General features: G+C 71.2%; 195 protein-coding genes and 7 pseudogenes (1 of these 202 only partly in view). 103 read left to right on the plus strand and 99 right to left on the minus strand.

The window, feature by feature from the left end; translation table 11 throughout:
- Together ACIQU3_RS28785 and ACIQU3_RS28790 are read left to right on the plus strand one after the other, a co-directional pair.
- Positions 1-118, plus strand: partial view of a DUF3618 domain-containing protein gene (locus ACIQU3_RS28785; protein WP_403743986.1) — the final stretch only. 314 nt of this gene lie to the left of the window's left edge; 118 of the gene's 432 nt are visible here — the last part of the coding sequence; the start codon falls outside the window, past its left edge; the stop codon is at positions 116-118.
- 88 nt (positions 119-206) lie between these two features.
- Positions 207-659, plus strand: a complete 453-nt coding sequence (locus ACIQU3_RS28790; protein WP_403743988.1) for a flavodoxin family protein — start codon at positions 207-209, stop codon at positions 657-659.
- Between the two features lie 38 nt (positions 660-697).
- On the opposite strand, the gene ACIQU3_RS28795 is transcribed toward ACIQU3_RS28790, so the two are convergent.
- Positions 698-1,969, minus strand: coding sequence for a YihY/virulence factor BrkB family protein (locus ACIQU3_RS28795; RefSeq protein WP_403743990.1), 1,272 nt, complete (start codon positions 1,967-1,969; stop codon positions 698-700).
- A gap of 99 nt (positions 1,970-2,068) precedes the next feature.
- Here ACIQU3_RS28795 and ACIQU3_RS28800 point away from each other — a divergent pair, with 99 nt between their 5' ends.
- From ACIQU3_RS28800 to ACIQU3_RS28810, 3 genes and pseudogenes are all read left to right on the plus strand, one after another.
- On the plus strand, positions 2,069-2,701 hold the full coding sequence (locus tag ACIQU3_RS28800; RefSeq protein ID WP_403928390.1) for a GNAT family N-acetyltransferase: 633 nt from the start codon (positions 2,069-2,071) through the stop codon (positions 2,699-2,701).
- 143 nt (positions 2,702-2,844) lie between these two features.
- Positions 2,845-3,364, plus strand: a pseudogene (locus ACIQU3_RS28805) (lytic polysaccharide monooxygenase).
- Between the two features lie 251 nt (positions 3,365-3,615).
- Positions 3,616-5,616, plus strand: a complete 2,001-nt coding sequence (locus tag ACIQU3_RS28810) for a DUF1996 domain-containing protein (protein WP_403928393.1) — start codon at positions 3,616-3,618, stop codon at positions 5,614-5,616.
- 95 nt (positions 5,617-5,711) lie between these two features.
- Here the strand turns inward: ACIQU3_RS28810 and ACIQU3_RS28815 are convergent, their stop codons facing one another.
- The 3 genes from ACIQU3_RS28815 to ACIQU3_RS28825 form a co-directional block, all read right to left on the minus strand.
- The gene (locus ACIQU3_RS28815) at positions 5,712-7,961 is read right to left on the minus strand and encodes an MMPL family transporter (RefSeq protein ID WP_403737120.1); all 2,250 of its coding nucleotides are present in this window, start codon (positions 7,959-7,961) and stop codon (positions 5,712-5,714) included.
- 42 nt (positions 7,962-8,003) lie between these two features.
- On the minus strand, positions 8,004-8,981 hold the full coding sequence (locus ACIQU3_RS28820) for a DMT family transporter (protein WP_403928396.1): 978 nt from the start codon (positions 8,979-8,981) through the stop codon (positions 8,004-8,006).
- Positions 8,982-9,068: 87 nt separating this feature from the next.
- The gene (locus ACIQU3_RS28825) at positions 9,069-9,890 is read right to left on the minus strand and encodes a chitosanase (RefSeq protein ID WP_403737126.1); all 822 of its coding nucleotides are present in this window, start codon (positions 9,888-9,890) and stop codon (positions 9,069-9,071) included.
- 239 nt (positions 9,891-10,129) lie between these two features.
- Here ACIQU3_RS28825 and ACIQU3_RS28830 point away from each other — a divergent pair, with 239 nt between their 5' ends.
- Positions 10,130-10,312, plus strand: a complete 183-nt coding sequence (locus ACIQU3_RS28830; protein WP_030853560.1) for a hypothetical protein — start codon at positions 10,130-10,132, stop codon at positions 10,310-10,312.
- A 22-nt stretch (positions 10,313-10,334) separates the two neighbouring features.
- Here ACIQU3_RS28830 and ACIQU3_RS28835 read toward each other — a convergent pair whose 3' ends face one another.
- Positions 10,335-10,754 carry an ankyrin repeat domain-containing protein gene (locus ACIQU3_RS28835; protein ID WP_403737134.1) on the minus strand — a complete coding sequence of 140 codons (420 nt, stop codon included), beginning with the start codon at positions 10,752-10,754 and terminating at the stop codon, positions 10,335-10,337.
- A 512-nt stretch (positions 10,755-11,266) separates the two neighbouring features.
- On the opposite strand from ACIQU3_RS28835, the gene ACIQU3_RS28840 reads away from it, so the two are divergent.
- A complete protein-coding gene (locus tag ACIQU3_RS28840; RefSeq protein WP_403928399.1) occupies positions 11,267-13,393 on the plus strand; it encodes a SpoIIE family protein phosphatase in 2,127 nt (708 codons plus the stop codon).
- 4 nt (positions 13,394-13,397) lie between these two features.
- On the opposite strand, the gene ACIQU3_RS28845 is transcribed toward ACIQU3_RS28840, so the two are convergent.
- Both ACIQU3_RS28845 and ACIQU3_RS28850 read right to left on the minus strand, forming a co-directional pair.
- Positions 13,398-14,063, minus strand: coding sequence for a GAF and ANTAR domain-containing protein (locus ACIQU3_RS28845; protein WP_403928640.1), 666 nt, complete (start codon positions 14,061-14,063; stop codon positions 13,398-13,400).
- 141 nt (positions 14,064-14,204) lie between these two features.
- Positions 14,205-16,775, minus strand: a complete 2,571-nt coding sequence (locus ACIQU3_RS28850) for a SpoIIE family protein phosphatase (protein ID WP_403928401.1) — start codon at positions 16,773-16,775, stop codon at positions 14,205-14,207.
- A 149-nt stretch (positions 16,776-16,924) separates the two neighbouring features.
- On the opposite strand from ACIQU3_RS28850, the gene ACIQU3_RS28855 reads away from it, so the two are divergent.
- Complete coding sequence (locus tag ACIQU3_RS28855) at positions 16,925-17,515, plus strand: hypothetical protein (protein ID WP_403737143.1); 591 nt, start codon at positions 16,925-16,927, stop codon at positions 17,513-17,515.
- A gap of 74 nt (positions 17,516-17,589) precedes the next feature.
- On the opposite strand, the gene ACIQU3_RS28860 is transcribed toward ACIQU3_RS28855, so the two are convergent.
- The 3 genes from ACIQU3_RS28860 to ACIQU3_RS28870 all read right to left on the minus strand — a co-directional run bounded on the left by ACIQU3_RS28860 (position 17,590) and on the right by ACIQU3_RS28870 (position 21,181).
- Positions 17,590-18,693, minus strand: coding sequence for a GNAT family N-acetyltransferase (locus ACIQU3_RS28860; RefSeq protein ID WP_403928404.1), 1,104 nt, complete (start codon positions 18,691-18,693; stop codon positions 17,590-17,592).
- A gap of 914 nt (positions 18,694-19,607) precedes the next feature.
- Positions 19,608-20,675: an LLM class flavin-dependent oxidoreductase gene (locus ACIQU3_RS28865; protein WP_403737146.1), complete on the minus strand. Its 1,068-nt coding sequence runs from the start codon at positions 20,673-20,675 to the stop codon at positions 19,608-19,610.
- Positions 20,675-21,181, minus strand: coding sequence for an SRPBCC family protein (locus ACIQU3_RS28870; protein ID WP_403737153.1), 507 nt, complete (start codon positions 21,179-21,181; stop codon positions 20,675-20,677). The genes ACIQU3_RS28865 and ACIQU3_RS28870 overlap by 1 nt, the downstream gene beginning before the upstream one ends.
- A gap of 312 nt (positions 21,182-21,493) precedes the next feature.
- Between ACIQU3_RS28870 and ACIQU3_RS28875 the strand changes: the two genes are divergently transcribed.
- Positions 21,494-22,846 (plus strand): diacylglycerol/lipid kinase family protein, encoded by a 1,353-nt coding sequence (locus ACIQU3_RS28875; protein ID WP_403737887.1) that lies wholly within the window; start codon positions 21,494-21,496, stop codon positions 22,844-22,846.
- Positions 22,847-22,920: 74 nt separating this feature from the next.
- Here ACIQU3_RS28875 and ACIQU3_RS28880 read toward each other — a convergent pair whose 3' ends face one another.
- On the minus strand, positions 22,921-23,247 hold the full coding sequence (locus tag ACIQU3_RS28880; protein WP_403928407.1) for an antibiotic biosynthesis monooxygenase family protein: 327 nt from the start codon (positions 23,245-23,247) through the stop codon (positions 22,921-22,923).
- Between the two features lie 211 nt (positions 23,248-23,458).
- Complete coding sequence (locus ACIQU3_RS28885; protein ID WP_403737157.1) at positions 23,459-23,605, minus strand: hypothetical protein; 147 nt, start codon at positions 23,603-23,605, stop codon at positions 23,459-23,461.
- A 139-nt stretch (positions 23,606-23,744) separates the two neighbouring features.
- Between ACIQU3_RS28885 and ACIQU3_RS28890 the strand changes: the two genes are divergently transcribed.
- The 5 genes from ACIQU3_RS28890 to ACIQU3_RS28910 all read left to right on the plus strand — a co-directional run bounded on the left by ACIQU3_RS28890 (position 23,745) and on the right by ACIQU3_RS28910 (position 28,783).
- On the plus strand, positions 23,745-24,206 hold the full coding sequence (locus ACIQU3_RS28890; protein WP_403737161.1) for a hypothetical protein: 462 nt from the start codon (positions 23,745-23,747) through the stop codon (positions 24,204-24,206).
- 291 nt (positions 24,207-24,497) lie between these two features.
- A complete protein-coding gene (gene pgm / locus ACIQU3_RS28895; protein ID WP_403928410.1) occupies positions 24,498-26,138 on the plus strand; it encodes a phosphoglucomutase (alpha-D-glucose-1,6-bisphosphate-dependent) in 1,641 nt (546 codons plus the stop codon).
- Positions 26,139-26,437: 299 nt separating this feature from the next.
- Complete coding sequence (locus ACIQU3_RS28900) at positions 26,438-26,725, plus strand: zinc-ribbon domain-containing protein (protein WP_403737167.1); 288 nt, start codon at positions 26,438-26,440, stop codon at positions 26,723-26,725.
- A 334-nt stretch (positions 26,726-27,059) separates the two neighbouring features.
- Positions 27,060-27,545, plus strand: a complete 486-nt coding sequence (locus tag ACIQU3_RS28905; RefSeq protein ID WP_403737170.1) for an SRPBCC family protein — start codon at positions 27,060-27,062, stop codon at positions 27,543-27,545.
- 230 nt (positions 27,546-27,775) lie between these two features.
- The gene (locus tag ACIQU3_RS28910) at positions 27,776-28,783 is read left to right on the plus strand and encodes a trypsin-like serine peptidase (protein ID WP_403737173.1); all 1,008 of its coding nucleotides are present in this window, start codon (positions 27,776-27,778) and stop codon (positions 28,781-28,783) included.
- Positions 28,784-28,979: 196 nt separating this feature from the next.
- Here ACIQU3_RS28910 and secD read toward each other — a convergent pair whose 3' ends face one another.
- The 4 genes from secD to ACIQU3_RS28930 form a co-directional block, all read right to left on the minus strand.
- The gene (gene secD / locus ACIQU3_RS28915; RefSeq protein WP_403928643.1) at positions 28,980-31,229 is read right to left on the minus strand and encodes a protein translocase subunit SecD; all 2,250 of its coding nucleotides are present in this window, start codon (positions 31,227-31,229) and stop codon (positions 28,980-28,982) included.
- A gap of 98 nt (positions 31,230-31,327) precedes the next feature.
- Positions 31,328-31,753, minus strand: coding sequence for a hypothetical protein (locus tag ACIQU3_RS28920; RefSeq protein ID WP_403737176.1), 426 nt, complete (start codon positions 31,751-31,753; stop codon positions 31,328-31,330).
- A gap of 44 nt (positions 31,754-31,797) precedes the next feature.
- On the minus strand, positions 31,798-32,481 hold the full coding sequence (locus ACIQU3_RS28925) for a response regulator (protein ID WP_403737179.1): 684 nt from the start codon (positions 32,479-32,481) through the stop codon (positions 31,798-31,800).
- 2 nt (positions 32,482-32,483) lie between these two features.
- Positions 32,484-33,437: a HAMP domain-containing sensor histidine kinase gene (locus tag ACIQU3_RS28930; RefSeq protein ID WP_403928413.1), complete on the minus strand. Its 954-nt coding sequence runs from the start codon at positions 33,435-33,437 to the stop codon at positions 32,484-32,486.
- A 367-nt stretch (positions 33,438-33,804) separates the two neighbouring features.
- On the opposite strand from ACIQU3_RS28930, the gene ACIQU3_RS28935 reads away from it, so the two are divergent.
- From ACIQU3_RS28935 to ACIQU3_RS28945, 3 genes are read left to right on the plus strand one after another with little or no spacing between them, the layout of a single operon-like run.
- Positions 33,805-34,116 (plus strand): TraR/DksA C4-type zinc finger protein, encoded by a 312-nt coding sequence (locus tag ACIQU3_RS28935; RefSeq protein ID WP_403737185.1) that lies wholly within the window; start codon positions 33,805-33,807, stop codon positions 34,114-34,116.
- Positions 34,117-34,158: 42 nt separating this feature from the next.
- Complete coding sequence (locus ACIQU3_RS28940) at positions 34,159-34,533, plus strand: TraR/DksA family transcriptional regulator (protein WP_403737188.1); 375 nt, start codon at positions 34,159-34,161, stop codon at positions 34,531-34,533.
- Entirely contained in the window at positions 34,530-35,336 is an 807-nt protein-coding gene (locus ACIQU3_RS28945; protein ID WP_403737191.1) for a rod shape-determining protein, read from the plus strand. The genes ACIQU3_RS28940 and ACIQU3_RS28945 overlap by 4 nt, the downstream gene beginning before the upstream one ends.
- A 14-nt stretch (positions 35,337-35,350) precedes the next feature.
- On the opposite strand, the gene ACIQU3_RS28950 is transcribed toward ACIQU3_RS28945, so the two are convergent.
- Positions 35,351-36,766, minus strand: a complete 1,416-nt coding sequence (locus ACIQU3_RS28950; protein ID WP_403928416.1) for a hypothetical protein — start codon at positions 36,764-36,766, stop codon at positions 35,351-35,353.
- A gap of 265 nt (positions 36,767-37,031) precedes the next feature.
- Here ACIQU3_RS28950 and ACIQU3_RS28955 point away from each other — a divergent pair, with 265 nt between their 5' ends.
- Positions 37,032-37,682, plus strand: coding sequence for a LysE family translocator (locus ACIQU3_RS28955; protein ID WP_403928417.1), 651 nt, complete (start codon positions 37,032-37,034; stop codon positions 37,680-37,682).
- Between the two features lie 80 nt (positions 37,683-37,762).
- Positions 37,763-38,314 (plus strand): snapalysin family zinc-dependent metalloprotease, encoded by a 552-nt coding sequence (locus ACIQU3_RS28960; RefSeq protein ID WP_403928420.1) that lies wholly within the window; start codon positions 37,763-37,765, stop codon positions 38,312-38,314.
- Between the two features lie 155 nt (positions 38,315-38,469).
- Here ACIQU3_RS28960 and ACIQU3_RS28965 read toward each other — a convergent pair.
- Positions 38,470-38,637 (minus strand): annotated as a pseudogene (locus ACIQU3_RS28965) (phosphatase); the annotation flags it as partial.
- Positions 38,638-38,827: 190 nt separating this feature from the next.
- Here ACIQU3_RS28965 and ACIQU3_RS28970 point away from each other — a divergent pair.
- From ACIQU3_RS28970 to ACIQU3_RS29000, 7 genes are all read left to right on the plus strand, one after another.
- A complete protein-coding gene (locus tag ACIQU3_RS28970) occupies positions 38,828-40,108 on the plus strand; it encodes a PucR family transcriptional regulator (protein ID WP_403737205.1) in 1,281 nt (426 codons plus the stop codon).
- A gap of 352 nt (positions 40,109-40,460) precedes the next feature.
- Entirely contained in the window at positions 40,461-41,321 is an 861-nt protein-coding gene (locus ACIQU3_RS28975) for an ABC transporter ATP-binding protein (protein WP_403737212.1), read from the plus strand.
- Positions 41,318-42,118: an ABC transporter ATP-binding protein gene (locus ACIQU3_RS28980; protein WP_403737215.1), complete on the plus strand. Its 801-nt coding sequence runs from the start codon at positions 41,318-41,320 to the stop codon at positions 42,116-42,118. The genes ACIQU3_RS28975 and ACIQU3_RS28980 overlap by 4 nt, the downstream gene beginning before the upstream one ends.
- Entirely contained in the window at positions 42,115-43,011 is an 897-nt protein-coding gene (locus tag ACIQU3_RS28985) for a branched-chain amino acid ABC transporter permease (protein ID WP_403737218.1), read from the plus strand. The genes ACIQU3_RS28980 and ACIQU3_RS28985 overlap by 4 nt, the downstream gene beginning before the upstream one ends.
- The gene (locus ACIQU3_RS28990; protein WP_403928423.1) at positions 43,004-44,143 is read left to right on the plus strand and encodes a branched-chain amino acid ABC transporter permease; all 1,140 of its coding nucleotides are present in this window, start codon (positions 43,004-43,006) and stop codon (positions 44,141-44,143) included. The genes ACIQU3_RS28985 and ACIQU3_RS28990 overlap by 8 nt, the downstream gene beginning before the upstream one ends.
- Positions 44,140-45,429 (plus strand): ABC transporter substrate-binding protein, encoded by a 1,290-nt coding sequence (locus ACIQU3_RS28995; RefSeq protein WP_403737224.1) that lies wholly within the window; start codon positions 44,140-44,142, stop codon positions 45,427-45,429. Before ACIQU3_RS28990 ends, ACIQU3_RS28995 begins: the two co-directional genes overlap by 4 nt.
- Positions 45,430-45,600: 171 nt before the next feature.
- Positions 45,601-46,119, plus strand: a complete 519-nt coding sequence (locus tag ACIQU3_RS29000; protein WP_403737228.1) for a hypothetical protein — start codon at positions 45,601-45,603, stop codon at positions 46,117-46,119.
- Here ACIQU3_RS29000 and ACIQU3_RS29005 read toward each other — a convergent pair.
- On the minus strand, positions 46,097-46,774 hold the full coding sequence (locus tag ACIQU3_RS29005) for a 2-phosphosulfolactate phosphatase (protein WP_403928426.1): 678 nt from the start codon (positions 46,772-46,774) through the stop codon (positions 46,097-46,099). The two genes, ACIQU3_RS29000 and ACIQU3_RS29005, sit on opposite strands and share 23 nt — an antisense overlap.
- A 175-nt stretch (positions 46,775-46,949) precedes the next feature.
- Between ACIQU3_RS29005 and ACIQU3_RS29010 the strand changes: the two genes are divergently transcribed.
- Positions 46,950-47,372, plus strand: coding sequence for an FCD domain-containing protein (locus ACIQU3_RS29010; protein WP_403928646.1), 423 nt, complete (start codon positions 46,950-46,952; stop codon positions 47,370-47,372).
- A 35-nt stretch (positions 47,373-47,407) separates the two neighbouring features.
- Here the strand turns inward: ACIQU3_RS29010 and ACIQU3_RS29015 are convergent, their stop codons facing one another.
- The gene (locus ACIQU3_RS29015; RefSeq protein ID WP_403737236.1) at positions 47,408-47,980 is read right to left on the minus strand and encodes a MarR family winged helix-turn-helix transcriptional regulator; all 573 of its coding nucleotides are present in this window, start codon (positions 47,978-47,980) and stop codon (positions 47,408-47,410) included.
- Between the two features lie 276 nt (positions 47,981-48,256).
- Between ACIQU3_RS29015 and ACIQU3_RS29020 the strand changes: the two genes are divergently transcribed.
- The 3 genes from ACIQU3_RS29020 to ACIQU3_RS29030 are packed head-to-tail and all read left to right on the plus strand — an operon-like array spanning position 48,257 to position 54,337.
- Positions 48,257-51,358 carry an FAD-binding and (Fe-S)-binding domain-containing protein gene (locus ACIQU3_RS29020; RefSeq protein WP_403928429.1) on the plus strand — a complete coding sequence of 1,034 codons (3,102 nt, stop codon included), beginning with the start codon at positions 48,257-48,259 and terminating at the stop codon, positions 51,356-51,358.
- Between the two features lie 49 nt (positions 51,359-51,407).
- Positions 51,408-53,231, plus strand: coding sequence for a thiamine pyrophosphate-requiring protein (locus ACIQU3_RS29025; RefSeq protein WP_403737242.1), 1,824 nt, complete (start codon positions 51,408-51,410; stop codon positions 53,229-53,231).
- The gene (locus ACIQU3_RS29030) at positions 53,228-54,337 is read left to right on the plus strand and encodes an enolase C-terminal domain-like protein (RefSeq protein WP_403737245.1); all 1,110 of its coding nucleotides are present in this window, start codon (positions 53,228-53,230) and stop codon (positions 54,335-54,337) included. Before ACIQU3_RS29025 ends, ACIQU3_RS29030 begins: the two co-directional genes overlap by 4 nt.
- A 101-nt stretch (positions 54,338-54,438) precedes the next feature.
- On the opposite strand, the gene ACIQU3_RS29035 is transcribed toward ACIQU3_RS29030, so the two are convergent.
- The 14 genes and pseudogenes from ACIQU3_RS29035 to ACIQU3_RS29100 all read right to left on the minus strand — a co-directional run bounded on the left by ACIQU3_RS29035 (position 54,439) and on the right by ACIQU3_RS29100 (position 68,839).
- The gene (locus tag ACIQU3_RS29035) at positions 54,439-54,627 is read right to left on the minus strand and encodes a hypothetical protein (RefSeq protein ID WP_403737252.1); all 189 of its coding nucleotides are present in this window, start codon (positions 54,625-54,627) and stop codon (positions 54,439-54,441) included.
- A 126-nt stretch (positions 54,628-54,753) separates the two neighbouring features.
- Positions 54,754-55,323 (minus strand): dihydrofolate reductase family protein, encoded by a 570-nt coding sequence (locus ACIQU3_RS29040; RefSeq protein WP_403928432.1) that lies wholly within the window; start codon positions 55,321-55,323, stop codon positions 54,754-54,756.
- Positions 55,324-55,444: 121 nt separating this feature from the next.
- A pseudogene (locus ACIQU3_RS29045) lies at positions 55,445-56,096 on the minus strand (carbonic anhydrase).
- Between the two features lie 65 nt (positions 56,097-56,161).
- Positions 56,162-56,629, minus strand: a complete 468-nt coding sequence (locus ACIQU3_RS29050) for a PLDc N-terminal domain-containing protein (RefSeq protein ID WP_403737258.1) — start codon at positions 56,627-56,629, stop codon at positions 56,162-56,164.
- Between the two features lie 49 nt (positions 56,630-56,678).
- Positions 56,679-57,560, minus strand: a complete 882-nt coding sequence (locus ACIQU3_RS29055) for a ribonuclease BN (protein ID WP_403737261.1) — start codon at positions 57,558-57,560, stop codon at positions 56,679-56,681.
- A gap of 3 nt (positions 57,561-57,563) precedes the next feature.
- Positions 57,564-58,922, minus strand: a complete 1,359-nt coding sequence (locus ACIQU3_RS29060) for a hypothetical protein (RefSeq protein ID WP_403928434.1) — start codon at positions 58,920-58,922, stop codon at positions 57,564-57,566.
- A gap of 119 nt (positions 58,923-59,041) precedes the next feature.
- Positions 59,042-59,704, minus strand: coding sequence for an HdeD family acid-resistance protein (locus ACIQU3_RS29065; protein WP_403928437.1), 663 nt, complete (start codon positions 59,702-59,704; stop codon positions 59,042-59,044).
- Positions 59,705-59,985: 281 nt separating this feature from the next.
- Positions 59,986-60,183 carry a hypothetical protein gene (locus tag ACIQU3_RS29070; RefSeq protein WP_053669428.1) on the minus strand — a complete coding sequence of 66 codons (198 nt, stop codon included), beginning with the start codon at positions 60,181-60,183 and terminating at the stop codon, positions 59,986-59,988.
- 121 nt (positions 60,184-60,304) lie between these two features.
- Positions 60,305-60,829 (minus strand): hypothetical protein, encoded by a 525-nt coding sequence (locus ACIQU3_RS29075; protein WP_403737270.1) that lies wholly within the window; start codon positions 60,827-60,829, stop codon positions 60,305-60,307.
- Between the two features lie 18 nt (positions 60,830-60,847).
- On the minus strand, positions 60,848-62,485 hold the full coding sequence (locus ACIQU3_RS29080) for an MFS transporter (RefSeq protein WP_403928439.1): 1,638 nt from the start codon (positions 62,483-62,485) through the stop codon (positions 60,848-60,850).
- A 154-nt stretch (positions 62,486-62,639) separates the two neighbouring features.
- On the minus strand, positions 62,640-65,345 hold the full coding sequence (locus ACIQU3_RS29085; RefSeq protein WP_403928441.1) for a LuxR C-terminal-related transcriptional regulator: 2,706 nt from the start codon (positions 65,343-65,345) through the stop codon (positions 62,640-62,642).
- 138 nt (positions 65,346-65,483) lie between these two features.
- A complete protein-coding gene (locus ACIQU3_RS29090) occupies positions 65,484-65,975 on the minus strand; it encodes a hypothetical protein (RefSeq protein ID WP_403737280.1) in 492 nt (163 codons plus the stop codon).
- A gap of 348 nt (positions 65,976-66,323) precedes the next feature.
- Complete coding sequence (locus ACIQU3_RS29095; RefSeq protein WP_403737283.1) at positions 66,324-68,288, minus strand: protein-arginine deiminase domain-containing protein; 1,965 nt, start codon at positions 68,286-68,288, stop codon at positions 66,324-66,326.
- A 128-nt stretch (positions 68,289-68,416) separates the two neighbouring features.
- Positions 68,417-68,839 carry a DUF350 domain-containing protein gene (locus ACIQU3_RS29100; RefSeq protein ID WP_403737286.1) on the minus strand — a complete coding sequence of 141 codons (423 nt, stop codon included), beginning with the start codon at positions 68,837-68,839 and terminating at the stop codon, positions 68,417-68,419.
- Positions 68,840-69,042: 203 nt separating this feature from the next.
- Here ACIQU3_RS29100 and ACIQU3_RS29105 point away from each other — a divergent pair, with 203 nt between their 5' ends.
- The gene (locus ACIQU3_RS29105; RefSeq protein ID WP_403737289.1) at positions 69,043-70,119 is read left to right on the plus strand and encodes an enoyl-CoA hydratase/isomerase family protein; all 1,077 of its coding nucleotides are present in this window, start codon (positions 69,043-69,045) and stop codon (positions 70,117-70,119) included.
- A gap of 77 nt (positions 70,120-70,196) precedes the next feature.
- Here ACIQU3_RS29105 and ACIQU3_RS29110 read toward each other — a convergent pair whose 3' ends face one another.
- Together ACIQU3_RS29110 and ACIQU3_RS29115 are read right to left on the minus strand one after the other, a co-directional pair.
- A complete protein-coding gene (locus tag ACIQU3_RS29110; RefSeq protein WP_403737292.1) occupies positions 70,197-71,237 on the minus strand; it encodes a vWA domain-containing protein in 1,041 nt (346 codons plus the stop codon).
- 39 nt (positions 71,238-71,276) lie between these two features.
- Positions 71,277-71,870: pseudogene (locus tag ACIQU3_RS29115) on the minus strand (phenolic acid decarboxylase).
- Between the two features lie 107 nt (positions 71,871-71,977).
- Between ACIQU3_RS29115 and ACIQU3_RS29120 the strand changes: the two are divergent.
- Positions 71,978-72,418, plus strand: a complete 441-nt coding sequence (locus ACIQU3_RS29120) for a MarR family winged helix-turn-helix transcriptional regulator (protein WP_403928444.1) — start codon at positions 71,978-71,980, stop codon at positions 72,416-72,418.
- Between the two features lie 212 nt (positions 72,419-72,630).
- On the opposite strand, the gene ACIQU3_RS29125 is transcribed toward ACIQU3_RS29120, so the two are convergent.
- Positions 72,631-72,906: an SHOCT domain-containing protein gene (locus tag ACIQU3_RS29125; RefSeq protein WP_403737297.1), complete on the minus strand. Its 276-nt coding sequence runs from the start codon at positions 72,904-72,906 to the stop codon at positions 72,631-72,633.
- A 66-nt stretch (positions 72,907-72,972) separates the two neighbouring features.
- Positions 72,973-73,416 carry a DUF6325 family protein gene (locus ACIQU3_RS29130; RefSeq protein ID WP_403737903.1) on the minus strand — a complete coding sequence of 148 codons (444 nt, stop codon included), beginning with the start codon at positions 73,414-73,416 and terminating at the stop codon, positions 72,973-72,975.
- Positions 73,417-73,793: 377 nt separating this feature from the next.
- Here ACIQU3_RS29130 and ACIQU3_RS29135 point away from each other — a divergent pair, with 377 nt between their 5' ends.
- The 8 genes from ACIQU3_RS29135 to ACIQU3_RS29170 all read left to right on the plus strand — a co-directional run bounded on the left by ACIQU3_RS29135 (position 73,794) and on the right by ACIQU3_RS29170 (position 81,113).
- Complete coding sequence (locus ACIQU3_RS29135) at positions 73,794-75,452, plus strand: FAD-dependent oxidoreductase (protein WP_403928649.1); 1,659 nt, start codon at positions 73,794-73,796, stop codon at positions 75,450-75,452.
- A 332-nt stretch (positions 75,453-75,784) separates the two neighbouring features.
- Positions 75,785-76,939, plus strand: coding sequence for a SchA/CurD-like domain-containing protein (locus tag ACIQU3_RS29140; protein WP_403737300.1), 1,155 nt, complete (start codon positions 75,785-75,787; stop codon positions 76,937-76,939).
- A 69-nt stretch (positions 76,940-77,008) separates the two neighbouring features.
- Positions 77,009-77,452, plus strand: a complete 444-nt coding sequence (locus ACIQU3_RS29145; RefSeq protein ID WP_385664153.1) for a cupin domain-containing protein — start codon at positions 77,009-77,011, stop codon at positions 77,450-77,452.
- On the plus strand, positions 77,449-78,717 hold the full coding sequence (locus ACIQU3_RS29150) for a beta-ketoacyl-[acyl-carrier-protein] synthase family protein (protein ID WP_403737304.1): 1,269 nt from the start codon (positions 77,449-77,451) through the stop codon (positions 78,715-78,717). The genes ACIQU3_RS29145 and ACIQU3_RS29150 overlap by 4 nt, the downstream gene beginning before the upstream one ends.
- Positions 78,714-79,967 carry a ketosynthase chain-length factor gene (locus ACIQU3_RS29155; RefSeq protein ID WP_403737307.1) on the plus strand — a complete coding sequence of 418 codons (1,254 nt, stop codon included), beginning with the start codon at positions 78,714-78,716 and terminating at the stop codon, positions 79,965-79,967. Before ACIQU3_RS29150 ends, ACIQU3_RS29155 begins: the two co-directional genes overlap by 4 nt.
- Positions 79,968-80,000: 33 nt before the next feature.
- Positions 80,001-80,255, plus strand: coding sequence for an acyl carrier protein (locus ACIQU3_RS29160; protein WP_234848428.1), 255 nt, complete (start codon positions 80,001-80,003; stop codon positions 80,253-80,255).
- A 1-nt stretch (position 80,256) separates the two neighbouring features.
- Positions 80,257-80,760 carry an SRPBCC family protein gene (locus tag ACIQU3_RS29165; protein WP_403737316.1) on the plus strand — a complete coding sequence of 168 codons (504 nt, stop codon included), beginning with the start codon at positions 80,257-80,259 and terminating at the stop codon, positions 80,758-80,760.
- Between the two features lie 20 nt (positions 80,761-80,780).
- Positions 80,781-81,113, plus strand: coding sequence for a TcmI family type II polyketide cyclase (locus ACIQU3_RS29170; RefSeq protein ID WP_366718079.1), 333 nt, complete (start codon positions 80,781-80,783; stop codon positions 81,111-81,113).
- A gap of 106 nt (positions 81,114-81,219) precedes the next feature.
- Here the strand turns inward: ACIQU3_RS29170 and ACIQU3_RS29175 are convergent, their stop codons facing one another.
- The 4 genes from ACIQU3_RS29175 to ACIQU3_RS29190 form a co-directional block, all read right to left on the minus strand.
- Entirely contained in the window at positions 81,220-82,248 is a 1,029-nt protein-coding gene (locus tag ACIQU3_RS29175) for a methyltransferase (protein ID WP_403737320.1), read from the minus strand.
- An 89-nt stretch (positions 82,249-82,337) separates the two neighbouring features.
- Positions 82,338-83,435, minus strand: coding sequence for a nitrous oxide reductase family maturation protein NosD (locus ACIQU3_RS29180; protein WP_403737323.1), 1,098 nt, complete (start codon positions 83,433-83,435; stop codon positions 82,338-82,340).
- A 474-nt stretch (positions 83,436-83,909) separates the two neighbouring features.
- A complete protein-coding gene (locus ACIQU3_RS29185; protein ID WP_403928447.1) occupies positions 83,910-84,461 on the minus strand; it encodes a GNAT family N-acetyltransferase in 552 nt (183 codons plus the stop codon).
- Between the two features lie 86 nt (positions 84,462-84,547).
- Complete coding sequence (locus ACIQU3_RS29190) at positions 84,548-85,180, minus strand: hypothetical protein (protein WP_403928450.1); 633 nt, start codon at positions 85,178-85,180, stop codon at positions 84,548-84,550.
- Positions 85,181-85,463: 283 nt separating this feature from the next.
- Between ACIQU3_RS29190 and ACIQU3_RS29195 the strand changes: the two genes are divergently transcribed.
- The gene (locus ACIQU3_RS29195; RefSeq protein ID WP_234846026.1) at positions 85,464-85,631 is read left to right on the plus strand and encodes a hypothetical protein; all 168 of its coding nucleotides are present in this window, start codon (positions 85,464-85,466) and stop codon (positions 85,629-85,631) included.
- 73 nt (positions 85,632-85,704) lie between these two features.
- On the opposite strand, the gene ACIQU3_RS29200 is transcribed toward ACIQU3_RS29195, so the two are convergent.
- Positions 85,705-87,210 carry an FAD-dependent oxidoreductase gene (locus ACIQU3_RS29200; RefSeq protein WP_403928453.1) on the minus strand — a complete coding sequence of 502 codons (1,506 nt, stop codon included), beginning with the start codon at positions 87,208-87,210 and terminating at the stop codon, positions 85,705-85,707.
- A gap of 156 nt (positions 87,211-87,366) precedes the next feature.
- Between ACIQU3_RS29200 and ACIQU3_RS29205 the strand changes: the two genes are divergently transcribed.
- Positions 87,367-88,563, plus strand: coding sequence for a cytochrome P450 (locus ACIQU3_RS29205; protein WP_403928456.1), 1,197 nt, complete (start codon positions 87,367-87,369; stop codon positions 88,561-88,563).
- Positions 88,564-88,693: 130 nt separating this feature from the next.
- Here ACIQU3_RS29205 and ACIQU3_RS29210 read toward each other — a convergent pair whose 3' ends face one another.
- Complete coding sequence (locus ACIQU3_RS29210) at positions 88,694-89,083, minus strand: hypothetical protein (RefSeq protein WP_403928459.1); 390 nt, start codon at positions 89,081-89,083, stop codon at positions 88,694-88,696.
- A 183-nt stretch (positions 89,084-89,266) separates the two neighbouring features.
- Here ACIQU3_RS29210 and ACIQU3_RS29215 point away from each other — a divergent pair, with 183 nt between their 5' ends.
- Positions 89,267-89,710: a helix-turn-helix domain-containing protein gene (locus ACIQU3_RS29215; RefSeq protein WP_403928461.1), complete on the plus strand. Its 444-nt coding sequence runs from the start codon at positions 89,267-89,269 to the stop codon at positions 89,708-89,710.
- 43 nt (positions 89,711-89,753) lie between these two features.
- The gene (locus ACIQU3_RS29220; RefSeq protein WP_403737346.1) at positions 89,754-90,248 is read left to right on the plus strand and encodes a MarR family winged helix-turn-helix transcriptional regulator; all 495 of its coding nucleotides are present in this window, start codon (positions 89,754-89,756) and stop codon (positions 90,246-90,248) included.
- Between the two features lie 71 nt (positions 90,249-90,319).
- On the opposite strand, the gene ACIQU3_RS29225 is transcribed toward ACIQU3_RS29220, so the two are convergent.
- Together ACIQU3_RS29225 and ACIQU3_RS29230 are read right to left on the minus strand one after the other, a co-directional pair.
- Complete coding sequence (locus ACIQU3_RS29225) at positions 90,320-91,666, minus strand: jacalin-like lectin (RefSeq protein WP_403928464.1); 1,347 nt, start codon at positions 91,664-91,666, stop codon at positions 90,320-90,322.
- Between the two features lie 524 nt (positions 91,667-92,190).
- Positions 92,191-93,462, minus strand: a complete 1,272-nt coding sequence (locus ACIQU3_RS29230) for a DUF418 domain-containing protein (protein ID WP_403928467.1) — start codon at positions 93,460-93,462, stop codon at positions 92,191-92,193.
- 254 nt (positions 93,463-93,716) lie between these two features.
- On the opposite strand from ACIQU3_RS29230, the gene ACIQU3_RS29235 reads away from it, so the two are divergent.
- Both ACIQU3_RS29235 and ACIQU3_RS29240 read left to right on the plus strand, forming a co-directional pair.
- A complete protein-coding gene (locus ACIQU3_RS29235) occupies positions 93,717-93,896 on the plus strand; it encodes a hypothetical protein (RefSeq protein WP_403928470.1) in 180 nt (59 codons plus the stop codon).
- Between the two features lie 76 nt (positions 93,897-93,972).
- Entirely contained in the window at positions 93,973-95,766 is a 1,794-nt protein-coding gene (locus tag ACIQU3_RS29240; protein ID WP_403928473.1) for an ABC transporter ATP-binding protein, read from the plus strand.
- Positions 95,767-95,864: 98 nt separating this feature from the next.
- On the opposite strand, the gene ACIQU3_RS29245 is transcribed toward ACIQU3_RS29240, so the two are convergent.
- Both ACIQU3_RS29245 and ACIQU3_RS29250 read right to left on the minus strand, forming a co-directional pair.
- Complete coding sequence (locus tag ACIQU3_RS29245) at positions 95,865-96,974, minus strand: sensor histidine kinase (protein WP_403928476.1); 1,110 nt, start codon at positions 96,972-96,974, stop codon at positions 95,865-95,867.
- The gene (locus ACIQU3_RS29250; protein ID WP_403737370.1) at positions 96,971-97,663 is read right to left on the minus strand and encodes a response regulator; all 693 of its coding nucleotides are present in this window, start codon (positions 97,661-97,663) and stop codon (positions 96,971-96,973) included. Before ACIQU3_RS29250 ends, ACIQU3_RS29245 begins: the two co-directional genes overlap by 4 nt.
- Positions 97,664-97,827: 164 nt before the next feature.
- Between ACIQU3_RS29250 and ACIQU3_RS29255 the strand changes: the two genes are divergently transcribed.
- The 4 genes from ACIQU3_RS29255 to ACIQU3_RS29270 all read left to right on the plus strand — a co-directional run bounded on the left by ACIQU3_RS29255 (position 97,828) and on the right by ACIQU3_RS29270 (position 101,321).
- On the plus strand, positions 97,828-98,004 hold the full coding sequence (locus tag ACIQU3_RS29255; protein WP_403928479.1) for a hypothetical protein: 177 nt from the start codon (positions 97,828-97,830) through the stop codon (positions 98,002-98,004).
- Positions 98,005-98,221: 217 nt separating this feature from the next.
- The gene (locus tag ACIQU3_RS29260) at positions 98,222-99,559 is read left to right on the plus strand and encodes an L-fuconate dehydratase (RefSeq protein WP_403928482.1); all 1,338 of its coding nucleotides are present in this window, start codon (positions 98,222-98,224) and stop codon (positions 99,557-99,559) included.
- On the plus strand, positions 99,556-100,314 hold the full coding sequence (locus ACIQU3_RS29265; RefSeq protein ID WP_403928485.1) for an SDR family NAD(P)-dependent oxidoreductase: 759 nt from the start codon (positions 99,556-99,558) through the stop codon (positions 100,312-100,314). Before ACIQU3_RS29260 ends, ACIQU3_RS29265 begins: the two co-directional genes overlap by 4 nt.
- Positions 100,311-101,321: an aldo/keto reductase gene (locus tag ACIQU3_RS29270; RefSeq protein WP_403928487.1), complete on the plus strand. Its 1,011-nt coding sequence runs from the start codon at positions 100,311-100,313 to the stop codon at positions 101,319-101,321. Before ACIQU3_RS29265 ends, ACIQU3_RS29270 begins: the two co-directional genes overlap by 4 nt.
- A gap of 297 nt (positions 101,322-101,618) precedes the next feature.
- Here the strand turns inward: ACIQU3_RS29270 and ACIQU3_RS29275 are convergent, their stop codons facing one another.
- Positions 101,619-103,130 (minus strand): glycoside hydrolase family 43 protein, encoded by a 1,512-nt coding sequence (locus tag ACIQU3_RS29275; protein WP_403928490.1) that lies wholly within the window; start codon positions 103,128-103,130, stop codon positions 101,619-101,621.
- 311 nt (positions 103,131-103,441) lie between these two features.
- Here ACIQU3_RS29275 and ACIQU3_RS29280 point away from each other — a divergent pair, with 311 nt between their 5' ends.
- Positions 103,442-104,068, plus strand: a complete 627-nt coding sequence (locus ACIQU3_RS29280) for a TetR/AcrR family transcriptional regulator (protein WP_403928493.1) — start codon at positions 103,442-103,444, stop codon at positions 104,066-104,068.
- 173 nt (positions 104,069-104,241) lie between these two features.
- On the opposite strand, the gene ACIQU3_RS29285 is transcribed toward ACIQU3_RS29280, so the two are convergent.
- The 3 genes from ACIQU3_RS29285 to ACIQU3_RS29295 form a co-directional block, all read right to left on the minus strand.
- Complete coding sequence (locus ACIQU3_RS29285) at positions 104,242-105,393, minus strand: S1 family peptidase (protein ID WP_403928496.1); 1,152 nt, start codon at positions 105,391-105,393, stop codon at positions 104,242-104,244.
- 172 nt (positions 105,394-105,565) lie between these two features.
- Positions 105,566-105,991: a glutaredoxin domain-containing protein gene (locus ACIQU3_RS29290; RefSeq protein ID WP_403928499.1), complete on the minus strand. Its 426-nt coding sequence runs from the start codon at positions 105,989-105,991 to the stop codon at positions 105,566-105,568.
- On the minus strand, positions 105,988-106,518 hold the full coding sequence (locus ACIQU3_RS29295; RefSeq protein WP_403928501.1) for an ATP-binding protein: 531 nt from the start codon (positions 106,516-106,518) through the stop codon (positions 105,988-105,990). Before ACIQU3_RS29295 ends, ACIQU3_RS29290 begins: the two co-directional genes overlap by 4 nt.
- Before the next feature lie 242 nt (positions 106,519-106,760).
- On the opposite strand from ACIQU3_RS29295, the gene ACIQU3_RS29300 reads away from it, so the two are divergent.
- The 4 genes from ACIQU3_RS29300 (at position 106,761) to ACIQU3_RS29315 (ending at position 111,383) form a co-directional block, all read left to right on the plus strand.
- The gene (locus ACIQU3_RS29300) at positions 106,761-108,176 is read left to right on the plus strand and encodes a family 2B encapsulin nanocompartment shell protein (protein WP_403737408.1); all 1,416 of its coding nucleotides are present in this window, start codon (positions 106,761-106,763) and stop codon (positions 108,174-108,176) included.
- A gap of 131 nt (positions 108,177-108,307) precedes the next feature.
- Complete coding sequence (locus tag ACIQU3_RS29305; RefSeq protein ID WP_403928504.1) at positions 108,308-109,777, plus strand: family 2 encapsulin nanocompartment cargo protein terpene cyclase; 1,470 nt, start codon at positions 108,308-108,310, stop codon at positions 109,775-109,777.
- Between the two features lie 17 nt (positions 109,778-109,794).
- On the plus strand, positions 109,795-110,676 hold the full coding sequence (locus ACIQU3_RS29310) for a geranyl diphosphate 2-C-methyltransferase (protein WP_403928507.1): 882 nt from the start codon (positions 109,795-109,797) through the stop codon (positions 110,674-110,676).
- Positions 110,677-110,858: 182 nt separating this feature from the next.
- A complete protein-coding gene (locus ACIQU3_RS29315; RefSeq protein ID WP_403928510.1) occupies positions 110,859-111,383 on the plus strand; it encodes a DUF6281 family protein in 525 nt (174 codons plus the stop codon).
- On the opposite strand, the gene ACIQU3_RS29320 is transcribed toward ACIQU3_RS29315, so the two are convergent.
- Positions 111,304-112,494, minus strand: a complete 1,191-nt coding sequence (locus ACIQU3_RS29320; protein WP_403928513.1) for a spore photoproduct lyase family protein — start codon at positions 112,492-112,494, stop codon at positions 111,304-111,306. The two genes, ACIQU3_RS29315 and ACIQU3_RS29320, sit on opposite strands and share 80 nt — an antisense overlap.
- 204 nt (positions 112,495-112,698) lie before the next feature.
- Here ACIQU3_RS29320 and ACIQU3_RS29325 point away from each other — a divergent pair, with 204 nt between their 5' ends.
- The 3 genes from ACIQU3_RS29325 (at position 112,699) to ACIQU3_RS29335 (ending at position 114,780) form a co-directional block, all read left to right on the plus strand.
- The gene (locus ACIQU3_RS29325) at positions 112,699-113,307 is read left to right on the plus strand and encodes a hypothetical protein (protein ID WP_403928516.1); all 609 of its coding nucleotides are present in this window, start codon (positions 112,699-112,701) and stop codon (positions 113,305-113,307) included.
- 307 nt (positions 113,308-113,614) lie between these two features.
- A complete protein-coding gene (locus ACIQU3_RS29330) occupies positions 113,615-114,256 on the plus strand; it encodes a hypothetical protein (RefSeq protein ID WP_403737425.1) in 642 nt (213 codons plus the stop codon).
- Between the two features lie 89 nt (positions 114,257-114,345).
- Positions 114,346-114,780 (plus strand): VOC family protein, encoded by a 435-nt coding sequence (locus ACIQU3_RS29335; RefSeq protein WP_403737428.1) that lies wholly within the window; start codon positions 114,346-114,348, stop codon positions 114,778-114,780.
- A 73-nt stretch (positions 114,781-114,853) separates the two neighbouring features.
- On the opposite strand, the gene ACIQU3_RS29340 is transcribed toward ACIQU3_RS29335, so the two are convergent.
- Entirely contained in the window at positions 114,854-115,900 is a 1,047-nt protein-coding gene (locus ACIQU3_RS29340) for an alpha/beta hydrolase family esterase (protein ID WP_403928519.1), read from the minus strand.
- Between the two features lie 340 nt (positions 115,901-116,240).
- On the opposite strand from ACIQU3_RS29340, the gene ACIQU3_RS29345 reads away from it, so the two are divergent.
- Positions 116,241-117,692 (plus strand): 3-hydroxybutyrate oligomer hydrolase family protein, encoded by a 1,452-nt coding sequence (locus ACIQU3_RS29345; RefSeq protein ID WP_403737431.1) that lies wholly within the window; start codon positions 116,241-116,243, stop codon positions 117,690-117,692.
- Positions 117,693-117,730: 38 nt separating this feature from the next.
- Here ACIQU3_RS29345 and ACIQU3_RS29350 read toward each other — a convergent pair whose 3' ends face one another.
- Together ACIQU3_RS29350 and ACIQU3_RS29355 are read right to left on the minus strand one after the other, a co-directional pair.
- Positions 117,731-118,387 (minus strand): DUF1326 domain-containing protein, encoded by a 657-nt coding sequence (locus ACIQU3_RS29350; protein WP_403737434.1) that lies wholly within the window; start codon positions 118,385-118,387, stop codon positions 117,731-117,733.
- Positions 118,388-118,498: 111 nt separating this feature from the next.
- Positions 118,499-119,335, minus strand: a complete 837-nt coding sequence (locus ACIQU3_RS29355) for a DUF2182 domain-containing protein (RefSeq protein ID WP_403737437.1) — start codon at positions 119,333-119,335, stop codon at positions 118,499-118,501.
- A gap of 143 nt (positions 119,336-119,478) precedes the next feature.
- Here ACIQU3_RS29355 and ACIQU3_RS29360 point away from each other — a divergent pair, with 143 nt between their 5' ends.
- On the plus strand, positions 119,479-119,985 hold the full coding sequence (locus ACIQU3_RS29360) for a hypothetical protein (RefSeq protein ID WP_403737440.1): 507 nt from the start codon (positions 119,479-119,481) through the stop codon (positions 119,983-119,985).
- A gap of 43 nt (positions 119,986-120,028) precedes the next feature.
- Here the strand turns inward: ACIQU3_RS29360 and ACIQU3_RS29365 are convergent, their stop codons facing one another.
- Entirely contained in the window at positions 120,029-120,844 is an 816-nt protein-coding gene (locus tag ACIQU3_RS29365; protein WP_403737444.1) for a beta-glucanase, read from the minus strand.
- A 121-nt stretch (positions 120,845-120,965) separates the two neighbouring features.
- Positions 120,966-121,769 (minus strand): polyphosphate kinase 2, encoded by an 804-nt coding sequence (gene ppk2, locus ACIQU3_RS29370; protein WP_403928522.1) that lies wholly within the window; start codon positions 121,767-121,769, stop codon positions 120,966-120,968.
- Between the two features lie 256 nt (positions 121,770-122,025).
- Between ppk2 and ACIQU3_RS29375 the strand changes: the two genes are divergently transcribed.
- Positions 122,026-123,051 carry a 6-phosphofructokinase gene (locus tag ACIQU3_RS29375; RefSeq protein ID WP_403737450.1) on the plus strand — a complete coding sequence of 342 codons (1,026 nt, stop codon included), beginning with the start codon at positions 122,026-122,028 and terminating at the stop codon, positions 123,049-123,051.
- 94 nt (positions 123,052-123,145) lie between these two features.
- Here ACIQU3_RS29375 and ACIQU3_RS29380 read toward each other — a convergent pair whose 3' ends face one another.
- Positions 123,146-124,036 carry a universal stress protein gene (locus ACIQU3_RS29380; RefSeq protein WP_403737453.1) on the minus strand — a complete coding sequence of 297 codons (891 nt, stop codon included), beginning with the start codon at positions 124,034-124,036 and terminating at the stop codon, positions 123,146-123,148.
- Positions 124,037-124,195: 159 nt separating this feature from the next.
- Entirely contained in the window at positions 124,196-125,197 is a 1,002-nt protein-coding gene (locus ACIQU3_RS29385) for a DUF389 domain-containing protein (RefSeq protein ID WP_403928525.1), read from the minus strand.
- A gap of 216 nt (positions 125,198-125,413) precedes the next feature.
- On the opposite strand from ACIQU3_RS29385, the gene ACIQU3_RS29390 reads away from it, so the two are divergent.
- Positions 125,414-125,815 carry a hypothetical protein gene (locus tag ACIQU3_RS29390; protein WP_403737459.1) on the plus strand — a complete coding sequence of 134 codons (402 nt, stop codon included), beginning with the start codon at positions 125,414-125,416 and terminating at the stop codon, positions 125,813-125,815.
- Positions 125,816-125,844: 29 nt separating this feature from the next.
- On the opposite strand, the gene ACIQU3_RS29395 is transcribed toward ACIQU3_RS29390, so the two are convergent.
- Positions 125,845-126,936, minus strand: coding sequence for a DUF5937 family protein (locus ACIQU3_RS29395; RefSeq protein WP_403928528.1), 1,092 nt, complete (start codon positions 126,934-126,936; stop codon positions 125,845-125,847).
- A 20-nt stretch (positions 126,937-126,956) separates the two neighbouring features.
- On the minus strand, positions 126,957-128,531 hold the full coding sequence (locus ACIQU3_RS29400; RefSeq protein WP_403928531.1) for an AbgT family transporter: 1,575 nt from the start codon (positions 128,529-128,531) through the stop codon (positions 126,957-126,959).
- Between the two features lie 226 nt (positions 128,532-128,757).
- Between ACIQU3_RS29400 and ACIQU3_RS29405 the strand changes: the two genes are divergently transcribed.
- From ACIQU3_RS29405 to ACIQU3_RS29415, 3 genes are all read left to right on the plus strand, one after another.
- Positions 128,758-130,677 (plus strand): CocE/NonD family hydrolase, encoded by a 1,920-nt coding sequence (locus ACIQU3_RS29405; protein ID WP_403928534.1) that lies wholly within the window; start codon positions 128,758-128,760, stop codon positions 130,675-130,677.
- Positions 130,678-131,580: 903 nt separating this feature from the next.
- Complete coding sequence (locus ACIQU3_RS29410; protein ID WP_403928537.1) at positions 131,581-132,480, plus strand: C40 family peptidase; 900 nt, start codon at positions 131,581-131,583, stop codon at positions 132,478-132,480.
- Positions 132,481-132,568: 88 nt separating this feature from the next.
- Positions 132,569-132,802 carry a hypothetical protein gene (locus ACIQU3_RS29415; RefSeq protein WP_403928540.1) on the plus strand — a complete coding sequence of 78 codons (234 nt, stop codon included), beginning with the start codon at positions 132,569-132,571 and terminating at the stop codon, positions 132,800-132,802.
- 56 nt (positions 132,803-132,858) lie between these two features.
- Here the strand turns inward: ACIQU3_RS29415 and ACIQU3_RS29420 are convergent, their stop codons facing one another.
- Both ACIQU3_RS29420 and ACIQU3_RS29425 read right to left on the minus strand, forming a co-directional pair.
- Positions 132,859-133,923 carry a fatty acid desaturase family protein gene (locus ACIQU3_RS29420; RefSeq protein WP_403737480.1) on the minus strand — a complete coding sequence of 355 codons (1,065 nt, stop codon included), beginning with the start codon at positions 133,921-133,923 and terminating at the stop codon, positions 132,859-132,861.
- Between the two features lie 155 nt (positions 133,924-134,078).
- Complete coding sequence (locus tag ACIQU3_RS29425) at positions 134,079-135,602, minus strand: alpha/beta fold hydrolase (RefSeq protein ID WP_403928543.1); 1,524 nt, start codon at positions 135,600-135,602, stop codon at positions 134,079-134,081.
- 143 nt (positions 135,603-135,745) lie between these two features.
- Here ACIQU3_RS29425 and ACIQU3_RS29430 point away from each other — a divergent pair, with 143 nt between their 5' ends.
- Positions 135,746-136,669, plus strand: coding sequence for a MerR family transcriptional regulator (locus ACIQU3_RS29430; RefSeq protein ID WP_403737485.1), 924 nt, complete (start codon positions 135,746-135,748; stop codon positions 136,667-136,669).
- A gap of 76 nt (positions 136,670-136,745) precedes the next feature.
- On the opposite strand, the gene ACIQU3_RS29435 is transcribed toward ACIQU3_RS29430, so the two are convergent.
- The gene (locus ACIQU3_RS29435; RefSeq protein WP_403737488.1) at positions 136,746-137,549 is read right to left on the minus strand and encodes a phosphatidate cytidylyltransferase; all 804 of its coding nucleotides are present in this window, start codon (positions 137,547-137,549) and stop codon (positions 136,746-136,748) included.
- Entirely contained in the window at positions 137,546-139,303 is a 1,758-nt protein-coding gene (locus ACIQU3_RS29440; protein WP_403928546.1) for an aminotransferase class I/II-fold pyridoxal phosphate-dependent enzyme, read from the minus strand. Before ACIQU3_RS29440 ends, ACIQU3_RS29435 begins: the two co-directional genes overlap by 4 nt.
- 176 nt (positions 139,304-139,479) lie before the next feature.
- Between ACIQU3_RS29440 and ACIQU3_RS29445 the strand changes: the two genes are divergently transcribed.
- Both ACIQU3_RS29445 and ACIQU3_RS29450 read left to right on the plus strand, forming a co-directional pair.
- Positions 139,480-140,100 carry a LysE family translocator gene (locus tag ACIQU3_RS29445; protein WP_403737499.1) on the plus strand — a complete coding sequence of 207 codons (621 nt, stop codon included), beginning with the start codon at positions 139,480-139,482 and terminating at the stop codon, positions 140,098-140,100.
- Positions 140,101-140,444: 344 nt separating this feature from the next.
- Positions 140,445-141,929, plus strand: a complete 1,485-nt coding sequence (locus ACIQU3_RS29450; RefSeq protein WP_403928549.1) for an alpha/beta hydrolase — start codon at positions 140,445-140,447, stop codon at positions 141,927-141,929.
- Positions 141,930-141,953: 24 nt separating this feature from the next.
- Here ACIQU3_RS29450 and ACIQU3_RS29455 read toward each other — a convergent pair whose 3' ends face one another.
- Together ACIQU3_RS29455 and ACIQU3_RS29460 are read right to left on the minus strand one after the other, a co-directional pair.
- Entirely contained in the window at positions 141,954-142,412 is a 459-nt protein-coding gene (locus tag ACIQU3_RS29455) for an SRPBCC family protein (protein WP_403737505.1), read from the minus strand.
- Between the two features lie 153 nt (positions 142,413-142,565).
- On the minus strand, positions 142,566-144,074 hold the full coding sequence (locus ACIQU3_RS29460) for a cryptochrome/photolyase family protein (protein WP_403737508.1): 1,509 nt from the start codon (positions 144,072-144,074) through the stop codon (positions 142,566-142,568).
- A gap of 219 nt (positions 144,075-144,293) precedes the next feature.
- On the opposite strand from ACIQU3_RS29460, the gene ACIQU3_RS29465 reads away from it, so the two are divergent.
- Both ACIQU3_RS29465 and ACIQU3_RS29470 read left to right on the plus strand, forming a co-directional pair.
- Positions 144,294-144,845: a SigE family RNA polymerase sigma factor gene (locus ACIQU3_RS29465; RefSeq protein WP_403737910.1), complete on the plus strand. Its 552-nt coding sequence runs from the start codon at positions 144,294-144,296 to the stop codon at positions 144,843-144,845.
- Entirely contained in the window at positions 144,842-146,203 is a 1,362-nt protein-coding gene (locus tag ACIQU3_RS29470; protein ID WP_403737512.1) for a PQQ-binding-like beta-propeller repeat protein, read from the plus strand. The genes ACIQU3_RS29465 and ACIQU3_RS29470 overlap by 4 nt, the downstream gene beginning before the upstream one ends.
- Positions 146,204-146,258: 55 nt before the next feature.
- Here the strand turns inward: ACIQU3_RS29470 and ACIQU3_RS29475 are convergent, their stop codons facing one another.
- The 6 genes from ACIQU3_RS29475 to ACIQU3_RS29500 all read right to left on the minus strand — a co-directional run bounded on the left by ACIQU3_RS29475 (position 146,259) and on the right by ACIQU3_RS29500 (position 151,281).
- Positions 146,259-146,768 carry a phospholipase gene (locus ACIQU3_RS29475; protein WP_403737515.1) on the minus strand — a complete coding sequence of 170 codons (510 nt, stop codon included), beginning with the start codon at positions 146,766-146,768 and terminating at the stop codon, positions 146,259-146,261.
- A gap of 381 nt (positions 146,769-147,149) precedes the next feature.
- A complete protein-coding gene (locus tag ACIQU3_RS29480; RefSeq protein WP_403737518.1) occupies positions 147,150-147,569 on the minus strand; it encodes a hypothetical protein in 420 nt (139 codons plus the stop codon).
- A 350-nt stretch (positions 147,570-147,919) separates the two neighbouring features.
- Positions 147,920-148,639, minus strand: a complete 720-nt coding sequence (locus tag ACIQU3_RS29485) for an ATP-binding cassette domain-containing protein (RefSeq protein WP_403928552.1) — start codon at positions 148,637-148,639, stop codon at positions 147,920-147,922.
- A complete protein-coding gene (locus tag ACIQU3_RS29490; protein ID WP_403928555.1) occupies positions 148,636-149,283 on the minus strand; it encodes a hypothetical protein in 648 nt (215 codons plus the stop codon). The genes ACIQU3_RS29485 and ACIQU3_RS29490 overlap by 4 nt, the downstream gene beginning before the upstream one ends.
- Positions 149,280-150,566, minus strand: coding sequence for a hypothetical protein (locus tag ACIQU3_RS29495; RefSeq protein WP_403928558.1), 1,287 nt, complete (start codon positions 150,564-150,566; stop codon positions 149,280-149,282). The genes ACIQU3_RS29490 and ACIQU3_RS29495 overlap by 4 nt, the downstream gene beginning before the upstream one ends.
- Positions 150,567-150,717: 151 nt before the next feature.
- Positions 150,718-151,281 carry a hypothetical protein gene (locus tag ACIQU3_RS29500; RefSeq protein ID WP_403928561.1) on the minus strand — a complete coding sequence of 188 codons (564 nt, stop codon included), beginning with the start codon at positions 151,279-151,281 and terminating at the stop codon, positions 150,718-150,720.
- A gap of 299 nt (positions 151,282-151,580) precedes the next feature.
- On the opposite strand from ACIQU3_RS29500, the gene ACIQU3_RS29505 reads away from it, so the two are divergent.
- Both ACIQU3_RS29505 and ACIQU3_RS29510 read left to right on the plus strand, forming a co-directional pair.
- Entirely contained in the window at positions 151,581-151,730 is a 150-nt protein-coding gene (locus ACIQU3_RS29505) for a hypothetical protein (protein WP_403928564.1), read from the plus strand.
- A gap of 211 nt (positions 151,731-151,941) precedes the next feature.
- Positions 151,942-152,145 carry a cold-shock protein gene (locus ACIQU3_RS29510; RefSeq protein WP_356650991.1) on the plus strand — a complete coding sequence of 68 codons (204 nt, stop codon included), beginning with the start codon at positions 151,942-151,944 and terminating at the stop codon, positions 152,143-152,145.
- Positions 152,146-152,376: 231 nt separating this feature from the next.
- Here the strand turns inward: ACIQU3_RS29510 and ACIQU3_RS29515 are convergent, their stop codons facing one another.
- From ACIQU3_RS29515 to ACIQU3_RS29545, 7 genes and pseudogenes are all read right to left on the minus strand, one after another.
- Complete coding sequence (locus tag ACIQU3_RS29515) at positions 152,377-154,689, minus strand: FdhF/YdeP family oxidoreductase (protein WP_403928567.1); 2,313 nt, start codon at positions 154,687-154,689, stop codon at positions 152,377-152,379.
- Between the two features lie 64 nt (positions 154,690-154,753).
- Positions 154,754-155,386 (minus strand): SRPBCC family protein, encoded by a 633-nt coding sequence (locus tag ACIQU3_RS29520; RefSeq protein ID WP_403737540.1) that lies wholly within the window; start codon positions 155,384-155,386, stop codon positions 154,754-154,756.
- A 244-nt stretch (positions 155,387-155,630) separates the two neighbouring features.
- A complete protein-coding gene (locus ACIQU3_RS29525; RefSeq protein ID WP_403928570.1) occupies positions 155,631-156,221 on the minus strand; it encodes a DUF2079 domain-containing protein in 591 nt (196 codons plus the stop codon).
- 149 nt (positions 156,222-156,370) lie between these two features.
- Positions 156,371-157,117 (minus strand): annotated as a pseudogene (locus ACIQU3_RS29530) (DUF2079 domain-containing protein); the annotation flags it as partial.
- A 404-nt stretch (positions 157,118-157,521) separates the two neighbouring features.
- The gene (locus tag ACIQU3_RS29535; protein WP_403928574.1) at positions 157,522-157,944 is read right to left on the minus strand and encodes a sigma-70 family RNA polymerase sigma factor; all 423 of its coding nucleotides are present in this window, start codon (positions 157,942-157,944) and stop codon (positions 157,522-157,524) included.
- A gap of 432 nt (positions 157,945-158,376) precedes the next feature.
- Complete coding sequence (locus ACIQU3_RS29540; RefSeq protein WP_403928577.1) at positions 158,377-159,699, minus strand: aldehyde dehydrogenase family protein; 1,323 nt, start codon at positions 159,697-159,699, stop codon at positions 158,377-158,379.
- A 341-nt stretch (positions 159,700-160,040) separates the two neighbouring features.
- Positions 160,041-160,538 carry a peptidylprolyl isomerase gene (locus tag ACIQU3_RS29545; protein WP_366718447.1) on the minus strand — a complete coding sequence of 166 codons (498 nt, stop codon included), beginning with the start codon at positions 160,536-160,538 and terminating at the stop codon, positions 160,041-160,043.
- Positions 160,539-160,723: 185 nt separating this feature from the next.
- Between ACIQU3_RS29545 and ACIQU3_RS29550 the strand changes: the two genes are divergently transcribed.
- Positions 160,724-161,698 (plus strand): GNAT family N-acetyltransferase, encoded by a 975-nt coding sequence (locus tag ACIQU3_RS29550; RefSeq protein WP_403928579.1) that lies wholly within the window; start codon positions 160,724-160,726, stop codon positions 161,696-161,698.
- Positions 161,699-161,811: 113 nt separating this feature from the next.
- Entirely contained in the window at positions 161,812-162,099 is a 288-nt protein-coding gene (locus ACIQU3_RS29555) for a hypothetical protein (protein WP_403737571.1), read from the plus strand.
- Between the two features lie 208 nt (positions 162,100-162,307).
- On the opposite strand, the gene ACIQU3_RS29560 is transcribed toward ACIQU3_RS29555, so the two are convergent.
- Together ACIQU3_RS29560 and ACIQU3_RS29565 are read right to left on the minus strand one after the other, a co-directional pair.
- Positions 162,308-162,493: a zinc ribbon domain-containing protein gene (locus ACIQU3_RS29560; RefSeq protein ID WP_403737576.1), complete on the minus strand. Its 186-nt coding sequence runs from the start codon at positions 162,491-162,493 to the stop codon at positions 162,308-162,310.
- Between the two features lie 351 nt (positions 162,494-162,844).
- Entirely contained in the window at positions 162,845-163,987 is a 1,143-nt protein-coding gene (locus tag ACIQU3_RS29565) for a PP2C family protein-serine/threonine phosphatase (RefSeq protein ID WP_403928582.1), read from the minus strand.
- Between the two features lie 198 nt (positions 163,988-164,185).
- On the opposite strand from ACIQU3_RS29565, the gene ACIQU3_RS29570 reads away from it, so the two are divergent.
- Positions 164,186-166,855 carry a SpoIIE family protein phosphatase gene (locus ACIQU3_RS29570; protein WP_403928585.1) on the plus strand — a complete coding sequence of 890 codons (2,670 nt, stop codon included), beginning with the start codon at positions 164,186-164,188 and terminating at the stop codon, positions 166,853-166,855.
- 172 nt (positions 166,856-167,027) lie between these two features.
- Here ACIQU3_RS29570 and ACIQU3_RS29575 read toward each other — a convergent pair whose 3' ends face one another.
- Together ACIQU3_RS29575 and ACIQU3_RS29580 are read right to left on the minus strand one after the other, a co-directional pair.
- Complete coding sequence (locus tag ACIQU3_RS29575; protein WP_403737586.1) at positions 167,028-167,492, minus strand: hypothetical protein; 465 nt, start codon at positions 167,490-167,492, stop codon at positions 167,028-167,030.
- Between the two features lie 34 nt (positions 167,493-167,526).
- Complete coding sequence (locus ACIQU3_RS29580) at positions 167,527-168,399, minus strand: hypothetical protein (protein ID WP_403928588.1); 873 nt, start codon at positions 168,397-168,399, stop codon at positions 167,527-167,529.
- A 375-nt stretch (positions 168,400-168,774) separates the two neighbouring features.
- Here ACIQU3_RS29580 and ACIQU3_RS29585 point away from each other — a divergent pair, with 375 nt between their 5' ends.
- From ACIQU3_RS29585 to ACIQU3_RS29615, 7 genes are all read left to right on the plus strand, one after another.
- Positions 168,775-169,728 (plus strand): LysR family transcriptional regulator, encoded by a 954-nt coding sequence (locus tag ACIQU3_RS29585; RefSeq protein WP_403737593.1) that lies wholly within the window; start codon positions 168,775-168,777, stop codon positions 169,726-169,728.
- Between the two features lie 234 nt (positions 169,729-169,962).
- A complete protein-coding gene (locus tag ACIQU3_RS29590) occupies positions 169,963-171,048 on the plus strand; it encodes an S-(hydroxymethyl)mycothiol dehydrogenase (protein ID WP_403737599.1) in 1,086 nt (361 codons plus the stop codon).
- Positions 171,048-171,683, plus strand: coding sequence for an MBL fold metallo-hydrolase (locus ACIQU3_RS29595; RefSeq protein ID WP_403737602.1), 636 nt, complete (start codon positions 171,048-171,050; stop codon positions 171,681-171,683). The genes ACIQU3_RS29590 and ACIQU3_RS29595 overlap by 1 nt, the downstream gene beginning before the upstream one ends.
- A gap of 373 nt (positions 171,684-172,056) precedes the next feature.
- Positions 172,057-172,908 (plus strand): dihydropteroate synthase, encoded by an 852-nt coding sequence (gene folP / locus ACIQU3_RS29600; protein WP_403737913.1) that lies wholly within the window; start codon positions 172,057-172,059, stop codon positions 172,906-172,908.
- 152 nt (positions 172,909-173,060) lie between these two features.
- The gene (locus tag ACIQU3_RS29605) at positions 173,061-173,423 is read left to right on the plus strand and encodes a bifunctional 3-phenylpropionate/cinnamic acid dioxygenase ferredoxin subunit (protein ID WP_403737605.1); all 363 of its coding nucleotides are present in this window, start codon (positions 173,061-173,063) and stop codon (positions 173,421-173,423) included.
- Positions 173,420-174,583 (plus strand): NAD(P)/FAD-dependent oxidoreductase, encoded by a 1,164-nt coding sequence (locus ACIQU3_RS29610; RefSeq protein ID WP_403737608.1) that lies wholly within the window; start codon positions 173,420-173,422, stop codon positions 174,581-174,583. The genes ACIQU3_RS29605 and ACIQU3_RS29610 overlap by 4 nt, the downstream gene beginning before the upstream one ends.
- 91 nt (positions 174,584-174,674) lie before the next feature.
- Positions 174,675-175,805: an aromatic ring-hydroxylating dioxygenase subunit alpha gene (locus tag ACIQU3_RS29615; RefSeq protein ID WP_403737611.1), complete on the plus strand. Its 1,131-nt coding sequence runs from the start codon at positions 174,675-174,677 to the stop codon at positions 175,803-175,805.
- 96 nt (positions 175,806-175,901) lie between these two features.
- Here ACIQU3_RS29615 and ACIQU3_RS29620 read toward each other — a convergent pair whose 3' ends face one another.
- Positions 175,902-176,648 carry an IclR family transcriptional regulator gene (locus tag ACIQU3_RS29620; protein ID WP_403737916.1) on the minus strand — a complete coding sequence of 249 codons (747 nt, stop codon included), beginning with the start codon at positions 176,646-176,648 and terminating at the stop codon, positions 175,902-175,904.
- A 208-nt stretch (positions 176,649-176,856) separates the two neighbouring features.
- On the opposite strand from ACIQU3_RS29620, the gene betA reads away from it, so the two are divergent.
- The 11 genes from betA to ACIQU3_RS29675 all read left to right on the plus strand — a co-directional run bounded on the left by betA (position 176,857) and on the right by ACIQU3_RS29675 (position 194,267).
- The gene (gene betA / locus ACIQU3_RS29625) at positions 176,857-178,518 is read left to right on the plus strand and encodes a choline dehydrogenase (RefSeq protein ID WP_403737617.1); all 1,662 of its coding nucleotides are present in this window, start codon (positions 176,857-176,859) and stop codon (positions 178,516-178,518) included.
- 196 nt (positions 178,519-178,714) lie between these two features.
- Complete coding sequence (locus ACIQU3_RS29630) at positions 178,715-180,184, plus strand: aldehyde dehydrogenase family protein (protein WP_403737919.1); 1,470 nt, start codon at positions 178,715-178,717, stop codon at positions 180,182-180,184.
- Between the two features lie 20 nt (positions 180,185-180,204).
- Positions 180,205-181,293, plus strand: a complete 1,089-nt coding sequence (locus ACIQU3_RS29635) for a glycine betaine/L-proline ABC transporter ATP-binding protein (protein WP_403928591.1) — start codon at positions 180,205-180,207, stop codon at positions 181,291-181,293.
- Positions 181,293-183,302 (plus strand): ABC transporter permease, encoded by a 2,010-nt coding sequence (locus tag ACIQU3_RS29640; protein ID WP_403737622.1) that lies wholly within the window; start codon positions 181,293-181,295, stop codon positions 183,300-183,302. Before ACIQU3_RS29635 ends, ACIQU3_RS29640 begins: the two co-directional genes overlap by 1 nt.
- A 13-nt stretch (positions 183,303-183,315) precedes the next feature.
- On the plus strand, positions 183,316-184,278 hold the full coding sequence (locus tag ACIQU3_RS29645) for an ABC transporter substrate-binding protein (protein WP_403737625.1): 963 nt from the start codon (positions 183,316-183,318) through the stop codon (positions 184,276-184,278).
- 227 nt (positions 184,279-184,505) lie between these two features.
- Complete coding sequence (locus tag ACIQU3_RS29650; protein ID WP_403737628.1) at positions 184,506-186,944, plus strand: FAD-dependent oxidoreductase; 2,439 nt, start codon at positions 184,506-184,508, stop codon at positions 186,942-186,944.
- 93 nt (positions 186,945-187,037) lie between these two features.
- Positions 187,038-187,898 (plus strand): bifunctional methylenetetrahydrofolate dehydrogenase/methenyltetrahydrofolate cyclohydrolase, encoded by an 861-nt coding sequence (locus ACIQU3_RS29655; RefSeq protein ID WP_403737631.1) that lies wholly within the window; start codon positions 187,038-187,040, stop codon positions 187,896-187,898.
- A complete protein-coding gene (gene glyA, locus ACIQU3_RS29660) occupies positions 187,895-189,178 on the plus strand; it encodes a serine hydroxymethyltransferase (RefSeq protein WP_403737634.1) in 1,284 nt (427 codons plus the stop codon). Before ACIQU3_RS29655 ends, glyA begins: the two co-directional genes overlap by 4 nt.
- Positions 189,175-190,407: a sarcosine oxidase subunit beta family protein gene (locus ACIQU3_RS29665; RefSeq protein WP_403737638.1), complete on the plus strand. Its 1,233-nt coding sequence runs from the start codon at positions 189,175-189,177 to the stop codon at positions 190,405-190,407. The genes glyA and ACIQU3_RS29665 overlap by 4 nt, the downstream gene beginning before the upstream one ends.
- 28 nt (positions 190,408-190,435) lie before the next feature.
- On the plus strand, positions 190,436-193,669 hold the full coding sequence (locus ACIQU3_RS29670; RefSeq protein WP_403737641.1) for a sarcosine oxidase subunit delta family protein: 3,234 nt from the start codon (positions 190,436-190,438) through the stop codon (positions 193,667-193,669).
- Entirely contained in the window at positions 193,662-194,267 is a 606-nt protein-coding gene (locus ACIQU3_RS29675; protein WP_403928595.1) for a sarcosine oxidase subunit gamma, read from the plus strand. The genes ACIQU3_RS29670 and ACIQU3_RS29675 overlap by 8 nt, the downstream gene beginning before the upstream one ends.
- A 95-nt stretch (positions 194,268-194,362) precedes the next feature.
- Here ACIQU3_RS29675 and ACIQU3_RS29680 read toward each other — a convergent pair whose 3' ends face one another.
- Both ACIQU3_RS29680 and purU read right to left on the minus strand, forming a co-directional pair.
- Positions 194,363-195,154 (minus strand): IclR family transcriptional regulator, encoded by a 792-nt coding sequence (locus ACIQU3_RS29680; RefSeq protein WP_403737650.1) that lies wholly within the window; start codon positions 195,152-195,154, stop codon positions 194,363-194,365.
- Positions 195,155-195,208: 54 nt separating this feature from the next.
- A complete protein-coding gene (purU, locus tag ACIQU3_RS29685) occupies positions 195,209-196,081 on the minus strand; it encodes a formyltetrahydrofolate deformylase (RefSeq protein WP_403737653.1) in 873 nt (290 codons plus the stop codon).
- A 193-nt stretch (positions 196,082-196,274) separates the two neighbouring features.
- Between purU and ACIQU3_RS29690 the strand changes: the two genes are divergently transcribed.
- The 4 genes and pseudogenes from ACIQU3_RS29690 to ACIQU3_RS29705 all read left to right on the plus strand — a co-directional run bounded on the left by ACIQU3_RS29690 (position 196,275) and on the right by ACIQU3_RS29705 (position 200,934).
- Positions 196,275-197,417, plus strand: a complete 1,143-nt coding sequence (locus ACIQU3_RS29690) for an aromatic ring-hydroxylating dioxygenase subunit alpha (protein WP_403737656.1) — start codon at positions 196,275-196,277, stop codon at positions 197,415-197,417.
- 3 nt (positions 197,418-197,420) lie between these two features.
- On the plus strand, positions 197,421-199,715 hold the full coding sequence (locus tag ACIQU3_RS29695; RefSeq protein WP_403928598.1) for an FdhF/YdeP family oxidoreductase: 2,295 nt from the start codon (positions 197,421-197,423) through the stop codon (positions 199,713-199,715).
- A gap of 298 nt (positions 199,716-200,013) precedes the next feature.
- A pseudogene (locus ACIQU3_RS29700) lies at positions 200,014-200,288 on the plus strand (RNA polymerase sigma factor); the annotation flags it as partial.
- A gap of 175 nt (positions 200,289-200,463) precedes the next feature.
- Positions 200,464-200,934: a Pycsar system effector family protein gene (locus tag ACIQU3_RS29705; protein ID WP_403737663.1), complete on the plus strand. Its 471-nt coding sequence runs from the start codon at positions 200,464-200,466 to the stop codon at positions 200,932-200,934.
- 188 nt (positions 200,935-201,122) lie between these two features.
- Here ACIQU3_RS29705 and ACIQU3_RS29710 read toward each other — a convergent pair whose 3' ends face one another.
- The 3 genes from ACIQU3_RS29710 to ACIQU3_RS29720 form a co-directional block, all read right to left on the minus strand.
- The gene (locus tag ACIQU3_RS29710) at positions 201,123-201,617 is read right to left on the minus strand and encodes a hypothetical protein (protein WP_403737666.1); all 495 of its coding nucleotides are present in this window, start codon (positions 201,615-201,617) and stop codon (positions 201,123-201,125) included.
- A gap of 177 nt (positions 201,618-201,794) precedes the next feature.
- The gene (locus tag ACIQU3_RS29715) at positions 201,795-202,454 is read right to left on the minus strand and encodes a hypothetical protein (protein ID WP_403928602.1); all 660 of its coding nucleotides are present in this window, start codon (positions 202,452-202,454) and stop codon (positions 201,795-201,797) included.
- Between the two features lie 184 nt (positions 202,455-202,638).
- Positions 202,639-204,393, minus strand: a complete 1,755-nt coding sequence (locus tag ACIQU3_RS29720; protein WP_403928605.1) for an ankyrin repeat domain-containing protein — start codon at positions 204,391-204,393, stop codon at positions 202,639-202,641.
- A 496-nt stretch (positions 204,394-204,889) separates the two neighbouring features.
- On the opposite strand from ACIQU3_RS29720, the gene ACIQU3_RS29725 reads away from it, so the two are divergent.
- Positions 204,890-205,888, plus strand: coding sequence for a YdcF family protein (locus tag ACIQU3_RS29725; RefSeq protein WP_403928608.1), 999 nt, complete (start codon positions 204,890-204,892; stop codon positions 205,886-205,888).
- Between the two features lie 281 nt (positions 205,889-206,169).
- Here the strand turns inward: ACIQU3_RS29725 and ACIQU3_RS29730 are convergent, their stop codons facing one another.
- Entirely contained in the window at positions 206,170-206,598 is a 429-nt protein-coding gene (locus ACIQU3_RS29730) for a DUF427 domain-containing protein (RefSeq protein WP_403737922.1), read from the minus strand.
- An 81-nt stretch (positions 206,599-206,679) separates the two neighbouring features.
- A pseudogene (locus tag ACIQU3_RS29735) lies at positions 206,680-206,967 on the minus strand (UBP-type zinc finger domain-containing protein); the annotation flags it as partial.
- Between the two features lie 456 nt (positions 206,968-207,423).
- Between ACIQU3_RS29735 and ACIQU3_RS29740 the strand changes: the two are divergent.
- Together ACIQU3_RS29740 and ACIQU3_RS29745 are read left to right on the plus strand one after the other, a co-directional pair.
- Positions 207,424-208,413, plus strand: coding sequence for an aldo/keto reductase (locus ACIQU3_RS29740; RefSeq protein WP_403737678.1), 990 nt, complete (start codon positions 207,424-207,426; stop codon positions 208,411-208,413).
- Between the two features lie 679 nt (positions 208,414-209,092).
- Complete coding sequence (locus tag ACIQU3_RS29745) at positions 209,093-210,046, plus strand: hypothetical protein (RefSeq protein ID WP_403737686.1); 954 nt, start codon at positions 209,093-209,095, stop codon at positions 210,044-210,046.
- A gap of 102 nt (positions 210,047-210,148) precedes the next feature.
- Here the strand turns inward: ACIQU3_RS29745 and ACIQU3_RS29750 are convergent, their stop codons facing one another.
- The 3 genes from ACIQU3_RS29750 to ACIQU3_RS29760 form a co-directional block, all read right to left on the minus strand.
- Positions 210,149-210,346, minus strand: a complete 198-nt coding sequence (locus tag ACIQU3_RS29750) for a hypothetical protein (RefSeq protein ID WP_403737691.1) — start codon at positions 210,344-210,346, stop codon at positions 210,149-210,151.
- Positions 210,347-210,673: 327 nt separating this feature from the next.
- Positions 210,674-211,321 carry a hypothetical protein gene (locus ACIQU3_RS29755; RefSeq protein ID WP_403928611.1) on the minus strand — a complete coding sequence of 216 codons (648 nt, stop codon included), beginning with the start codon at positions 211,319-211,321 and terminating at the stop codon, positions 210,674-210,676.
- Between the two features lie 47 nt (positions 211,322-211,368).
- Positions 211,369-211,569 (minus strand): hypothetical protein, encoded by a 201-nt coding sequence (locus tag ACIQU3_RS29760; RefSeq protein ID WP_403928614.1) that lies wholly within the window; start codon positions 211,567-211,569, stop codon positions 211,369-211,371.
- Between the two features lie 276 nt (positions 211,570-211,845).
- On the opposite strand from ACIQU3_RS29760, the gene ACIQU3_RS29765 reads away from it, so the two are divergent.
- The 3 genes from ACIQU3_RS29765 (at position 211,846) to ACIQU3_RS29775 (ending at position 214,691) form a co-directional block, all read left to right on the plus strand.
- Positions 211,846-212,673, plus strand: coding sequence for an SAM-dependent methyltransferase (locus tag ACIQU3_RS29765; RefSeq protein ID WP_403928617.1), 828 nt, complete (start codon positions 211,846-211,848; stop codon positions 212,671-212,673).
- A 197-nt stretch (positions 212,674-212,870) separates the two neighbouring features.
- Complete coding sequence (locus ACIQU3_RS29770; RefSeq protein ID WP_403928620.1) at positions 212,871-213,611, plus strand: class I SAM-dependent methyltransferase; 741 nt, start codon at positions 212,871-212,873, stop codon at positions 213,609-213,611.
- Between the two features lie 429 nt (positions 213,612-214,040).
- Positions 214,041-214,691, plus strand: a complete 651-nt coding sequence (locus tag ACIQU3_RS29775) for a hypothetical protein (protein ID WP_403928623.1) — start codon at positions 214,041-214,043, stop codon at positions 214,689-214,691.
- Positions 214,692-215,269: 578 nt separating this feature from the next.
- Here ACIQU3_RS29775 and ACIQU3_RS29780 read toward each other — a convergent pair.
- The 3 genes from ACIQU3_RS29780 to ACIQU3_RS29790 all read right to left on the minus strand — a co-directional run bounded on the left by ACIQU3_RS29780 (position 215,270) and on the right by ACIQU3_RS29790 (position 217,571).
- Complete coding sequence (locus ACIQU3_RS29780) at positions 215,270-215,833, minus strand: TetR/AcrR family transcriptional regulator (RefSeq protein ID WP_403928626.1); 564 nt, start codon at positions 215,831-215,833, stop codon at positions 215,270-215,272.
- A gap of 150 nt (positions 215,834-215,983) precedes the next feature.
- The gene (locus ACIQU3_RS29785; protein ID WP_403928629.1) at positions 215,984-217,375 is read right to left on the minus strand and encodes an amidase; all 1,392 of its coding nucleotides are present in this window, start codon (positions 217,373-217,375) and stop codon (positions 215,984-215,986) included.
- Positions 217,362-217,571: a hypothetical protein gene (locus ACIQU3_RS29790; protein WP_403928632.1), complete on the minus strand. Its 210-nt coding sequence runs from the start codon at positions 217,569-217,571 to the stop codon at positions 217,362-217,364. Before ACIQU3_RS29790 ends, ACIQU3_RS29785 begins: the two co-directional genes overlap by 14 nt.
- Positions 217,572-217,732 lie beyond the last annotated feature (161 nt).

Here is a 217,732-nt window from a genome sequence, read left to right on the forward strand (position 1 = left end):
GCAGGTCTGGCAGGACAAAGCCCCGCAGTCGGTACGCGACCACCGGGCGGCCCTGCTGGCCGGCGTGGGTGCCCTCGCGGTGGCCGTCCTGCTGATCCGCCGTCGCGGAAACCGCTGAGCGACAGCGACGACCGGGCCCCGTCACCGCACGCGGTGACGGGGCCCGGGCTTGCGTGACGAGCGCCCGAACGGCAAGGTCGGGTGCCGTGGCCACCTTGCTGATCGTTCATCACACGCCGTCGCCGAACTGCCAGGCGCTGTTCGAAGCGGTCGTCTCCGGGGCGACGGACCCCGACATCGAGGACGTCCGGATCGTCCGCGTGCCCGCGTTGTCCGCCACCGCCTCCGACGTCCTCGCGGCCGACGGCTTCCTGCTCGGCACCCCCGCCAACCTCGGCTACATGTCCGGCGCCCTCAAGCACTTCTTCGACCAGGTCTACTACCCCTGTCTGGACGCCACCCGCGGCCGCCCCTTCGGCTACTGGGTGCACGGCGGCAACGACGTCACCGGAGCGGTGCGCGGCATCGAGTCGGTCACGACGGGCCTCGGCTGGCGCCGCGCCGCCGAGGTCGTGACCGTGACCGGCGAGCCGGACAAGGGCGACCTCGAACGGTGCTGGGAACTGGGCGCGACGGTCGCCGCCGGACTGATGGGCTGAGCGCCCCGCCGGACGCATGGGCTGACCACCGCCGCGGGTCAGGTCTCTTCCAGCCGGCGCCGGTCCTCCTCGTCCCACGCCCGGGTGTCCCGCGGCTGGGTGTACGGCTCGGACTCCGGCGGATGCCCGCCGGCGATGGCGCGCTGGCGCACGGTCTCCGCATCGAACTCCAGGCCGAGCAGGATCGCCAGATTGGTGATCCACAGCCAGACCAGGAAGACGATGACACCGGCCATCGTGCCGTAGGTCTTGTTGTACGAGGCGAAGTTGGCCACGTAGACCGCGAAGCCGACCGACGCGACCATCCAGATCAGCAGGGCCAGAAAGCTGCCCGGGGTGATCCAGCGGAACCCCTTCACCTTGGCGTTCGGCGCCGCCCAGTACAGGATCGCGATCATGCTCACGACCAACAGGACCAGGACAGGCCACTTGGCGATCGACCACACCGTCAGCGCGGTGTCGCCGATCCCCAGGGCGTCTCCGGCCTGCTGCGCCAGCCCGCCCGAGAACACCACGATCAGCGCGCTGATGACGGCCATCACCAGCAGCACGACTGTCACGCCCACCCGCATCGGCAGCAGCTTCCACACCGGCCGGCCCTCGGGCATGTCGTAGACGGCGTTGGCGGAGCGGATGAACGCCCCCACATAGCCGGACGCCGACCACACGGCCAGTACCAGACCGAGGATCGCCATCAGCGAGCCGACGCCGGCGTTGCCCTGCAACTGGTCGACGGCCCGGGTGATGATGTCCCCCGCCGAGCCGGGTACGAGCTCGCGGACGTTCTCCGTGACCTTGTCCGTGGTCGACCGGCCGGTGAGGCCCAGCATCGACACCAGCACCAGCAGCGCGGGGAACATCGCCAGCACGCCGTAATAGGTCAGTGCGGCGGCGCGGTCGGTGAGCTCGTCGTCCTTGAACTCCCGCACACTGCCCTTCAGGACAGCGCCCCACGACTTCCGGGGCAGCTCGGTCGGCGAGTCCGGCGCGGCGCGCTCCACCGAGGGGTCCGGTCCCGGCTCGTCGAAGGCAGCGGCGGCGTCCTCCCGGCGCTCCTCGACGGAAGCCTGCCGGCGATCCGCTTCGGCAGTCGTATCGCGTCCGGCTCCGACGGTTTCCCGGCGCTCCGGTTCGGCGGCCTCCTCGCGTCCGGCCCCGGAGGAGCCGCCACGGACCGCATCGACGGTCTCCCTACGGTCCGCCTCCGCCGTTCCCCGGCGATCCGCCGCGGACCCCGAGGGCGGGCCCTCCGGAGGCGGGGCCTCGGACTCGGCGTGCTCTTTTCGTCCAGGAATATGCAGCTTCACCATGTGAGACGGGTAACCCCGGGTCGAAGCCTTAAGCCGCGCAGGTGCAAGTCCGGCCCGCACAACGTGTTGAGAAAGCGCTCCCACGGGCACGTTGCCGCCATGACCACCGCACCCGCCGTCCGCCGCTACCGCCCCGAGGACCGTCCGGCCCTGGACGACATCTGCGTCCGCACCGCCCACCACGGCGAGGACAGCCGCCCCCACTACGAGGATCCGGGCATCTTCCCGGCGACCTTCGCGGCACCGTACGTCCATCTGGAACCGGAGCTGGTCTTCGTGCTGGACGACGGGCGGGGAGAGGCGGTCGGTTACGTCCTGGGTACGGCCGACACCCGGCGCTTCGCCGAGGCCTTCCGGACCGGGTGGCTGCCCCTGGTGGCCGACCGGTACCCGGAACCGCCCGGCCCCCCGCGCACTCCGGAGGAGGCGTTGGCGGCCATGCTGCACCACCCCGAACGGATGGTGCTGCCCGAGTTGGCGGGCCACCCCGCTCATCTGCACATCGACCTGCTGCCCGCATGGCAGGGCCGCGGGTACGGGCGCCGCCTGATGCGGACCTTCCTGCAAGCGCTCCAGGACGCGGGAGTGCCCGCCGTCCACCTGGCGATGTCGAAGGCCAACACCCGGGCCAGGGCCTTCTACGACCGGCTGGGCTTCGCGGAGATCGACGTCCCCGAGCCGGGCGAGGCCACCTTCCTCGGGCGCTCCACGAAGGAGCTCGATCGGCTCTGACCGATGGGGAAGTGGCGCGAACACACATTGCCGACCCGTGACCGACGGGCGCAGTCTGTGCAGAATGGGAGCGCTCCCACTTCGAAACATCAGCGAAAACACCCCGAAGCATGCATCGCCGCTTAAACCCCGAAAGGGGGATCATGAATTGTCATGGCCATGACCTTCCGTCGTCCCGGCCCGGGTCCCGCCTGACGCTCGCCCTGAACGTGCCGGTCGCCGTGCTGCTCGGCCTCATCCCGTTCAGTGGCACCGCCGCCGCCCACGGCTCGGTCGTCGATCCGGCCTCCCGCAACCACGGCTGCTGGCTGCGCTGGGGCAACGACCACCTGAACCCCGCGATGGCCCAGCAGGACCCCATGTGCTGGCAGGCGTGACGAGCCGACGCCAACGCCATGTGGAACTGGAACGGTGGTGAAGCTGTACGGCCAGGCCGGTCATGGCGCCGACTACTTCCTGGTGTACGTCACGCGGCAGGGCTGCGACCCCACCAGGAACGAGCTCCGGCTCGTCAAGCGCACCGGCAGGTATGCGCCCAGTCAGAACCACGAGATCCCCGTCAGCACTTCGGGGCTGAGCGGCCGGCGCGTCGTGTACACGATCTGGCAGGCCTCGCACATGGACCGGACCTACTTCGTGTGCAGTGACGTGAACTTCCGCTGACCTGCGCCTCCCCGCCGGACAGCGCGTCCGGCGGGGCCCGGGAACGCCCGGCCTGCATGAGAGTTCTCCGAAAATTTTCGACGTGAGTGAACACGCTGATGCTCCCGTACGTATGGGGCGAGGGGATTTTCATGCCCGCACGCCACAAGCGCAGGAGAGCACCCTTGGGACGCAACACGCGAAGACGCCCTACAGGCCCACGACGCGCGACCTTCGCCGCATTCGCACTGATCCTCGGCGGAGGCGGGCTGATGGCCGCGAACGTCTACGCCTCGGCCACGGGCGGTGGTTCGGGCGCCGACGCCGCCCAGACACGATCCGGCACGGGGGTCCGGACCGGCGCCACCATCGACTGCCCCGACGTCGGCAGCAAGCTGACCTCGGTCCCCGAGCAGGCCCGGGGGGAGGTCGACAAGGAACTCGCCCTGCTGGACGAGCAGATCGCCAAGGCCTACCAGCAACTGAGCGAATCGGCGCAACAGACACAGCAGGATCCCGGATTCGCCGACAACGCGGTCGTGAACCCGCTGAAGGAGAAGCGGGCCGCGACCCTCGAGCGCATCGCGATCGCCATCGACCGCGTCGGTGACCGCCCCGAAGGACTGGAGGCCCTCGCCGCCTGCACCGTCCAGGACGGCAACCAGGCCACCCCGCAGGGCGAGGGCCAGGACGCCGGCGCCACCCAGCAGCCCGGCCAGGAGCAGGGGCAGGCAGGCCAGGGCCAGCAGAACGGCCAGGGCCAGGGCGCCAACGGCGGGCAGGCGGGCAACGGCCCCGTCGCCGCCGACTTCGCCGACATCAAGAGCGTCCAGCCCAATGTGAACACCCCCCGGCCGGAGGGCAACGCCTCCCGCGGCTCCTTCGCCACCAGTTGCGGTGTGAACGAGAACGGGCTGTTCAACTCGGACAACATCATCGCCGCCCCGGGAGTCACCAACGGCGCCCACCACTTCCACGACTACGTCGGCAACCAGGGCAACAACGCCTTCGCCAGCGACCAGGAACTCGCGAAGGCCGGGACCAGCTGCGAGGATCAGGGCGACAAGTCGTCCTACTACTGGCCCGTGATCCGCCTGCAGAACGGCGCCAAGGAGCAGGACGCCGACAAGCCCGGCGGCGGCATCGAGGGCAACGCCGGCGAGATCGTGACGCCGAAGCAGGTCACGCTGACGTTCGTGGGCAACCCGCGCGAGAAGGTCACCGCCATGCCGCGGCTGCTGCGCATCATCACCGGCGACGCCAAGTCGTTCGTCAACGGCCCCGCCAACGCGAACGCCTCCTGGAGCTGCACCGGCTTCGAGGACCGGCAGTTGAAGGACAAGTACCCGCTGTGCCCGCAGGGCAGCGACGTCGTGCGGACCTTCAAGTTCCAGAGCTGCTGGGACGGCCGCAACATCGACAGCGCCAACCACCGCACCCACGTGGCGTTCGCGGACGCCGCCGGGAACTGCCCCTCCGGCTTCCGCCCCATCCCGCAGCTCGTCCAGCGCATCGTCTACGACGTCGACGCGCCGAGCCTCCAGGACGGCGGCCGTACGACACCGCTGTTCGCGGTCGACTCCTTCCCGGAGCAGCTGCACAAGCCGGTCACGGACCACGGCGACTTCATCAACATCTTCGACGAGGATCTGATGGGGGAGATGGTCGACTGCATCAACGACGGCCGTAAGTGCGGGGCCGGAGCGGACGGCGGGCAGGACCCGGCGCCGGGCGAGGAGCCTGCGGAGGAGCCCACCAAGTCGCCGGAGGCACCGCAGGAGGAGCCCACCAAGTCGCCCGAGGCCCCGCAGGAGGAGCCGACGAAGACGCCCGACGCCCCGCAGAACGGCGACGGCGGCGGCAAGCCCGGCGACAAGGGCGACGGCGGCGACGGCAAGGGTGACGGCGGCGACGGCAAGGGTGAGGCCCCGAAGCCTCCGGCGGACAAGCCCGAGCCCGGGGACGCGTCCACCGCTTCCGGCGCCCCCCGGCCCGAGGTGAAGGCGACCGAGTCCGCCGACGGCGGCAACGGCGCCGAGCAGGGCGGCGGTGCGAAGGACGACGGCGACGACTCGGACACCATCGGCGAGTCCCAGGCAGTCGGCACGGCGACCAGCGCCGCACCGAACCCGTCGGCCCCGTCCCGGACCGAGCCGCAGGCGGTCGGCCAGGGAGGCCTGGCCGACACCGGAGCCCAGCTCTGGCCGGCCGCGGCGGGTGCCGTCCTGGTCATCGCGGGCTTCGTCGTGCTGCGCCGGGTGAGGCGCGGCTAGGAGCCGGCCGGACGTGAGCCACGAGCGGCGGCGGGATCCCACCGGATCCCGCCGCCGCTTCCGTTGCGCTCCGCCGTCCCCCGGACCCCCATCCGCTACGGTGCCGGACGTACCTCGGACCTCGCGCCCTCGGCGTCGATGTGCGGCACCACCCGGTCCAGCCACCGCGGCATCCACCAGGCGTGCCGCCCGAGCAGCGTCATCACGGCCGGCACCATGAGCAGCCGTACGACGGTCGCGTCGATGAGCACACTGACGGCCAGGCCGAGCCCGAGCATCTTGACCACGATGTTGTCGCTCAGGAGGAACGCCGCGAACACGCTCACCATGATCAGCGCGGCACAGGTGATGACCCGGGCCGTGATCTCCAGGGCGTGCGCCACCGATCCCTTCGCGTCACCGGTGCGCAGCCACGCCTCATGGACGCGGGACAGCAGGAAGATCTCGTAGTCCATGCTGAGGCCGAAGACGATGGCGAACATCATCATCGGCACGTAGCTCTCGATCGGCACTTTGCCGTGGACCCCGAGGGCGGGACCGCCCCAGCCCCACTGGAAGACCGCGACGACCACGCCGTACGACGCGGCGATCGACAGCACGTTCAGCACGGCCGCCTTGACGGCGACGAGCAGCCCCCGGAACACGGCCAGGATGATCAGGAACGCCAGCCCCACCACGACGGCGATGATCACGGGCAGCTGGGAGGCGACGATGTTCCGGAAGTCGACCTGCGTCGCCGTCGTACCGGTGACGTATCCCTTGGCGTCCGTGCCTTCGACGACGTCCGGCAGCGTGTCGTCGACGAGACGGTTGGTCAGGTCCGTGGTCGTCTGGTTCTGCGGGGACTTGGTCGAGTAGACCGTGCCGATCAGGAGGTCGCCGTCCTGCGTGGGCGTCAGGGGGGTGACGACGGCGGCGCCTTGCACCTTGTCGAGTGACTGCTGGGCCTTCGAGGCCAGGGCGGAGCGCTGCGACTGGGACACGTTCGTCTGGTCGATGACGACCGTGAGCGGGCCGTTGGAGCCGGGCCCGAACGCGTCGGCCATCAGGTCGTAGGCCCGTCGGTCGGTGAAGGAGGTCGGGTCGGCGCCGTCACCGATGTGGCCGAGCTGGATGGAGAACAACGGGATCGCGAGAACCACGACCACGGCTACGCCCGCCGACAGGAACGTCAGCGGTCTGCGCTCCACCCGCTGTGCGTACCGGTGCCAGGTGCCCTGCGGCGTGTCACCGGCCCCGGCCTCGGTCTCGGCGATGGGCGGACGCACGTGGAAGCGGTCGATGTGCCGGCCGATCAAGCCGAGCAGGGCCGGCACCAGGGTGAGCGCGCCGACGACGGCCGAGACGACGGTGACGCCGGCCGCGACACCGAGCAGGGAGATGAAGGAGACCCCGGACGCGGACAGGCCCGCCAGGGCGATGATCACCGTGCAGCCCGAGACGAGGACGGCGTGGCCGCTGGTGCTCGCGGCCTGGCCCGCGGCCCGTACCGGGTCCATGCCGTCGATGAGGTTCTGCCGGTGCCGGGTGAGCATGAACAGGGCGTAGTCGATGCCGACACCGAGGCCGATCATCGTGGCCAGGGTCGGTGAGACCGTCGCGAAGGTGAAGGCCGCCGCGAGAAGCCCGAGGATGGCGAGCCCGCCGACGACGCTGATCAGCGCGCTCAGCAGCGGGACGACGGCGGCGATCACGCTTCCGAACCCGACGAGCAGCACGATGACCGCCACGCCGAAACCGATCAGCTCGCTCACCCGGTCGTCGGCGGAGGGCCGGGCGAGTTCGCCGAGCGGTCCGCCGTACTCGACCTCCGCCCCGGCCGACCGCAGCGGCTGCACGGCGGTGTCGACGCCATTGAGGTAGTCGTCGCCGAGTGTCGAGGGCTGCACGTTGAAACGGACGGTGATGTAGGCCGTCTCCTTGTCGTCCGACAGCGGCCCGACGTTCTGCTGACCGCTCGGCGTGGCCGGGGCGGACAGCGGGTTCTGGGCGGACAGGACGTGCGGGAGCTTCTCCAGGTCGGCGACGGTGGTGGAGATCTGGGAGCTCAAAGCGGTCAGGGGCTGCTGGTCGTCGTGCAGCACGATCTGGCTGCTGTAGCCGCCGGCCTGGGGATCGTGTGCCTTCAGCACATCCAGGCCCTTCTGGGCCTGCGCCTGGGGCAGGCTGAAATTGTCGGAGTACTCCCCGCCGAACTCACGGTTGACGACCTGGAGGGCCACCAGGGCCACGAGCCAGGCGATGATGACGATCACGCAGTGGCGTGCGCACCACTCGCCGAGCCGCCGCAGCACACCCCCGCGTGCGGCCTTCTGGTCCCCGTCACCGGTGCGGCTGTGCGGCATGGACGTCGTCTCCTGTGTCGGCCGGGAGGTCAGTGCCGTCCATTAGATGCGCGCGGGATCACTCCGGCCTTTCAGGCACGCGGACTCCCGGTGACCCGGGTCGGCCGTTCCCCCGAAAGGCCCGCCCGGCACCCGGCGCCCGGGCCGCGCCCGCCTGAGCGCTCCCGACCCGAACGCCACACCGAGCCCCACCAGCGCGCTGCCCGCCGCCTGCGCGAGTCCGTAGGAGCCCGTGCCGACGAGCGGTGCGGTGCAGGCCGCCGCCACCGGGATCAGGCCGGAGAAGAGGGTGGCGCGTTCCGCGCCGATCCGCTGCATGCCGATGTACCAGCACACGAAGCCCACCACGGTGACCACCACCGCCTGCCACAGCAGCGCGGCCGTCTCGACGCCGTCCGGTAGCCGCAGCCAGCCGGTGCCGTCGGCCAGGAGCCCGACCGCCGCGGACTCCGCCGCGGCGACCGCGCACACCGTCGCGGCCAGCAACCGGGGCCCGAGCGGCCGCAGTACGGGAACGGCGAGTACGGCGAACCCGACCTCCCTGGCGAGGGCGCACACGGAGAAGGCGATGCCCATGCCGTCAGTACGTCCCCAGCCCTGGACCGTGAAGGCGCCGACGGCCACGAGCGACGCCCCGTACAGCACCGCCCGCTGGGGCCTGCGCCCGTCCAGGAGGGGCACGAGCACGGCGACGGCCACCGGTGCGCAGCCCACGAACACGCCGGGCACCGCCGGTTCCGCGGTGCGTTCGGCGGCGATGACGGCCAGGTTGTAGCCGACCATGCCGACCGCGGCGAGCAGGGCCAGACGGACCCACTGACGGGGTGCCAGGCCCCGAAGGCGGTCGGCGGCGTCCTTCCCGGCCACGGGGAACAGCAGCAGACAGGCCAGGCCGTAGCGCAGGAACTGGCCGCCCGCGTACGGATAGCCGCCCAGCACGCTGTTGGCCGTGAAGGACCCTCCGACGAGGACGCAGGCGAGCGCGGCGAGCAGGGCTCCGCGCGTGGTCGTGGTGTTCATGGGGACGACGCTAGGGAGCCGGGCGGCCCGGGAAGGAGTCCACTTGCGCGCCTGCTTGGTGGACCAATTCCCGCCCGGGCCGCGGTGTCAGCCGATGTGGTAGCCGTCTCCGTAGACCTTCCAGTCCAGCGGCGGGTCCAGATCGAGGTTGCGGGCACGCAGGAAGACGCGCTGGGCGGTGTCGACCCGGCTCGTGTCGCTGTGCGCCTCCTCCTGTTTCATGGCCCACACCCGCGCGTCCAGGAAGGCGTCGAGGTACGTCACCTCGTCGCCGCCCTGCGCCGGCGGCTTCGCCGTCCGCAGGGCACGCCTGCGGATGTTGCGGAAGCTCGTCGAGTCGCCGCCGTCGCCGTGCATGACGATGGCGTCGTAGTAGGCGAACTGGCCCAGCACCCGCAGCCCGTCCGCCTTCCCCTGCGCGACCGCCGGGTCGAAGTAGACCCGGTCGCGCTCGTCGTCCTGGGCGCGCTTGAAGGCGGTGTCGCGCGCCGCTCGGCGCCAGTCGCCGGGGAAGCCGGGGTCGAGCCCGTCGTGCGAGTCGGAGCCGTCGACGTCGCGCAGGGCCGGGAGGTACTTCGCGAGGACGTTGCCGGGCTTGCGGGCGGTGTAGAGCTCGACGAGGTCCAGCATGTCGCCGGTGCCGGAGCAGAAGCCGATGATGCCGGCGGTGTAGCCGCGGCCGTCTCCAATGTCCTCGATGTACTGGTACTGCGCCCTCCAGTCGAGCGACGAGTTCTCCGCACTCGACACGAGCTGCATGGCGATCTCCTTCTTCGCCGGGTCGTCGAGCCCGAGCGCGAGCCCGGACGCCGTGGCGTGCGGCGGCTTCAGGAGCGGGGTGGCGGCGAGGGCCGCGCCGAACAGCGCCAGAACGGTGCGGCGCGAAGCCGGGACCGAGGGGTGTCTCACGGTGCCTCCAAGCAGAGTGGGGGTTTGGAAGAGCGGGCCGTGCAGAACTGATAGGAAGGTTTCCTATCACTATGGGATCGCGAGGGAAACCGGCGGGTGCGAAGTTCGTAGGGTCGAACAATCCGGTTCGTCGCCGAAACCGATCGGCGCCACGGGAACCAAGAGCCCCGCTCGCACGTCAACCCTTTGCCCACCAAGGGCCGAACGGTCGGAGCGACCAGCCGGAGAGGGGAATCGCCGTGGACGAGGCGACGTCACAGCAGGGGAGCGAGGCGGAGGGCGCCGCCCGCCGCGCCCGCTTCGGGACACTGCCGGAGCCGGTGCGTGTGGAGGACATGGTCGAGGAGCGGGCGGCCAGTGTGCCCGACCCGGCGCGCACCGCGTACAACCAGGACGAATGGCTCGTGCGCTACTGCCTGTGAGCCGCCCCGCGCGGACGCGGCGCTACGAGGAGCGCCGCGCGTGAAGGCCGCGCAGCCACCGCACGACGTCGTCGGCGTCCTGGGCGCGGGCGATGTCGAGCGGGGTCATGCCGTCGTAGCCGCACCAGCCCGGATCGGCGCCGTGCCGGTGGAGGTACTGCGCGGTCCGGAGGTGCCCGCCGTGGCAGGCACCCCAGAGCGCGCTGGTGATGTCGTCCGCTGACGGAGGCTCGTCCGCCTCGACGTACGCCCGGACCCGGTCGAGCAGGCCGAGCGTGGCCGCGTCCTGGAGGGTGACGCGCGCGCCCAGTTCGACCAGCCGGTGCGCGGCACGCCACTGGCCGAACCCCCGGGCGTCGGCGAGCGGGGTGCCTCCGCCGATCACCGCGCCGGGCGCCTCGATGTCGGCCCCCGCCGCGACGAGCGCGTCCAGCACCGGCACGTCGTTGCTGCTTGCCGCCCAGTGCAGTGGCGTCTCCGTGTGCGCGCCCTCGAATCGGGTCGGCCCCGGCGGCGACCAGGACCGCGACCACCTCGGGACCGCGGGGGAAGTGCCCAGGCCAGTCGGTCGCGATGTGCAGCAGGCTGCGGGTGCCCCCGCCTTCCTCGTCCCGCTCGGTGATGCGTGCGGTGGCGAGCGCGGGGTGGTCGGCGAGCAGTTGCCGGAGGCCGGGCAGGTCCCCGCCCCGGATCGCATCGGTGACGGCGACGGCCAGGGGGTCCCGCGATGTCAGCGTCTGCAAGCCGGCCTCCCGATGCCGTCCAGGGGCACCGATTCTGCCAGCGGGCGTCCGCCCGCAGGGCCGTTGTGGAAAACGGCCGTCCCTCCTCCCCCCCACGGCGGCGTGATCTGCCGCCGGGTGTGCACACCCGGCGGCAAACCGGGCACTCGTCCGGACGACGTGCCTGCGCGCTCCAGCAGGCGTAGCGTCCGGGTAGGAGCGGGAGGACACCATGCCCCGGACCGAGGAGCGCCCCGACGGCGCCGGATCGCTGGACGACGAGCTTGGCGCGGCCCTGGCCGACACCGTCCGTGGTACCGGCGCCTCGACCGGCGGCCTTTACCTCATCGACGAGGCGGAGCCGGTGCTGCGCCTGGTGGCAGTGTGCGGTCTGCCGTTGGCCTTCACCGCCCCCTGGCAGCGGCTCCCCCTGACCGCGCCCGTCCCGGTCGCCGACGCCATCCACGACGACGCACTGGTCAGTGTCGCCGGACAGGACGACATGGCCCGCCGGTACCCCCGGGCCGCCGCCGTCCTGCCCTACCCGTTCGCCCTGGTCGCCGCCCCGCTGACCGGCGTACGGCGCTCCTGGGGCGGCCTCGTGCTGATGTGGCCCGCCGGCCGGCCGCGCAAGGTCACACCCCGCGAACGCGGTCACATCGACGCCAGCGCCCGCCGCATGGCCCGCCTCCTGGACGACGCCCCCCGGCCGCCGTCCCTGCCCGACCAGCCGCGCGTCGTCCCCATCGACGCCGCACGCCACCCCGCGCAGACCGGACTGGCCGCCGCCGACTACCTCGAACGCCTCCCCGAGGGCGCCCTGGCCCTCGACCTGGAGGGCCGCATCACGTTCGCGACCGACACCGCTGCCCGCCTCCTCGGCAGCGGCGCCGACCGTCTCCTCGGCACCCGGCCCTGGCACTCCCTGCCCTGGCTCGACGACCCCGTCGTCGAGGACCACTACCGCACGGCGATCATCAGCCGTACCCCGGTCTCCTTCACCGCGCTGCGCCCCCCGGACCGGCCGCTGACCTTTCAGCTCTACCCCGACGCCAGCGGCATCAGCGTCCGCGTCCTGCCGGGCACGGAGGGGGCCGAGCCGCCCCCCGCCGGGCGGCCCCCCGCCGCGGCGCCGACCGGACGCCTCTACCAGCTCGTGCACCTGGCCGCCGCGCTCACCGAGTCGGTGACCGTGCGGGACCTCGTCGCACTGATCGCCCACCAGATCCTGCCCGCGTTCGGCGCCCAGGGCCTGGTGCTGTCCGGAGTCGACGCGGGCCGGCTGAAGATCACCGGCCACCACGGCTATCCGGCCGACGTCCTGGAGCGGCTCGACGCCCTGTGGCTGGACACCGACCTCACCCCCGCCGGCCAGGTCCTCGCCAGCGGCACCCCCGCCTTCTTCGCAGATCCCGACGAACTGGCCGCCAGCTACCCGAGCGCACCCCGGATCAGCGGCAAGCAGGCCTGGGCGTTCCTGCCCCTGATCATCTCCGGCCGGCCGGTCGGCTGCTGCATCCTGTCGTACACCCGGCCGCACACCTTCACCGCCGACGAACGCGCCGTCCTCACCTCGCTGTCCGGCCTGATAGCCCAGGCCCTCGACCGCGCCCGGCTCTACGACACCAAGCACCGGCTCGTGCACGAGCTGCAGCGCACCCTGCTGCCCCGGGCCCTGCCGCGCGTGCCCGGCCTCGACGTCGCCGCCCGCTACCTGCCCGCCGGCCACGGCACCGAGGTGGGCGGAGACTTCTTCGACGTCCTGCGCCTGGACGAGACGAGTGCGGCCGCCGTGATCGGCGACGTCGAAGGCCACAGCATCGCCGCCGCCGCCCTCATGGGCCAGGTCCGCACCGCCATACACGCCCACACCACCGCCGGGGCCGCACCCGGCCAGGTCCTCGCCCGTACCAACCGGCTCCTGGCCGACCTCGACTCCGAACTGCTCGTCTCCTGCCTCTACGTCCACCTCGACCTGGGCCGCCACCAGGCGTCCCTCGCCAGCGCGGGACACGTGCCGCCGCTGCTGCGCCACGCCCGGCACCCCGCCGGAGTCCTCGACGTCGAGCCCGGCCCGCTGCTGGGCATCGACACCGGCACCGACTACCCGGTCACCACCGTGCCCCTGCTGCCCGGCACTACCCTCGCCCTCTACACCGACGGCCTGGTCGAACTCCCCGGCACCGACGCCACCCGCACCACGTCCGACCTCGCCGCGCACCTGGACACCGCCGACGGCCACGACCTGGAACGGCTCATCGACCGGCTCCTCCGGCACACCAGTCCCACCGGACAGCACTCCGACGACATCACGGTGCTCCTCCTCCGTGCCTCCCGGCTGGGTGACCGTCCGGCATGAGACATCAACCACCCTCCGGCGAACCGGCCCTGACCCGCCGGGCGACGTCCCGCAGCTTGAGATTGTGCTCCTGGGAGAGGCGCCGCAGCACACCGAAGGCCTCGTCCTCACTCAGCTCATGGCGTTCCATCAGGATCCCCATGGCCTCACCGATGGCGTGCCGGGTCTCCAGCGCGTGCTCCAGCTGGTCCACGGTACGGGCCGTGGCCAGCGCCACCGCGGCATGCGAGGCGAGCAGCCAGCCCGCGGCCTCGATGTCCTCGCCGAACGCCCCGGGACGGCGCGAGTAGAGGTTCAGCGCGCCGAAGTCCTCCTCGTGGGTGTACAGCAGGACACCGGTCATGCTGCCGATCCCGAGGTCACGGGCCGCCCGGCTGTACCGCGGCCAGTCCGGCTGCGGCCGGGTCATGTCGGCGATCCGGAACAGCCGCTGCCCGTCCACGCGACGTGCGGCGTCGAAGCACGGCCCCTCGCCGAACTCGCCCTGCAACCGGTCCGACTCCGCGACCATGTCACCGCACAGGGAGAGCGTCACGGACCGGCCCTTCGTGACCGCCAGGATGCCGGCGGCGTCACAGCCGTCGATCAGCCGCACCGCCGATGACGAGATCGCGTCCAGCGTCGCCTGGACCGAATCCTGCGCGGCCAGTTCCCGGGCGAGCCACGCCATCCGCTCGGCGTACCGCTGCCACTCCACCGCAACCACCGCCCTGCTCGCCGGTCGAAACCACCGTACTCCGGGCCGCCTCGCACGGCCGTCCGCCCGCCCGGCCCCGCGTACCGGCCGGCCTGCCCGGGTACGGAACCCCGTTCACCGGTACGCCGTGAGCAGCAGAGCCACGTCGTCCGGCCGCTCCCGGGCCCGCCGGGCCGTTCCCACCAGCCGGTCGGCGAGGTGCTCCACCGAGTCCGCCGGGGTCTCCGACAGACGACGCCGGACCGCGTCGATGCCCGCCTCGATGTCGTCGCCGGGCCGCTCGACCAACCCGTCGGTGTACAGGGCGAGCACGCTGCCGGGGGCCAGGGTGAGCGCCGTGACGGGGTAGACCGAGTCGGGCTGCACGCCCAGCATGACGCCCCCCGCGAGATCCAGTGACTCGGCTCGCCCGTCGGGGTGGCGCAGCAGCGGCGGGGGGTGGCCGGCCCGCACGGCGAGGGCCCGTCCGGTGGCCGGGTCGAGCTCGATGTAGCAGCAGGTGGCGAAGACGTCCGACTCCAGTTCGCTCAGCAGCCGGTTGGTGTGCGTGATGACCTCCTGCGGTGGGCGCTCGCTCGCAGCGAAGGCGTGGACCGCGCTGCGCAGCTGCCCCATCACCGCGGCGGCGCCGACACTGTGGCCTTCGACGTCCCCGATGACCAGGGCCACGCCACGTCCGGTGGTGATCACGTCGTACCAGTCGCCGCCGATCGCCATGCCCTGCGTGCCGGGCAGATACCGGCCGGTGGTGCGCAGGCCCTCGACGCGGGGCAGCCGGTGCGGCAGGAGTCCCTCCTGGAGGCCACGGGCCACGGCGGACTCCGAGTCGTACAGCCGGGCGCGTTCCATCGCCTGGGCGGCCAGGCCGCTCAGCGCGGTGAGGGCGGACCGCTCGTCGGGGGTGAACCGGTGCGGGGCGTCCCAGCCGAGGATGCAGGACCCGACGGAACGGCCCGAGGCGATCAGCGGCAGGAACGACCAGGCCTGCATGCGGTCCAGGGTGATGCCCGGATAGGCGAGGGACAGCTCCTCCGGCGACTCGAAGAACAGGGGGAGCCGCGTGGTCAGCGCGTGGACGCCGGGCAGCTGCGTGTCGAGAGTGACGCCCTCGAACGGGGTGAGGAAGCCCTCCGGGTAGCCCGACTCCCACAGCAGGTACATCCGGCCCTCGCTGACGGTGTAAAGGGCCAGCTCCCGGGCGCCGAAGGCGGGCAGCAACTGCTCCGACACGGCCCGGCAGACGTCCTGCACGGTGACCGCCTCGGTGAGCACGCTCGCCATCTGCACCACGTGGTAGAGCGCTCCGGCCCGCGCGGTGGCCACCGGTGCGGGCGGCGGCGCGGGGGCACCGGGGTCCCCGGCCGCGTCGGAACCGGCTTGCGGCCCCTGCTCGGCACCGGTCGGCGGCCCGGTCGGGGAGACCCGGCCGGTCAGCCCGTGCACGTCCGGGTAGAGCACGAAACCCAGCCAGTTACCGTCGGGCCGTCGCACCAGGAACGACACCTGCTCCTGCGACAGCATCGCCGCCCGGTAGCGGTCCTCGTAGGCGGGATCCCTCAGCCAGGTGACCACCTCCCAGGGGTAGCGGCCGAAGAGGTCCTCCCGGCCGGAGCCGAGCAGTTCCTCGCAGCGGCGGTTGGCGTACGTCAGCCGCCCGTCCTGGTCCAGTGAGAAGATCCCGTCGGGCAGCCGCTCGGCCGCCTCGGCCGCGGTGAGGCCGCCCCCCGCGTCGACGAGGGCGCCCACCAGGATCCGCGCGGAGCCGGCCCCGCCCTGCACGACGAGATGGCCCCACAGTTCGACCGGCCGGTAGCCGGTCCTCTCCTCACCCCGGGACTCGTCGCGGACCCGGAAGTGCCGGGACCTGACCCGGCCGGCGGTCAGCGCGTCGTGCCGGCTCTCGCGCAGTTCGTGCAGGTCGTGGGGGCTGACACGGGCCTCGACGTCCGCGATGGTGCCGCCGTAGGCCGCCCGGTCGATGCCCAGGAGTGCGAGCGCGTCGTCGTCCGCGGTGCAGCGGTCGCTGTCCAGGTCCCAGTCGATGAGCCCGACCCGGACCGGGTGGGCGGCCGAGGTGGGCAGCCGCACATTGACCGGCTCGTCGTCGTACTCGACGGGGGGTGCGGCGGAGTCCGGGCCCGCCCGGCCCGCGACGAGGCGGTCGAGGCCCTCCTCCATGGCACGTTCGGCGGGACGCAGCGCGAGGGTGACCGTTTCCTCCTCCATCGGCGTCCGGGCCGCCGAGCGCAGCACGACCAGGACCCCGACCGCCTCGCCGCCGGTCCGGACGGGCTGGTAGGCGGAGCCGAAGGAGTAGGGGAGCCCGGCGGTGAAGTGCGGAAAGCGCACCATGGTGGCGCGCTCGTCCGGAAGCCACAGCGTCTCGTCGCGCCGGTAGGCCTCCGCCATCGGCAGGGCACCGCCCACGGGCACCCGCCACCAGCTCCTGAGCAGCGAGCGGGGCACTCCGCTGACGAGCGCGAGCACCAGAGAGCGCCGGTCCCCGGAGCGCAGGTAGACCAGGCCGCCGTAACCGTCGAGGTCCCGCACGGCCTCCACCAGCGGGGACGTCAGGGCGTCCTCGATCCGGCCGGTGTCCTCGCCCGGTACCCGGCCCTCAGCCCCGTCCCGGCTCCGGCCTGCGGCGGACCGCGGCCTGCCCGGTACGGCGGCTGTCTCATCCATGTCGCGTCCTCCCGGTACGGACGCACCGGACACCAATCGCTTCCCACCAGGATGTGCCATGGTCGGCGCTACGGCACGGTAAGTGCAACCTTTCGGCCGTCCCGGTCGTCTCACCCGGCATCAGCCACATGCAAGCCTCGGGGGCGGCAATGGTACGAATCAGCAGAGCATGCGCGACTCTCGCACTCGTGGGAGCCACGGTGGGTGTCGCGGCGGTCCCGGCCGGCGCCGCACCGGCCGCCGCACAGCGGTCCACCGCACAGACGGCGACGTGTCCGACCGGCTGGGGGAGCCTGGCCAAGACCGACGCGGGCGCCACCGTCGCACCGATGACCGATGTCAGGACCGGTCGTCACACCTGCTTCGACCGGATGGTGATCGACGTGCCCGGCGCGGGCAGCGGCGTCGGCTACAGCGTCCGGTACGTCGACCGGCTCTACCAGGACGGCTCGGGCCGCTACATCGCCGTCTCGGGCGGTGCCGTACTCGAGGTGCGGGTGTCCGCGCCCGCCTACGACCCGGAGACCGGCGCGGCCACCTATCCCGGCCGGGTGGCACGGCCCCTGCCGGGCGTGGACCTCACCGGGTACCGCACGTTCCGGGACACCCGGTTCGCCGGCAGTTTCGAGGGGGAGACCCAGATCGGTCTGGGCGTCCGTGCGCGGCTGCCCTTCCGGGTCCAGCAGCTCGACGACCGCGTCGTCGTGGACGTCGCCCACAGCTGGACCGCCACCCGCTGAGGGCACCGGCGCCCGGTTCCGCGGGGCCGGGCGCCCCTGCTCCTGCCGCTGAGGCCGGGCCGTACGGCCCGGCCTCAGCCACCGCGCAACCGGCCCAGCTCCTGGAGCGTCCGTGCCGCCGCACCGGTCAGGCGGGGCCGGCCGCGGACGAAGCGGCGGGCGACCCGGGCGGGCTCGCGGCCCAGCCAGTGGGCGGCTCCGCCCGGCACCGGCCGTACCACCGCTCCTTCGTACACCCGCAGGTCACGGGTCTTGAGGGACTCCTTGTAGCGGGCCGGGCCACTGCCCAGGTCGACGGTCTCGATGCCGTCGGCCGCCGCGGCCTGAAGCAACCGCAACTGCAGGACCAGCCCGGGGGAGTACTTGGCGTACGTCCGGTCGTACGCCGGGAACCACCAGGACAGCACCGTGCGGGAGCGCAGCCCCAGGTGCGCGGCGACCGGCCGCCCGGCGGCGTACAGCACGGACAGCACTCCGCGGCACTCCGGCTCCTCGCTCTCGCCGAGCAGCCCCACCAGCCGTGTGATCCACTCCTGCGCGAACCGGTCCCGCCGGCCGGTCCGCCGGTACTGCGCCGACTTCCACTCCATCAGCGCCCGCAGCGCCCCGGGGTCGCGGGCGTCGTACACGAACCGCACCTCGCCGACCTGCCGGGCCAGTCTGCGCTCCTTGGCGAGGGTCTGCCTGAGGAAGCCCGGTGACCGCGCCCGCAGGTGATCCCTGTACGCCGCGAAGCCCTCGCCGATGTCTACGACCGGGGAGGCGAGCTCCTCGACCGCGTGCGGCAGGAACACCCTCTGACCGGCCTCCAGGTTGTCGAACTCGAAGGACGACAGCCCGCACACCCGCAGCAACCGCCGGGCGTCCGGTCTGATCCCGGGACGTAACACGGCGCCCTGGCTGTCGGACACCCCCAGCCCGAGGGCCCGGCCCCGGCCCAACGCCCCCCTCTCGTACGGAAAGAACCCCACCGGGGACCCGTCGTCCTGCAGCACCGCCACGCGGGCACCCGGCCTGACCCGCCCCACCGCCACGGTGAACACCGGGTCGAGAAAAGGGTTCGCCGGTGCGCCGGACTCCGTCCGGATCTCCCGCCACATCTTCTGGTCGCTCGGGCCGAGTTCGTCCGGCCGCAGAACGAGAACGCGCTTTCCAGGCAACTCTGCCTCCTGTGTCATCGGCATGGGGACACATGAAGGCCTGCACATCACCGCGATGCGGTGCCCGGGCCGTACTCAGGCCGCACGGGGGCAGGCCTTGGCGTACCGCCGTGTCTCAGCAGCGCAACGTCTGCGACCGTGCGGCGCTCGGGGCGGATGCGGCCGCCATCGGACACCGGACCGCTCCCGCCGCACGGGGCTCCGTGCCGCTCCGGCCCGCCACGGCCGCCCCGGCCGGCGCCGGGCCGGAGCCCGCAGCCCCCGCGGCACCCGTGGTCCGCGGCGTGCGTGCCGCCGGGTGCCGGACCGGCGGCTCGTCCTCACACGGACACGGCTCTCCCGCCCCTTCGGACCAGGCATGCGAAACGGCGTCAGAAAGCGTCGCGTCCACCTCTGCCGTCACCGTCACCGCCACAGGAGCCGTCACCGCCGCAGGACGCCCCTCGCCCGCGAGCCCGGGTACGACGAGGCGCAGCAACAGCAGGCAGGCCGACAGAGCCACCACCGCTGCCCAGTGTCGCCGCACCATCAGACCCCTGACCCGCGTTCCGGTGGGGGAGTACGGAATTGACTCGCCCTCAGGGCCGGCACCGGACCGGACCCCCGACACGGCCGGCTGCGCTTCCAGTAGGCCGAGCCCGGCTCCGCCCCGTCAAGCCCCGGTGTGACGATTCGTCCCTCTCGGCCGGTCGCCGCCGGAAATCCAACGGAAAGCGCCACCGCCCCAGGGGTGTTCAGCCGCCGACGCCCAGTACCTCACCCGGCTTCGGCGCCCTCAGGTTCAGCAGCCTCGTCGAAACCGCTGAACGACATCGTGGTGTGCTGCGCGGCGCTCTTGTGCACCGTCTTCAGCAGATAGAGTCCGCGTCGACCGGGGCCTTCACCCACAGCCGCTGCTCGCCCGTGTGGCCGGGGTCGTTCTTCCACGGAGCTTACCCGCCCGTTCCGTCGGCCCTGGTCTCGTGAACCAGTTCGATCGCCCGGCCGAGCGTGTCGAGCCGGTCGTCGAGGGTGTCACCGGCCGGGTACAGGCGGACCGTGTCCACCCCGGCGTCGCACCAGACGCGCAGACGCCGCCGCACCATCTCCTCCGTGCCGATGAGCGTCGTGGCCAGCACCATCTCGTCGGTGACGAGTGCGGTCGCACCGTCGCGGTCGCCCGCCTGCCAGCGCCGGCGGACCTCCTCCGCGACCTCGGCCCAGCCCTGCCGGCCGTAGGCCCGGTTGTAGAAGTTGGTCGACGCGGACCCCATGCCGCCGAGACTGAAGGCGAGTTCCTTCTTCCGGCCCGCGACCATGGCGGCCAGCGACTCCTCGTCCCGGGCGAACGCGACCTCGGCGCCCTGGCAGACGTCGATGCCGGCGCGGTCACGGCCGGCGGCGGCCAGCCCCTCGTCCAGGGGAGCGAAATACGCCTGCGCGGCGCCCTCGGGGACGAAGCTGGTGCCGAGCCAGCCGTCCGCGACCTGGCCGGTCAGCCGGAGCATGGCGGGCGACAGCGCCGCCAGGTAGACGGGAACGGGGTGCTCGGCGTGCATGGACAGGCGCATCGGCACCGCCTCGGCGCCGGGCAGCGGAATGGCGAACTCGGAGCCTGAGTAGGAGATCTTGCCGCCCGCGACCACCTGCCGCAGGATCTCCACCGTCTCGCGCATCCGCGCCAGGGGACGGGCGAACGGCACCCCGTGCAGCCCCTCCATCACCTGCGGGCCGGAGGGGCCCAGCCCGAGCAGGAACCGCCCGCCGGACAGGTTCGACAGGGTGATCGCCGTCTGCGCCAGGGCGACCGGCGTGCGCGTGCCGATCTGCATGACCCCCGAGCCGAGCAGCATCCGCTCCGTGCGGGCCGCGTAGAAGCCCAGGGCGGAGGGGGCGTCGGAACCCCAGGCCTCGGCCACCCAGCAGACGTCGAGCCCCAGTTTCTCCGCCTCCACCACGAAATCGGCCTGCCGGGACCAGGAGCCCAGGGCCGCCGCCTCGACGGTCGTCGCCGCGCGCATCACGCCTCCACCCGCTGCCTGATGTGCTCCAGCGTGGCGCTCATGCCGCGCTCGAACTCCCGCAGCCGTACGAACACGATCTTCTGCTCCTTCTCCGGCATGGCGTCGATGGCGAACGACAGTCCCGAGCGGCCGGGCCCCATCCGCATCCACTGCGACAGCTCCGTGCCGCCGTCCTTGGGCCGGAGCTCGAACCGCCACACGGCACTGGGTTCCGCAGGATCCCCGACCGCCCAGCCGAACACCCGTTCCGGATCGCACGCGACCACCGTCGAGACCGTCTCCCACTCGCCGAACCGCTCGTGCCTGCTCCGGCCCACGAACCGGGCCCCGACGGCGGGCCCGGTCGCGTCCCCGGCCCACCGCGCGCACTGCAGCTCCTCGCTCATCTCCGGCATCCGCGTCACATCCGAGACCAGTGCCCACACTTTCCCCGGCGGTGCGGCGACCCACGTCGTCACCTCGACCGTCGGTTGGTCCGCGTACCGCGCGCCCGTCCACTCCATCGCGTGCCGGCCTCCTCGTCGACAGGGATTGCCCGCTCAGAGTTGCGTAATGAGACTGACCAGGTCAAGACCGAGAATGCGGAGAGCGGGTGAGTCGGCGGGCCGATCCGGGCCGGTGCGCGGTACCGCGTCCGCGGGGCCGCGTACGCTACGGATGGCTCCGCCCCGGGGATCTTCACGTCCGGTGTGCCCCACGGTGGCGGAGTCGTCCGGGATGGCGGTGGCGGAGCCGACGTGCCGACGGGCACCATGGTCGCGGCGGGGCGCGGTCTCGGGAGTCCGTCCGCGCCGGCCTTCGAGCGGAGGGACGAGATGGGATCGGCGATGGACGAGCGGTTTCACCGCCGGCAGAGGTGGGCCGCTCGGGGCGCCCTGGCAGCGGCCGCGCTGGCGGCGTTGCTGCCGCTCGTCTCCGGCGGTCTGCGGGGACTGCTCCTGCTCGTGGCGGGCCTCGCGGGCCTCGCCGTGACCGCCGCGGCACTCTGGTGGGTGCTGTCGCGGCGCGGAGTGGCGCGGATCGCGTCGGCCGCGCTGGCCGTCCTCGCGCCCGTCGGCCTCATCACCCTCTTCGCCGCCGCCAATCTGCTCTGGGTGGTCTTCGTGTCCCTGCTCCTGTGGTGCGGGGCGGTCTGGAGCGGCCGCTACGCCCTGCGCAGCACGGGCCTGCGGACCGTACGCGTGAAGGAGTACCGCACACCGCCGCCCCTGCGCCCCTTCCTGCTGCTCAACCCGCGCTCCGGCGGCGGGAAGGTCGAGAAGTTCAACCTGCGGGAGAAGGCCGAGTCCCTGGGCGCCCAGGTCGTTCTGCTCGACCCGGACCAGCACCAGGACGTCACCGCCCTGGCCAAGGCCGCCGTGGCCGACGGGGCCGACCTCCTGGGCGTCGCGGGCGGCGACGGCACCCAGGCCCTGGTCGCCGCCGTCGCCGCGGAACACGGACTGCCGTTCCTCGTCATCGCGGCCGGCACGCGCAACCACTTCGCCATGGACCTGGGTCTGGACCGCGACGACCCGGCCGCCTGTCTCGACGCCCTCACCGACGGCGTCGAACTCCGCGTCGACCTCGGGTTCGCCGACGACCGGCCCTTCGTCAACAACGCCTCGTTCGGCGTTTACGGGTCCGTCGTGCAGAGCCCCGGCTATCGCGAGGGCAAGGTCGGTGCCGCCCTGGACCGGCTGCCCGACCTGCTCACCCGGCAGAGCGGTCCGCGTCTGACGGCCACCGCCGACGGCACCACCATCGCCGACCCGCAGGCGATCCTGGTCAGCAACAACGCCTACCGCATGGACGACCCCTTCGGCTTTGGGCGTCGCGAGCGGCTCAACTCGGGGCGGCTCGGTGTGCTCGCCGTCCGGGTGGACAGTGCCGTGGAGGCGGCCGAACTCCTGCTGTCCCCGCGCCCGGAGGGGCTCACGGTGCTGACGGCCCAGCACGTCGTCGTCGACGCGGACGCGCCGGAGCTGGAGGTCGGCCTCGACGGTGAGGCGCTCGTCATGCCCGCCCCGGTCCGCTGCCGCATCGCACGGCGCGGTCTGCGCGTCCGGGTGCCGCGCGAGCGTCCGGGAGTGCCCGAGGCGCCTCCGCGCCTCGACTGGCGCCGGCTGCGGAAACTGGCGGCGGCGGTCGGCCGTACCGCCGTCCCCACGCGTTCCCGGCGCACCTGAGCGCCGGTACGGCCCGCACGCAGGAGGTCCCCCACGCCGTGTCGCATGGGGGACCTCCTGCGTGACACCGTCGGTCAGGCGTCCTTCGGCCCGGCCTGCTGCACGACCTCGAAGGACCACAGCGTCGAGCCGCTCGCCGCGGGCTTCGGCCGTTCGCCGCCCTCGCCGCCGCCCTGGTGCGCGCTCTTCATCGGCCCCTCGATCCACGCCTGGAAGGACTCCTCGTCGCGCCACCGGGTGTAGACGAGGTAGGTGTCGGTGCCCTCCACGGGGCGGAGCAGCTCGAACCACTCGAACCCGTCGGAGTTCTCCACGGCGTGCGCCCGGGAGGCGAAGCGCTTCTCCAGCGTCTCCCGCTGCTCGGCGGGTACGGTCAGCACATTGATCTTGACTACGCTCATGGGCCCATCTTGCCCGACGGCCCACCCGCGCCGGTCGGGCCATGCCCGCGGAAGTGCTGATCCAGGGTTTGCCGCCCGGCGCCCCGCCCCCGGGCAGCTTCTGGTACAGGACCTGATCTTCCGGTGTGTAGTGCGACCCGAGTGCCCGATGTGTGGGTGAACAAGCCTGTGTGGCCGAGGAGTTGAAGACCCAAGGCGTCTGGCGGCCCGGTCAGTGGCGGCCCTTGAGCTTGCCGAGCAGGCGCTGGGCCTGGGCCCGCTTGCGGGGGTCCGCCGCGGCCCGGCGGGCCTGTTCGACGGCCCGCCGCCCCTGGGGACTCCGGGCGAACTGCTTGATGCGGTCCAGCATTCCGGCCATGACGCACCTTCCTTCCTGTCGTGATGTGCACCTGCCTGCCATGCGCCTACCCTGCGGCGACGCGCTCAGGCACGCCTCCACCCGGCCGGTGCGCGAGGTGAATGTGTTTGCCGCCGGAGTCAGAGGCAAGTCGGTGTCCATGACTGAAGAGAACAAGCGAACGAATCAGAAGGCGTCGACCGTACGGACCGCCGAGTCCAAGGCCCGCCGCACGGCGGACAAGGCCACCGCGCCGGCGTCCCAGGCTGCCAAGGGTGCCGCGGGCAAGGCCGGTGAGGCTGCGTCAGCGGCCAAGTCCGGCGCCGAGCGGTCCGCCGAGGCGGCCAAGTCGGCCGCGGGACGCTCCGCCGAGACGGCCAAGTCGGCGGCGCAGACCGCGGTCAAGGGCGTCGAGGCGGGCCGCCAGGCGGTCGTGACGGCCTCCGGCCACGTCGCCACCACGGCGAAGACGGCCTGGACGGTCATCGCCCACCGCAAGCTCGTGGCCGCGGGTGTCGGAGCGGGTCTCACCGCGCTGAGCGCCGCGTCCTACGCCGTGGGACGCCGCGCGGAACGCGGCGCGCACGGCCCCCTGACGCGGCTCACCGGCGGCCGGATCTAGGGCGGCGCGAGGACGTGCCGGCCCGAGGCGCAGGCGGCGTGACCGCCCACCGGGTGCACCGGTGGTCCGTGGCGCCGCCCCCTCGTGCGCGTGCCGGCACCCCGCGGCGACAAGATCTCCGCGGGCGTGCCGGAAGGTGAGCACACCGTCGCCCGCACGCCGCGCCGACCGCCTCGCACGTGGTGTGGCGCACATCCGCCCCCGACCGGGGCGCGCCCCTCGCGCGCCCCCGCCGTCACGGGAAAGGATGGGACCGCACACGAAGGATCAACCATGCGGAGGAGCGGGCCCATGCAGCACGAGCGAGCGGGAAGTCCGGCCGGACCCGAGGATCTCGTCGATGTCGCTCGGCTGGTCACCGCGTACTACGCGCGCCGCCCCGACCCGGACGACCCGGGGCAGCGCGTCACGTTCGGGACCTCCGGACACCGCGGCTCGTCCCTGGCGAACGCGTTCAACGACGATCACATCGCCGCGACCAGCCAGGCCATCTGTGAGTACCGGGCCGGCCGGGGCATCGACGGCCCCCTCTTCCTGGGCGCCGACACCCACGCCCTGTCGGAGCCGGCGCGCGTGACCGCCCTGGAGGTGTTCGCCGCCAACGAGGTGACCGTGCTGATCGACGACGCCGACGGCTACACGCCGACCCCGGCCGTCTCGCACGCAATCCTCACCCACAACCGCGGCCGCACCACCGGTCTCGCGGACGGCGTCGTGGTCACGCCCTCCCACAACCCGCCCGCCGACGGAGGGTTCAAGTACAACCCGCCCAACGGGGGCCCCGCCGCCTCCGACGCGACCTCCTGGATCCAGGACCGGGCCAACGAGATCATCCGCGGCGGCCTGAAGGACGTACGGCGCGTCTCCTACGCCCGTGCCCTCGCGGCCCCCACCACCGGCCGCCACGACTTCCTCGGCTCGTACGTCGCCGACCTGCCGGACGTCCTCGACCTGGACGCGATCCGCTCGGCCGGGATCCGGATCGGCGCGGACCCGCTCGGCGGCGCGTCGGTCGCCTACTGGGGCCGCATCGCCGAACAACACGGCCTCGACCTGACCGTGGTCAACCCGCACACCGACCCCACCTGGCGGTTCATGACCCTGGACTGGGACGGCAAGATCCGTATGGACTGCTCGTCGCCGTACGCGATGGCCTCGCTCATCGAGCAGCGCGACCGCTTCCGGATCTCCACCGGCAACGACGCCGACGCCGACCGGCACGGCATCGTCACCCCGGACGCGGGCCTGATGAACCCCAACCACTATCTCGCCGTGGCGATCTCCTACCTGTACGCCCACCGCGACCGCTGGCCGGCCACCACCGGCATCGGCAAGACCCTGGTCTCCTCCGCCATGATCGACCGGGTCGCCGCCGACCTGGGCCGTGAGCTGGTCGAGGTGCCCGTCGGTTTCAAGTGGTTCGTGGACGGGCTGGCCGGCGGCACGATCGGCTTCGGTGGGGAGGAGTCCGCGGGCGCCTCCTTCCTGCGCCGGGACGGCTCCGTGTGGACCACCGACAAGGACGGCATCCTCCTCGCCCTGCTCGCCTCCGAGATCACGGCGGTCACGGGCAAGACCCCGTCCGAGCACTACGCCGCGCTGACCGCACGCTTCGGGGAACCGGCGTACGCGCGCATCGACGCTCCCGCCTCCCGCGAGGAGAAGGCCCTGCTGGCCAAGCTCTCCCCGGCCCAGGTCAGTGCCGACACCCTGGCCGGGGACGCGGTCACGGCGGTGCTCACCGAGGCCCCCGGGAACGGCGCCGCCATCGGCGGCATCAAGGTGACCACGGACAACGCCTGGTTCGCGGCCCGCCCCTCGGGCACCGAGGACGTCTACAAGATCTACGCCGAGTCCTTCCTCGGCCCGGACCACCTCGGCCGGGTCCAGGAGGAGGCCAAGTCCGTGGTGCTGGCGGCCCTGTCCGGCTGACCGCGAGCACACCGCAGCCCGGTCCGCCGCACGCGGCCCGGGCTCTCCGGGCCTCAGCCGCAGGCTGCGGGCGGGCTGCGCGACGCGCGGCGCCGAGCCGTGGCCGCCGGCCCCCCCCGGGCCGCGTGACCGGGTCCCTCGCCCGGGGCCCGGGGCCCGGTGCCCGGGAATGGCCCCGGCCCCGTCACCCGAGTGGTCCAGCCCCCGCCGTGCTCTCCACACGAACGAGGTGCCCACGCCTCCGACGTTGCCCGCGATACAGGACACTGGGGGAAGATCCCACCGGGAAGGACCGACACGTGATCATCTTCGGCACCAAGGGCTACCTCTACCAGCTCGCGATACTGACGCTGGTGTGCGGCCAGTGCGGGAACCCCGCCGCACACACGCTTCGCAAGCGCCTCACGAAGTTCACCCTGTTCTTCGTCCCGCTGTTCCCGATCTCCACGAAGTACCTGACGCAGTGCACCTTCTGCGGCGCGGAGCAGAAGCTGACCAAGGAGCAGGCGGAGCAGCTGCAGGCCCAGAGTGCGAGCGGCCCCAGCGGCCAGGAGTACGGGCAGCCGCAGCAGCACGACCGGTTCTGACCCGGGTGGCCGGACCGCTCCGGCACACCGAGAACCCCGACGGCACCTTCGACCTCGCCCCCGGCTCCTCCGGGTGGGCTCCGGGGCAGCGCCTCCTTCCGGGCCTGGCACCAAGAGCCGGAAAGTGTGCAATCTCAACGCCCCGAACTCATGGTCGACGTCGCCTCGCCCGAACTCCGGTAACACGGGGAACGCCGCGCACCGCGCCCCGCCGGTCGCTGATCGCCTCCGATGTGGCAACCGGAGGATCCCGGGTACCCGGCCCGCACGGGCCCGGACCTGCGTGGGCCGATGGGCCTCCTGCAATCGATCAGGGAATACGGAGGCATTTCAGATGAGCACCATCAAGGAAACCGTGGAAGTCGACGTTCCCCTCCACACCGCCTACAACCAGTGGACGCAGTTCGAGGAGTTCCCGAACTTCATGGAGGGCGTCGAGGAGGTCAGGCAGCTGGACGACCGCCACAACCACTGGACCACCAAGATCGGCGGGATACGGCGCGAATTCGACACCGAGATCGTCGACCAGCTGGCCGACGAGCGGGTCACCTGGCGCACGACCAGCGGGGACACGAACCAGAGGGGTTCCGTCCGCTTCGAGCGCCTGGACGACACCCACACCAGGGTGGAGCTCGTGATGGATGTCGAGCCCAGTGGGGCCGTGGAGAAGGCCGCGGACATGATGGGCACCATCGACCGGCGTGTGAAGGGCGACATGAGGCGCTTCAAGCAGTACATCGAGGAGCGCGGAGTCGAATCCGGAGCCTGGCGCGGCCGTGTGGAGCCGGGCGGCCCCGGCGGCGCCGGCCCCATCCTCTGACCCCACCCGCTGACTGAAGAACCCGGCCTCCCCGGTGAGGCCGGGTTCTTCTGTGCCCGCGTGTCCCGACCGGAGCGGGAAAGCGGGGAGTTTCGGCCAACGTAATGACATGCACCTGTCCATATCGGCCTGCCGGTGGCACGCTGCCCCCTGACCGTCCGCAGTGACACCCCTGCCTGACCGGGCGACGGGCTTCCCGCCGCCCGGCCCCCACAGCAGAAGGAGACCGCGTGATAGGCCGACCCCGCAGCCCGTACCCGTCCGGCGGCAGCCCCCGCGTCCGCCGCTCCGTCCTCGGCGCGCTCGCCGGCGTCGCCGCGCTCCTGGCGACCGGCGTCACCGCGGCACCAGCGTCCGCCGCACCGGATCCGGGCGTGGCCACCGCCTCGGCGCAGGAACGCGCCCTGGCCTTCTGGACCCCGCAGCGCATGCGCGAGGCCACCCCGCTCGACCTGCTGACCGTCGACCGCTCCGACGTACGGGCACCCGCGGTCCGCAAGGGCAGGGCGACGGTCGTGGCCCCCAGCGCGCCCCCCTCCGCCATGGGGCCCACGGCCTTCCCGCACGGCGGCGGGCCCTGGTCCGGCGGGGGAGCGGTGACCAAGACCGCGGGACGGGTCTTCTTCAGCTACCAGGGCCGCACCGCGTCCTGCTCCGGCAACGCCGTCACCAGCGCCAACAAGAGCACCGTGCTCACCGCCGGGCACTGCGTGAAGCTGGAGGGCGCCTGGCACACCAACTGGGTGTTCGTACCCGGCTACCACGACGGGCAGCGCCCGTACGGCACCTGGACCGCGTCCAAGACCCTGTCCACCCCGCAGTGGACGGCCAGTGAGGACATCAACTACGACATCGGCGCGGCCGTCGTCGCCCCGCTGGACGGCAAGAAGCTGACCGATGTCGTCGGCGGCCAGGGCCTGGCGTTCAACACCGGCTACAACAAGGCGATGTACTCCTTCGGCTTCCCGGCCGCGGCGCCGTACGACGGTGAGAAGTTCATCTACTGCAGCGGCACCACCACCCGCGACTTCCTGTTCTCCAACGACCACGGCCTGACCTGCAACATGACCGGCGGCTCCAGCGGAGGCCCCTGGTTCACCCAGTTCAGCGAGGCCACCGGCACCGGCCTGCAGTCCTCGGTGAACAGCTTCAAGTACAACTTCTTCCCGAACTCGATGTACGGCCCGTACTTCGGCGCGGACGCCCAGAACCTGTACCAGAGCGCCCAGTCGTCCTGATCCGCCGCCCCACCGGGAGCCGTCTCCTGCGCCACCACGCGGCGCGGGAGACGGCTTCGGCCGTCGCGCGGGACGTCGGCCGGTCACGGGCCGCCGCGCCACCGCGACCCGCACCGCCGGGGCCGTGCCCGGGAGCCGGCCCGCGCCCCGGCGGAAGCGGACGGCGCGGCCCCGGTGCCGACCGCACTGGACCGGCCTACTTCGTGACGGGCCGCCGTCGCGAGGGCCTGGCCCGCGAGGGACGGCGGTGCAGTCCGATCGCCAGGGGAGCGGCGGTGAACACCGAGGAGTACGTCCCGACGGCGAGCCCGACGAGCAGCGCCAGCGCGAAGTCCGTGAGGGAGGAACCGCCCAGCACCGCAAGGGCGGTGAGCATGAACGCCGCGCCCATGCCGGTGTTCACCGTGCGGGGCAGGGTCTGCAGGATCGCCTGGTTCACGACACCGGGGAACGGCGCCCCGGGGCTGCGCCCGGCCAGTTCCCTGACCCGGTCGAAGAGGACGACGGAGTCGTTGACGGAGTAGCCGATGACGGTGAGCAGGGCCGCGAGGAACACCCCGTCGACGGGCTTGCCGAGCCAGGCGAACACCCCCAGCAGGATCACCACGTCGTGGACGAGGGCGACGACCGCGGCGGAGCCCAGCACCCAGCGGAAGCGTGCGGCGAGGTAGACGAACTGCGCCCCGACGGCCACGGCGAGCGCGATCAGCGCGCCCCGGCGCAGCTCATCGCCGAGGCTGGGACCGATCAGTTCGTCTCGGACCTTGTCCGCCCGGCCGTCGAGGCCGCGCAGGGCGCCGGTGACCTGCGCCTCCTCGGCGTCGGTCAGCGGATCGGTCCGCACCGTCAGGCCCGTCTCGCCGGAGGACTGCACGACCGCCCGCGGGAATCCGGCGTCGGCGAGGGCCGAACGGAACCGGCCGGGATCGACGGGACCGCTGGTGCTGTACTCGATGAGGCGGCCCCCGGTGAACTCCACACCGAGATCGACGCCGCGCACCGCGATGCCCGAGCCGGCCAGTACGAGCACGGCAGCGGACACGGCGAGCCAGCGGCGTGGGCGGCGCATCAGGACGGGGTTGCGACGGGTGAGGTGCTCGCGGACCGCTCCGATGCCGGCGATGCCGGTGAGACCGGGGCGGCGGCGTACGCTCGGACGCCCGGCGGCGAACTCGGCCAGCACACGGCTGACCACCAGGGCGCTGAACATGGAGGCGAGCACACCGATGCCGAGGGTGACGCCGAATCCGCGCACCGGCCCGGAGGCGAGGAAGAACAGCAGTGCGGCCGCGATCAGCGTGGTGACGTTGGAGTCGGCGATCGCGCTGAACGCGTTGCGGAAGCCGGCCGCGAGCGCCGAGCGGATGCTGGGCCGGCGGCGGGCGCCGTACTCCTCCCGCGCCCGCTCGAAGACCAGCACGTTGGCGTCCACCGCCATCCCGATGGCCAGGACGAACCCGGCGAGACCCGGCAGGGTCAGCGTGGCGCCGAGGGCGGCTAGGGCGGCATACGAGATCAGGCCGTAGGAGACCAGCGCGAGAGCGGCCAGACCCCCCATCAGCCGGTAGACGGCGATGATGAACAGTGAGGTCAGCACCGTGCCGATGGCTGCCGCCCAGGCGCTGGCGGTGATGGCCTGCGCGCCGAGCGTCGGGCCCACGGTGCGCTGCTCGACGGTCTCGACGGGCACCGGCAGGGCCCCGCCGTTGATGAGCAGGGAGAGCTCGCGTGCCTCGTCGGGGCCGAAGAAGCCGGTGATCCTGGTCGCGCCGTCGCGGATTCCGGTGCCGCAGGCGAGGGACGGGTCGACCTGCGGGGAGGAGATGACCTTGTCGTCGAGGACGATGGCGACCCGCCGTGCCGGATCACCCGGCGCCCGGCAGGCGGCCTCGCCGGTCAGACCGGCCCAGCCGGCCCGGCCGGCGCCTTCGAAGCCGACGGTGACGTGCCATCCGGCACCGCCCTGCTGATCGAACTGGGCGTCGGCCTCCTTGACGTCCTCGCCGGTCAGGGACGCCGGGCCGAGGCGCAGCGGGGTGCCGGACTCGTCGGGCAGGATGCGCTCCCGGGTCGGCTCGGGCCCCGGCCGGGAGGTGCCGTCGGCCCGGTCCGCGGCCCCGAGAACGGGGTGGAACGTGAGCTGGGCGGTGCGGCCGAGGACGTCGGCGGCCTTCTTCGGGTCCTGCACACCGGGCAGTTCGACGATGATCCGGTCGTCGCCGGAGCGCACCAGTGTGGGTTCGGCGACGCCGAGCGCGTCGATGCGGCCGCGCAGCACCTCCAGGGTGCGATCGGTGGCCGCGCGGTCCGCGTCGGCCGTGGGGGTGGAACGGGTCTCGAGCACGATCTGCGTCCCGCCGCGCAGGTCCAGACCGAGCCGGACCGGCACGGTGACCGCGACGTACAGGGACAGGGCGAGCACGGCGAGGGCGAGCAGCGCTCTCATCCGCAGGGAACGGTTCAACGGGAGCCTCCGGCAGGCACACCTCGACAGCGGCCGGCGTGGGCCGCGGCGAGGCGGGTCGGGGTGAAAGGGAACGTGCGTCAGGTGCCGGAGGACACCGGGGGCGCCCGCCCCCGGTCCTGGTCCACGTGCGGTCGTGCGGCGGGCACGGGCCCGGCCGCAGGCTCGTGCGGGCCGGTGAGCGGGCGCGGGACGCCGTCCGTGGTCCGGCCGTGGGCGCCGGAGTGTCCGCACGGGGCCGGTTGCTCGGCGTGCGGCTGCTCGTGGCGGGTGGCCGCCCGGACGGCACAGGCGACCTCGCACCCGTCGTCGGCGCGCGTCCCGTCGTGGTGAAAGCGGTCCGCCGCCACGGGCGGGCCGGAGACGTCCGCGCCCGGCGGGCCGGGCAGCGGTGTGACGAGGATCAGGGCGGCCAGCACCGCCACGACGACCGCCGCCACGACGGCGACGGGGGAGCGGTGCCGGGCGGCGCCGATGACGGGCGCCGTGCGCGCGGTGCGGTGCACAGTCCCCCCCTCTCGTCGTCGTGTGCGGTCCTGGCGCCGGCGTGTCAGGGTTCGATCAGCCCGGCGCGGATGGCATAGCGGGTCAGGTCGAGACGGTCGCGCAGGCCGAGCTTCTGCAGCAGGTTCGCGCGGTGGCGCTGGACGGTCTTGATGCTGATGAACAGCAGGTCGGCGATCTCCTTCGACGAGTGGCCCTCGGCGACCAGTTTGAGCACCTCCTCCTCGCGGGGGGTGAGGATCCGGTCGGGCGTCTCGTCGCCGTGGCGGGCCCGGTCGAGGTAGTTGCGGATCAGGGCGGTGACCGCGCCGGGGTACAGGAAGGGCTCGTCGCGCATCGCGGCCCGGCAGGCGGCGACCAGGTCGCGGTCGGCGACGGACTTCAGCACATAGCCGCTCGCGCCGGCCTTCAGCGCCTGGAAGAAGTACTGCTCGTTGTCGTGCATGGTGAGCATCAGGATCCGCAGGCCGGGTTTGAGGCCGGCCAGTTCGCGCGCCGCCTGCAGCCCCGTCAGGCGCGGCATGGCGATGTCGAGCACCGCCAGGTCGACCTCGCGGGAGCGGGCCAGCTCGATGGCCTCGGCCCCGTCACCGGCCTCGGCGACCACCTCGAGGTCCGGCTGCTGGTCGAGGATGAGCCGCACACCGCGCCGGACCAGCGCGTGGTCGTCGGCGAGCAGGATGCGGATCGTGCCGGTCCGGTCCGGGGCGGGCGTGGTCGTGTCGGACATGGTCAGGGCTGCTTCCTCACAACGGGCGCGATGAGCTGCACGCGGGTGCCGGCCCGGGGCGCGGGGGTGATCTCGAGGCTGCCCCCGACGAGCAGGGCCCGCTCGCGCATCCCGCGGACGCCGGCGCCCTCGCGAGGTGCCTCGACACCGCTGCCGTCGTCGGTCACGGTCAGCTCCACTGCGTCTCCCGTACCGCGGAGGGCGACGGTGACACGGCCTGCGTCCGCGTGGCGGGCGACGTTGGTCAGCGACTCCTGGGCGACGCGGTAGAGGACCAGTTCGGTCTCCGGCTCCAGAGGGGGCAGGTCGGTGTCGAAGCGCCGGGTGACCAGCAGCCGGGTATGGGTGGCGAAGTCCTCGCTGAGCGAGGTCAGCGCGCTCACCAGGCCCAGATCGTCCAGCACCCCCGGTCGCAGCCGGCGCACCAGCCGCCGTACCTCGTCCAGGCTCTCCCGGGTGATCTCCTGCAACTCCTGCAACTCCTTGCGCAGCGGCTCCGGGGCGTCGTCCGCGGAGCGCTTGAGCCCCAGCAGGATCGCGGTCATGCTCTGGCCGACCTCGTCGTGCAGCTCCTGTGCGATGCGGCGGCGTTCCCCCTCCTGCGCGAGCAGGGCCCGCGCGCTGCTGGCGACCCTCTCCTGCTCCAGCCGCTCCAGCATGGCGTTGAACGTACGGATCAGTTCCGCGACACCGCCGCCGCCGGAAGCGGGCAGACGCTGGCCGGGCCGCAGCAGGTCCACGGTGGTCATCAGCTTCGTGAGACGGTCCAGCGGGGCCAGGCCGAGCCGCAGCAGGGCGGCGTTCGCGACGAGCATGACGGCCAGGCCGCCGACCAGGATGACCGCCTCGGTCAGCAGCACCGGCACGGAGACGGTCACCGGCGCCCACAACAGCAGACCCGTGGCCGTGCCCAGCACCACGGCGTTGAGGGCGAAAATCCGCCAGAACAAGGACACCGTCCCTGCGCCTCCCCTTCTACGACCTCGGTCTCACCTCCACTGTCGGGCATCGCGGAGCCCACCGCGTTCGCGGCCCGGGCACTTGAGCAAGCCTGTGACCAGGCTGCCGCCGGTCCACGGCTCCCGTCCATGGGACCTGACCCCCATTTCCCCGGGCACGCACCACCCAGGGCGCGGCCCCATGGGTCCCTCGCTCCGGTGCAAATGGGTCGCGGGCCCGATGGGCATCCGCCGCGGGCCGGGCCAGGGTGGAGAACACACGACCACCCGGCAGCCGACGGGCGGCCCGGCGACGCCGCCGGTCCGCCCGCCACGCATGACCGGACCTGCGGACCCCGCACCGTCGCCGAGGAAGGAACCGACCATGTCGCTCGACGTCACCCGGGCCGAGCCCCACCCGCACGAGGCCCGCCGGCGCCTGGAGCACGCCCGTGCCTCCCGGCTGGCACAGTTGCGCGCCCTCGACGAGACCGGGCACGGCCCGGACGATCACCTGCTGTCCGTGCAGCGAACCGCCATGGAACGAGCCCTCAAGGAGATCGAGGAAGCCTTCGCCCGGGTCGACGACGGCACCTACGGAATCTGCGTGGGCTGCGCGAAACCCGTTCCCCCCGAACGGCTCGAGATCCTCCCCTATACCCGCCACTGCGTCGCCTGCCAGCGCCGCACGGCCTGACCGCCCGGACCGACCTCCTCCGCCCTGCCGCAAAGGGGTGACGTGGTGAACCACCAGACCATCGACCCGAGCACGACGCACCTGTCCGCCGAGGACCTCGCCGCGCTGCGCGAGAACCTCCACGAGCAGCGCCTGTTCCGCCGGGAGCAACTGCGCCTGCTCGCCGGGCCGGTGACCTCCCGGGCCGAGGACCGGCTCCGGCAGCGGGCCGCCGGGCAGATCGAGGTCCGCGTCAAACTCGCCGCCTCCGCCCGCATGGTCCTCAACGACGTCGAATCAGCCCTCATCCGCATGGACGAGGGCTCCTACGGCCGCTGCCACCTGTGCCGGCGTCCGGTCGAACACGAACGGCTCATGATCGTGCCGCAGGCCCGCTACTGCGCCCGCTGCCAGCAGGTCAAGCAGGCACAGCCATGACCGGCGCCCACGACCTGCCCGGCGACGGCGGCCGTCACCGGCTGTGGCCCGGGTGCCGGCGCTGCTGCGGCATCGCCCTCGACATGGGCAGCGCGCGCACCCGCGTCTGGCTCGCGGGCAGAGGCACGGTCGTCGACGTGCCCACCGTCACCTTCCCCGGCACCGGTGGGCTCCACCCCGTCCAGCGCGGCACCATCGTCGACGCCCCGGGGTGCGCCCGGATGCTGCAGCGCATCCTCGGCAACCGCCTGCCCCGGTTGACCCGCCCCATGGTCATCGTCACCACGCCCGTCCTGGGCGGTGTCGCCTACCGCACCCGGGCGCGCGCCGCGGTCGAGGTGCTGCGGCCCCGCAGCGTCCTGACCGTCCCCGGCGCCCGGAGCATCGCCCTGGCCGCCGATGCCGACATGTCCCGGCCGCTGCTGGTGGTGGACATCGGCGCCCACCTCACCGAGGTGGTGCTGCTGTGCGACGGTGCGGTCACCGACGCGCACCGGACGGCACTGGGCACCGGCGACCTCGGTGAGACGGCCACGCCGGAGCAGATCGTCGAAGCGGTGGTCGCCATGCTGACCGCGATCCGCCGCCACGACCGCACCGCGCTCACCGCGGGAGCGCTGCGGCGGGGCGTCCTCCTGGCCGGCGGCGGGGCCCTGCGGCCGGAGATCACCTACCTCCTCACCGACCGCCTGAAGGCACCGCTGCACATCGTCCCGGCCCCGCACACCGCGGCCGTCCGGGGCGCCGCCAGGTTCCTGCAAGCTGCCCACACCCACCCCTCGGCCGTCGCCCGTCCGCAATAGACCGGGCGTCGGTGTCAGCGACGCGGAGCCGATCCGTTCGGTCCCGCAAGGGCACCCCTCCGAAGCAACGGGGATGCCCGGGGGACGCCCAGGTCGTCGAGGCGCTGGTGCATGACCCGCGCCGGCAGGCCGGGGTTGCTCAACGCCCGGGAGGACAGAGCCGGATCCTCACAGCTCTCCAGGATGAGGCCGACCGGCAGGGCGGGGTGCGCGGCGGCCATTGCACGCACTCGTTCGTCGGGATCCGCGAGCAGCCGGACCACCACGTCGGCGGGGGCGTGCGGGTCGAGTCCCACCAGCCGCCTCTTCTCCGGGTCCGGGTCGTCGGCGAAACGCCGGCCGGCGCCCGTGCGCGGGAAGGCGGCGTGGCCGAGCAGAGCGCCCTTGGTGATGACCTGGCAGTCCAGGTAGGTCTGCAGCACGACTTCACCGTCCACGCCCGGCTGGTTCTCGCACAGGAGGAGCCGCACGGCGTGGTCGTCGTCCCGGGAGAGCAGTGCGACGGCGTCGGCGGGCAGGTGCGGACTGCAGGCGGCGCTGCGGCGCAGCAGGATGTTGGCCGATCCGGCGCATCGGCGCAGCACGTCGGGATCGGCGCACAGGCGCACCCATTCGACGGGATGGTGCCGGTCGGACGGGCCGATGGTGATGTCGACGGCGCCCCGTTCGGTCTCGGTCAGCTCGGGGCGCACCGACACGGCCAGCCGGACGCTGTGCGCGTCGTCTTCGGCCAGCCGGCGGACGAGGTCGGCGGGCAGGTGGGGGTTGGCCGCCAGTTCGCGCCGGTCCGACTCCGCGCGGCTCGCCGCGAGCCGTTCGGCGGTCGCCCTGCTCATGGCACCGCAGCGGATCGCCTCCTGCCGTCGGAGGGGGCCGAGGTCCGAGTCGAGCAGGAGGTCCGTGCAGCGCGCGTCGTCGCGGCAGGCCTGCCCCATGGCCGCCCGGCGTACGTCTTCCACGGGGTCCTTGAGCAGGCGGTCCCGGGTGTCACGGGGCAGCAGGTCCCACACGCGGCACGCCGCCCGCCTGAGGTCCGCGTCGTCGTGGTCGGCGAGCAGGGCCACCAGCTCCGGCGCCGTGTGCCGGGAGTCGGCCGCGCAGCCGCGGACCCGCGCGTCCTCGTCGGCGAGCAGCCGCTTCTGGGCGGCCACCGCAAGCGGTTCCACGGGGATGCGGAACCCCTCGGGGCCGTAGGCGAGGACCGCGCGTACCCGAGGGTCGGGATCGTCGATGAGCCGGGCGCGTTGCTCCGGCGCCGCCGAGGGGTTCTCGGCGAGCGCCGATCTCAGCCTGCGATCGGGGTGCACGACGATCGCGTCGACCACCTCGTCCGGCAACGCGCGCCACGCCAGCACGTCCCGGGCCGCGACGGCCTGCCCCGCAAGCAGCCTGACCAGCACGTCGGGAGGCGCCGCCGGGTTGCGCGCCACGGCGCGGATCGTCTCGCGGTCAGGACACGTGTCGCACATGGTTTCCCCGTTCGCCCGCGGACGACGCGGGCCCGCAGATTGTGCTCGTGACGTGCGTGCGGGGTCAACGCCGTTGCTCACGGCGGTGTCTGTATCCCCTTCAGGCCGATTGCCGGTGGCCGAGTTGTCCGGGCTGCCCGCTCGGGGGTACCCGGCGCGCCGTACAGGGAGACGCCGACCAGGCCCGGTCGCAGGCGTTTTCACGGACCGGTGGGGTGGAGGGCGGATGACGGTCGACCTGCTCGGTTTCCTCGGCGTGGTACTGGTGGCGTACGTGGTGCCGGGGCCGGACTTCCTCGTGGTGCTCAGATCGGCGGCCGAGGACCCCGCGCAAGGCAGAGCGGCCGCACTGGGCGCCCAGACCGGGCTGTGCGCGCACATGCTGGCCGCCGCGGCCGGCCTCTCGGTGATCGCCACCCGCTCACCCCTGGTGTACGACGGGATCAAACTGATGGGGGCGGCCTACCTCGTGTATCTCGGTGTGCGGGCCGTACGCGCCGCCCGCCGGGCCGACCGCGAGCGGCGCGACGCGAACGGGGCCACATCCGCGGGGCCGGGGAGGGGCGGGCCCGCCCAGGGGCGTCTGCGGAGCGGTTTCACTCAGGGGCTTCTCACCAACCTGCTCAACCCCAAAGCCGCCCTGTTCTTCCTGAGTGTCCTTCCGCAGTTCGTCGACGGTGACGGGTCGATGGCACAGCAGATCTTCTTCCTCGGCACGCTGGACGTCGTCATCGGCGTGGTCTACTGGTTCGCGCTCGTCGTGGTCGCCGCGCGTCTGCGAGCCCTGCTCGCCCGGCCGACGGTGCGCCACCGCTGGGAGCTGACCACCGGCTGGCTGTTCATCGCCATCGGCGTCTCGGTCGCGGCCGTCGCCTGAGGATTCAGTGGTGACGCGGCTGGGCAAGGTACCAGGAATGTCATGAGCACGACTGCCCTTCCCCCACAAGGAGGTCGATCATGCACGTTCGCATACTGACCGGCGGCTTCGCCGCCGCCTGCCTGGTGTCCTTGTCCCTGACCGGTGGTCAGGTCGCGGCCGCCGCCGAAGCCCCCGTGGCCGCGCGTGTCCTGACCTATGACGCCGGCGGCTCCGCGGAGTTCAAGAGCGCCGTCGACCGGGGCGCGGCGATCTGGAACGAGAGCGTCGACGCCGTCGAGCTACGGCCCGTCACGGCCGGGCAGCGAGCCAACATCCGGGTCCTCGCGGACAACGGCTGGCCTCGCGCCCTGCCCGGCACCCTGGGCAACGGCACCGTGTACATCGGGCGCCAGGCCGTCGACCAGGGGTATGACACGATCCGCATCTCCGCGCACGAACTCGGGCACATCCTGGGCCTGCCGGACCGCAAGCCCGGCCCCTGCTCGAGCCTGATGTCCGGCTCCACCGCGGGTACTTCGTGCACGAACCCCTACCCGAACGCCGCGGAGAAGGCGGAGGTCGAGGGGAACTTCGGCGGCGCACTCGCCGGGCGGGTACCGGCGGCGCGTGCCGGGGTGATCGTGGACTGACGCGTGCGACACCCTGCGTGAAGAGGCCCCGCACCTCGGGACCTCCCGCCGTCGACCAGTGGCGGCAGCGACAGACGGCTCCCCTGACACGCCCGGGTGTGACGGGGGAGCCGGGCGAGAGTGCGGCTCCGCCGCCGGTCCCCCGAGCGGCTCACGCTGCCCGTCATCGACATCAGCAGTCCGCTCGTCTCCCCGTCAGCGCCGGCCACGAGCCCGCGACCGGCCGCGCGGACGGGGAGACCATCGACCCCCGCGACGACACAGCCGGCGGCCCGGCACCACGCGATGCCGGCTGCGAGATGCACGCTCCCGGACCGGAATCCGGCACCGTCGGAGAACCCGCAGGGAGAAGAAGACGCCGCACGACCCTGGGGACCGACCGGACGGTATGCCATTCTTCGGAGCAGCACCACGCGGGTGACGACGGCCGGAGGGGCAGCGCACCCGCCGGACGCCGCTGCGCCCGGACCGCGCCGGGCGCAGCCGGAAGGCCGCAGCCGGGGGAGGACCGCCATGCATCCTGCCGCACGCACACGTACGACGCTCCGCACCGGGCCGACGCAGATCCCGCAGCCGCGGTCACGCCGGATCCGGTCGCTGATCGACGCCGACGCGCTGCGCGTCCTGCACCGCGCGGCCCGCGTCCTGCTCGACGACCTGCCGGACCTGACCGACCGGCTGCTGGCCGTCCTGCGCGAGCAGGAACCGGCGTACCGGAGCGCCCTGGAGAACGATCACACCGCCACCTGGCAGGAGGTGTACCGCTCGTTGCGGCACAGCGTGGCCTCGCTGCTCGACCCGCGCGGCACCCGCGAGGCCGCCCGCCGCTGCACCTGGCGGATCGGCGTCACCCGGGCCGAGCAGGGACTGCCGCTGGACGCCCTGCTGCACGCGTTCCGGCTGGGCGGGTCCCTGGTGTGGCAGCGGCTGGTGGAGGAGACCACCCGCTCGGAACCCGAGGACATCCGGCTCCTCGTGCACGTGGCCACCGACGTGTGGAACTTCGTCGACGAGCACTGCACCCTCGTCGCGGACGCCTATCGGCAAGCCGAACGGCAGCTCGCCTGGCGGCGCGAGAACCGGGTACGCCTGCTGGCGTCCGCCCTCCTGGACGGCACGAGCCGGATCGCGGACCTGCCCGGAACCGCCGAGAGCCTGGGCCTGCCGGAACACGGCCGGTACGTCGTCGTCGCGGTCACCGGAGACCGGCCCCACAACGGCTCGGGGACCCGGGCCACCGCGCTGCCACCCGGCTGCACCGTCCACTGGCACCCGGGAGCGGAGGTGGACTACGGCATCGTCCTGATCGCCGAGGAGGACGGCGAGGGCCCCGCCGCGACACCAGCCCTCGCCTCCGACGGCCCGGCCGGACGGCGCGTCGGCGTCGGCAGCGCAGTGACGGGACTCGCCGCGGTCGGTGACGCCCGGCGCCTGGCCGATCTCGCCCTGCGCCTGTGCCCGGCCGAGGGCGGCACGGTCCGGCTCACCGACCACCTGCCCGAGGCGCTGGTCGTCTCCTGCCCGGAGCTCGGCGCGGCCCTCACCGAGCGGACGATCGGCCCCCTGCTGCGGCTCGAACCGGCCGACCGGGACGTGCTTCTGGACACCCTGTCCGCCTGGTTCGCCTGCGGGGGGTCCGCCCAGCGGGCCGGCGAGCGGCTGTACTGCCATCGCAACACCGTCCTGAACCGGCTGCGCCGCTGCGAACAGCTCACCGGCCGCTCACTGGCCCGCCCGCACGACGTGGTGGAGATCGCCCTCGCCCTGACGGCACGCCGGCTGCTGCACGGCTGACGCGCGACCCACGGACGCGGGCCGCGGGACGGCCCCCGACGCGACCCGCGCGGCTACCCGTTCCGGCACGGCGCCGCCCCACACCGGCCCGGGCTCCTGCGGTGTCGCTCACCGCCGCACGGCATCTCCTGCTCCGGCCCCCGGCCCCCGGCCCCCGGCCCCTGGCCCCCGGCCCCTGGCCCCCGGCCCCCGGCCCCCGGCGCCTGGGCAGCCGCACAATCCCCGCCGTCCCCGGTTGGGACCACGCAGCCACCGGGCCGGAACTCCTGTACGCCCGCCCGGGCCCGTGCTGTCGTGAGCTGCCCCGCCCCCGAAGCCCCCGTGCCCGACGGTACGGAACCGAGGAGCCGTGATGTCCGAAGCACCACCGGACGAAGAGCCCACCCTGCACGTCGAGGGCCTCGACGTGACCTACGGCCGTGCCCTGTCCGCACTTCGCTCCGTGTCCCTGACCGTCCCGCACGGCACGGTCGTCGCCCTCCTCGGCGCCAACGGCGCGGGCAAGACGACCCTGTTGCGGGCGGTGTCCGGCACCCTGCGCCTGCACCGCGGCGCGGTCACCGCCGGCCGTATCCGCTACGGAGCCACGGAACTCGACGGACGCGACCCGGTCGCCGCCGTGCGCGCCGGAGTCGTCCAGGTCCCCGAGGGACGCCGGGTCTTCGCCGGACTCACCGTCGACGAGAACCTGCGCTCCGGCGGCCTCGGCCTCGGGCGACGCCGCCCGGACCAGGTCGCCGAGGCCCGCGACCGGGTCTTCACCCTCTTCCCGCGTCTGGCCGAACGCCCCCGGCAGGCAGCGGGACTGCTCTCCGGCGGCGAGCAGCAGATGCTCGCCATCGGCCGGGCCCTCATGGCCGCGCCCCGCCTGCTCCTGCTCGACGAGCCCTCCCTGGGCCTTGCCCCCCGAATGGTGTACCGGATCGCCGAGGTCGTGCGCGAGATCAACGTCCAGGGCACCGCCGTCCTGCTCGTCGAGCAGAACGCGGGCATGGCGCTGTCCCTCGCGGACACCGCCCACGTCCTGGAGGTCGGCGAAGTCCGGCTGTCGGGACCCGCGGACGAACTCGCCCGCACGGACGCCGTGAAGCGGCTGTACCTGGGGGAGCCCACCGAGGAACGGGACGGGACCGCACTCAGCGCCGGAACCACCGGGGAACGGGACGGGACCGCACTCAGCGCCGGAACCACCGAGGGGCAGGGAGCCGCGTGACCACCCGCACTACCGCACCACCCGAACTCGCCGTGACGGACGTGACCGTCCGCTTCGCGGGGCTCACCGCCCTGGAGGCGGTGTCCTTCACCGTCGCGCCGGGCACCGTCCACGCGCTCATCGGACCCAACGGAGCGGGCAAGTCCACCTGCTTCAACGTGCTGTCGGGCCTGTGCCGCCCGGCCACGGGCACCGTTCGGCTCGGGGAGACCGAACTGACCCGGCTCGCACCACACCGCATCGCCGCCCTCGGCATGGCCCGCACCTTCCAGAACATCGTCACCACCCGGGGCACCGTCGCCGACAACCTGATGCTCGGCCGCCACGCCTTGTCCCGGGCCGGGTTCGTCGCCGACGCGCTGCGCCTGCCGCACGCGCGGCGAGAACAACGGGAACATCTCGCCCGGGCCCGTGAGATAGCCGAACTGACCGGCCTGGGGCGGCACTTCGACAGCCCCGTCGCGCCGCTCTCCTACGGTGACCGCAAGCGCGTGGAGTTCGCCCGGGCCCTCTGCCTGGAGCCCAGCGTGCTGCTGCTGGACGAGCCGGTCGCCGGGATGAACGCCTCCGAGCGTGCCCGGACGGCCGAGGTCCTGCACGCCGTACGCGCCGAACTCGGCCTGTCGGTCGTGCTGGTGGAGCACGACATGGGTCTGGTGATGCGGCTCGCCGACGAGGTCACCGTCCTCGACTTCGGCCGTGCCATCGCGCACGGCACCCCGGACGAGGTCCGCGGCGACCCCGGGGTGCTGCGCGCCTACCTCGGCACCGGCGCCGGACAGGAGGACGCGGCATGACCACCCTCCTGGACAACGTCTTCAACGGCTTCGCCCTCGGCGCGGTCCACGCCCTCGTCGCCCTCGGCTTCGTCATCATCTTCAAGGCCTCCGGCGTCATGAACTTCGCCCACGGTTCCCTGCTCCTGCTCGGCGGCTACCTCACCGCCGTACTCCACGACGACCTCGGTTTCGCCGGGGCGCTCGCGGTGTCCGTCCTGGTGACGGCGGCCGTGGCAGGAGCCATGGACCGGTTCCTGCTCCAGGCCGGCGGGACGGACCCGCACACCGCGCACGTACAGACCATCGTCACCATCGGCGTCGACATCCTCGTCCTCACCGACCTGTCGCGGCGCATCGGCGGCGACCTGCTCTCGCTGGGCGACCCCTTTGGCGATTCGGTCAGCGGGCTGGGGCCGGTCACGGTCGCGGACAGCCGGATCGCCGCGATCGTGGTCTCCACCGTGGTCATCGCCGGTGTCTTCGCCCTGTTCCGGCACACCTCGTGGGGGCTGTCGCTGCGCGCCGCGGCCGAGGACGTCGAGGCGGCCTCCCTGATGGGCGTACGACTGGTACGGGTCCGCATGCTGGCCTGGTGCCTGGCCGGCGCGCTGGCCGCGCTGGCGGCCGTCTTCCTGGCCGCGTTCCCCGCCCCCGGACTGGAACGCACCACGGGGCAGATCGCCCTGAAGGCGTTCCCGGCCGCCGTCCTCGGCGGGATGGCCTCGCCGCCCGGCGCCCTTGCGGGCAGTCTGCTGATCGGCATGACCGAGGCGCTCGTCGCCGGTTACCAGTCCGAACTGCACATCCTGGGCGAGGGGTTCGGCGAGGTCGCCCCCTACGCGGTGATGGTGCTGGTGCTGCTGGTACGGCCCACCGGGTTGTTCGGCGGTAAGGCGGCGGTCCGTGTCTGAGCGGCTCTTCCACGTCCGTGCGGCCCGGGCCGGTCGGACCCTCGCAGCCGTCGCCGTCCTGTGCGCGCTGCCCTTCTACCTCGACGCGTTCTGGCTGCGCATCGGCCTGTTCTCGATGGCGGCGGCCGTCGGCGCGGTCGGCCTCGGCCTGCTGTCCGGCACAGCGGGCCAGCTCTCCCTCGGCCACGCCTTCTTCCTGGCCGTGGGCGCCTACGGCTACGTATGGCTGGCCGGTGAGCCCGGCCCCGGCCTGCCGACCGGTGTGGCCGCGGTGCTCGCGGTCCTGCTCACGGGGGCGGCCGGCGGACTGTTCAGTCCCGTCGCCGGGCGGGTGCGCGGCATCTACCTGGGTGTCGCGACCCTGGCCCTGGTCTTCCTCGGCCACCACGTCCTGCTCACCGCGGACTCCGTCACCGGCGGCTTCAACGGTCGCTCGGTCCCCCCGCTGGAACTGGGCGGCCTCTCCTTCTCCGCCGACCCCGCACTGACCGTGCTGGGCGTGCCGTTCGGGGCCGAGGAACGACTCTGGTACCTGGGCCTCGGCGTGTTCGCGATCACCTGGTTCACGGCCCGCGGGCTGCTCCGCGGCCGTTCCGGACGGGCCCTGGTGGCACTGCGCGACAGCGAGACCGCGGCCGCGGTGATGGGCGTGGACGTCTCCCGGCACCGCTCCGCGGCCTTCGTCGTCTCTTCGGTGTACGCGGGCCTCGCCGGGGTGCTGCTCGCCCTCTCCTTCCGCCGCGTGGTGCCCGACTACTTCGGCCTCGTGCTGTCCGTCGACTACCTCGCCATGATCGTCATCGGCGGGCTGGGGTCGGTCGCCGGAGCCGCAGCGGGCGCGGTCTTCGTCACGGCGCTGCCCCTGCTGATGACCCGCTACGCCGACCAACTCCCCTTGGTGGCCGCCCCCGGCGCCGCCGACGGGACGGTCGGCCCCACCGAGGCCGCCCGCTACCTCTACGGCGCGGCGATCGTCCTGATCCTCCTCTTCGCCCCCGACGGCCTGCACGGCCTGGTCCGCCGCCTGCGGACCCGCACCGGCGGCAACCGGGGCGCCCCACCACCCGCGAGCGCCACCTCCCCGACACCCTCACCCGCCTCAGCCGCACGAGCCAAGGAGCCCACCCCGTGAAGCCCACGCACCACCACACGCACCGCGCACGTCCCACCACGCTCCTGGCCGCGGCCCTCGCGGCCCTTCTCCTGAGCACCACAGGATGCAGCTCCAAGGCGGACTCCGCCGGCACCACCGGCGACGGCGCCGGCGGCATCAAGACCGGACCCGGAGTGACCGACAAGAGCATCAGACTCGGCGCGCTCACCGATCTCACGGGTCCGTACGCCACCCTCGGGAAGAGCATCGTGCAGGCCCAGCAGATGTGGGCGGACGAGGTCAACGCCCGCGGCGGCATCTGCGACCGGCGCGTGGAGATCGTCGTCAAGGACCACGGCTACGACGTGCAGAAGGCCGTCACCGCCTACGCCGACCTGTCCGCGGACGTCGTGGCGCTGCCCCAGGTCATCGGCTCGCCGGTGATGGCCGCCCTGCTCGACGACATCGAGCGGGACGAGATCCTCACCTTCCCGCAGGCCTGGGCCGCCTCCCTGCTGGGCCGGGACTCGGTCCAGGTCCTGGGCACCACCTACGACATCGACATGATCGCCGCCGTCGACTTCCTCACCCGCACCAAGGGGCTCGCGAAGGGGGACACGATCGGCCACGTCTACTTCGAGGGCGACTACGGCGCGAACGCGCTGGAGGGCTCCCGGTGGGCCGCCGAGAAGGCCGGCCTGAAGGTCGCCGGGCAGAAGATCAAGGCGACGGACACCGACCTGTCCGCACAGGTCTCGGCCCTGCGCAAGGCGGGCGTCAAGGCGATCCTGATCAGCGCGGGACCGGCCCAGACCGCCTCACTGGTCGGGGTCGCGGCCTCGCGCGGCCTGAAGGTGCCGGTCGTCAGTAGTGCCCCCGGCTACGCCCCGCAGCTCATGAAGACACCGGCCGCCCCCGCCCTGGCCGCCCTGCTGAACGTGGTCAGCGCCGCGCCCGCGGTCAGTTCGGACCTGGCCGGGGTGCGCAGGATGGCCGCCTCCTACCGGAAGAAGTTCCCGGGCTCCCCCGTCGACGCAGGTGTCCTGTCCGGCTACAACGCCGCTCAGCTGATGGGGCGTGACCTGCGGAAGGCCTGCGAGAGAGGCAGCCTGGCCCGCGCGGACGTCGTCAAGGCCCACCGCTCCCAGACCGCCGTCGACGTCGGACTCGGCACCGCCCAGGACTTCTCCGACAAGGCCCGCCCGGCGAGCACCTCGACCTGGGTGCACAAGCCGGACGCCAAGGCGGTGGGAGCCGCGGTGAACGTGGAAAAGGCCCACACCGCGCCGGGCGTCGAGCAGTACCTGGACGCCCGCACCCCGTAAGCGCGGAGCGGACGACCGCCTCGCACCCGGCCCGCCACGGGTTCGCCGTAACGCCCCAACCGCGCCTTCGGCGTGGAAGCGGCCTGCCCACACCTCCGGGAGGCATGCTGAGGCGGTGACCGGCGTACGCGCAACGCGCATGCCGCGACGACCACAGGTGAGGGGCACGAGGTGGCGGACGACCGTCGAGTGGAGGTGCCGCCCGGTGGGGAGGCCGGTGTGCTGGTGGACCGGCTGAAGGAGCGGATCTACGCGACCATCACGATGATCGCGGTGGTCGTCGGTCTGTCCTTCGGTGAGGTGGGCTCCCTCGGCGCCGTCGCCACCGTCCTGACGACCGCGCTGGGCCTGTGGCTCGCCGCGCTCGTCGCCGACCAGCAGGCGCACCGCACCGTCCACCGCCGCCTCGCCACGGGCCATGAGCTGCGCCGCATGCTGTACGTCAGCAGCCCGCTGCTGTCGTGCGCCGCCGGTCCGGCCGTACTGATCGCTCTGGCGGCGCTGGACGTGATCAGCCTGCATGCCGCGTTGCTGGCGGCGGCAGGGGTGGGCGTCGTATCGCTGTTCCTGTGGGGCTGTCTGGGCGGGCTGCGCATGGGCGGCGGCCTGGTGGCGGCGGTGGTGGCGGGGCTGCTGGACGCGGCGATCGGCGTGGCGGTCGCCCTGGTCAAGGCTGCGGCCGGGCACTGAGGATCATCAGCGAGTCCTCCATGGCCGCCACCATGGCAAAGGGGAACCGGTCGAGCTCCAGACACAGGGAAACGTCATCGGGGTGCGCTCCCAGCCGCACCCCCTCCGCCAATTCGGCAGCCGCGCGCGATTCGCCTGCGCGGCGGAGGTACTCCGCCGCGTCCGGCCCGGCCCCGGCAGCCCTCCTTGCGATGTACTGAGCGCACGCCAGATCCTCGTCGGCCTGCCCGCCCTCGCCGGTGACCACGAACGTGACGCTCTCACTCCCGCGTGTCAGAAGAAGCCGAGCCGTCGCCTCCGCCACGGCGAAACTGGCGCACAACACCAGCGAAGCGTCCTTCACCGCGAGGGCGCCGACCGTCCCAGCCGTGGTCTTCTGCACGACGGTGCGTCCGCCGAGGTCCCAAGACCGCAGCAGGCCGGGTGAGTTGACGGTGTCGAACCCCGGCGCGGGCGGGCCGTCCTTGAGCGCCACCCAATCCGGGTGGCGGGCCTTGAGCGTCAGCGCCTGATCCAGGGACTCGGCGAGGACGATCCGCTCCGCCCCCCGGCCGAAGGCCCACGCGGCCACCGTGAAGGCGCGCATGACGTCGACGACGACCGCGACGGACGGGGTGTCGGTCAACTCGGCGATGCCGGCGAAACGAGCTTCCACCCGGCCATGATCGCGCATGCCCGCACGGGGCCCGGAGGGGCGGGGCGATCTCAGCCCTTGACGCTGTCCTGGGCCGGACCCGGTCGGGGCGATCCGATGGGCGGGCGGGGAGCGGGGCCCTCGGTGCGGGGCCGGGTGAGGGCTTCGGGGCGGAGGATCGTGTCCCCTCTCCGTTCTGCGGGCCCTCGACCAGCTCGCCATCGAGACGGCCGTGCCGGTCATGACCGAGCAGGACCTGCAACACATGCGCCAGGCCAATCGCGACTTCGAACGGGCCGTCGCCGCCAACGACACCTCGGCCGCCCTGGCCGCGGACGACCGCTATCACGCGGTCCCCATCTCCGCGGCGGACAATCCCGTGCTCAGCCGGATCATCGAGCAGCTCCACCCCCAGCTGCACCGCATCCTCCGCCGCAAGTTCTCCACGCTTCTGGGCGGCCGCAACACCATCGAACACCACGACCGGCTCATCGACGTCTGCGCCGCCAAAGACGCCCGCGCCGCGGCCGAACTCTCCGGACAGCACTGGTCCGAACTCGGCGGACACATCAACGCGCTCTTCGACACCAACCAGTTCGCGGAGGCCGCCGACGGCTGACACCCGGCGGACACCGGCCGGGTCCGTCCCGGTGTCTAGGCCGTCTCGCCCTTCGGCCGGACGGCTCCGCCTCTGGGAGCGCCGGACGGGACAGGGCCGAGCGGGTCGTCGACAAGACCTGCGACGCGACGCGCCTCGTCGACGGGGTCCACGGCCATCTCGTCCGCCGCGCGGGTGAGCGCCTGCAGTGCGGGGACGAGCCCGGCGCGGGCCTCGGCGGGCAGTCGCTCCACGAGGGCCCGGATCTCGGTGCGCCGGTGCGCGAGAACACGCTCCACCAGCTCACGTCCCCCGGGGGTGAGGCGCAGGACCACCTCTCGCCGGTTGGCGGGATTGACCCTGCGGTCGATGAGGCCGGCGTCCTCCAGCCTGCCGGCCATCCTCAGGGCGGTCGAGGGGTTGACGCCCAGGGTCGCGGCCATGGCGGCGAGCTTGACGGGCCCGCACGTCTCCAGCACCACGAGGGCGCGCAGCTGGGGAAGGGTGAGTGCGCTGCCGGCGGACGACAGGGCCCGTGCGGAGATGGCGACCAGCAGTCTGGACGCCGCCATGACGGCGAGGGTGACCTCCTCGGCCTCCTGATCCGGATCCGCGTGCGAGGGCGCCATGATGCCGTTCCACCTCTCCGTACAGCGATCTTGTCATCGCCCCCCCGAGGCCGAACCTTTGCGGAAGGCAAGGGCAGAGGGTGAGACCGGGGCGGACGCAGTCGAAATGTTCCGCGAAAACCATCATTGCAGAGTGCAAGGGTGGGTACGCGGACGCCGGAGGCTCTCCGCGGTCCGGCGCCGAAGGGGAGGCCCCGGGCGGAGTCCCACCGCGAGGAGATCCTCCGCTCAAGGATCCGGCCCGTACGCGGGGCACGCCGAAGGAACGGTTATCCGATGACTCGTACATCGCGCCACAGCACCCGCGGCTCGACCGGCTGGTCGCCCGAGGCGGTCGACGTGGCGGAGCTGGAGGCCGCGCTGTGCGAGGCGGTCGACGGCGAAGTCCGGTTCGACGCGGGCAGCAGGGGCGCCTACGCCACGGACGGCTCCAACTACCGCCAGGTGCCGCTCGGCGTGGTCGTGCCCCGCAATGTGGACGCCGGGGCGCGGGCGGTGGAGGTCTGCGCGCGGCTCAAGGCCCCGGTGCTGTCCCGGGGCGGCGGGACCAGTCTGGCGGGTCAGGCCACCAACACCGCCGTGATCATCGACTGGACCAAGTACTGCCACACGCTGGTCGCGGTGGACCCCGAGGCGCGCACCTGCGTGGTGGAGCCCGGCATCGTCCTGGACGAACTCAACCGGCAACTATCGTGTCACGGGCTCCAGTTCGGGCCGAAACCGTCCACGCACAGCCATTGCGCGCTGGGCGGCATGATCGGCAACAACTCGTGCGGGGCGTCGGCCCAGGCGTACGGCAAGACCGTGGACAACGTGCGCCGCCTGGAGGTCCTCACCTGCGACGGCACCCGTATGTGGGTCGGGCCGACGTCGGAGGCCGAACGGGCGCGGATCGTCGCCGAGGGCGGGCGCCGAGCCGAGATCCACCTCGGCCTGGAGCGCATCGTCGCCGCGCACCTGGCGGACATCCGCACGGGATACCCGAGGATCCCGCGCCGGGTCTCGGGCTACAACCTCGACTCCCTGCTGCCGGAGCACGGCTTCGACCTGGCCAAGGCCCTGGTCGGCAGTGAGGGCACCCTGGTGACGGTACTGCGCGCCGAACTCGACCTGGTGCCGGTGCCGTCCCACCAGTCACTGCTGGTGCTCGGCTACGACGACATCTGCGCCGCCGCCGACGACGTGCCCGAGCTGCTGCGGCACTGTTCGCCCGGCCAGTTGGAGGCCCTCGACGGCAGGATGGCACAGCTCATGCGCGAGGAGCACGCCTACCCGGAATCCCTCGATGCCCTGCCGGACGGCGACAGCTGGCTGATGCTGCAGTTCGCGGGTGACAGCCAGGAGGAGGCCGACGAACAGGCGCACGCGCTGCTGCGCGCCCTGGGCCGCAGCGAGAACGAGGCCACGGTGGCCTTCTCCGACGACCCCGCACGTGAGCAGAAGATGCTCAAGGCACGCGAGGCGGGCCTCGGAGTGACCGCGCGCCCGCCGGACGACCGGGAGACCTGGGAGGGCTGGGAGGACTCCGCCGTCCCGCCCGATCGGCTGGGCGACTATCTCCGCGACCTCAAGAAGCTGTTCGCCGAGTTCGACTACGACCACCCTTCCCTGTACGGGCACTTCGGACAGGGCTGTGTGCACACCCGCATCCCGTTCGGACTGAAGACCGCCGAGGGCGTCGCCGGATTCCGCCGCTTCCTGGAACGGGCCGCGGACCTCGTGACCTCCTACGGCGGTTCCCTGTCCGGGGAACACGGGGACGGCCAGTCCCGGGGCGAGCTGCTCACCCGCATGTTCGGGGAACGGCTGGTGTCCGCCTTCGGCGAGGTGAAGGCCCTCTTCGACCCGGACGACCTGATGAACCCGGGCAAGGTCGTCGCACCCAACCCGGTCGACGGGCAGCTGCGGCTCGGCCCCGGGTGGCGGCCGGCCGAGACGGAGACGCACTTCGGTTACCCGGAGGACGAGCACTCCTTCACCCGAGCCGTGATGCGCTGCGTCGGCATCGGCAACTGCCGCAGCCACCAGGGCGGCGTGATGTGCCCGTCGTACCGGGCGACGCAGGAGGAGGAGCACTCCACACGCGGGCGGGCCCGGCTGCTCTTCGAAATGCTCGACGGCCACGCGGACTCCGCGGTAACCGACGGCTGGCGGTCCACGGAGGTGCGCGACGCCCTCGACCTGTGCCTGGCGTGCAAGGGCTGCAAGTCCGACTGTCCGACGGGCGTCGACATGGCGACGTACAAAGCCGAATTCCTCGCCCACCACTACGACGGCCGCCCGCGTCCCGCGGCGCACTACTCGATGGGCTGGCTGCCGGTGTGGGCCCGGCTGTCCCGTCTCGCCCCCTCGCTGGTCAACAGCGTGCTGCACGCCCCCGGTCTGGCCCGCGCCGGCAAGTGGCTGGCGGGGGTGGACGGCGCCCGCCGGGCACCGGTGTTCGCCCCGCAGTCGTTCGTGCAGTGGTGGCGGGCACGCAACGTGGAGCAGCCGGATCCCGCCGACGAGCGGACCGTCGTCCTGTGGCCCGACACGTTCAGCACCTACTTCCACCCGTCGATCGCGATGTCGGCCGTGCGGGTCCTGGAGGACGCGGGCTTCCGAGTCGCCGTGCCCACGGACGCCGTGTGCTGCGGCCTCACCTGGATCTCCACCGGCCAACTGGACATCGCGAAGAGGGTCTTGCGCCGCACACTCGACGTCCTGCGGCCCTACCTCGAGGCCGGCACACCGGTCATCGGGCTCGAACCGTCCTGCACCGCCGTGTTCCGCGCCGACGCGCCGGAGCTGATGCCGGACAACCAGGACGTGCAGCGCCTGGCCGGCCGGTTCCGCACGTTCGCCGAACACCTCGTGCGGCACGCGCCCCACGGCTGGCAACCGCCCGCCCTGGCCCGGCAGGCGCTCGTACAGACCCACTGCCACCAGCACGCGGTCCTCAAGGACGACGCCGACCGGGAACTGATGCGCCGTGCCCACCTCGACGCCGAGGTCCTCGACGAGGGCTGCTGCGGTCTCGCCGGCAACTTCGGCTTCGAACGCGGCCACCACGAGATCTCCCTGGCCGTCGCGGAACAGGGCGTCCTGCCCGCCGTGCGTGCGGCCGCCCCGGGCAGTCTGCTCCTCGCGGACGGCTTCAGCTGCCGCACCCAGATCGAGCAGAGCGACGTCGGCCGCCGGGCACTGCACCTCGCCGAAGCGCTGGCGCTGGGCCTGGACGGAAACCTGCCCGGTGAGCAGCCCGAGCGCCTGGCCCAACGGCCACCCGGCCCGTCCCGCACGGGCCGCTGGACGATCACCGCGGGCGCCGCGGCCCTGACCACCGGAGCGGCCGCCCTGGCCGCCCGCAGTGCCGCGCGACGCCTGCGCCGGGCCTAGCCGGGCACCCGGCAACACCTGACGCACCTCCACCGGAAAGGTCAGCACCATGTCGACGAAGGTCTCCGACCACGTCCTGCAGCGCCTGCGCGAATGGGAGGTCGAGCACGTCTTCGCCTACCCCGGAGACGGCATCAACGGACTGCTCGCCGCCTGGGGGCGGGCCGACAACAAGCCCGAGTTCATCCAGGCCCGGCACGAGGAGATGGCCGCCTTCCAGGCCGTCGGCTACGCGAAGTTCTCCGGCCGGGTCGGGGTGTGCGCCGCCACCTCCGGGCCCGGCGCCATCCACCTCCTCAACGGCCTGTACGACGCCAAGCTCGACCACGTGCCCGTCGTCGCGATCGTGGGGCAGACCAACCGCAGCGCGATGGGCGGCTCCTACCAGCAGGAGGTCGACCTGCTGAGCCTCTACAAGGACGTCGCCTCCGACTTCTGCGAGATGGTCACCGTCCCGGAGCAACTGCCCAACGTGCTCGACCGGGCCATGCGCACCGCGATGGCACGCCGCTCGGTGACGGCCGTCATCATCCCGGCGGACGTGCAGGAACTCGACTACTCCGCCCCCGGGCACGCCTTCAAGATGGTGCCCTCCAGCCTGGGCATGTCCCACTACGCCCCGGTGCCCGCGGAATCCGACATCGAGCGTGCCGCCGAGGTGCTGAACGCCGGTGAGAAGGTCGCCCTGCTCATCGGCCAGGGCGCGCGCGGCGCCCGCCAGGAGGTCATGGAGGTCGCCGAACGGCTGGGCGCCGGCGTGGCCAAGGCGCTCCTCGGCAAGGACGCGCTCGACGACGACCTCCCCTACGTCACCGGCGCCATCGGGCTCCTGGGCACCCGTCCGTCGTACGAGCTGATGCAGGACTGCGACACCCTGCTGGTCATCGGATCCAGCTTCCCCTACACGCAGTTCATGCCCGAGTTCGGCCAGGCGCGGGCCGTCCAGATCGACATCGACCCGCACATGGTCGGCTTGCGCTACCCGTTCGAGGTCAACCTCGTCGGTGACGCCCGCGCGACGCTGCAACGGCTCCTGCCGCACCTGCGGCAGGCCGGGCACGACGGCTGGCGCAAGAAGATCGAGAAGAACACCGCCCGCTGGTGGGAGGTCATGGAACGGCGCGCCGCGGTGGACGCCGACCCGATCAACCCGGAGTACGTGGCCCACACGCTGAACGACCTGCTGCCCGACGACGTCATCCTGGCCGCCGACTCCGGTTCGGCCGCCAACTGGTACGCACGCCATCTGCGGTTGCGCGGCAGCATGCGCGGCTCGCTCTCCGGCACCCTCGCCACGATGGGCCCCGGCGTCCCCTACGTCATCGGGGCGAAGTTCGCACACGGGGACCGCCCCGCCATCGCGCTCGTGGGCGACGGGGCGATGCAGATGAACGGACTCGCCGAGCTGATCACGATCGCCAAGTACTGGCAGCAGTGGGAAGACCCGCGCCTGGTGGTGGCCGTGCTCAACAACCAGGACCTCAACCAGGTCACCTGGGAGATGCGCGCCATGTCCGGCGCCCCCCAGTTCCTGCCCTCACAGTCCCTGCCCGACGTCGCCTACGCCGACTTCGCCCGCTCGCTCGGGCTGCACGGGATGCGGGTGGAGAAGCCGCAGGACGTACAGGGCGCGTGGGAGGCGGCGCTGGCATCCGACCGGCCCTTCGTGCTGGACTTCCGCACCGACCCGGCCGTACCGCCCATCCCGCCGCACGCGTCGCTCGACCAGATCGAGGCCGCGGCGGCGTCCGTGCTCAAGGGCGACAGCGATCGCACCGCGATGGTCCGTCAGGGCTTCAAGGCCAAGGTGCAGGAAATGCTGCCCGGCGGCCGGCACCGCGAGGACGGGCCCGGTGCGGGTGAGGACCGGTGACGGACGCGGCGGTGGTGGAACGGCTGGACACCGCCGTCTACACGGTGCCCACCGACGCCCCCGAGGCGGACGGCACCCTGAGCTGGGACAGCACCACCCTCGTCGTCGCGACCGTACGGAGCGGCCGGGTCACCGGAACCGGCTACACCTACGCCCCGGCGGCCGCGGCGCGCATCGTCGACGGCCTGCTCGGCGGCATCGTCGTCGGCTGCCCCGTCTTCGACGTGCCGCGCCTGAACGAGGCCATGCACCGTGCCGTGCGCAACGCGGGACTGCCCGGCGTCGCCGCCCAGGCGATCGCGGCGGTCGACATCGCGCTGTGGGACTGCAAGGCCCGCCTGCTGGACCTGGCCCTCGTCGACCTGCTGGGCGCCGCCCGGCCGGACGTGCCGGTCTACGGCAGCGGCGGGTTCACCACCTACGACGCCGCACGGCAGGATCGCCAACTGCGCGGCTGGACCGAGGAAGAGGGCATTCCGCGCGTCAAGATCAAGATCGGTGAGTCGTGGGGGCGGCGGGAGGAACGTGACCTGCGGCGGGTCGCCGAGGCGCGCGCGAGCGTCGGCGACGCCACCGCCCTGTACGTGGACGCCAACGGGGCCTACGACGCCAAACAGGCCGTCCGGGTCGCAGGCGCGCTGGCCGACCACGGCGTGACCTGGTTCGAGGAGCCCGTCTCCTCCGACCACCCGGGCACCCTGGCCCGCATCCGCGATCAGATCACGATCGACGTCGCCGCCGGCGAGTACGGCTACACCCTCCCGTACTTCGAGCACATGCTCGCCGCCGGCGCCGTCGACTGCCTGCAGGCGGACATCACCCGGTGCGGCGGCATCACGGTCTGGCTGCGTGCCGCGGCCCTCGCTCAGGGCCGCGGCCTGGAGATCTCCGGTCACTGCGCTCCCCATGCCCACGCCCATGCCGCCGCGGCGGTGCCCAATCTGCGCCACCTGGAGTGGTTCCACGACCACGTCCGCATCGAACGCCTCCTGTTCGAGGGCGTCCTCGACCCCCGCGGCGGCAGTATCGGCCCCGGCGGCGCAGAAGAGCCGGGCCTGGGCCTGACCCTGAACACAGAGCGCGCGGGACGATACCGGGTGGGCTGAGGGAGAGGGTGTGACGAGGCGGTCCGGCGGTGCGCCCACGACAGGCGCACCGGTCCCGCCCGGCAGTTCACGCAGCCAGGGTCCCAGGTCGTGTCCGCGACCTAGCCGTGCCGGTCGACGAGCCGGCCGAACGACGTCATGCACGACGGGCAGTGGCGATCCGTCTCCACCGGCTCGGTCTCCCTCGGTTCGAGGGGCACGCCGCAGAGGGCCACGGTGCCGTGTTTGGCCTTCACGTGCCAGACGAAGGTCGTGCCGGGCTCGTCGAGGCCGGTGCACATCTCGTACATGCTTCCCCCATGGGACGGACGACTCTCCGACCAGGACATCCCATCCGCGGCTGCGGCACAGTACGGGGGCGGCTGTTCGGGTGAACCGGGCGGCGGGCGAGGGGCGGACGGTCCGGCCGGCGGTCGTCAGCCCCGGTGCACCACGCGGTGGCGGTGGTAGACGACGCCCGACCCGAACGTGCGGGTCTCGACGAGTTCGAGATCGACCCGGCGTTCGTGCTGCGGGAAGAACGGGATCCCCCCGCCGATCAGCACCGGGTAGACCACGGTGCGGTACTCGTCGATCAGATCCGACGCGGCCGCCTCGGCGGCGAGAGTCGCGCCGCCGATCGCGATGTCACCCTCCGTCGGCTCGGCCCGCAACCGTTCGATCTCCGCCGCCAGGCCCCCGGACAGCAGACGGGCGTTGCCCCGCACCGTCGACAGCGTCCTGGAGAAGACCACCTTCGGCAGCGGCTTCCACAGCGTGGTCCACTCGCGCTGCGCCTCGTCGAGCGAGGGATCCTGATCGGCGGTCTCCCAGTACAGCATCGTCTCGTACAGCCGTCGCCCCAGCAGGTGGACGCCGACCTCCCGGATCTCGTCGATCCAGAAGCGGAAGACCTCCTCGTCGGGGACCGTCCAGTTGAAGCCGCCGTCCGGTCCGACGATGTAGCCGTCGAGTGACGTGCTCATCGAATAGGTCACGCTGCGCATCGGCAGTCCTCCTCGCTGACGGGATTCGACCGTACGGCGTCCCGCCGCGCTGCCGCAGTGCGGTACACGCGACACGCCTTCCTCGCGGCCCCCGCGGAAGGCCCGGGCAACCGGCACCTCGTCAGAGCTCGGCGGGGTCCGCGACCTTCAGGCCGCGGGCCGTGACGAGTTGCACGCTGCCGTCGGTCAGGCGATAGCGCAGACCCACCACTGCGGCCTGTCCCGCGCCGACCCTCCCGGCGAGCACCCGGGAGCGGTCCACGAGCAGGTCCACAGTGTTCCGCACGTGCTCGGCGAGGATCTCCTCCGGCTCGGCCCGTCCGGCGGCCCGCGCCGCCGGCACACTGGGGGTGACCCGCTCGACGACGTCCCGCACGAACCCGGCCGGTGCGACGCCGTCCTCCACCGCGGCGCACGCCGCACCGACCGCGCCGCACGACTCGTGCCCCAGCACCACCACCAGCGGGCAGCCCAGCAGGTCCACGCCGTACTCGATACTGCCCAGCACCTCCGCCCCCGCGACGTGGCCAGCGGTGCGCACCACGAACAGGTCGCCCAGGCCACGGTCGAAGACGATCTCGGCGGCCACCCGGGAGTCGGAACACCCGAACAGCACGGCGAAGGGCTGTTGGGCCGGTGCGATCTCGGCGCGGCACGCGGCGCGCGGCGTCCTGCGCGGGGCGCTCGGGGGCACCCGCGACGAACCGCCGATTACCGGCCAGCAGCAGATCGAGGGCACCGCGGGGCGTCGGGGTGCGAGGCTCGGTCGTGATCGCAGCCTGAGGGCCGTCGGCCACCCTCGCACCGGCTGCCGCCGCCGGTTCGCCCGGCGCCGGCGTCAACGCGCGGAAGCGGGCGGGGTGAACCCCGGCTGCCCGGCCGGGGCATGTCCCGTCAGCACGAGTTCCTTCGCCCTGCGGTACTCGTCGTCCGTGATGGCCCCGCTCTGCCGGATCTCGGACAGCCTGGCGAGTTCGTCGACGCTGCTCGACCGGCCCTCGGTGCCCGCGGCCTGCCTGATGCGGGCGTCGAAGGCCTCCTGCTGGGCCCGGGCCTGCGCCATCTCACGGCGGCCCATGTTCTTGCCGCGGGCGATCACGTAGACGAACACGCCCAGGAAGGGCAGCAGCACGGTGAGCACCAGCCAGCCGGTCTTCGCCCAGCCGCTCAGGTCGTCGTCACGGAAGATGTCGACCACCACGCGGAAGAGCAGGATGAACCACATGATCCACAGGAAGAACAGGAGCATGCTCCAGAAGACGCTCAACAGGGGGTAGTCGTAGGCCAGATATGTCTGCGCGCTCATTTCTCTCCTCCGTCTCGACGCTCGCCGGGGTCACCGGCGGGTGCTGCCTTCAGCTTGGGTCCGGAGAGCCACGATCGGCCTCACCCGGCGCGGGTGAGCGTGCGGCGGCCCGGTACCACGCGGTGGAGGCGACGTACTCGCCGAGGGCCAGGCCCGACACGGCCACGAGGAAGACGGCGATGAGCCAGGACAGGAACGTGAACACGGGGCCGAGAGGGCCGAACTCGTCCAGGCTGCGCTGCATCGCCGTGGGCACCAGCACGCGCGCGGCCAGGCTCAGCAGGACCGTACCGGCGCCGGCCAGCACCGCGCCCGGCAGCAGGCTCCGCCAGCCGATCCGGCCGCCCAGCAGCAGATGCTGGGACCACCACCACAGCAGCGTCGCGGACAGCAGGGAGAGCACCAGCCCGGTCAGGGTGCCCGCGCCGAACCCCTCGCGCACCGGCCCCTGGAACAACAGGTAGGCGAGCCAGACCAGCAGCCACAGCAGCCAGCGCCAGAAGACCGCTCGTATCGGTGCGCGCGGCAACCGCCAGCAGCGCTCGCACACCGCCTGCAGGGCCCGGCTGAACGCCGTGGCCGACACGAGGGTCACCACCGCGCCCACCGCTCCGGCCGTGTGGCGAGTCGTGCCCGTCGCGGAGAACACCCGGCGCAGCTCATCCAGGGTGTCACCGCGCATGCCCAGAACCGCGCGGACGGAGTCGGCCAGCAGGTCCTGCATCCAGTCCGGGGCGAACGCCGCCACGGTCATCAGCAGCGGGAGCGCGGTGAGAAACGCCTGCGCGGCCAGCCGCACCGAGCCCTCCACGATGTTGAGCGCCGCCAGGCGGGACAGCAGCCGGGCCGCGGCCCCGGACCGCAGGCCGGCCGAAAGCCGCGCCGCCGTGTGCCCGCGTGGCCTGCCGGAGAGACCGGGTTTCAAGGCCATGACTCACGGAACCGCCCGCTGCTCGCCCTGTGCCGCCGCCGGCCCGGCCGGTCCGGCGGCGGCCGCCAGGATCGCCAGGACGGCCAGGACGACCAGGGCGATACCAACGACGAGCGCCACCGCTCCGACGGTGGGGTGGTTCCAGAGGACCAGCGTCAGAGCCGCCGCCCCGATGACCGCACCGGTGATCCACTGCCGGTGGTCGGCCAGCCGGCGTCCCACCGCACCGGTGTGCATGCCCGCCTTCTCCAGCCCCCTGCCGGTGGCCGTCGTACCCCGGTCCGCCGTCGTCCGGACGCCACGGGCCAGGCGCCCGGGGCCGTACAGGTACGCGACCAGTGCGATGATCACCGACACGACCAGCAGGGTGAGCGTGCTGTCGCGCAGGAAACGGATGAACGTGTCATAGATGGTCGCGGCCGCGCCGCCGGGCAGCACCGTCGGCGGGACCGAGTCCAGATAGACGCGCCGGACCACGGCCAGGGCCACGAGCAGACCCGCCATCATCACGCCGACGCCCACGGAAGTGACCATCAGCATGACCCGGTGGGCGGGAGCGGTCCAGACGGCGAGCGCGGCCACCACGACGGTGAGGACGGGCAGCCAGGTGCCGAGGACGTCCAGCAGCCGCATCGCGTCCTGTGCCTTGCCCAGTTGCTCGGTCTCGAACAGGGTGATGGTCCGGTCCGTGTCCGGGGTCGCGGCGGCCTTGTCGAAACCGGCGTCGACGAGCCGCTCCCTTACCTGGTCGACGACCTGTCCCACATCCAGCTGGACGGTGCCGTTCACGGCGCCCACGGCGCCCTCGCGGTCACCCGTGAGCATGTTCACCACCGCGGCGTGTGAGCGCCGGTTGGCGCCCTCCCACACCTGCTGGAAGGTGTCGCTGGTGATCACCCGAGTGACGGTGCGGTCCACCACGGTCCTGACCGCGTTGCGCAGCGGACCTTCGAGGGCCGCGGCCCCGTCGACGACGCGCGGCGGTGCCCCCGCGTCCCGAAGGGTGCGCACGAGCGCGTCGGTCACCGCCTGCACGTCGACGTTGTCCACCACCCGGTCCGTGAGCCGGTTGATCACGACGTCCTGCACGGGTGGCGCGGAGGCCAGCGGCGCGACGGTCGCCACGTACCTGCCGGTGTCGGAGACCGTGTCGTGGACCCATGCCGCGACGACGGCCAGCGGCGCGAGGAGCAGGGCCAGCAGGAGCAGGACCGATGATCCGGCCCGCCGCACACGCCGGTGACGAACCGCCGCGTGCCGGCGCAGCCGCTCGTACTCCGCCCGTTCCTCGGCGGTCATGACGTGCTTCGTGTCCGGGGAGCCGCCGTTGTGCGGCGGGTCCGGGACGGCGGCGGAGTTCATGGGTGTGCCTTTCCGCGTGATTCCGTGCGCCCCGCCCCGGGCGCCGGGCTCGTCGTCGCTCGGGGCGACCCGAGGTGGGGTGTCGCGGCGGGCGGCCCGCGTCGCGTCGGCGGGGTGCCTCAAGCGGCCTCGGACGGGGCGTGCGGCCCCGTCGTGTGCGTCCTGCGGAGCGCGGCCCGCCACGCCAGAGCGACCGCCGTCTCGGCCAGGCCGAGCAGCACGAGCCACAGGCCGAGCAGCCGGGTCAGGGCGCGGGCCGACTCCGTGGGCAGGGCGAGCACCACGATGCCCGCGACGATGCCCAGCATCGCGGCAGCCAGGACGACGCCGCGGTGCGGCAGGTCCTCGGCGACCAGGGCCGTGTAGAGGGTGAGGATCCCGGACACCAGCCAGACGACGCCGGTGACCAGCGACAGCACGGTGATCGTCTGCAGCGGGTCGCGCAGGCACAGCACCCCGGCCAGGACGTACACCACGGCCAGCAGGAGCCCCGGCAGCCGCTCGCCGTGCTCCTCCCGGCCGAAGACGGACACCAGCCGGAACGCCCCGCTCACCAGCAGGTACAGCCCGACGAGGACGGCCAGGACGTGCAGGGTCGCCTCCGGCCAGACCAGGATCAGCACGCCCGGCACAAAGGTCGCGACGGCCGAGCCCAGGAGCCAGGTCCAGGAGCGGCCCAGTCGAGCCAGCCCGTACGCGGTGCCGGACGCCGGGGTGGGGACCGCGCCGTCGGGCCGGTGACCCTGCCCGGAGAACGGTGTCGGACCACGCGACATGCTCATGGCTCCTCCTCGCGTGATCGATCGGTCGTTTCGGGACCGCCGCGGTGCGGTGCCCGCGGGGTGCGGCAGGACCGTCGCGCAGTTCTGCCGGCTCCAGAATCCCGCCTGCCGCCGGATGCCGGGTCACCCGCCGCGGGTGATCCGCCGGTGCGGGGCGGGCGCGGGAAAAGCCGTACGGGGACGCGCCGAGTGCTGTGACGGCTCATCAGCAAAGGTGTGCGGCAGCCGAGTTGGTGCCGCGCGGTACACCGGTGGACCGGACGGGGTGCGGGCCGGTCATGTCACTCCGGCACCGGCCGCATCTCGACGACGCGCAGTCCCAGCGACTGGCAGCGCGCCAGCAGCCCGTACAGGTGCGCTTCGTCCACGACGTGGCCGAACAGGACGGTCTGGCCGGCCATCACCACATGGCCCAGTTCCGGAAAGGCCTTCGCCAGCGTTTCCGACAGGTGCCCCTCGACGCGGATCTCGTAGCGCACGAGCTTGTCCTCCCACGGATGCCCGGGACAGGCGGACGGCGCCCTTTCCGCCATCGTGCGCCTCCGAACGGGCTCGGACCTCACCCGGAGCAGGTGACCCGCCGGGCGACGGACGCAGGGATCAGTGCTTCAGCACGATCTTGAAAGCGATGATGAGCAGGCCGAGGAAGAGGTTGACCGACGCGGTGACGGCCATGAGCCGTGGCGAGGCACCGGCGCGGCGTGCCGCGGCCACCGACCAGCCGATCTGGCCGACCACGGCGACGCACAGAGCCAGCCAGAGGGCACCTCGGACGTCCAGCCCCAGGAGCGGGCTGACCGCCACCGCCACGGCCGGCGGGACCGCGGCCTTGACGATGGGCCACTCGTCACGGCACACGTGCAGCACGAGACGGCGGTCCGGAGCCTGCTGCGCCAGGCGTGCCCCGAACAACTGGGCGTGCACGTGCGCGATCCAGAACACCCCGCCGGTGAGGAGCAGCAGCAACACCAACTCGGTCCGGGGGAACTGGCCCAGGGAACCGGCGCCGATCACCACGGAGGACGCCAGCATGGAACCGTAGACACCGCCGGTGTAGTCCGCGCTGGCCCGGCGCTCGGCACGACGCCTGCTGCGGCGGGCCGGGGCGGTTGTGGACCTGGACATGGATGACTCCCCACGGACTCAGTGCGTCGATCCCGATGCCCCGGCCGGGGCATCGGTGTCCTGTTCGCGCGGACGGCTCCCGCGGGCCGCCGGCAGGTGCGGTGTGACGAGGAAGCTGGCCAGAGCGACGCCACCGGTGGCCAGGATCGCCGCCTTCAGACCCTGCAACTGCGCGGAGGCGTACGAATCGGCGACGGCGTCGGCCTCGGACGGCGGGAGCCCGGCGCGCTCGGCAGCCGAACGCACCTGATCCGTGGGGACGAAGGCGATGCCGGCCTCCAGGGCGACACCGACCTGCTGGCGCGTCTCTTCGGACAGCCTCGGGTCCTCCTCCACATGGGTGGTGAAGGCATGCGCCAGCGCGCCGATGAGAAGGGATCCGATGAGCGCGGTGCCCAGCGCCGAACCCAGATTCTGCGCCGTGAACTGCAGCCCTCCCGCCTCGCTGCGTTCCTCCTCGCCCACCCCGGACTGCACCACGTTGCCCAGCTGCGAGGCGAGCAGCCCGACCCCGACGCCCAGCAGTGCCATGGCCCCGGCGAACTGCCCGTCGTCGATGTCCGGGTCGATCGTGGCCAGCAGCCACACGATGGCCGCCACGAGGGTCGCCAGGGCCAGCCGCACCACCCGGCGCGGTCCCACCACGCGCCCCAGCGAGGACGCGCACAGGGAGGTCACCAGCATGGTGGCGGACACCGGGAGCAGACGCAGACCCGTCTCGAATGCGTCGAACCCCTGCACCACCTGCAAGTACAGCGGAATGGTGAAGAACAGCCCCAGCAGGATGAGGTTCTGGCTCAGCAGAGTCAGCAGGCCCGACCGCAGCACTGGCCTGCCCAGGAGCGACAAGTGCACGAGAGGATCGGCGCTCTGGTGCTCCCGCCGCCGCTCCCACCAGCGGAAAACGGCCAGGACCGCGGCCCCGGCACCGACGACGAACAGAGTCGGGGCGAAGCCGAGCACGGTGAAGGGCGGGTTCCGGGGCTGCACCCATCCCCAGGTACTGCTCTGCAGGACGCCGAGGACACCCAGTCCGAGTCCGGCCGCCGAGAGGACCGCGCCGACCAGGTCCAGACGGGGGCGCGGCCCGCGCGCGGGGGGCGTCGCGATCACCCGGCGGCACAGCAGCACCGCCACGACGACCACGACCTCGCCGGCGAAGACCAGCCGCCACGTCAGATACGTCGTCACCCAGCCGCCCAGCAGCGGGCCGACCGCGATGCCCGCACCGGCGAGCCCTCCGATGACCGCGTAGGCGATGGCCCGGTCGCGTCCGCGGTACGACTCCGCGACGAGCGCCGCCATGGCAGGCAGCACCATGGCGGCGCCGAGCCCTTCGATGACCGACCAGCCCAGCATGAGGACCCACAGAGCGGGGGCCAGAGCCGTCAGACCCGATCCGACGCCGTAGACGACCATCCCGAGCACGAACATGCGACGACGCCCCACGATGTCCCCGAGCCTGCCGCCGATGAGCATGAAAGCGGCCATGACCAGCGCGTACAAGGTGATGACGGCCTGGATGGCCGTGACCTCGGTGTCGAAGTCCTCGACCAGCTGGCTGATGGACACGTTCATCACGGAGGTGTCCAGCACCATGAGGAACTGGGCCGCACCCAGGACGATCAGAGCCCGCCAGCGCTTCACGGTGTCCACCTCGCCGAGTCGGCCCGGTACGCCGGCACAGTGCCCGGCATGCGCCGGCGTACGCGTCGCCGACTGCCCTCATCGCACCCGATGCTCGCCCCCGCGCGCCTCACCCACGAAGGGGGAAAAGCGGGCCGCGCGGGGCAGGGGGCCCGGCGCGTACTCAGAGCATCCGGAGGTCGCGTGCGCGGCGTACCGCTTCGCCCCGCCGGTTGACCGCCAGTTTCCGGTAGACGCTCTTCAGGTGCGTCTTCACCGTGTTCACCGACAGGCAGAGGTCGGCGGCGATCTCCTCCGTCGACATCATCCGGGCCACCCGGTCCAGGACGTCGTGCTCGCGCGCGCTCAGCTCCACCGCCACGAGCGGTGCGGGCGGCGGCTCCGGGCGGGTCCGCTCGCCCCGCGCGGGCGCGGCGGGTGTCAGCCAGCCTGCCGCCAGATCGTGCAGCGGAGCCGTGGCGATGAGGGGCCGGATCCACGCTCCGGCGTCCAGGAACGGACGGCGCAGCCGCTCACGGCGGGCGTCGAGCAGCGCCTGTGCCACGAGCTTGCGGGCCGTGGCTCCGTCGCCGGCCGCGGCGGCGGCACGGGCTCTCACCAGCGCTGCCCGGACCGTCACCGCCGGGCCGGTGCGTCCCTCGGCGTGCACGCTGTCGAGCAGGTCGAAGGCCGCCGCGGGACGCCGGGCGGCGAGCTGGATCGCCGCGGCCTCCACGGCACACACGGGCTGGTCACCGGAGACGGTCCGCAGCACCTCGGCGGCCTCGTCCGGCCGTCCCTCGGCCAGATGGGCGGCCGAGGTGACGAGCGCTTCGTGGCTCCTCGCCCACGGGGACGCCACGGCGGCGGGGACGGCCGGGTCAGCCGCCTCGACAGCAGCCCGCACCTTCCCGCGGGCCATCAGCAGGCGCGCCGCGGCAAGGGCGCGCCCCGCCGCCAGCACCGGATCAGGCGTTCCGGAGGGGAGATCGGCCGCCTCGTCGATGAGGGCCTGGGCCCGCCCCAGTTCATCGCGGTCCACGGCGACGGCGGCCAGGACCAGCCTTCCGATTCCGGATCCGGAGGGCCGGGGCGCGCCGGGCCGGTCCGCCTCGGACACCGCGGCCAGTGCCTTGCGCTCGGCCCGGCCGGGCCAGCCGTTCATGTAGTCGAGCAGGGCCAGGTGCCCCATCGCCTCCTCCCGGGGCAGCGCGGTGGCGGTTCCGCCGGGAGCGCCGGCCACGCCGGTCAGGACGGTCCGCGCGTCCTCGTAGCGCCCGGCCCACAGGAGCGTGGAGCCGACGTGGGTCATCAGCAGGGCGGTCAGTTCGGGATGCTTGTCCAGCAGGTGACCCGGAACCTCCTGCCTCAGCTCCGCGGCCGCCTCGGCGGCCTTCTCGACCTCTGGGGGAGACCCGTTCAGGCGGGCGGCCAGGGCCTCCAGCAGCGCACAGCTCAGCCGGGCGGCCGCCGCCTCATGGGTGTCGTTCCCCGCGTGGGCGAGCTGCTCCTCGGCGTCGCGCAGACCGGCCAGGCCGTGATCGAGGTCGTGCCGGGACAGGTCGCGGGCGGCGCGCACGAGACAGGTGGCCGGGCTCCTCGCCTCGGGCCCCATGCGGGAGAACAACCGCACCAGGTTCTCCGAGCTCGGCCCGGTGAAGAGCAGCCCGATCGCGAGGTCGTCCACGAGGGCACCGGCGGTGAGGTCCCAGTCGCCCGCGGCGGCGCTGTGGGCCAGTGTCTCCGGCAGGAAGCCGTGACGATGCAGCCACCGCGCGGCCCGTCGGTGCAGTTCCGGCTCCAGCCCGGGCAGGCGAACGCGCAGATGCGCGCGCAGTATCTCCCCGAACAGCGGGTGGAGCTGATACCACGAGTGCCCGAGACGCTCGACGAACGCGTTCTCCCGGTGCAGCCCGGCGAGGATGGGCTCGGCGTCGGCGCGGTCGGTCAGCGCGTTGGCCAGATCGGGACAGAAGCGCTCCAGGACGCTGACACGCAGCAGAAGGTCCTGTGTCTCCTGCGTCTGCCTCTTGAGGACCTCGGCCAGCAGGAAGTCCGCGACGGTGCTGCGGTCCGCCTCGAACTCCTTCAGATAGAGCTCGGGGTCGGAACTCTCCCGGGCGGCCAGGGCGGACAGGCTCAGGCCGGCGGCCCAGCCCTGCGTGCGGTCGACCAGGCTCCGCGCGGCCTGGACCGGGAGGCTCAGACCGTGGAGTTCCAGCAGTGCGGCGGCCTCTTCGGGTGTGAAGGCCAGCTCGGCGGAGCGGATCTCCGTCAGATCACCGGCCGCCCGGTAGCGGTGCAACGGGAGCAGTGGTTCGGTGCGGGTGACGAGCACGAGGCGCAGTCCCGGGCCGGCGTGGTGCAGGACGAACTCCAACTGCTCGGCGACCGTCGCACCGGTCACACGGTCGTACTCGTCGAGCACGAGGACGACCGGCCGCTCGCGGCCGTTCAGCTCGCCGGCAAGTGCCGACAGAAGCCTGTGGTTCACCCCGGCGGCGTCCGCCGGTACCCCGACGGCTTCGGACGCCGGCGCACCGCAGGCCCGCAGGGCCTGCAGCACGTAGGCCCAGAAAACCCCGGGACGGCAGTCGCCCACGTCGCAGGTGAGCCAGGCGACCGGGGGCCCCAGCTCGGAGGCCCAGTCCGCGGCCAGCAGTGTCTTCCCGGCGCCGGCGGGGCCGTTGAGCAGAGTGAGCGGTGTTCTCAGGGCCTGGTCGAGGTGGTCGGCGAGCCGCTGACGACGCAGGAAGGTGCGGGGCCTCGCGGGGAGGGCGAACCGGGTGCGCAGAAACGGATCCCCCAGGGGATCGGTGTGTGACAGTGCCGGAACGAGGTGAACCGCCGATCCTTGGACGTTCTCATGGATTTCCGCCACGGCGCTCATCACCCCTGTCAGTCAGGGCCACGTCATGGGCAGCGCTTCACCCTCAGCATCCCAGCGTTCTCTCCACGCCGCACGGCAGACCACGCCGACGCCCCGCTGACCTGCACCTTCGGTGGCAGATCAGCGGGGTCTCACTCGTCAGCGGGGCGGCCGCGGAGCGGTCGTGGGGCGGTACGCGTCGTCGCGCTCGCGCCAGGAAGCCTCCTCCGACGGCTCGAGAAGGTTGTCTCGCGGCACGACGCACAGGGCCCAGATGATGAAGCCCGAGAGAGCGATCATCACGACGGACCACACCGGGTACTGCGGCAGGGAGAGGAAGTTGGCGATGATGACGAGTCCGGCGATGGCCACACCCAGCACGCGGGCCCACATCGCCGTCTTGAGCAGCCCCAGGCTGACGATCACGGCGAGTACGCCCAGGGCGAGGTGGACCCAGCCCCAGCCGGTCAGGTCGAACTCGAACACATAGTTGCGGGTCGTCACGAAGATGTCGTCCTCGGCGATGGCCATGATGCCCCGGAAGATGTCGAGCAGGCCGACCAGGAAGAGCATCACAGCCGCGAAGGCGGTCAGGCCGGTGGCCCACTCGTCCCTCGCCCTGTGTGACGGTTGCATGTCTGTCGCGGTCATCGTGCGCCTCGTTTGCGATGCTCAGGGGAGCGGAAGGAGCGAGGCAACGCCATGAGTCCAGGCCCCCGCTCCGAACCGTTCGGTGTCCTCATCAGCGTGCCCACGGCAAGCACCGGGCTGCCTCACCCGAGGCGGGTGAGTGTGCGACGGCCCGCTCGTCTCCCGCCCCGGAGCCGCTCCGGCCGGTCAACCGGGCGGCGCTTCGCCGGGCTTCCCCGAACGTCGGTGCTGCGGGGCGCAGGCGAGTCGGGACCCGGGACGGCAGCGGTGCCGGGGGCGCGGATCGGCTGAGGTGCCCTCGGCGATCGATCCGCGCCCCTGGCCGCGGCCGGGCTGAGCCCCCGCTGCCTACGGCTGCCGCCACCACGCGGACGCCGCGTCGCGCAGGGTGTTGGTGCCGCAGTGCACCTCGCCCATGCCGAGGTGGTACGTGTACCAGTCGTCGATGTACGACACCTTCAGGCCGACCCGCCGGTAGGCGGCGGTGACGGCCTGCGTGAAGATGTCCTTGCCCGCGACGACCGGGCCCCACTGGCGCGGGGCGAGGTAGCGGTCACGGGTCAGCAGCACGCCGTTGACCGCACCGGGAACGTACGCGCTGGTCGTCACCGTCGCCGCGGCCCCGGCACGTCCGGCGGCCGGACTCCCGGCAAGCCACTTCTGCTGGCCGTGATCCCCGAGACCGTTCACGAGGTCGGAGCCGGCGCCCATGCGCGTCAGGCGCGGCACGGGGATCTCCCGGCCCTCGGCGGTCAGCGCCTCCGAGTCGCGGGTGTACAGCGCGGGCACCCGCACGATCTCCGCGTCCGTGACGCCCGTCTCGCGCTTGAGGATCTCCAGGTTCGCCGCGATGCGCCGCGCCGCCATCTTGTTGTCGGCCACCAGGTGACGGGAGGCGAGTGCCTTGTCGATGGTCTCCTTGGGTGCCGGAGCGTCACTGCGGCCCGGGACGGAGAACATCTTCGTGCCGCCGTGGCCGTCCCGCTGGGCGTCGCGCAGCAGCTTCAGTCCCGCCTGCGGGTCGGCGACGCCGATCCGCCAGCCACGCGGTGTGTCGGCGGGCAGGAACTGCACGAACTCGTCGACGTGCCCCACCCCGAGCCACGAGGTGTCCAGCAGCAACGGGTCCTGCAACCCCTGTGACGTGAGCAGCGTCCGCATCACCTTCGACGGACGCGCCCGGCTGTCCTTGCGCTCGCCCATGATGATCCGCCCGGCCGGGAAGGAGCGTCCGCCGTGCGCGTAGGGCGGGATGGTCTCCAGGTTGCCCATGGAGTTGAGCGACCAGTCGTCCGGCTCCGCCCGGTCGGTCACCTGCACGACACCGATGTCCCGGCCGCGTATCTTCTCGAAGAGCTCCCGGCCCGCGTCCCGGTCCGGCTGGGCGGAGCGCAGCATCACACGCATCACCTGCCGCCGGCCGTCCGGCCCGGTCATGCTGACGTAGGCCGGTTCGACGAAGTCCTGCGCCCAGCGGTCGGCGTACTTCTGGAAGGTCACCAGCGGCGTGGTGATACCGGCCTTACGGACCTCCTTCTCGAGGGCGGCGACGAACGTCCGCTGCAGGCGGCTGTCCGGGCCGTTGCCCCGCACCTTGGACACCATCACCTGCCGGGTGTCCTGAAGGTGATGCTGTGTCAGCAGGGGCGCCACGCGCAGCGTCACCGCGTCGGATGTGGACTTCTGCCCGGTCGTCACGGTCAGCCGGACCACCGCACGGCCGTCCCACTTCGCACGGTCCCGGACGACGTCGGTCGCCTCGACGCCGAACTCCGCACCGGCACGCAACTCGGCGGCCGTCAGCCGGGTCCCGGACGTCACCAGAACCCACTTCCCGTCCCTCTTCAGGAAGAGGTGCACGTGCTCACCCCCTGCCGCCACCTTCAGGCTGCCCTTCGCGCCGGAGGGAAGGTCCGGCAGCGGCACGGAACGGATCCGGGCGAGGTCGGCGGCGTCCGCGGTGCCGTTGACCTTCTTGTCGGAACCGTCGTTGCACGCGGCCAGCTTGGCGTCGGACAGGGGTGCGCCGCCGGGCCCGGTCACCGGGCACCGCCTGGCGTCGTCATCGATGTTCGGCAGGTACAGAGCCCCGCGCTCGACCGACCAGCCGTCCTCACCCTTGGTGTCGCTGCCGGTGGTGACGTCGACCCGACCGTCGCGGTTCACATCCGCCCGCAGATCGGCGCGCCCGCCCGACCCGGCGGCGACGGCGGAGCCGGCCGGCCCCGCCAGCACGGATCCGGCGGCGGCCAGGGCCAGGACCACGGACCCGGCCGGGTGCAGGAGCGGACGCAAACGTCTACGTGAACGCACAGCAGTTTCCTCTCGGTTGCGGGTTTCGCCCTGCAAGAGGAAGGACGGCGGCGGTGCGTTCACTGGGCCGCGAAGGTTGTTCTCACGAAGCCGCCCAAGCCGCTGACGGGCCCGTCGAGAAGGGCGGTTCAGGCGATGGACGCCGAAATGAGCGCGGAGACGGCGAGGTTGCAGGACGCCGTCACCCAGACCGCGGGATGAGGCTCCGCCTCCACCAGCGTGGCACCCAGGCGTCCCGGCGTGACCAGGTCCACCACCAGGAAGGCCACCGCCATCATGACCAGACCCAGCACCCCGAACGCCGCGGTCGAGACGAGCCCCTTGCCGAAGTCCTCGTATGTCGTCCAGATGGACGTGAACACGATGCCGCCGATGCCGAGCAGGGCGGAGCTGAGGACCGTGGCGGCGTTGCGATTGCGCTCCTCCCAGATCTGCCGGCCGAGCTTCCCGGGTGTCAGCACGTCGACCAGGACGATGCCGAGGAGCAACAGAACCAGTCCCAGAGCGCCGTATGCAGTGGCCCGGCCGAGTCCGTTGACGATGTCGCTCATGGGGATGCCAACTCCGAAACGTAGGGATCATGAGTGATCGCGGTCAAGAAGAGGCAAAATCTAGCGCACACCTGCCGGCCGGCGGACGGTGCCCGCCCCCTGGGAGATCACCGGCGAGGGGGACGAAGTACCCTCCACTCAAAGGGAAGGAATCGACAGCACATGCACGTCACGGTGGTGCACGACCCGGGGGAGACGTTCCGATGAGCGGAGCCGGAGCCGGAGCCGGGGAAGCGGAACCCGTCCTCTTCCACACCAGCGGGCGCGCCGCCCACATCACGCTCAACCGGCCGCGGGCACTCAACGCACTCACCCACACCATGGTCCGCCGTATCGACGAGGCGCTCCGCGCGTGGGAGCGGGACCCGGCCGTGGAGACCGTCGTGATCACCGGCGCGGGGGAGCGCGGCCTGTGCGCCGGCGGTGACATCCGTGCCATCCATGACGACGCGCGCGACGGCGACGGCACCGCCTCGGCCCTGTTCTGGCGCGACGAGTACCGCCTCAACGCCCGCATCGCCCGCTGTCCCAAGCCGTACGTCGCCGTGATGGACGGCATCGTGATGGGCGGCGGTGTCGGAGTTTCGGCGCACGGCGACGTCCGTGTCGTCACCGAGCGGTCCCGGGTCGCCATGCCGGAGACCGGCATCGGTTTCGTGCCGGACGTGGGCGGCACCCATCTGCTCGCCGTCGCCCCCGGTGAGCTGGGCACCCATCTGGCCCTGACGGGTGCTCAGATCGGTGCCGCCGACGCGATGCTGTGCGGACTCGCCGATCACTTCGTGCCGACGGCCTCGCTGCCGGGCCTCCTCGACGCCCTGGCCGAACTCCCCGCGGAGCAGGCCCTGGCCGGTTGCGCACAGACACCCCCGGAGGGCGTCCTGGCCGCCCGGCGCGACTGGATCGACGCCTGCTACTCCGCCGACACCGTCGAGGAGATCGTCCGTCGGCTGCTCGCACACGGTGAACCCGCAGCCGAGGAAGCCGCGCAGACCCTGCTCGGCAGGTCGCCGACCGCCCTCAAGGTCACCCTGGCCTCCCTGCGCCGGGCCCGGGAGCTCGGCCGGCTGGAGCCCGTCCTCGATCAGGAGTACCGCGTCTCCTGCGCCGCCCTGGACACCTCCGACCTGGTGGAGGGCATCCGTGCCCAGGTCGTCGACAAGGACCGCACGCCGCGCTGGTCGCCGAAGACCCTCGCCGAGGTCACCGACGCCGATGTGGCGCGCTTCTTCACCCCGCTCGGCGCACGCGAACTCGGCCTGTCGCCGGGCCCTCGCTGAGCGAACCCCCGCATCGAACACCGTGACGGAGTGCCGGGAGGCGGCTCCCGGCACCCCCCGACCGGCGGCGCGGAAGCTCAGAGCATGAGCAACAGACGCGTGTTGGGCACGAGCTTCCGGTTGACGCTGGTGCTCTGCACGAAGATCGTGAAGTGGTCGTTGTGGTCGGGTTTGACGCGCACCTCCGTGTTGGGCAGCCCCAGCAGGGCCCGGGCCTGCGGACCGGTGTAGACACGGTCGGTCTTCTTCTCCAGCACCGCGATCTGCTTCTGCGCCTGGATCTTCTCCGACTTGCTCAACTGGTAGTACGCGGCACCGGTCTGGTAGGTGTGCCCGCATTCGATGACCCACTCCCTGATCGCCGCGTCGCGGGCCACCGGGATCAGCTGGTACTTCGACGGGTCGGCCGGCGTGAGGCCGGCCGCCTTGATGGTGTCCTGGTTGACCGCTTCGGCGCCCGTGGAGAACACCGCACGCGACCCCCGGATGCCCTGCGTGCGGCCCATCATGAAGTTCTCGGTGGCCTGCCGGATGACCTGCCCGGCCTCCTCCAGGCCCTGTGTGCTGGTCGCGTCCCATATGGCGATGTTGTCCTTGGGGAAGCCGCACTGCATGGCTTCGCGCTTGCCCATCTGATCGGGCACCAGAACCGCCAGCGTCCAGTTGTCCTGCTGCGTCCGGATCATCTCCGCGACCGCCTGCACCAGTTGACGCGGATCTGTGGCGGGGGTGTCGGGGCAGCGGTGGCTCGCGTTCTCCTGTCCGTCCGTCAGGACGAACGTCAGGAAACTGTGGTCGCCGTACAGTTGGGCCGTCTGTGCCAGCTCGCTCTGTGACTTCAGCGCGGCTGCCAGGAGGGCCGTCATACCGCCGGTGCGGTACAGCTGCTTCAGCGACGGCATGCGCAGCACGTCCTTGTCGTAGATGACGCACTCCACCTTGTCGGCGAAGACATACACCGTGACGCGCGTTTCCTGGTCGAGCTCCCTCGAACGGCGTGCGAGGTACGCGATCTGCTGGTCGGCGACCTCGACGACCTTGCGGCTCAGGTGCGACATCGATGAACTGGCATCCAGGACCAGAGCAACGTGGTTGATGTAGTTCTGGGTTGCGGACATCACAGCTCCCCCTCGTTCCGGCTTGATGTTCCTACCTTCTCACCCACCACTGACAATCGATCTTGAGCGAGAACTGCGGACGGCACCCGGTGGTCCGCCGGTGCGGTCGGACCAGCCCGGCGGGAGGTCGCCCGGGGCCGTAGCGATGACGGTGTCGTCGTCGGGTCCGACGAACTCGAAGAGCGTGACCTCGGCGAACTCGGGGACCGCGTGGACCGGGTGGGTCGGGCGCTCGTCACGGAAGCGGCGCATCTCGTCGAGGTGGTCGTTCTGGAAGAGGACGGTGCGCTCGCCGTGCTCCTCGACCCGGCGCGGGAAGAAGATGACGCCGTGCAGGCGGCGCTTGCCCGGCGTGACGTGCACACACACCGAGGTGCCGGTGGGCTCGTTCCAGGACACCTTGTAGTGGTCGTCGTCCAGCAGGACCAGGTCGACCTGCTGGTCCTTGACCCAGCGGCCGCCCACCATGCCGGAGGGGATCCGGTGGTCGACGGTGGACGCGTTCTTCACGTACATCTCGTACTGCCGGCCGTTGGCGTAGCTCTAGATGAAGCGGTGGCCGACGATCCCGGAGAGATCCTGCGGCGGTACGGGGTTCCGAGCGGTGGTCCGATGTGCTTCGTGGCCGGCCATGAGGGCGATCTCCTTGTCGTTCGCTGTGTCGTCGTGTCGCCGTGCGGCCATCAATTTTGTTACAAAACTATTTTGTGGCAAAACCATGTCGCGGGCATCATGGATCCATGGACACCGCGACTGATCTCGGCCGCCTCATCGGGCCCCTGCGGCGCGCCGTGCTGCTGCGCACGCGCCGCGCCGAAGGCCTGCCGGATCTTCCCGAGGCCCAGATCGAACTTCTGAGAGTCCTGTCCGAGGCCGGGCCCCTCGCACCGCGTAAGGTCGCGGCCCGTCTGCGCGTGGCCTCCTCGACGGTGAGCAACCTGGTCCGCGTCATGACCGCGTCGGGTCTCGTCGAGCGCAACCCGTCGTCCACCGATCTGCGTACGGTGACGCTCGTGGCCTCCCCTCATGCCCTCGACCTGCTCGGCCGGTACGACCGAGTGAGCACGCAGGAGCTGAGGTGCGCCCTCGCCGCCCTCGCGCCCGACAGCCGGCGGGCCATCGAGGGGGCGCTGCCGGCGCTCAGGGAGCTGATCGATGCCCTGGAAGGGCGGCGCGACTGACTGAGGAGTCACGCGCGACGAAGTGAGGCATGAGATCCGGATACCGGGGTAAGCGCTTGCAGCTGGACGGGAAGGGCTGCGACACCTGGGGAGGTCGAAGCGGCCCTTCCCCCCTTTTCCCCGCTGCTTTCCCCGCGGCCTCCTCACGCGACCCCCCGCCGGTCCGTCGGGTCGGCCTTCCGCACGGCCCGCGGTCCCGGGGCCGCCTCTGATCACGCCTGCAGGAGCCTGCGCTTCTGCTCCTCGAACTCGGCCTCGGTGAGAACCCCTTGGGTCCTGAGCTCACCGAGCTGCTTCAGTTGTTCGATCTTGTCCGTCATGTCCGGGGCCGACGGCTCGGCGGCGGCCCGGGGCTCGGGTGCGTACGCGCCGTAACCCTGCTGTGCCGCCCAGCGCCCCTGCTGCCGCCGTGTGACGCGGTTCGACACGGCGGTCGCGGTGCCCGCGACGACCGCGGTGCGCGCGACCCCTCGAATCAGACCTGGCATGGCTGTGTTCCCTTCCGGCCGTCAGCGTTGTCGAATGCCGTTCGGCGAGAGGCATTCGGATGTCGTTCAGCGGGCGGCCTCGATCTCGTCGAGGGCGGAGAGGACGGCATTGACGGGGATGCGCCCCGAGGCGACCAACCTGGCCCCGCCACGGCGCAGGGCGGCGGCGAACGGCGCGGCCCATACGTTCTCGTAGAGCAGGATGCCGGCGGAGCATCCCGGTTCCAGCGCGGTGGCCGCCTCCTCGATGTCGTCCTGGCCCAGCAGGCCCGACGAGGCGCCCTCGAACACGGCCAGGTCGAGCGCGCCGTCACCCGTGAGGTCGGCGATCTCCATGCCGGTCACGGTTCCGTCCTCGTCCTTCCTGACGAACATCAGGTCCAGGATCCGGATCAGACCGCGGTCCACCAGATCGACGAGCAGGGGGAAGCCCTCGCCGGTCATGCGGTTTCCGGGGAACTCGACGACCAGGTAGTCGATGGGCCCCACTTCTTCGCGTTCCTCGCTCACGGCGTCACCTCTGGTCGTCACGGCTGTTCTCCTACCGCCCCCGCCACCATTCCAGCACCGGGCTCCAGGCCTCGCACTCCGTGAGCGGGTCACCCACACGGCGCGCCGAGGTTGCGGACGCCCGCCGTACCGATCCCTCGGCGGTGGAGGGCGAGAAGGGGCCACGAGCGCCCTGTCCGCGGGCTGTGCCGTGGTCTTCGCCGTGACGGACCGGCCCCGAGCACCTGGGGAAGGCCTCGTCGCGGGTCCCGCCCGCAGGGGCGCACCCCCGAGCACGCGGGTGAAGCCTGAGCCGCTGTCACCGTCCCGGGGCATGCATGAGGATCTCCGCCGTATCCGGCTGGGTCGGCGGCATCGACGCACTGGAGGCGAGAGTGATGAACCAACGAGCCGGGCAGGCGGACCCCCGGACCATCGACGTCCCGGTCCTCATCGTGGGCGGCTCCCTGGTCGGCCTGTCAACCTCGTTGTTCCTGGGACGGCTGGGCGTACCGCACCTGCTGGTGGAGCGCCACGCGGGCACCTCCATCCACCCGCGGGGCCGGGGCAACAACGTCCGCACCATGGAGCTGTTCCGGGTGGCGGGTGTGGAGGAAGCGATCCACGAGGCGGCCGCCACCCTGTCCGTCAACCACGGCATCCTGCAGGCGCCCACCCTGGTCGGGGACGCCGGTGAGTGGCTGTTCAAGGACATCGACCCGGGCGGCGGGCTGGCCCGTTTCAGCCCCAGCGCCTGGTGCCTGTGCAGCCAGAACGATCTCGAGCCGGTCCTGCTCGACCACGCCCGCGGATACGGCGGCGACCTGCGCTTCTCCACCGAGCTGATGTCGTTCGACAGCGGCCCCGACGGGGTGACCGCGGTGGTGAAGAGCCGGGAGACCGGCGAGCACACCACCGTACGCGCCGATTACCTCGTCGCCGCGGACGGCCCCCGCAGTCCCGTGCGTGAGCAGCTCGGCATCGAGCAGAGCGGGCCCGGCGACCTCTTCCACAACGTCAGCCTCACCTTCCGCTCCCGCCGTCTCGCCGACGTCGTGGGCGACCGCCACTTCATCGTCTGCTACCTGACCGACCCGGAGGCCGACGGCGCCCTGCTGCCCGTGGACAACCGCGAGAACTGGGTCTTCCACGCCCCCTGGCACCCCGAGCAGGGACAGTCCCTGGAGGACTTCACCGACGAGTGGTGCACCGAGCACATCCGCCGGGCGGTCGGCGTCCCCGACCTCGATGTGGAGATCACCGGCAAGGCGCCCTGGCACGCCGCCCAGAGGGTCGCCCGCAGCTATCGGTCGGGACGGGTCTTCCTCGCGGGTGACTCGGCCCACGAGATGTCCCCCACCGGGGCCTTCGGGTCCAACACCGGCATCCAGGACGCGCACAACCTCGCCTGGAAGCTGGCCGCCGTACTCGACGGCTGGGCGGGGGAGCGGCTGCTGGACACCTACGACGCCGAGCGCCGTCCCGTGGCCGAGGCCACCAGTGCACGGGCCGCGGCCCGGTCGGCCGAACACAGCCACCCCGGATTCGCCCCGCCCCCCGGAGCGGGCGGCGGTGGCCCGCGCCAGGGCATCCTCAACGTGGCCCTCGGCTACCGCTATCCGCAGGGCGCCGTCGTCGGCGCCGACCCCGCCGTCCCGGTCGTGCCGGAGGGTCTCGACCTGACCGGCGGGCCCGGCAGCAGGGCCCCTCACCTCTGGGTGCGGCGCGGGGACGAGCGGATCTCGACGCTCGACCTCTACGAGCGGTCGCTCGTGCTGCTCAGTGACGCCGCGGAGCCGAACGGGTGGCACGAGGCCGCCCTCGGTCTCGCCGACGAGCTGTCCCTCCCGCTCACGTCGTACCGGGTGGGCAGCGGATCGCCCGCCGACCTGGTGCCCGAGGACGGCGTGGACTGGGCGGAGCGCCACGGCACCGGACCCGGCGGTGCCGTGCTCGTCCGGCCCGACGGGTTCGTCGCCTGGCGGTCTCCGGGCCCCGAGACGGACGCCGAGGCGGTGCTGCGCGAAGTCCTGCGGACCGGGCTGGCCTTCAGCTGAGACACCCCGGCTCCGCTCGCGTCGGACGCCGGGCGTGACCCGCCCGCCGTGACGGCGTCGGCCGCCTGCGCCACCGGCATGCCATGCGCCGGTGGCGCAGGCCGTGACAGGGCACCTCACCTGTGCGGAGGACAGCGGCCGGCGGGCCGACGGCCCCCTCGACGGCCGAAGGTCTCCCTCGCTCATCTCGTCCGGACGCCCCCGTCCCTGTCACTCACGTACTTCATCCGAGTCGCGCAATCGGCGGGGACGGGCACAGGATCGAGGAACGCTGACGTCGCATCACTGCGGCCAACGTTCACTTTCCCCTCCGCGAAGGAGATGTGTGCAGGATGACCACCACATCCGAACGGGTTGCAGGTTCGCGAACGCGGCAGGCGTCGCACCATGTCTCGCAGTCCGTGTTCGACGGTTCCCGGCTCCGGGTCGTCCTCCTGGTCGACGTCCACGACGGCGCCCAGCAGGAGTTCCTCGAGGCCTACGAACAGTTGTGCAACCAGGTCGCGTCCGTCCCCGGACATGTCAGCGACCAACTCTGCCAGTCGATCGAGAACCCCTCGCAGTGGCTCATCACGAGCGAGTGGGAGAGCGCCCCGCCGTTCCTCGCCTGGGTCAACAGCGAGGAACACGTGCGGATGGTGGAGCCGCTGCACAGCTGCGTCCGCGACACCCGCTCGCTGCGCTTCCACGTCGTCCGCGAGACCGGCGGCCCGGCGGCGGACGCAGGCCAGGAGGAGCGCCGGCTCCAGACGGCACCCAGGATCGGCGACGGCCTCATCCGGCACGCGCTCACCTTCACGGTCAAGCCGGGCAGCGAGGAGATCGTCGCCAAGATCCTCGCCGACTACGCCTCGCCCGAGCCGCAGGTCGACGACACCACCCGGCTGTGCCGCACCTCCCTGTTCATGCACGGCAACCGCGTGGTGCGGGCCATCGAGGTGCGGGGCGACCTGCTGGCCGCGCTGCGCCATGTCGCCCGGCAGCCCGAGGTGCGGGCCGTCGAGGAGGCCATCAACCCCCATCTGGAGCAGGACCGGGACCTCAACGACCCCGAGTCCGCCCGGGTGTTCTTCACCAGGGCCGCGCTGCCGGCCGTCCACCATGTGACGGCGGAGCAGCGGAACTCCCAGGCCGAGCGGTACGCCCTGTACTACCCGGCCCGGCCGGACCTCGGCATGAAGCTCGCCGAACTCCTGGCCCGTCAGGACGAGGCCGCGGCGGACGACCCGCACAGCCCGGTCCTGCGCAGCACCATCTTCCAGCGCGACGACGTCGTCGTTCGGCTCATCGACGTGCGCGACGGAATCGAAGCCGCCGACCCCGTCCGCATCCTGGGCCTCACCGACTCGGCACAGGTGACCGAGCTGACGACGCTCCTGGACGACGCGGGCACACCGGCGTCCGCGCCCGGGGACGGCGGCATGGCGCGCCTCCTCGAACGCGCGCGCATGGATCTCGTCACCGACCGCCGGTCGCCCGACGCCTGATTCACCGTCCCGTGGGAGAGGCGGTGTCCGTCTCTCCCACGGTGGTGCAGCACATCAACGGAGGAACGCGTGATCACATCTCGTCCCAGAATCGTGAGCATGAGCGACGTCGAGCCCAACCGCCGGCGAGGCGGTGACCTGCGCGCCATGCTCACCCCGGCCGCGGTCGGCGCCACCAGCGGTTTCATGGGCGTGGCCCTCATCGAGCCCGGCGACCGCATCGCCGAGCACTACCACCCGTACTCCGAGGAGTTCGTGTACGTCGTGTGCGGGCAGCTGGAGGTGGACCTCGACGGCGAGCCTCACCCGCTCCGGCCCGAGCAGGGGCTGCTGATCCCCCTCAACGTGCGCCACCGCTTCCGCAACGTCGGCGACGTCGAGGCACGGCTGGTCTTCCACCTCGGCCCGCTGGCCCCGAGCCCGCCGCTGGGCCACGTCGACACCGAGGAGACCGACGCCGAGTCCGCAGTGGTGGGAGCGGAGGCAGCCGCACGACGTCAGGTCCGGTCATGACGAGACGCGTGGTGGTCACCGGCATAGGCATCGTCGCACCGGGCGGCATAGGCGTACCGGCGTTCTGGGACCTGCTGGCCGCCGGGCGCACCGCGACACGGGCCATCACGTTCTTCGACCCGGCCGGTCTGCGTTCACGGATCGCCGCCGAGTGCGACTTCGACCCCGCGGCCCACGGTCTGGACGCGCGGGACGTGGAACGATGCGACCGCTACATCCAGTTCGCCATGGTCGCGGGAGACGAGGCGGTACGGGACGCCGGACTCGACATCGACGCCGAGGACCCGTGGCGCGTCGCGGTCTCGCTGGGCACCGCGGTGGGCGGCACCACCCGGCTGGAGAACGACTACGTCCTGGTCAGCAGCAGCGGACAGCACTGGGACGTGGATCACCGCAAGGCGGGCCCGGACCTGCACCGCGCGTTCTCGCCCAGCACGCTCGCCTCGACCGTCGCGGAGCGCTTCGGGGCGCGCGGCCCGGTGCAGACCGTCTCCACGGGCTGCACCTCCGGGCTCGACGCCGTCGGGTACGCCTTCCACACCGTCCAGGAGGGCCGGGCCGACGTGTGCATAGCCGGCGCCTCGGACTCACCGATCTCCCCGATCACCATGGCCTGCTTCGACGCGATCAAGGCCACCTCGCCGAACAACGACGATCCCGCCCACGCCTCGCGTCCCTTCGACGCCGACCGGGACGGATTCGTCATGGGCGAGGGCGGCGCCGTCCTGGTCCTGGAGGAGTTCGAACACGCCAGGGCCCGTGGCGCCCGCGTGTACTGCGAGCTCGGCGGGTACGCCACCTTCGGCAACGCCTACCACATGACCGGCCTGACCAGTGAGGGCCTGGAGATGGCCCGGGCCATCGAGGACGCCCTCGACCGCGCACGGCTCGACCCCACCGCGATCGACTACGTCAACGCGCACGGGTCGGGCACCAAGCAGAACGACCGCCATGAGACCGCAGCGGTGAAACGGGTCCTGGGCCCCCACGCCTACGAGACCCCGATGAGTTCCATCAAATCGATGGTGGGCCACTCCCTGGGCGCCATCGGAGCGATCGAACTCGTGGCCTGTGTGCTGGCCCTGGCCCACCAGGTGGTACCGCCGACCGCGAACTACGAGACCCCCGATCCCGAGTGCGACCTGGACTACGTCCCGCGCGTCGCCCGCGAGCGCAAGCTCACCAGCGTGCTCTCGGTCGGCAGCGGATTCGGTGGCTTCCAGTCCGCGGTGGTCATGAACCGGCCGAGGGAGAAGACACGATGAGCGAACCCCGGACACGGCGCGCGGCCGTCACGGGAATCGGTGTGGTCGCGCCCAACGGAGCCAGTACCGAGACCTTCTGGAAGTCCACCAGGGAGGGCATCAGCGCCCTGGACCGGATCACCCGCGACGGCTGTGAACACCTGCCGCTGCGTGTGGCGGGCCAGGTGCGTGACTTCGATCCGTCGGCGGCGATCGAGGAACGCTTCCTGGTCCAGACCGACCGGTTCACCCACTTCGCGATGGCCGCGGCCGACCTCGCCCTGGAAGACGCCGCGTTGCACCGGCCCGAGACCGACGACGCGCCGTTCTCGGTGGGCGTGGTCACCGCGGCCGGTTCCGGCGGCGGCGAGTTCGGACAGCGCGAACTCCAGCAACTGTGGGGCAAGGGCAGCCGCTTCGTCGGCCCGTACCAGTCCATCGCCTGGTTCTACGCCGCCAGCACCGGCCAGATCTCCATCCGCCGGGGCTTCAAGGGCCCCTGCTCGGTCGTCGCCGCCGACGAGGCCGGCGGCCTGGACGCCCTCGCCCACGCGGCGCGGGCCGTGCGGCGCGGCACGGACGTGATCGTGGCCGGGGCGACCGAGGCGCCGATCGCGCCCTACTCGGTGGTCTGCCAACTCGGCTACCGGGAACTCAGCACGGTCGACGACCCGGCCTGCGCCTACCGCCCGTTCACGTCATCGGCCTGCGGCTTCGTGCCCGCGGAAGGCGGCGCCATGGTCGTGGTGGAGGCGGAGTGCACGGCCCGGGAACGGGGTGCCCGCGTGCGGGCCCACCTGGCTGGGCACGCGGCGACCTTCACCGGAGCCTCCCGCTGGGAGGAGTCCCGGGAAGGCCTCGCCCAGGCCATCCGAGGAGCGCTGGCCGAGGCCGACTGCGCCCCCGAGGAGATCGACGTGGTCTTCGCCGACGCCCTCGGCGTTCCGGAGGCGGATCGCGCCGAGGTCCTGGCCATCGCGGACGCCCTCGGTGCCCACGGCACCCGGGTCCCGGTCACCGCCCCGAAGACGGGGATCGGCAGGGCCTACTGCGCGGCACCGCTGACGGACGCCGCGACAGCGGTGCTGTCGATGGAGCACGGCCTGATCCCGCCCACCCCCAACGTCTTCGACATCTGCCACGACCTCGATCTCGTGACCGGCCGGGCCCGTACCGCCGAGGTGCGTACGGCGCTGCTGCTGAGCCGGGGACTCATGGGGTCGAACTCGGCGCTCGTGCTGCGGCACGGCGCCACCGACGCCTCGTTGTGAGGCGCCGCGGAACAGGCAAGGAAAGGGAATGGCATGACTGACCGCATCACTGTGGAAGAGCTGGCCGAACTCATGAAGAAGTGTGCCGGTGCCACCGTCACCCCGGAGGAACTCCGCCGCGACGGAGCGGTCTTCGAACCCATGGGCGTCGACTCGCTGGGCCTGCTGGGCATCGTCGGCGAGCTGGAGAACCGGTACGGCACACCGATGCCGCCGGACGCCGAACGCAGCAAGACGCCGCGGCAGTTCCTCGACCTGGTCAACAGTGCCCTCATGGCAGGAGCGTGAAATGACGGGACACACGCAGAACGAGATCACCATCGCGGCGCCCCTGGACCTGGTCTGGGAGGTGACCAACGACCTGGAGAACTGGCCTCAGCTGTTCAGCGAGTACGCCTCCGTCGAGATCCTCTCCCGGGAGGGGCACAGGACGACCTTCCGGCTGACCATGCACCCCGACGAGAACGGCACCGTGTGGAGCTGGGTCTCGGAGCGCGAGCCGGACCGCGAGACGCTCACCGTCAAGGCCCGCCGCGTCGAGACGGGGCCCTTCGCCCACATGGACATCCACTGGCGGTACGAGGAGGTGCCGGCCGGCACGCGGATGGTCTGGACGCAGGACTTCGCGATGAAGCCGGACGCGCCGGTCGACGACGAGTGGATGACGGACAACATCAACCGGAACTCCAAGGTGCAGATGGCCCTGATCCGGGACCGCATCGAGAAGATCGCCGCGGAGCGCGGCGCGACGCACGGCCTGAACGGCGGTGCGGCGCACGGTCCGAACGACTGAGCCGGACGGAGGACGACCCCATGCACCAAGCTCTGATCGTCGCCCGGATGGCCCCGGGGTCGGCGCCCGACATCGCCGAGGTGTTCGCGGAGTCCGACCGGGGAGAGCTGCCGCGGCTCGTCGGGGTGACCCGGCGCAGCCTCTTCCAGTTCGGCGATGTGTACATGCACCTGATCGAGGCCGAGCGCGACCCCGGACCGGCCATCGCCAAGGTCACCGGGCATCCCGAGTTCCGGGACGTCAGCGAGCGGCTTGCCGCGTACGTCAGCGCGTACGACCCCGAGACCTGGCGTTCCCCCAAGGACGCCATGGCACAGCGCTTCTACTTCTGGGAGCGCGAACCGGCCGGCTGACGGCCGCCGGTGACGGCCGGTCGCCGGGCCCGCGACGCTGCGGACCCGGCGACCGGCCGTCCACGGGGGTACCGCGGTGCACCGGGCCCCGCGGTACGCGGCCGGATCAGCCGGGAACGTGGCAGTCGAACGCGTGCAGGTAGGGGTTGACCGGGCTGATGTCGTCGATGACCAGGCCCGCCTCGGTCAGCCGGTCCACCATGCTCCGGGTGGTGTGCTTCGCCCCGCCGACGTTGAGGAGCAGCAGCAGGTCCATGGCGGTGCTGAACCGCATGGACGGCGTGTCGTCGACGAGGTTCTCGATGACCACGACCCGCGTCCCCGGGCCGCCGGCCTCGCGGACGTTGCGCAGTGTGCGGGCCGTGCTCTCGTCGTCCCATTCCAGGATGTTCTTGATGACGTAGACGTCGGCCTTCACCGGGACGGCCGTCCGGACGTCGCCGGGCACCACGCGTGCGCGGTCCGCGAGGTCGCCGCCCTCGCGCAGCCTCGGGACGGCGTTCTCCACCACCCGCGGAAGGTCCAGCAGCGTCCCGTGCATCGTGGGGTACTTGTCCAGCAGGCTCGCGACCACGTGCCCCTGGCCGCCGCCGATGTCGGCGACCGACGCGCTCCCCGACAGGTCGAGGAACTCCGCGACGTCGCGCGCCGACTGGACGCTGGAGGTCGTCATGGCGCGGTTGAAGACGTCGGCCGACTCCGGGGCGTCCTCGTTGAGGTAGGGGAAGAACTCCTTGCCGTACAGGTCCTCCACCACGTTGCGGCCGGTGCGCACGGCCTCGTCCAGCTTCGGCCAGACGTCCCAGGTCCACGGCTCGGTGCACCACAGCGTGATGGCGCGCAGGCTGTTGGGATCGTCCTCGCGCAGCAGCCGGGAGACGTCGGTGTGCGCGAAGGTCCCGTCCGGTTGCTCGGCGAAGACGCCGTAGCAGGACAGGGCCCGCAGGACCCGGCGCAGCGGGCGGGGTTCGGCCTTCACCGCGGCCGCGAGGTCCTCCACGGCCATGGGATCGTCACCGAGGGCGTCGGCGACGCCCAGCCGGGCGGCCGCGCGAAGGGCGGCGGCACATGCCGCCCCGAATGCGAGTTCCCGCAGCCGCATGGAGGGCACGGGAGCGGGCTGAGTGGTCGTCATGTGCCGCCTTCCTTCCTGAGTTCACGTGAAGCAGGGGGTTACCGGGTGTGCGTGGGGGGCCCCGGTGCGCCGAGGAGCGGGACGGACGGTCAGCACAGGCCGGCGGGCCGGGACGTCGCGCAGGAGTTGTCCCGGAACGTGTTGCCCTTCCCGGGGTCCGTGTTGACCAGGTCCGCCGGGGAGTTGCCCTCCAGCAGGTTGCCGCTGATCCGGTTCCGCTCGCTGGTCGTGCCCACGAAGCTCTTGAACACGACGATGCCTCCCGACAAGGGGGACTTGCCGACGTTGTCCCTGATCACATTGCGAGTGATCAGATTGTCGTCGGCGCCCGTCACGACGATGCCGGATCCCTGCAGGGCGTCCAGCCGGGCGGTCTTCGGGCAGGACTTGTTGTTGCGCACGATGCGGTTCTCGCGCACGGTCACGAAGCCGGCCTTCGGCTTGTTCTCGTCGCCGACGACGAAGACCGCCGCGCAGTTGCCGGTGAGGTGGTTGCCCGTGACGGTGAGGTTGCGCAGCCGTCGTACGGTGACACCGATCCGGTTGCCCTCCAGCCGGTTGTGCTCCACCACCGTTCCCCCGGTGTCCGAGGCGCCCTGTTCCTCCTTCACCGTGTTGGCGAGGAACAGACCCGCGTCGCCGTTGTCGCGGGCGGCGTTGCCGCGGAACACGCCACGGCGTGAGCGCTCCGTGGCGATGCCCCACACCCCGTTGCGGACCGCGGTGACATTCCGTACGGTCAGGCGGTCGGCCTCATGGGCGTAGACGCCGGTCTTGGGGAAGCCGCTCACCGTCAGGGAAGCGATGGTGACGCCGGCGATGTTGTGGCCCTTGGTGCCCGCCACGCAGATGCCGTTGCCGGCCGCGGCACAGCTTGCGGCGGCCTTCGTGGTGCGTGATGTCGTGCTCTGGGCGGCGGTGCTCGTGCCCGCCGCCGGCCGGAGCACGGTGCCGCGGCCCATGCCCCGCAGGGTCAGCCCGGGCGTGGTGATGTCGACGCTCGTACGGTGGATGCCGCGCCCCAGCAGAACGGTGTCGCCCGGCCGGGCCGCGTCCACCGCCTTCTGGATCGATTCTCCCGGCTTGACCAGATGGACCGTATGGGCGGCGGTGTGGGGGGCGGCGCCGAGCCCCGTCCCGAGCAGCGCCGCCAGGCACGCCAGAGGTGCGATATGGCATTTACTCATATCGCGCAGGTTATGTCCCAATGATCCCGAGTCGGCGGGTTGGTCCATCCGGCGGCGTGGCCCCGACCGCCCCATGACGTTCGGCGGCGCGCGGCGCTGACGTCCGGGGCGGGGCGGGTCATGCCCGGCAGCCACCGGCCGCCGTGTCCCTGCTCACCCGCGCGCCTTGCGTCAAGGCCCAGCAGCAGCCGTCGCGGCCGCTCACCGCGTTCGACGGGGTGCAGGCGCCATCACACTCCAGAACACCGCGGTTGCATGTCGGGCGATCCACGCCTCGTTGTGCCTGTGACGGCCCAAGCCCACCGCCGAGAACTCATCCTCTCCGGCGCACGCCACGGCTCCCAGTCGCCGCAGGGCAGAAGGGACCAGGCGGGTGTGGTCGTCGCGAAGAGGAGGGCGGTGACCGCGAGGCGCTCCGCCGAACGTGGCGGCACCAGGCCGGCCCGACCGCCACGACCGCCGGCATGGGGCCCTTCAACCGGAGGCCGCGCTGCCCGGCTTCCGCATGCCCAGCCACTGTTCGGCGCCGTACTCCTCGAACCGCTCCACCTCGGTGAAGCCCAGTTTCGCCGCGAGGCGCATCGCTCGTGCGTTGGCGGTCCGGGTGCACAGCACCACCGGCTCGCCGGGAAGCGCGTCGGCGAACCAGTCGAGTACCGCCGCACACGCCTCGGCGGCATAGCCGTGCCCCCATGCCTCCGGCAGCAGCATGTAACCGAGTTCGGCCTCCTCGGCATCCGGCCGGACGTGTCCCGGACACTCCGCACCACGCCGGTCGAGCGTGATCATGCCGATCATCGCTCCGTCGAGATCGGTCACGAACACGCCGGGGCGACGCCCGGGCACCTCGGGAACCGCATGCTCGAGCTCGTCACGCGGCCGGGCGCCACCGACGTAGGTGCCCACCTCCGGCGAGGCGAACAGCTCGATGAACGCCGCACGGTCCCGTGCCTCGGAGCCGCGAAGCACGAGCCGTTCGGTCCGTAACGGGGCGGGTGGCCAGTCGAGGGGCTCGAGTCCAGTCATGGCGCGCAACGTACCGCACGAGCCACGACCCGCCGTCTGACGGGGCCCCGTCGGTCCGTCCGGGGGTCGGCCGAGGTCCGGCCGCCTCAGCCGTCGGTGGGCTCGGTCTGGTCCTTGGCCTCGGGTGCGGCCGAATCCTTCTGTGCCGGCGCGCTGTAGAAGACCGACCTGCCCTGCTTGGAGCGCTCGGCACCGCTCTTGGCCACGAGTCCCTCGAGGGTGACGCGCACGACCTTGGGGGAGATGTCGCGATCGGGGTGGGCCCCGCCGAGCGCCGTGGAGATCTCCGCGGCGGAGCGGGGCTCCTTCTGTTCGGCGAGGTGGCGGCGGATGAGTTCCACCAGGGTCAGGTCGGCCGCCTTCGGCGTGTTCGCCGTCTTGGCCGCGGACTTCCTGACCGCCTTCTTCGCCGGAGCGGAAGCCGCCTTGCGTGCCTTCTGCTTCCCCCCGGCCGCGGCGGCCTTCTTCCGCCGCGGCGCGGGCACCACGGCGCTCTTGGACTCGGCAGCGGACCCGCCCCTGCCCTGGGTGATGCCCAGTGCCTGCTGCATGCTGACCAATACGCCGTGGTCATGCTGCAGAGCGGCAAGCTGCTCCTGCAGGGAGGCGATCTCCGCGTCGATGCGTTCCTGTTCCTTGAGATTGGCGTCAAGGTCGCCCGTCACCTGGGCGATGTACTGGGAAGCCAGTTCGGTGGCGGGAGCTGCTGTCTCGGACATGGCACTGCCCTTTCCTCTGTACCGCAGGATGCCTTGGTGGGAGATGGTACGGACAAGAGCAGCGGCTTGATCCCGTCGAGCAGCGTCCTTTTGCCCGGTGGCACCTTGTCATCAGCCAGGCGCGGCCCCAACAAGGCACGCACCGGGCCCAGTTGAACTACCTGGCTCACCTCGCTGCGGTCAGAAGACTTCATCGGTACCCGCACAGGCAGGCGAACATTCCGGTGTCTGCGGAGAAGGAGGCGGGGCATACGGGCTGCATCCCCTTTGAGAGGAGCTCGTCATGCTCGGCATAGTCGCGGCGGTGTTGTTCTTCCTTGCCTTCCTGATCAACGCGGCCGAGATCGGCACCAACGATGTGTTCTCTTCGACGAATGTCATGTTGCTGGGACTGATGTGCCTGGCTCTGCAGGTGGCCGGCGTCGGTGCCGGCTGGGCCCGCCGACGCTGACCCGGTGCTCCGCAGGTCCGGTGATGTCTGGTCACCGGACCTGCACCGGCTGGGACGGCAGGGAACAGGACGGCTACATGTCGCCGCCCCCCAGGCCGACTTGCGCCAGGTAGCGGTCGAGGTGCTCGGCGGTGTCAGCGGCCAGGCCGATGTGCTGGTCGGGGCGGATGAGGAACAGCCCCGTGCCCAGCTCCTCAGCGAGCGGCCCGCCGGTCACCTGGTGGGTCCTGAGACCCGCTGGCGCGGCGGGCGGCGCACAGTTCACCGCGAGCAGCGTGAAGTCCGGGCCGCGCAACAGCTCGAAGAGATTCCCGCAAGGACCCTCGGTGGTGACACACGGCAGGTCGGGCACACGGTCACCGGCCTGGACACCGGCCGCAGCACGACTCTCCCGGGCGTCCGCCGAGAGCTCACTGTCGCGGTAGTGCACCGACAGCAGGTGACAGACCCGCCCCCGGTAGCGAGCCTGCTCGTAGGGGTCCTGGGTCGAGCGGCCAGCCCGGTACAGGCGGGTACTGAGGTTCAGGGTGTCCGCCGCGGCGGCCCGGCGCTCGACCTCGTAACTGTCCAGCAGCGCGTCCGGGGCATGGCAGCGCACGACCTGGCCCAGCTTCCAGCCGAGGTTGTAGGCATCCTGCACGCCGATGTTCAGCCCCTGGCCGCCGCCCGGCGGGTGCACATGGGCGGCGTCGCCGGCGAGCAGGACCCGCCCGTGGCGGAAGCGTTCGGCCATCGCGGTACGAGGGCGGTAGAACGAGAACCATCCCACGTCCGTGACCGCTTCGGACGTCAGATGGGTACGGGCGGCGATCAGACCGCGCACGGTCTCGGGCGTCGCCGTGAACTCCTCGCCGGTGATCTTGGCGTTCAGCTGGAAGTCGGCGGTCCCGGGCAGCGGACACAGCAGCAGTTCGCCGGCCGGGTCCGGCCAGATGTGCCAGTGATCGCGGTCCAGTCCCCGCACGCGTACGTCCGCCACCACCGCCGAGCGCAGCCCGCCGTCCTCACCCTTCAGGGCGATGCCCAGGGATTCTCGCACCGTGCTGCGGCTGCCGTCGGCGCCGACCAGGTAGCGCGCCGACACCAGGTGACGGGCACCGTCGGAGTGCGTCACCTCCGCGGCCACCTGCGTGCCCGACTGCGTGAGAGAGGTGAGCCGTGCACCGCACTCCAGCGTGCCGCCCAGGTCGAGCAGCCGCTCGCGCAGGATGTCCAGCGTGCGCCACTGGGGTACCAGCCATGGGCGCGGATGGCGCGACGCCGGGGCCCGAGGGTCAGGCTCGATCAGCTGCCACTCGCCCTGCCGCTCGCCGTCGCGCCAAGTCTGCATGGGCGGGAAGAAGGAGCCGCTGGCCCGCAGCGCGTCGACGACACCCAGGTCGTCGAACACCTCCATGGTGCGGGACTGCAGGCTCTTGCCGCGTGAACCGGCGAGCAGCCGGTCGCCGGCCTCGATGACATGGGTACGCACACCACGCCTGGCCAGGTCGCAGGCCAGGGTGAGGCCGGTGGGCCCGGCGCCGACGACCAGCACGTCCATGGCCGGCCGCTGCGGTGTCTGAGGGGTGGGGTCGGGCACGTCTCCCTGCTTTCTGCCGTTTGACCCGGCACTGGGTGCATGGAGCGGCGCTCTGCCGCACTATGCGAAATGTCCCCCGTGGGTCGGGCGGCCGTGCTCCGCGCCCACCGGGTTCCGCCCACATGGCCGCACCGCCGCACGCGCTCAGGAGTACCCATGGCCCACGTCGCCGACTGCCCCTTCGACTTCAGCGAGCAACTGGCCTTCGACCCGTCACTCGGCCGGCTCATGGCCGACGGTCCGGTCAGCCGTGTCCGGCTGCCCTACGGCGAAGCCGAGGCATGGCTGGTCACCACCTTCGACGGGGTACGTCAGGTGACGACGGACCCGAGATTCAGCAGGGCGGGCATCGTCGGCCGTGACTACCCGCGCATGACTCCCGAGCCGATCGTCTCCCCGGAGTCGCTCAACGTCATGGATCCGCCGCGCAGCACCCGGCTGCGTCATGCCGCCGCCCGGGCCTTCACGCAGAGCTCCGTGAAACGCATGACGCCGGCCATCGAGAGCGTGGCGCACCGTCTCGTGGACGAGATGGTCGAGCAGGGCGCACCGGCCGACCTGGCCCTCGGCCTGTCCGCGCAGCTGCCCAACCACACCATCTGCGCCCTGCTGGACGTCCCCGTCGCGGACCGGCCCCTCATGTTGCGCCACACCCAGCAGATGCTCGCCACCGCGCCGGAAGCCCGCCAGGCGGCGGCCGCGGCCAAGCAGCACCTGCGCGCCTACTTCACCGCGCTCGTCGCCGAACGCCGGAAGGAGGGAGGCGACGACCTCATCAACACCATGGCGGCCTGCGAACCGGGGGAGGAGCCTCTGAGCGACGACGAGCTGGCCGTCCTGGCACTGACCCTCATCCTCAGCGGCAATGACACCGCCACCTGCCAGATCAGCAACATCGCCTACACCCTGCTCACCCGCCCCGAGCTTCTCGGTCTGCTGAGGAGCCGTCCCGAACGGCTGCCCCGGCTGCTGGAGGAACTCCTGCGGCACATCCCCTTCCGCAAGGGCGTCGGAATCCCTCGCGTCGCGCTGGAGGACGTGAAAGTGGAGGGAGTGCTGATCCGCGCGGGTGACTTCGTCCATGTCTCCTATCTGGCGGCCAACCGCGACCCGGCGGTGTTCCCCGACCCCGATGTGCTCGACGTCGACCGTGCTCCGCACCCCCACATGACGTTCGGCTGGGGCGGCCATCACTGCATCGCCAGCACGTTCGCCGTCGCGGAAGTCGGCACGGCGATCGAGGTCCTGTTCACCCGCCTCCCCGGGCTGCGCCTGGCGGTACCGGCCGAGGACGTGCGCTGGGACACCCGGACCATCCGGCGCTTCCCCCTGGAGCTGCCCGTGACCTGGTGAGACACACCCGCACCGACAACCTCCTACGAGTTGGTCGGCGCCGGCGGCAACTGCGAGCGCACCGCGCCTGGTTCGGCCCGCGTCGACCGAACTCGCCGAACCCACTCGCGACCGCGGTGTGCTGCCTTCCTCAGGACAGCAGCATGCGCGTCCAGGCGATGGCCAGGACCGTGCAGGCGAGCGTGAACAGGCCTTGCACGACGGCGGTGACGGGCATCCTCAGACGGGCGTGCACGACGGCCCCGGCCGCCGCCACGGCCGGAACACCCCAGATGACCAACCACGTCAGAACCGGAGTGCCGGAGGTGCGCACCGCCTCGGAGGAGTACGGCGAGTGCGCCCGGCCCATGCCGACGGCGAGGAGCAGCACCGCGGCCACGACGAGGATGACCGCGTCCGCGATCAGGAGCAGCAGGGCGACCGCGACGTCGATCAGCCGGGAGGGACGCTCGCGCCCGAAGGGCGCCGGAGCCTCTTGGCCATCCGTGTCGTCCGTGCCATCCGTGAGTGAGGGGGCCATGCCCTGACTGCACCACGGAATGGCACGTTCGACACCTTCCGGGGCCCGGGTGCATGGACCCGGCACCCGGCACCCGGAACCGGTCACGGCTCGATCGCCGACCGCACCCCCGGGCCGGGCGAGGCCGGCGGCGTTCAGCACACCGGGGTGATGCGATGCCAGTACGAGAGGCCTGCGCAGACGGTGTCCGCGGAAATCCTGCAACTCCTTTCGGCCCCTGTGCTGTTGCAGGTCGACCGGCTGCCCCGCCCTGAGGACGCCGGTGACCCGCACGTGGGCGGGGAGGTCCGCCCGCTTCCGCACCGAGCTGGAGCGCTCCCACACCAGCATCCGGCGTACCGCCGACTACGCCTGCGTCTCGGCCACACCGTCAACACCCTCATCCGCGCCTGCGCTGCCGCCACCGGACAGCCCGTGAAGCACGTCATCGACGGCCGAGTCGCCCTGGAGGCCCGGCGTCTGCTCGCCCCCACCGACGAGCCGGTGGCGGCCATCGCGCGCTGTATCGGCTTCCCCCGGCCCACCAACTTCGGCATGTTCTTCGCCCGTCACACGGGCATGCCACTGGGCGCTTTCCGGCGGGTGCACCAAAGCCGGCACGCGACGTCCGGAGACGGTGCGGCATGATCGGGAGAGTGGGTGCGCGAAGGAACGAAGGGGAGCCGGGGCTGTGAATGAACAGGCGGAGATCTCGACGCCGGAGGAAGCGGCGAACGACGCGCTGGTTCTGGCCTTCGGCCGGCTGCAAGGGGCCGCGAACCGGCTGGAGTACATCCTGGGCCGGGCGCTGGAGGCGGAGTGCGGCATCAGCCACCTGACGTTCGAGGTGCTGCTCATCCTGGGGAGGGCGGGGGATCCGGGGCTGTCGATGGGAGCCATCGCCCAGGAGCAGGTGCTGACCACGGGAGGGGCCACCCGGCTGGTGGACCGCATGGTGGCGGCCGGACTGGTCGAACGGGTCGAGGACCCCGGTGACCGCCGCGCGCGTCTGGTGCGCCTGACCGCGCGGGGGGAGGAGATCACGGTCACCGCGGCCCGGGCGCACGTGAAGAACATCAAGCGCTACTTCCTCGCGCCCCTGCCGGCCGAGGACCGGGAGCGGTTCGCCGAGAACCTCCGCATGCTCAGTCATGCGGCGCGGGACATGCTGCCCCGCCTGCCCTGACGGCGGCGACAGCCGGTGAGGGGCCGTCACCGCCGTCGGCGGGCGGGCGCCGAGGGCGGCAGGTGAGCGCGTCAGCGCTCCCTGTAGATGAAGCCGAGCTTGTCGACCTCGTCACCGGCGCGCCCGTGGAAGCCGGCGATCTGCCATCCCGAAGGCGCCGTGCGCGTCACGCAGTCGGACGTGGTGGTCCCGCCCGACAGACTGCGGCCGAGGTTCGTGGTGAACGCGGCGGAGAAGATCCGTGTACGGCCGCCTTTCTCGCCCCGGCACAGCCGGGCGGAGCTGAGGTACTCCCCGCTGCCCAGGTTCAGGGACGACACGGTGCCGCCGGTCCCGCCGTGGCTGATGACCTTGCCGTTGCCGAGCGTCAGGCCGACACCGTCGACACGGGTGCCGCTGCGCAGTGAGACGCTGACCGGGCGCGCGCCCGCCGGTACGGCGTCGATGTCGGTGTAGTAGTCGCCGTGCGGCCCGCCGAACTGTTCGCTGAGCCGGAGGTCCGCGGCGCGCGACCAGGAGAAGCCCACCTTGATCGGGTCGTGGTCGGACAGCATGAGCCCGTCGTCGGTGAGGAACCTGGAATGCTCGTTGTTGTACGAGGTGGCGTCGAGCGAGACGAGTCTGCTGCCGCGGTACAGGACCTTGTCCACGACCTCGCAGGTGTTGGGCACGGTGGGGCCTGTCTGGTCGCAGACCAGGGCGTCGCTGCCCTTGGCGGGCGGGACGCCGCCGCGGATGAGCCGGACCCAGGGATCCGTCAGGCCGTTCGCGGCGGCGAACTCGGCGATGGTGTCGCCGGAGCGCGTGTAGCGGGTGTTGGTGTCGCCCATGACGACGACGGCGTTCCCGGCCGAATGGCTTTTGATGAAAGCCGTCAGCTGGTTGAGGTTGTCCGCCCGCGAGGCCAGGTCGCCGGGGTTCGTCCCGGCGTTGGTGTGCAGGTTGTAGAAGTCCACGTACACGCCCTCGGCGAGGCGCTGGCGGATGAAGGTGAACCCCTTGGGCGTGAGGCAGTCCCCGGAGTCGAACTGGCAGGAATTCCAGCGCACCCGCTCGAAGTCGTCGGTGTCGTAGGGGAGTTTCGCCAGTGTGTTGAGACCGCTGCCGATACCCGCACCGCCGCTGGTGGGTGTCCGGTGGGGGTGCGCGGTGTCGCCGGCGTAGAGGAAGGCGTGGTAGTTGAAGTCCTCCTGGACGTTGACGATGTCGTACGGCGCGATCCGTCGGCCGATTTCCGTGGTGGCGGGCTCGCGTGGGGTGGGAGCGCTGGAGATGCTCTCCGGCAGGCCCGCCACGTTGTAGGCGAGGACGCTGAAGGAACCGGACGTGGGGTCGGCGGCAGCAGCGGGGGAGATGTTCGTGATGAACCCTCCGATCGCGGCCGAGACCACCGCGATGGAGGCTAGAAGTCGGCGCATGAGACCGGGACTCCTGACAACGGGGAGTGGGGAGCCGGAACGTACCGCGGGTAACACCTCGGCGTCCCGCGTCCGTCCGAGCGAGACCGAATCTTGACCGACGGGTCCGGACCAGCCGCTCCCTGCGGGTGGCGAGCCCGCACGGCGCGAGGGCATACCCCTCTGGAAATATCTGACGCGTCAGGTACTGTTGATTCAGGCGAAGCGTCCGTACCGGGCGGCCGCCCACTGTTCTGCCGAGGTCCCCGATGCAGCTCGTCCATGTCTTCGACGCCTACTGCGGCCCAGCGTTGATGCAGCTTTGCGCCGGCACCGCTGGAGAGACACAGCGCAACAGGCGTGGTGCTGTCGCTGGTTCGCGTGGTGGGCTGAGACAGCCGTGCACAGGGATCGGCGCGTCCTGGGTGCACCTTTCGGCGACGAACAGGGCTCACGGGTGAAGCCTGCAAGGACCATGCGTTTGCTGGATCCATGGGCGGTCCCGGCCGGGGTGGGACACCTCCACGTCCCACCCCGGCCGGGTGTCATCGGATGTGCTTCGCCGGCTTGGTGGCGGTGTTGAGCAGGTACTCAAGGGGGCCGCGGCGGAAGAAGCGGGACCAGATGGCGGCGAACAGGATGGCTCCGAGGACGTACATGAGCAGCGGCGTCCAGGACTGCTGGGTGCTGGGCCCGCCGGGCTCGGACAGCACGGACTGGGCGAGGAAGTGACCGACGTAGGCGGTCAGGGACATGGTGCCCACGGCGACGACCGGTGTGGCCAGGCGGCGCAGTGGCGGCAGACGTTCCATCGCGACCGTCGCGCCCACGATCACGAGGATCGCGACGCCCACGCTGCCGATGATGTCGAACGTGGTGCCGCTGTGCGGCCCGGCCGTCAGGAGCATGGACGCCGGCATATCGGGGAACGAGTCACTGCCGGAGAGCTTCGAACCGCTGTCCGGGGGCATCGGACCGGAGCTGCCTGACGACGACCCGTCCTCCGCCATGCTCCGCAACGCGCCCGCCCCGGCGAGCAGCAGAGACATGCCGTACGCGGTCGCGGTGAGGGCGGCACCGAGCGCGGCCAGGCGCCGCCGGACCGTGCGGGAGGACAGGTCGAGGCGGCCCAGTGCCATACCCGCGATCACGAAGGACATCCACGTCAGCGCCGGGTAGAAGCCGGTGAGCAGCAGATCGAGGACGCCCACCTCGCTGAGCCGGTGGAGCGGGTCGTAGGTGTTGATGCTCTCCTGGACCGACGGAGTCAGCAGTGAGGTCAGGACGAAGGCCAGCTGCGGTGTGACCAGAGCGAACGCGGCCGCGATGATCGCGAGGGTCCTTGCGCCCAGTCGCACCAGGGGCAGGGCCAGCAGGAAGTAGACCCCGTAGAAGCCGAGGATGATCACTCCCCCGTACTCCATGGCCAGCACGGTGCCCAGCGCCAGCAGGACCACGGCGCGGATCGCGATGCGGGCCTTCGCCTGCCGGCCGGCCAGGCCGGTCTTCGGCTCCAGGCGGCCGGCGATCAGCATCAGTGAGAACCCGGCGAGGGTGGCGAACAGGACCGAGGAGTGACCGTCCGCCATGTACCGGATCCAGCTGGCGACGCCGGTCGTGGCGGACAGCGGAGGGCCGATGTGCACGACGTACATGCCGAACACAGCCAGGGCGCGGGCCAGGTCCACCCCGACAAGGCGTCCCGTCGAGGGACCGGGCGAGGCCGGTGCAGCGGACTTGGGGGAACTCCGGGGCTGCGGAGGCGAGTTCTCCTGCGGGGCTGACGTGCCCTGCGGTGTCGTTGGTGTCTGTGGCATGCGGAGACTCTGGCGTCGCCGCCGGGCGGAGAGCCATCCGGCAGGCTTCGGTAACGGCCCCGCCGACCGGCGGGTACTGCCCTGCCGACCGGCGGAGTCCCGTGCCGACCTGTCCGTGCGAACCGGTGCGACTGGACGACGATCTCCTTCAGCCACTCGGCGGGGGTGGACCCGACGGTCGCCGGATGGGCGCACGGAGGCCGGGCTTCCAGGCTGGAGGCATGACACATCGTGCGCGACACAAGGAGCCCGACGTGCTTCTCGCGTCATGGGCCGACGTGCCGGGCCGTGGCGCCGTCCCGAGGGGCGGGTTTGCGGAGTTCCTCGACCTGATGCCGGCGGCGGGCGCCCTCGTCCTGCTCGTCGTGCGTCCTGAGGTCCCCGAGGCGTCGGTGGGCGCCTTCGCGATGAGCACAGCCGGACTCGTCCGCTGAGCCGGCACACGATCACGCCCGGTCAGCCCGGCGCCGCCGACGCGGTGCCGGGCGGACCGCAGAGGAAAGGAACCACGTGAACACCGCATCCGCCCCGACGACGGATGAGACTCATGAGACCGCCCTGTCCGCCCGGGAGACGCTCAGGGCGCTGTACGCGTATGTGCGGTCGCACCGGTGGGCCGTCGCCCTCGGCTTGCTGTGTGCCCTGGTCGGGGCCGCCGGGGGACTGCTTCAGCCGTTGGCCACCAAGGCGCTGGTGGACCGGCTCGCCTCCGGGGAGACCATCGCCGGGATCCTGATCGGGCTCACCGTGCTGGTGGTGCTGGGCACGGCGGTCGAGGCGTTCGGCGCGTATGTGCTGGAGCGGACGGCCGAGTCGGTGGTCCTCGCCGCGCGGCGCACCCTCGTGGGGCGGCTGCTGCGGCTGCGGATCGCGGAGTTCGAGCGGATCCCGCCGGGTGACCTGATGTCCCGGGTCACCTCGGACACGACGCTGCTGCGGGCGGTCAGTACCCAGGCGGTCGTCTCCGCGGCCTCCGGCGCGGTGTCGTTCGTCGCGGCGATCGTGATGATGGCGTTCCTGGACGTCGTGCTGCTGGGTGTGACGCTCGGTGTGGTCGTGCTGGTCGGCGGGGCCGTCGCGCTGGTGATGCCGAAGATCGCGCGGGCCACCGAGCGGGCGCAGGAAGCGGTCGGGGAGATCTCCGTCGTGCTGGAGCGGTCCCTTGGGGCGTTCCGCACGGTGAAGGCGTCAGGTGCCGAGGGGAGGGAGACCGCCCGGGTGGAGGCGGCGGCGCGGCGGGCCTGGCGGCACGGCCTGAAGAGCGCCAAGTGGGAGGCCGTGGCGGGCTCGGCCGACGAGCTCGCGGTGCAGTCGGCATTCCTCGCGGTGCTCGCGGTCGGCGGGGCGCGCGTGGCGTCCGGGGAGATCCCCGTGTCCACCCTCATCGCCTTCCTGCTGTACCTCTTCTATCTGATCGAGCCGGTGTCCACGCTGGTCGAAGCCGGATCCTCCTACCAGGAGGGGGCGGCCGCGCTCTCCCGGATCGCGCAGGTGGAACGCCTGGCGACGGAGCCCACCGACCGGCAGGCGGTCGCCTTGCCCCGGCCGGGGGCAACGGTGCCGGGCCCGGCGTCGGTCCGCTTCGAGAACGTGTCCTTCCGCTACCGCCCGGGCCAACCGTACGTCCATCAGCAGGTGAGCTTCGAGGTTCCGGGCACCGGGACGACTGCCTTCGTGGGCCCCTCCGGTGCGGGCAAGTCGACGGTGTTCGCGCTCATCGAGCGGTTCCACGAGGCGACCGGCGGCCGGGTACTGGTGGACGGCAAGGACGTACGGGACTGGTCCCTGTCCGAGCTACGGTCCGCCATCGGGTACGTGGAACAGGACGCCCCGGTGCTGGCAGGCACGCTCAGGGAGAACCTCGTCTTCGCGGCGCCCGGCGCGCCGGACGATGACATCCGCGACGTCCTGGCCCGCACGAAGCTCGACACCCTCGTCGAGCGCCTGCCCCACGGCCTGGACACCCCGGTCGGACACCGCGGTTCGAAGCTGTCGGGCGGTGAGCGGCAGCGCATTGCCATCGCCCGCGCCCTGTTGCGCAGGCCACGCCTGCTGTTGTTGGACGAGGCGACCTCGCAGCTCGATGCCGTCAACGAGCTGGCGCTGCGGGACGTCGTCGCGGAGGTGGCTCGCGAGACCACCGTGCTGGTGGTGGCCCACCGTCTGTCGACGGTGACGGGTGCCGACCGGATCGTCGTCATGGACGGCGGACACGTCCGGGCCGTGGGCGCCCATGAGGAACTGATGGCCCGGGACCGGCTGTACGCGCAACTGGCGACCACTCAGTTCCTGGCCCCCGCGTGATGACACACCACACGCAGGAGCGTCCGGCGGCACAGCATGAGGTGGCATGCCGCGGCAGACGGCCGGGCGGCGGCTGGGCCCCCCGGCCGCCCGGTCGGTCAGTCCGCGCTGAGGGGAATGCGCAGCCGCACCCGGTAGCCGCCCTCCGCGGTCGGGCCCGCCTCCAGGGTGCCGTGCAGAATGTCGGCCCGTTCCCGCAGACCGACCAAGCCCTGCTGTGAACCGGGCAGGGACAGCGAAGGCCGGGTGGGCGGGGTGTTGGTGATGGTCGCTCCGATGCCGTCGCCGGCCTGCCACAGCTCGACGCGCGCTCTGGCGCCGGGGGCGTGCTTGCGGACGTTGGTCAGGGCTTCCTGGACCGTGCGGTAGAGGGCCCGTTGCGCGGGTGTGCCCACGGTGGGCGGCAGCTCACCCGACAACTCCACGTGAGGGCCGCCTGCTTCCACCAGCTTGCGCAGGTCGGCCAGGGTGGGCTGCGGCGTCAGCTCGGTGGCGTTGCCGCCGGAGGCCCGCAGCAACGTGACCATGGTGCGCAGTTCGTCGAGCGTGGTGACGCTCAGGGAACGGATCGTGCGGGCGGCTTCCTTGGCGTCCGCGTCCTTGGTGGCGACCTGAAGCGCCCCGGCCTGTACGGCGATCAGGCTGACCTGGTGGGAGACGACGTCGTGCATCTCGCGGGCCAGTTGGGCGCGTTCGCGGGCGAGCACTGCCTGGGCGTGCAGGGCCCGCTCGTGCTCCCTGGCCTCCTCGATCTCGGCCAGTCGCCGTGCCAGGTCCTGTTGCGCCTGGAGAAGCTGGCCGAAGAGGACCGGGGCCGCGGCGGTCGCCAGGCCGTACACGAAGAAGACCAGTGTCATGGTCCGGTCGACCTCGGCCAGGGGCCACGGAGTACTGCTCGCGACGGCGGCCAGGGCGACGCACACGGCGAGGAGACGGCGGTTGCGCGAGTGTCCAGCCAGGGTGAAGAGCGCCGCGAGCACGGCGACGGCGACATCCTGCATCAGCGCGATGGGCAGGGTGAGCAGGAACACGCCGAGTGGGAAGCGGCGCCTGAAGGCCAGCGCGGTGCAGCCGACAGCGGCCAGCGCGAGCTCGAGGGGCGTGTGCTCCCACGTGTTCAGCCATACGTCCATGGCCGCCACCGTCACCAGGGCGAGGTCGGTGACCGGCGTGGGCAGCCGCTGCCACATGGCGCGTGCGCGGCTCATCGGCCTGCCTTCTGCGCCTGCTCGTCGAGGAGCCCGGCCCGCTGTGCCAGCAGCGCGGCCTGTACCCGGCTCGACACCCGGAGCTTCGTCAGGATGGCGCTGACGTGGTCCTTCACCGTGCCGGCGCCCAGATGGATGCGCGCGCCGATGTCGGCGTTCGACAGGCCCTCCGCGACAAGGACGAGGACGTCGCGTTCACGTGCGGTGAGCAGCCGGACCCGTGCGGCCTCCTCGTCGACGGCCGTCCCGGTGCGGGGGTGGCTGTGCAGCAGTGTCCGCGACGCCTTGGGGGAGAGCACCACACCGCCCGCCGCCAGGGTGCGCACCAGATGGGCGAGTTGTTCCGGCTCGGTGTCCTTGAGGAGAAACCCGGCCGCGCCGGAGTGCAGGGCGGTGAGGACGTACTCGTCGGCGTCGAACGTGGTCAGCATCGCCACCACCGGAGCGTCCGGCATCTTCCGCAGCTCGCGCAGGACGGTGAGCCCGTCGACGTCCGGCATCCGGATGTCCAGCAGCACCACGTCGGGCCGCTCCCGGCGGACCGTCTCGACGGCCTTGCCGCCGCCGGCGGTCGCGACGACCTCGATGTCCTCGGACGCGCCCAGAATGAGTTCGAAGCCCGAGCGGACCAGTGCCTCGTCGTCGACCACCACTACCCGGATCACGTGTTCCGCCTCACCTTCATTCATGCCGTCCGGCCCATGCCGACTCGACCTTAAAGCCCCGATCGCTCCCGGTGGCCCGCCGGGCTGCAGCTCCAGCCACACGGCGGGGTGGCTCCCGCCGGTCGGCAGGGACACGGCAGCCTTCCGCCGGATAGTCCACGATCGGCCCGGTCTCCAGCCTGAGGGGCATGACCCATTACCCGGACTCCGCGCTGCTCCCGGCCGATACCGCGTCCCCCGACCGGGAGCGTGGCGGCGCTCACCGTCTGCGCATCCCGTCGGGGGACTCCCCGCGCCTGTCCCACACCGAGGAGGTGGCCGACGTCCTCGCGGAAGCGGTGACGCGGGCTGCTATCGACGACTGACGTCCATCACTGGAACTTTCCTCCGATGTATCTCTGACGTGAAGGGAGTCGGCGCTCCTCCTTGTCCGTAGCAAGGCCTTGCGCTTAAAGTCGCGCTGTCGTCATACATCCGATGACTGGTGGGAGCGACTCGTGTCCGAGTGACACCGTCGGACTCCCCGTCCACGAACCCGGCCGAGGGCCAGGCGGCCCTCGGCCGAGTGTGAAAGGCAGGCACGTGAGCGCCGTCGCAGCCCGGATCACCGCACTCGACACACACGACGTCCGCTTCCCCACCTCGCGTGAACTGGACGGCTCCGACGCGATGAACCCGGATCCCGACTACTCCGCCGCCTACGTGAGGCTGCGCACCGACGCGGCGGACGGACTCGAAGGGCACGGTTTCACCTTCACCATCGGACGTGGCAACGACGTGCAGGTCGCCGCGATCGACGCCCTGCGGCACCACGTCGCCGGACGTTCCGTCGCCGAACTCTGCGACGACCCCGCCTCGCTCAGCCGCGACCTGATCGGCGACAGCCAGCTGCGCTGGCTCGGCCCCGAGAAGGGCGTGATGCACATGGCCATCGGCGCCGTGGTCAACGCCGTGTGGGACTTGGCCGCCAAGCGCGCCGGGCAGCCGCTGTGGCGCCTGCTCGCCCACGCCGAACCCGAATGGCTCGTCTCCCAGGTCGACTTCCGGTACCTCACCGACGCCCTCACCCCCGAAGAGGCCCTCGCCCTCCTTCACCAGGGCCGTGACGGGATCGCCGACCGCGAAGCGACACTGCTGCAACGCGGATACCCGGGCTACACCACCTCCCCGGGCTGGCTCGGATACTCCGACGACAAGCTCACCCTGCTGGCCCGGCAGGCGGTCGACGACGGGTTCACCCAGATCAAACTCAAGGTCGGCGGCGACCTGAGCGACGACATCCGGCGCCTGCGGACCGCCCGTGCGGCCGTCGGCGAGGGCATCCGCATCGCCATCGACGCCAACCAGCGGTGGGGCGTGGACGAGGCGATCGAGTGGACCAACGCCCTCGCCGAGTTCGAGCCCTACTGGATCGAGGAACCCACCAGCCCCGACGACATCCTCGGGCACGCCGCCGTGCGCCGGGCGGTCCGCCCCGTCAAGGTCGCCACCGGCGAACACGTGCAGAACCGGGTCGTCTTCAAGCAGCTCCTCCAAGCCGGCGCGATCGACGTGCTGCAGATCGACGCGACCCGGGTCGGCGGAGTGAACGAGAACCTGGCGATCCTGCTGCTCGCCGCGAAGTTCGGGGTGCCGGTCTGCCCGCACGCGGGCGGCGTGGGACTGTGCGAGCTGGTGCAGCACCTGTCGATGTTCGACTGCCTGGCCCTGTCCGGCACCACCGAGGACCGGGTCATCGAGTACGTCGACCACCTCCACCAGCACTTCGACGTGCCCGTGGTGCTGCGCCACGGGCACTACACGGCTCCCCTCCATCCGGGCTTCTCCGCCACCATGCGCGAGGAGTCCATCGCCGCCTATCGCTTCCCGGACGGGGCGTTCTGGGCCGCCGACCGCGCCCGGCAGGAGAGTGACGCATGAACGAACTGTCAGGACTCAAGGCCCTCGTGACCGGCGGCGCGTCCGGCATCGGGCTGGCCACCGCACACGCCCTGGCCGGGCGGGGCGCCGCGGTGGCCGTGCTCGACCTGGAACCGTCCGGGGTGCCCGAGCGGCTGCACCCCGTCACGGCCGACGTCCGGGACGACACCGCGGTGCGTATCGCCGTGGAGGAGGCCGCCACGCGCCTCGGCGGTCTCGACATCGTCGTCAACAACGCGGGCATCGGAGCCATCGGCACCGTCGAGGACAACCCCGACGAGGAGTGGCACCGCGTACTCGACGTCAACCTCCTCGGCATGGTGCGCACCACCCGCGCCGCCCTGCCGCAGCTGCGTCGCTCGGCGCACGCGGCGATCGTCAACACCTGCTCCATCGCCGCCACCGCCGGACTCCCGCAGCGCGCCCTGTACTCCGCGAGCAAGGGCGCGGTCCTGTCACTGACCCTCGCCATGGCCGCCGACCACGTCCGCGAGGGCATCCGGGTCAACTGCGTCAACCCCGGCACCGCCGACACCCCCTGGGTGACGCGGCTCCTGGACGCCGCCGCCGACCCCCGGGCGGAACGCGCCGCCCTGAACGCCCGTCAGCCCATGGGGCGCCTGGTCACCGCGGACGAAGTCGCCGCGGCCATCGTCTACCTGGCGTCTCCGGCCGCCGCCTCCGTGACCGGCACGGCCCTCGCCGTCGACGGCGGCATGCAGGGACTCCGGCTCCGCCCGGCGCCCGGCTCATGAGGACGACGACACTGGGCGGCACCGGTGTCCGGGTCACGGGGCTGTCGTTCGGGGCGGCGGGCATCGGCAACCTCTACCGCCCGATCGACGACGAGTCGGCCTTCGCCGCCGTGGACGCCGCCTGGGACGCGGGCATCCGCACCTTCGACACCGCGCCCCACTACGGTCTGGGCCTGTCGGAACGCCGCCTCGGCGCTGCGCTGCGTGACCGCCCCCGGGACGCGTACACCCTGTCCACCAAGGTGGGGCGCCTGCTGGAGCCGAACCCGCGGGGCGGGCGGGGCGACGACCTGGCGCACGGCTTCGCCGTGTCCGACACCCGTCGGCGTGTCTGGGACTTCAGCGCCGACGGGGTGCTGCGCTCCCTCGAGGCGAGCCTGGCACGCCTCGGCGTCGACCGCGTCGACGTGGCCCTGCTGCACGACCCGGACGACCACGCCGACCATGCACTGCGCGAGGCGTACCCGGCGCTGGAGAGACTGCGCGCCGAAGGCGGGGTCGGGGCGGTCGGCCTCGGGATGAACCAGTCCGCGCTGCCCGCCCGCTTCCTGCGCGAGACCGACGTCGACGTCGTCCTGCTCGCCGGCCGCTACACCCTGCTGGAGCAGGACGGACTGGCGGCCGGGGTGTTGCCGGAGGCCGCCGCTCGCGGCCGAAGCGTCGTCATCGGCGGGGTGTTCAACTCGGGGCTGCTGACCGGCCCGAAGCCCGGCGCGATGTACGACTACGCGCCCGTCCCCGAGCCGGTCCTCGACCGCGCGCTGCGGCTGAAGGCCGTCGCCGCACGCCATGGCGTGCCGCTGCGCAGCGCCGCCCTGCACTTCCCCTACGGCCACCCGGCGGTCGCGAGCGTCCTGACCGGGGCCCGCACCGCCGAGGAGGTGCGCGACACCGTGCGGCTACTGCGGCACCCGGTCCCGGCCGCCTTCTGGGACGAGCTGCGCATCGAGGGCCTGCTGGCCCCGGACACACCGGTTCCCGACGACGGCACGGCGCCCCTGGGATGACGAAGCGAGGCGCGGTCACGCGACGGCCCCGTCACCGACCCTCCGTTCTTCGTCTCGCGGTACGTCATCGGGAGCGAGGCCTGTTGAGAGGGTGCGGTGCGGGCCGCGGTGCCGGTCGTCCCGATCATGGTGACCGGCGCGAGCAGGAGGCCGAGTATCCGGCCCCGGCTGCGGCGGTCGGTGCGGTGATGCGGTCCGTTCATCTCTGACGCTCCCTGTCGGCCGGGCGGCGCGCCCGAGGGGAGCGGTGCGTTCAGGTGCTCGAGGACACGCCGGCGGGGGCGACCCGGCGCCGGATCAGGAGCCGGTGGGCTCGTAGTCGAACCAGTCGAAGTGGACCGTGCCGGCCGCGGCGTACATGCCGATGACCCGGCCGGTGAAACCACCCGCCACCTCGGTCGACAGGTAGCGGCCGTCGAGTGCGCCGAGCTCGGTGAACGTGCCGTCCGGCTCCTCGACGCCGAAGGTGAGCGTGTCCGGCCCGGTCCGCGGGCCGCGCGGCGGCGTGGGGGTGACGCGAAGTCCGAGGACGACGGGTCCGGTGGGTACGGGCCGCGAGGCCACGACCGTGCGCAGGGGCCCCACCCGGGCAAGCACCCGCACCGCTCCCTCGGACACCTCGATCTCGTAGTGGTGCTCCTCGTCCAGGCGGACCGCGAGGCCGCCGCGGCCCTCCGCCGGGTCGACGCGCGTGCGCACCTCGCACGTCAGGTGCTGCTGGCGGCGTCCGACGAACACGGCGTCCGGCTCGTCCAGCGACCCGCCGCGGGCGCGCAGCGTCAGCCAGCCGGAGCGTTCCTCGGTGGTGCAGTACTCCACGGGCCGGTCCCGCACGGAGATCCACTGCGGGCGCAGCCCACCGAGGTCGAAGTCGTCACGGGCGGTCTCGACGGGTGCGGGGACGAGCGGCCAGCCCGGTGCGGTCAGTTCGGTCGGCACCTCGCCGACGACGGGCCAGCCGTCCACCCACTCCACCGGAGCCAGGAACGTCTCGCGGCCCAGCACGTGCCAGCCCGGTGTGCCGCCCCGCGGCCGGACGGCCAGCAGCACCATCCACCACGACCCGTCGGGCGCCTGGACCAGGTCAGCGTGCCCGGTGTTCTGGACGGGGCGGTCGGTGCCCCGGTGCGTCAGGACCGGATTGTGCGGGCACGGCTCGAACGGGCCGGAAGGAGATGCCCCTCGGGCGATCGAGACGCCGTGGCCGCGCTCGGTGCCGCCCTCGGCGATGAGCAGGTACCAGTACGTGCCGATGCGGTAGAGGTGCGGCGCCTCCGGGGCCATGGCGCCGGGGCTGCCGGACCAGAGCGGCTGCGGCTCACCGAGCGTCTCTCCGGTGGACGGGTCGATACACACCTGCGAGACCCCGGCGACCGTGCACCAGCACGTGCCGTCCTCGTCCCAGGCGAGGTCCGGGTCGATACCCCCGACCCCCGGCAGCCGCACCGGCTCCGACCAGGGGCCGGCCGGATCGGTCGCGGTGAACAGGAGGTTCCCCTCGCCCGGGGCCACGTTGGTGACGATCAGCCAGAACCGGCCGTCGTGATGACGCAGCGTCGGGGCGTAGACACCGCCCGACGACGCCATGTCCGGGGGCAGGCGGAGCTGGCCGGGCCGGTCCAGGGCGTTGCCGATCTGCGTCCAGTGCACCAGGTCGCGGCTGTGGAACACGGGGATGCCGGGGAAGTACTCGAAGCTGGAGCACACGACGTAGTAGTCATCGCCCACCCGGCACACGCTGGGGTCCGGATGGAAGCCGGGGATCACGGGGTTGGTCACGGCAGCCTGCTGGAGCGCCTTCTCTGACACGCGGTCATTCCTTCTCGTCGGTCATCGGCAGACGTCTCGTCGAGGAGGAGGACACGGAGCGCCCTTCTCTTCGAGTATCGAAGCGCTTCAATCGGCGGCGACAGTAACGACATGCTTCGCGTGAAACAAGAGCGTCGGAAGTCTGGAAACTTTCGGCAGTCACTGCACTGAAGGCCCTGGGGGCGCGGGATGACACGATCGAAGCGCTTCAACTCGTCGGGGACGTTCTGCCTCCGTGGCGCCCTGCGGGCTCTCCACTCGGCGAGGTCCTGTCGGTCAGCAGCCGGCACCCGAGCGGTGAGAATGGTCCGGTGCCGAAACGCAGCGACAGCGATCAGAAGAAGTCCGCGGTGAGTCCGCCGGAGCGGCGCGGGGAACTGCTGGCCATCGCGGCCCGGGTCTTCGCCGAGCAGGGTTACAGCGCCACGACGGTCCGCAAGATCGCGGACGCGGCGGGGATGCTGGCGGGCAGCCTGTACTACCACTTCGACTCCAAGGAGTCGATGCTGGACGAGATCCTCTCCGGCTTCCTGGACGAGCTCTGGGCGCGGTACGACGCCGTGCTCGGTGCCGGGCTCGGGCCCCGGGAGACGCTGGAGGCGCTGGTGACGGAGTCCTTCCGGGAGATCGACCGGCATCTCGACGCGGTCGTCATCTACCAGAAGGAGTCCGGGCACCTCGTGGACCGGCCGCACTTCGCGTATCTCGTCGAGTCGCAGCAGAGGTTCGAGAAGGCGTGGCTGGGCACGCTGGAGCGTGGTGTGGCCGCCGAGGTGTTCCGTGCGGACCTGGATGTGCCGCTGACCTACCGCTTCGTGCGCGACACGGTCTGGGTCGCCGCGTCCTGGTACCGGCCGGGCGGCCGGCACAGTCCCGAGGAGATCGCCCGCCAGTACCTGTCGATGGTGCTGGAGGGCATCGCCCTGGACGGCGCATAAGTACTTCTGCGCGGCAGCGCCGTGGACGACGCAAGGACAGTGCTGACCGCGCCGGTGGCCGGCTGTGGCATGGATCCGGCCGCCGCGCGCAGGACGTGGCGTGGTCCGGGCGGGCTCCGGTGGCCGAGGCGCGCCGAGGCCGCCGCCGGAGCCCGCCCGGGGTGCGGGTGAGGTCAGGCCGTGTGCAGGGTCAGCCCGTACCGGTTGAGGATCTCGTTGACGGGCTGGTGCCAGGTCTCGCCACCGCTGCCGCAGTTGCCCCAGCCACCGGAGGTGACGCCCTGGGCCTGGTCACCGCTGATGAAGGAGCCGCCGGAGTCACCGGGCTCGGCGCAGACGCTCGTCTTCGTCATTTGATGGACGGCGCCCTGGCTGTAGTTCACCGTCTCGTTCTTCGCCAGCACGGTGCCGCAGTGCCAGTGCGTGGTCGAACCGGAACGGCAGACGGAGGCACCCACCGGCGCCTCGGCGGAGCCGCGTACGAGCCGGTCGGGGATCGTCCCCCAGCCCAGCACCACCGGGACGGTCCACCAGCCGCTGCCCACGTTCACCCAGGCGTAGTCGTCGCCCGGGAAGGAGGAGCCCTGGAAATTGCCGATGTAGGACCGGTCCCAGCCGTACACCGCGGCGCTCGGCCTGCCGCAGTGCCCGGCGGTGACGAAGCCGCCGTGCACCGAGAAGCCGATGGAGCAGCGGACGTTGCCGGTGTAGTAGGGGTCGCCGCCCACGGTACCGGCGGCGAAGGTGCGTGGTGCGGCTGGGCTCTGACGTACCGTTACCGGGCCGGCCTGACGGGCCCGGTAGAGGAACGCCCGGACATCGTTGTCGTCCCGGTGTGCGGCGACGACGCTGACGACGACCTTGTTGGCCTTCGGGTCCACGTGCCAACCGGCGACTCCCGCAGGCGCGTTCAAAGCGTCCATGCGTTTCTTCACCGCGTCGAGGTGCCGCGCGTCGTATCGCACGAGGCGCACGGCCGCCCCCGTCGCGCGTACGGCGTCGGCACGCGTGGCACGGGTGAGGGCGACGGTGATCGTGCCCTGGTCGGCGTCGAACCAGGAGCCGCCGTAGGTCGAACCCGCGGCCTTCCGTGCCCTGCGTTCGACGTCTGTGGCGGTCCTCTCGGCGGCCAGGCGCGCTTCCGCCTCGTCACGGGTGAGCCCCAAGTCGCGCTGCATCGCGGAGAGGAGCTCGGGGGAGGCGGGCGCTTGGGCGGGACGCGCGGGCGAGTCCGCCGCGGAAGCCGGCAGGGCGCTCGCGGTCGCCCAGGTGCCGAGCAGGAGGAGTGCGGACAGTCCGGTGCGCAGGCTTGTGGTGCGTCTCAAGGGATGCCCCTTCGTTGTTCCAGCGGGTGGGGGTGGAACAGCAGAGCTTGAGAGCGCTCTCGGATACGCCCGGCAGAGCCTAGCCCCGGATCAGGAATGGGTCTAGGCCTATCCCCGGCCGTTGTCGGTGCCCTGCGGTGGCCGGGCTGCGGCCCGCTCGGCCACGGGAGGTTCAGAGTTGGGCGCGTACCCATGACGGATCGGGGTTGGTGTGCGGCCGGCCGTCCACGACGACGGTGGGCACGGTCTCGTCGCCGTCGTTGACTTCCCTGACCGCCGCCGACCCGGCCGGGTCCCGCCAGACGTCGACCCAGTGCAACCGGCGGGCGCTGTGCCCCAGCCGGATGCGCAGACGCAGACAGTACGCGCAGCCCGGCCGCCAGAACACGACCGGCCTGCCGTCGACCGCGCTGCGGCGCCGCGCCTCCAGTGCGTCGATCGATCTCGGGAAGACCAGGGGCGAGTTGACGGCTGCGAGCAACAGGAACACCACCAGGAGGGCCGCCGCTGTGCGCGGGCTCCCGGCGGAGATCAGTCCCGTCGCGAGGAGGGGACCGCACAGCACCAGCAGGACCCGCGGGATCCACATGCGCCTCATGACCGTGGCCCGACGGCATCGGCGATGCGCACAGCGGCCTCGGCGGGCGTGAGGTGCGTGGTGTCGACGACCTCGGCCGCGTCGTGCAGCCACGTGCGGAACGCCTCCGCGTAGGGCGCGAGGTGTGCGAGACGGAAGGGGGACGGGATGACGTGTTCCCCCTCGATGCGCCCACGGAGGGTGTCCTGGTCGGCGTGGAGGACGAAGTGCCGCACCTCGATGGAGTGTTGGGCGAGCCCCTCGCTGATCTCCCGCCAGTACGGCTCGATCAGCACCGTCATGGGGATGACCAGCGTGCCTCCCGCGTAGTCGAGTACGCGGCGGGCCGTCTCGACCACGAGTGGACGCCAAGGCGGCCAGTGCTGGAAGTTCTCCCTGCCGGGTCCGGGCAGCTCCGGGGTGATGTCCATGAGCGTCTCGCCGACCTTCTCGGCGTCGAACACGTGCGAGCCCTGGATCAGTTGCTGTACGAGCGCACTGGTCGTCGTCTTGCCCGCACCATGGGTGCCGTTGAGCCATACGATCACCTGTCCGACCCTACGGTACGGGCGATGACACGTGAGCGAACCGATAAACCGCAATCAACTGATTGTCACTGCTTCGAGGTAAGCACCTCCTCTCCGTGGCCGATGCGGCCCCTTCAGCGGTTAGCTTTCTGCAGGTGGGCGGATCCGCGTGATCCTTCCCGCTCGTTGTCCACCCCCCTGTCTCCCGGTCGACGCACCCCTGTGCACCGGACGACCCGTCATGCAAGGAGCGCCTGCCCTCGATGACCGTCGACAGCATCCCGGAAGCCCGGACCACCGCCGACCCGCCGCAGCAATCCCTGAGCACCGCCGCCGCGCGCAACCTCGCCACCACCACCAAGTCCGCCCCGCAGATGCAGGAGATCACCTCCCGCTGGCTGCTGCGGATGCTGCCCTGGGTCGAGGCCGAGGGCGGCGCCTACCGGGTCAACCGGCGGTTGCGCCACACCGTCGGAGACGGGCGCATCGAGTTCGTCCAGGAAGGTGCCACGGTCCGGGTGATCCCCCGGGAACTCGGGGAACTGTCCCTGCTGCGCGGCTTCGAGGACACGGACGTCCTCACCGCCCTCGCCGACCGCTGCACACAGCGCGACTTCACGGCGGGCGAGGTCCTCGTCGAGCGCGGCAGCCCCGCTGACCGGATCCACCTGATCGCCCACGGCCGGGTCAGCCAGAGCTCCGAGGGCCGGTACGGCGAGGAGGTCGCCGTCGGGGTGCTCGCGGACGGCGACCACTTCGGGGACCACGCCCTGCTGGCCTCCGAGGCGCGCCACGAGTGCACGGTCACCGCGGAGACCGCCGGCACCCTCCTCACCCTCTCCCACGCCGACTTCGCCGCGGTCCAGGCCTCCGCGCCCCAGCTCCAGGCCCACGTCGAGGAGTTCACCTCCCGCGCACGGCAGCGGCAGAACAAGCACGGCGAGGCCGAGATCGCCCTGTCGGCCGGCCACGTCGGCGAGGCCGAACTGCCCGGCACCTTCGTCGACTACGAACTCCAGCCGCGCGAGTACGAGCTCTCCGTCGCGCAGACCGTTCTGAGGATCCACACGCGGGTCGCCGACCTCTACAACGGTCCGATGAACCAGAGCGAGGAGCAACTCAGGCTCACCGTCGAGGCCTTGCGTGAGCGGCAGGAACACGAGCTGATCAACAACCGCGAGTTCGGGCTGCTGCACAACGCCGACTTCAAGCAGCGCATCCGGCCCCGCTCCGGTACGCCGACCCCGGACGACATGGACGACCTGCTCTGCCGCCGGCGCGGCACCAGACTGTTCCTCGCCCATCCCAGGACGATCGCCGCCATCGGACGCGGATTCAACGCCTGCGGCCTCTACCCCGACCACGTCGACCTCGGCGGACAGTCCGTTCCCGCCTGGCGCGGTGTTCCCATCCTGCCCTGCAACAAAATCCCGATCAGCAAGGAGCAGACCAGCTCCATCATCGCGATGCGCACCGGCGAGGAGAACCAGGGCGTCATCGGCCTGCGGCAGACCGGACTGCCGGACGAGTACGAACCGGGCCTCTCCGTGCGGTTCATGGGCATCAACGAACAGGCGATCATCTCCTACCTCGTCACCACCTACTACTCCGCCGCCGTGCTCCTGCCCGACGCCCTCGGAGTGATGGAGAACGTGCAGATCGCCCCAAGTCCGCGCTGAACCCCAGGTCGCGCAGGATCAAGGCCCGTCACGCCCTCGTAAGGCCGCGCCGAAACGCCGGCCGCGGCAGGCGCACGCCTGTCACGCCCCCGTACTGCGGTGCGCCCATCCCACCCAGCAAGGAGCCGCCGATGCCCGACTCCGGGCCCCTCGGACCATCCCTTCCCGAGCAGCGGCCGACGCCGCCCACCCCGGCACCGGCCGCTCCCACGCCGGTGCTCCCCGTCCCTCCGGTCACACCCACCGCGCCGCACTTCCTGGCCGGGCTGCATCCACCGGTCACGATCCCCGCCCCGCCGCCGGCACCGACGGCCGCCACCGCCGTACCGGACGCGCAAGACGCGGCCGGACCGGACTTGCCCGAAACGGCCCCGACCGCACCGGATGTCGGGGGCATGCCCGAAGCGGCCCTGGCCGGGCCGGACGTCCAGGTCGTGTCCGCCGAGGTGGCGGTCGCCTCCGCCGTGCGGGACATGCCCCACAGGGCCGACGGGTGCTCCGCACTCCAGCGGGCCCTGCGCGGACCGACCGGACCGGGCACGGCCTCGCTGTCCGTGGCGCGCGGCTACAAGCCCACGCTCCCGGAGCCGGTGCCCTTGGCCGCACCCGCCCGTCCCGCCGCGGGGCAAGCCGTCCCGGGCCTGTACCACCACCCCGTCCCGGAACCCGATCCCGCACGCGTCGAGGAGGTCAGCCGCCGGATCAAGCGCTGGGCCGAGGACGAGGTCCAGCTCTACCCCGAGGAGTGGGAGGGCCAGTTCGACGGTTTCTCCGTCGGCCGGTACATGGTCGCCTGCCACCCCGACGCCCCGACGGTCGACCACCTGATGCTGGCCACACGTCTGATGGTCGCGGAGAACGCGCTGGACGACTGCTACTGCGAGGACCACGGCGGGTCACCCGTCGGTCTCGGGGGGCGCCTCCTCCTCGCCCACACCGCGCTCGACCATTTCCACACCACGGCGGAGTACACGCCGCCGTGGCGGGAGTCGCTCACGTCGGATGCCCCGCGCCGGGCGTACGACAGCGCGATGGGCTACTTCGCCGACGCGGCCACCCCTTCCCAGGCAGACCGCTACCGGCACGACATGGCCCGGCTGCACCTGGGATACCTCGCCGAAGCCGCCTGGGCGCAGACCGGTCACGTCCCGGAGGTGTGGGAGTACCTGGCGATGCGCCAGTTCAACAACTTCCGTCCCTGTCCCACGATCACCGACACCGTCGGTGGTTATGAACTGCCCGCCGACCTGCATGCCCGGCCGGACATGCAGCGGGTCATCGCGCTCGCCGGCAACGCGACCACGATCGTCAACGACCTCTATTCGTACACCAAGGAACTGAACAGCCCCGGCCGCCACTTGAACCTGCCGGTGGTGATCGCGGAACGCGAGCAGCTCTCCGAACGCGACGCCTACCTCAAGGCCATCGACGTCCACAACGAACTCCAGCACGCCTTCGAGGACGCCGCGGCCGACCTCGTCGAGGCCTGCCCTCTGCCCCCTGTGCTGCGTTTCCTCAAAGGCGTGGCCGCGTGGGTCGACGGCAACCACGACTGGCACCGCACCAACACCTACCGCTACACCCTGCCCGACTTCTGGTAGAGAACGGAAAACTCTCTGTGACCACTGAAACGACCTCCACCGCAGCCGCCACCGCGAAGATCCCGGCCCCGGCGACGCCGTACCAGGGTGACATCGCCCGGTACTGGAACAACGAGGCGCGGCCGGTCAACCTGCGCCTCGGTGACGTGGACGGTCTCTACCACCACCACTACGGCATCGGCGCCGTCGACCACGCCGCGCTCGGCGCTCCGGCCGACAGCGAGTACGAGAAGAAGCTCATCGCGGAACTGCACCGGTTGGAGTCGGCGCAGGCGGAGGTCCTCATGGACCACCTCGGCCCGATCGGGCCCGACGACACGCTCGTCGACGCCGGCTGCGGGCGCGGCGGTTCCATGGTCATGGCTCACCGCCGCTTCGGGTGCAAGGTCGAAGGCGTCACCCTGTCCGCCACGCAGGCCGAGTTCGGCAACAGGCGCGCACGGGAACTGCGGATCGACGACCACGTCCGCTCCCGCGTGTGCAACATGCTCGACACGCCCTTCGACAAGGGCAGCGTCGCCGCCTCGTGGAACAACGAGTCGAGCATGTACGTCGACCTGCACGACCTGTTCGCCGAACACTCCCGCTTCCTCAGGGTGGGCGGCCGGTACGTCACGATCACCGGCTGCTGGAACCCCCGCTACGGCCAGCCGTCGAAGTGGGTCTCCCAGATCAACGCTCACTTCGAGTGCAACATCCACTCCCGCCGCGAGTACCTGCGCGCCATGGCGGACAACCGGCTCGTGCCGCAGACCGTCGTCGACCTCACCCCGGACACCCTGCCCTACTGGGAGCTGCGGGCCACGTCCTCGCTGGTCACCGGGATCGAGGAAGCGTTCATCGAGTCCTACCGGGACGGCTCCTTCCAGTACGTCCTGATCGCGGCCGACCGCGTGTGAGCGCCGACCTCGCGGGGCCGGGTCCGTCGGTGCGGGCCCGGCCCCGCGAGGCGCGCCCGCGCCCGGTGGACACCCGAACGAAACCGGCCTCCGCTCCGTCGGTATGGATGGGGCACAAATGAGGCCTGACATGCCTCCGCACTCAGACGTGGCGGTTCGGGATTCCACCGGGAGGTCGGTTCATGAGCTGGGCCGAGCGATCCGTGGTCGCACTGCTGACGGCAGCCGCAGCGGCGTCGGTTTCCGCCTGCGAGCCGGGGGACAGCGGTGAGGCGGCGCCGTCCTGCGTCTACACGGTGACCTTCGAGGGGCGCACCTACCGCGATGTGGCCAACGTCGATTTCCGCGTCGCCACCAGACTGGGGGCCGCGACCCAGCCGCCCTGCGACGACACCGGCGGCGGGAACGAGCACGAGGAACCGTCCACGACGGAAACCGCCTATGCGGTGGACGGCATCTCTCCCGAAGTGGCCATCGCCGTCGGTGGCGCACCCGACGACGTGCTGTTCGTCGCGGTCCACTCCGGCAACGGGTTGCCCCCCGCGGTGAAGAAGTTGATCGCCCACTCCCGTCGACCACCTGGCTGCACACCTGCCGTGGGCGGCGAGGCGGGCCCGGTTCCGGTGCTCAGAAGGCGTATCGCACCCGCAGCCATGGCGCGTGGCGGTCGATCAGGGTGCGCAGGGTCCGTACGGCCTCCCCCTTGACGCCGTTGCGGTAGCGGACGTTCAGGGCGCCGTTCTCGGAGCGCTTGGCCTGCTGGAGGTCCGGCTGCCACAGGGCCTCCTCGGCCCGGGGGTGCCAGCCGAGGTTGACCTCGTGCAGCTCCTGGTTGTGGGTCAGCATGATCACTTCCGCGGCGGCCTGCTCCTTCACCCGCCGGGGCAGGACGTCGTCGAGGTGGGTCAGCAGCTGCGCCCAGGCGTCCTGCCAGCCGGGGCGGACGACCACGGGGGAGAGGTTGAAGTGCACCTCGTACCCCGCGTCGAGGAAGTCCGCGGCGGCACCGATCCGCTCGGCGACGGGGGAGGTGCGCACGTCGAGCAGTCGGGCGTCGTCCGGCGGCATCAGCGAGAACCGGATGCGAGTACGGCCACGCGGGTCGAGGGCCAGCAGGTCGGGATTGACGAACTTGGTGGCGAACGAGGCCTTGGCCGTGGGCCACTGCCGGAAGGCGTGCACGAGGTCCGCGGTGTTGTCGCAGATCAGCGCGTCCACCGAGCAGTCGCCGTTCTCCCCGATGTCGTACACCCACGCCTCGGGGTCGCACTGGTTCGGCTCGGGTTTGCGTCCCCGCCCTGCCACGTGCCGGGCGAGGTGGGCGATGATCCGGTCCGTGTTGGTGAAGACGGTGATCGGGTTGGCGTACCCCTTGCGCCGGGGCACGTAGCAGTAGGCACAGGCCATGGCGCAGCCGTTGGAGGCACCGGGAGCGATCCAGTCGGCGGACCGGCCGTTGGGGCGTGTGGTGAGGGTCTTCTTCTCACCCAGCACCAGCGTTTCCCCCTTGATGCGCACCCAGCGCTCGATGTTGCCCTGGTTGCCGTGCAGCCCGGGGATGCGCCAGTGGGAGTCGACCATGGTCAGCCGGGCGTCGGGGAACCGGGCGCGGATCTGCCTGCCACGCGGGGACACGGCAGCAGCAGGCTCCGCGTAGATCTCCCGCACGGGCAGCAGCCGGCGCGCCTGCGAGGAGGTGCGGAACGAGGAGGACCGGCCCGTCGCGGCGGGGCCCGGGGAGAGGGCGTCGAGCCCGAACAGCGCGCCGGAGTCGTCGTCCGGGCCGCCGGACGGATGGTGCCCGGACGGGTGGTGCATGCGGGCTCCCGTACGGATCGTGCGAGGGGATGAGATTGCGGGAGAGGGGCCGTCTCCCGTCACTCAACTGTACGGGGCACACACCGCCCCCGCGCTGCGGCGAGCCCGACGGCACAGCCCGCGCCGCACGGCGAGGGCGTCGCAGAGCCCCGCGCCGGCGCCCCCGGCTCCGTGCCGCCGGCGCGGAGCTGGGACGATGCGCCGGTGAACACACTCTCGAACCTCAGCGGTGGCCCGGGACACGATGGGCGGGACCCGCGGCCGAATCAAGCCGAGCCGGGTCAGTGGCCGAAGCTGGAGACGGCGCTCGCTGCGGTCAATCGTGACGTGAAGGCGACCCTGCCGGGCCGGGATCCGCTGATCCTGATGGTGGACCCGCCCCGGCAGCCTGTGCCTGCCAGCGGGAGCGACAGGGGCCAGGTCTACGTGGCGATGTCCGACGGCCGCTGGCACGGCAACGCGGTCAACGCGTGCGATCTCGAGGAGGGCGACCCTCCGGAGCCGCACGACGCGGCGACGGTCCTGGCCGTGGTCGCGGACGCCGCGCAGTCGACGATCATGGAGCTGCTGCGGCAGGTCTGGCCGGTCTGCCGGGAACACGGGATCGGGGCGCACCCTCGTTCTGCGGGGACGGCTGACGACGGGTGCACGGACGAAACGGATGCGGCGGGCCCACCGGTGTGGTGGTGCCCGGCGAGCCGGGACGGAGCCGGTCACGACGTCTCCCTGGTGGGAGAGTTGGCCGCAACCCTGCCGGGAAAGGAGCGTCGAGCCCTGCGGCGCGGCGAGCGCGGACGAGAAGGCCGCCGGTAGCCCTGCTGATCGGTCCCGGTTCCCAACGCCCTTGGAAGCTCCTGGCCGTACGGAGGAAGACGCATCCCGCCCGGACCGCGTGCCGGGCAAAGTCGGTCATCCGCCGGACAGAACCGGACTCCGTGCCCGTTTGCCTTGTCCGGGGAGCCACTCTGGATGCAACACATGTGCTGCGGCGGTCGAGGTTCCCGCGGGGGGCGAGAGGAGACGCATGCGACGGGAACGAGTGCGTCTCAGGCCCATCCGACCCCGCCCGATGCGCAGGAGGGTGCGCCCTTCGGCGAGGGGCGAGGCGCCCGAGCCGGACGTGTCTGCGGCGCCCTCACGCGGTGGGCGGGCAGTCGACTGGAACGGGACCGCGACGCTGCTGACCGGCATCGCCGCCGTAGCCGGCCTGTTCTTCACCGGCATCAGCACCTACTACGGCTATCAGACGGCCCGAGATCAGTTGAAGCAGTCGGTGGAGGACGACTACGAGCTGGACAGCCGGCAGGCCGAGCGGGTGTCGATCTGGCTCAAGCGGGAGAAGAACGGCGGTGCCGGCCTGGTCCTCACCAACCGCTCGCAGTCTCCCATCTCCGACGTCTACGTGAAGGTCAGTGCCGTCCCCGGGGCCTCCAAGTGGAAGTCCGCCCGTGTGTACGTCCCCCCGCTGCTGAACATTCGGGCTCTGCCGCCCTGTTCCGCCGTGTCCCTCCCCGCCGAGGTGGTCCGTGAGGAGATCGGCCGGGCCTGGACACCTGACACCGCGCTCGACGCGGAGATGCTGTGGTTCCGCGATGCGGAGGGCCGGAAGTGGCGGCGCGAGCACACCGGCGCCCTCGCCCACGGCTGGAGCGCCCCGGAAGAGATGGAGGAGCAAACGCTGAGCAACAGTTTGCACCCGCCGCTGCGGAAGCAGGTCACCCACGCTCATCGCCCGGTGGAAGGCTGCGGCCCCGACGCATAGCGCGAGCCCCCGGGACACACCCGCAGCTGTCGGTCGTGCCCCTCGAAAAGCGCTCGTGCTGTCAGGGGCGCCCCCTGTATGGTGCGCCGATGCCGTCGATCAAGAAGTTCCAAGTCACCTTCGACTGCGCGGAACCCGCGCGACTCGCCGCTTTCTGGTGCGAGGTGCTCGGGTACGTCGTGCCGCCGGTCCCGGAGGGGTTCGCCACGTGGGAGGACCACCATCGCTCGCTGCCTCCGGAGGACCAGGTCGTCTACTTCGCGTGCAGCGATCCCTCGGGCGAGGGCCCGCGCCTGCTCTTCCAGCGCGTCCCCGAGGGCAAGGTCGTCAAGAACCGAGTGCATCTCGATGTGCGCGTCGGCACGGGACTCGTGGGCGACGAACGCCTCGCCGCGCTGGAGGCCGAATGCGAACGACTTGTCGCGCTCGGCGCCGTACATGTGAAGACACTGCTCGCCGATGACGACAACGAGTCGTGCATCAACATGCGGGACATCGAGGGCAACGAGTTCTGTCTCGACTGACCGCTGGTGACGATCCCACGCCACCGGTCCGGGGTTGCCGCACTCGTCGGCGCGGGATCGAGACGCTCTGCGGTCAGCCGTGCAGGGTGTCGCCGCTCTCGCCACCGTCGAGTCCCCAGAAACGGGCGGTGTGGTAGCTGGAGCAGATGGTGTCGAGGTAGTAGGTGCCGGAGCTGCCGCACTGTTCGGCGCCGCTGCCCGGGTCGACGGCCAGCCCGTGCCGCATGCCGGACACGGAGTACACCTCGACGGCGGGGTGGCCGGAGGCGTCGTCGTACACGCTTGACGTGGTGCCCCCGCCGAGGTTCTCCGTGCGGGAGGGCGTCTGGCCGATGCCCCAGACGTTCGTCCACTGGTCGCGGAGTTCCGTTGCGTTGGCGGGCCTCACGGTCGTGTCGGCGGTGCCCTGCCAGATCGCCACACGTGGCCAGGAGGCCGTGCCGGCCGGAGCGGCGGAACGCACCAACTGCCCCCACTGTGAAGGGCTCTTGTCCGGCGGGCTGTACATACAGGTGTAGGCCGTGATCAGGCTGCTCGCGCAACGTGCCGGCATACCGGAGTCGATGGCCCCGCCGGCGAAGACGTCGGGATAGGCGGCCAGCATGTTCGCCGTCATGGCCCCGCCCGCGGACAGTCCTGTGATGTGGACGCGCCGGGTGTCGCTTCCGTACAGCGCGACGGCCTTGTCCACCATCTGCTTGATCGACAGCGCCTCGCCCTGACCGCGTCCGCTGTCGCCCGGCTCGAACCAGTTGAAACAGGAGTTGGCGTTGTTGGCGCTGCTCGTCTGGGGGAGGACCAGCGCGAAGCCGTATGCGTCGGCGAACTTGGGCCAGCCCGAGTGCGTGTAGTAGTCGTTAGCGCTCTGCGTGCAGCCGTGGAGGGCGACGACCAGTGGGGCATCGGCGGGCAGCGAGTCCGGCACGTAGGTGAACATCGACAGGTTGCCGGGGTTGGTGCCGAAGCCGGTGACCTGGGTCAGACCCGCGGCGGATGCCGGTGGGCCGGCAGCCGGCAGGCCACCGGTCAGGGCCAGAGCACCAGCGATGGCGGTGGCCCAACGGCACACGCCCCGGACGAGGTTCAGCGGGGAACGGAACGCACGACGCGAGTGTCCCATGACGACTGCCTCCTGATGTGGGGGGAGCCCGGTACCGTCCATGCCGGTGGCCGGGCGAGCATCATCGGGGTTCGCCTGCCGGGGGCGGCATGGACGGGACGGCCACCAGCGACGAGAACTTGTGTGCCGGCGGGACATTCCCGGCCCGTGAAGGCTCGTGTACGGCCGAGGAGCCCGGCGGTCGAACCCCCCCGCGGGCAGGGCTGATTCGACCCGTTGCCAGGTGGTGCCCACCACTACTCCACGGCTTCGGAGAATGGTCGGCAACCCCATATGTCGCGGCGGAACTGCGGCATAGCCTTCCGCGCACCCCCTGTACGCGACCGCGGAGGTTCACGCTATGCGCTTCTCGTTGCACGGGCCACGATCCTGGCGACGCGGCGGGCCGGCGGCTCTCGCGCTGGCCGTCCTGACCCTCGCTCCCGGGCCCGCCGCGGGGGTGCCGGTGAGCTCCGGCGGTGGCCTCTGCGCGCACATCAACCAGGTGCGGGTACCGGGGGCGAAGCATCAACGCACCTCCTGTCTCGACGAGTTGACGACGGCCGGCACCGTGGCCTCGGGTCACACCGACCCGGCGGACTGGGCGGGCCTCACTCCGAGGGATCTGGCCGTACCCAGTGGGGTTCCCGGGGTTCAGATCGACGGCTACTTCCCGGACACGTCCACCACCAACACCAACAACGGATGGAACCACGACGCCCAGTTCGTCATCCGACTGCCTGACCGGTGGAACGGCGGCCTGGTGGTCGCCGGCACCCCCGGCAACCGTGAGCAGTACGCCAACGACCGGGCCATCGCCGACTGGGTGCTCTCCCGCGGCTACGCCTACGCCGCCACCGACAAGGGCAACACCGGCCCGGCCTTCTACCGGGACGGCAAGGAGCCGGGCGACGCCATCGTGGAATGGAACAGCCGGCTCACCCAGCTCACCCGAGCCGCTCGTGCCACGGTCGCCCGGCACTACCGCCGTCCGCCGTCGCGCACCCTGGTCACCGGCATGTCCAACGGCGGCTACCTCGTGCGCTGGCAGTTGGAGAATCACCCCGGCCTCTACGACGGGGGAGTCGACTGGGAGGGCACCCTGTGGCGCTCCGACGGCCCCACCCTGCTGAACTTCCTGCCGAAGGCGCTCCGCACGTACCCCGGGTACGCCGACGGGGGCGAGGACGCCGACGCGGCGCGCAGGGCCCTGCACGCCGCCGGCTTCCCGGCCGGTTCCGAGTTCCTCTGGCCGTACCACCACAAGGTCTACTGGGATCTGACCCAGCGTCTCTACCGTGAGGAACTGGACCCCGGGTTCGACGGCCCGACGCAGGCGGGAACACCCTTCTGTGCGCCGGGCACACCGGCCTGCGACGCCGACTACGACTACGCCGCCCGGCCCGGCGAGGTCCGCAGAGCCGTGCAGAAGATCGAGCTGACCGGCCGGATCGGCAAACCGCTGATCACCGTGCACGGCACCCTGGACGTCCTGCTGCCGGTCTCCCAGGACTCCGACGTCTACGCCCGGATGGTGCGCCAGGCCGATCGGGGCCCGCTGCACCGCTACTACCGCATCGAGGGAGGCACCCACACGGACGCCCTCGTCGACACCTACCCGGACCGCCTGCGCCCGCTCACGCCGTGCCACCGCACCGCCTTCACGGCCCTGGAGCACTGGCTCAGCCGACCGGGGTACCGTCCGCCCGCCTCGCGCACGGTGCCGCTACCTTCCGAAGCGGACCCGGCGGCAATCCTCGAGACCTGCCCCTTGACCGCCCACGCGGACACCGTCCCTCCGTCCGGGCCCTGAAGGGCCTGGCACGCCCTTCGGACCCCTGCGACGCCTGCTCAGTCGGGTCCTGACCAGTCGAAGGGGAAGTGTTTGCTCGACTTCCCCGAGCGTTCCCAGGCGAAGCCGAAGGCGTCGGCGCGGTCCGCGGTGGCCCGTCCCCAGGTGGCGACCTGACCCGGTCCCACCTCGGCGCCCGGGGCGTTGTGGACCTGGACGCGGGCACCCTCCGGTGTTGTCGGACCGGTGAGCGCCTCGGCTGTGGCCGTGACCCGGCCGGGGACCTCGGCCCTCCAGGTGGCGAGGTCCTCGTCGATCTCCACTCGGATCGGCGCGAACTCCATGCCGCGCATCTCGGGCCGGAGCATCTCGCCGAACCGTGCCGGCCAGCCTCCCGCCTCACCGCCGAAGACGGCCCCGAGCGCGGCTCGCTGCCCGTCGTCGGCGCGCTCGTCCAGGAAGACCGCGGCGTACGCGTCACTGTGCTCGCCGGCCCAGACGTTGCCCACGAAGGCGCCCAGCATCAGGACGTTGAGACCGTCGAGGCGTACATCGCCGTAGTTGCCCTCACGGATGTGCCAGACCAGCACGCCCTCGCAATCACCGTAGGTCGGCGGCTGCGCGAACGTGCAAGGGCACGGTATGGCGCACTTGCACACGTCGAACCAGTCACCCGCCAGATGCCAGCTGGTCCCTGCGCTGTCCTGTTCCGTCATCTCGCATCCCTCCCGTCGAGCCCGAGGGGGCTCGTTCGGAGTGGCGAGACCGCACGTCCCGAGCCGCACGCGGATCGCGAGGCGGCCTCCCTTCCAGCCTCCCGCAGTTCGTCACATGTCGCTCATCGAAGGCGCCGATTCCTGCAGTCCGGGCAGCAGCCAGTCCTGGAACGGCGCCAGCACGGCGAGGACCAGGAAGACGACCCCCACTGCTCCGGCCAGCAGCGGCCCCCGTGACCACAGCTTCTCCACGAAGATCACCGCCGCCAGCCCGGCCATCGCCGCGACGTTCATGACCCCGAGCGGCACGAGGACGACCATCAGTCCCGCGCAGCAGCCGACGCAGTAGCCGCCGTGGTGGAGGCCCACCCGCAGATCGCGGGCCGGCCGCCGGAACCCGGCGTAGCGCACCAGTTGGCTCATGGGGTCGCGGCAGTGCCGCAGGCAGACGTTCTTGAGAGGGCCCAGCTGGTAGAGGCCCGCCAGCAGGAAGGCCACCGCCCCGATCCAGCGTCCCGCCGTAGGATGATCGGCCACCAGGTCACCGGTGAAGTCCAGAGCGACATAGGCGAGCAGCCCGAAGGCCGTCCATACCAGCAGGTACCCGCCCACGAACTCCACGGTGTGCCCCGCCCGGCTCCACCCGGACGACCGGCGCCCGAGCCCCTTCACCCAGGTGAGGGCCACCGGTGCCATGGACGGCAGCATCATGGCCGCCATCATCGTCACCCAGAGCAACAGGAACAGCGGCAGTGCCAGACCCATGGTGCCGGGCTCGACGCCCATGTCCCGGGCCTGCCCGAGGGTCAGCACCCAGGCGGGCACGGCGATCAGGACGACCAGCGACCAGGCGACCACGAGCTCCCGCGCCGGCAGCAACCCCCCTCCCGCTCCGGTCGGGGCGGGCGACCGGGCGGAGACGAGGACGGAACCCCGGAATTGCCGCATCCATGCACTCCCTGCGTCTCATCCCAGCACAGCACGTCCCTTGCCGCGTCGCGACTCCTCGCGGCCCGAGTAAGCTACCGCTCGGTAATCTTCCGGTGTCGCCCGTGGACCGGCGAGCTGGGCAGGGGGAAGGGGAGGTGCGGATGTCCGGCCTCGACCTCTACGCCCACGTCGCCACCCGCGGGGACGTGCTGGGCGTGGGCATCGGCGCGCAGCCCGCCGAGTGGGAGGCCGTACTCGGCTCCGATTTCCTCGACGCGCGGGACGGGGGCCTGCTGCGCCGGGACTACGGGCTTGTGGAGCTGTCGTTCCAAGAGGAAGAGGGCGCCTGGCCCTGCTTCGGGGTGAGCGTGCAGGTGCGCCGTCTGCGAGGGGGGACCGAGACGTCCGTACCGGCTGTTCTGCGCGAGGCCTACGGCACCTTCGCTGCCGCGACGCGTTTCGAGTGCTTGACCGCAGCGATCACCGGGCTCGGCGGTTCGGTCGAACTCGAACCGGACGGGGACGGCACGACCGGGGACATCCACCGTTACCGCGTGCCGGGGTCCGGTGTGAGGATCTTCGTCCGTGGGGACGTGGGCGCCCAGGGGCGGGCGGGCGAGGTGTGGAGCCTCAGCTTGTCTCCCGCGTGGTGGCGCGAGGAGGGGTGATCAGACAGCCTGGCGCGTTGTCTCGAGTCGGCCCCTCTCCGGCTCAGGGTGAGGCGGAGTCCTCCCGAGGCGTGTGCGTCGGCTGTTCGCCGCCGGTGGCGGCGGGCGCTTCCCTCTCACCGGCATCGCACATGGCGTCAGCCGGGGTGCTGACCGAGACGGGCCGGCGTACGAGCAGCTGACTCACCTCGTACGACATCTCGGTGGTTCCCGGCCGAGGTGGGGGGTGGTATCTCCCGGCACAGACGGAGAGGTTGACGATGAGGTAGGCGTGCCAGCTCCGGCCCACGCCGCGCCCGTCGCTGAAGACGTGTCTGTCGTTGAGCCACCAGTCGACTGAGCGGACGCCGAACACGGTGCGCAGGTTCACCCAGGCGTCCGGCCGGACCGCCTTGTCGCGGTGGTAGCGATTGGTGCCCCGTACATGGTTGGTGAACTCCAGGAGATCGGGGTTGTCCGGGTGGTATTCGAAGACGTCGATCTCCTGGTCGCCGTCGCGCCAGGTCCAGATCGCCGGCCAGGCACCGATCTCCTTCGGCAGCCGAACGCGCGCTTCCAGCACGTCCCCGGCGCGGACGGTGAATCCCTCCTGGCTTCCTTCCGTGGTGAGCAGCCCGGTGTTCCACCGGCCGTCTTGCCGCCGTCTCGCGCGAAAGACGCCGGAACGGCTGTAGTCGGCGTCGGCCACGAGGTGGTCGAGCTTGTCATCGTCCGGGTTGACCGGGCCTCCGCCGGGATAGGCCCAGGAACGGCCCGCCACCCATTGGGTGGTGGAGGTGAAGTCGGCTGTGAAGACGACCGGTGTGGACAGCGAACGGCCGGGGGCCGGAAGCGAGCCGGCCGGTAAGGGTTCGGTCATAGCGAATGTCTCACCGTCCGGCGGCCCGGCATGCGCCCGATCCCCCACGGAGGCCATATTTGACCCGTACGAGTGAACGTGGGGCATCCGGCGTGCATGCCGGGCCGCCGGTCCGGGACGATCACAGCCCCGCGGCGTGGTCGGGAACGTAGGTCTGCAGATCGCGCGGCGGGCGCTGATAGCCGGTCGAGGGCGGTCGGTCGGGCAGCTCCAGCACCGGCGGGGGCACCTCGTGGTAGGGCACGGATCCCAGCAGATGGGCGATCATGTTCAGCCGGGCGCGGCGCTTGTCGTCGCTCTCGACGACGTACCACGGCGCCTCGGCGACATCGGTGTGCACCTGCATCTCGTCCTTGGCGCGCGAGTACGCCTCCCAGCGGGTGATCGACTCCAGGTCCATCGGTGACAGCTTCCAGTGGCGCAGCGGGTCCTCCAGGCGCTTGCGGAAGCGCTCCTGCTGCTCGGTGTCGCTGACCGAGAACCAGTACTTGCGCAGCAGGATGCCGTCCTCCACGAGCATCCGCTCGAAGATCGGGCACTGGCGGAGGAAGAGCTGGTACTCCTCCTTGGCGCAGAACCCCATCACGTGCTCGACGCCGGCCCGGTTGTACCAGGACCGGTCGAACAGCACGATCTCCCCGGCGGCCGGCAGGTGCTCGACGTACCGCTGGAAATACCACTGGGTGCGTTCGCGCTCGGTGGGCTTGGGCAGCGCCACGATCCGGGCGATGCGCGGATTGAGGTGCTCGGTGACCCGCTTGATGGTCCCGCCCTTGCCGGCTGCGTCACGCCCCTCGAACACGATGACCAGACGGGCTCCTTCCGCCCGCACCCACTCCTGGAGCTTCACCAACTCCGTCTGCAGACGCAGCAGTTCCTTCTCGTACACCTTGCGCGGCAGCTTCGCCGACTTGCTGTCCGTCATGCCGTCTCCCGCTCCGGGATTCCTCGGGACGCCGTGCAGGCACCGTACTGGCGCGCGGGCACGCCCGCACGACGGACGACGGGGTCGCCCGTGGGACGGGCCGGTCGAGGTCCGGGTCGGCGTCCTTCGAGTGGCCACCGCGGACGGAAGCGAGGGAGGCTGTAAGCGAGGCGGCGGTTCCTGCCTCCCGGCTGCGTGCCACGGTTGTCACGAGGTCCGCCGTCGGACGGAGTGTGCGGCGAACGGGAGAGGGCCCATGAAGGTGGGAGTGCTGACCGGTGGCGGTGACTGTCCCGGCCTCAACGCCGTGATCCGCAGTGTCGTCCGCAAGGGCGTCCAGGAGTACTCGTTCGACTTCGTCGGCGTGCGCGACGGCTGGCTGGGTCTGCTCAAGAACGATGTCGTCCCCCTGGACATCGCCGGCGTGCGCGGGATCCTCCCCCGGGGCGGGACCATCCTCGGGTCGTCCCGTACGAACCCGTTCAAGCACGAGAACGGCCTGGAACGTGTACGCGAGACCCTCGCCGCGCACGAGGTGGACGCGCTCGTCGTCATCGGCGGGGAGGACACCCTGGGGGCGGCCACGGAACTCAGCCGCCGGGGGATCAACCTGGTCGGCGTGCCCAAGACCATCGACAACGACGTCACCGGGACCGACTACACCTTCGGCTTCGACACCGCCGTGGGTATCGCGACCGAGGCCATCGACCGCCTCCACACCACCGCCGAATCCCACATGCGAGCCCTGGTCGTGGAAGTGATGGGGCGCCACTCCGGCTGGATCGCCCTGCACGCCGGCGTCGCGGGCGGCGCCAACGTGATCCTCATCCCGGAGCGGCCCTTCGACATCGAACAGGTCTGTGAACAGGTGAAGAGCCGGTTCCAGATCAACTACGCCCCGATCGTCGTCGTGGCCGAGGGAGCCGTCCCCAAGGAAGGGCAGATGATCCTCAAGGACCAGTCGGTGGACGAGTTCGGACACGTACGGCTGTCCGGCATCGGCGAATGGCTGGCCCAGGAGATCTCGGCACGCACCGAGAAGGACGCCCGCACCACCGTGCTCGGGCACATCCAGCGCGGTGGTACTCCGAGTGCCTTCGACCGGTGGCTGGCCACCCGCTTCGGGCTGCACGCGATCGAGGCCGTGAAGGACGGGGACTTCGGCTGCATGGTCGCCCTCGACGGCACCCGCATCGTCCGCCTGCCGCTGGCGGCCGCCACGGCGGAGAACAAGCTGGTGGATCCGTCGCTGTACGACGAGTTCGAGGTCTTCTTCGGCTGAGCCGTCATGCGCCGCGCGGTACGACCGCGACCGGTCATGCGCCGCGCGGTACGACCGCGACCGGTCATGCGCCGCGCGGTACGACCGCGACCGGTCATGCGCCGTGCGGTACGACCGCGACCGGGCAGCGGGCATGGTGCAGCACGGCATGCGTGACGGGACCCAGCCGGCCCTCGGCTGCCCCGGGGTCGGTGCGGCGCCCCACGACGAGCAGGTCCGCGTCCCGGGAGGCGTTCACGAGGGCCTCCGCGGCATGGAGCAGCATGAGATCGGTCGCTACCCTCACACGCGGATACTTCTCCTGCCACGGCCGCAGTGCGTCGGAGAGCCCCAGAACCTCCTGGTCCTCCCAGGTGGCACGGTCCTCCTCGGTCACCACGAAGGTGCGGGGGGAGACGGATTCGGCGGGTAGGGCCCAGGCCTGCACCACGTGCAGGCCTGCCGTGCGGGCGTCGGCGCTCCGGAAGGCGAAGTCCGCCGCTTCGCCGGACGGCCGGTGGGCATCGAAGCCCAGCACGATGCGGCCGGTGTCGCGCGGCGGAGCCGTACCGTCGGCAAAGGTGCCGGCCGGGAGCGGGACGACCACGACGGGGCAAGAGGCCGCAGCCGCCACCCGCAAGGCGACCGAGCCGACCACCAGATCCCGGAAACCGCCCGTGCCGCGTGACCCCACGACGAGCAGGCCGGCCGCGCGTGCCGCGCCGAGGAGAGCGAGGACAGGAGGCTCGTCCGCCTGCTCGCCCTCCACGTCGAGGTCCGGATGGCGGGCGGTGAGGCGTTCTGCCGTCCGCTGGACCAGCCGGGCGCCCATCGCGTGCAGGCGTTCCAGCGCCGGGCCCGCCGCGGTGGGCGGCCCGGCGAGCTCCGGGGACACATGCAGCAGCCGCAGCGCGGTGCCGCGCCGAGCCGCCTCCCGCGCCGCCCAGTCGGCCGCCGCCGCCGCGCACTCGGATCCGTCGATGCCCGCCAGAACAGGGGGACGCATCCAGGCCTCCTTCGTCCGGACCGCACATCGAGGGCGCCGTGTCTCCTCGTCTCCACTGTTCCATGCCGGGACCGCTCCGGCGCCCGGGCCGGACAGGGGAGCGGACACCCGTGCGTGAGGCACCCGGCGAGCCCCGCTGCCCGGGTGCGGGGCGGTCGGTCAGTCACCGACCGTTCCGGCGTCGATGCGCCGGCCACGCGAGGCGTCCACCACGACGGGGATGCCGTCCGGGATCCGTCCCTCGAGCCGGTCGAGCAGGGACCGCACCGGCGGCAGTTCCTCCGGAGTGCGCACGTGGATGTACATCGTTCTGGCCTTCGTGTCGACACTCGTGACGTCCGCGCCCGGCTCGTCGGCGAGCCACTGCTGCGCCGCGTCCTTGGTCCGGCTGGTCCACACGTTGAGCAGCAGCGTGAGCGCGGTGTTGGCCGTCAGGGGCACGAGCACGACGACGAAGAGCAGGCCCATCGCCGCGTACGCGCTGCGTGCCGGACGGCCGGCCGCCGCGTCGGCCTGTGTGGCGTAACCGAGCGACGCGAAGACGACCATGCCCGCGAAGACCAGGGCGAAGAGGTTCGACACGAACAGGGCCAGTGCGCCCAGCGCCAGCCACCCCGACAGCTTCCCCAGGCACACTCCGACCACCACCAGGGGCGGGACGAGGGAGATGGCGATCGCGACTCCGGGCAGCACGGCGGCGACGTCCCGCCGGGCCAGCGCCACCGCACCGGCCAAGCCGGTGGCCAGGGCGGCGATCAGGTCCATCAGTCCCGGCGACGTACGGGACGAGATCTGCCTGTTGGACAGCAGGTCGTAGTCACCGGGCAGAGCCAGCGACATGACCATCCCGACCGCGATCACCAGAAGGCATGCGAGAAGGACGATCAGGACCGAACCGGTGCGACGGCGCTGCACCGAGCCGAGGGCGATGCCCATGATCGGTGTGGAGAGCGGCGCGATGATCATGGCGCCGATCACCGTCGCCGTCGAGTCGGTGAGCACTCCACCGGCCGCGATGACCGACGACAGCGCCAGCATGGTCCAGAAGGCCGAGCGCTTGGACATGGTGTCCCCGGACGACAGATCGAGATCCTGGGTCAGTTCGTCCAGCGAGCGGCGCTGGGAGACCGGCAGAACGTGCGCGCGAAGCTTGCTGATCATGTCCTCAAACAATCACGCCCAGCACGCCCCTCACGGGCAGGACACGTGCACGAGGCACCGCGGGGCGGGAGGCGGCCGGCCTCATGAACCTCACCCGTCACGGGTGAGCACCGGGCGCGGGCCGCCCCCCATGATCGGAAGGGCAGTACGACTCGCTGTACGGCGCGGAAGCTCTACGACGCGGAAGCTGCACGACGCGGAAGTGAGGAAGCGGACATGACAACAACTGCCCATCATCGCTCGCGGGGGTCCGAGGCGGCCGCCGGAGGGCTGGTGACGTTCGCCGCCGTCCTGCTGTTCGTCGCAGGCATCCTGGACCTCTTCCGGGGCATCATGGCCATCGCCGACGACGACGTCTACGTCTCCACACCCAACTACATCTTCAAGTTCGACCTGACCAGCTGGGGCTGGATCCAGCTGGTGCTCGGCGTGATCGCGCTGGGCGTGAGCGCCGGCCTCTTCTCGCGCGCGCTGTGGGCCAGGGTGGTCGGCGTCGCCATCGCCGGACTGCTCATCGTCGCCAACTTCCTGTCGATCCCGTACTACCCCGTGTGGTCCCTCGTCCTGATCGCCCTGTACGCCTTCGTCATCTGGGCGCTGTGCGTCGTACGCGAATGACGTGGGGCAGTGACACCGGCCGGAACGGCTCAGCGTGCCACGGTCGCCAGTACGTCGTGCCCGAGCCGGCGGATGACATCGGTGGCGAGCCGGTGACGCACCAGCTTCCCTTCCCGGGTCGAGCGCACGAGGCCCGCATCGCGCAGGGTCCGCAGGGCGCGGGAGACCTGCGGTTCGCTGGAGCCGAGCCGGGCGGCGAGCTCCGAGGTGGTGATGGGCTCACCGAGCAGATGACGGCACAACTCCATCCGGGCGGGTGAGGTCAGCGCCATCAGCCGGTCGTGCAGATCCCGCACGGTGAGCTGACCGCCCGGGGTCGCGGCAGGCACCGGGTACTGCACCGTCACGCAGGAGGCGTGCTCGTGCTTGACCGTCAGATGCGGCCACACCCGGGCGGACGGGACGAGGACGAGGGGCCGCGGGGCGACCTTCACCTCGTCGGTCTGCAGCTTGTCCAGCCGGACACGTTCCCCCGGCCCGACACGTACCGCGGTCGGCAGCAGCTCGCTGAGCACATCGGCGGGCGACCGCACTGCCAGCCTGCGGCGCACTTCCCGGGCGTGGTCCTCCAGGACCGGCCGCAGCCGCTGCCAGTCCCCGGCGAAGAACGCGGTGTCGGCGGCCCGCAGCACCGTCAGGAGCCGGTCCCGCAGCTCCAGCGGGGCCGCCACCAGCTGGCGCGCCAGTTCCCCGCGGGCGTACGAGCGGCGCAGACAGCGGCGCGTGTAGTCCTCGGCAGCGGAGGTTCCGGCCCGTAGCTCGCGGGCGGGCGGTACGGGCAGCGCCGTGGTTCCGAGCACTCCGGGGGCCACCAGTTCCAGGAATGCGTCGGCCGGCAGCGTCGCGATCGCGGCCAGTTCCTCGTCCAGGTCCGCCGTGAGCGGCAGGGTGCGAGGGAAGAACAGGCGGCAGCGGAAGCGGGCCCACAGCGGGGTGAAGAAGAGAAGCTCGTCGTGCAGACCCGGGTCCGCCGAGGTGACGCGGGCCGCCCAGTCGGCGGCCTCCGGGTGGTGCTCGGGTTCGGCGAGCACGTGCAGGCCGGCCATCAGCTCCGACAACGCGGAGGACCCGGCCGCGATGTCCGCGGGGCCGAGTCCCCCGAGGTCGAGGACGATGCTCACGCTGTCACCGTACGGCGGAACTACCGCACCGGCGCCCCCGGGCCGAGCGGAATGCCCAGCAGGTACCAGACGAAGAACAACAGAACCCAGACCGCCAGCATGACCATGGCGAGGGGCAGGGTGAAGGAGATCAGAGTGCCGATGCCCGCTGTGCGGCGCAGTGTCTGCAGGTAGCCGACACACAGCATGAACGAAGTGCTCATCGGGGTGATGGAGTTCGTGCAGGAGTCGGCGATGCGGTAGAGCGCCATGGTCGTGGCCGGGTTGGTGCCGAGCAGCATCAGCATGGGCACCAGCGCGGGCGCCACCAGCGTCCACAGGGCGGAGCCGGACGTGATGAGCAGGTTCATCAGCGCGACCACGACGATCAGCAGCGTGAACAGCAGCAGCGTCGGCGCCCCGAGCCCTCTGAGGAAGTCGGCGCCCTCGACCGCGACGACCGTGGCGATGTTGGTCCACTTGAACAGGGCGAGGAACTGGGACACGGCGAAGAAGAGCACCAGCAGGGGCGCGATGGAGCGCACGCCGTCCGCCATGAACTCCGGTATCGCGCGGCTCCCCTTGATCCGTCCGGTGAGCATCCCGTAGACGGTGCCGACGAGCAGGAAGAAGACGGTGAGGAAGACGGCGATGGCGTTCATGAAGGTGGACTCCACGATGGCTCCGCCCTCGCCGCGGAGCGGCGACGACTGCGGCAGCATCGCCAGCACGATCAACGCCGCGTAGCCGAGCACAGCCACACCGGTCAGCTTCAGCGCCCTGCGCTCGGTGGCGTCGTCGGTTCTGATCACGACGACCTCACCGGCCGCGGCCGCCTCCAGTTCCGCGTCCGGGACCAGACGGTGCTCGCGTTTGGCGAGGATCCGGTCCACGACCAGGGCGATGGTGCCGGCCAGCACGAACGCCGAGACGGTGGTGAAGTACATGTTGTCCGTCGCACGGACCACCACGTCCCTGTCGACGAGTTGCGCGGCCTCCGTTGCCACCGAGGCGAACAGCGCGTCCCCCGGGGCGATCAGCGGGTTGGCGTCACCCGCGGCGTTGATGGAGACGAACGCGACGATCATGCCGAGCATGGGGGAGCGGCCCACGGCACGGAAGGCCACGGCCCCGAGCGGAATGAGCACCACATAGGCGGAGTCCGACAGGAACTTCCCCAGCACACCGCCCAGCGCCACCCCCAGGACGACCGAGCGCGGGGAGAGCCCCGACAGCATGCGGCGGGCAAGCGCCTCGAAGAGCCCCGAGCGCTCGGCGACCGCGACGCCGAGCATCACCATCAGCACGACGCCGAGCGGACCGAACGTGACGAAGGATTCCTCGGCGCCGGTGACCAGGTCCCGCACGGCGTCCGCCGACAGGGCGCTGCGCACGCCCACCGGATCACCCGAGGACGGATCCTCGACCCGCAGTCCGGACACGTGCAACGCCCAGCTGAGGACGGCGACGCCCGCGCACAGGATCCAGAACAGCCAGAACGGATGCGGCAGGGCGTTCCCCGCCCGCTCCACCAGGTCGAGAAGCCGGGAACCGCGCCCCTCCTCGCCGGGCTCGGGGCCCTGCACCTCCTGGGTGCGGTGGACGGGTGTGCTCATGGCGGCCTCCTGTGAGGGCGGGGGAGGGAACGTACGGGGGGAAAGACAAGGGAAGGCAGGGGGCTGGGAAGACAAGAAGGGCGGAAAGGTGGAAAGCGGGACGGGGAGTCCTGCTTGCGCTGCACAGTAGGTCCCCCGCACGTTCCCGTCACCGTCCGGAGCGACAGTTGACCTCATGACGTCAAGTGATCGCCCCTGAGCGCCGCGCCTGTCTAGCGTCCTGGACGTGACCTCGTACGACATGCCCCAGGACACCGCCGCTCGCGCCGAACGGCCGGAGCCCCTCCAGGACGGCGCCCTGTGGCGTCGTACCCTGCGCGTCCCCATGCGGGACGGGATCGGCCTCGCAGCCGACCTGTACTCGGCCTCACCCACGCCGGAGGCCACCGCGCTCCCGGTGCTCCTTGAACGCACCCCCTACGGCAGGCGCGCCCAGCGAGGCTCGGACCAGGACCGCTCCGGCGCTCCGCTCCCGCGTCCGGAGGACATCGCCCGCCACTTCACCGACGCCGGCTACCACGTGGTACGGCAGGACTGCCGGGGGCGCGGCGATTCCGGGGGAACGTTCGTGAAGTACCTGCGGGAGGGCCCGGACGGCGCCGACACCATCGACTGGCTCAGGCGCCGGCCTTGGTGCGACGGCAGGGTGGTGATGACCGGTGTCTCCTACTCGGCGCACTGCCAGTCCGCCGCGGCAGCCGAGGGGCCCGACGGCCTGGCGGCCATGTTCCAGGACTCGGGCGGCCTCTCCTGCGCCTATGACGCGGGGCTGCGGATGGGGGGTGCCTTCGAGCTGAAGCAGGTGACCTGGGCGTTGCGCCAGGCGCTGCGCAGTCCGGAGGCGGCGGCGGACCCGGTGCTGTCCTCGGCGCTGCTGCGGGTGGACGTGACAGGCTGGTTCGGCGCGATGCCGTGGCGCCCCGGCTGCACACCCCTGCGGCATCTGCCCGCGTACGAGGACTATCTCCTGGAACAGTGGCGCCAGGACGCCTTCGGCGACTACTACCGCACCCCGGCGATATACGGCCGAGGCTTCTACCACCGCTTCCCGGACGCGCCCAGCCTGCATCTGGGCAGCTGGTACGACCCCTACGTCCGCTCCACGATCGAGAACTTCACCGCTCTGCGCGAGCAGAAGACGGCACCCTCGTACCTGGTCATGGGCCCCTGGACACACGGCCACCGCTGCGAGACGCACGCGGGGGACGTGGACTTCGGCCCGATGGCGAGCCTCGACGGCAACCTGGCGCCCTCGTACCTGGAATTCCGCCGCCGCTGGTTCGACCGCGCCCTGGGCCGGGAGACGAAGCCCGGGGACGCTCCGCCGGCCGTGCGGTACTTCCTCATGGGCGGAGGTGACGGCAGACGGAACGCGGCGGGCAGGATGCGCCACGGCGGCGCATGGCGGGCTGACACGCACTGGCCGCCGGCGTCGACCGCCCCGGTAACCCTCTACCTCACCACCGACGGTGTCCTGTCCACCAGCCCACCCACCGCACCCGACGCCTCCGTGACCTACGACTTCGATCCACGCAGCCCGGTCCCCACCATGGGAGGCCAAGTCACCTCCGGTGAACCGGTGATGTCGGGCGGCGCCTACGACCAGAACGCCCCGGACGCCCGGGTCCACGGTGCCGGGGAGCCCTACCTCCCGCTGGACTCCCGCCCGGACGTGATCAGTCTGACCACGCCACCACTGGAGCGGGACGTGGTCCTCGCCGGCCCGGTCTCGGCAACGCTGCACATCTCCACCTCGGCACCGGACACCGACTTCACCATCAAGCTGATCGACCTCCACCCGCCCAACGCGGACTATCCGCACGGCTTCGCGATGAACCTCACGGACGGCATCGTGCGCTGCCGGTTCCATCGCTCCCGGGAGCACCCGGAGTTGCTCACGCCGGGTGAGGTGTACGAGATCGAAGTGACGGCCCCCGACACGGCCAACCTCTTCGCGGCGGGACACCGCATCCGCCTGGACGTCTCCTCCAGCAACTTCCCCCGCTTCGACGTCAACACCAACACGGGCGAGCCGGAGGCGACGGCCCGCCGCACGGCCGTAGCCGCGAACACGGTCCACATGGACGCACGGCACCCGTCCCACCTGAACATCTGGCTGGAAGGCGGACCATCCGCCCTCCGGTGAGTGAGGTCGGCGCCGACCGTCACCGGTTGCCGCAACGCCCCGATGGTGAAGTGACGTTGACGGCCTTCGGCGGGTGCTGATGGTGCAACCGGGCATCACACACGGGCCCCGAGACGGGTGCGGATGCTCTCGGTTGTGCGGTGGGAGGGGTGAAAGTCACAGCGGCATAGAGGGCAATTCGCAACTTCGATCTTCACGGAAGACTCACAAGTTGGTTAAGTTGGTTACCGCGTGCACGACTTCTGCCGATGGACAGGTGGATTTCGTGCGCTCTTGGACGGAAGGAGTGCCTTTCCATGGCGCTGGAACGAACCCCGCTCCCCGGAGTGACCGACTTGGCTGGTGCCCGCGTTGGCGAGTGAGAGCGAGGGGCCGAGCCCCGAGGAGGTCCGGCGGCGGATCGACCGACTCTACGACCGCGCCGAGAGCGACACAGGCACCTTCAACGCGACCCGTGCCGCTTCGATCCCGCGTCAGCGGGACGCGGCCGTCCGAGGCCGGTCCGAGGACGACATGGAGCCGGCGGTCGGAAGCCTCGCCCGTCAGTGGTTCGACGCCGCCCGCGCCAAACTGGGCCCGTCCGTGCCGGCATGGCACGCGCAGCGCAAGGCGCCGGCCCGGCCCGACAGCGCGCCCCGGGAAACACGACCCGCGCGCCCCGCGGAACGTCCTGCGGAACTCCGCGCCCTCGAAGCGCCCCGGGCGTCCACCGGTGGTGCGCGGGAGCTGACCGCCGGATCAGCCCCGGCACCGGCCACTGACCTCCTCCCGGAGCTTCCCGGCCCGCGTGGCGCACAGCCTGCGGCAGGCGAGACCCTTCCGGACGCAGGCGCCCCGAAGGGCGGTGCACCGTCGGCCTTCGGGCGCGACATGGCGCCGTGGTCACCGTATGAGCCCGCGCCAGTGCCCGTACCGGCAGCGCCCGCACCCGCATCCCCGCCTGCCCTGGAGTCCGGCCCGCAGACCATGGCGGCCCTGTCGGCTGTCCCGGCCCTCGCGGCGGGCGCTCGCCCGATGGACCTGCCGACGGGCGGGACGGAGACGTACGGTGCCGATCGGGCGACCGGTGCCACCGCGTCGTATGCCGCCCCTGGGTCACTCGATCCCACCGCGCCGTACGCCACGCCTGCGTCGCTCGATCCCACCGCGCCGTACGCCGCCCCTGCGTCGCTCGATCCCACCGCGTACCACAGCTCCGGTCCGCCAGCCGAAGCAACCGCCCCGTACCGTGACTTCGGCCTCCTGGACATCCCGGCGCCTGCGCTTGCGTCTCCCGCCCTGGCGGGGGTGGCCACCGAGCCGGTCACCGCATCCGCCCCCGTGGCACTGACGGCTGACCCTGCCCCGTCGGACCCGGACCCCCTCGCGGCGTACCGGCCTCCCTCCCTCACCCACACGCCGGGCGACTACGCCGGCTCCTGGCCGATGCCGGCCGGCGGCCACAGCACCCAGGCCGAGCGGGTCATCGTCTTCGCTCGCGCTCAGATCGGTCGGCCCTGCGTGTGGGGCGCGGTCGGACCGGGCTCGTACGACGCCTCCGGTCTCACACAGGCCGCGTGGAAGGCTGTCGGTGTCATGCTCCCCCGGAGCACCCAGGCCCAGTGGGGGGCCGGAGCGCAGGTCTCCCTCGCTGATGTCCAGGTCGGAGACCTGGTCTTCTTCCACGACGACCTCAGCCACGTCGGCATCTGGAGCGGCGACGGCATGATGATCCACGCCCCGGGACCCGGAGCGCTCATCCGTGAGGAGTCGGTGTTCTTCGCCGGCCAGTCGGCGATCAAGGGCGCGATCCGCCCGGTGTGACAGCCGGCCCCGGCCGGCGACGGATCCGAGGAGAAGTGAGGAGAGAGGTTCCGCCGTGTCCCTGAGGATTCAGGGCACTTGAGGGCTCATGACACTGCCCGAACCGCTGAAGAACGCCCTGTTCGTCGTGCTGGCCTACACCCTCATCGTGTTGCTGCTGCGCTACCGGGGAGACGGCATGGACTGGGACCGGGCACTGTTCTTCGGTCTCCTCGTCACCCCTCTGGCCTTCCTGCTGTCATGGGGCCGGGACCGGCTCATGGGCAAGGCGCAGAGGGCGGGCGAACGGGCGCGGGCCCGTCGCCGGGGTGAGGCGGAGTGACACCGGGAGTCGAACGCACCCCCTGGTGTCTCCTGCCCTGCGGCCGGGAAGCCGGGTCAGCCCACGGCCGGAGCGCGCAGCGGCTCGCCGACGCTCCTGAGGTGGCGCAGCGCCTCCCGGTGTGAGGCGATCAGTCCGGTCCGGTGGTAAGGGACGCCCAACTCCGCGCAGTACCGCTCGGTGATGACCTGGGCCCTGGCGAGTGCGGGAGTCGGCATGCTGGGGAAGAGGTGATGCTCGATCTGGTAGTTGAGTCCGCCCATGAAGGCGTCGATCAGTGCGCCGCCCCGAACGTTGCGTGAGGTGAGGACCTGGCGGCGCAGGAAGTCCAGCGAGGTCCCCTCTTCGACCATCGGCATCCCTTTGTGGTTGGGCGCGAACACCGAACCGAGGTAGATCCCGAACAGGCCCTGGTGGACAGCGAGGAAGAGGAGCGCCTTGGCGGGGGAGAGGACGGTGAACAGTCCGCCGAAGTAGACCACGAAATGCGCCACCAACAGCGTGCCTTCCAGCACCGGCCTTTTCATCGACGGACTTCTCAGGGCCCGGAAGCTGCTGAAACTCAGGTTCAGCCCTTCCAGGGTCAGCAGCGGGAAGAAGAGGACGGCTTGGTGTTTTCCGATCAAACGCGGCAAACCCCGGGCGGTGCAGGCCTGCCGACGCGACCAGACCAGAATGTCCGGTGAGACGTCCGGGTCCTTTCCCTCGTGGTTGGGGTTCGCGTGATGCCGGGTGTGCTTGTTCATCCACCACCCGTAGCTCATGCCCAGCAACAGGTCGGCGACCAGCAGGCCCCCCGCCTCACTGGGCCGCCGACCGGAGAAGACCTGCCGGTGAGCGAGGTCGTGGGCGGCCAGGCCGAGCTGTCCGAAGACCACGGCCAGGGCGACGGCGACGAACAGCTGGCCCCAGCTGTCCCCCAGCGCGATGAACGCGCCGACGCACCCGGCGAGCGCGAGGGCGACCAGTCCGAAACGGACCGTGTAATACACAGGGCGGCGCCGGAGAAGCCCGGCCTCGGCTATGCGCCGCGACAATTCAGCGAAATCGCTCCCCTTGTTCTTCCTGTGCCGTTCTCCGCGCGTGGGCGGGCCTGCCGGAAGCGCCAGTGAATTGGTCATGGGCTCAGTATCGAAGTCATTCATCGACGGCAGAATGGTGTCCACCCCCTGCGTGAGGTGGTGCCAGCGCCACCACGGTTGCGGGGGGAAGACCGCAGCAAGCCAAGCGATCGCCGTCCGTCAGCGCGCTGAGCCCGTCGCTGTGGCCGGGGGAGTCACCTGGTCAGATGGGTGACCACGGAGCGCATCGCCCGGCGCATGGCCGGGAGTGTCTCCTCCGGGGGGTCGATCGCCTCGAACCCGTGGCGGCCGGTGGGGACATCGACCAGTTCGAGTCGCGCTGCAGAGTCGTCGGCCGCGGTCACGAACGCGTCGACGGTCGCGGCGATCTCGGCTGACTCCCGCCCGGCACGAAGGAGGACGACGGGCAGTGACCCCGCCTGCCGGACCGCCCTGGCAGGGTGGAAGCGGCTGCCCGCCAGGCCCCACGCGGGAAGGGGAGCCAGGACGGGATAGGAGGCGGCCAGACAGCGCAGCCAGGCGGGCGGCTGTGCCAGCCAGTCCGTGGTGAGGGGCCCGCTGCCGGAGAAGAACCACAGGGCGACCCGGTCGGCGTCCACCCGCGGGTCGGACCGCACCCTTTCCACCCCGTCGGCGATGTCCGCGGCGGCTCGGTCGTAGTCCGCGACGTCATGGAGCCGGTGCTCAAGGCTCGCGCCGACCACGCCCTGGGCGGCGGCCCACCGGGCGTATCCCACCAGGGTCGGCCACTCACGCGGGCGAGGCTGCGCCCCGGCCGGCACCGGCCCGCCGTGCACGAACACCACAGCGGGGCGTGGGCCCTCGCCCTCAGGGACGTACAGATCGACCGGACCCTGACGGTCGCGAGGCAGCTCGGGGACGTCCACGGGGAACGGGCGCAGGTGGGCGGGCGCCGACGTCCCACCGCCGGCCGGCCGCAGGCGGTGCCCCTCACCGGCGGCGGCCTGCAGCAGCACGTCCGCCAGGGCGGCAGGACAGGACAGCATCGGCCAGTGCCCGGTGGGCAACTCGAAGAAGGTGACCTGAGGTTGCGTCAGGGCGGCCAGTGCGGGGTCGCCGAAGTCGACGAGCCTCTGCACCATGTCGATGCCGACACCGTTGCGCGCGCACAGCACGCCGGTGACGGGAACCGCCGCCACCGCTCCGGTCAGCCGCAAGGGCTGCGTCAGGGTGCCCAGCGGTTGTGGGACCGCCAGCGCGGTCAGCCGCTCCAGGTCCGCCTCGCCGACGCCGTCGGTACTGCCCCAGCGTTCCCATTCCTCACGGCGGGCCGGTGGCGCCAGTACACCCTCACGCTCGCCTGCCTCGGCGCGTTCGGCGAGCTGTGCGCGCAGCACTTGGTCCGGTACGGCGGCCAGCGCGGGAACACCGTTCTGCGGCATCCCGCTGTCCAGGTGGACGACCCGCGCGATGCGCTCCGCACGCCGGTCGGCGGCGCCGAGCGCCGGGTGGATCCCGTAGTCGTGACCGACGAGCACGATCCGCCGCCCGGCAGCGTCCACCGCGTCGATCGTCGCGAGCACGTCCTCGATGTGCGTCTCCAGAGCGACGGGCGACGCGGTCGCGGGCCGGTCCGGGTCCATGCCCGTCAACGGCACCGCGTGTGCGGTGCCTCCCGCCGCGACCAGCCGAGCGGCGGTCTCCTGCCAGACATGGGTCCCGGTGAACGCACCCGCCACCATGATGAACACGTGCACAAAGTCCTCCCTGGACCGGGATTGTGACGCCGCGCCGGTCGCGTACGTCATCGTCCGCGGACCACGGCGTCTGCCCGGCCCGCGCACCGGTACCGTAGGAACTCCCCTAAAGGGAGGTTCAACTGTCCGCTACGCACGAGCTGTTGTGGAGCATCGGGGAGCTCGCCGAGCGCGCCGGTGCCACCGTGAAGACCGTCCGCTTCTACTCCGACCAGGGCCTGCTCCCTGAAGCCGCCCGCAGCAGCGGCGGTCACCGCCGCTACGGCCCACCGGCCCTGGAACGCCTGCAGCTGATCCGCTCCCTGCGCACCCTCGACCTGCCCCTGCCCGAGATACGCCGCGTCCTGGAGGACGAAGAGGCAGCCGGCCGTGCACTGGAGAGCGCCCTCGACAGCCGTCTGAGCGAACTCGGCAGCGAGCTGAAGGCCCTGCGCTGGCGCGAGGCGGCCCTCCACCTGGTGCGCGAGTGCCCGCCGGGTCAGCGCGCCGGCCGGCTGAGGCTGCTCGGCGCGCTGAACACCCCGCCGAGCACCGCACCACTGGCCAGGTTCTGGCGCGCCTGGCTGCCACCACGCATGCCACGCCGGGCGGTCGCGGCATTCCTGGAAGCGGCCGTCCCCCAGCCGCCGGACGAACCGCACCCCTCCCAAGTACTGGCCTTCGCCCGGCTGCACGCGATGACGACGGCCCCCTGCCCGGCCGGCCGGCAACCCCAACCGGACGTGCACCGCGCGGCGGGCGCCGACGGCGCCGTCCTGCTGTACGCGGGCCTCACCGAAGCCTTCGAACTCGCAGCCCCCCACGTGCGCCGGGCACGCGCCCCGCAACCGGGCGAGGCCCTGGACGCCTACGTCGCGGCGTATGCGAGCGCGTACCGCAGCCGCGACACCCACGAGTTCCGCCGCTCGCTGGCCGCCCGTCTCGCGGCCGAAGCGCGCCTGGACCAGTACTGGGAACTCGCCGCCCTCGTCCTGACCCCGCCGGGCAGCCGCCCCCGGCCGACCCCGGGCTCCGCGGACGACTGGCTGCGCGCGGCACTTCGGCTGGACAACGCCGAAGCGGCGTGAATCCGGGAAACCACAGGGCAGCAGCCCGGATCCGGTCCGCGGCGGACGCACGGCCCAGTCCGCACGCGCCGGCCGCTCACCCCAGAACCACGACCACCGCCAACGCCCCCACGAGTGAGTCGATCCGGTCCAGCAGCCCCCCGGCCCCCGCGAGCCACCGGCCCGAGTCCTTGGCCCCGGCGCCGCGTTTGACCAGCGACTCCACCAAGTCGCCCACCGGCCCGCCGACGGCCACCGCGGCCGCCGCAGGCCAGCTCCACGCCGACAGCAGCGCGAGGACGGCCAGACCCGCCGCCGCGCCGCACAGCGCTCCGCTCCACCGCTTGGCCGGGGACAGCGGCGACAGCCGGGGCCCGCCCAGGCGAGGTCCGGCGAAGTACGCCACCACGTCAGCGATCGACACCGCTGCGAACAGCGCCAGGCCGAGCGTCCCCAGCTGCGCCAGCCCGGCCAGCACACCCAGCCACACCAAGCCGAGCAGACAGGTGCCGAGCCGCCGCAAGCCGTCCTCGGCATCGCCGCCCAGCAGCGGGACGGCGACCAGCGCGAAGGCCCCGACAGCACCCACCCGCCAGAGCTGGTCCGGCATCGCCACGGCGGCGACGATCAACCCCGTCACAGCTGCGGCGAGCACCGCCCGGTCGCCCCGGGGCAGCCGGGTCAGGGCGCCGAACTCCCACACCGCCACCACCGCGACAGCCGCGGCGAGCAGGGCGATCCCGGGCCGCCCCCACCAGAACGCGACCGTCACCACCGGCACACCCACCGCCCACGCACACCACCGGACGACCAGCTCCCGTCGCCGCGAAGCCCCCACCAGCACACCACTCGCCAGCAACGCACCGCCCAGCCACGGCGCCAGCGCGGCCACCGAGGTCACCGTGCCGCCCCGGCATCCGACAAAGCAGAGGAAGCCGTCCGCAGTTCACCGAGGGCGGCCCGGTAGGCGTGCACGATGCGGGAGTTCTCGACGGCGTCACGGACGGCCACGCGCACGGTGCGGCCCTCGTACGACGACGACAACGGCGACAGGTCCCGCAGGAACACACCGTGACGCCGGCACTCCGCGACCAGGGACGCGGCGCTGGGCCCGCCCCGCGGCAGGGTCAGCGTCAGGAAGTTGGCCACCGACTCCTCGACCGCGACCGAGACGTCCACAGCGGCCAGGCCGGCGCCGAGCCCACGCCGGAGCTCGTGCGTACGCCGCAGCACGCCGGTGTAGTACGCCGGGTCGCGCAAGGCCGCCACGGCCGCGAGTTGAGCGGGCAGCCCGACCGCCCAGGGCGGGGTCCACCGGCGCAGCTCCGCAGCCGTCTCCGCCTCGGCGACCAGGTACGCGGCCCGCACGCCGGACAGGGCATACGTCTTCGACATCGAGGTGCAGACCACCACGCGCGGGTCCCCCGCGGCGAACGGCGCGAGCGACTCGGCGGAATCGACGTAGCCGAGGTACGCCTCGTCGATCCACCATCGGGTCCGGGCCGGTGCCGCGCTGATGACCGCGCGCAGCTCCGCGGCCGGTGCGTGACGGCCGGTCGGATTGTTCGGGTTGACCACGACCACCAGGTCGTACGACCCACCGGCCACCACCGCCGACAATCGGGCCGGGTCGATGCGCCAGTCCTCCTCGCGCCGCAGCCGGAACCGGTCCACACGGCAGCCGATCACCCCTTCCGTGACGTGGGCGTACTCGCCGTACCCCGGGTCCAGCAGCAGGACCCGGCTCGCCGGAGTCAGCCACCGGCCGAAGGCCCGGAAGATCAGGTCGGAGGAGCCGGCGCCGACCGCCAGCGTCTCCGGGGGCAGGCCGCGGACCGCCGCGAGCTCCGCCAGCAAACCCTCCGCGCCGGTCGGCGGTGAGGTGCGGGCGACCCACCCTGCGTCCTCGGCGAGCACCGCGCGTGCCCCGGGGGCCGGTGGGAACCAGGCGTCGAGCACATCGGCCGCGACCACTTCGTGACGCCGCGCCAGCGTGCGGAAGTCCGTGCCGATCGCGGTGAACGAGGCCCCACCGTGCTCGCAGCCGTCCGGCCGGGCCGCGAACGGCACGTCCAGCCGCCAGTCCACCCCGGCCGCCAGCCGGGCCACGGTCGTCGCGTGCCGCCCCGCCGCGTTCCGCGACAGCTCCGCCACGTCCCCGGTGAGCACCTCGAAATCGACCGCCCCGCTGCGGACGGTACGGCCGACGGGACGCAGACCGGCCGCCCGGTACATGCCGATCAGATCGGCGCGGCCCATCGCCACCACCCGCCGCCCGCCCCGGGACGCGATCCAGCGCAGCGCCGCGTACATCAGGAGCGCGCCCGCGGCTCCGTTCCGGGCGCCGGGTTCGACGGTGAGCAGGCGGACCTCGAAGACGCCGGCCTCGTCGAGGAGCGGCAGCTCCGCGCGGGTCAGATACTTGTCCAGCCCGTAGCGGCCGACCCACGGGGGCGTGACGCTCACGAACCCGCGGGGCTCCGCACCCCGCGCCGCGACCAGGTAGGTGTTGTCGCCGTCCAGACCGTCGACCAGCCGGCCTTCCGCATTGGGCGCGTGCTGGCCCAACTCCTCCGCGTAGACGCGGTGCCGCAGTTCATGAATCCAGGACATGTCGCCGGCAGTGGCGGAACGCAGGCTGAGCGCGCGGGCCATCGCAACCTCTTCGTAGGGAGACCAGGGCGGTCCAGTGTGGCTACGAGCAGCCTGTGGGAGGAGGGGCGGACAGCTCGGACGGTCTGAGTACGCGTACTCAGGCGCTCGCACTCCCCGGGGACACCACTTCCACGGAGGGGATCCGGCCGCAGGCGACGGAATGTGAGACTCAAGGCATGCTCATTCAATTCCTCACGGCGGCCGGCGTGCTCGCCGTGCTGACCATGGTGCCCGGGCCGGACATGGCCGTCGTGACGAAGCGGGCGGTCGCTTCCGGCTGGCAGGACGGGCTGCGGACGGCCGGAGGCATCACCGCGGGGCTGCTGATCTGGGGCCTTCTCACGGTCGTCGGCCTCGCCGCGGTACTGGCCGCCTCAGCCACCGGCTACACGGTGATCAAACTCGCGGGGGCCGCCTATCTGGTCCTCCTCGGCGTCCAGGCGCTGCAGAACAGCCGACGCCCCCGGGCGCGGGCCCATGACGTCCTCCCCGACGCCCCCGCGGGCAACCCCTGGCGGACCGGCCTCGTCACCAACGTCCTCAACCCCAAGATCGCTGTCTTCTACACCGGTCTGCTCCCCACGCTGACCCCGACGGGGCTCTCCCCGCACACCGGCATGGCACTGCTGGTCCTCATCCACGCGGCGTTGACCGCCGTATGGCTCGGCGGCTACGTGATGCTGCTGGCCAAGGCGCGCGTCTTCTTCCAGAAGCCCGCCGTGCGCCGGGCCATGGACCGCGTCACGGGCGTCGTCCTGATCGGGTTCGGGCTGAAGGTCGCGACGACGCACCCTTGACCAGCGACGTCGATCCGGCCCCCACGGGGATCGCCGGTCCGGGCCCGGGAGCGTGACTCAGGCCCGGCGAACGCATCCTCCGGACACTCAGGAGGAGACGTCCTTCACGGCGGACCCCACCCGGTCCGGGCACGCGGCCGAATCCGCCGATGCGGCGCAGCCGGCGCGAGTGTGACCCCGCGCGCCGCTCGCCCCGCCCCTGAGCCGTCCCGGACCTGCCCCGGAGAAGACCCTGACCGGGCCTCCGCACGGGCGACGGGGCATCTACCGTGAACGACGGTGCCCCGGCCGGGTCCGCACGTACGACACGAGCACTCTCTCCACGAGCTCCACGAGGAGGAGCCATGCCGTCAAGGGGCACAAAAGCGTTGCGCCGCACAGCGTTGCGCCGCACAGCCACGGTCGTGGGAGCGGCCATGGCGGTCGTCACGGGCCTCGCCGCCGCTCCCGCGGTCCATGCGCCGCCGCCCGCCACGGGCTCCCTGCGGTGGGGGCCGTGTGCGGGTTCGACGCAGCCCGGAGCCGAATGCTCCACCTTTTCGGTGCCGGTCGACTGGGCCGACCCGCGCGGGCCGAGACTCGAACTGGCCGTGGCGCGCCGCAAGGCCACCGACCCCGGCGCACGCGTCGGCTGGATGGTGTTCGGCCCGGGCGGGCCGGGCGACTCGGGTGTGACGATGGTGGTGGACCGTGTCAGCCGGTTCAGCCCCGAGGTCCGCCGCAGGTTCGACATCGTCAGCTTCGACCCGCGCGGCGTGGGCGGCAGCAACCCGGTGACCTGCTCCGCCGAGCTGCTGGCCGAGCGGCCGTCGCCGCAGCTCAAGAGCCAGGCGGACTTCGACGCCACCATGGCCTACAACAAGCAGCTCCGTGCCGACTGCCGAGCCCGCACCGGCCCGGTGTTCGACCACCTCGACACCGCTCAGACGGTCCAGGACGTGGACGCCCTCCGCGCCGCCCTCGGCGAACGGAAACTGACCTTCCACGGCAGCTCCTACGGCACGCTGCTCGGGGCGCAGTACGCAGAGACCCATCCGCGTCGCGTGCGCGCGATGGTTCTGGAGAGCGTCATGGACCACAGTGTCGCGGCCACCCATGACTTCCTGCGGGCCGAGGCGGCTTCGGCTGAGGACTCCTTCCAGGAGTTCGTGCAGTGGTGCGACCGCACCGCTGACTGCGCACTGCACGGCCGCGACGTACGCACCGTCTGGCGGGGACTGCTGGACCGAGCCCGGCAAGGCGAGTTGGAGGACCCGGCGAGCCCGGGCAGAGCGCTGTCGTCGCCGGATCTGGTCAACAAGATCGCCTTCCGGAAGTTCTACGAGGCCGACTACGCGGGCCTCGCCACGGTGATCGCCACGATGCACGCGAGCGAGCCCGTGCCCGCCACGCCCACCTCGCCGGCGCCACTGCCTCCGGCCACCCCGGTCTTCTGCTCGGACTGGCACCTGCCGGTGCGCGACTTCAAGACGTACGCATCGCTCGTCGCCATGATGCACAAGACCGCACCCGACCTGCCCTATCTGCTGCCGGTGCACATGGTGGCGGCGTGTCTGGGCGCGCCGACCGCCAACCCGCAGCACCGCCTGGACGCACACGGAGCCCCACCGATTCTGGTGTCCAACGCGCTGCACGACCCCGCCACCGGCCATCCGTGGGCCGTCTCGGTGGCGCGGCAGCTCGGCCGCAGCGGCGTGCTCCTCACCTATGAGGGGCACGGCCACGGCAGCGTCACCAGCGGCCCGTGCATGCAGGACGCCGTGGACGGCTACCTCACCGACCTGACCGTCCCACCACGAGGCACCAGCTGCCCCGCCCGGCGGCCGTGACACGGGCACCGTGGCTCCGGAAGGTCAACGCGGCGGGATCGCCGCCTCGGCCGCTGCCTTGATCCTGGCCCCGAAGGCGGGAGCATCCTTGCGGGCGGCCGTGAGGGCCAGGCCGACGAGCAGCCTGCCGAGCCCGTGACCCTCCAGGACGTTGTGGAGGCGGACCCGCGTCCTGCCGTCGGCCAGCGCTTCCAGGTCGTAGCCGCCTTCAGCCACCGACACGCTGTTCTTCGACACCTCGGTCCACCGGATCCGCGTCGGGGCCTCGAGTTCGGTGATCCGGAACTCCCGCGCCGTCTTCACCCCGGCGTCCTTGACCGTGCTGCGGAACACCGTCCCCACGGCGGTCGGCGTCTCGGGAACCCGGTCGATCCTCTGCACGCGGGGACTGAACTGCGGATCGTTGCGCCCGTCGGCGAGGTAGTCGAACACCGTCTCGACGGGCCGGTCGATCTCGGTGGTCGCCTCGAACTGTCCTGACATGCGAGCTCCTCGGTCACTGGGTCCGCGCGGTCGTGAAGGGCCGTCAGTGTGTCCTGCCGTGTCGGCATCGAGACCATACGGGAGCGCCCGGCGTCCCGCGAGGCGACCGGCACGTCGTCCCAGGGGCACCGGGCTGCGACACGACGCCGACGGTCACGGCGCCTCGTCCGCTCGGCGCCGCTCCTCGCGCAGCACGTCGCCCAGGTCGCCGAGCCGGTCCAGACCCTGCACCGGGCGCCGCATGCGAGGGTTGCCGGACAGCCTGTCACGGTGCCGGTGGAGAAAGGCCCAGTAGCCGGAGGTGAACGGGCAGGCGTGCGGACCGGTGCGGTCGGCCGGCCGGTGGGAACAGCCCCCGCACAGGTCGCTCATGCGGTGGATGTAGGCGCCCCCGGAGGTGTACGGCTTGGTGGTCATCCGGCCGCCGTCCGCGTACTGGGACATGCCGATCACGTTCGGCACCATCACCCAGTCGTACCCGTCGACGAAACAGCGGTGGAACCAGTCGGTGACGGCCGCCGGGTCCCAGCCGCGCTGCAGGGCGTGACTGCCCAGCACCATCAGGCGGGGGATGTGGTGCGTCCATCCGGTGTCACGCACCTGGGCCAGCGCGCCGGCCAGGCAGCGCGCGGTGACCGCGTCCGCGTCGAGTTCGCTGAAGTAGGCAGGCAGCTCCCGTGTGTGCCCGAGCGCGTTGCGGTGCCGGTAGTCCTCACCGAAATGCCAGTACAGCTGCCAGACGTACTCCCGCCACCCCGCGACCTGCCGGACGAAACCCTCGGCGCTGTTCACCGGGACACCGCCCTCCCGCCATGCCCGCTCGGCATGCTCCACACACTCGGCGGGGTCCAGCAGCCCCAGGTTCATCGAGGACGACAGCAGACTGTGCGCCATCACCGGATCACCGGCCAGCATCGCGTCCTCGTACGGCCCGAAGGAGGACAGCCGGTGCGCCACGAAACGGCGCAGCGCCGACAGGGCCTCGCGCCGGGTGGCCGGGAAGCCGCGGGGGCCGTCCCGGCCGACGAACCGCACCCCGTCCTCGCGCTCCCACCGGTCGAGGTCCTCGCGCACCCCGGCGTCGATGTCGTCCTCCCTCGGCCGGTACGGCCCCGGCACGTCCAGGGTGCGGGCGCCGCGCGGCGGAGGCTCACGGTTGGCGTGGTCGTGGTTGAACCGGCCCCCGGCCGGGCGGCCGGCGTCCATCAGCAGGTCGTGCCGCTCACGCACCCAGTGGTAAAAGCTCTCCTGGAGCAGCCGCCGCCCGCCGAGCCCTGCGGCCCAGCCGGCGAACTCCTCGTGCGTGACCAGGAAGCCGCGGGCGGGCAGCACCCGCACCTGAGGCATCGAACGCACCAGCCGCAGCGCCGCGTACGACGTGGGGTGGCACACCGTCACCGGTGCGTCGCCCACCGCGCGGCGCAGACCCTCGCGATAGGTCTCCGCCCGCACGTACGTCACCCGCTCGCCCAGCTCCGCCGCGCGGTGCCGCATCGCCGACAGCACCAGATGGGCCTTGGCGCGGTGAAAGCGCCTGCGCCGGAAGACCGACTTCGCCTCGATCATCACCACGGGTGCTCCGCGGCTGGGACCTTGTTCACGGGCGGGGGTCAGGAAATGCGGGCCCAGCTGATCACCGAAGAGCCAGTGCGGAGCGGGCATGGCAGTCCTTCCGTCGGGGGCGCACGCGTATGGACGGTGCAGAATTCGCCCACCGGAGCGGTGCCGGATGCGGTCGACCGCAGAGCGTCCCCCGTTCGGGTGCCGGTGCTCGGCGGCACCGCGCCCATGCGAACTCACAATGCGAACACACATTTTCGACGAAGAGGGATAGCCGGGGGCGGTCCACCACGTCGTGATGGTTCGAGAAGGGGAGGGTCGATGGAGGCCTCGAGTCATGACGAGTTCCGGGAGTTCGTGGAGATGCGCTCCACCGCGCTGCTGCGGCTCGCGGTGCTGCTCACCGGCGGGGACCGGCACGCCGCGGAGGACCTGCTGCAGATCGCACTGATGAAGGCCTACGGGCGCTGGTCGCGCATCGAGCAGCACGAGGCCTACGTCCGGCAGGTGATGTACCGCCAGCAGGTGAACCGCTGGCGGTTGCGAAGACACCACGCGGAGACGACGGTGCCCGTACTGCCGGATGCCGCGGGGGACACCGCGGCCGGACCGGACTCCGACCTGCGCATCGCTCTGTGGGCGGCGCTCGGCCGTCTGTCGAACAGGCAGCGGGCCGTGGTCGTGCTGCGCTACTTCGAGGACCTGCCCGAGGCCGAGGTCGCGGCACTGCTGGGATGCCCGGTCGGCACGGTCCGCAGCACGGCCCACCGGTCACTCGCCAAGCTACGGCAGCTCGTACCGGAACTCGGCCCCGAACGGCCCGCGGAACGGATCCAGTCGCTCGGCTACACGCCCAAGGAGGTTCAGCGATGACGACGGAACGCGTGGAGGAGAAGGTCCGGGACACGCTGCACGCGGTCGCCCTGGACCGGGTGCGGGCGCCCGGGGACCTGGTGGAGAAGGTGGTGCGGCGCCGCAGCAGGCGGCGCTTTTCACAGGCCTCGGGGACGGCTGTCGCGGTTGCCGCGATCAGTGTGGGCGCGGTGTTCGGCTTCGGCGACGGCGGATCGGCACGCCATGAACGCCCCGTCCGCCCGGCGGCGTCACCGGCGACCCCGCCGGAGGGCTGGAAACCGTGGCGGAGCAGCGATGCCGGCGCCGGCGAGCGTGGATGCCTGGTGGACGGTTCCGCGCTGTACTGCAGCGGGTCCGAGTACGACGTCGCGAAGTTCGACGCCAAGACGGGCAAGCGGTTGTGGGGCGTCGAGGTCAATCGTGAAGGTGACGGCATCGACCACCCGTTCGCCGTGCGCGACGGGGTGGTGTACGCCTACCGCAATCACACGGCCCGGAACCTGCCGGACGGGGACTACTTCGGCGGCACCGACCTGATGGCGGTGAACGCCGGCACGGGCAAGGTGCTGTGGACGGTGCAGATGCCGCAGGACGACCGCACGGACCAGGCCGCCATGCCCATCGACGGCGCGGTGCTGGCGAACACGCCTACGGTGCGCACCATGTCGGCCCTCGACCCGCTGACCGGCAAGGAGAAGTGGCGCCACACCTGGGACAAGGGCATCGTGTGTCAGCGCGCCGTGCTGAGCGGCGTGCCCTACCTCCTGTGCGCGCAGGACGTCGAGAAGCCGGACGGCACCGATGTCCTCCGTCTCGATCCCGCCACCGGAAGCGCCACGAAGGTCACGACCCTTCCCGGCATGCAGCAGCTCATCGGAACCTCCAGGGACCGGATGGTCCTGATCGCAGCGCGGGACGACGGCCGGAGAAACCTGCAGCTGACCACCGTCAACGGCTCGGGGGAGCACGCCTCACACCCCTACCGGATCAAGGGGACCCTGGCCGGCTCCGATGTCGTCGGTGACCGTTTGATCACCGTCTCCCGGCAGGGCGAGGCCTCGGCCCACTCGCTGACCACGGGCAGGACCTTGTGGGCCCGACCGGTGGGCGTCAAGATGCCCGGCGAGGACACGATGCAGGGCCTCGCCTCACCGGTGGTGTCGACGCGGCAGCAAGTCGTGTACTTCCTCGACCCGACCGGAGACCTGTCCGGACTCGACCTGTACACGGGGGCACAGGTCTGGCGCGGCCACGTCGACACCGGCCAGACGAGGCCCGGATACGGGGGCTCGCCCCAACTCCTGCTCTACGGGGACGCGCTCATCGCCCGGAACGGCAGCACCATGGTGTCCCTGCTGCCGCGCACCGGTAACTGACAGCAAGGCCCCGGCCCGGGGAGGCACCTCCCCGGGCCGGGGCCCGTCGCCGCCGTCAGGAGCGGGCGGGCTGCACTCCGGCCGGAACCTTCGCCGCGCCTCCGTCGACTGACGGCACGCCGAAGACTCTGACCGCTTGGTAGTACGTCCATGCCGTGCTGTTGCAGGCGGTCCGGCCGGCGCCGGAGTACGCGCCGCAGACGCGCTTGAGATCCTCGTAGAACGCCGAGTCGAGACGGTCCTTGTTGGCGGAGAACGTACCCGCCGCCTCGTAGTTCCGATAGCCGAAGTCGTGGCGGGCGCAGGCGTTCTGGAAGGGGAAGCCGAACGGGTTGTCGGGCGAGGTGGTGCAGTAGTCCGTCGACCAGTCGAAGCCGTACGAGGCCCATGCGCCCTGGTTCTGGCGGGCGGCGGCCCATGCGTTGTAGCTGGAAGCACTGGTTTGCGTCCAGGAGCTGAGCACCTGGGGCTTGTCCGCCGGAGCCGCCGAAGCGGACGCGGCGGGAACCAGGACGAGGGGGAGTGACGCTATGGCACCTGCGAGGAAGAGAGAGGCGCGACGCATCCGGGTGTCCTCCATACACATCGATGTGCTCGCCGTGGATCTCACGGGCGGATCAAAACGTGGCTCCACCCCGCGGCAGGGACAGCCGAGAACGGGGCAGGCCGAATGGCGGATCGACGCCGGAGAGCACCGGGCGGATGCGCGGCCTCTGCCGGTCGTCCTCCAAGACGTCGTTCGGGTGGGGAACCGGCGGTAGGCCGGCAGGGGCTGCGGCGATGCCGACGAAGCCCAGGGAGGGGGTGCTCGGCCTTGCGTGCACACTGGTGGGGCAGGCGTCGGCATCCTGCCGGCCAGGACACCGCCCTCTTACCGGACCGAACGGGCAACTTCAGCCTCGGGCAGAGGAATCGGCGCCGATCCACCCACGTGTGTCAGCCGTGGTCAGGCGTCGAACAGGCCCAACGACACGTTCTTCACGCCCGTGATGCCCTGCGGGCCCCCGGACCAGTCCGACGGGTCGTAATCGAAGGTCTCGTAGGCGCCGCCCGCATGACCGCAGGCCACGGGCGCGAAACTCCACTTGTCTCCGGCGGCGGTCTGCCAGGTCATGTACCAGGCCACACACTCCCCGTCCACCCAACCGCCCGGCTTCAGGTCCTCCACCCATCCGGTCACGTGCGCCCGGCCGTTCTCGATGCAGATGCTGATCTCGCCACGGCCGAAGGCCTTCGTCGCGCTGTCGGTGACGCAGGCGGGCGCGGCAGTGCCGGCGGACGCGGCAGAGGCCGTCGGCGCCACCGCGAGGCACGCCGTCGCCGCCGAGAGCGCCGCTAACGCCTTCACACGAGTCGATCGCTTCATGGTCGCTTTCCTTCCTGACAGTCCGGGACAAGAGTCGAGTCATGCACACACGGGCGGTTATCAGGAACCGTTCCGAATGAGCAGCGCTTCACAGCGCTGAAGGAGTAAACATCCTCAACGGACACAGCCCATGCCGTCCGACCGCCTTCGTGGTCACCGGCATCAACCGGGCGGAGCCAGCGCAGCGTAGCCCGCGGCCGGATTGCCGACCAACCACTGTTCAACTGCTTCCCTCGGGCTCCTGGCCACCGCTGTACAGCCACACCGGAGGTGCCGCCGACCCAGAGCGCCGGAAGGATCCGGAGGGACCGGCAGCACACCGACTGAATCGACGTATCGGGCTCCGTTTCTCAACGAGCCCGGTTGACAGGCGTGTTGCCTGTGACGACCCGGCTGTAGCCGCCCGCCTCCTGGAGTGCCTGTGTGGATCCGAGGAACACCGCGCGGGACGAGGAGAGGACGAGTGCGCTGTCGCAGCAGGCGTGTACGTCCTCCATGAGATGCGTGGCCAGGACCACGGTCGTGCTGGTGCTCAACTGCCGCAGCAGGGCGTGGAACCGGTCCCGCTCGGCCGGGTCGAGGCCGGTCGTCGGTTCGTCGAGCAGCAGCAACCGGGGCTCGTTCACCAGGGCTTGCGCGATCCCCACCCGGCGTCGCATTCCGCCGGAGAGGGCGCGGTACTTGGTGTCCATGCGTGAGGACAGGCCGACCTGGTCCACGGCGCGTTCCACCGCGTCGAGGGCACCCCGGTTCGGCATGTCCTTCAGCCAGGCGGCGTAGCTGACGCACTCCCGTACCGTGAAGCCCCGGAACATCCCGAACGTCTGCGGCAGGTAGCCGAGTCGGCGGCGGATCTCCAGGCGTTCGGCGGGACGCCGCGGATCGCGCCCGAGCAGCTTCAGCTCGCCTTCCGCCGCTGCCGCCGCCGTCGCCAGGACGCGCAGCAAGGAGCTCTTGCCGGCTCCGTTGGGGCCGAGCAGGGCGTGGACACCGTGTCCCAGCTCCAGATCGAGACTGTCCACGGCGGTGGTGCGGCGGTGTCGAACGGTCAGCCGGGTGGCGCTGATCACCAGGACCTCAGATCGTTGAAGGAGTGCCGGCGAAGAACGAGCAGGGCACCCAGCACACCGGACGCGACCCCCCACACGAACTGGGAACCGCCGTCCAGCAGGTTCTTGAGCACGTTGAGCAGGACCGCATGGTAGGAGCTGACCTTGCCGTCCTGGCGCATGGACAGGCGGGCGAGGGCGGCGATCACCAGCAGCCACGTACCACTGGTCGAGACCGCGCCGAGCGTGCACCCGATGTACGAGCCCAGGACCAGTGTGACGAGCGTCAGCGCCAGGCTTGGCACCAGCCAGGCTGCCGCCCACGGCGACACTCCGACACCCGCCAGCGCAGCGACCAGGAGCAGGGGGCAGCACACACCGAGAACGACACCCGTGCGCAGCATCAGCAGGCGCAGCCCACCGGCCGGGGTGCTGCGGATCACGGGTGCGAAAGGATCGGCTCTGCCCCCGTAGCTGACCGCTACCCAGAGGAGAGGCAGCAGCGGTGCGAACAGCAGCAGGAAGGGGAGGGAGTCCTCCTCGCCGGCTGCCGCGGCGAGCCAGGCGGCCGCGGAGCAGACCCCGGAGACGGCGAGCAGCCACGGCCAGCGCAGTCCGGGCACGGCTCGCAGCCACGGCGGTGGCTGGGGGAGGGGCATCATCACGGCTTCTCTCCGTCGGGGCCGGGAATGCGGGGTGGGCGGCTGCCGTGTGCGACTGCTGCTATGTACCGGCCGATCCATGGCGCACGCTCCGGCGCGGGCAGGCGGGCCGGCCCACCGGTGCCCGAAAGGGCCGTGGAATCGTGGGAGTTCGTCTCCTGTGTGAGCCACCCGTACACCGCGCGGGCCTGAGCCGACGTGGAAGCCCCGGTGAGACAATCGGCGAGGTTCTGCATGCTGATGGTCTCGTGAGCGGAGATGCCGACCGTCCATGCGTTCTCGACTCCGTCTCTGTCCTGGCATGTGTGCCCACTGTCCTCGGTCAGGAGGTAGTGCGTAGGGCCGGCTCCTTCCAACCGCCGGGACAGGCGTTCGGCGAGGCGTGCCAGAGGTTGTCGTCGTGACTCGTAGGCGGACGAGACACAGACCGCGGGATGGTGCCCGCTGCAGCGCAGTTCCCTGGAGTTGACCACCGATCCGGAGGCCGGGCCCTGCGGCCACGGGGTCAGGAGGGTGAGGGCCGCGCTCAGGACGACGGCCAGGGCACCCGATGTCTTCCAGCGACGGGCGCACAGCAGGACGGCGATCGCCGCCACTCCCGCGAGCACAGCGGCTTTGCACCAGGGCAGCCAGACGGCCGGTCGGGGCGGCGCTCCCAGCTCGACGCCTCCCGGGACCGTGTCCCCGCCATACGTGAACCGCAGATCGGTCAGGGGGCCCAACAGCGGCTCGCTCCAGGGCGAGGCGGACAGCGCCACGGCGGCCGCGGCCAGGGGCACCGACACTCCTTGCAGCGGCACTGTCCGCCCTACCAGATACGCCATGCAGGAGAACGCCGTGAGCATCATCGCGTCGATCGCCATCATGTCGAGCGGCGGCCGGCCCACGGGCTCCCGCGGGTAGGGCCACGTCACCATGACGGTCATGGCCACCACATAGCCGGTGAGTGGCCACACGATTCCCGAGGCCAGCCCGATCAACTGGTAGGTCACTCCGCCGCGGGCCGATGTCGTCGCGCCCCAGCCTGCGTCATCGCGTGCCTCCGCCCCGCCCTGCCACCCGGCGAGCAGCACCGCACATCCCACTCCGACGGTACGCGCCGCCAGTCCGCACATCTCACCGATCCAGACCCAGCCGGTGTCCCCCCATCTGCCCCGCGCGTACAGCTTGTCCCAGGCCACCGCCACGAGCGCACCGGCCAGCAGGAGCGCGACCAACGGGCCCGCCTGGCGCCGCAGGTTCGCCCGGAGCACGATGACGAACGGCGTCCGCCGCATCAGGACCATGCCCATAGGAAGACGTGCGCCGGCCTACGGTTCCCGATGCCGCGGGGTGCGAAGGGGCGGCGGAGGGCGCATGGGGCGCACGCGTGTCGGTGGACCGCACCCCGGTCGTGCGCAGCGCGGTCCTCCATGGGCCGTGCGGGGCGGCGGGCCGCTAGCGTTCGGGCGGGGCGTCGGCGGTGGGCTGACCGCCGGCCTCGGACGGGGAGCCGGAGGTACGGGAACCGGTGCCGCCCGGCTTCGGCGGGGCCCAGTCCGGCTTGGCCGTCGCCTCGGCCGGATCGGGCTCGTCGAGCGTGAGTCGCCAGGAGCCGTCCTCGCCGATGCGGGCCTCGATCTCCTTGATCCGGCCGCCCTTGGTGAAGTACAGGACCACGACCTGCCGTACGGAACCCTCGTCGTAGAAGTCCGCCGTCACGTCCTCCCTGGCGGCGGCGCCGAAGGCCTTCACCCAGTTGCGGGCCGTGGCGTCGGCGCGCTTGTCGTCGACCGCGAGCGCGGCCAGCCCGTCCGTGTCGCCGTCCGCCAGTCGCCACACGGCCTTCTGCACCGTCTCGAGACTTCCCGTGGAGGGGTAACCGACGACCCGCAGCGGCCGGTGATTGCCGTAGTCCGTCTGATACGTCAGTGACTTGTCGTCCGACGTGCAGCCCGTCAGAAGTCCGCCCGCGACGACGGCGGCCAGTGCCGAACGGGTGAGCCCTGTCCTCCCGGCCATGGTCAAGGCCTTCCCTTCGGACGGAGGGTGGCCACCGCCCGATGCAGCGGGGCTCGCCGCGCTACCGCAGGAGGGCAGCCGTGAGACAGGTCCCGCTGGAGCTGCCGTGCGTCGGCAGGACGTCTGAGCGCCGAAGTGTCCCGTTCCCCCGGAACGGTCGGTGATATGTGCATGGTGTGCATTCGACCCTTGGTCAGATGGTCAGTGAGTGATGCAGAAGCCGCAAAGCTAATGCCTGTCTGGTGTGCACACCTCACCGACGGGTTGCTTTGCCCCACATTGATCAGGCAGGACGCACGGTGGGCTTCCTCACGGAGAAGCGGGGGAACCTCACCGCGTACCGCGAAGCACGACCCGCCCACCCGGAGGGCGTCGCCCCCGAGTCGGCCGTCCAGCGGGCGCTGGAGCGGGCGGAGGCGGCGCAGGACTGCCGCTGTCGTGCTGTGTGAAGGCGAGCCGGGAACGTTCCCGCACCGCCGTGATCGTCCTGTTGACCGGCACTGTGCCGACCCGCGCCGTGCGGCACACCCCCACGTTTGGCGGAAAGGTCGGATGATCGGCGGCTGAGGGGGTAGAACGGTATGCGGTGTCTTCCACGTTCCGGACGGCACCTCTCATGGACCAGCCGGGACCTCTCGGCGATATCGAAGGACAAGCAGCATGGCCAGCGGCACCGTTAAGTGGTTCAACGCCGAAAAGGGCTTCGGATTCATCGCCCAGGACGGCGGAGGCCCGGACGTCTTCGCCCACTACTCCAACATCACCGGCAACGGCTACCGGGAACTGATCGAGGGCGAACCGGTCACCTTCGACGTGACGCAGGGGCAGAAGGGCCCCCAGGCCGAGAACATCGTGCGCGGCTGACGAGGGACCATGCGTACCGCCCTCGGCTGAGCCGCTGTCCACGGCGGCCGTACCAGTGGGGGCGGAGCAGCTCGGTAGCCCTCTGGGCTGATGAGCCGGAGGCGTAGATCCACGACCTGTGTCTCCGCTACGCGAACGAGGGGCCCGGCTGCTGCCGGGCCCCTCGTCATGGATGGAGCGGCGCCGGCCGGCGAGACGCCGCTCGGCGCCCCACCCGGATCGTGCCGTCGGTCACGCGGTCGCCTGCCGTGCTCCGTCCAGGGCGGGTTCGAGGCGTACGACGATTCCCTTGGACGTGGGCTGGTTGCTGATGTCGGCGACGCTGTCCAGCGGCACCAGGACGTTCGTCTCCGGGTAGTAGGCGGCGGCCGACCCCTTGGCGGCCGGGTAGGACACGATCTCGAAGTTCTCGGCCCGGCGCTCGGAGCCGTCCGCCCACACGCTCACCAGGTCCACGTGATCGCCTTGCGCGAGCCCGAGTTCGCTCAGGTCGGCCGGATTGACGAGCACGACGTGGCGGCTGCCGTGGATGCCGCGATAGCGGTCGTTGTTGCTGTAGGGGACGGTGTTCCACTGGTCGTGCGAGCGCAGCGTCTGCAGCAGCAGATGACCCTCCGGCGCCTGCGGGACCACGCGCTCGTTGCAGGTGAACAGGGCCTGGCCGACCTTGTTGTTGAACACGCCCTCGTTGACCGGGTTGGGCAGTTGGAAGCCCCCGGGGCGGGTCACCCGGGCGTTGAAGTCGTGGAAGCCCGGCACGACGCGGGAGATGCGGTCGCGGATGGTGCCGTAGTCACCCTCGAACGTGGTCCAGGGGATGTCCGTCCTGCCGTCCAGGGTGCGGCGGGCGAGCCGGCACAGGATGGCGACTTCGCTGAGCAGCAGACGGGAAGCCGGTTCGAGTCGGCCCTGGGAGGTGTGCACCTCGCTCATGGAGTTCTCGACGGTGACGAACTGCTCCCCGTCGGCCTGGACGTCACGCTCGGTGCGGCCCAGGGTCGGCAGGATCAGCGCGGTGTCGCCGCAGACGGTGTGCGAGCGGTTCAGCTTGGTGGAGATGTGGGCGGTCAGCCGGCACGAGCGCAGTGCCTCCTCGGTGACCTCGCTGTCGGGAGCGGCGCGGACGAAGTTGCCCGCGAGGGCGAGGAAGACCTTGACGCGGCCCTCGCGCATCGCCTTGATCGAGTTCACCGAGTCCAGGCCGTGCGGGCGCGGCGGGTCGAAACCGAACTCCTTTTGCAGGGCGTCGAGGAAGGTGTCAGGCATCTGCTCCCAGATGCCCATGGTGCGGTCGCCCTGGACGTTGCTGTGGCCGCGCACCGGGCAGGCGCCGGTGCCGGCGCGCCCCAGATTGCCGCGCAGCATCAGGAAGTTGACGATCTCCCGGACGGTGGGCACACCGTGTTTGTGCTGGGTGATGCCCATCGCCCAGCAGACGATGACGCGTTCGCTGTTGAGGACCTCGTCGCGGACCTTCTCGATCTCCTCGCGGGTCAGTCCGGTCGCCGTGCGCACATCCTCCCAGTCCAGGGTGCGGGCATGCTGGGCGAACTTTTCGAAGCCGGTCGTGTGGGCGTCGATGAAGTCGTGGTCCAGGACGGTGCCGGGCCGGGCGTCCTCGGCCTCCAGCAGGAGGCGGTTGAGGGCCTGGAACAGGGCGAGGTCGCCGCCGGGCTTGATGTGCAGGAAGCGGTCGGCGATCTGCGTGCCGCGCCCGACGACCCCGCTCGGCTTCTGAGGGTTCTTGAAACGCCGCAGCCCGGCCTCCGGCAGCGGATTGACCGCCACGATCCGGCCGCCGCCCCGCTTGGCCTCCTCCAGCGCGGAGAGCTGACGGGGGTGGTTGCTACCCGGGTTCTGCCCGACCAGGAAGATGAGGTCGGCGTGGTGAAGGTCCTTGAGGCCGACGGTCCCCTTGCCGGTGCCCAGGGTCTCGCTCAGGGCGAAGCCGCTGGACTCGTGGCACATGTTGCTGCAGTCGGGCAGATTGTTGGTGCCGAAGGCGCGGGCGAAGAGCTGCAGGACGAAGGCGGCTTCGTTGCTGGCACGCCCGGACGTGTAGAAGACGGCCTCGTCGGGGGAGGCCAGTGCCGTCAGTTCCTGCGCGAGGACGCCCAGGGCGTCGTCCCAGCCGATGGGCTCGTAGTGCTCGGAGCCGGGCCGCTTGATCATCGGCTCGGTGAGCCGGCCCTGCTGGTTGAGCCACATGTCGGAGCGTCCGGCAAGGTCAAAGACGCTGTGCTCACGGAAGAAGTCGGCCGTGATCCGGCGTGTGGTGGCCTCGTCGTTGATGTGCTTGGCGCCGTTCTCGCAGTACTCGTTGCGATGGCGCCGGCCCGGGGCCGGGTCCGCCCACGCGCAGCCGGGGCAGTCGATACCACCCACCTGGTTCATGGCCAGCAGGTCCACCCCGGTCTTGCGCGGGGAGGTCTGCTCCAGGGAGTACTCCAGCGCGTGCACGACGGCGGGGACTCCGGCCGCCCACTTCTTCGGCGGGGTCACGGAGAGGGTGGTCTCCGGCTCCTCGCCGGGCGGGTTCTGCATCGATTCGCCTTTCTCTTGCCGTGTCCGTCGGCCGGTCACCTCTCCTGCCCTCTCCGGCGGCCGGTCATCCGACGGGCCACTGGGCCACGCGGCTCCTGGGCGGTTCGGGGTGATCGTGCTGCACTCGGCCGTTGCGGATGGTGCCGCGCCAGGCCCCGCCCTCCTGCCCCAGTCCCTCGATGAACATCTTGAAGTTCACCAGTTCGCCGTGCACCAGCCGGGCGGTCGATCGGGTGGCCAGCCGGACGGCCGTGGACGAGCGGGTGAGCATCCTCGCCGCTCCCCGCGGCTCCAGAAGCATCCGGACCGTGATCGCGGTGCCGCCGGACTCCGTCGGAGTGAACTCGACGTCGCCCTGGTGGGAGGGGTGCTGCTCAAGACCGCGCCAGGCCAGGTAGGCGTCGGGGTCCTGTTCCAGGATCTCGACCGGGAAGCGGCGACGCAGGGGCCCGTAACCGAGGGTCCAGACGGTCACGGTGGGCCTGACCTGCTCGACGCCGTGCACAACGGTCGAGAAGCGTGGGAAGGCCTTGAACTGCGTCCACTGGTTGTACGCCGTCCGTACCGGCACGGCGACCTCTACCGTCTCCTCGACGTGCCGCTCCCGCAAGGGACGGCGGCGCGTGCCGCCGTCGCCGTCAGCGCGCATTCCCCGTGTCTTCGGCACGGCCTGCCGGCTGTCTTCTTCGTGCGCCATCGTGGTCTCTTCTCGGTGAAGGGGCCGGCACCCGGGCATCCGGCCCGCCTCGTACGCCAGGGCTGCTCTACCGGTTCCCACATCGGCCACTTCGAGTCACCCCGATGTCTCCGGGCCCGGGCTGCCCGTCTGCGAGAGGGGCGTAGCCGTCACGAGCGCTGCCGCCCGCCGCCCTGGGCGCGCACCCGGCCGACCTCCGCGGCCACCCGCGCGCCGCCCTCGGGCGCCGCATCCCCACATGCCGTCACACGGATGTGCGCCGAAGGACCCAGAAGCCGGACATGGCGGAGGCGACCGTGTAGCGGGCGTCGGGATGGAGCTTCTTCGCATAGGCGAGCACAGCCTCGTGGTCGCGGCCGGGATCATGGAGGGCGATGAAGTCGGGCACGATGCCGCGGGTGTTGCCGACCCAGAACAGGCGGCAACGGTCCGCGAGATGGGCACTGGGGACGATGTCGGCCTCCACGCTGGCGCCGTCCGGGACGACGGCCAGGGCTCGGTCACCGGCTGCGGCGTGTGCGCCGGTGCGGTAGGTGCCGGGTTCGGTGAGGGTGGCGAACGGCAGGGAGGTGCCCAGCGCGAGGGCGGCGGCCGCTGCGGCAGCCGGCAGATGGTGGGCGTAGGCGCGGACGGCGGGGCGGCGGGCCGCGCGCAGACGGGGCAAGGCGTCGGTGAGGGCGAGTGCGGCGACGGGCATGAGGACGGCGCTGTAGTGCCAGTCCGTGCTCCAGTAGTGCTCGTCGTTGGAGAACATCCGCCAGGCCAGCGTGGGCAATGCGGCAAAGAGCAGAGGCGAGCGCAGGGCGGCCAGACCGGTGTGGGCACCAGCGTCCACAACAGCGTGCGCAGTTTCTCGTCGGCCCCGTGGAGGAGGGTTTCGCTCAGGGTCCCCGAGCCAGTGCCTATTTTGTTCCAATAGTCGTAGCCCTGCGGATTGACGGCAGGGATGACGATGGTCATGACAACCAGGCAGAAGAGGACCCCGGCGCAGGCTGTCGCGACCGCCGGCAGCACATGGCGCGGACCGGCGCGGCGGCAGCGCCAGGCGACCACCGCGGCGAGGGCGGCACAGGTCAGCCCGAGGTCTTCCTTGACGAGGACGAGCGGCAGCGCCCACAGCAGGGCGGCACGCCAGCGCTCCGTCACGGTCGCGGCGAGGGAGGCAGCAATGAGGGGAACGGCGAAGGCGATCTCATGGAAGTCGAAGTCCGCTGCCTTCTGCAGACCCCAGGACATGCCGTAGGCGGCGCCGATCAACAGACCGGTGCGCCTGCCGAGCAACCGGCCGGCAGCGCCGGTGACGGGGTGCACGGACCAGCCCAGCAGGACCGACTGTGCGATCAGCAGCGTGACCGGGCTCGGCCACAGCCGGTAGAGCGGTGCGAGCAGCGCAAGGACGGGACTGAAATGGTCGCCGAGGATGTCGAAGCCCGGTCCCTTCAGGTCCGACTCGGGCGTTCGCACGTGAGCATAGGAGTCGACGACCTGCACGAAGATTCCCAGGTCCCAGGACATCGTCTCGTAGCGCGCCCACCTCGACACCGACAGGACCGTGTACAGCACGGCGAAGACGGCAGCGAGCGCGGCGCCGTCGGCGCGCCCGGACCGGCGCCGCAAGCCTCTCGGCGCAGACTCGGGGCACGCCGGGGTCTGCGGAGACGTGGGGGAGGCGGGCTCGGCCGAAGCAGTGCCGGTGGCGGTGTGATGAGTGCGCAGGTCCGCTGTTGTCATGGGGTGATCCCGGGGTCGACGATCGAGGGAAACTGGGACGAGGGGGGCGCCGTCGTCGGCGGGGGAGAGAGATGACGAGGAGGGGCGGTCGGAGGAACGGGCGCAGGAGTCTGGGCGGAGACGGCGGCGGCGACCGCACCGGCGGTGACGATCACCGCGGTGGCGGCCCACAAGGCCAGTCGGCGACGGCGCCGCGCTGCCCCCAGAGCCCCGATGCGGACGCCGTCCGGCGGCAGCGCGGCTCCGGCGGCAGCGTTCGCGGCTGAGTCGAAAAGCCTGCGCAACTGCGCGTCGGGCCCGGATTCGGCGGGGAATTCGAGCGAGCGGTCAGACATCGTGTACGCCTTCCTCGGCGTCGTGCAGCAGTCCGGCCATCGCGGCCCGGCCTCTGGAGAGGTGCGTCTTCACGGTGCGGCGCTGAGTCCGGCCGCCGCGGCGATCTGCTCGACCGTCATGTCACAGAGGTAGAACATGACCATGGCAAGGCGCTGCCGCCGAGGGAGCCGACCCAGTGCCTGGGCCAGCGCCATGCTCTGCTCGTCCGGCCCGGCCACTTCGGTGGGCCGGCCGGCGCTCTCACGCCGCCATGCCTCCCGGCCCCGGCGTGTGCGGCGGAACCGGCTGACGGCGAGCCGGAAGGCGACGGTCCGCACCCATGCCTCGGGCGCGCCGTCCATGGCGATGGAGCGCCTGCGCTGCCAGCAGCGGACGAACGCGTCCTGGACGACGTCCTCCGCTTCCGGCAGGTCCCCCGTCAGCAGATACACCTGTCCGACCAGGCGTTTGCCGCAGGACACGTAGAACTCCGCATACTCCTCGTCGGTCAACGGCTGATCTCCTCGAGCTGTGCTGTCACCTTCCGTACGCACAGCAAGGCGGGGCCGGTTGACATCACTGCCGAACAATGACCGTGTGTGTCCGGGGAGACGCGCGCGGTCGCTGCCGCGCACGGCTGGGGTCGGGCCGGAGAGAGGAAGGGCGTGCACTTCGAACCCCCGGCCCGGCATGGGGAATCCGGCACCTCGAGCCCGGACGGGCGCTTGCGGCCTGAGCTCTCACCGGGGCGTCGCCCCCGGTCGGCTCGGCGCACACGGTGGGCGGGCGGCGGCGATCTTCCACTGGACGCGCGTGTTGCGGATGACACGACTCAGCCCACCACCTGCATGTCGCGGAGACCCTCGACCACGGCCGCATTCGGTCGGGAGTCGCACGACAAGGAGATGGTGGGCTGAGGCCGCGTGGGATTCCGGCCGCGGGTGTCAGTGCAGCGGCTTGTTCAGGACCGCCTTGCGGTGGCTGAAGGTCTCGATGGAGTAGCGGCCGTGGTAGTTGCCCATGCCGCTTTCCCCCACCCCGCCGAACGGGAGGTCGGAGACGGTGAGATGAGCGAGCGGCAGGCCGTGCCCCAGACCGCCCGAGGAGGTCTCCTCGGCGAACCGGCGCCGCGTCTCGTCGGACTCGGTGAAGACGTACAGGGCGAGCGGCTTGTCCCGGTCGTTGATGAAGCCGATCGCCTCGTCGAGGCCGGGGACGGTGACGATCGGGAGGATGGGGCCGAAGATCTCCTCGCGCATGACGGGCGCGTCAGGGGCGACGTCCGCCAGGACGGTGGGCGCGATGTACTTCGCCGTACGGTCGCCCGTGCCGCCCACCACGGTGCGGCCGGAGTCGAGCAGGCCGGTGAGCCGGTCGAAGTGCCGTTCGTTGACGATCCGACCGTACTCGCCGGACGCGGCCGGGTCGCTGCCGTACAGCGCCTTCACGGCGTTCGCGAGCAGCGGCTCCAGAGCTGCCGCGGTCTCAGGATCGGCCAGGACGTAGTCGGGGGCGACGCAGGTCTGTCCGGCGTTGAGGAACTTGCCGCGGGTCAACCGGTCCGCGACGACGGTCAGGTCGGTGTCGCGGTCGACGAACGCCGGTGACTTGCCGCCCAGTTCGAGGGTGACCGGGGTGAGGTGCTCGGCGGCCGCACGCAGCACGATCCGGCCCACTGCGCCGTTGCCGGTGTAGAAGATGTGGTCGAAGCGTTCTGCGAGCAGGGCCGTGGTCTCGGGAACCCCGCCCTCCACCACGGCGACCGCGTCGGTGTCGAGATACGCCGGCAGCAGCCGGGCTAGGATCGCGGAGGTGGCGGGGGCCAGTTCGCTCGGCTTCGCGACCACCGCGTTGCCGGCGGCCAGGGCGCCGACCACGGGGGCCAGCAGGAGCTGCGCCGGGTAGTTCCAGGGCGCGATGACGAGGACCACGCCCAACGGGTCGTACTGCGTCCAGACCGTCACGTCGGTGCCGAGGTGGGCCGGGCTCGGGGCGGGCTCGGGTCGCAGCCAGTCGGCGAGGTGATCGAGGGTGTGGTCGATCTCGCGGACGGTGAAGTCGATCTCGGTGCGAAAGGCTTCCGTGGCGCTCTTGCCCAGGTCGGCGTGGAGGGCCGCGGCCAGGTCCGTGCCGTTCTCGGTGAGCATGTCACGCAGCCGGCGCAGCTGGGCCACGCGCCATTCGGCGGGCTTGGTCCGGCCGGTGCGGAAGGTGGCGCGCAGGCGGGCGACGACGTCGGCGGGCTGCTCAGGGGCGGCGTGCTTCACGGGTACCTCACAGGCTCAGAGTCAGATGTATATACCAACCATCTGCCCGCTCATCCGCATTCCATCGTTCCCGCACCGCATCCGTGCCGTGTGTCACAGCGGGGCGTAGCCTCCGGCCGCTGTTCGGCGCGGGAACCCGGGGCGGCTGAACTCGGCCTGACAACCGGTGACCGTCGGCTCTACGCCGCTACATGCTGTACACGGAGCCGGTGGTCGACGAGTTCCGCCCCTGCTGCCCGTGCGGCGCCGGTTGGTGGGGGCGGGTGCCGGGAACCGCATTGCTCCCGACACCTCGAAAGACCCCCGCAGCACCACAGCGGATGCCGCCTCTGCCGTTGAGGTCAGAGAGCGCCGCAGTCGGCGATGGTGATGGTGGCCGAGGTGCGGCCCGACCGGGAGCCGTAGCTCTCGATCTTCCGCACGACCTCCATGCTGCTCTCGTCGGCGACCTCACCGAACACGACGTGCTTGCCGTCGAGCCACGACGTCACGATCGTGGTGATGAAGAACTGCGAGCCGTTCGTGTTCGGGCCGGCGTTGGCCATGGAGAGCTGGCCCGGCTTGGTGTGCTTGAGCGTGAAGTTCTCGTCGGCGAACTTCTCGCCGTAGATGCTCTTGCCGCCCGTGCCGTCGCCACGGGTGAAGTCGCCGCCCTGGAGCATGAACTCCGGGATGACGCGGTGGAAGGACGAGCCCTTGTAGCCGAAGCCCTTCTCGCCGGTCGCCAGCGCGCGGAAGTTCTCCACGGTCTTGGGGGCGACGTCGTCGAACAGGTCCAGGTTGATCCGGCCGGCGGGGACGTCGTCGATGGTGATGTCAAAAAATACCTTGATAGTCATGTCCCCATCTTGACACTTGGCGCTCTCCGATTCGGCCCGGGTACCCCTGGGCCGGCGCCGTGCTGACGGAGCAGGTGGTGGGGGAGAGGCCTCACTTTTCTGTACTGAGGCACCGCCGACCCCGTCGCTTCGCCCGTGCCGCACGACTGTGGTGCGATGGAACCGGGGGCGGAAGGAGAGCGATCATGCCCGCAGCGAAGCGAACGAGTGCCGCCGCCCCTGTGTCGGTCCGCCCGCTGACCGAGCCGGATCTGGATCGTGCGGACGAGATCTTCAGGATCGCCTTCGGGACGTTCCTCGGGGCCCCTGAGCCGGAGACGTTCTTCGGGACCGTCGACTACGTCCGCACCCGCTGGGCGGCAGACCCGCACGCCGCCTTCGCGGCGACCCTCGAGGGTGAGGTCGTCGGGTCGAACTTCGCCGCCCACTGGGGCAGCGTCGGGTTCTTCGGCCCGCTGACCATACGGCCGGACCTGTGGGACCAAGGCATCGGCAGGCGCCTCATGGAACCGGTCCTGGCCTGCTTCGACACCTGGGAGAACCGCCATCTCGGCCTGTTCACGTTCTCGCACAGCCCCAAGCACCTCGAGCTCTACCGCCGGTACGGTTTCTGGCCCCGATTCCTCACAGCCATCATGAAGAAGCAGGTCTCCGCACGTGCGGCAGTCCCCGGCCGAGTGCTCTACGGCGAGCTGACCGTTGCTGAACGGTCCGAGGCGCTGGGCCTCAGTCGCGCACTGACGGAGGCTGTCTACGAGGGCCTGAGCCTGGAGCGCGAGATCATGGCGACACAGACGCAGGGCCTCGGTGACACCGTCCTCCTCGAGGGCGCCGACTCCCGCCTCGACGGTCTGGCCGTCTGCCACTGCGGAGCGGGGTCGGAGGCCGGTGCGGACGTGTGCTTCGTCAAGTTCGGCGCCGTACGCCCTGGCCGGGACGCCGCGGACCGGTTCGAACGACTGCTGGACGCATGCGAGCAGTTGGCCGCCGAGAAGCAACTGGGGCAACTGGACGCCGGAACGAACCTGGCCCGCCAGGACGCCTACCGGCGCATGGTGGACCGGGGCTTCCGCACCCAGCTGCAAGGCGTGACCATGCACAAGCCCAACGAACCCGGCTACAGCCACCCGGACGCCTATGTGATCGACGACTGGCGCTGAGGGAGACCACGTTGAACGACGGCGCGCTGTGAGTCACAAGCACCTCCAGCGCGGGATCGAGGGCTTGCCCACTTCTTCCGTCGCCCGTGCGGCCCGCATGAGATCATCCGTGCATGAGCAGCGACCTGGAAGTGAGTGCTCTGGCGATCAACGTCACGATCCCGCAGGCGCTCCGCTGGACGGACACCCGACGTGGTGAAGAGTTCCAACTGACCACACTGAACATCCGGCTTCTCCCGGACGGTCACCTCGCCGCGAAAGCCTATGGCCGACCGGTCGGCGGTGGTCGGGGCGCATATGTCTCGTTCCCGGTGCCCGACGAACCAGAACTGGCGGCTCTGGTGGTCGACGCGGCCGGCCGTGCGGGGGCGTTGTGGGCCGCCCATCGCGGTCTCGGCTGAGACGGGTTCGACTCGAAGGGGCACACGGCGGCAGGTCGGGGCCTCGCCCTCGCGGCGGGGCTCGGTCCGGTAGCTCCTCTTGCGGGACGGGATACGCAACTGGCGGACACGGAGCGGGAGTTCACCGGTCCGCACCTGGCGATGACGCGTCTGCCGACTGAACGGGTGGAGAGCCGCCCGGAGCCGTTGCCCCGGGCGGCTCACCTGTTCAATCGCGCGCGGACCGCCCCTCGAAGTCCCGCCGTACCGCCGCACCTTCGTCTTCGACCAGCCCGCCCCCAGAGGGGAAGTCCAGAACCGCGCCGCAGTGGCTGCACAGCTTCCCGTCTTCGGCCGGCGTGCCGCACGCCTTGCAGAACCGATTGCCCTTCTCGTTCTCGTTCCCCTGCGTCATGACTCTCCGAGAGCAGCTTGGAAGTGTTGGGTCGGGAAGCGGGGTACCCATGGCGCGTGAGTCGATTCCGTGGCCGGTCGGCCGGCCGAGCCTCGGCGGCCCAGCATTCCCAAGCGGTGACCCGGTGACCCGGCCACCCGGTGACCCGGTGACCCGGCCACTCGGCCGCACGGGGCACCGCGCGAGAAGCGTCCCAGTTCGCGACCGCGTCACTCACCAGGACCCGGCTGCCGACCCGAGGCCGCGCCCCCGTCGGTCCAGCCCCGTCGGTCCAGCCGAACGGTTCCGCCTCGTCGGTCCAGCCCCCGGTTCCGCCCCGTCGGTCCAGCCCCGCCGGGCCGCCCCGCAGGTTCAGCCCCCGACCACTCCGCCCCCCGTGCCCACGGCTCCCCGATCCTGTGCGGTGCTGCGCCTCAGCGCGAGAGCCGCGATGTCGTCGTCGAGCCGTCCGCCGCTGTGCCGGAGCAGATCCCGGTGGAGCTGGTCCAGCAGCTCTCGGGGATGCTCGGGGTCCTGTCGCCCCATCCAGTCCGGCAGCGGGAAGAACCGGCCCGTGGGGTCCCGGGTCTCCGATACGCCGTCCGTGTAGAGCAGCAGCTGCTCACCCGGGGCGAAGGCGACGACGTCGACCCAGTAGCGGTCACCGATGAGGCCCGCGAGGTTGAGGGGCGGGGAGGGGACGGAGGGCTCCAGGACCCGGACCTTCCCGCAGTGGGCGATCAGCGGCGGGGGATGCCCGCAGTTGAGAAGGCGTATCCGGCCGCCGCCGTGCGGGATCTCGGCCAGGAGAGCAGTGGCGAAGTGCTCGGGCTGGTCCTGGACGGGAAACGCGGCGCTGTGGCGCGTGACGGTGGTCTCGAGGCGGTGGACGATCCCTTGCAGGTCGGCCTCGTCGTAGGCGGCCTCCCGGAAGCAGCTGATCACCGCCGACGCCGCCCCGACGGCGGACAGGCCCTTGCCCCGCACGTCGCCGATGAGCAGCCTGACCCCGTACGGCGTACCGATCGCCTCGTAGAAGTCGCCGCCGATCCGGGCCTGCTCTTGGGCTGCCAGATACAGCGACTCGATCTCGACGCCCCCGATGTGGCGCGGCAGTGGCCGAAGCAGCACTTTCTGCGCCGCGTCCGCCACGAGCCGGACCTGGAAGAGCATCTCCTCCCGCTGAAGCCGGACGTGACTGCCGTATGCGGCCGCCAGGGTGACCGCGATGATCGCACCCGAGGTGTACGGGGTCCCCAGATCGGTGTGGAAGAGGCTGAGGACGAGCATGAGTGCGAGACAGAACGCCCCCAGCAGCATCGTGGGGAGGACGGGCCACATCGCGGCCGCAAGGGCGGGCGCGGCGGGCAGGAGGCGGCTGAAGGCGATCTCCCTGGGGGTGGAGAATGCCAGGGCGGCGATGAGAACGGTGACGACGAGTGGCGACAGCCGGGCAGCTTCCCATCGGCCGCTGTAGGCGAGGCGATGGCGCCACGACCGCGCAGACGTGATCACAAAAGCATCTTATCGGTCTAATTGGACACGGGGCGGGGATGGGACGTGCGCGCACGAGAATGTGCTGCATGTGGCCGGATTCCGAGGGGCGAGACCCCCGTGGAGTACGGTCGTGCGGCCGCGCGGACCCCCGAGGCAGACCGAACGAGGGTCGGGCGCGCCCTGGCCACTTGGGATCACTGATGTTAGAAAGGTCGCATGGCGAGTCCTTTCGCCCGTTTTCGACACCTGTCGGTCAAGCGTCTGATCAGCAAGAGCACGCGGACTGTAGCCGGGCAGGTGTTGGTTTTCCAGGTGGCTCTGGTCGTGCTGCTCGTGGCCTGCGGCGTCTTCGCTCTCATCCTGCAGTCGGAGCGGGACAGCAGCGCCGAGGCCAGGCGCCGCTCCACGGCCGTGGCGCAGACCTTCGCGCACTCCCCGGGAGTCCTGGCGGCGCTGCAGACCCCGGACCCCAGCAAGGTCCTCCAGCCGCTCACCGAGGCGGCACGCCGGGCAGCCGACGTCGACTTCATCGTGGTCATGAGCACCACGGGCATCCGCTACACACATCCCTTGCCGGACCGCATCGGAAAACAGTTCGTGGGCGAGATCGGGCCGTCGCTGGAAGGCAAGGTCTACGTGGAGAGCGTCGACGGCCCACTCGGTCGCGAGGTGCAGTCCACGGTCCCGATCAAGAACGCCGACGACCAAGTGGTGGCTCTGGTATCCGCCGGGATGAAGGTCAAGAACGTCGAAAGCCAGTTGAACAGGCAACTGCCGATCATCCTGGGCGCGGGGGCCGGAGCCCTCGCGCTGTCGGGGGGCGTGACGGTACTGGTGGGCAGGCGGCTGCGCCGCCAGACACACAGCCTCGCCCCGGACGAGATGGCCCTGATGTACGAGCACCACGACACAGTGCTCCACTCCGTCAGGGAAGGAGTGCTCATCGTGGACGCCGACGGGCGGCTGATGCTGGCGAACGACGAGGCCAGGCGGCTGCTGGAGCTGCCCCCGGACATCGAGGGGCGGCTCGTCTCAGACCTGCCCGGCCTCGACCCCGAGACGAAGGAGCTGCTCGCCTCCGGGCGCGAGGCGACCGACGAGGTGCATCTCGCGGGAGAGCGGCTGATCGCGGTCAACCAGCGGCCCACCGGCCGCGAGGGAGGCCCCAGGGAGACGGTGGTGACACTCCGCGACTCCACCGAGCTGCAGGCGGTGACAGGCAGGGCGGAGGTGGCACGGGAGCGGCTCCGGCTGCTGTACGACGCCGGACTCCACATCGGCACCAGTCTGGACGTGCTGCGCACCGCCGACGAGCTGGCGCGGGTCCCCATCCCCCGCTTCGCGGACTTCGTCACCGTGGACCTGGCCGACGCCGTCCTGCACGGTGAGGAGCCGGCCCCCACCGCACCGGCCATGCGACGTGCGGCCGTGTCCGGCATCGTGGACGACCATCCGCTCACCGAGCAGGGCCGGCTCTTCAACTATGTTCCCTCCACGCCGCAGGCGCGCGGCTACGGCAGCGGCCGTTCCCAGCTGGTGAGAGATCTGCCGACCGCCACGGGCTGGCGCCTTCAGGACCCGGAGCGGGCCAAAGCGGTCATCGACTACGGCATCCGCTCCCTCATCACCGCGCCCATCCAGGCGAGGGGTGTCGTGCTGGGCATGGCCACTTTCTGGCGCACGCAGCAGCACGAATGCTTCAACGAGGAGGATGTCTCGCTGGCGGAGGAGTTGGTGGCCCGTGCCGCGATCAGCATCGACAACGCCCGCCGCTACACCCGCGAGCACGCCCTGGCGGTCACCCTCCAGCGCAGCCTGCTGCCGCAGGCCGTGCCCGAGCAGAGCGCCCTCGACATCGCCTACCGCTACCTCCCCGCCCAGTCGGGCGTCGGCGGGGACTGGTTCGACGTGATTCCCATGCCGGGCAGCCGGGTGGCACTGGCCGTCGGCGACGTGGTCGGCCACGGTCTCCACGCCGCCGCCACGATGGGACGTCTGCGTACGGCGGTGCACAACTTCTCCGCCCTCGATCTGCCCCCCGACGAGCTGCTGAGCCATCTGGACGACCTGGTCGGAAGCATCGACCAGAGCGAGACGGCGGAGAGCGCGGCCGGTGTCGTGGGCGCCACCTGCCTGTACGGGATCTACGACCCCGTGACGCGCCGCTACGTGATGGCGCGAGCGGGGCATCTGGCGCCCGCGCTGGTACACCCCGACGGAACCGTCACCTTCCCGGACGTGCCCGCCGGTCCACCGCTGGGCCTCGGCGGTATGCCGTTCCAGACCGCGGAGCTGTGCCTCGCCGAGGGCACCCAGCTCGTCCTGTACACCGACGGCCTCATCGAGGACCGCAGGCGCGACCTGGACGTGGGGATGGAGCTGCTGCGCGAGGCACTCACCGGCAACCCCGGCCGGCCACCCGAACAGACCTGCCAGGACGTGCTGGAGAGCGTGCTTCCCGGCCGTCCCAAGGACGACGTCGCCCTGCTCGTCGCCCGGACGCGGCAACTGCCGTCCGACCGGGTCGCCGACTGGGACGTACCACCGGACCCCGCCGCCGTATCGGGCATGCGGGACGCCGTGTCCCGGAAACTCGAGGAATGGGACCTGTCGGAGATCGGCTTCACCATGGAACTCATCCTGAGCGAGCTGATCACCAACGCCATCCGCTACGGTTCCGGGCCGATCCACGTGCGGCTGATCCGCGACCGCACGCTGGTCTGTGAGGTGGCCGACGGCAGCAGCACCTCACCGCACCTGCGCTACGCCGCGACGACGGACGAGGGCGGCCGGGGCCTGTTCCTGGTGTCGCAGATGGCTGAGCGCTGGGGCACCCGGTACACCCCACAGGGCAAGGTGATCTGGGCGGAGCAGGCCCTGCCCTAGTTCCGGTGCGGGGATGCCGCGTCAATGCGCGCCCCTCTGCCTGCTGCGCATGATGTGCGGGTGCGGGTGCGGGTGCGGGTGCGGGTGCGGGTGCGGGTGCGTGGAGCACCGGAGGGCCTCTGGAACACCGGAGGGGCCCTCCAGAGGCCCTCCGGTTATTGTGTGTGGCCGGTCAGCAACTGTCCGTCCAGCTGTGGGATGCGATGTTGTCGTTCACCGACTCGCCGTAGCCGTCCCACCAGGGCCAGCCGTGGCTGAAGGTCTCCCATCCGAGCGTCAGGTCCAGCCACATGTCCCCTCGGCCGAGGCAGGCGTACGCAGCACTCTGGTCCTCGCCGTAGTACAGATTGACGTCGTCGTAGCTGCCGGCGTAGCCCCGGTTCTCCACCGAGGAGGCGAGGTTGCGCAGCGGCGGGCACCCCGGGCCCGGATAGTCCCAGTTGCGGTTGGCTCCGCTCCAGGCGCAGTGGCCGCCTTCTCGATAGGGGTGCTCCCAGGCATGGAGCTTGCCGTCGGGCGCTGCCGCGGCCATCGAGCGGGGTTCCGCCGGTTTCGGCTCGGCGGCCTGAGCCGTGGGAGCGGTGAGCGCGACGGCCACCAGGGCTACCGCGCCGGCGAGTGAAGCGAGCTTGCTCATGTCTTGTTCCTTTCGTTGTCCGTCCTCGGGTTGATCAGCCGCCGCGGACGATGTCGCGGGCACGGCTGAGCGCCGCGTGCTCGAGCACGGCGCGGTCCTCGACCTCCTTGCGATGCGGGGAGCCGAGCTTCTGGCGATGTGCACGGCTCAGCTCCTGGACCTTCGAGGCCAGGCCGGATGATTGCGCGCATGTGGCCTCGGCCTGAGCCGTGGTGAACTCACCGGCCTCGCGGCGGTGCGCGAAGCGGTCCCGTGTCTCCTGAGGCCCGTCGTACGGGTGTCCTCGTTCACGCATGCAGGTGGCCCACTGCCGGGTGCTGGGAACGAGCCCGGGGTCACGCGCGACCGCCACCGTGACCGACCGGGCAAGGGCGTCGGTGACCTTCTTGGCCCGGTACCAGCCGCGCAGATCGGTGTAGAGCACGCGCTGGGCGTCGGAGGCGCATCCCCTGTCGCTGTGCCGGACCTTGCCCATCCCGGGAACGTTCGCTTCCAGCCCCTCCGCGGTCGGCCCGTCGAGTGCAGTGATCGCCGCCGCCTTGCGGTCGGTGCTGAGCCGCGCGAAGTAGCGACGGTTGGGGTCGTCGCGGGCCAATGCAGCGCGGCGTTCCCGTAGACCCCGGCCGTAGCCGTTCGCGGCGGCCCACTGCTCGTCGTCGATGACGTACGGGAACAAGCGCTCCACAGGCTCGGGGAGTTCCGGGGTGACCCAGAAAGAGAAACCCTCTTTCCGCATGCAGTCACGGGTGAGAATCTTCTCCGCCTGGGCGAGGACCTTTCGTTCCGCCGCCGTGAGCTCTCGTGGCACCGGCTGCCGCTGATCTGCCGGTGAGCCGCTCGGCGCGCAGGCCGTGGTCCACGCGGCCGCCACAGAAAGGAGAACGGAAAGGATCCGGCCGAGCGCCACCCGGCGGGAGTGCCGGCGGCGATCGGGGCGCGAGGTGGTGTTCCTCTTACCGACAGCCTGCCGAGCCGTGCGGTCAAAGACATCGTGCAGGCGAAAGGGTGCGGGCATGCGTGGTGGTCCCCCCTTGTGTCACCATCCCCGGTTCGCTGGGGACACTCGCTTCACAGGGGAACCGGTAATGCCCCCGCAACCGTCTCTTGACCGATGACAGAGCGCTGTCCACCGTGTGCGACCGTCAGTTCGATCAAGTGACGGCTCATTGACTGTCACACGGCCGAGGCAGGTGTGTCACCGAAGCCCGGAGCACGTGATTTCTGCTGATCGATAAGGCATCGGTTATGGCCGCAAGTCGGACCGGAGAAGGGGCTCATGGGAATGGCAGCGTCCATATCAAGGGAACCGAGTATTCATCAGCTCCGGCTGTATCTCGTCCTGAGCGAGGAGCTCCACTTCGGGCATGCCGCCGCGCGATTGTTCATCACTCAGCCCGCGTTGAGTCAGCAGATCAGAGAATTGGAGAAACGCTTGGGCGTACGGCTGCTGGAGCGTACGGGCCGGGCTGTCACCCTGACCGAGGAAGGGCGGGCCCTGCTCCCCGAAGCCCGGGCGGCTGTCGCAGCGGTCGACCGGCTCAAGAGTGTCGCCGACGCTCAGCTGCGCCAGATCTCCGGGCGGCTCGTCGTGGGAACCATCGGAGCCGAGGCCGCAATGGCCCACACCCGCGCCGTGCTCGGCCTGCTCAGAGATCGCCATCCGAACTTGACCCCCCGGCTGGTGAACCTCACCTTGAGCGATCACATGGCCGCGCTGGCACGCCAGGAGGTCGATGTGGTGTTCCTCCGCCCTCCGGTGACCGACGACATAGAAACGCGCCACCTGGCCACCGAACCGCGAGTGGCCTGCCTTGCGGCCGACCACCCCCTGGCAGCTTTTCCCCGGCTCACGCTGGCCCAGCTTTCCGGCGTCCCGGTGGTCGACGTACCTGAGCGGGTCCCGCGGCCGTGGTGGGACTTCTGGGCGGTCGACCCGCGCCCTGACGGCAGTCGTGTTCGCTATGGGCCGGTGGTCACCGACATGGAATCGCTGCTGCACACGGTGGCCACCGGGGAGGCGATGTGTTTCCTCCCGGCTGCTGCCGGTGAGTATTTCCCGCGCCCGGGCGTCAGATACATCGAGGTGGTCGACGTCCCGCCCTCCACGTCCGCTCTCGCCTGGCTGCGGCGCAGACGATCCGAACCCACGATCAGGGCTGTCCGGGACGCTGCACGAGAAGCCACGGCCCGTCGCAGCCACTCCCTGCGAAGGTCCGCCGACGGGCCCGCCGGGTAGATCACGAAACCGCACAGGACCACCTGGCGTGCTCGAACCGGCCCGCAGCCGCCGGCGCCGCCTGCGAGCCTCGCTCCCGAACGAACCGCCGGCCGGTCCGGTTTTCCGGTCGACCCCTTGACCCCCGGTCTCCTCCTCCCCGATGCTCGGTTGCGTATGGCGGTGCGTGTACCTGATGAGGCAACTCAGGAAGCAGCGCACCCGGCTCGAGTCTTCCCGTCTGAGGAGCAGCTCATGGCTCACGAGGTACGTGCCGTCGTCGCCCGGAAGAAGGGCGCACCGGTTTCCGTCGAGACGATCGTCGTCCCCGATCCCGGTCCGGGTGAGGCACTGGTCAAGGTCGAGGCGTGCGGCGTCTGCCACACCGACCTCCACTACCGCGAGGGCGGGATCAACGACGAGTTCCCCTTTCTTCTGGGACACGAGGCGGCCGGTCGCGTCGAGGCGGTGGGGGAGGGGGTCACCGGCGTGCAGCCCGGGGACTTCGTCATCCTCAACTGGCGTGCGGTGTGCGGCCAGTGCCGGGCCTGCAGCAAGGGCAAGCCCTGGTACTGCTTCGCCACCCACAACGCCACGCAGCCGATGACACTGCTCGACGGCACCCCGCTCTCGCCCGCGCTCGGCATCGGCGCCTTCGCGGAGAAGACGCTGGTGGCCGCGGGGCAGTGCACGAAGGTGGACCCGGCCGCCCCGGCCGCGGCGGCCGGGCTGCTCGGATGCGGTGTCATGGCGGGTTTCGGTGCCGCGGTCAACACCGGTGCCGTCGGGCGGGGGGACTCCGTCGCCGTCATCGGCTGCGGCGGTGTCGGCATGGCCGCCGTCGCGGGTGCCCGGCTGGCGGGCGCGTCCAAGGTGATCGCCGTCGACATCGACCGGCGCAAGCTGGACCGTGCCATGACCATGGGGGCCACCCATACGGTCGACGCCGCCAAGGGCGACGTGGTGGAGGCGGTGCGCGAACTCACCGGTGGATTCGGAGCGGACGTCGTCGTCGAGGCGGTCGGCCGCCCGGAGACGTACCGGCAGGCCTTCTACGCGCGGGACCTGGCGGGCACGGTCGTGCTGGTCGGTGTGCCCACCCCGGAGATGAAGGTGGAACTGCCGCTGCTCGACGTCTTCGGTCGCGGCGGCGCGCTGAAGTCCAGCTGGTACGGAGACTGCCTGCCCTCGCGCGACTTCCCGGCCCTCGTCGACCTTTACCTGGGCGGCCGGTTCGACCTGGACGCTTTCGTCACCGAGACCATCGGGCTCGGTGACGTGGAGGAGGCTTTCGAGAAGATGCACGGCGGCGACGTGCTGCGCTCCGTGGTGGTGCTGTGATGGCCGGCGCACCCCGCATCGAACACCTCGTCACGAGTGGCACGTTCAGTCTCGACGGCGGCACCTGGGACGTCGACAACAACGTCTGGATCGTCGGTGACGACGACGAGGTCCTCGTCATCGACGCGGCGCACGACTCCGACGCCGTCCTGGAGGCCGTCGGTGACCGCCGTCTGTCGGCCGTCGTGTGCACCCACGCCCACGACGACCATGTGCGCGCCGCACCGGACCTCGCTCTCGCCGGCGGCGCGCGCGTCCTGCTGCACCCCGACGACCAGGTGCTGTGGAAGACGGTGCACCCGAACCGGCACCCCGACGGCCCCCTCGCCGACGGCGACGAACTCGTCGTGGCGGGCATCGGGCTGCGCGTGCTCCATACGCCCGGACACGCACCCGGGGCGGTGTGCCTGTACGCCCCCGACCTCGGTGCGCTGTTCAGCGGCGACACGCTGTTCGCGGGAGGACCGGGCGCGACGGGACGCTCGTACAGCGACTTCGGCACGATCCTCGCCTCCATCGGCGACCGGCTGTTGACGCTCCCCGGCGAGACGGTCGTGCACACCGGGCACGGCGACACGACCACCATCGAGGCGGAGGCCCCGCACCTGGAGGAGTGGGCCGCCCGCGGCTGGTGACACGGGCACCGGCCGGGCCGCCCGCCATGGGCGCGAGGCCGGTGCTGCACTTCGATACGGGCGCCGGCCACTTGGGGTCCGATCCGGACCGGGAGTGCGACGAGGCCGAGCCGAAGTCGTCCCGGCCGGTCGCGCCGGCGTTCGGGCCCCGTCACGAGACCGGGGATTCCACCTGCTTGACAGTGCCGCGCCCCGTCTCCACACTCGTTGCTCAAATCGCACTTTGTTCCTCTATGTGCAACGAGGTCGAGCAGCCCATGAAGACTTTCCTGCGTCCCCCTGCCGACCCGCCCGGTGCCGCGTGAGCACCGTCGCCCGGGCCGCTCCCGCCCTTCGTCCACGAGGTCTTCCCCGGCTGGACCGGACCCTGGTGATGGGCGTCGTGAACGTCACGCCCGACTCGTTCTCCGACGGCGGGCGGTGGTTCGAACCGGACCGGGCCGTCGCACACGGACTCGCGCTGCTGGACGAGGGCGCGGACATCCTGGACGTCGGCGGCGAGTCGACCCGTCCGGGCGCCTCTCGCCCGACGGGGGAGGAGGAACTGCGGCGTGTGCTGCCGGTCGTCCGCGCACTGGCCGCCGCCGGCGCCAAGGTCAGTATCGACACCATGCGGGCCGAGGTCGCCGCCCGCGCCGTCGAGGCCGGCGCCGCTCTGGTCAATGACGTCTCCGGCGGACTCGCCGACCCGGCGATGCTGCCACTGATGGCGCGGGCCGGCGTGCCCTACGTGGTGATGCACTGGCGCGGACACTCCGCCGGCATGCAGGCACACGCCGTCTACGACGACGTCGTCACCGACGTCGTCGACGAGTTGCGGACGAGAGTCGACGCGGCCCTGAACGCCGGAATCCCGCCGGACTGTCTCATCGTCGACCCGGGGCTGGGGTTCGCCATGCACACCGAGCACAACTGGCGGCTCCTCGGCCACCTCCCGGAGGTCGCCACCGCACTCGGCCGTCCGGTTCTGGTGGGCGCGGCGCGGAAGGCGTTTCTGGGTCACCTTCTGAGGGACCCGGAGACGGGACGACCCCGCCCGGCGCACCTGCGGGACGCGGCCACCTCCGCCGTGTCGGTGCTGGCCGCCGCGCAGGGAGTCTGGTGTGTCCGCGTCCACGACGTCGCCTCGACGGCCGACGCGGTGCGGGTGGCCGCCCGCTGGCGGCTCGAGAAGGCGCGCGACACCGTCACCGCCACCCCGTTTCTGAGGGGCGACCAGCTCTGACCTGGGTTTCCTATGGTGCAGGGTGTTTCGTATCGCGCAACGCAAAATCGGGGTGGCGAGCGACCCGTGAACTCCTTGACAAGGGTTTGTGGGCGACCTCAAACTGACGTTGCGTTCACCGCAATCCGTTTCGCTATACGCACCGAGGTGTCATGATGATTCCCGCGTGCCGTCTCGTGGATCTGCCCCGAGGCGAGGCCCACAGGCTCGACATCGACCCGCCGGTCTCGGTGTTCCACACCGACGACGGCGAACTCTTCGCCATCGACGACACATGCACCCACCAGGACGCCTCGCTCGCCGACGGCTGGCTGGAGGGCTGCGAGGTCGAATGCCCGCTGCACGCCTCGAAGTTCAACCTCAAGACCGGAGCCGTCGACGCCCCGCCGGCCAAGCTCCCGGTGCGCACGCACGAGGTCTTCGTCGAGGACGGCATGATCTACGTCCGGCTGTCCACGGCAGCCCCCAACCTGCCTCCCTGCATAACCGCCCGGCTCGCCGGGGGCGTCGCGTGAGGACGGTTGCCGTGGTGGGCGCGTCGCTGGCCGGTCTGTCAGCGGCGCGTTCCTTGCGAAAGCAGGGGTACGACGGACGGCTGGTCGTCATAGGCGACGAGCTCCACCGCCCGTACGACAGGCCGCCGCTGTCCAAGGAGTTCCTGGCCGGCGGCATCGGCGAGGCCGAGCTCGCCCTGGAGCCGGACGACGAGGACCTTCAGGCGGAGTGGCTGCTCGGAGCCCGCGCCGCCGGACTCGGCACCACCCCCCGCGCCGTGCGTCTCACCGACGGCCGCGAGGTGAGAGCCGACGGCATCGTCATCGCCACCGGCGCCGCCGCCCGCACCCTGCCCGGCATGGACGGCCTGGCCGGTGTGCACACCCTGCGCACCTTGGACGACGCCCGCGCCCTGCGGGACGAACTGGCCCGGGGCGGACGTCTGGTGGTGATCGGTGGCGGCTTCATCGGCGCCGAGGTCGCCTCGACCGCCTATGCCCTCGGCCTCGACGTGACCATCGTCGAGGCGGCGTCCACACCACTGGTCGGACCGCTCGGCACCACCATGGGCGGCATCGTCTCCGCACTCCATGCCGACCACGGCGTACGCCTGTTGTGCGGGGTCGGCGTCAAGGGGCTGAGCGGCGAGACCCGCGTCGACGCCGTCCTGATGGAGGACGGCCGCAGCATCCCCGCCGACATCGTCGTCGTGGGTGTCGGGGCCCGCCCCTGCGTCGACTGGCTGGCAGGCTCCGGCGTCGCACTCGACGACGGCGTCAAGTGCGGCGCGGACGGCCGTACCAGCATGGCCGGGGTGGTCGCGGTCGGCGACTGCGCCTCCTGGTACGACCCGCGCGCGGGCGCCCACCGCCGCGTCGAGCACTGGACCGGAGCCCGGGAACGCCCCGACGCGGCGGTCACCGCCCTGCTCTCCTGGGGCGAGTCCGAACCGGGGGTGCCCAGGCCTGCGTACTTCTGGTCCGACCAGTACGGCGTGAAGATCCAGTTCGCCGGCAACGCGTCCCGTGCCGACAGCGTCACGATCGAGGAAGGCGCCGCGGACGACCGTAACGTCCTGGCCGTCTACCGGCGTGCCGGGCACCCGGTCGCCGTCCTCGGAATGAACCAGCCCCGGCTGTTCATGCGCTGGCGCAAGCAGCTCGCCGCCCGCACGTCCTGAGAAGGACGCTGCTCCTTGATCGACGACGTCCGGTGTAGCCCGTCCCGGCGCGTGCATACCCGATCCATGACGTTTCCCCGAGGAGTGCACCGTGACCTCGACCGGCCTGCCGGAAAGTCTCATCGCCACCCTGCCCGGCTCCGCCTACACGGACCCCGGGGCCTTCGCCCAGGAGCAGGAGCACATATTTGAGAAGATGTGGTTCTGCGCCGTACGCTCCGCCGACCTCGCCGGCACCGGGGCGTTCAGGACCGTCCAGGTCGGCCGCGAGAGCATCCTCATCACCCGCGCCCGCGACCAGTCCGTACGCGCCTTCTTCAACGTCTGCCGGCACCGGGGGGCGAGGCTCTGCACGGCGGAGAGCGGCGAGGTCAAGCGCGCCTTCCAATGCCCCTACCACGCCTGGACGTACGACCTGACGGGCAAACTCGTCGCTGCGCCCAACCTCACCAAGATGCCCGACGTCGGCCGCACCGAGTACGGCCTGGCGGCCGTGGCGACGCGCGAATGGCTCGGCTACGTGTGGGTGTGCCTCGCCGAGAACCCGCCCCCCTTCGACGAGGTGGTGCAGGACGTGGTCGCGCGTCTCGGCGACACGGAGTCGATCGAGCATTACGGCATCGAGGACCTCGAGGTCGGCAGACGGATCGTCTACGACGTCCGGGCCAACTGGAAGCTCATTGTCGAGAACTTCATGGAGTGCTACCACTGCGCGACCATCCACCCCGAACTGACCGAGGTGCTGCCCGAGTTCGCCGACGGCTACGCCGCCCAGTACTACGTGGGACACGGCGCCGAGTTCGGCACGGACGTCAAGGGCTTCACCGTCGACGGCTCGGAGGGCCTCGAGCGCATCCCGGGCATCACCGAGGACCAGGACCGCCGGTACTACGCAATCACGGTCCGGCCGCAGGTGTTCATCAACCTCGTCCCCGACCACGTGATCTTCCACCGGATGTTCCCGGTCGCCGCGGACCGCACGATCGTCGAGTGCGACTGGCTCTACCTCAAGCACGTCGTCGAGAGCGGCAAGGACGTCAGCCGGTCGGTGGAACTGTTCGACCGGGTCAACCGGCAGGACTTCGACGCCTGCGAGCGCTGTCAGCCGGCCATGAGCTCCCGGCTGTACGCCAAGGGCGGCGTCCTCGTGCCCAGCGAGCACCACATCGGCGAGTTCCACGCCTTCGTCCAGGAGCGTCTGGGCGCGGGGCGACCACGATGACGGCGTTCCCGGCGGCCCGGCCCCCGTGCAGGGGGCGTTCGGGGCGGACGGCGCGGGTCCTCGGGCCCTCCCGAAGTCGCGCGCGCAGGGGCGGGCTCAGCCCAGGTAACCCATCCGGTGGCTGATTTCGTCCGCGCCCTTGACCAGTACCGGAGCGAGATCGTGAATTCTCTCCTCGGTGAGCCGGTACGCCGGTCCTGAGGCGCTGAGCGCCGCGATGACCTCTCCGTCCCGATTGCGGACCGGGGCGGCCATGGCGTGCAATCCCGCCTCGAACTCCTCCAGTGTCCAGGAGTAGCCGCGCTCCAGCGCCTCGGCGAGGTTCTTCTCCAGCTTCGTCTTCGCGGTCAGGGTGCGCGGCGTCATCTTCTTCAGGCCCGCGTCCGACAGCAGCGCGGCACGCTCCTTCGCCGGCATGTGGGCCAGCAGGATCTTGCCACTGGACGTGGCGTGCAGCGGCGTCAGCTGGCCCACCCAGTTGAACGCCGTGACGGCACCCGGTCCGCGCACCTGGTACAGGTTGATCGCGTACTTCTCCTGCATCACGGCGAGGTTCACCGTCTCACCGATCTCCTCGGCGAGACGCTCGCAGACCGGGCGGCTCTGCTGCGTGATGTCGATGCGTCCGGTGACCGCGCCGGCGAGACGGACGATGCCGAAACCGAGGCGGTACTTGCCGCGCTCGCCCGCCTGTTCCACCAGGCCGCGCGCTTCCAGGGCGCCCAGCAACCGGAACGCGGTCGACTTGTGGACGTCGATCTCGGCGGCCACCTCGCTGACGCCGGCCTCGCCGCGCCGGGCCAGGATCTCCAGCACGGTGATGGCCCGGTCGACCGACTGCACCCCACCGGTCGGCGCACTTGTCGTTTCGGTATCTGGATGGTAGTTGCTCACAACGCAACTATACGGGTGATTAACATAGCTGCCAGCGATGCAGGTCACCGGCCCGGACCAGAAAATCTGAAGTTGCGCTGTCCGCAACCTGGTGCGCATAGAGATGCCGGTACTAGCATGCCGCGCATTCCCTACGGCGCGAGCGAGACGAGGCCTCATGGCTCACTTGCAGTACGACTTCGTCATCGTCGGTGGTGGATCGGCCGGCTGTGCACTGGCCAACCGGCTCTCCGCGGATCCCGGCAATCGGGTACTGGTCCTGGAGGCGGGCAGACCCGACTACCCCTGGGACGTCTTCATCCACATGCCCGCGGCGCTGACCTACCCGATCGGCAGCCGCTTCTACGACTGGAAGTACGAGTCCGAACCCGAGCCCCACATGGGCGGCCGGCGCGTCTACCACGCGCGCGGCAAGGTCCTGGGCGGTTCCAGCAGCATCAACGGCATGATCTTCCAGCGCGGCAACCCCATGGACTACGAGCGCTGGGCGGCCGACCCCGGAATGGAGAGCTGGGACTACGCGCACTGCCTGCCGTACTTCCGGCGGATGGAGAACTGCCTGGCCGCCGACCCGGAGGACGAGTTCCGCGGTCACGACGGCCCCCTCGTCCTCGAACGGGGTCCGGGGACCAACCCGCTCTTCGAAGCCTTCCTCAAGGCCACCGAGGAAGCGGGGCACGCCCCCACCAGCGACGTGAACGGCTATCGACAGGAAGGTTTCGCCAGGTTCGACCGCAACGTCCACCGCGGGCGCCGGCTGTCGGCCGCGCAGGCCTACCTCAAGCCCGTGCGGAAGCGGCCCAACCTCACCGTCACCACGCGCGCCCTGGTCACCCGCGTCCTCTTCGAGGGCAAGCGGGCCGTCGGTGTCGAGTACCGGCGCGGCCGTGGCAGGCCGCAGCAGGTGAGGGCCGGTGAGGTCATCCTCTGCGGAGGCGCGATCAACTCTCCGCAGCTCCTCCAGCTCTCCGGTGTCGGCAACGCCGAGGAGCTCGCGGCGCTCGGCGTGGACGTCGTACACGATCTGCCCGGCGTCGGCGAGAATCTCCAGGACCACCTGGAGGTGTACATCCAGTACGCCTGCAAGCAGCCCGTCTCCATGCAGCCGTACCTGGCCAAGTGGCGTGCTCCCTTCATCGGCCTGCAGTGGCTCTTCCGCACGGGCCCGGCCGCGACCAACCACTTCGAGGCGGGAGGCTTCGTCCGCGGCAACGACGACGTGGACTACCCCAACCTGATGTTCCACTTCCTGCCCATCGCGGTCCGCTACGACGGATCGGTGCCCGCCGGCGGACACGGCTACCAGGTGCACGTCGGACCCATGTACTCCGACGCCATCGGCTCGGTGAAGATCAAGAGCAAGGATCCCGCCGAGCACCCCGCGCTGCGCTTCAACTACCTCTCCACCGAGCAGGACCGCCGTGAGTGGGTCGAGGCCGTCAGAGTCGCTCGCAGGCTGCTCAACCAGCCCGCCATGGCCCCGTACAACGCCGGGGAGATCTCGCCCGGCCCGTCCGTGGAGAGTGACGAGGAGATCCTCGCCTGGGTGGCCAAGGACGGTGAGACCGCGCTGCACCCGTCCTGCACCTGCAAGATGGGCACCGACGACATGGCCGTCGTCGACCCGGCCGACCTGCGTGTGCACGGTGTGGAGGGGCTGCGGGTCGTCGACGCGTCCGTGATGCCCTACATCACCAACGGCAACATCTACGCGCCGGTGATGATGATCGCGGAGAAGGCCGCCGACCTCATCCTCGGCAAGGAACCGCTGCCGCCGTCCGGCGCAGCGTACTACCGGCACCGCGAAGCACCCGCGTAACCAGCAGATTTCAGGCAGCCGACCGGCCCGGAGTCCCGGCGTTCCGGGCCCCTCGGCGTCGGGTTCTCACGGTTGGCTCCTTGGCGGAACCGTCATCGGCCTACCCCTTGACGTGCGTTCCCGCCTTCTCCAGAGTGTTCCACCACAAGCAATGCGGTGCGTGATGCGCAACGCGATTCGCTCGAAGGGCCTCGACGTGGCAGACCTGTACGTGGACGGCAGATGGCGGGCTCCCGTGGCCGGAGGCCACCGGGACATCCGCTGCCCCGCCGACGGCACACTCTCCGTGACCGTGTCCGAAGGCACCCGCCCCGACACCGAGGCGGCCATCGCCGCGGCCCGCCGGGCCTTCGACGAAGGCCCCTGGCCGCGCACTCCCGAGCGCGAGCGCGGCGCGCTCCTGCTGCGCACCGCCGACATCCTCGAACGCGACGCCGACGCGTTCGCCCGCGCCGAATCGCTGGACACCGGCAAGCGGCTCGTGGAGAGCGAGTACGACATCGCCGACGTCGTCTCCTGCTTCCGCTACTATGGAGGGCTCGGCGGCAGCGACTCCGGCCGGGTGATCGACACCGGCCGTGACGACGCCGTCAGCCGCGTCGTGTACGAGCCCATCGGCGTGTGCGCACTGATCACCCCCTGGAACTACCCGCTGCTGCAGGCGAGCTGGAAGGTCGCCCCGGCACTCCTCGCGGGCAACACCATCGTCCTCAAGCCCAGCGAACTCACGCCCTCCACTTCGATCCTGCTGATGAAGGCCCTCGCGGAGGCAGGACTTCCGGACGGCGCAGCCAACCTCGTCCTGGGCACCGGGCCCGAGGTGGGGGCGCCGCTGGCCGAGGACCCGGCCGTCGACATGGTGTCCTTCACCGGCGGCCTGGACACCGGCAGACGCATCATGGCCACCGCCGCCGCGACGGTGAAGAAGGTCGCGCTGGAGCTCGGCGGCAAGAACCCCAACGTCGTCTTCGCCGACGCCGACTTCGAGACGGCCGTGGACTTCGCACTCACGGCCGTCTTCCTGCATTCGGGCCAGGTCTGCTCGGCCGGTGCACGGCTGATCGTCGAGGACGCGCTGCACGACCGGTTCGTCGACGAGGTGGTCCGCCGCGCCCGGCGGATCCGCCTCGGCGGCCCCTTCGACCCGCACGCCGACACCGGCGCGCTGATCTCCGCCCAGCACCTGGCGAAGGTCGAGGCGTACGTCGCCTCCGGACTCGCGGAGGGCGCCGTCCTGCGCTGCGGCGGCACACGCCCCGACGACCCGGCCCTGGCCGGTGGCCACTACTACCCGCCGACCGTGCTCGACGCGTGCGGTCAGGACATGCGCGTGGTGCACGAGGAGTCCTTCGGGCCCGTCCTCACCGTGGAGCGCTTCACCGGCGAGGACGACGCGGTACGCATCGCCAACGACACCGACTACGGACTCGCAGGCGCCGTCTGGACGCAGGACGCCGGCAAGGCCCAGCGGGTCGCCCGCCGGCTGCGCCACGGCACGGTGTGGATCAACGACTACCACCCCTATGTGCCGCAGGCGGAATGGGGTGGGTTCGGGCACTCCGGCGTAGGCCGGGAGCTGGGACCGACGGGCCTGGACGAGTACCGGGAGCCCAAACACATCTGGCAGAACATCCAACCCCGGCCGCAGCACTGGTTCCGCGGCTGAACGCCGAAAAGAGGTCGAACATGACCCCAGCAACGAACGAGGCGCCGCGGCGGCGCGACACCCCCCAGGACTCGGCGCCCACTCCCGTCATCTCCGTACGCGAGCTGTGGAAGGTGTTCGGGCCGAAGGCGGCCCAGGTGCCCGGCAGCGAGGAACTGCGCGGACTCACCCGCCGCGAACTGATGGACCGCACCGGGTGCACGGCCGCCGTGCGCGACGTGAACTTCGATGTCGCGCCCGGCGAGGTGTTCGTCGTGATGGGCCTGTCCGGCTCCGGCAAGTCCACCCTGGTGCGCTGTCTGACCCGGCTCATCGAGCCCACCGCCGGCGAGATCCTCTTCGAGGGCGAGGACATCCGAGACGCGGACGCGAGCCGCCTGCGCGAGCTGCGCCGCAGCAAGTTCTCCATGGTCTTCCAGCACTTCGGGCTGCTGCCGCACCGCCGGGTCGTCGACAACGTGGCCTTCGGCCTGGAGATCCGCGGCATGAGCAGAGCCGAGCGCACCAAGCGCGCCCTGGAGGTCGTCGAACTCGTCGGCCTCTCGGGCTACGAGAGTTCCTACCCCGACCAGCTCTCCGGTGGCATGCAGCAGCGCGTGGGACTCGCCCGCGCCCTGGCCGGCGACCCCGACGTCCTCCTGTTCGACGAGCCGTTCTCCGCACTCGACCCGCTGATCCGCCGGGACATGCAGAACGAGGTCGTCCGTCTGCATCACGAGGTCGGCAAGACGATGGTGTTCATCACCCACGACCTGTCCGAGGCGCTGAGGCTGGGCGACCGCATCCTGATCATGCGGGACGGCAGGATGGTCCAGTGCGGCACCGGCGACGAACTGGTCGGCGCCCCGGCGGACGACTACGTGCGCGACTTCGTCAGGGACGTCCCCCGCGGTGACGTGCTGACCCTGCGGTGGATCATGCGCCCGGTGGAGCCGGACGACCCCCTGGACGGCCCGGAGCTGGGCCCGGACGTCGTGGTGAAGGAGGCCACGCGGGCGGTGCTCGCGGCCGACAAGCCGGCCAAGGTCGTCGAGAACGGCAAGCTGCTCGGCATCGTGGGTGACGACGAGATCCTCGCGGTGGTCGCAGGGCAGGAAGGCGACGCGTGATGACCGTCGCCGTACAGAAGACGGAGCGGCCGCAGCGAACCGGGAGCGAGGAGCCGCCCGCTCCCACCCGGCGCGCGCGCACGGTGAGCCGTTCGACGGTCGTCGTCGCGGTCCTGGTCGTCTGGCTCGTCCTCTTCGCCGTGCTGCGGGGCAGACAGACCCTGTCCCTCGCCGCGGCCGATCTGACCGACCTGCACCGGTGGTTCAACGACGTCAACGACTCCATCGGCGCGAACCGCAACTCCAACCCGCTCTTCCTCTACTTCTTCAACGAGATCCGCCTGGTCATCGACTCCCTGGTGACCTTCGTCCAGGAGCTGATCTCGCAGCCGACCGCGGGCCGCCCGGTTCCGCAGATCGGCTGGCTCGGTGTCGTGGGCGTCGTCGGCTACGTCTCGTGGGCCGTGGGCAACTGGCGCGTCGCACTGCTCGCCGTCGCCGGCTTCACCTTCCTCGGCCTGCAGGGGCTCTGGCAGGAGAGCATGGACACGCTGGCGCTGACGCTCTCCGCGGTCTTCGTGGCGCTGCTGTTCGCCCTTCCCCTCGGGGTGTGGGCCGGGCTGTCCGACCGGTTCAACCGGATCGTGACGCCGTTCCTCGACTTCATGCAGACGATGCCCACCTTCGTCTACCTCGCGCCCCTGACCCTGTTCTTCCTGATCGGCCCGGCCTCCGCCACCATCGCGACGGCGATCTACGCTGCACCACCCGCGATCCGCATCACCGCCCACGCCATCCGCTCGGTTCCCGAGACCACCGTCGAAGCGGCGGACTCGATGGGCGCGACACGGCGCCAGGCGCTGTTGAAGGTCCTGCTGCCGATGTCCAAACGGACCGTGGTGATGGGCGTCAACCAGACCATCATGGCCGCCCTGGCCATGGTGACCATCGCGGCCCTGATCAACGCGCCCGGCCTCGGCGCGACCGTGGTCCAGGCCCTGCAGTCGCTGGACGTCGGCACCGCCTTCAACGCGGGACTGGCGATCGTCGTGATGGCCATCGTTCTGGACCGGGTCACCACCGCCGCCAGCGCACGGGCCGACTCGGCCCGGGGCTCGGACAGTCCCTTCCTCAGATGGCGGCGGCACCTGCTGGTGGCCGGCGCAGTGGCCGCCCTGGTGCTGGTGTACCTGTCGCACACGTACCTGTGGGCGGCCGAGTTCCCCGGCGAGGGCAGCACCGGAAGCACCATCGCCAGAGCGGCGACCGACGTGACCACCTGGGCACAGGACAACCTCTCCGGCCTGACCAACGCCTTCCGCGACCTCCTCACCAATGGCCTCCTCAACCCCTTCCAGACCCTGCTGACCGACTCCCCGTGGTGGCTCGTGGGCGCCGCCCTCGTCGCGCTCGGCACGGTGCTCGGCGGATGGCGCGCCGGGGCCACCACCGCCGTGTGCGCGGGCCTGCTCATCGGCACCGGTGTGTGGTCGGACGCCATGACGACCCTGGCGTCCACCGCGGTGGCGACCGTGCTCGTGATGCTGCTCGGCGTCGTCCTCGGGGTGTGGATGGGCCGCAGCGCGCTCGTCGACCGGCTGCTCCGGCCTTCCCTGGACGCGGCTCAGGTCATGCCGCCGTTCGTCTATCTCGTGCCGTTCCTCGCGCTGTTCGGCGCGACACGGTTCACGGCGATCGTCGCCGCGATCGTCTACGCGGCACCCGTCGCCATCAAGATCATCGCCGATGGTGTGCGGGCCGTGCCCGGGACCACCGTCGAAGCGGCGATGTCCACCGGATGCAACACCTGGCAGATCATCACCAAGGTCCAGCTGCCGATGTCACGCGGAGCCCTGACCCTCGCGACCAACCAGGGCCTGATCTACGTGCTGTCGATGGTCGTGGTGGGCGGCCTGGTGGGAGCGGGCGCCCTCGGCTACGACGTCGTGGCCGGGTTCTCGCAGGGCCAGTTGTACGGGAAGGGACTGGCGGCCGGACTCGCCATCGTCCTGCTCGGAGTCATGTTCGACCGGATCACTCAGGCAGCGGCTCGCCGCGCCGGCGCATAAGGAGCACCTCACCATGGCACGACACTTCAGAGCCGGCGCGGCCGGCCTGGCCGTCCTCGGCCTCACCCTCACGGCCTGTGGGGGCGCGAAGGTCGGCGACGACAGCGCGGCCGGCTCGGGCAGCTCGGGCAAGTGCGGCACCTTCAACCTCGCGATCAACCCGTGGGTGGGCTACGAGGCGAACGCGGCCGTCCTCGCCTACGTCGCCGAGCACGACCTGGGCTGCAAGGTCGAGCAGAAGGACCTCAAGGAGGAGATCGCCTGGCAGGGCTTCGGGACGGGCGAGGTCGACGCCGTCGTGGAGAACTGGGGCCACGACGACCTGAAGAAGAAGTACATCACCGATCAGAAGACGGCCGTCGAGGCCGGCCCGACCGGCAACAAGGGTCTCATCGGCTGGTACGTGCCGCCGTGGCTGGCGAAGGCGCACCCCGACATCACCGACTGGAAGAACCTCAACAGGTACGCGTCGAAGTTCAAGACCTCGGAGTCGGGGGGCAAGGGCCAGCTCCTCGACGGCGACCCCTCGTACGTCACCAACGACGAGGCGCTGGTGAAGAACCTCAAGCTGGACTTCAAGGTGGTGTACGCCGGCAGCGAGACCGCGCTCATCCAGGCGTACCGCAACGCCGAGAAGAACAAGCAATGGGTGATCGGCTACTTCTACGAGCCCCAGTGGTTCCTGTCCGAGGTGCCGCTGAAGAAGGTCGGTCTTCCCGAGTACAAGGCGGGCTGCGACGCCGACGCGGAAAAGGTCGCCTGCGACTACCCCGTGTACGAACTCGACAAGATCGTCAGTGCGAAGTTCGCCAAGTCGGGCAGCCCGGCCTACGACCTGGTGAAGAACTTCAGCTGGACGAACGACGACCAGAACACCGTGGCCAAGTACATCGCGGTGGACAAGATGGCGCCCGAGGCCGCTGCGAAGAAGTGGGTCGAGGCCAACCGCGACAAGGTCGACGCCTGGATCAAGTAGGGCGCGGGGACGCCCGTGTGAGTCCGGCCGGAGAGGCCCGGCAGGCTGTGTCGTCAGCCTGCCGGGCCTCGTCGTTTTGCGGTGATACCTCCCCGTCGCGCCCGGGTGTTTTTCCGGCGTCGCGGACCCCTTGACACGCCGATGCACGGCGGGCACATTGAGTTGCGCAACCTGAACCCTGTTGCGCACAAAGCAACTGGATCGCTTTCAACGTCGGAGGTGCGGCGATGGCGGGACCCCGGGTGGTCATCATCGGAGCGGGCGTCGTGGGGGCAGCGCTCGCCGACGAGATCTCCGCGCGCGGCTGGACCGAAGTGACCGTGGTCGACCAGGGCCCACTGCCTGCCACCGGGGGCTCGTCGTCGCACGCCCCCGGCCTGGTCTTCCAGACCAACCCCTCCAAGACCATGACCGAGATGGCCCGTTACACCGTCGAGAAGCTCTGCTCCCTCGACGTCGACGGGCAGCCCTGCTTCCTCCAGGTCGGCGGCCTCGAGGTGGCCACCAGCCCGGAGCGCACCGCCGAACTCCAGCGGCGACACGGCTGGCTCGCCTCCTGGGGCATCGAGTCCCGGCTGCTGACGACCGAGGAGTGCGTCGCACAGCACCCGCTCGTCAACCCGGACAAGGTCCTCGCCGGCCTCCACGTACCGACGGACGGCCTCGCCAAGGCGGTCCTCGCCGTCGAGGCGCAGATCCGCCGGGCCACCGAGCGCGGCGTCCGCTTCCTCGCCCGCCACGAAGTCCTCGACGTCCGCCAGGCCGAGGGCGAGGTGACCGGCGTCCTGACCGACCAGGGCGAGATCCCGGCCGACATCGTCGTGTGCTGCGCCGGCATCTGGGGCCCGAAGATCGCCCGCATGGCCGGCATGAACCTCCCGCTCACCCCGCTCGCCCACCAGCTCGCCTGGACGGGGCCGGTCCCGGCCCTGGCGGGGCAGACGCAGGAGGCGGTCCGACCGATCCTGCGCCACCAGGACGCCGACCTCTACTACCGCGACCGCTTCGACGGCCTGGGCATCGGCTACTACGGCCACCGCCCCATGCCCATCTCCGCCGACGACATCCTCTCCGTGGACGAGTCCGATGAGATGCCATCCGTCCTGAAGTTCACCGAGGAGGACTTCGAGGAGGCCTGGAGCGAGACCCGGTCACTGCTTCCCGCGACGAAAGACGCCAAGGTGGAGGAGGGCATCAACGGCCTGTTCTCCTTCACCACCGACGGCCTGCCCCTGCTCGGCGAGTCCCCGGACGTCAAGGGCTTCTGGGTCGCCGAGGCCGTCTGGGTCACGCACTCCGCGGGCGTCGGCAAGGCCATGGCCGAGTGGCTGGTCGACGGCTACTGCTCCTCCTTCGACCTGCACGAGTGCGACGTCAACCGCTTTGAACCGCACCAGCTCTCACCGGAGTACGTACTGGCCCGCGACTGCCGGAACTTCGTCGAGGTCTACGACATCCTGCACCCCCTCCAGCCGCCGGGGGAGCCGCGCCCGATCCGCACCAGCCCGTTCCACACCCGCCAGCAGGAGCTGGGTGCCTTCTTCCTGGAGGCGAACGGCTGGGAGCGCCCGCAGTGGTACGAGGCCAACGCGGGCCTGGTCGAGGGACGTTCCATCGTCACCCCCAACGACTGGGCAGCGCGGTACTGGTCGCCGATCGTCGCCGCCGAGGCCCAGACCACCCGCGAGACAGTCGCCATGTACGACATGACGGCCCTCAAGCGGCTGGAGGTCAGCGGGCGCGGCGCCAGCGACTTCCTGGAGCGGCTGTGCACCGGCAAGGTCGCCAAGTCCGTCGGCTCGGTGACGTACACGCTGCTCCTCGACCACGACGGCGGCATCCGCAGCGACGTCACCGTCGCCCGGCTGGCCCCCGACCTCTTCCAGGTCGGCGCCAACGGCAACCTGGACCTCGACTGGTTCACCCGCCACCTCCCCGGCGACGGCACCGTCCAGGTCCGCGACATCACCCCCGGCACCTGCTGCATCGGCCTGTGGGGACCGCGCGCCCGCGACGTCCTCCAGCCCCTGACCGACGCCGACTTCTCGGCGACCGGCCTGAAGTACTTCCGAGCCAAGCGCGCCCACATCGGCTCCGTGCCCGTCACCGCGATGCGCCTGTCGTACGTGGGCGAGCTCGGCTGGGAGCTGTACACCACCGCCGATCTGGGGCAGAAGCTGTGGGACACGCTGTGGCGGGCGGCCGAGCCGCTGGGCGGCATCGCGGCCGGGCGCGGTGCCTTCAACAGTCTCCGCCTGGAGAAGGGCTACCGCTCCTTCGGCACGGACATGACCTACGAACACGACCCGTACGAGGCCGGTGTCGGCTTCGCCGTGAAGCTGGACAAGGACGACTTCGTCGGGAAGGCCGCGCTGGAGCGGCGCAAGGCCGACGTCCGGCGGAAGCTGACCTGTCTCACGATCGACGACCCGAAGGCCGTGGTCATGGGCAAGGAGCCGGTGTACGACGGGGGCCGAGCGGTCGGGTACGTCACCAGCGCCGCGTACGGATACACGATCGGCAAGGGCATCGCCTATGCGTGGCTGCCGGTGGAGCTGGCCGATCCGGGGACCGTTCTGCACATCGGGTACTTCGACCAGTCTGTCGAGGCCGTGGTGGCTGAAGAGCCGTTGTTCGATCCGGCCATGTCCCGGCTTCGTGGCTGAGTCCCGGTCTGCGGGTCCGTCGTGGCTTGTCGCGCAGTTCCCCGCGCCCCTGATGGGCGTTCAGCCACAGCCTTGTTGGAAGGAACTCCCCAAGTGACCGCACAACTCCTCGACGGCAAGGCCACCGCCGCCGCAATCCGGCAGGAACTCGCCGAGCGTGTCGCCAAGCTGAGCGCGACCACCGGCCGGGTGCCCGGCCTCGGCACCGTCCTGGTCGGTGACGACCCCGGCAGTCACGCCTACGTCGCGGGCAAGCACCGGGACTGCGCCCAGGTGGGGATCGCCTCGATCCGCCGGGAACTGTCCTCCGACGCCTCTCAGCAGCAGGTCGAGGAGACGATCGACGAGCTCAACGCCGACCCCTCCTGCACCGGGTACATCGTCCAGCTCCCGCTGCCCCGCCACCTGGACGCGGGCGCCGTGCTGGAGCGCATGGACCCGGCCAAGGACGCCGACGGACTGCACCCCGTCAACCTCGGCCGGCTCGTCCTCGGCGCCGAGGCACCGCTGCCGTGCACCCCACGCGGCATCGTCGAACTGCTCCGCCGCCACGACGTGCCGCTCGCCGGAGCGCGCGTGTGCGTCATCGGGCGGGGCATCACGGTCGGACGGCCCATCGGCCTCCTCCTCACCCGCCGCTCCGAGAACGCCACCGTGACCCTCTGCCACACCGGAACCAAGGGCCTGGCCTGGCACACACGCGAGGCGGACGTCGTCGTCGCGGCCGCGGGCTCACCCGGGCTGATCACCAAGGACATGCTGCGCCCCGGCGCGGCCGTCCTGGACGTCGGCATCACCCGCACCGACCAGGGCCTCGTCGGAGACATCCATCCGGACGCCGCCCAGGTCGCCGGCCGGCTCGCGCCGATGCCCGGAGGTGTGGGCCCCATGACCCGCGCCATGTTGCTCGCCAATGTCGTCGAGGCCGCCGAGAGGAACGCGAACGCCGTATGAACGCGCTGAACACCCCCCTGGCGGAGCTGGACCCCGAGGTCCACGCCGCGCTCCGCGCCGAGCTGCACCGCCAGCAGTCCACCCTGGAGATGATCGCCTCCGAGAACTTCGCGCCCTCCGCCGTGATGGAGGCCCAGGGTTCGGTCGCGACCAACAAGTACGCCGAGGGCTACCCCGGCCGCCGTTACTACGGTGGCTGCGAACACGTCGACGTCACCGAGCGGCTGGCCATCGAACGCGTCAAGTCCCTGTTCGGCGCCGACTTCGCCAACGTCCAGCCGCACTCGGGCGCCCAGGCGAACACCGCCGTCTTCTTCGCCCTGCTCCGCCCCGGCGACACCGTCCTCGGCCTCGACCTCGCGCACGGCGGGCACCTCACCCACGGCATGCGCATCAACTACAGCGGCAAGATGCTCAACGTCGTGCCCTACCACGTGTCCGAGTCGGACAACCTCGTCGACATGGACGAGGTCGAGCGGCTCGCCAAGGAGCACCGCCCCAAGATGATCATCGCGGGCTGGTCGGCGTACCCCAGGCAGCTGGACTTCGCGGCCTTCCGCAGGATCGCCGACGAGGTGGGCGCCCTGTTGATGGTCGACATGGCGCACTTCGCCGGGCTGGTGGCGGCCGGGCTGCACCCGAGCCCCGTGCCGTACGCCCACGTCACGACCACGACGACGCACAAGACCCTCGGCGGTCCGCGCGGCGGCGTCATCCTCACCAACGAGGCCGACCTGGCCAAGAAAATCAACTCGGCGGTCTTCCCCGGAATGCAGGGCGGCCCCCTGGAGCACGTCATCGCCGCGAAGGCGGTGTCGTTCAAGGTCGCCGCGTCACCGGAGTTCGCCGAACGCCAGGCCCGCACGCTCGCCGGCTCCCGCACCCTCGCCGAACGCCTGACCCGGGCGGACGCGGCAGCCGCCGGAGTGAAGGTGCTGACCGGCGGCACGGACGTCCACCTCGTCCTGGTCGACCTGCGCGACTCCGAACTGGACGGCCGTCAGGCCGAGGACCTGCTCCACGAGATCGGCATCACCGTCAACCGCAACGCCGTGCCCTTCGACCCGCGTCCGCCCATGGTCACCTCGGGCCTGCGCATCGGCACCCCCGCCCTGGCCACCCGGGGCTTCTCCGAGGAGGACTTCGCCGAGGCCGCGGACGTCATCGCCCTCGCCCTCCAGCCGGAGCCGGACGTGGCAGCCCTGGGTGCCCGCACCGAGGCACTGGCAGCCAAGCACCCGCTCTACCCGCACCTGTCCGACAACGGAGACGCCCGATGAGCCCCCGCACCCCCGGCGCCGAACTCCCGGAACACCCCGACTGGCTGTGGCGCAACCCCGAGCCGAAGCGCTCGTACGACGTCGTCGTCGTGGGCGGCGGCGGACACGGCCTGGCCACCGCCCACTACCTGGCTAAGAACCACGGCATCACCAACGTCGCGGTGCTGGAGAAGGGCTGGCTGGCGGGCGGCAACATGGCCCGCAACACCACGATCATCCGCTCCAACTACCTCTGGGACGAGAGCGCCGGAATCTACGAGCACGCCCTCAAGCTGTGGGAGGGCCTGGCGGACGAACTCGACTACCCGATCCTCTTCTCCCAGCGCGGCGTACTGAACCTCGCCCACAGCCTCCAGGACGTCCGTGACAGCGTGCGCCGCGTCGAGGCCAACCGGCTCAACGGTGTGGACGCCGAATGGCTCGACGCGGACGGAGTCAAGGACGTCTGCCCGATCGTCAACATCTCCCCGGACGTGCGCTACCCCGTTCTGGGCGCCACCTACCAGCCGCGCGCGGGCATCGCCAAACACGACCACGTCGCCTGGGGCCTGGCCCGCTCCGCCGACGCCGCCGGCATCGACATCATCCAGAACTGCGAGGTCACCGGCCTCGACGTGGCCGGCAACCGGGTGGTCGGAGTCCGGACCACCCGGGGCCCGATCGCCGCGGGGAAGGTCGCGCTCTGCTCGGCGGGCCACACCTCGGTCCTGGCGGCCATGGCGGGGATCGAACTTCCCGTCCAGAGCCACCCCTTGCAGGCCCTCGTGTCGGAGCTGCTGGAACCGGTCCACCCGACCGTCGTCATGTCCAACGCCGTCCACGTGTACGTCAGCCAGGCGCACAAGGGCGAGCTGGTGATGGGGGCGGGCATCGACGCCTACAACTCCTACACCCAGCGCGGCGCCTTCCACATCATCGAGGAGCAGATGGCGGCGGCCCTGGAACTCTTCCCGGTCTTCGCCCGCGCCCACGTACTGCGCACCTGGGGCGGCATCGTCGACGTCAGCCCCGACGCCTCACCGATCATCGGCCTCAGCCCGGTGGAAAACCTCTACCTCAACTGCGGCTGGGGCACCGGCGGTTTCAAGGCCACCCCCGGTGTCGGCTGGGTGTACGCCCACACCATCGCCCACGACACCCCGCACCCGCTGAACGCCCCCTTCTCGCTCGACCGTTTCACCACCGGCGCGCTCGTCGACGAGCACGGCGCGGCCGCGGTGGCCCACTAGGACCACTGGAAGCTTTGGGAGCCGATCCATGCTGCTGATCCCCTGCCCGTGGTGCGGACCTCGCGACGAGGCCGAGTTCCACTACGGCGGCCAGGCCCATGTGCCGTACCCGGAGGCCCCGGCGTCCCTCACCGACGAGGAGTGGGCCCGCTACCTCTTCTTCCGCGACAACCCCAGGGGACCCTTCGCCGAGCGCTGGAGCCACGCCGCGGGCTGCCGCCGTTGGTTCAACGCCGTCCGGGACACGTCGACGAACGAGATCCTGACGGTGTACCGGGCGGGGGAGGAGCGCCCGGTCGTGTTCGAGGCACGTGCGGCGCAGGCAGCCTGCCCGGCGCTTGAGGACGAGGCCGTTCAGGCCGATACGGGGCTCTGGGGGCAGAGCCCCCAGCGGGGCCCGGGGGCAGAGCCCCTGGTTTCCAGAAGGGGCGGGGCGGGGGAGGACAACCAGCCCTTCCGCCACCCCACCCGGGGCCGCATCCACCGCGACGAGCCCCTCACCTTCACCTTCGACGGCACGGAGTACCAGGGGTACAGAGGCGACACCCTCGCCTCCGCCCTCCTCGCCAACGGCGTCGTCCAGACCGGCACCAGCATCAAACTGGGCCGCCCCCGCGGCATCTTCTCGGCCGGCGTCGAGGAACCCAACGCGGTCGTCCAGATCGAGGAACCGTTCCCCGAGCCCATGCTCCCCGCCACCGTTGTCGAGCTCTACGACGGCCTCGTCGCGACCGGCCTCCCCGGCCAGGGCCGCCTCGCCACCGAACCGGACCCGGCCCGCTACGACGCCGTGCACACCCACTGCGACCTCCTGGTCGTCGGCGCCGGCCCGGCCGGCCTCGCCGCGGCGGCGGCCGCCGCCCGCTCGGGCGCCCGGGTCATCCTCGCCGACGACCAGCCGGAGCCCGGCGGCAGCCTCCTCGGCACCGGCGAACTCCTCGACTGGGTGGCCGAGACGACCGCCCTGCTCGACGCCGCCCCCGACGTACGCGTCCTGCGCCGCACCACGGTCTTCGGCTACTACGACGACAACCACCTGCTCGCCGTCGAGCGCCGCACCAACCACCTCGGCGCCGCCGCTCCCGAGAAGGTCTCCCGGGAGCGGGTCCACCGCATCCGGGCCCGCCACGTCGTCCTCGCCACCGGCGCCCACGAACGCTCGCTGGCCTTCGCGGACAACGACCGGCCCGGCGTGATGCTGGCCGCTTCGGCCCGCGCCCACGTCAACCGCCACGGCGTCCTGCCCGGCCGCCACGCGGTCGTCTTCACCACCAACGACAGCGCGTACGCGGTCGCGCTGGACCTCGCCGCGGCAGGCGTCGCCATCGAGGCCGTGGTCGACACCCGCCCCGAGCCGGGGGAGTGGGCCGAGCGCACCCGCCGGGCCGGCATCGAGGTGCTGACGGGCCATGCCGTCACCGCCACGGACGGCGCCCCGCGCCTCACCGCCGTGACCGTCGCCCCCTACGGCGAGACCACAGGGCGACGGGAGTTCGCCGCCGACCTGCTCCTGGTCTCCGGCGGCTGGAACCCGGTCGCGCACCTCTTCAGCCAGGCGGGCGGCAAGCTCCGCCTCGACGAGGAGCTCGGCAGCTTCGTCCCCGACACCGTCCGTCAGGCCGTCGAAGTCGCCGGTGCCGCGAGCGGTGTCCTCGACCTCGCCCGGGTCCTCGCACAGGGAGCGGCCGCCGGGGCCCGGGCGGTCGAGGCCGAGGGCTACACCTCCGAGGCGCCCCGTCTGCCGCAGGTGGCGGCACTGCCGCAGACACCGCCCATGCGGGTCTTCACCGTCCCCGGCCGGGAAGGCGCCCCGCGTTTCGTCGACCTCCAGCGCGACGTCACCGTCGACGACCTCGCCCGGGCGACCGGCGCCGGAATGCGCTCGGTGGAGCACACCAAGCGCTACACCACGGCCGGCACCGCCAACGACCAGGGCAAGACCTCCGGCGTCCTGGCCAGTGGTGTCGTCGCCGAACTGCTCGGCGTGGACATCTCGGCGCTCGGCACGACCACCTTCCGGCCCCCGTACACCCCCGTCTCCTTCGCCGCCCTCGCGGGCCGCGACCGCGGCGTGCTGAGCGACCCGGTCCGCACGACCGCCCTGCACGAGTGGCACGCCGGGCACGGCGCTCTGTTCGAGAACGTCGGCCAGTGGAAGCGGCCCTGGTACTACCCGCAGGACGGCGAGGACATGGAGACGGCGGTGCTGCGCGAATGCGCCGCCGCCCGCGAGGGCGTCGCCTTCATGGACGCCTCCACCCTCGGCAAGATCGACGTCCAGGGCCCGGACGCCGCCGCCTTCCTCGACCTGCTCTACACCAACATGATGAGCACGCTGAAGGTCGGCATGATCCGCTACGGCGTGATGTGCCGCCCGGACGGGATGGTCTTCGACGACGGCACCGTCATCCGCCTCGGCCAGGACCGCTACCTGGTCACCACCACGACGGGCAACGCCGCCACCGTGCTGGACTGGATGGAGGAGTGGCTCCAGACCGAGTGGCCCGAGCTGAAGGTCCACTGCACCTCCGTGACCGAACAGTGGGCCACCGTCGCCCTGGTCGGTCCGAGGTCCCGCGAGGTCCTCGGCTCGCTCGCACCGCAACTGGCTGTCGCCCATGACGACTTCCCGTTCATGGCGTGGCGGGACACGACGGTCGCGGGCATCGAGGCCCGGGTGTGCCGGATCAGCTTCTCCGGCGAACTGGCCTACGAGATCAACGTGTCGCCGTGGGAGGCCCTCGCCCTGTGGGAGGCGCTGTACGCGGCGGGCGCCCCGTACGGCATCACGCCCTACGGCACGGAGACCATGCACGTCCTGCGCGCGGAGAAGGGCTACCCGATCGTCGGCCAGGACACCGACGGCACGGTGACGCCGCAGGATCTCGGCATGAGCTGGGCGGTGTCGAAGAAGAAGCCCGACTTCATCGGCAAGCGTTCCTTCGCCCGCGCCGACACCGCCCGCCCCGACCGCAAGCACCTGGTCGGCCTGCTCCCGGAGGACCCGGGCACGTTCCTCCCCGAGGGCACGCAGCTGGTCGCCGACAGCGTGCTGCCCGCGCCCCCCGTTCCGATGCTCGGCCACGTCACGTCCAGCTACCGCAGCGCGGCACTCGGCCGGACCTTCGCGCTCGCCCTGGTCAAGGGCGGACGCGAGCGCATCGGTGAGCGCCTCTACGCACCCGTCGGTGACCGGCTGGTCCCGGTGACCGTCGCGAGCCCCGTCCTCTACGACCCCGAGGGAGCCCGCCGTGATGGCTGACCCCGCCCTTACCGCTCCGCTCCGCAGCCCCCTGTCGCCCGCCGCGGGCCGACTGGCCGCCGCGACCCGCACCTCGGGGGGCGCCGTCCGGCTGGCGGAACTCCCCTTCCTGACCCAGATCAACGTCCGCCTCGACCCCAAGGGAGCGGCGGCGGACGCCGTGGGGCTGGCACTGGGCCTGCAACTGCCCGTCGAGCCCGGCACCGTCGTCCGCGCCGGAGAGCTGACCGCGCTGTGGCTCGGCCCCGACGAGTGGCTCGTGGTGAGCCCGCCGGGCGGCCGGCGCGGACTGGAGAGCCGGATCCGTGAGGCGGCCGGTGACGAGCCCGTGTCCGTCGTCGACGTCTCTGCTCAGCGCACCACGCTCCTCGTCTCCGGCCCCCGCGCCCGCGACCTGCTGGCCCACGGCTGCTCGCTCGACCTGCACCCACGCGTCTTCGGCCCGGGCCGCTGCGCCCAGACGACCCTGGGCCGCACCCAGGTCGTCCTCGTGGCCCGTGACGACCCCGGGGCCGGGTTCTGGGTACTGGTGCGCTCCTCCTTCGCCGGCTACCTGACGGACTGGCTGCTGGACGCCGCCGTGGAGTGGACGGGCTGAGACCGGACACCGCGAAAGCGGCGGTCGGAGAACCGGTTCTCCGACCGCCGCATTCCTTGTGCCGGGCCTGCCCTGGTCGGCGATCCGGCCGCCCCTCAGCCCGTGTAGCCCAGACGACGGCTGAGCTCGTCCGCCGCTGTGACGAGCATCCGTGCCAGTTCGTGCATCCGCTCCTCGGTCATCCGGAAGGCCGGCCCCGACGCGCTGAGAGCGGCGACGACCTGTCCCTCGTCCGAACGTACGGGCGCGGACACGGCGTTGAGGCCCTCCTCGTATTCCTCCACCGTGACGGCGTAGCCCTGCTCGCGGGCCTCGGCGAGATCCGCCTCCAGCTGCTTCCTGGACGTCACCGTGCGCGGTGTCATACGGGGCAGGCCGGTCTCGGCGAGGAGCTCGTCGCGGTCCTTGCGGTCGAGGTGGGCCAGGAGGATCTTGCCGCTCGACGTGCAGTGCAGCGGAGTCTGCCGTCCCACCCAGTTCTGCGCCGCGATGGCCGAGGTGCTGCGCACCTGGTACAGGTTGATCGCGTGGTGGGACTCGAGGACGGCGATGTTCATCGTCTCGCCCACCTCGTCGATGAGGCGCTCGCAGATGCCCCGCCCGTACCGCGTGACGGCGATACGGCCCGTCACCGCGCCGGCCAGGCGCACGACTCCGAAGCCGAGACGGTACTTGCCGCGCTCGCTCTCCTGCTCCACCATGCCGTGCGCTTCCAGGGCGCCGAGGAGGCGGAAGGCGGTGGACTTGTGGACGTCAATCGCCGCGGCCACTTCACTGACGCCCGCCTCGCCGTGCTGGGCCAGGATCTCCAGCACGGCGACAGCACGGTCAACGGACTGCACTCCGCCGCTCGGAGCGCCTGCGGACTCGGCACCGTAGTTGCTCATGACGAAACCCTAGGTGAATTGGTCAACAGGTGTGAGGGTCGGTGGCCATTTTCCTCAACGGAAGACGACTGTCCGGTTGCCGTTGACCATGATCCGGCTCTGGCTGTGCCATTCCACCGCCCGCGCCAGGACCTGCGCTTCGACGTCACGCCCCAGGGCGACCAGGCTGTCCGGCCCCTGCGAGTGGCTCACCCGGACGACGTCCTGCTCGATGATGGGCCCTTCGTCGAGGTCCGGGGTGACGTAATGGGCCGTCGCCCCGACGAGCTTGACGCCGCGCTCGTGCGCCTGGACGTAGGGCCGGGCGCCCTTGAAGCTCGGCAGGAACGAGTGATGGATGTTGATCGCCCGGCCTTCCAGCTGTTTGCACAGGTCGTTCGAAAGGATCTGCATGTAGCGGGCGAGGACCACCAGGTCGATGTCCAGCTCCTCGACGAGCTCCAGCAGCCGCGCCTCCGCCTCGGGCTTCGTCTCCCGGGTCACCGGCACGTGGTGGAACGGGATCCCGTAGCTCTCGGCGAGCGGCTCGAAGTCCCGGTGGTTGGAGACGATCGCCGGCACCTCTATGTTCAGTGCGCCGGTGCGGCAGCGGAAGAGCAGGTCGTTCAGGCAGTGCCCGAACTTCGACACCATGATCAGTGTGCGCGTCGGGGTCGACGCCTCGTACAGCTGCCAGGAGATCCGGTATGCCTCCGCCACCGGGGCGAAGCCGGACTTCAGGTCCTCCAGCGTCATGCCCGGGTCCGTGACGTCGAAGTGCACCCGCATGAAGAAGCGGTCCTCCAGCCGGTCGTCGAACTGCTGGCTCTCCTGGATGTTCCCGGAGTGCCGGACGAGGAAGCCGGTGACGGCGTGGACGAGGCCGGAGCGGTCGGGGCACGACAGGGTGAGGACGAACTCGCGGCCGGCGGTGGGTCCAAGAGACACTGAGCCCTCCCTGAGGGAAGTGCGTAATGCGCAACAGTGGGACTGATACGCAACATGGTCCCGGCTTCGGCGGCCCGTGGTCAAGGTCTTGACAGTGCTTCGGGTGGACTGCACTGTGAGTTGCGTAGCAAGAGGTCCGTTGCGCATGAGGCAACCACTCGCCCGACCGGGGCGCTTCACTCCGAGGTGAACCATGACTACGACCGGCCTGCCGGACAGCCTGATCGCGACCCTTCCCGGCGACCACTACACGGACCCGGAGATCTTCCGCCTGGAGCAGGAGCACATCTTCGAGTCCATGTGGTTCTGTGCGGCACGCTCGGCGGAACTGGCGAAGCCGGGTGCGTTCCGGACCGTGGACGTCGGACGGGAGAGCGTCCTGCTGACCCGCTCCCGGGACGGCTCCGTCCGGGCCTTCTTCAACGTGTGCCGGCACCGGGGCGCGAAGCTCTGCACGCAGGAGTCCGGCGAGGTGAAGCGGGCCTTCCAGTGTCCGTACCACGCCTGGACCTACGACCTGAACGGGAAACTCGTCGCAGCCCCGAACCTGACCAAGATGCCCGACGTCGGCCGTACCGAGTACGGCCTGGCGAGCGTGGCGGTCCGAGAGTGGCTCGGCTACGTGTGGGTGTGCCTGGCCGAGAACCCGCCGCCGTTCGAGGAGTCGGTGATCGCCGACGTGGTCGCGCGTCTCGGCGACGTCGAGTCCATCGAGCGCTACGACGTCGCAAACCTGGAGGTCGGCCGGCGGATCGTCTACGACGTCCGGGCCAACTGGAAGCTGATCATCGAGAACTTCATGGAGTGCTACCACTGCGCGACGATCCACCCCGAACTGACCGAGGTGCTGCCGGAGTTCGCCGACGGGTACGCCGCACAGTTCTACGTGGGGCACGGCGCCGAGTTCGGCGCCGACGTCCAGGGCTTCACCGTGGACGGCTCGGCGGGCCTGGACCGCATCCCGGGCGTCAGCGAGGACCAGGACCGCCGGTACTACGCGATCACGGTGCGCCCGCAGGTGTTCATCAACCTCGTCCCCGACCACGTGATCTTCCACCGGATGTTCCCGGTCGCGGTCGACCGCACGATCGTCGAGTGCGACTGGCTGTACCTCAAGGGCGTGGTGGACAGCGGCCGGGACGTCAGCCGGTCGGTGGAGCTGTTCGACCGGGTCAACCGGCAGGACTTCGACGCCTGCGAGCGCTGTCAGCCGGCCATGAGCTCCCGGCTGTACGCCAAGGGCGGCGTCCTCGTGCCCAGCGAGCACCACATCGGCGAGTTCCACGACTGGGTCCAGGACCGCCTCGGAACCCGCGCGAACCTCGCGGAGCACTAGCCGATGGCCCGCAAGGCACCCGCCGATGACCCCGATGACTCCCGTCTGCGGGTCGGCCCGCCCCAGGACCACGCCGCGGGCCTCCCCGCGGTCACGTCCTCCCTGCGCCACGCCCACGCGCAGATGGGCGTCCGCCGCAGTCTGCTCACCTTGCTGAGCGTCAACCAGAAGTCGGGCTTCGACTGCCCCGGATGCGCCTGGCCGGAGCCCGGGCACCGCCATCGCGCCGAGTTCTGCGAGAACGGCGCCAAGGCGGTGGCCGAGGAGGCCACCCTGCGCCGGGTCGGCCCCGGTTTCTTCGCCGAGCACAGCCTCTCGGAGCTCGCCGGACGCAGTGACTACTGGCTCGGCCGGCAGGGCCGCCTCACGCACCCCATGTACCGCCCCGCCGGCAGCGACCACTACCGGCCGGTCTCCTGGGACGAGGCGTTCGCCCTCGTCGCCCGGGAGCTGCGCGCACTCGACTCACCGGACCAGGCGGCCTTCTACACCTCCGGCCGGGCGAGCAACGAGGCCGCCTTCGTCTACCAGCTCTTCGTCCGTCTCCTCGGCACCAACAACCTGCCCGACTGCTCCAACATGTGCCACGAGTCGAGCGGTTCGGCCCTGACCGAGACCATCGGCATCGGCAAGGGCAGCGTCCGGCTCGAGGACCTGTACGAGGCCGACCTGATCCTCGTCGTCGGGCAGAACCCGGGCACCAACCACCCCCGGATGCTCTCGGCACTCGAAACCGCCAAGGACCGGGGAGCCCGGATCATCTCGGTCAACCCCCTCCCCGAAGCCGGCCTGCTGCGCTTCAAGAACCCCCAGCGGCCCTCCGGCGTCCTGGGGAGCGGCACCCAACTCACCGACCTCTTCCTGCCGATCAGACTCGGCGGTGACCAGGCCCTCTTCCAGGCCTTCAACCGCATGCTCCTGGAGGCGGAGGACGACGCCCCCGGCCAGGTCCTCGACCACGGCTTCATCACCGCGCACACCCACGGCTTCGAGGACTTCGCCGACCAGGCCCGCAAGACCTCCTGGGACGACGTCCTGGAGGCCACCGGCCTGCCGGCGCGGAAGATCCGGGAGGCTTTCCAGGAGATCCTCGCCGCCGGGAAGATCGTCGTCTGCTGGGCCATGGGCCTCACCCAGCACCGCCACTCGGTGCCGACCATCCGCGACGTCGTCAACTTCCTGCTGCTGCGCGGCAACATCGGACGCGCCGGCGCCGGCCTCTGCCCCGTGCGCGGCCACTCCAACGTCCAGGGCGACCGGACGATGGGCATCCACGAGAAGCCGGACGCCGCCTTCCTCGACGCGCTCGGCGCGGAGTTCGGTTTCGAGCCGCCGCGCTCCCATGGCCACGACGCGGTCGCGACCATCCGGGCCATGCGGGACGGGCGGGTGCGGGTCTTCGTCGCCCTCGGCGGCAACTTCGCCTCCGCCGCCCCCGACACCGAACTCACCGAGCGCGCGCTGCGCTCCTGCGAACTCACGGTGCAGATCTCCACCAAGCTCAACCGGTCCCACGCGGTGACCGGCCGCCAGGCCCTCATCCTGCCCTGCCTGGGCCGCACCGAAGCCGACCTGAGGCCCGCCGGAGAGCAGCGGGTGACGGTGGAGGATTCCATGGGCTTGGTGCACCTCTCGCGCGGTCGGCTGGCACCCGCCTCCGAGGCCCTGCTGAGTGAGGTCGCGATCATCTGCCGGATGGCGGACGAGGCCCTCGCGGGCGACGGACCACCCGTGCCGTGGGCTGACTTCGACGCGGACTACGACCGGATCCGGGACAGGATTGCCCGCGTCATCCCCGGCTTCGAGGACTTCAACACCCGGGTGCGGACACCGGGTGGCTTCGCCCTGCCGCATCCGCCCCGCGACGAGCGGCGTTTCCCCACGAGAACCGGCCTTGCCCACTTCACCGTCAACCGGCTGGACGTCCTGCGCGTCCCGCCGGGGCGGCTCCTCCTCCAGACCATCCGCTCGCACGACCAGTACAACACCACCGTCTACGGCCTGGACGACCGATACCGCGGCATCCACCGGGGCCGCAGAGTCCTCTTCGTCCACCCGGACGACCTCGCAGCCCTGGGGCTGACCGAAGGCGAACCGGTCGACATCGTCAGCGAGTTCTCCGACGGAGTCGAACGCCGGGCACCGGCTTTCCGAACGGTCGCCTACCCCACCCCGCGTGGCTGCTGTGCCGCCTACTTCCCCGAGACCAACGTCCTCGTTCCGCTGGACTCCACCGCGGACATCAGCAACACACCGACGTCCAAGTCCATCGTGGTCCGGCTGTACCCCGCACGGTGACCGGCCTGCCGGCCACTCCCGTGTACGACGAACCCGTCGTGCAGTCGCGTCGGGACGGCATGACACGGTGCGGAGGGTCCGCATTCGGGGCGGTCAGCGTGTGCTCCGGGGGTCCTAGTTGGCCTGGGCCTCCGGCGGGTGGTGTGAACCCGCTTGTGGCGAGGTGGCAAGTACGGGGTGTGACCACTCGCCATCGCCCTGACACCCACCGACCCGACCGACCCGACCGACCCCATCACATCCATCGAACCCTCAGAGTCCATCGAGTGCATCGATCCGAGCGGCGGCCGGATTGTCCATGAATGATCTGGCCGTCGGGTACGCCGGGGCTGTCGCGGCCTCGGTTGAGGATCCCGAGTGTTTCGAGGCGCTCTTCGACCGCCATGCTCCGGCGATTCACCGGTACATGGCCCTGAGGCTTGGCCGGGACGCGGCCGATGACGTGACCGCTGAAACCTTTTTGGCGGCGTTTCGGATACGGGCCGGTTCGACCCGGCCCGTGCTGGGGTGCGGCCCTGGCTGTACGGCATCGCTGCCGAGCAGATCGGCCGGCATCGTCGGCAGGAGGTGAGGCTCCGGCCACAACCGCTCAGAAAGCCGCCCGGCTGAGCCTGCTCGGCATTGAGGGTTCGGCTGTGTGCCTGTAGGAGCGCAACTCGCTTACTCATGCGGGCCGTTGTGAGAACCGGAACGGCGGTGTGGGCGTCTTGGAGAACACTTCACCTGCACTCGCCCCTGGGGAGGCGGCATGTCGCAGCAGCCACCGGACCTCACCGAGCAGAATCTGAAAATGGCCGACAGCATGCTGGGCCATGAACTCGTCCGGCATGACACCAAAGCCGGTCTGCTCATCGCGGTCGACGGAGGGATCTTGGCGCTGGTCGCGGCAACCGCTCGTGGCGCGGATCTGGTCTGGTACGTACGCCTGCCTGGGACACTTGGGCTGGCCTCTTTGACCGCATCCATATTGATATTGCTCTCGTCGGTCAGACCGGCTCTGGGCGGCCGTGCCGGGGAAGGCTGGGAGCTCTGGTCACGCTTGGACCGTGACGACCTCTTGATTCACTTGGGGGTGGATCGCAGACCGGATCGTGTTCTCTTTCTCTCGCGGATGGTCCACCGCAAGTTCCGGCGACTGCGTCTCGCCGTCGACCTCCTGATAGCCGGGGTGCTTTTCTTGTCCGTTGCCGCGTTCATCGCGGACGTGCTCAGGCTCTGACGTGCCTGAGTTTGTGGGGGAACCTGCTGGATCCGCCACGGTCAGGTGAGCACAGCCGGTGCCCGGCAGCAGCGCCGGCCGCGAGCCACGAGGGGGCGGACATCATCCCGCGCCGCGGCCATCGCGATTCCGTCAGCTCAGCGCCGCCGAGTCGTCCGCCACTGACCGGATTCCCCCGGACACCACAGCTACCGGGGCCGGTGACACAGGAAGCAGCCTTCCCAGTAAGGGAGCCCGCTGAGGACGCGGTGACGTGCGCACGACGCCGTCGCCGCCCTGTCCGGCCCCGGGAAGTGCTGGAAAGGGCCGCTGCCCGCCGACGGGGCGAAATGCTCCACCATGCACCTGAACTGATCCAGGTAGTCACGCACGCGGGGCGGGTGATAGCCCAACTCGCTCCAGCGATGCCCGCTCGCTGCGAGGGCCGTGGCGCGCAGTACGAAGTCCCTGGAACGCGCGCGCTCGCATTCGCCGGCGCCCCAGTCGACCTCCTCCAGACGGAAGCCGACCGCACCACGGCCCATCATGTTCTGGTCCTGCAAGGTCAGTAGCGCCGCGAAGCGAAAGTCCCAGGCCTCGTATGCAAGATCGGACACAGCGAGCATCAGCACCTCGACGAACACCTCGGTGCCGCCATTGGACAGATCCAGCTCCCGGCCCCCACCAGAGAAGATGTTCGCCACCTCACCACCGTACCGCCGGTTTGCGAACTCCCTGGTCCACGAGCGGTTCCGGATGCGGGCGCGTGACCTGCCTCCCCGCCCTGTCGACGCGGGTGAACAGGAGGGCGGCGGCCTGCATCCCGTGGATCTGGGGGAGTCCGACAGGTCGGCAGCATGCTGGCTACTCGGGACCCGCCGTCAATAAGCGAGTTGCAGCAGCAAGGACTCGCCCTTGCCCCGTCGGCGCCGAACGTGACCCCGCCAGCCGGCCAGAACCGCGATCAGGGTCCAGCCCACCGTGCCGGCGATCAGGCCACCCATCCGCTCCGCAGCGTCCACCTCATCCGCCTGCTCCATCGGCACCTCGCTCTCCGGATCACGAATGACGTCGAGCCGGTCGCCCACCTTGGGAACCCACACGTCACCCCTGTAGCCCAGCTTCTCCTCCAGCTCGGTTCCGTTCTTGGCCCGGAGAGTGAAGCGGTGATCGTTACTCGACGTTCCGGCCGCACTGTCGGCCACGATGACGACGTTCTCCCGTACACCGCGCAACTCCAGTGCCGCTTCAGGCGCGTACTGCACGGCCCCGACGAGGACGAAGAGCGCCGGGACCGAGGACAGGACCGTCAGCCACACGGCCCGATGGAGCAAAAGCAGGGCCACAGCGAACGCCAGGCACAGCACAACACCGACTGTGATGGGGATCCACTCCGACCCCAACGTCAGATACGCGATGCCGGCAGTGCCCACAGCGGTCGCCCACCCGAAGATCACCAACGCGACGGTACGCCGCACCGACTTCCACGGTGTCACGGCCTCAGCGGGCGGCTCATCCGCACTGCCCGCCGGTGTCATCATGCTGCCGTGTATGCCACCTGGCATTACCGCTCCTGTGTCGCTTGTCGCTGCCTGCTTCCTCGGCAGGAACGTTACAGCGACTCAGGGCCTGGTCGGCTCGCTGTGCAGGTGGTGCCCGGGGGACCGCGGGGAGGCGCTCCCGCTTCCTGAGCATGTGCGCTTCCCCGCCCCATGGCTCGGGGCCTCAGCGCCGGAGGTGCGAGGGCAGCGGCACCCAGCGGCGCTGGGCGTGGCGATCCGTGACTTCCTGGCCGTCGTGGATCCTCAGTCCTGCTGCGGCACAGGCGTAGGCGAGTGTCTCGGCGTCGTGCGGGAAGGTGGACCGGCGCTGCCAGAAGCGGAAGTGCCAGTGCGTTGCCGGGTCGGGCCCGTCCGGTGGGAGGCCTATCTCCTCGTGCTCGACTACTTCGCCATCGCGTGCCAGGGTGCCGAATGTCCCGCCCTTGGGGTTGAAGTACATCCCGTAGGCGGTGGTGCCTGCCGATATCGCCCGCAGTACGGCGTCGTCGCTCGGCATATAGCCGTCCTGCGTGATCGCGCAGCCGCCAGGGGCCCCGGGCACCCGCGTCACGCCCACGTAGTGGAGGGATTCGTCGTAGTCCATCGGATCGAAGGGCGCATGCTCGGAGTCCGCTTTCGGGCACTGCGCGGGGTCGGCGCCGAGCCGCCGGATCACCTCGTCCTCGCTGAGGCCCGGCACGAAGCAGATGCCGAGTCCTTCGGTCCACAGCTCATGCTCGCCGAAGGCGGCGATGAGCGTGTCCGCCGCTGTGAACGCCGCGGCTTCCTCGGCGGGCAGTTCCACGGCCCCCGGTAGGTCCGCGACGAGGGGCGCGAGCGACGTGGTCAGCAGCAGCCGGCCCGGGGACCAGGGGCCGCTCTGCGGCGTCCACGCATCGGCCCCGGCCTCGAGCAGTGCTTTGATGCTGCCCTCGTCCACACTGCAGGTGGCGTACCACAGCGGTGTGTGTCCGTCGTCGTCGCGTGCGTCGACCTCCGCGTGATGCGACAAGAGCGCGGCGACCGCTTCCACTGCTCCTTGTTCCGCTGTCAGATGCAGCGGAGTGGTGCCACGCCATCCGACGCGGGTGTCGGGCGGTGCCCCTGCCTCCAGCCGAGCACGGATGAGGGCCGCGTCCCCCCAGTCCTGGTAACCCAGATGCTGCCAGTCGGCCCGCGGCGTGCACCGCCTGCGAGCTTCCTCCTGGCGGCGCAGCATCTCGCGCTGGTGCCCGGTCAGGGGCGGCGCCAGGAAAGCAGGCGGTCCGCTCACCTCCACGTACCCGAAGGCGCCCGGCTGCTCCGACGGATCCGGCGGCTCGAGCCCCGGCCAGACCTCGAGCACCCGCGCCGAGGTGGCGTGGAGAGCCGCCAAGTCGACCGAGGTGCGGGTCTCGGCAATCCCCTCGTCCGGCCACTCCACCACCAGTTGAGCCTCTCCGGCGGTCGGCAGCTCTGCCAGATACAGGTCGACGTCGGTCTTGAAGAGGGACCTGTGGGAATGGTGCAAGCTGGGATCCAGCGGGATCAGTCCGATCGCCTGCGGTGTGGAAGCCACGGTCATCCGTCCCTGCGCACCGGTCAACTCCACTCTGCGGTCTGTCGTGCCGTCCAGCGAGGTCACCCGGCGGCCGTCGGAGAACAGCAGGCCCACCCGCAACCCGGACTGCCGTCCGGCGGCCGCACTGTGCTGGCGGGTCCTACGGAAGACCGCCAGATGCAGGGTGGCTGCCCGCGGCCATACGGACCATCCCGTAAGCAGCACCTTCGTCTCCGGACCGGCGCCGAGCACCTCAAGCTGCGGCAGCAGCGCCGGAGCGAACCAGTCAACCGGCGGCCCGTACCGCCCGGCGTCCTCTTCCGGCGGGCCCAGCCTGACCAACACCGTCCGCTCGGCTGCCGGTTCCTCCGGTAACACCAGATCGTCGAAGAATCCCATACACCGATCGTGGCAGAGGGGTCTGACAACAGCAGAGCAGCCCCACCACGCCACCGAGCCGGGCCGACCCCGCGGACTCCTGACTTTGCGGACACGACCTATAGGTGTTGGCCCCAGTGGATGCCCGTGGTGAAGGCGTAGTGGCAGCCGGTGTGGTGGAGCCGGTCGTGATTCACTCACCGCCTGGTGATCGCCGAGTTCTAGCCGGGTCGCGGGTGAGGGTTGTCTCTGGGCGGGAGCAGTACCTCAGCCTCCGAGGGTGCCTCGTTGAGCGGTCTGCCGTGTCGTGGTGGGGTGCTGGCTGGGTGTGTACCGGGCCTGGACGGCGCGTCGTTGCTGTGGAACGTACCGGTGCCTACCCGTGTTCGGCGTACCACGGCAGGTCTGGGAGGATGGCCGACAGCCGTCCGTACCGGGGTCCGGGAATCGGGGGCGAGGAGCGGCAAGGCAGGTACGGGCAGCGGCCCGGCGGGCGGAGAGCGGAGCGGTGCGGCACATGCCGGAGTACCCGGAGTATCTCGCCGCGGTCGTGTTCGCCGCGGGCGGCGTCGTCAACATACTGCTGGCACCGCACCGGTTCTCCACCGCCGTCCTGTTCTGCCTCTCGGTGGCCTCCGCCGGACTCGGCGTGGCCGGTCGCAGTGCGGCAGCCCACCCGACCGTCGCCACCGTCCTCGCCGTCACCGCCCTGCTCCTGGCGCTCGCGCTGGGACTGCTGCTTCTGGCCGACGGCGTTCTCCTGGTCCGGCGTTACGGACCGCAGGCAGCCCTGCTGGCGACCGGCGCGGCCGGCTGCGCGGTGCTGGGGGTGCTCGGCCTCGATGCGGTCTTCCACGCGGTCGGCGGCGAGGCGTTCGGTGGTTTCGTGGTCGCGGTGAACGCGACTGCGGGTTACCTCATTCTGCTCTTCCTGGTCTTCGCCGGCTACGTGTTCGTCCGCGGCCGTAGCACGCCCTTGCCGGGAACCACCCATGTCGTCGTCCTGGGCGCCGGGCTCGATGGCGACCGGCCCGGCCCGCTGCTGACCCGCAGGCTGGAGCGGGCCCTCGCGATCGACGCCGCCCGCGCACCGGGCTCGCCTTGTGTGGTGTTCGTCGTCTCGGGAGGTCAGGGCGAGGACGAGGTCCGTTCCGAGGCGGACGCGATGGCCGACTATCTGTGCGGACGCGGAGTGCCCGCCGACCGGATCGTGCGGGAAGACCGCTCCGTCAACACCGGGCAGAACCTGCGCTTCAGCGCGGCCCTCGTGGACGGCACCACTCCCGGCCGCCGTGCCACGGTGGTCACCAGCGGCTTCCACGTGTACCGCACGACCCTGCTGGCCCGCCGCGTCGGCGTGCCCGTGCATGTCGTGGGCGCGCCGACCTCCCCCGCCTACTGGCTGTCCGCGACACTGCGCGAATTCGCAGCCGTCCTGTGGCTGGACCGCGTTCCCCTGGTCGGGCTCAGCCTGCTGCTGGCGGTACCGGTGGCGACGGCGGTATTCGGGCACTGAAGCGCCGGCCGCAGACCTCGTGAGAGGCCCTGGCAAAGGCGCCGTGCACGGCGGGGCTCCAGCCGATGCCGTTGTCGTGCTCCCTACTCGATACGGGGTGAGGGGCCGAGTGAGGGAGCTGCCGTGAGGATGGCCGTGCACGGGCTCCCGATAACGACGCAGGCCGCGGCGGAGGTGAGGGGCCACAGCGGGATGTCGCACGCGTTTCTCCGAGGCGTCGGCTCACATGCCTGACATGCACTCGCCCGCCCGAGACATCAACGGCTCTCGCCGTCCCCGCCTCACCACAGTTGGGTTCCCGGGGCGCCCTTGAACGGCCCCCGTACCTCCGCGGTGATCCAGCCGCCGTAGAAGTCGCCCTCCTGCGCCGTGACCTCCTCTCCGTCGACCGTGCAGCGGTCCATGCGGCTCGGGTAGAAGGCGAAGCAGTCGGCAAGGGAGGCGTAGCCGGGCTCGGGGCGGGGATAGCTCCAAGCGGCGCGAGAGCGTACGTCGTCTCCCACGATGACGTCCCAGTACCGGGCAGGCCCCTTCCATTCGCACCAGGTCCGGCCCGCGGCGGCCGGGAACAGAAGTTCCGTGCGGACGTCCTGCGCAGGGATGTAGAACACGGGTGGATGGCTGGTCTCCAGTACCCGGACGGCCCTGCGTGTCTCGGCCACCACCTGGCCGGCGCACTCCACCCGCACGTCACGGTCGTCCTCCCGCATGACGGGCGGCCGCGGGTAGTCCCAGACCGACTCGGGCGTGCGCGGGCCAGAACGTGGCAAGGGCTCTTCCTGCGGGTCCAGATACACCTCGTCCTCGTAGCACCAGGCCCATGGCCGGTCGCGTGCCAGGGTGCGTGCCACCGGGTGTGCGCTGGAGGCGAAGTGCGCCGTGGCGTGAGCGCCGGGGGAGCTGTCGCTGCAGCCCACGTGGCCGCAGGTCAGGCACAGCAGCAGGTCGGCCGGTGCGCGTCCGCGCGCCTGGCAGGACACGCACGTCTCACTCAGCGGAGGCGGGTCCGCCGTCCGGACATGGGAGCAGGCTTTCCCCGAGGGCCGTCCGCCATCGGGACGGATCGTCCATCTGGTCATCGGTGATCACCGGCCTGTCCGGTCGACATCACGCTTCTCGGTGGCGCCGCGCCCCGGCCCCTGCCTGTGTGGGTCACACGCACTCCCCTGCGGTCCTCGTTCTCCACCCTGTTTCGCCCCGACACCGCACGGGAGATGCAGGCCGCCGGGCACTGTGTCCCCAGCGGCATACCGCAGGCAGGAGGGGCGGCACGCGAGGACGAACGGTCAGGCCCATCTCCTCCAGCCCGGGAGCGGCACACGGGTGCGGTGCCCGGCCGGGAGCCAGGTCTTCCGCACATGCCCCTTGCCATGGAGTGCGCTCGAAGTCATAGCGTCGAAGACACAACGGCGCACGAGGCCGTCGTGACGCCCGCTCCTCCTGGGATGCCGGGTGGTCGCAGCTGTGTCTGGATGGACGGGAGACCTCGTGCCGCCCGAAGGACGATCAAGCGTGCAGGAAGGCTGGGACACGACATGCAGAAGCGTAGTCTGCGGGAATTGCAGGTATCGGCCATCGGCCTGGGGTGCATGGGCATGTCAGCCTTCTACGGGACCGCCGACGAGGAGGAGGGCGTCGCGACGATCCGGCACGCCCTCGACCTCGGGGTGAACTTCCTCGACACCGCGCAGATGTACGGCCCGCTCACCAACGAGTCCCTCGTCGGCGAGGCGATCCGGGGGCGCCGCGACGAGTATGTGATCGCGACGAAGTTCAACTACCGGATGGACGACGCTGTACCGGGCGACATCAGCACCGTCGGCCCGCAGGACGGTTCGGCCGAACACGTCCGCAGCTCCGTTCACGGTTCCCTGAAGCGTCTGGGAACCGACCACATCGACCTGTACTACCAGCACCGGGTCGACCCGAACGTGCCCATCGAGGAGACGGTCGGCGCGCTGGGCGAACTGGTCGCCGAGGGCAAGGTGCGCTACATCGGGCTGAGCGAGGCGAGCGCGCAGACCATCCGGCGTGCCCACGCCGTGCACCCGGTCACGGCCGTGCAGAGCGAGTACTCGCTGTGGTCGCGGGACGTGGAGGCCGAGGTGCTGCCGACGTGCAGGGAGCTGGGCATCGGCTTCGTGCCGTACTCGCCCCTCGGCCGCGGCTTCCTCGCCGGCCGGTTCACCTCGCCGGACGACCTGGACGCCAACGACTGGCGCCGCCAGAACCCGCGCTTCCAGGACACCAATCTGGAGGCGAACCTGCGGCTGGCGGCGAAGGTGAAGGAGATCGCAGCCGAGAAGGACGTGACGCCTGCTCAGCTGGCCATCGCGTGGGTGCTGGCCCAGGGCGAGGACCTGGTGCCGATCCCGGGCACCAAGCGCCGCACCTACCTGGAGCAGAACGCCGCCGCCGTCGGCATCGACCTGACGAAGGACGACCTGGCCCGCATCGACGCGGAGCTGCCCGAGGCGGCCGGTGAGCGGTACGACGAGGCAGGGATGCGGTCCATCAACCGGTAGCGTCGTCACGGACTCAGCTCCAGCCGATCAGCGCGCAGAGGGACAAACACAACGCGGGGGCTCATAGGGAACGGGGGGCGATCGTCGACCTCCTGACTGCCGGAAAAGGCATCGCCGGGTCACGGTCGCCGCACGCTCCGACCACTGCAAGGCCGACCAGGACGCCGCCCAGTGGCTCCCGCCGGCGGCCGACGTGCACCCCCTACGAAGGGGAGTAGCCGACCCCCAGCCGCGCTGGCACCTCCCTGATCTCTTTGCCCGGCGGGTGCCCTTCTCGGACACCCGCCGGGACGAGACGCACCCGGCCGCTTCGGCCGAACCACGTGGTCTCCGGTCGGGAGTGTGGATGAGGTCGCGGTCCACGTCCTTGGCGGGCGCGGTCCACGCCCGTGGTGTCGGGTCAGCGGTGGGGCCTGCTCCCCGTGCCCGCAGGGATGATCGCGCTGCGACACGGGCAGCTGGTGCGTTGTTCGCCTGCCCTCCCTGCATTTGCGGGGAGGGCCTCAGCAGGCGCCAGGCTGCGGTGTTGCGCTACCGAGTGAAGAGGCCCGGGTGCAGGAGTTCTCAGGAGGCGTCTTCGCGAATCCACTGCGGAGGAGTTGGTGCCCGGCCGCTCCGGACATTTTGTGGGCGGGCGTCCCCGAAATCGATGAGTCTTCAGGGGAGTCGAGAGGTTGTTATGACCGCCGTCATGATGGATGCTGCCTCTCAGTGTTCGCCGCAGCCGAACAGGACGAGCCGGGAGGGCCTGACAGTGAGCGAAAACGTCGCACGGGCGATGTGGGAGAGGTTCGAACCGGTCCACCAACTGGTCTACTTCACCCCCGAGGTGCGCGAAGCTGCGGAGGGGCTCGGACTGCGCGGCTACTGGATGGGCTACTTCGCCCTGCGCGCGGCGCCACTGGGCCCTGTTCCCGCGTCCGTCGTCACCAGCTCCTTCTACGTCTTCCACCCCGACCGGGCGGCGAGCGCGCTGCCTGCCGCCTGGGCTGCCGCGTCTCCGCAGCAGGTGATCGAGGCGCGCGAGCGGGCGGTTGGCGCTGCGATGACCCATCTCTACGGTCCGGACGTCGTTGCCTCCGCCGAGCTGGCCGAGGCCGCTGACCTCGCCTGGGAGGCCGCCCTCGCGGCAGACACGGCGGGACGGGTGCTCGGCGCGGCCAACCAGGCTCTGCCCCGCCCGGCCGAGCCCCATGTCAGGCTCTGGCAGGCGGTGACCACCTTGCGTGAACACCGGGGCGACGGACATGTCGCCGTGCTGGTCGGCCGTCGTCTACGACCGGTCGAGGCGCTGGTGCTCAAGAGCGCGACCGGGGAGACCGACGCCGAGTTCCAGCTACGCATCCGTCAATGGAGCGTCGAGGAATGGCGTTCGGCGCAGGCGACGCTCCGCGAGCGTGGCTGGACCGACGAGGAAGGACGGCTCACCGAGGCTGGAGCGGCAGCTCACGAGCAGATGGAAGCGGACACGGACGCGGCGGCGGTCACGCCGTGGCAGACGCTCGGCGTCGACGGCACCACCCGCCTCGCTCGCCTTCTTGAACCGCTCGCACGACGTGTCCTGGACTCCGGAATGGTGCCGGCAGGCAACCCTGTTGGGTTGACGCAGAGTACATGGGGCTCGCCGGGGTGACACCTGTGTCCGCACTGCGCCCGATGCCGAACAGATGGGCCAGGAGATCCGCTTCGGGACCGTCCGTCAGGTGAGGCTGATGGTGTGAGCGGCCGTCGCACTCTAGATCTTCGGGCCTGGGTTCTTGGGCTGCCCTCCCATGCGGTGGTCGCTCCAGTCGATGCCGTCGTCGTGCTCCTTGCTCGATGCAAGCCCGAGGAAGCCGAGCAGGGGAGCCGCGATGAGGACGGCTCCGCACAGGCTGCCGATCGCGACGTAGGCCGCAGCGGCAGCGACGGCCCAGAACAGGATGTCGCACACGATCCGGGCCCACCGTGGGAACGGAGCGCGCCACGTGTGGTAGCGGCGGTGGATGCGTACGAGCTTGCCGCACGCGCGCTTGGATCGGCCTGCCCCTTTCAGACCCGTCCTTGCTGCGCGCCCGCTGCCGAGCGGACTTCCTCTTCTGTCGTCCATGGCCCTTTGTCCCTCCGAATGCTCCGCACGACCGCAGCACCGCTTGCCCCTGATGCAGACGCGTGGGTTGGCCGCAGGCGAGCGGGTGGTGTCAGCTGTGCAGGACACGCACCCGGGTCCGGTGGTTGCGCGAACCGAGGGCCTACATGCGTTCGAAGGTCGGAAGGAACCCTATCGCCGCCGGTTGCGTGGCATAAGGCCTGCGCGGCGTGCGAGTTCGTCCTCCGATCCGATGGCACGTCGCTTGCCCGGCGTGGAGCGCACGACGTAGCGGAAGGGCAGCCCACCCGGTTCGGCGACCATGCCGCCGAACCGGGTGTCGCCCGCGAACCACACCCGGTCCGCCGTGTGCGGCCCGCGCAGACGGGGGCCGTCCCAGCCGTCCGCGGGGACGGGGAAGGAGCAGTGTGCCTGACCGTCCGGCTGGAGCAGCACCACCCGCCCGTCCGTCCCCCAGCGGCGGCCCTGGACCCGTTCACCCTCCGCGGTGACCACCCGGACGTTCTGTGTCCGCACGGGCCAGACCTGCCAGCCGTAGGTGGACATCACCAACCGCTCCCGGCGTCGCGCGCGACGCCACAGCAGCGTCAGGCCGGCCGTTGCCGCGATGACGGGGGCCAGGCAGACGGCGGTGACCAAGCCCGGGGCGGAGCCGGGGCCCGTCAGGAAGAGGACGGTCACCAACAGCAGCACCTCGGTGGCCAGCGCAAGGATGCCCCAGCGGAGGCCGCGTTCACGCTGCCGCAGGACGTCCTCCACACCCGGGGTGTCCACTGCCACTCCGGGCAGCACCTCGTAGCCGTACTCCGCAGCGATCATCAGGTGTCCCCTCCCGGAACGGCAATGGTACGGCGGTTTCATGGCCGTCAAGGCGCGCTCTCGTGGGCCGGCAACGCCACCACCGGGGCGGGCCGGGCGGGGCACAGGTCGGTGAGCAGCGCCGTCGTCCGTTCGTCCTCCCGAACCTCCTCCAGGGACCTGCGGGTCGCGGCGACGGGCACCACTGCGTGGACCTTGATGCCGTATGCGGTGCTTTTCGCCGCCGGGGAGGTGGGCAGCCCCAGCACGGCGGCCTTTGCCCGCGGCGTACACGCGGCCCCCGGTATCGCCGAACAGGGCGTCCAAGCACGTGTTGACGATCCGTCCGTACCCGGCCGTGGCCAATCCCCGGCCCCGCCGGTCACCACGACGACGAGGCCGTCGCAACGGACCTCGGTAAATCCCTCGTCCACCGGGACGCCCCCTCTCAAACCGCGCGCCGGGACGGTAGCTCCCCCCACTGCAACCGCCCACCGGGCTGGAGTATCCAAAAGAGCAGTATGCGGGGGACGTTGACAGGAAGAATGGCCGCCATGAGTTACGAGGGCTCTTCAATCGACCCGGCGAAGCCCAGCATTGCCCGCGTCTACGACTACCTGCTGGGCGGCAAGGACAACTACGCCGTGGACCGTGAGGTGGGTGACGTCTTCAAGCGTGACCTGCCCGGTTCCGTGGCCATCGCCTTCGCCAACCGCGCGGCCCTGACCCGGGCGGTCAGGGAGATCGCGCAGACCACCGGTATTCGGCAGTTCATCGACATGGGCAGTGGCCTGCCGACCGCGGACAACGTCCACCAGGTCGCGCAACGGCATGCTCCGGAGTCCCGGGTCGTCTACGTCGACATCGACGACCAGGTGTTGGTCCACGGCCGCGCACTGCTGGAGGACAACGACCGGACCCGCGTCGTCGCGGTCGATGTGCGCAACCCCGAAGCCATCCGCTCACACCCGGCCACGCTCGAACTCATCGACTTCTCTCGTCCCGTCGCCGTCATCCTCAGCGCGATCCTTCACCACGTCAATGATGACGAGGACCCGGCCGGCATCGTCCGCTACTGGCGCGACCAGGCCCCGCCCGGAAGCTACTTCTTCATCAGCCACTTCCGCTCCGGCAACAACCCGGAGACCATGGAGGCCGAGAAGATCCTCCAGCAGACGTTCGGCCGTGGCCGGTGGCGCACGGACGCGGAGATCACCTCCCTGCTGGACGGCCTGGAGATCCTCGATCCCGGGATCGTCCCCGCACCCCTGTGGCGTCCCGACGAGTCCGACAGCCCATGGAACCGTGGCGAAAGCCGACAGCTCACGGTCTGGGAACATCTCATCGCCGCCGGCATGGCGCGGAAAGCCTGACGCCTGCCCGGTAGGCGAACGCCGGCTGCCGCGCCCTGCGCCCGCAGGATGACCGGAGTTGCGCAGCGTCCGGGCGGGCAGACTCCGGTGCAGTGTCAGCACCCCGATCAGCGTCTGGGTGCCCCTCTTAGTCGCCGCACTTTGCGAGAGCCTTATTCGTGTTGACCGCCCCCGGAAGGCAGTGCTGGAGTCGGCGAGTGGACAGCATCCCCGCCAACCGGCGGCTCTGGAACCGGATCAGCAGCGCCTACCAGCGCGAACACGACCCTCAAATCGGCGCCACACCCCGGCTGTGGGGCATGTACTCCATCCCCGACGCGCACCTGCGCGCCCTGGGTGACGTCAACGGCAAGCGCGTCCTCGAACTCGGCTGCGGCGCCGGCCAGTGGTCCAGGGCACTCGCCGCCGAGGGCGCCAACGTGATCGGGCTCGACCTGTCCGAAGCTCAACTCGCCGCAGCGGCCGCCGCGATGGGCGCGGCCCGCTACCCGCTGGTGCAAGGCGCCGCCGAACAACTCCCCTTCGCCGCCAACAGCTTCGACCTGGTGTTCTGCGACTTCGGCGGGCTCAGCTGGGCGCCCCCGCACCTGGCCGTTCCGCAGGCCGCACGCGTCTTGGGCCGGGGCGGGCGCCTGGTGTTCAACGTCGCCAGCCCATGGTTCGAAGCATGCTACGACGAAACCGCCGGCCGCGTGACCACGACGCTGCAGCAAGACTACTTCGGGCTGAACAACATCGACGAAGGCGACGACGCGACCAGCTATCAGCTCACCTACGGCGACTGGGTCAAGGTCCTGCGCGGCGCGGGCCTCATCATCGACGACCTCATCGAACCGCGGCCCGAACCCGGAACGTCCAACGGCTACAACGAAACCGACCCACCAGACTGGGCACACCGCTGGCCGGCGGAACTGCTCTGGGTAAGCCACAAACCGTAAGTTCCGACGCGCCGAGCCGTGAAGGAATCCCCTCGACGCAGGGCCATCTGGGGGCTCTCCACCTGGCAGACCCTGTGCGGCCACGACCCCCTCCAAGCGGGGTGTCCTCATCCACGGCGCCGCGGGCGGCCTCGGCTCGGTCGCCGTGCAGCACGACACGCCGCTCGGCGGCGTCACCGACCTGGCCCTGAACGTTCGGTTGACCGTGCTGCGACCCGGCGGTGAAGCGGCGCAGTGCTCGCAGGCCCCCGGGACCGGGTCGCCCGTCCGCGCCGCCGGGCGCGCATGAGGCGGGGCCCGGCGTCAGGATGGTGCTTGCGTCTCCCGGGAGGTGTCGTGGCCCGCGTCTCCCGGTCGGCGGGTGGTCGGCCGACGGCTCGCCCGGCCACCACGACCCGACTGGCGTTTCGGAGGTACACCGTGCACGACATGCCGCTCACCAGGAGCGTCGGTGAACTGCTGCACCGGCGGCACCGTGCCTCCCGGGGCCCCCAGCCCGAGTCGGGGCCCGACGGCTACGGCCTGGACAGCTGGAGAGCCGGTCAGTTCACCGCCGGAACGCTCGCACCGCAGGACGAGGCGAAACTCGCCGACGAGGTCGCGGAACTCCTTCCGCACAGCTGGGACATCCCCACCAAGTCGCGGGAGGCCCTGACCACGATCATCGACCATCTGGGCGGCCAGCGGGAGTTGATGGCCTGGCTGGACCGCCACCCGGGCCGTCCGCGGATGATCGCACGGCTGTACGTCCTCATGGGCCACCTCGACCGCTACAGCGACGACGCCACGGTGGTCGACGCCCTGCGCTCCGCCCGGGAGGAGGACCCTTTCCCGGCGGGTCTGCACGACTACCTGCTGCCGCAGACCACCGACGAGACCCTGGGCACGCTGGCCAGCCGCCTGGAGAAGCTCCTCGCGGAGCAGCGGGAAGAGGACGCGAGTGCCCTGGCCCTGGCGACCACAGCATGGCTCAAGGGCATCGCCGAGAACGCGGACGGCCCGGGGTCGGCGGTGCTGGAAATGGGCAGCGTAATGGGGCATCTGCATCGGGACATCGCAGAGTCCGCCGGACACAGGTGAGCCCCGAACGCCGCAACCACGCACCACTTCATCCGCCGTCGCCCCGGGAGGGGGTGGGTGCCGGCTTCCTCGGCCACGAACCCAAGCGCCAGGTGGCGGCCTGGATTCGCATGTGGCCTCCTGGGGCAGGACCCCGGCGCGGGCCGGCGGATCGCCGGATTCGGCGGTGGCCCGGCGGCGGTGGCGAATCGGTCGTGGCCCCGTGCCGCTGTCCGGATCGCCAACGACCTTTTCGGCACGACCCAGTTGGCGTTCAAGGCCCTCTGGACTGTTCGGGCCTTTGCTCTCCACCCACCTGGCGCCCATCCAAGTTCGCCCGGTCGTGAGCACCCGAGGGCATGTTCGTGAGAGAAGTGCATCAACCTCCCGCGCGCCCACCGGCATCGTGTGCGGAGCAGCGGGCGACAAGGTGCAGCGTCGCGTGCACAGCAGTGCGGACGACGAGCGCGTCGAAGTGCTCCGGGCACGCCCTGGAGACCGTCCGCCGGCGGGCTGGGGACCGGCCAGGTCCCGTCGGCCTTCGAGGGCCTGGGCATCGCAGGCCGACACCGGCGGGGCACGCGTGTGCGGTCACCTGGTCACGGGCCGGTCTGGCCGAGGACCTCTGCGACGAGTCGGCGCGCGTACGCGGCGTCGAGTCCGTCCGGGCGGAAGAGGATGCGGTACATCATGGGCGCGACGACGCGGTCGATGACAGCCTCGACGCCGGGCGTCTCCTCACCACGTTCAGCTGCTCGGGCGAGGATGAGGCCGATCTGGTCGGCGGCGTAGGCCGAGCACTGGCCGGCGTTACCGCCGTCCGGGTCACCGAGCAGTGCGTCGCGGATATAGGCCCGGCCGGTGGGGGAGGCCATCTCGTCGAGGAACTGCTCGGCCCAGGCCGCCAGGTCGGACGACACGGCACCGTGGTCGTTGGGTGCGGCGTCGGGCCGCAGACGCTCGACCGCTACGTCAGACAACAGCTCCTGCAGGTCCCCCCAGCGGCGGTAGATCGTCGACGGCGTCACGCCCGCACGCTGGGCGACCAGCGGTACGGTCAGCGCCTCCCGGCCCACTTCCGAGGCGAGTTCGCGTACGGCGGTGTGGACCGATGCCTGAACCCGGGCGCTGCGCCCCCCGGGGCGCACCATCTGCCTGCTCATGGAGCCCACCTTAAAGCAAAATCATTGCGTCTAGCGAGCTGCCCACGTCACCTCCGTGCGACGGTCTTCACCTTGCGGCACCTGGCCGATCGCGGCCGAACAACGCTTTCGGCCCGGCCGGAGTGATCAGACTGGCCCCAAAGCATGCGTTCATGCTGCGCTCGCGAGCTCGCGGGCGGGTTGCGTTGCCTCGTAGGCGTGGCCGATTCGCAGGAGCACTCTCTCTTCGAGCGGTCGCCCGAGGAGTTGCATGCCGATCGGCATGCCTGCCGCATCGTGGCCGACGGGGACGGACAAGGACGGTACTCCGGTGATGTTGGCCGGGGACGAGAGGCGTACGTATGCGTCGGAGACGCCCTCGACAGTGCCGTCGGCCCAGCTGATGGTCTCCTGGCCGGTCTTGACCGCGGTCGCCGGGACGGTGGGGGCGACGATCAGGTCGACCTCCTGCAGCATGTGCGCCCACTCCTGCCGCATGAGGGTGCGGGCGCGCTGGGCACGCACGTAGTCCGCGGCGGGCATCAGTGCGCCGGCCTCAAGGAGGACGCGGACGTCTGTCTGGTAGAGCTCGGGGACCGCGCGCACGCTGCTCTCGTGGTAGGCGGTTGCCTCGGGCGCCATCAGGCCCCACTGGGTGGCCTGGATGTAGCGGGTCATCGGGATCTCGACCTCGACGAGGCGCGCACCGAGGGACTGAAGCTGCTCGATGGCGCGCCGTACGGCGGTCTCCACCTCCGCATCAACGTGGTCGAAATAGTAATTGCGCGGCACGCCCACGCGCAGCCCCGTCACGTCTGTGCCCGCCCCCGGCCGGTAGTCCACGGCGGGAGTGGTAAGGGACGCGGGGTCGCGCGGGTCGTGTCCGGCCAGGGCGGTCAGGGCCAGGGCCGCGTCCTCGACGGTGCGGGTGATCGGGCCGACGTGGTCCAGGGACCAGGACAGGGACGTGACGCCGTGGCGGGGGATGAGGCCGTAGGTCGGCTTGAGACCGACAACCCCGTTCAACGCGGCGGGCACCCGGATCGATCCGCCAGTGTCGGTGCCCAGGGTGAAGGTAGCGGTGCCCGCGGCGACCGCGACGGCGGATCCGCCGCTGGAGCCGCCGGCGATCCGGCCCGTGTCCCAGGCGTTGCTGGTCTGCGGCGTGGTCAGCCCATAGGCGAACTCGTGCGTGTGGGTCTTGCCGACCAGGATGGCCCCGGCTGCCGACAGACGGGCGGCAACGGTGCTGCTCGCCTGCGCTCGGTGGTCGGCTCGGACGCGGGAGCTGGCCGACGTAGCCGCGCCGGCGACGTCGATCAGGTCCTTGAGGCCCATCGGGATGCCGTGCAAGGGGCCGCGGTAGCGGCCGGCCGCAATGTCGTTCTCGGCTTCGCGTGCGGCCCGGCGGGTGTGCTCGACGGTGACGGTGACGTAGGCCTGAAGGTGAGACTCAACCTGTTCGATGCGCTCCAGGACGGAGTCCGCCAGCTCGACGGGGGACAGCTGACGGGCCCGGATCGCGTCGGCGGCTGCGCTCAGGGAGAGCTCATACGGCTGCATCGTGCATCTCCTGTTCCGCGCGATAGGCGGGGGCGGGCGGGGTCTCCCCGAAGTCCAGCTCTCGCAGGACCGCGACGACGGATTGGATGTGGTTGGCGGTGGCTGCGACCGCAGCATGGCGGTCGGCAGGCAGCGGAAGCCCGGCGCGGGCAGCCCAGCGGGCCGCTTCCGGCGGGGTGACTGCAACGGAGGACACGGACTTCTCTCCTCGGGGTCTGGAGGGGCTGGAGGGGCTGGAGGGCTGTCGAGACGGATCACCCGGGGGGGGGGGGGGGGGGGGGGGGGTAAAAGCTAAAATTTTGCGTTAGCCGACCAAAGGCCCAACGGTCGGCTAACGCAAACCCATTGCGTTTAGGG

Source organism: Streptomyces sp. NPDC101110, assembly GCF_044759525.1.
Lineage (GTDB): Bacteria > Actinomycetota > Actinomycetes > Streptomycetales > Streptomycetaceae > Streptomyces.

Excerpts from the sequence above, each read along its gene's own strand:
- ACIQU3_RS29210 (WP_403928459.1), bottom strand. The coding sequence starts at position 89,083 with ATGGCCCCCTCACTCACGGATGGCACGGACGACACGGATGGCCAAGAG.
- ACIQU3_RS29785 (WP_403928629.1), bottom strand. The coding sequence starts at position 217,375 with ATGCAGCCGTATGAGCTCTCCCTGAGCGCAGCCGCCGACGCGATCCGG.
- ACIQU3_RS29175 (WP_403737320.1), bottom strand. The coding sequence starts at position 82,248 with ATGACGACCACTCAGCCCGCTCCCGTGCCCTCCATGCGGCTGCGGGAA.
- ACIQU3_RS29465 (WP_403737910.1), top strand. The coding sequence starts at position 144,294 with ATGGAGGCCTCGAGTCATGACGAGTTCCGGGAGTTCGTGGAGATGCGC.
- ACIQU3_RS29230 (WP_403928467.1), bottom strand. The coding sequence starts at position 93,462 with ATGCCACAGACACCAACGACACCGCAGGGCACGTCAGCCCCGCAGGAG.
- ACIQU3_RS29725 (WP_403928608.1), top strand. The coding sequence starts at position 204,890 with ATGCCGGAGTACCCGGAGTATCTCGCCGCGGTCGTGTTCGCCGCGGGC.
- ACIQU3_RS29360 (WP_403737440.1), top strand. The coding sequence starts at position 119,479 with ATGTCCGGCCTCGACCTCTACGCCCACGTCGCCACCCGCGGGGACGTG.
- ACIQU3_RS28850 (WP_403928401.1), bottom strand. The coding sequence starts at position 16,775 with ATGGATGAGACAGCCGCCGTACCGGGCAGGCCGCGGTCCGCCGCAGGC.
- ACIQU3_RS29500 (WP_403928561.1), bottom strand. The coding sequence starts at position 151,281 with ATGGCCGGGAGGACAGGGCTCACCCGTTCGGCACTGGCCGCCGTCGTC.
- ACIQU3_RS29270 (WP_403928487.1), top strand. The coding sequence starts at position 100,311 with ATGAGGACGACGACACTGGGCGGCACCGGTGTCCGGGTCACGGGGCTG.
- ACIQU3_RS29665 (WP_403737638.1), top strand. The coding sequence starts at position 189,175 with ATGAGCCCCCGCACCCCCGGCGCCGAACTCCCGGAACACCCCGACTGG.
- folP (WP_403737913.1), top strand. The coding sequence starts at position 172,057 with ATGGGCGTCGTGAACGTCACGCCCGACTCGTTCTCCGACGGCGGGCGG.
- ACIQU3_RS29775 (WP_403928623.1), top strand. The coding sequence starts at position 214,041 with ATGCCGCTCACCAGGAGCGTCGGTGAACTGCTGCACCGGCGGCACCGT.
- ACIQU3_RS29585 (WP_403737593.1), top strand. The coding sequence starts at position 168,775 with ATGGCAGCGTCCATATCAAGGGAACCGAGTATTCATCAGCTCCGGCTG.
- ACIQU3_RS29015 (WP_403737236.1), bottom strand. The coding sequence starts at position 47,980 with ATGGCGCCCTCGCACGCGGATCCGGATCAGGAGGCCGAGGAGGTCACC.
- ACIQU3_RS29555 (WP_403737571.1), top strand. The coding sequence starts at position 161,812 with ATGAGCAGCGACCTGGAAGTGAGTGCTCTGGCGATCAACGTCACGATC.
- ACIQU3_RS29025 (WP_403737242.1), top strand. The coding sequence starts at position 51,408 with ATGTCGACGAAGGTCTCCGACCACGTCCTGCAGCGCCTGCGCGAATGG.
- ACIQU3_RS29640 (WP_403737622.1), top strand. The coding sequence starts at position 181,293 with ATGACCGTCGCCGTACAGAAGACGGAGCGGCCGCAGCGAACCGGGAGC.
- ACIQU3_RS29055 (WP_403737261.1), bottom strand. The coding sequence starts at position 57,560 with ATGGCCTTGAAACCCGGTCTCTCCGGCAGGCCACGCGGGCACACGGCG.
- ACIQU3_RS29415 (WP_403928540.1), top strand. The coding sequence starts at position 132,569 with ATGACACTGCCCGAACCGCTGAAGAACGCCCTGTTCGTCGTGCTGGCC.
- ACIQU3_RS29520 (WP_403737540.1), bottom strand. The coding sequence starts at position 155,386 with ATGGCGCACGAAGAAGACAGCCGGCAGGCCGTGCCGAAGACACGGGGA.
- ACIQU3_RS29480 (WP_403737518.1), bottom strand. The coding sequence starts at position 147,569 with ATGAAGCGATCGACTCGTGTGAAGGCGTTAGCGGCGCTCTCGGCGGCG.
- ACIQU3_RS29190 (WP_403928450.1), bottom strand. The coding sequence starts at position 85,180 with ATGTCCGAGACAGCAGCTCCCGCCACCGAACTGGCTTCCCAGTACATC.
- ACIQU3_RS28955 (WP_403928417.1), top strand. The coding sequence starts at position 37,032 with ATGACGGTCGACCTGCTCGGTTTCCTCGGCGTGGTACTGGTGGCGTAC.
- ACIQU3_RS29475 (WP_403737515.1), bottom strand. The coding sequence starts at position 146,768 with ATGCGTCGCGCCTCTCTCTTCCTCGCAGGTGCCATAGCGTCACTCCCC.
- ACIQU3_RS29545 (WP_366718447.1), bottom strand. The coding sequence starts at position 160,538 with ATGACTATCAAGGTATTTTTTGACATCACCATCGACGACGTCCCCGCC.
- ACIQU3_RS28970 (WP_403737205.1), top strand. The coding sequence starts at position 38,828 with ATGCATCCTGCCGCACGCACACGTACGACGCTCCGCACCGGGCCGACG.
- ACIQU3_RS29445 (WP_403737499.1), top strand. The coding sequence starts at position 139,480 with ATGCTCATTCAATTCCTCACGGCGGCCGGCGTGCTCGCCGTGCTGACC.
- ACIQU3_RS28985 (WP_403737218.1), top strand. The coding sequence starts at position 42,115 with ATGACCACCCTCCTGGACAACGTCTTCAACGGCTTCGCCCTCGGCGCG.
- ACIQU3_RS29495 (WP_403928558.1), bottom strand. The coding sequence starts at position 150,566 with ATGGTCCTGATGCGGCGGACGCCGTTCGTCATCGTGCTCCGGGCGAAC.
- ACIQU3_RS29385 (WP_403928525.1), bottom strand. The coding sequence starts at position 125,197 with ATGATCAGCAAGCTTCGCGCGCACGTTCTGCCGGTCTCCCAGCGCCGC.
- ACIQU3_RS29185 (WP_403928447.1), bottom strand. The coding sequence starts at position 84,461 with ATGACTGGACTCGAGCCCCTCGACTGGCCACCCGCCCCGTTACGGACC.
- ACIQU3_RS29635 (WP_403928591.1), top strand. The coding sequence starts at position 180,205 with ATGACCCCAGCAACGAACGAGGCGCCGCGGCGGCGCGACACCCCCCAG.
- pgm (WP_403928410.1), top strand. The coding sequence starts at position 24,498 with ATGCAGCACGAGCGAGCGGGAAGTCCGGCCGGACCCGAGGATCTCGTC.
- ACIQU3_RS28960 (WP_403928420.1), top strand. The coding sequence starts at position 37,763 with ATGCACGTTCGCATACTGACCGGCGGCTTCGCCGCCGCCTGCCTGGTG.
- ACIQU3_RS29255 (WP_403928479.1), top strand. The coding sequence starts at position 97,828 with ATGACCCATTACCCGGACTCCGCGCTGCTCCCGGCCGATACCGCGTCC.
- ACIQU3_RS28860 (WP_403928404.1), bottom strand. The coding sequence starts at position 18,693 with ATGACACAGGAGGCAGAGTTGCCTGGAAAGCGCGTTCTCGTTCTGCGG.
- ACIQU3_RS29755 (WP_403928611.1), bottom strand. The coding sequence starts at position 211,321 with ATGATCGCTGCGGAGTACGGCTACGAGGTGCTGCCCGGAGTGGCAGTG.
- ACIQU3_RS28870 (WP_403737153.1), bottom strand. The coding sequence starts at position 21,181 with ATGGAGTGGACGGGCGCGCGGTACGCGGACCAACCGACGGTCGAGGTG.
- ACIQU3_RS29390 (WP_403737459.1), top strand. The coding sequence starts at position 125,414 with ATGACAACAACTGCCCATCATCGCTCGCGGGGGTCCGAGGCGGCCGCC.
- ACIQU3_RS29335 (WP_403737428.1), top strand. The coding sequence starts at position 114,346 with ATGCCGTCGATCAAGAAGTTCCAAGTCACCTTCGACTGCGCGGAACCC.
- ACIQU3_RS28890 (WP_403737161.1), top strand. The coding sequence starts at position 23,745 with ATGACTGAAGAGAACAAGCGAACGAATCAGAAGGCGTCGACCGTACGG.
- ACIQU3_RS29125 (WP_403737297.1), bottom strand. The coding sequence starts at position 72,906 with ATGCCAGGTCTGATTCGAGGGGTCGCGCGCACCGCGGTCGTCGCGGGC.
- ACIQU3_RS29180 (WP_403737323.1), bottom strand. The coding sequence starts at position 83,435 with ATGAGTAAATGCCATATCGCACCTCTGGCGTGCCTGGCGGCGCTGCTC.
- ACIQU3_RS28795 (WP_403743990.1), bottom strand. The coding sequence starts at position 1,969 with ATGGTGAAGCTGCATATTCCTGGACGAAAAGAGCACGCCGAGTCCGAG.
- ACIQU3_RS28875 (WP_403737887.1), top strand. The coding sequence starts at position 21,494 with ATGGGATCGGCGATGGACGAGCGGTTTCACCGCCGGCAGAGGTGGGCC.
- ACIQU3_RS29035 (WP_403737252.1), bottom strand. The coding sequence starts at position 54,627 with ATGTACGAGATGTGCACCGGCCTCGACGAGCCCGGCACGACCTTCGTC.
- ACIQU3_RS29225 (WP_403928464.1), bottom strand. The coding sequence starts at position 91,666 with ATGCGCCGACTTCTAGCCTCCATCGCGGTGGTCTCGGCCGCGATCGGA.
- ACIQU3_RS29550 (WP_403928579.1), top strand. The coding sequence starts at position 160,724 with ATGCCCGCAGCGAAGCGAACGAGTGCCGCCGCCCCTGTGTCGGTCCGC.
- ACIQU3_RS29305 (WP_403928504.1), top strand. The coding sequence starts at position 108,308 with ATGCCCGACTCCGGGCCCCTCGGACCATCCCTTCCCGAGCAGCGGCCG.
- ACIQU3_RS28935 (WP_403737185.1), top strand. The coding sequence starts at position 33,805 with ATGTCGCTCGACGTCACCCGGGCCGAGCCCCACCCGCACGAGGCCCGC.
- ACIQU3_RS29315 (WP_403928510.1), top strand. The coding sequence starts at position 110,859 with ATGAGCTGGGCCGAGCGATCCGTGGTCGCACTGCTGACGGCAGCCGCA.
- ACIQU3_RS29595 (WP_403737602.1), top strand. The coding sequence starts at position 171,048 with ATGGCCGGCGCACCCCGCATCGAACACCTCGTCACGAGTGGCACGTTC.
- ppk2 (WP_403928522.1), bottom strand. The coding sequence starts at position 121,769 with ATGACGGACAGCAAGTCGGCGAAGCTGCCGCGCAAGGTGTACGAGAAG.
- ACIQU3_RS29165 (WP_403737316.1), top strand. The coding sequence starts at position 80,257 with ATGACGGGACACACGCAGAACGAGATCACCATCGCGGCGCCCCTGGAC.
- ACIQU3_RS29170 (WP_366718079.1), top strand. The coding sequence starts at position 80,781 with ATGCACCAAGCTCTGATCGTCGCCCGGATGGCCCCGGGGTCGGCGCCC.
- ACIQU3_RS29605 (WP_403737605.1), top strand. The coding sequence starts at position 173,061 with ATGATGATTCCCGCGTGCCGTCTCGTGGATCTGCCCCGAGGCGAGGCC.
- ACIQU3_RS29345 (WP_403737431.1), top strand. The coding sequence starts at position 116,241 with ATGCGCTTCTCGTTGCACGGGCCACGATCCTGGCGACGCGGCGGGCCG.
- ACIQU3_RS28925 (WP_403737179.1), bottom strand. The coding sequence starts at position 32,481 with ATGTCCGACACGACCACGCCCGCCCCGGACCGGACCGGCACGATCCGC.
- ACIQU3_RS29780 (WP_403928626.1), bottom strand. The coding sequence starts at position 215,833 with ATGAGCAGGCAGATGGTGCGCCCCGGGGGGCGCAGCGCCCGGGTTCAG.
- ACIQU3_RS29245 (WP_403928476.1), bottom strand. The coding sequence starts at position 96,974 with ATGAGCCGCGCACGCGCCATGTGGCAGCGGCTGCCCACGCCGGTCACC.
- ACIQU3_RS29065 (WP_403928437.1), bottom strand. The coding sequence starts at position 59,704 with ATGAGCATGTCGCGTGGTCCGACACCGTTCTCCGGGCAGGGTCACCGG.
- ACIQU3_RS28880 (WP_403928407.1), bottom strand. The coding sequence starts at position 23,247 with ATGAGCGTAGTCAAGATCAATGTGCTGACCGTACCCGCCGAGCAGCGG.
- ACIQU3_RS28905 (WP_403737170.1), top strand. The coding sequence starts at position 27,060 with ATGAGCACCATCAAGGAAACCGTGGAAGTCGACGTTCCCCTCCACACC.
- ACIQU3_RS28815 (WP_403737120.1), bottom strand. The coding sequence starts at position 7,961 with ATGCCGCACAGCCGCACCGGTGACGGGGACCAGAAGGCCGCACGCGGG.
- ACIQU3_RS29105 (WP_403737289.1), top strand. The coding sequence starts at position 69,043 with ATGAGCGGAGCCGGAGCCGGAGCCGGGGAAGCGGAACCCGTCCTCTTC.
- ACIQU3_RS28885 (WP_403737157.1), bottom strand. The coding sequence starts at position 23,605 with ATGGCCGGAATGCTGGACCGCATCAAGCAGTTCGCCCGGAGTCCCCAG.
- ACIQU3_RS29205 (WP_403928456.1), top strand. The coding sequence starts at position 87,367 with ATGGCCCACGTCGCCGACTGCCCCTTCGACTTCAGCGAGCAACTGGCC.
- ACIQU3_RS29290 (WP_403928499.1), bottom strand. The coding sequence starts at position 105,991 with ATGAGGCGCATGTGGATCCCGCGGGTCCTGCTGGTGCTGTGCGGTCCC.
- ACIQU3_RS29730 (WP_403737922.1), bottom strand. The coding sequence starts at position 206,598 with ATGCGGGAGGACGACCGTGACGTGCGGGTGGAGTGCGCCGGCCAGGTG.
- ACIQU3_RS28840 (WP_403928399.1), top strand. The coding sequence starts at position 11,267 with ATGCCCCGGACCGAGGAGCGCCCCGACGGCGCCGGATCGCTGGACGAC.
- ACIQU3_RS29320 (WP_403928513.1), bottom strand. The coding sequence starts at position 112,494 with ATGCACCACCCGTCCGGGCACCATCCGTCCGGCGGCCCGGACGACGAC.
- ACIQU3_RS29650 (WP_403737628.1), top strand. The coding sequence starts at position 184,506 with ATGGCGGGACCCCGGGTGGTCATCATCGGAGCGGGCGTCGTGGGGGCA.
- ACIQU3_RS29455 (WP_403737505.1), bottom strand. The coding sequence starts at position 142,412 with ATGTCAGGACAGTTCGAGGCGACCACCGAGATCGACCGGCCCGTCGAG.
- ACIQU3_RS29440 (WP_403928546.1), bottom strand. The coding sequence starts at position 139,303 with ATGGCCCGCGCGCTCAGCCTGCGTTCCGCCACTGCCGGCGACATGTCC.
- ACIQU3_RS29100 (WP_403737286.1), bottom strand. The coding sequence starts at position 68,839 with ATGAGCGACATCGTCAACGGACTCGGCCGGGCCACTGCATACGGCGCT.
- ACIQU3_RS29715 (WP_403928602.1), bottom strand. The coding sequence starts at position 202,454 with ATGATGACACCGGCGGGCAGTGCGGATGAGCCGCCCGCTGAGGCCGTG.
- ACIQU3_RS29745 (WP_403737686.1), top strand. The coding sequence starts at position 209,093 with ATGACCGCCGTCATGATGGATGCTGCCTCTCAGTGTTCGCCGCAGCCG.
- ACIQU3_RS29400 (WP_403928531.1), bottom strand. The coding sequence starts at position 128,531 with ATGAGCACACCCGTCCACCGCACCCAGGAGGTGCAGGGCCCCGAGCCC.
- ACIQU3_RS28865 (WP_403737146.1), bottom strand. The coding sequence starts at position 20,675 with ATGCGCGCGGCGACGACCGTCGAGGCGGCGGCCCTGGGCTCCTGGTCC.
- ACIQU3_RS29645 (WP_403737625.1), top strand. The coding sequence starts at position 183,316 with ATGGCACGACACTTCAGAGCCGGCGCGGCCGGCCTGGCCGTCCTCGGC.
- ACIQU3_RS29590 (WP_403737599.1), top strand. The coding sequence starts at position 169,963 with ATGGCTCACGAGGTACGTGCCGTCGTCGCCCGGAAGAAGGGCGCACCG.
- ACIQU3_RS29085 (WP_403928441.1), bottom strand. The coding sequence starts at position 65,345 with ATGAGCGCCGTGGCGGAAATCCATGAGAACGTCCAAGGATCGGCGGTT.
- ACIQU3_RS29690 (WP_403737656.1), top strand. The coding sequence starts at position 196,275 with ATGACTACGACCGGCCTGCCGGACAGCCTGATCGCGACCCTTCCCGGC.
- ACIQU3_RS29020 (WP_403928429.1), top strand. The coding sequence starts at position 48,257 with ATGACTCGTACATCGCGCCACAGCACCCGCGGCTCGACCGGCTGGTCG.
- ACIQU3_RS29720 (WP_403928605.1), bottom strand. The coding sequence starts at position 204,393 with ATGGGATTCTTCGACGATCTGGTGTTACCGGAGGAACCGGCAGCCGAG.
- ACIQU3_RS29195 (WP_234846026.1), top strand. The coding sequence starts at position 85,464 with ATGCTCGGCATAGTCGCGGCGGTGTTGTTCTTCCTTGCCTTCCTGATC.
- ACIQU3_RS28975 (WP_403737212.1), top strand. The coding sequence starts at position 40,461 with ATGTCCGAAGCACCACCGGACGAAGAGCCCACCCTGCACGTCGAGGGC.
- ACIQU3_RS29350 (WP_403737434.1), bottom strand. The coding sequence starts at position 118,387 with ATGACGGAACAGGACAGCGCAGGGACCAGCTGGCATCTGGCGGGTGAC.
- ACIQU3_RS29090 (WP_403737280.1), bottom strand. The coding sequence starts at position 65,975 with ATGACCGCGACAGACATGCAACCGTCACACAGGGCGAGGGACGAGTGG.
- ACIQU3_RS29160 (WP_234848428.1), top strand. The coding sequence starts at position 80,001 with ATGACTGACCGCATCACTGTGGAAGAGCTGGCCGAACTCATGAAGAAG.
- secD (WP_403928643.1), bottom strand. The coding sequence starts at position 31,229 with ATGAGAGCGCTGCTCGCCCTCGCCGTGCTCGCCCTGTCCCTGTACGTC.
- ACIQU3_RS29140 (WP_403737300.1), top strand. The coding sequence starts at position 75,785 with ATGACCACCACATCCGAACGGGTTGCAGGTTCGCGAACGCGGCAGGCG.
- ACIQU3_RS28845 (WP_403928640.1), bottom strand. The coding sequence starts at position 14,063 with ATGGCGTGGCTCGCCCGGGAACTGGCCGCGCAGGATTCGGTCCAGGCG.
- ACIQU3_RS29365 (WP_403737444.1), bottom strand. The coding sequence starts at position 120,844 with ATGACCGAACCCTTACCGGCCGGCTCGCTTCCGGCCCCCGGCCGTTCG.
- ACIQU3_RS29340 (WP_403928519.1), bottom strand. The coding sequence starts at position 115,900 with ATGGGACACTCGCGTCGTGCGTTCCGTTCCCCGCTGAACCTCGTCCGG.
- ACIQU3_RS29675 (WP_403928595.1), top strand. The coding sequence starts at position 193,662 with ATGGCTGACCCCGCCCTTACCGCTCCGCTCCGCAGCCCCCTGTCGCCC.
- ACIQU3_RS29420 (WP_403737480.1), bottom strand. The coding sequence starts at position 133,923 with ATGACCAATTCACTGGCGCTTCCGGCAGGCCCGCCCACGCGCGGAGAA.
- ACIQU3_RS29135 (WP_403928649.1), top strand. The coding sequence starts at position 73,794 with ATGAACCAACGAGCCGGGCAGGCGGACCCCCGGACCATCGACGTCCCG.
- ACIQU3_RS28945 (WP_403737191.1), top strand. The coding sequence starts at position 34,530 with ATGACCGGCGCCCACGACCTGCCCGGCGACGGCGGCCGTCACCGGCTG.
- ACIQU3_RS29470 (WP_403737512.1), top strand. The coding sequence starts at position 144,842 with ATGACGACGGAACGCGTGGAGGAGAAGGTCCGGGACACGCTGCACGCG.
- ACIQU3_RS29040 (WP_403928432.1), bottom strand. The coding sequence starts at position 55,323 with ATGCGCAGCGTGACCTATTCGATGAGCACGTCACTCGACGGCTACATC.
- ACIQU3_RS29060 (WP_403928434.1), bottom strand. The coding sequence starts at position 58,922 with ATGAACTCCGCCGCCGTCCCGGACCCGCCGCACAACGGCGGCTCCCCG.
- ACIQU3_RS29380 (WP_403737453.1), bottom strand. The coding sequence starts at position 124,036 with ATGCGTCCCCCTGTTCTGGCGGGCATCGACGGATCCGAGTGCGCGGCG.
- ACIQU3_RS29110 (WP_403737292.1), bottom strand. The coding sequence starts at position 71,237 with ATGTCCGCAACCCAGAACTACATCAACCACGTTGCTCTGGTCCTGGAT.
- ACIQU3_RS29250 (WP_403737370.1), bottom strand. The coding sequence starts at position 97,663 with ATGAATGAAGGTGAGGCGGAACACGTGATCCGGGTAGTGGTGGTCGAC.
- ACIQU3_RS29075 (WP_403737270.1), bottom strand. The coding sequence starts at position 60,829 with ATGTCCAGGTCCACAACCGCCCCGGCCCGCCGCAGCAGGCGTCGTGCC.
- ACIQU3_RS28820 (WP_403928396.1), bottom strand. The coding sequence starts at position 8,981 with ATGAACACCACGACCACGCGCGGAGCCCTGCTCGCCGCGCTCGCCTGC.
- ACIQU3_RS29575 (WP_403737586.1), bottom strand. The coding sequence starts at position 167,492 with ATGAGCAAGCTCGCTTCACTCGCCGGCGCGGTAGCCCTGGTGGCCGTC.
- glyA (WP_403737634.1), top strand. The coding sequence starts at position 187,895 with ATGAACGCGCTGAACACCCCCCTGGCGGAGCTGGACCCCGAGGTCCAC.
- ACIQU3_RS29510 (WP_356650991.1), top strand. The coding sequence starts at position 151,942 with ATGGCCAGCGGCACCGTTAAGTGGTTCAACGCCGAAAAGGGCTTCGGA.
- ACIQU3_RS29515 (WP_403928567.1), bottom strand. The coding sequence starts at position 154,689 with ATGCAGAACCCGCCCGGCGAGGAGCCGGAGACCACCCTCTCCGTGACC.
- ACIQU3_RS29560 (WP_403737576.1), bottom strand. The coding sequence starts at position 162,493 with ATGACGCAGGGGAACGAGAACGAGAAGGGCAATCGGTTCTGCAAGGCG.
- ACIQU3_RS29765 (WP_403928617.1), top strand. The coding sequence starts at position 211,846 with ATGGCCGCCATGAGTTACGAGGGCTCTTCAATCGACCCGGCGAAGCCC.
- ACIQU3_RS29375 (WP_403737450.1), top strand. The coding sequence starts at position 122,026 with ATGAAGGTGGGAGTGCTGACCGGTGGCGGTGACTGTCCCGGCCTCAAC.
- ACIQU3_RS29355 (WP_403737437.1), bottom strand. The coding sequence starts at position 119,335 with ATGCGGCAATTCCGGGGTTCCGTCCTCGTCTCCGCCCGGTCGCCCGCC.
- ACIQU3_RS29740 (WP_403737678.1), top strand. The coding sequence starts at position 207,424 with ATGCAGAAGCGTAGTCTGCGGGAATTGCAGGTATCGGCCATCGGCCTG.
- ACIQU3_RS28810 (WP_403928393.1), top strand. The coding sequence starts at position 3,616 with ATGGCCGCGAACGTCTACGCCTCGGCCACGGGCGGTGGTTCGGGCGCC.
- ACIQU3_RS29670 (WP_403737641.1), top strand. The coding sequence starts at position 190,436 with ATGCTGCTGATCCCCTGCCCGTGGTGCGGACCTCGCGACGAGGCCGAG.
- ACIQU3_RS29050 (WP_403737258.1), bottom strand. The coding sequence starts at position 56,629 with ATGAGCGCGCAGACATATCTGGCCTACGACTACCCCCTGTTGAGCGTC.
- ACIQU3_RS29680 (WP_403737650.1), bottom strand. The coding sequence starts at position 195,154 with ATGAGCAACTACGGTGCCGAGTCCGCAGGCGCTCCGAGCGGCGGAGTG.
- ACIQU3_RS29300 (WP_403737408.1), top strand. The coding sequence starts at position 106,761 with ATGACCGTCGACAGCATCCCGGAAGCCCGGACCACCGCCGACCCGCCG.
- ACIQU3_RS29150 (WP_403737304.1), top strand. The coding sequence starts at position 77,449 with ATGACGAGACGCGTGGTGGTCACCGGCATAGGCATCGTCGCACCGGGC.
- ACIQU3_RS29705 (WP_403737663.1), top strand. The coding sequence starts at position 200,464 with ATGTCGCAGCAGCCACCGGACCTCACCGAGCAGAATCTGAAAATGGCC.
- ACIQU3_RS29120 (WP_403928444.1), top strand. The coding sequence starts at position 71,978 with ATGGACACCGCGACTGATCTCGGCCGCCTCATCGGGCCCCTGCGGCGC.
- ACIQU3_RS29155 (WP_403737307.1), top strand. The coding sequence starts at position 78,714 with ATGAGCGAACCCCGGACACGGCGCGCGGCCGTCACGGGAATCGGTGTG.
- ACIQU3_RS29450 (WP_403928549.1), top strand. The coding sequence starts at position 140,445 with ATGCCGTCAAGGGGCACAAAAGCGTTGCGCCGCACAGCGTTGCGCCGC.
- ACIQU3_RS28800 (WP_403928390.1), top strand. The coding sequence starts at position 2,069 with ATGACCACCGCACCCGCCGTCCGCCGCTACCGCCCCGAGGACCGTCCG.
- ACIQU3_RS28855 (WP_403737143.1), top strand. The coding sequence starts at position 16,925 with ATGGTACGAATCAGCAGAGCATGCGCGACTCTCGCACTCGTGGGAGCC.
- ACIQU3_RS29460 (WP_403737508.1), bottom strand. The coding sequence starts at position 144,074 with ATGCCCGCTCCGCACTGGCTCTTCGGTGATCAGCTGGGCCCGCATTTC.
- ACIQU3_RS29695 (WP_403928598.1), top strand. The coding sequence starts at position 197,421 with ATGGCCCGCAAGGCACCCGCCGATGACCCCGATGACTCCCGTCTGCGG.
- betA (WP_403737617.1), top strand. The coding sequence starts at position 176,857 with ATGGCTCACTTGCAGTACGACTTCGTCATCGTCGGTGGTGGATCGGCC.
- ACIQU3_RS29570 (WP_403928585.1), top strand. The coding sequence starts at position 164,186 with ATGGCGAGTCCTTTCGCCCGTTTTCGACACCTGTCGGTCAAGCGTCTG.
- ACIQU3_RS29265 (WP_403928485.1), top strand. The coding sequence starts at position 99,556 with ATGAACGAACTGTCAGGACTCAAGGCCCTCGTGACCGGCGGCGCGTCC.